The sequence below is a fragment of the Nanchangia anserum genome (assembly GCF_015240065.1).
GTDB classification, from domain to species: Bacteria; Actinomycetota; Actinomycetes; order Actinomycetales; family Actinomycetaceae; genus Nanchangia; species Nanchangia anserum.
Genome location: NZ_CP060506.1, coordinates 1,491,076 through 1,721,761, shown reverse-complemented (window position 1 = coordinate 1,721,761; position 230,686 = coordinate 1,491,076). Strand labels below are relative to the sequence as shown.

Below are 230,686 nucleotides of genomic sequence, written 5' to 3'. Positions count from 1 at the left end.
CGGTCGTAGAGGTTGAGGCTTGCCGAGACGATGATGAAGCACGCGATGCCGGCGAGTCCCCAGATGAAGGCGAAGGACCAGTCGGAGTGGGCGAGGGCGAAATAGAAGATCGCCGTGATGATGGCGTTACCAACCGCTGTGCCCACGCGTTCGGCCGTCTGCTTGACGCCGCCGGCGGTCCCGCCCATCTCGGGAGGTACGTCCATGAGGGTCGCGGTCTGGTTGCACGAACCCAGCCCGCCCTGGCCGATCCCGATGAGCATGGTCGGCAGGATCATCCACCAAAACGACAGGTCGGCGACCTCGGCCAGCCACGCGGTGATGGCCAACCCGGCGATGCCGGTGAGGATCGACACGTGGCATCCGAACAGGATTGTGCGGGCGTAGCGGAAGGCATAGCGGCCAACCACCATCGCCGAGACGCCCGAGATGAGGGCGTTGGGCAGGGTCAGCAGTCCCGATTGCAGGGGAGTCGCGCCCATGCCGTCTTGGACGTAGAGGGCGACGAGGACGAAGATCGACGTTCCGCCCAGGAAGTAGCTGCCCGACACGCTGGTGCCGTTGATGTAGGTCGAGTGGCTGAACAGGCTCATGTCGACCATCGGTTCGTGCCCGCGTGCCTTGTAGCCGCGCTCCCAGCGCACCCACGCGACGAGGAGGACGGCGGCGAGGATGAGGAGCAGGAACATGATCGGGTGGGTCGCGTTGATGAAGGGCACCATGATGCACACGACCGAGGCGACCAGCAGCAACATGCCGATGGGGTCGAGGTCGACGTGCAGGCTGGCGGGCGTACCCGGCACGGTGGGAACATCCGGCTTGCGCTGGGTCTTGGGCAGCTGGCCGGTGTTGATGCGGTGGCGGGTGAGGATCGCGACGAATTGGCGCTCGCGTCCCCACGGCAGCCAGAAGATCGCGGCGATGATCGCGAGGATCCCAATCGGCACGTTGGCGAGGAACGCCGTGCGCCAGCCGGCGTCGGGGCCGACGATGCTGATGATCCCGCCGCACAGCAGCGGGCCGATGGCGACGGCCACCGACACCGTCATGCCGAAGATGGCGAAGGCCTTGGCGCGTTCGGCGCCGCGGAAATACTGCTGAATGATGCCGGCCGACTGCGGGCCGATCATGCCCGCGCCGATGCCTTGCAGCAGCCGGAACGCGTTGAGGGCCAGCGGCGTCGTCGCCGTGCCGCACGCCAGGGATGCCAGGTTAAACAGGACGACCCCGGCGACGAGGAACATCGAGCGCCCCATGATGTCGCCCAGGCGCCCGGCGGGCACGAGCATCATGCCGAAGACGAGCGCGTAGCCCGACAGCACCCATTGCAGATCCGACGAGGATGCGCCCAGGCCGTGCTCGATTGAGGGCAGGGCGACGTTAATCATCGAGACGGCAATGAGCGACATGGCCAGCGGCAGCATGAGGGCGAGCATGATCTTCTTGCGGGAATACTCGCCATCGATTCCGGGCACACTGACGGGAGCGAAAGAATCGGGCATTGTTCTAGGCTACGCCGCGGCTAACGATTGTCCAGTTGGTGTGACATGGGACTAAATCGCCTGTCTGTGCGGAAAAACGGTGAGGGCGCGAACCGTCTGTCCGCGCCCTCACCGCGACAAAAAAAGGGGGGGGCTGTCAGTCCTCCAGCGGTGCCGCCAGCTGGCCAAAGATGTGGCTGACGTCGCCGAAGTAGCGCTCGTTGTGGGCCTCTTCCCACTCGCTCAGGCGCTGGGCCGAACGCTGGATCTCCTCCTCGGCGCCCTCGCGGCCCACCCAGTGGGCGCCCTCAACGGACTTGCCGGGCTCGAGGTCCTTGTACACCTCGAAGAAGTGCTGGACCTCAAGGCGGTGGAACTCCGAGACGTCTTCGATGTCGGTGCGCCACGACGCGCGCTGATCGGCCGCGGGGACGCAGATGACCTTATCGTCACCGCCGTGCTCGTCGCGCATGCGGAACATGCCGAGGGCGCGGCAGCGGATGACGCAACCGGGGAACGTCGATTCCTCCAGCAGCACCAGCGCGTCCAGGGGGTCGCCGTCCTCGCCCAGCGTGCCGTTGATAAACCCGTAATCGTCGGGGTAGCGAGTCGAGGTGAACAGCATCCGGTCGAGCCGAATGCGGCCCGTGCGGTGGTCAATCTCGTACTTATTGCGATTGCCTTTGGGAATCTCGATCGTGACGTCGAACTCCACGGTTTCCCCCTTTTGGCTCGATGAAGTAGTGAACCCAGCGTAGATGGTTAGACTCCTAGTGTTACAGACCCCGACACGTTGCGTGGCGCGGTCGAGTCCACAACAAGGAGGAGCCGCCCCGTGCGGTCGCGTATTTTCTGGCCGATCATGTCGACGCTCGTGTGCGCGTCGCTGGGCGCGGGCTACCTCACCCTCGACGCGTTTGACATCGTCCCCGGCGTCCTCACGATGCAGCCGGGCCTCAGCGACGTCGACCGGCTCGTCCGCCCGGCGACGACGAGCGAACAGGCGGCGAAACTGCCGGCCACGCGCACCCCCGGGCACGTCGACCCGGCGGCCGTGCAGGCCCAGGTCGACCACATGGTCGCCGAACTGGCCAAGCCCGTTCCGACGCCAGAGGGGCAGCAGCCGGCCGAGGGCGAGCAGCCCCCGCCGATCGCCACCCATATCTCCGTCGACATCATCTCGGCCGAGACCGGGACGACGGTGGCTTCCCACGAACCGACGACGGCCTACACGCCTGCGTCCTCGACGAAGGTGCCCACGGCCCTGGCGGCGCTCACCGTGTTGGGTCCCGACCACACGTTTTCGACGACGGCGCTGCTGAGCGGATCCACCGTGACCCTGCGTGGGGGCGGCGACCAGTTGCTGGGTGCCGGCGAGTCGGACCCGGCGCTCGTGCGCGGGCACGCCGGCCTCGCGACGCTGGCGCGCCAGAGCGCGCAAAAGCTCAAAGACCGCAAGATCACGACGGTTTCCGTCGCCCTCGACGACACTCTGTGGGGAGCGCAGGACCCGCATCCCGATTGGGTGAGCGCGCAGACGACGGCATTTGCCGGCAAGATCGCGCCCCTGGCGATCAACACGGGGCTGGCCAACCCCGACCTCACGTATGGCTACGTTGACGACCCGGCGATGGCCGCCACCCAGCGATTCGTCGAGGCGCTTACCGCCAACGGCATCACCGTCACCGGCGTGAGCCGCGCCGCCACCCCGGAAGGCGCGACGACTCTGGCCAGCGTCACGTCTGCGCCTCTGGCCGAGATCGTGCGCGAGACCCTCAAGGATTCCGACAACGTCCTCGCCGAGGGGCTGTGCCGCGCGAGCGCCCTGGCCACGCACCACGAACCCACCTACGACGGCGGCGTCGCCACCGTGCGCGAGACCCTGGCGGGAATTGGCGTCGACACTGAGGGGTATCAGGCCCACGACTGCTCGGGCTTGAGCGAAAACGGCAAGATCTCGGCCTCCGTCCTCGCCCACTCGCTCGCCGTCGCCCGCGACGCCAAGCAGCCGCGCGCCCGCTCGCTGGGATCCGCCCTGCCCGTCGCCGCCCTTGACGGCACCCTGCACGACCGCTGGATGAACACGGACGCCGCGGGCATCGTGCGCGCCAAGACCGGATCGCTGGGCAACGCCCGCTCGCTGACGGGATTCGTGCCCACGGCGTCGGGGGAGGTTCTCATCTACTCCGTCGTCATCGCCGACTACGCCGACGGCCAGGGCGGTCACGTTCTCGACGAACTCGACCGCATGGTGAGTGGTGTCGCCGCACTCTAGGCGCGCCAGCGACCTCGTCGGGGCCACTCCCACGGGTGCGCTGCGCGACGTCTCGCTCGCCCTGCGCCACCACCTCGAGGCCGCCTTCGCCGATCCGGTCACCCTCGTGCTCGCCGTCTCCGGCGGTGCTGACTCGATGGCGCTCGCCCTCGCCGCCATTGACGGTGCCCCGCGCCTGGGCCACCGTGTCGTCACCGTGACGATCGACCACGGGCTGCGCCCGGAATCGGGTGAGGAAGCCCGCCGCACCGCCGCCGCGCTGCGCGACCTCGGCGCGGATGAGGCGAGGATCGAGCGCGTCAGCGTCACCGGGCCCGGCGGACCCGAGGCCGCCGCCCGCGACGCCCGCTGGGACGCGCTCAACCGGCACGCCGATGAGCTGGGCGCCGCCGCGATCCTCACCGGTCACACCGCCGACGACCAGGCCGAAACCGTGCTCCTCGCCCTGGCGCGCGGTTCGGGAACCCGCGCGCTCGCGGGGATGGGCAGTGGCCTGGAGTCGCCCGGGCAGCGCGTGCATCGGCCCCTGCTCGGGCTGCGCAGAGCCACGTTGCGCGAGGCCCTGCGCCAGGTCGGTGTGACGTGGGCCGAGGATCCGACAAATCGCCCCGATGGGCCGTGGCGTGCCGCCGACGGCTCGCCGCTGCGCCGGGCTGCTGTGAGGGCTGAGGCGCTGCCGGCTCTTCGGCGTGCGCTCGGCGTCGATCCCGTGCCGGCGCTCGCGCGCACCGCCGCACTTGCCCGTCGCGACGCCGACGCCCTGGACGCGGCAGCTGCCGAGTGGCTGGCCGAGGTTGTCGTCCCCGCCGAGGACGGCGAGGAGGCGCGGGCGCGGTGTTCGCGGCTGGTCGAGGCCCCGGAGGCGGTGCGTGCCCGGGTGCTGCGCCAGCTGAGCATTCGCGCCGGTGCGCGCCCCGGTGACCTCGGCGTCGTCCACATCGCGGCGCTCGACGGGTTGGTGACCTGCTGGCGAGGGCAGGGGCCGATCGACCTGCCGGGAGGTGTGCTTGTCCGGCGCGTTTCGGGCAGTAGCGTCCTCGTCTGGTGGCGCAGCCAGAGCGTCCACTCCGTATGATGGGGGACGTGGAAGCGAATCAGCTGGGTGACGACCTCAAGACCGTCCTCATTAGTGAGCGCGAGATTTCCGACAAGCTCGACGAGATGGCTCGACAGATCGAGCGCGACTACGAGGGGCGCGAGCTGCTGCTGGTCGGCGTCCTCAAGGGCGCGGTCATGGTCATGGCCGACCTATCGCGCCACCTCAATCGTCACGTTGCGATGGACTGGATGGCCGTGTCCTCCTACGGGTCGGGCACGAAGTCGTCGGGCGTCGTGCGCATCCTCAAGGACCTCGACGCCGACGTGCAGGGCCGCGACGTCCTCATCGTCGAAGACATCATCGATTCGGGGCTGACCCTGTCGTGGCTGCTGGCGAACCTGCGTTCGCGCGGGGCACGTTCGGTCGAGATCGCGACGATGCTGCGCAAGCCCGATGCGGCGAAGGTCCACATCGACGTCAAGTACGTCGGTTTCGATATTCCTAACGAGTTCGTGGTGGGCTACGGCCTCGACTACGCCGAGCGCTACCGCAACTTGCCCTTTGTCGGGTTGTTGAACCCGCACGTGTACGAAAAGTAGCTCCCTCTTTTTCGATCCGCGAGGACCTATGGCGACGACAAAAAAGAAGACCCCCATGCGCTTCGCCCGGTGGCTCGTGCCGCTGGCGATCCTCTTGATCGCGATGTGGGTCATCAGCCAGCTGATGGCGCCGACGACGGTTGACACCTCGGAGGGCGTGAGCGTCCTCAAATCCGGCACGGTGAAGCGGGCCGTCGTCAACGACGGCACCCAGACGGTCGTGCTCGACCTGTCGAAGAAGTACACGCCGAAGTCTCGCGACGACCAGATGACGCTGGTCAAGCCCTCGCCGACCGATCGCGTGACGTTCACCTACACCCGCGCCCAGGCCGAGCAGGTGGCTCAGCTCGTCGAGAAGGCCGACCCGAAGAACGGCTACGACTCGGTGGTGCCGACGGGCGGCTGGTGGCAGTCGCTGCTCCAGATCGTCGTCATGGTGGGCCTGTTCATCGGCGCCATGTGGCTGGTGTCGTCGCGGATGTCGGCCGGGGGCATGTTTGGCCCCGGCGGGGGATTCGGCAAGTCCAAGGCCAAGTCGGCCGCGGCGGACCGCCCGCGCGTGACGTTCGCCGACGTCGCCGGTGCTGAGGAAGCCGTGGAGGAGCTGCGCGAAATCCACGAATTCCTGTCGGCCCCCCAGAAGTTCCGCGCCGTGGGGGCGCGCATCCCCAAGGGCGTGCTGCTCTACGGCCCGCCGGGAACGGGTAAGACGCTGCTGGCGAAGGCCGTGGCCGGCGAGGCCGGCGTGCCGTTCTATTCGATGTCGGGCTCGGAATTCGTCGAACTCTACGTCGGCGTTGGCGCCCAGCGCGTGCGCGACCTGTTCGAGCAGGCAAAGGAAAACTCTCCGGCCATCATCTTTGTCGACGAGATCGACGCCGTCGGTCGTCACCGTGGCGCCGGTATGGGTGGCGGCAACGACGAGCGCGAACAGACGCTCAATCAGCTGCTGGTCGAGATGGACGGCTTCGACGAATCCACGAACGTCATCCTCATCGCGGCCACGAACCGCCCCGACGTCCTCGACCCCGCCCTGTTGCGTCCGGGGCGTTTTGACCGCCAGGTCAACGTCGAGGCGCCCGACCTCAAGGGGCGCGCGGCGATCTTGCGGGTTCACGCCAGCGGCAAGCCGATGACAAAGGACGTCGACCTCGAGCAGATCGCCAAGCGCACGCCCGGGTTCACCGGTGCCGACTTGGCGAACGTCCTCAACGAGGCGGCGCTGCTGACGGCGCGCTCGAACGCCGACCTCATCGACACCGCGCGGTGGACGAGGCGATCGATCGCGTCATCGCCGGTCCGCAAAAGCGCACCCGGGTCATGAACGACCACGACAAGCTCGTCACCGCCTACCACGAGGGCGGCCACGCCCTGTGTGCGGCCGCGTTGCGCTACACCGACCCGGTCACGAAGATCACGATTCTGCCGCGGGCGCGCCCTTCGGGTACACGATGGTCATGCCCAGCGAGGACCGCTACAACAAGACGCGCAACCAGATTCTCGACGAACTCGTCTACGCCATGGGCGGGCGCGTCGCCGAAGAGATCGTCTTCCGCGACCCGTCGACGGGTGCCGCCAACGACATCGACAAGGCGACGGCCTCGGCGCGCAAGCTCGTCACCGACTACGGCATGTCGTCGAAGATCGGCACGGTCAAGTTTGGCAGCGAGGACACCTCGGCGATCGGCATGGGCGGGGGCCGTGGCCCACGCGACTACTCCGAGGACATCGCCGCGACGATCGACTCCGAGGTCCGCGCCCTGCTGGATGCGGCAAACCGCGAGGCGTGGGAGATCCTCACCCGCAACCGCGACGTCCTCGACACCCTCGCGCGCGAGCTCATGGAGAAGGAGACACTGCTTGAGGGCCAGCTCGACGAGCTGTGGGCGAACGTCGTCAAGCAGCCCGAGCGCGACGTGTGGTCGTACGGGTCGGCCGGGCCGTGCCCGGTGCCCGCCTCGGCAACCCGGTGGGGGAGTCCGACGAGGTCGTTCCCACCGCCCCGGTCCCGCCCGAGATCGAGTACCCGGAGTAGGCCGTGTACGACGCCGACGGCGTGAGACGGGCGGTGCGCGACCTGCTGGTCGCGGTGGGGGAGGACCCCGATCGCGACGGGCTGGCCGGCACCCCCGACCGGATGGCCCGGGCCTACCGCGAGATCTTGTCCGGGGCCGAGGCCGACCCGTCGCAGGCCCTGGCGACGACGTTCGACCTGGGGCACGACGAGATGGTGCTCGTGCGCGACATCCCGTTCTACTCGCTGTGCGAGCACCACATGCTGCCGTTTTTTGGCACCGCGGCCGTCGCCTACGTCCCCTCCGACGGGCGAGTGACGGGCCTGAGCAAGCTCGCCCGCGTCGTCGACGGCTACGCGCGCCGTCTCCAGGTGCAAGAGCGGCTGACGAGTCAGGTCGCCGACGCGGTGGACGAGCGCCTGGCCCCGCGCGGGGTTGCCGTCGTGTGCGAGGCGGAGCACCTGTGCATGACGATGCGCGGCATCCAGAAACCGGGCTCGCGCACGATCACCTCGGCGCTGCGCGGCCTCATGCGCTCCGACGAGCGCACCCGCGGGGAGGTCATGAGCCTTATCCTCGGGGCTAGGCAGTAGCTCTCGCCTGGGTTTTGCCACGCGAGCGCGTCGATGTCACGGGGAGGATAGACCCGATACGGGTAGACTCAAACCGTGAGTGACGTCGACTTCCCCGAACCGACCGCAGGGCGCCTCCCGGCTCCGATCCGCGGTGGCGAGCGGTGCCTCGTCATGGGAATTCTCAACGTCACCCCCGATTCATTTTCCGACGGCGGGGCCTACGCCGATCCGGGTGCGGCCTGCGCCCACGCCGAGCAGATGCGCGCGAGCGGCGCCGACATCATTGACATCGGTGGCCAGTCCACGCGCCCGGGTGCGCCGGACGTCGACGAGGCCGAGGAATGGCGCCGGGTTGGTCCCGTTCTCACCCGGCTCGTCCGTGACGGGCACGCCGTTTCGGTCGACACGCTTCACGCCGGTGTGGCGCGCCGGGCCATTGATGCCGGCGCTCTCCTCATCAACGACGTCTCCGGCGGCACGGCCGACCCCCAGATGGGGACGGTCATTGCGGCGTCCTCGGTGGGCTACGTTGCCCAGCATTGGCGGGGCACCCCGGCGACGATGGACGCTCACTGCGATTACCCCGATGGCGTCGTCACCGGCGTGCTGTGCGAACTCGCACACCGCCTGCGCGACCTGGCCGAGGCCGGCGTCGACCTCGGTCGCGTCATCATCGACCCGGGGCTGGGATTCGCGAAGACCACGGAGCAGTCGTGGCACCTGGCGGCCGCGACCGCGCGGCTGCGCGACACGGGTTTCCCCGTCCTCATCGGTGCCAGCAGAAAACGATTCCTCGCCGCGTGTGGCGGCGAGGAGGCCCAGCAGCGCGATCCGGCAACGGCCGCGGTCAGCGCCCTCGTCGCGGCGGCGGGAGCCTGGGCGGTACGCGTCCACGACGTTGCGCCAAGCGTCCAGGCCGTCCGGGTCGGGCGCATGTGGAAGGAGCACGCATGAACGGGATCTCTCATCGCGCCCTGATGGGGCTGGACTGCATCCAGCTGGCCGGCATCACGGGACAGGGACGCCACGGCGTCTACCCCGCCGAGCGCGAGGCCGCGCACACGTTCATCGCTGACATCGACATGTACTGCGACCTGCGCGCGGCCCGTGAATCGGACCGCGTCGACGACACCGCCGATTACTCGGTCATCGCCGAGGCCGTGCGTGACGTCCTCGAGGGAGACCCCCACAACCTCATCGAATCGCTGGCCGACGTGATCGCCCAGCGCGTCCTCGACTTCCCGCAGGTGCGCGCCGTGCGCGTGCGCGTGCACAAGCCCGAGGCCCCGCTCGACCCGCCGCTCGGCGACGTCGCCGTGACCGTGTGGGCCGGACTCGACGACCTCCCAGAACCCGCGGAGCCCGCGACGGACCCGCGAGAAGACGAGGAGCCGCGCGACTGGATGGAACACGGCGCCGCCAGCCGCGATAGCGCGGACTTCCCCGGCCTCGACCGCGCGCCCGACAAGCCGCGTTCGGTCGTGCTGTCGCTTGGGGCCAACCTCGGCGAGCGCGAGCAGACGCTGCGCGAGGTCGTTGGCGAACTCGACCACTGGGACGGCATCGGGGTCACCGAGGTGTCCCCGCTCGTGCGCACGGCAGCGGTCCTGCGGCCCGACCAGCCCTCTCAGCCCGATTACGCCAACGTCATCGTCCTCGTCCAGACCATGCTGTCCCCGCGCGAGCTGCTGGCTGCGGCGCACACGCTGGAGGACCGCCACGGCCGCACCCGCGACGAAGAATGGGGGCCGCGCACCCTCGACATCGACATCATCTCCTACGAGGGCGTGCGCTCCGAGGACCCGAGCCTGACCCTGCCGCACCCGCGCGCGGGCCAGCGCGCCTTTGTCCTGGCGCCGTGGTACTTCATTCGCCCCGAGGCACACCTGGCTGGAGTCGGCCCGATCGCCGAGCTGGTCGAGGAGGCCCCCGATCGCGCGGGCATACGCTCGATCGACCCGAACTGGCTGGTGCGCAAGGTCGCGCTCGCCGACCTCGAACCGCTGCCACTGCCCAAGTGGGAGGCCGTGCGTGACGACCAGCCGGCACGCATCCTCGACGATCCCGAATCCGTCGTCCTCGCCGAGGGGCCGGTCGACCCGCTACTGAGCCTCGAGCGGCCCACGACCCCGGCCGCGCCCCTGGGCATCTCGGGCGTGAGCACGCCGGCCGTGGAGGAAACCGACGCAGCCGAGGAGGCGAGCGCGCCTGCGCCCAAGCCATCGCTGTGGCAGCGCATCAAGGCGTTCTTCGCCGGCTCGCCCGCCTCGAACCAGCCCGTCGAGGTCGTCGAAGCCGAACCGGCACCGCCTGCCCTGCCGGCATCTCTGCCCGCTCCCGCCGATCCCGTGATCGTCGATGACGCCGACACCGCCGTGGAGGGCGTGAATACGCGGTCGCTGCGCCAACTCGACACGGCTGCCCTCGAGCAAGTCGACGCCGACGACACCGACGCCGCCGCAGACGCCGACACCGCTGGTGACCCCGTGCTTCCCGCTCCTCCCGCGCCCGCCGACCCGGCGCCCGCCCCCGCGGAGCAGGCCCCGGCGGAGGAGGATGATGACGATGACGAGGGCGAGCCGACCCAGCCGATCTCGCTGAAAGATCTCGCCGACCACGAGCCCGAGGTTCCCCGCCCCGCACCCGAACCCGTCGCCAACCCCACTCGCCAGTCCCTCAAGGACCGGATGCACGAGTTCGCCCCGGTCCCCCCACCCGCTGCCGAGGACCCCGTCGTCGCCCTGCCCGCGGGCCTGGCGCAGAAACTCGAAAAGTCCGGTGCCGACTGGGCAACCGACGCGGCCCCCCAGACACCGAGCGCGCCGCCGGCCCCCGCCCCCGACGCGTCGGTCGGCCAACCCACGGACGACGAATCTCCCCATGCCCGCACGCGCGCACGGACACCGACGAGGCGCAGGCGACGCCCCCGCCGCCCCTGCTCGACGACATTCCGGAACCGCCGCAGACCCAAGAGATCAGCCAGGCCGACATTGCCGACGCCGCGGCGCAAACTGGGACGAAGCAGCCCGCCATCATGCGCCCGACGACGACCGGCACCATCCCGGCGATGCCCCAGCGCGACCCCGAGGACTCGGCCCAGTGACGCGGCTGCGGCGCCCCCTCATCGCCGCGATCGCCATCGTGGCCGGCATCGTCTCCTTCGTCCTCACGTGGACCCTGGTCAGTCGCGGTGGAACACCCCTGCTCGTCAGCCCCTTTCTGGCCGTGCCCGTCGCGCTCGCGGCGCTTGGCCTCATTCAGGCCGGGCGCGGAGTGCTCAAGCTGAAGCAGCGCAAGCCCACGCGGGTCACGCCGACCCAGGCGGCGACGATCGCGCTCACGGCCCATGCCGCCGCGATCGTCGGAGCCCTGCTCAGCGGCCACATGGCCGCCCAATGCGCCGTCGCCCTGCTGAGCGGCGACTCCCAGATGATGCGCGAACAGGCCATCGGTTCGGCGGTGACGGGCATCGCCGGGATCGTCGTCACCGTCATCGCCGTTCTCGTCGAGTCGTGGTGCATCATCGACGACGATGACGACGACGTCTCGGGCGGTGCCGGCGTCCAGGCATCGCCGGCATGAGCGAGGCTGATACCGCCGAGATCCGGCAGGCGCTGGCGGCATGGTTCGCCTCGGCGGGCAGGGATTTTCCGTTCCGCCGCCCGAACGCACCCCGTGGGGCGTCCTCGTATCCGAGGTCATGGCGCAACAAACTCCCATGACCCGCGTCGAGCCGGCATGGAACGCGTGGATGCGGCGGTGGCCGCGCCCGACCGACGTCGCCGCGGCCTCGCCTGCCGACGTCGTTCGCCAGTGGGGCAAGCTCGGCTATCCCCGCCGCGCCCTCTACCTGCGCACGGCTGCGGCGACGATGAGCGAGGATCGCGAGCTGGCCCACCTCATGACCCTGCCGGCCGCCGACGCTGGCGCGGCGGCTCCGCCTGATATCGAGGATCGGCTTCGCCGCCTCAGCGGGGTCGGGCCGTATACGGCGGCAGCGGTGAGCACATTCGGATTCGGGCGCCGCGCCATCCCGCTCGACACGAACATTCGGCGCGTGATCGCGCGCCTGTTCGGCGGCAGCGACCAGCCCGCCGGGGCGGCCACCCGCGAGGAACGGCCCGCGCCGAAGCCGTGTGGCCGAGCGAGGACGCCGCCGCGAGCGCGTGGACGGCGCAGGTCATGGAGCTCGGCGCCCTGGTGTGCCGCGCCCGGACTCCGGAATGTTCGCGATGCCCGGTCGAGGCCTGGTGCGCGTGGCGCGATGCCGGTTCGCCTGTGCGCGAGCAGCCTCTCGCTCGGCAGCGCTACGTCGGCACGGATCGCCAGGCCCGCGGGCGCATCCTCGACCTGTTGCGCGAGACGTCGAGCCCGCAGCCCCTCGAGCGCGTCATTGCGGCGGGCCGCCTGCCTCAGGCCGCCGACGATTCCCAGGCGCGGCGGGCGCTGCTCGCGCTCGAACGCGACCACCTGGTGACGATCGAAGGCGAGCGGGTGAGCCTGCCGCGCTGACGGCGTGGTCCGGGCGGGCGTCGGGGTCGCCTGGATAAGCTGCACCTATGACGAGCACCAGTAGGCCCCCGAAGCGTCCGGGTGGGCGGCGTCCCGCGTCGGCCCGCCCGACCTCGTCGAAACGGCTGCCGGCCTCGGTGTATCGGCGCCGCCGTATCGCCGCCGTAGTCATCTTCGTTCTCGTCATTGCCCTCATCGTCGGTGCGGTGAGCGTCGTACGTTCACTCGTGCGCGCCGGCGTCGATGCCCAGGATCAGGCGGCCGAGACTCCCACCGTGAACCCGACGACGTCGCCGGTGACCTGCGACGCGTCGATGCTCACCGCCACCCTTAGCGCGGATCCGGCGGTCATTCAGCCGGGCTGGAAGACGACGATCGCGGCGAAGGTGGCCCCCGCGCGTGGCGCTCAGCCCTGTTTGGCGAACGCGTCGCCGACGAAGCTGGGGCTGCGGATCACCAAGGACAAGACGACCGTCTACGACTCGAGCGCGTGCGCCGAAGACGACACCAAGCGCCTGCTGTTCGGCGCCGGCGTCTCCTGGGATACAGAATTCACGTGGGACGGGCAGACGCACGCGGACGCCGCAGGGTCGTGCGCGGCCACGGGTCCGGTCGAGGCCGGCATCTACGGCCTTCAGCTCGTGCTTGACGGCAAGCCGGTCGGCTCCGTCGCCCAGTTGACCGTGACCGGGGCGGCCTCCTCGCAGTAGCCGGATCGGTGGCGGATCCCGGCCCTAAGGCCCGCGGCGCTCGCCAGCGCGCCGATAGGATGGATAGTGGCCCAGGGCACACGACGTGCCGGCCGTGCCAGTCCGATACAACGACGCGAGGTCTGACAGCATCATGAGTTGGTTTGACTCGATCGAACACGTCCAGTGGCTCTCGGCGCACATGCGTCAGCTGATGGCGTATGGCGCCCGCTCCGAGGTGCCCACGGGGTTCGGGACGATGGATGCCGAGGGCAATGTTCACGCCGATGCGCCGGTCCAGCTCTACATCACCGCCCGGATGACGCACATCTATTCCCTCGGGGTCCTGTTGGGGTTGCCGGGCTGCCGCCGCCTCGCCGCACACGGCATCACGTGTTTGCGCGAGTATTTCTGGGACCGCGAGTACGGGGGCTGGTTTGACGCGATCGAGCCGCGGCTGGTCGACGGCAAGGTCCGCCCGGCGCAGGGGCACGACGATAAGCGGTCGTATTCCACGGCATTTGTCATGCTGGCAGCGGCGACGGCGACGGCCGCGAACCGCAATAACGCTCACGAGCTGCTGCGCGACGTATTGCGCGATCACGACGAGCACTGGTGGGACGACGAAGCTGGCATGGTCTGCGAGTCCTACACGCGCGACTATTCCGTGTGCGAGGCCTACCGGGGCATGAACTCCAACATGCACACGGTCGAAGCGCTGCTCGTTGCCGCGGATGTCACCCACGAGAGCATCTGGCTCGAGCGGGCCGTGCGCATTCTGCGTCGCGTCGTCGAGGAGGCCCGGACGTATTCGTGGCGCGTGCCCGAACACTTTGACGCGCAGTGGCGCTACCAGCCCGACTATCACGCCGACGACCCGGCCGATCCCCATCGCGCTTACGGCCACGCCGTCGGGCACTCGTTCGAATTCGTCCGGCTGTTGCTGGAAGCGCGCGCGATGTGGCACGAGGCCGGGCACGACCTCGAAGACTGGATGCTCGAGGGGGCGACGGAAATCTTCGAGCGCGCCCGCGTCGACGCGTGGCGCCGCGACGGTGCTGAGGGCTTCGCCTTCACGGTCGACGCCGAGGGCAAGACGCTCATTCACGATCGATTGGCGTGGGTGTGTTTCGAGGCGATCAACGCCGCCGTGACCCTGTACCGAACCTCGGCCAACGGCGAGCGGACGATGGGAGACATGGAGCACTACGAGCACTGCTACCACGCGTGGATCGACTACGCGGCCCGCTACCTGCTGGGCGCGGACGGATCGGTGGTTGCCAAGCTCAACCGTCACAACGAGGCGATCGACATGGTCAATGCCGCGCGTCGCGAGACGATTTACCACGCCGTCCAGGCGCTGCTGCTGCCGCGACTGCCGCTGACGCCGTCGCTGTCGATGGCCCTGGCGACGAACAAGCTCGACAAGCCCGAGTGGACCCCGGTCGCCGAACCCGTGCGCCCGCGCGGATTGTTCGGCAAGCTGCGCCGACACTAGTGAACTCGTGAGCAGACGCCGCCTGGTACCCCCGCCGCGCGCCGGCCTTAACCCCCGCCCCGTTCGCGTGGCACGGGCTGGCGAGGCCGGCGAGGTCGTTGCCGAGGCGCTCGCCACTCTCACCGCGCATCGGCGCACCTGGGAGGTGGCGGCGGCGTTTCGTCGCGGCGACGTCGTCGATGCCGGCGGGAAGCGCATCGATCCCGGCGACATCATCGCGGCCGGCCAGCGGGTGTTCATCCACTCCGCGGCACCCGACGAACCCGGGTGGCCGCATCCCCTGATCGAGCTGTGGCGCGGCGACGATGCCCGAATCGTCGACAAGCCGGGCGGGATCTCGACGGCACCGCGCGGGGCGTTCGTCGCCCGCTCGGTCGTCGTCGCGGCCCGGCGCCAGTGGGGAATCGACGACGTCGTTCCCGCTCACCGCCTCGACCGGCTGACGACCGGCTGCCTCCTCCTCGTCACCGATCCGCGCGCCCGCGCTCACTATCAGCGGGCATTCGCCGAGCGTCGGGTCGAAAAGACCTACCTCGCGCTGACGCGCCGGAGCGGGCTCAACGTCGGCGACGAGGCGACGTGGCGGCCGCACCTGCTGGCGCCGAAGCGCGGTGGCATCGTCGCGGTCGATCCGCGCGGCGTGCCGACGTATACGCGGGCGCGGGTCCTCGCCGTCGATGGGGAACACGCGCTGTGGCAGCTGCGACCCGAGGGTGGGCGCCGCCACCAGCTGCGGGTGACGCTCGCGCACGCGGGCTATCCCATCCTCGGCGATCCGCTCTACGGCCCCATCCCCGATCCCGCGTCCGATCGTCTCGCCCTGCACGCGGCGAGTCTGACCTGTGACGGGCCGGCCGGTCGCATCAGCGCGGCCGCACCTGTCCCGCGATGGTGGCCGCTTCGCGCCTGCACGCAGTGAGCGGCGTTGGTCTCATCGGTGAGCGCCAACAGGCGACATGTCCGGGCTGACTTTAGGCTGTGTCCCATGTGTCACGTCTCGCCCGCACCGTTCGTGTTCGTGCAGTGCCGCCCCGCCGGGGTGATCGCTGACGACGAGCGCGCGACCATCGAACGCCTCGGTGGGTTGCGCGAGGGGGAGTCGCTGCACTCGCTCATGCTGTTCGAGGACCCCGACGTCGACCCGGCGCGCGACCTCGATCTCGACGCCTACGCCGGCGTCATCATTTCGGGCTCACCGTACTCGGCAGTCGAGGAGAACGAGGCGAGTGACCCCGCCCGCGCCCACATGTACGCCCGCGTCGCGCGGCTCGCGCGCACCCTGATCGAGCGCGATATCCCGACGCTGGGTCTGTGTTACGGGCTACAGATGCTGGCCGTCGCCCAGGGCGAGCGGCTCATCGACACGGTGCCCGAGGACCTCCAGGCCGTCAGCGTCCACCTCGGTGAGGCAGCGGCCGCCGACCCCGTGTGCCGCGGCCTCGCCCCGACCATTCGCTCGTTTGTCGGCCATACCTACGCGCTCGAGCGCACCCCGCCCGGCGCGACGCTGCTGGGGCGCGGCGAGTACTGCACCCAGCAGCTGCTGCGGTGGGGCGACAACGTCTACGGCACCCAGTTCCACCCGGAGATCACGACAGCCGGGATGAAGCTGCGCATCGACACCTACGCCGGCCACTACTACAACGCCGACGAGGCCCGCGACGTCATCGATCGGTGCATGAGCCAGGACGTGACCAGTTCAAACGCCATGATCTCGGCGTTTGTTGACCGCTATCGTGGATACGGGTCGGTGACGACCCCCGCCGCCGTGTGAGGAGGAGAGCGCCATGGTGTTGGATTTTGCCCAGTCCCCACGGTCGACGCTCGGTATCGAATGGGAACTTCAGCTCGTCGACCGTGAATCGCATGATTTGCGCCAATGCGGCGCGGCGATCCTCGAGGCGGTCGAGCGCGAACACCCGAATAACGGGCTCATTCACAAGGAAATGCTGCTCAACACTGTCGAGGTGACGTCGCGCCCGCGCGCGACGGTGGCTGAGTGCATCAGCGACCTCGAGGAGGGCGCGGCACTCGTGCGGCCGTTCTCGGATGCGCTGCACGTCGAGTTGACCTCGGCCGGCTCGCACCCGTTCGCCGACCCGACCTACCAGCTCGTCACCGATTCGGCGCGCTACCTCAACCTCGTCTCGCGCACCCAATACTGGGGTCAGCAGATGCTGCTGTTCGGCACCCACGTTCACGTCGGCGTGGAGGACCGGGCGAAGCTGCTTCCCCTGCTGGGATACGTCGCGACGAAACTCGGCCACATCCAGGCCCTCTTCGCCTCCTCGCCCTATTGGGGAGGCGTCGACACCGGCTATTGCGACAACCGCGCGATGGTCTTCCAGCAGTTGCCGACGGCCGGTCAGCCGCGCCAATTCGAGCGCTGGGAGCAGCTGGAATCCTTCACCGACGACCTCACGAAGACGGGTATCATCACGTGCTTCGATGAAATCCGCTGGGACATTCGCCCGTCGCCGAAATTTGGCACGCTCGAGGTCCGCGTGGGCGACGCGTCGTCGAACACGAAGGAGGTGCGCGCCTACGCCGCGCTCATCCAGTCGCTCGTCGAGACGGGATCGCGGCTGCTGGACGCCGGGCACGACCTGCCGATGCAACCCGAATGGTACGTCGCCGAAAACCGGTGGCGCGCGGCGCGCTACGGCATGGAGGCGACTCTCATCGAGAACGCCCACGGCGACGAGGCACCCCTGCGCGAGACCCTGGCGGGATGGCTCGAAGAGCTGGCGCCGGCGGCGCGCGACCTCGGCTGCGAGGACGACCTCGCTTGGATCGGCGACCTCGTGCGCATCGGTGTCGGCTACCAGCGCCAGCGCGCCGTGTGGGAAAAAGCGGGTTCGCTCGAGGCCGTCGTCGACTTCCTCCAGGCCGAGACGAAGGCCGACACCCCGCTGGACCCGTCGACATTCGTCTCGCGGGCCCGCGGCGTCCACGTGCCGCGTCGCTAGCTAGATCTCGGCGACCATCTTCCCGAAGGGGCGCGTGCACGCGTACGTCCCCACGGGGTCGCCAAACCACTTCGGCGCCAGGCGAGCGAAGGCGTCCCCGCACTTATCCAGCGGGTAGACGTGGTCGATGACGGGCAAGATCTGCTCGGCCTCGACCATCGGCCACACGTGGCGGATGAGGTCGTCGATGACGCGCGCACGCAGCGCCGGCGGCGCCGATCGCAGCGTCGCACCGGTCAAAGTCAGGCGCTTCGTCATGACCGTGTTGAGGTTGATCGTGCCGGCGACCCCCCGCTGTAGCCCCATGAGCAGCAGCGTTCCGGCCGGGGCCAACAGCTTGAGGTTGGTTTCGAGGCCGCCGGCCCCCGTGACGTCGAGAATGAGGTCGACCCCCTCTCCGCGCGTCGCCTCGGTGATGGCGGCGACGAGGTCGTCGTGGTAGTCGACGGCGTGTTCGGCGCCCAGCTGCCGCGTCAGTGCCGCGCGCTCGGGCGAGCCGGCGCTCGTGTAGACCTCGGCTCCCAGGTGGGCCGCCAGCTGGATGGCGATCGTCCCGATGGCGCCGGAGCCCCCGTGAATGAGGACGCGCTGACCGGGCTGGATGTCGCCGAGGATCTTGAGATTGAGCCAGGCCGTCGCGCACGCCTCGACGAGGGCAACGGCGCGAACGGACTCGCTGCACGCCAGCGGCTGGAGCGTCAGGGTAGGAGAATGCGGCGTTGCCGGCTGAACGCTGAGCGCCCTCGTCACCGAGGGAACGGGCAACAGCAGCGACATGTCGGCGGCGACGAGATCGGCGAGGCCGCCGCCCGGCAGCAGCGCGAGTACTTGCTGGTGGGTGTGCATCGCGTAGGCGACGTCGAGCGAGGTGTGTTGGCGCAGGGTGGGCTCGGCGCTGAGGACGGTGCCGGCCACCTCGAGTCCGGGGATGTTGGCGACCCCGGGCGGTGGGGGATAGGCCCCGTGAAGCTGGAGGGCATCGGCCCGGTTGATTCCGGCGGCGGTGACGGCCAACAGGGCCTGCCCCGGCGTCACGACGGGTGCGGGAGCGTTCGTGAGGGCGACGCCCGGCGCCAGGGTGCTGATGACCCCGCCCTGCGGGTCCTCACCAGAGCTGACTGCGCGCATATACCCAAAATACGCGGAATTTCAGCAAAAAATGGCCGTTCGGCCCGACGGGAGTCGCATCGCCGTGGTCCGGCCACACCCGCGAAATCGCCGAAGTGTAGGCTGGCTCACATGAAACTTGCGCGCATCAATCTTCCCGATTCCCGCCCCTACGCCTGGGTCGATACCGCGGCTGGCCTGGTCTTTCCCCTCTCTGGCGATCTCTTCGCCGCCGATGCCGACCCCCGCCGCGACCGAGCCGGGCGAGTCCATCGACTACGACTCCGTCGAGCTGCTGGCGCCGTGCCGCCCCTCGAAGGTCATCGCCGTGGCGAAGAACTACGCCAAGCACGCCGAGGAAATGCACGGTGAAGTGCCGCCAACCCCGGTGCTGTTCTTCAAGACGCCGAATACCGTCGTCGGCCCCGGCCACCCCATCGTGCGCCCCCGCTGGGCCGAGATCGTCCACTACGAGGGCGAATTGGCCGTCGTCATCGGTACCCGCGCCAAGGATATTCCCGCCGAGCGCGCGTGGGACGTCATCGCTGGCTTCACGTGCGCCAACGACGTCTCCGTGCGCGACGCCCAGCGCTCGGATGGACAGTGGGCGCGCGCGAAGGGCTTCGACACGGCGTGCCCGCTAGGGCCGTGGATCGTTCCCGTCGAGGAGTGGCAGCGCGGGCCGAAGCAGGTGACGACGCGCGTCAACGGCGAGATCGTCCAAGACGGGTCCACCGGCGATATGGTGCGCGGCATCGAGGAGCTCATCGCGTACGCCTCCGCCGCGTTCACCCTCATGCCCGGCGACGTCATCCTCACGGGGACGCCCGCCGGCGTCGGCCCCATCGTCTCCGGCGACACCGTCACCGTCCATGTCGAGGACATCGGTGAGCTGGAAAATCCCGTCGTCGACGACGGCGAGTGCTCCTGCTGACTTATTTCCTAGGCAATTCCCAGCTTCGTTCCGGGGTCTCACCAGGGGCGCTCCCTACAGTAAAAGACATCGATCGGGCCAAGCCCGACGACGTAGGGGACATGAGAAGAGGAGAAACGCCTAGCGAGAGACAGAGTGCTTCTTTGAGATGGGGAACATGGGCGAGGGCCCGGGCGCACAGCTCGGGTCCTCGCCTTATGTCTGCGTGGGACATAGAGGCCGGCGAGGGCGCAGCCAACTCGCTACCATGAGAAGAAACTGATCTGTCTCGGCTCGCCACGTGGAGGAGTACGTATGCCCGGCCCGCGCCCAACACCGCCGCCCTCGCGCGTCGTTCGCGCAGGCGGCGCCGTAGTCTGGCGCATCGCCGAGGGCACGGATGCCGATCCGAGCGCACTCACCCACAAATCCATCGAAGTCCTCATCGTGCACCGGCCCAAGTACGGCGACTGGTCGTGGCCCAAGGGCAAGCAGGAACCGGGCGAGCACATCGTCGCGTGCGCGACGCGCGAGGTCGAGGAGGAAACCGGGGTGCCCGTCCGCTTAGGACCGCGGCTGACGATGCAGCGCTACAAGCTCGGGCGCAACACGACGAAGGAAGTCCACTACTGGATCGCCACCCCGGACCTGGCCCAGGCACCACTACTGGCGCGGGCACCGGCCGAGCGGGCGCCTGAGCGCGAAATCGATCGGGTCCGATGGGTCAAGCCCGCCAAGGCCATGCGCCTGCTGACTCGCCGCGGCGATCGGCGTCTCCTCAGCGAGCTTCTCACCCGCCTCGATGCGGGCCGCTTGGCCACGCGCAGCTTGCTGGTGCTTCGCCACGCCAAGGCGATCAAGCGCAGCGAGTGGGCGGACCAGCCCGAAAGCCAGCGCCCCCTCGCCCGCCGGGGCGTCTACCAGGTGGGCCGCGTGAGCGCCGTGCTGTCGGCCTACGGGGTCGACCACCTCGTCACCTCGCCGTGGCGGCGCTGCCTGGCAACGCTGGCCCCCTACGCGACGCTGACGGGGGCACCGATGGACATGGCGCCCGAGTTGACCGAGGACGAGGCGAAGAACGATCCCGCCGCATTGCGGGCGGCCTACCGCGGCCTCATCACCCCCGAGGGAGCGAACACCGTCGTGTGCGTGCACCGCCCGACGATCCCCGCTCTCGTCGGGGAACTCGCCCCCTACACCCCCAACCGGTTGTCGCGGCTACTGCCCCAGGGCGACCCGCTGCTGCACACGGCCGAAGCCCTCGTCGTCCATCTGGCCCGATACGCCGACGACGCGGACCCGAGGGACCGCGTCGTCGACCTGGAAACCGTGCGCGTCTAGTCGCGAGCCACCGCCCGCACGGGAACGCCCAGCAGTCGCGCGATGTTCGGGCCGTGCCCGGTATCGCTATAGCCGTGAACCTCGACCCCCGTCACCGGTCCCGGTCGCAGCAGCGCCGCCGAAATGGCGTCGAGCTCGGGCAGGACGATGACGCACGGCGTCGTGATTTCGCGCCCGTTTGCCACGCCAGCCAGCGGCTGTTCGGCCAGCGCGCCGAGGATGAGGCGGGACACGAGGCGAACGTCGATCGACTGCTCGCGCAACTGCGAGGTCGGGGCAGCCGCGATCTTCCCGGCCAGGGAATCCAGACGCTCCTCGACGACGCGGAACGCATCGGGCGTCTCGGCCAGATCGGCCGCGGCCATACGCGATAGCCTCCGGTCGTTGACGAGGGCGACGATCATGCGCACGATCGTCGCGATCTCGCGTCCGGCCTCCGTCGTATCGTCGTAGGAACGCGCGATTCGCTCCAGCGCGGCCGCGGCGCGGGCGCGCGCCACCTCGAAACGCTCGAGCTCGCGGGCGGCCTCGCCGGTTGACACGTAGCCCTCGGGGTTGAGATCCAGGGTGTATTCCATGCGCGGCAGCAGCGGAGAAAACGGGTCCGGGGGCGGATCGGTCAGGCCCTCGTCAGCGACGGTGTCGACGTCATCGACCGTCGGGGTCGGATCGGCGGCGAGGTCGTCGTCAACGAGCGTTTCCTTGGGTTTGAGGCCGCGGCGGGCCTCGGCCTCGACGCCGCGCCAGTCGGTGCCCAACGCCGCCTTTGCCGCCGCTGCGACGACGCCCTCGACCAGGGGTGCGCGCGAGATGTGTGTGCGGGCGGCGACGTCGGGCTCGGCGAACTCCAGCGCCGTTTGCGCGCTCATGATGGCCGAGCCCAGGTCGACGAAGACGAGGACGTCATCGCAGCGCTCGGCCACGCTGTTCACGGCGTCGAGGACGGCCATCGCATCGGTGCCGATGCCGCCGTCAGCACTGCCCGCAGCCACGGCGAGGGCGATGTCGCGCCCCCCGGTCATCGTCAGCGCGAGATCGCGCGCGGCTTCGGCCAGCGGCCGAGAATGGGCGACGAGAACGAGTCCACACGTCATGCGCCCATCGCCTCCCTGGCCGCACGCAGAATGAGGACGGCCGATGCCGCGCCGGGATCCATCGTCCCGCGCGAGCGCTCACCCAGATAGGACGCGCGCCCCTTCGTCGCCACCATGTCGACGCTCGCCTCGGCACCGCGCTCGGCAGCGGCGACAACGGCGTCCCACATGCGCTCGCCGGCGTGCGCCTGCGCTGCCTCGTAGGCCGGTAGGAGGGCCTCGAGCATCGTCTTCTCGCCGGCCTCGGCCTTCCCGCGTGCCTGGATCCCGCCAATGCCGGCTCCTAGCGCCTCGACGACGCCGGCACCCTCACCCGTCAGCGCCTGGGCGAAGCGGAGGAAGAACGTGCCGTAGAGGGGACCCGAGGCCCCGCCGACCTTCGAGACGAGGGTCATCCCGACCTTTTTCAGGTACGCCGCGGCATCGGGGTAATCCGCGGCATCCAGCGTGGCGACCTCGCGGAAGCCGCGACGCACGTTTAGCCCGTGGTCGGCGTCGCCGATCTGGCGATCGAGATCGGTCAGTCGATCGGCGTCGGCCTCGATCAGCTGCGCTGCCTTCGCCATCCAGGCCGCGGCCTGGTCAACACTCAGTGCCATCAGTGGGATCTCCCTCGTTAGTGGAACACTGGCGACGGCGCGTCCCACGCCGCCAACAGCTCGTCGGTGACCGGCGCCATCGTCAGCGAGGCCCCCGCCATGTCCAAACTCGTGATGTAGTTGCCGACCTTGCAGCGCGCGATTGTCACACCGTGGTCCTCGAGGTACCGCGCGACCTCCCCGTAAAGCAGGTACAGCTCGAGCAGCGGGGGTCGCGCCCATGCCGTTGACCATGACGATGACGGGATCGCTCGTGAAGTCGGCATCGTCGAGGATGGGGCGCGCCAACTGGGCGGCGAGGTCGTGCGCGGAGGCGATGGGAACGCGCTCGCGCCCGGGTTCGCCGTGGATGCCGATCCCCAGCTCCATGTGGCCTCGTCAGTCGAACGTCGGCTTGCCGGCCGCGGGAACGGTGCACGAGGTGAGGGCGACGCCGAAGGACCGAACTCGCGCGGAGACATCGGTGGCAACCGCCGTCACCTCGTCGAGGCTCGCCCCCTTCTCGGCCACCGCGCCGGCGATCTTCTCGACGAAGACGGTCCCGCCCACGCCGCGTCGACCCGTCGTGTACAGCGAATCCTGCACGGCGACGTCGTCGGCGACGACGACGGTCTCGACCCGCGTGCCCTCAATCATCTCGGCCGCCATCTCGAAGTTCATGACGTCGCCGGTGTAGTTCTTGACGATGTGCAGCACGCCCTTGCCGGCGTCGACCGCCTCGGTTGCCGCGAGAATCTGGTCGGGGACCGGGGAGGTAAACACCTCGCCGCAGCACGCGGCATCCAACATGCCCGGCCCCACATAGCCCCCGTGCAGCGGCTCGTGGCCCGAACCCCCGCCGGACACGATGCCGACCTTGTCGATCTGGCCGGCGTCGGCACGCAGGATGAGGTGATGATCGAGGTCAACGCGGTGGGTATCGGGGTGGGCCGCCGCGAAGCCCGTCAGGAATTCCGTGACGACAGTGTCCGCAGAGTTCAAGATTTTCTTCATAGCCCTATTGTGTCTCGCATCACCGCAGCTGTCAGGCAGAGCCGGATTTTGGAGCGTCGGTGAGACGGCGTGGGGCGCGACTAGGGTGGGGCTATGAGTGAGGAGACCCGCCAGACCCCGCAGGTTCGACACGCATCCGCACTGATCGGCCGCGACCCCGACGACGCGATCCTCGCGGCTGTCGCCGCCGGCAGATCGCTGGCCTCGCAACGCGTCGCCGAGCCGACGACGCCCCAAGACAACCCCGACGACGTCGAGGAATTCATCTACAAGCTCGGCCGCAAGGTCCCCCTGCGCGTGACGAACCGCTGGACGCCCTACCAGCTCATCGACTCCCTCTTCGTCGTCATCTCGGCGATCCCGACGTGCTGGCTCGCGTGGGTGCTGCTGCGCGAAGGCTTCCACATCTCGCTCGCCCGCATGGTCTACCTCGTCGTCTTCTGGATCGTCCTCACCTACATGGCGCTGCCGCGCCTGCACCAGATCCTGTCGATCCTCTACGTCCCCGACTACTACATCGGGCGCTCGCGCACCGCCGACGGGATCCTCGGCGACCCCATCAACCTGGCATTCCTCGGCGAGGAAGAAGACATCCACCTGGCCATGCGCGCCGCCGGGTGGACGATGGCCGACGACATCACCCTGTCCTCGGCCGCGAAGATCGTCTTCGCCTCGGTCTTCCGCCGCTCCTACCCCTCGGCCCCCGTCTCCCCGCTCTACCTCTTCGGCCACTCCCAAGCCTTCTCTTACCAGCAAGAGGTCGACGGCGACCCCTCCCAACGCCACCACATCAGGTTCTGGCCGGCCCCCGAAGACTGGGTCCTTCCCGGCGGCTACCGCGTCGACTGGCTGGCGGCGGCGACCTTCGACCGGGCCGTCGGGCTGTCGCTGTTCACGTTCCAGGTCACCCACAAGATCGACGAGAACATCGACCTCGAGCGCGACCACGTCGTGCGCTCCATCCGCCGCTCATGCCCGATCACGTCCGTCGCCGTCATCGCCGACGCCCAGACCGCCTACCACTCGCGCAACGGTGGCGGCGACCGCGTCATCACCGACGGCCACATGCCCGTCCTCGACGTCAACGCCATGAACGAGGAGGGGCTCATCTACTTCGAGGACAGCGCGTGGGACCACGACAAGGTCATGCGGTCCTCGCGCGAAAAGGCCAACGAGGCGCGCGAGGCCGGCAAGTCGCGCGTGCGTGACCACCACCTGCCGCCCCCGGCGATGATCGGCGCCTCCGTCCTCGTCGGGTTGCACATGCTCGAGTTGGCGCTCGCGGGGTTCCTGCTGACGACGCAGACCTCGGTCGACACGGGCGCGCCGTTGACGATCTACGATTCGCGGGCGGCCGGAATCGGCTTCCTCGTCGTCACGGCCATCATGGGGCTGTGCCTCGTCGGGACGCTGCTCAGGCGCAAGTGGCTGCGCCTCATGCTGCTGCTCGTCATGACGGCGACGGCGATCGTTCGCCTCATCGAGACCGTCCAAACGCAGGCCGTCCACACGAGTCTGTGGCTGATATCGGCAACACTCGCCGTCCTGGCGATCCTCGCGCTGACCTCGCCGAGCGTACGCGGGTGGGTGCGTGCCCAGTAGCGCCTAATCGTCTGCGGGTGTGGGCGGGGCGACGACGTCGCGGATGAACAGCCAGATGACGTACCACGTCAGCGCCCACCCGATGACGACGTAAAAGAGCAGGAGCATGCCCCACGCGCGCGGCCACATCACGAGGACGAGCCACGGCCAGATCCACGCGACGACGATGCCCAGGCCGCGCAGGGGATGGGCAAGCGCACACATGGCCGCGTGCGACCACGGCGAGGGGTGGCCCGGGTCGTGAGCTGTGATGGCGACGAGCCACGTGCCGCCGACACCGACGAGGCCGAGGCCGGCGATGACGGCGGCACCGGCGGCGAGCGCGCCCACGCCGCCGAGGATGAGTAGCGCTCGCAGAATCCAGGCGGCGACGAGACCGAGGGCGAGCATGGCGAGCCACCACGCGCTCACGCGGCCCCACGCCCGCCCGCGCCCAAACCCGTGAAAGAACGTCCGTACCGGCCGCGAGCCCTCGTCGGCGGCCAGCTGGGCAATGACGGCGACGGCGCGGCGTTGGGCCTCGCCCGCCGTAACAATGGGTAGGGACGACACGATGAGGCACGCGTTGACGATGACGACGTCGGCGGCAAGCGCCAACGTCTCGTAGAAGTTCCCGTCGGGGCCGAGTGTGCGTTGCCAGCGGTTCATGACGCACACTCTTTCACTCGCGCGCTCGACTCGGCGACGCGCAGCGTGCCGGGAATGAGAATATGGCGGTTTTCCTCGCCCTCCATGAGGGAAAACAGCAGGTCGCACGTGGCCGACACGATGGTCTCGGTGGGTTGAACGAGCGTCGTCAGCCGCGGGGTCGTAAACCGGGTGATCTCGATGCCGTCGAAGCCGGTGACGGATAGGTCATCGGGGACGCGGCCGAGGTCGGTGGCGGCGCGAATCGCGGCCAGCGCCAGCGCGTCGGTCATGGCGACGATCGCCGTGACGTCGGGGCGTTCGACGAGCAGGCGATGGGCCAGGCTGTAGCCGTAGTCGTAGGAATACGGCTCATGCTGGGTGTCCCCGCGACGCACCAGGGTGGTATCGCCGGGTATGCCGCACTCGGCGAGCGCCGCCGAAAACGCCTGCTCGCGCAGGTGGCCGACCGAGCGGTCGGCGACGTCGGAGCCGAGAAACGCGATGCGGCGGTGCCCCAGCGCGTGAAGGTGGGTAACGACGTCCGCGATGCCGCGCTTGTCGTCAATCGCGACCGAGGAATAGTCGGCACCGTCGAGGTGCGGGGCGCACGGCGTCGTGCACAACACTGAGGGGACGGTGACGTGAGCGAAGTCGGCGGGGCTGCGGTCGAACCAGCCGCCGAGAAAGATCATGGCCGCCGGATGGGTGACGGCGAGGGCACCCTTCGCGGCGGCGACCTCGTCGTGGGCGTGGGGGACGCGGACGACGGAGAGGAAGTATCCTCGCGCGCGGATATCGCGATCGACGAGATCCTGGATTTCCAGGAAGAACGGGTTCGTCGGGCCTTTGACGATGAGCGAAATGATGACGCGATTCGACGCGCGCAGATTGCGGGCGTGTTCGTTGGGTTGGTAATCGAGGGTCCGCGCCATCTCGCGGATGCGTCGCTTGGTCGCGGCGGCGATACCGGGTTGATCGTTCAGGGCGCGTGACACCGTCGTCACGCCGACACCGCAGGCTTTCGCGATGTCTTGGATTCTCACATGGGAAGTCATAATGTGCGGCCCGCCCGCTCACGCGGGCGGGCCGATCCTTTCCGGGCTCGCTTAGCCTTTGACGGCTCCGGCAACGACACCCTCGATGATGTACTTCTGCGCGAACATGTAGAACACGACGATGGGGACGATCGCGAGGACGAGCATCGCCATCAGCGCACCCATGTCGCGGTTGCCGTTCGAGCCAACGAGGAACTGAACGACGATGGGGATCGTGCGGAATCGCGACGAGGGCCCCAACACGAGCGAGGGCAGCAGGTAGTCATTCCACACCCACATGGCATTGAGGATGGCCACGGTGATCGCCGTGGGCTTGAGCATCGGCACGACAATCCGCGCGTAGTTTTGCAGCGGATTGCACCCGTCGATGCGCCCGGCCTCCTCAATTTCCAGCGGAATGGACTTCACGAAGCCCGAGAACATGAACACCGACAGCCCCGCGCCAAAGCCCAGGTAGAGCACGACCATGCCCAGGGGATTCGACAGGTGGAGACGGTCGGCGATCTGGACCGTGGGGAACATGACCATCTGGAACGGGATGACCATCGAGAAGACGAACAGGTAGTACAGCAGCGTTGTCCACCACCGCTTCACGCGGGTGATGTAGTACGCCGTCATGGCCGACAACGTGACGATGACGATGACCGAAATGATGGTGATGGTGAACGACCACAGCATCGCCGAGAAGAAGCCCGACAGCTGCAAACCGGTGACGTAGTTCGTGATGCCTGCCCACATCTCGCCCAGGGGCAGCGAGAACGGCGAGCTGGAGATCGCGAATCGCCCCTTAAACGAGTTGATGATGATGAAGACGATCGGACCCAGGAACACGCAGGTGAGGAACACGAGGATGGCGTACAGGGCACCCTTGCCGACGGCCGATGACCCGGTCGTATCCGCCCCGCGGCGCGGGGCTCGGTGTGCGGATCGAGATGTGCTCATGCTTCGATCTCCTTAGCGCGTGTAGCCCGCAGCTGGAAGAACGCGATCGCGACGACAACGACGACGAAAATGACGGCTTTCGCCTGGGCGACGCCTTCCTGGCCGACTTGGAAGAACATGGACTTGACGATGTTGAGGGCGACCATTTCCGTGGAGTTCTCCGGCCCACCGTTGGTGAGGGCGAGGTTCTGGTCGTACATCTTGAACGTGTTCGACAGCGTGAGGAACAGGCAGATGGTGATGGAGGGCATGACCATGGGGATCGTCACGTGGCGCAGCACGCTCCAGCGGTTCGCCCCGTCGATTTCGGCAGCCTCGGTCAGTTCCGGCGGCACGTTTTGCAGGCCGGCGATGTAGATAATCATCATGTAGCCGATGAGCTGCCAGTTGATGAGGATGATGAGGCCGATGTAGCCGTAGGTGCTGTCGGAGGTAATCGTCATCTCGTAGCGCGACAACACGGCGTTGATGATGACCTGCCACGTGTAGCCCAAGACGATGCCGCCGATGAGGTTCGGCATAAAGAACACCGTGCGGAAGAAGTTCGTTCCGCGCAGCTTGCGGGTGAGGACCCAGGCAATCGCGAAGGCGAGAATATTGACGGTGACGATCGAGACGATGACGACGGCGACGGTGAAGAGGAAGGCCGAGAGGAATCCCGAGCGCTCCTCAAACACCTTGACGTAGTTGTCGATGCCGTTGGGCGTCGCGTCGGTGATCGTGCGGAAGTCGGTGAACGAGAGAACAAACCCCATGATCATCGGCACGAGGAACGCGATAGCGAACGCGAGCAGTGTCGGCAGGACGAAGATGGGGAAATAGCGAATGAGGCGTTTGTCCATGGTGCTCCCTTCGTTAGGGCCCGGGCGCACGTGCGCCCGGGCCCTAAGCGATGCGGCGTTTAGCCGGCCTTGCCGGCCTTCCAGCCGTCGACGAACGTCTTCACGACCTCGTCCCACGGCTTGTTACCGGCGGCGTACTGCGCGAGCGCCTGACCGAAGGTGTCCTTGAAGTCCTGCGAGGGATAGGTCTGGAAGACCCAGGAGACCGTCGAGGTGTCCTTGCTCGCGATGGCCTCGTGGACCTGCTTGGCCAACGGATCGGAGGGGACGTCATTGGGTCCGAAGGACTTGTAGGGGGCGTTGAAGCCGAGATCCTTGGTGACGTACTGCTTGCCCTTGCCCATGAACAGCCAGTCGAGGAAGTCCAGCGTGGCCTTCTGATCGGCCTCGGACGCCTTGGCGTTGACCGCCATGTAGGCCTCGGTGCCAACCGCGATGCCCTGCTTGTCCTCATCGGGCAAGCCCATGTAGATCGGCATGAACTTGATGTCGTCTTCCTTCACCGTGTTGCCCTGAACCTCGGCGATCTGCGACCACGCCCAGTTGCCGTTCTGGACCATCGCGGCCTTGCCCTGAGCGAACTCGGCCATCGAGTCGGACACCGTCTTGGACGGGGTCAGCGACTTCGCCACTGTGGAGTCGGTGAGGTAGAGATCGAAGATCTGCTTGAACTGGTCGGCGTAGGTGAACTTGACGGTCTTGGAGTCCGTCACCTTCTCGTCCTTGAACTCGCGAGCAATCGCCATGTTCGACAGGTGGGTCTGCCAGCGCCAGTCCTCACCGCTGGCCAGCGACGTCGAGGCGAACACGCCGTCGATGCCCAGCTCGGACTTCTTGGCCTGCATGTCGTCCGCGACCTCCTTGAGGGTGGCGAACGAGTGGATCTCGTCGACCGACTTCACCTTTGCACCGGGAAGTGCGAAGTACTTGTTCATGATCGCCTGGTTGTAGATGATGCCGTAGCCCTCGACGGCAGCCGGCAGGCCGTAGGTCTTTCCGTCCTCGCCCTTGAGCGCGAGCTCGGGATCGGTCAGGTCCTTCGCCAGCTTCGTGTCAGAGAGGTCGCGGGCGTAGCTCTGCCACGTCTTCAGGCCGACGGGGCCGTTGATCTGGAACAGGGTCGGCGCCTCGGACTTGGCGACTTCCGACTTCAGGGTCTGCTCGTAGGTGCCCGACGCGGCGGTCGCCAGCTTGACCTTGACGCCGGTTTCGTCGGTGTAGGCCTTGGTGATCTTCTTGAAGGCCTCTTCCGATTCCGGCTTCCAGTTGAGGATGTAGACCGAACCGGCCTTGTCCTCATCGCCGCCTCCCGACGAGCAGGCGGCCAGGCCACCCAGAGCGAATGCGCCCACCACGGTGGCGGCGGCAAATCGAGTCAATCTAGACACGTCGATCCTCCCTTGGATCTCGTTGTATGCGCACCCCGTGCGGTGTTCGGAATCGTTTCCGAACTGGGTGGCGCTGTGACTTCTTTAACGTATGACCTGCGCAGGTCAGCGTCAAGCAGTTTTCGGAAACGTTTCCGAAAAGGTGTCACACATCACGCACGGGGTGGTCGATAGTATGCCGATTTCTCAGGGCAGCGGGCGCTCGCGCAACGCCGCCGACACGTCACCGAAGACGCGCATGAGGACGTCGGCATCGCCGGGAGCCATGTGGGCGACGAAGAGGGACTCCACAGACTCGCGCTCGGCGGCGCGCGCCGTGGCGAGAACCCGGTAGCCGGTGGGCGTCAACCTTGCCAGGGCGCCGCGGCGGTCGTTCCCGTCGGGAATCCGCTCGAGCAGGCCGCGCTTACTCAGGTGCTGTAGCCGGTAGGTCAGGCGCGGGCGCGAGACGACGGTCGCCGAGGCGAGGTCGCACAGCCGCATCTGCCCCGCGGGGGCTTCTGACAGGGTCAAGAGGATCTGGAAATCTGCCCGGTGGATGCCCGCGGCCTCGTGCATGATGTGTTCGCAGCTGCGCTCGAGCAGGGCCGAGGCCTCGACGTAGGTGCGCCACGCCCGCAGCCGCTTCGCGCTCTCCTCAGCTTGAGCGCGTGTGCGCGCGAAGATGACGGGCTCGATCCGCTCCCGGGGCTGATCCTGCTCCGCACCCATCGCGACCATCACCGCGTCGCGCGCGTCGCCGCGGCCTCGCCCTGCCCCTTCAGCGAGTGGTCGATCGGCGGCAGCGCCAGCGCCACGCACGTGATCGACCGTGCCGACGACGCCGTCCACGTGTCTTTGGTGGGAATGAGGGGATAGAGGTCGTAGGCGGACTTCGTGTAGTCGATTCCCACGTAGTCGAGGAAGTCCTTCTGGCACAGCGTCTGTGCGCGCGTCACCAGGGTCTCGGTGCCGGGGAACGACGAATCCGTCACCACGTGGGAGCCGACGACCTCGGAATTGTGCGAGCGCGTGCACGAGACCGTATCGACGTCGGCGATATCGGCAGAACCTGTGAGGATGTCGTCCGACGCGGTGAAGCAGTCCCCGGCCTTCAGCGTGTACGTCGCCGACGAACACCCTGTCAAGACGCCGCCACCCACCACCGCGCAGGCAAGCGCGGCGAGGATGCGACGAGGCGTGCTCATCGTCCTCACAGCCCCGGGATGACGAAGCGGAGGATCCAGAAGAACACGGCACCGACGATCGCCGCAGCCGGCAGCGTGAGCACCCACGCGACGGCGATGTTGCCGGCCACGCCCCACCGCACGGCGCTCAGCCGCTTCGTCGCGCCGACGCCCATGATGGCCGCGGACACCGACTGGGTCGTCGAGATGGGAGCGTGGAACACGTACGCCGCCAGGTAGAGCACCGAGGCCGACGTCGTCTCGGCGATGAAACCGTGGGCCGGGGTGACGGCGATGACCTTGGTGCCGAGCGTGCGCATGATGCGCCCGCCGCCGAAGTACGTCCCGATGGAAATGGCACCCGCGGCGGCGAGCTTGACCCACAGCGGAATCGTCAGCTCGCCGGTTTGCGCGTGAGGCGCGTGATAGCCGGCCGCCAGCAGCGCCATGACGATGACGCCCATCGTCTTCTGCGCATCCTGCAGGCCGTGCCCGAGCGCCATGAGGGCGGCCGAAACCCGCTGCATCATGCGGAAGCGGCTCATCGTCGCGTGATAGGGGGCACGCGCGAGCAGGAACAACACCGACTTCATGAGGAGGAACGCGACGACGAAGCCGACGAGGGGCGAGACGACCATGGGGACGATGACGTGGCCGACGATCCCGCTCCAATACACGTGCGTCGACGAGGCCAACCCCGCGCCCGCGAGCCCACCGATGAGGGCGTGCGAAGACGACGACGGCAACCCGAACCACCACGTGATGATGTTCCACGTGATCGCGCCCAACAGCGCCGAGAGGATGATGGTCAGGCCCAGCAGCCGGATCTCCTCGGCAGGGGCCTCGGTGTAGTGGGAAATGTCGATGATTCCCTCACCGATGGTCGAGGCCACCCCCGTGCCCATCATCGCGCCGAGGATGTTCATGACGGCCGCCATGATGAGGGCGGCGCGCGGCTTGAGCGCATTCGTCGACACGCACGTGGCGATGGCGTTCGCGGCGCGTCGTGAAAACCGTTGGTGAAGTCGAAGATGAGCGCGATCGCAATCGTCACCGCAACGACGACGAAGATGACGTCCACCGTTTACGACTCCTTGAGGTACACGGTTTCGACCGTGTTCGCCAGCGTCTCGAACCGATCGATGGCGGCCTCGAGAGACTCGATGATGTCCTTGAGCTTGATGACAGCGATCGGATCCGACTCGGTCTCGAACAGCTCGGCCAGCATCTTGCGATAGGCCTTGTCGCCCTCGTTCTCCAGTCGGTTGATCTCGACCGTGAAGGACTTGAGGTTCTTCAGCGTCTTCAACTTCGGCATGGCCTCGGCCGTCAGCTCCGCGCACTGCTGGAGGATCTCGACCTGCTGGGTCACGCGCGAGGGGATCTCGGCGATCTTGTACAACACGATGATGTCGGCGACCTCGTCGATGAGATCGAGGCAGTCGTCCAGCGTCGAGGCCAGCAGGGAAATGTCGTCACGATCCATCGGCGTGACGAACGTCTGGTCGAGCATCCGCGCCACCGTGTGCGTGATCTCGTCATTGCGGTGCTCAACATCGTGCAGCGCGTTGCGGTGCTCAGCCCGATCGGGCTCGGGCGCCGACACGGTCTGCGCCAGCAGCTTGGTCCCCTCAAGGAGGTTATTGCCGGCCTGAGTGAACAGGTCGTAGAAGTCCTCTTTCGGACCTTTGCGTCGAAGAATCACAGTGCCTCCACTGCTGGGTGAACCGACGATGTCGCTAACAGGCTAATGCATGAAAACGGACTCGCTCGCCAGCGCAGCAGGCTGAGCGGCCCCCAAGTCGAACGCGCGGGAGCACCGAGAGGAGCAGGCCGCGGCTAACGGTGGACCAAAGTCCCGGCCGCCAGGTATGAAAGGGCGCCGGACCGAGAAGCGCCAGTCGGCGCTAAGGCCGCTCGAAGCGGCTAAAAATGGAGCCCGGGGCTAAACGGTCCGACGCCACTGCCAGTCTACGTGGCCACCACAGCCCCTGCGCGCGCGAGTCAACGCGAGAAGTTTCTCGCCCCCGCGCCAAATAATATGCGACGATGGCCGCGGGTGAATGCCCCCAATACAACGACAAGCCTGCCCACACCGCCCGCGTGGGCCGGCGGCGTGTGCCTCATGCTGTTTGGCCTCGCGCTCGCGGCCGCCGCGCTCGCCCGATCGACGCGTTGACAGCGTGGCCGTCGTCGCCGTCATCGTCTTTGCCTGCGGATGGGGGCGCCTCGTTCACGCCCCGGCACCGGGAATCTCCGCCGTCATCATCGCCGTCATGGCCCTGGCGAGCCTCGGCGTCGTCCGCGTGACCATGGACGCCGCGTGGGGCGTCTACGTCGCCGGCTTCGTCGTGTGCGCGGCCTTCATCGGTGAAATGGTGCGCGGACGCGGGCGAACGTCGGTCCTGGGCTCGCTGGCTACCACGGTGACGGGGACCGTGCTCGCCATGACGACGATCGCGTGGATCGCCCTGGAAAACTACCGGGTGTGGCTCATCCTCGCTCACCCCATGGGGATCTGCCTCGTCGTTGCCGGCGCCTGCCTGTTCCTGCGCGGCAGCGTGTGGATGCGCGTGCTCACCTCGATCGTCTTGTGCACGCTGGGTGGACTGGTTGCCGTCGGACTCGTCATGGTGGCCGGCCTGGGCGCCAATGATTCGATCCTCGTGGCCTCGGCATCGGTCGGGACAACCGAGCCGATGATCGCCATGCTGACGGTCTTCGGCGCTTTCGGGATGGTCTCCGGTCTCGTCGTCGCCGGCTGCCACGCGTTCTTTGCCGGACGAATGGCCCCGACCTCGCTCATGGGCGCGGCCGCGCTGGGAATGATCCCGTGGCTGACGGCCGCGATCCCCGTGTATGCGTTCGCGCGCATCATGGGCGGCTAACGCCCCGGCATAGCGCCACCTACCACAGCTTTTAGGGTGGAGCCATGATGACTCTGCCCGACGACCTTCCCCCGTCCCTGTATCCCCTCGCCTGGCTGCTGGGCAGCTGGCGCGGCTGGGGAACCGCACCCGCGATGGGCGAGGAGGGCGAGGACCGCCCGCTCGTGTTCGCCCTCGACGTCACTCACGACGGCGACGACCTTCGCCACCACCTGCGTGTCTCCTACGCCGAGGCCGCCGACGGGATCGACGTCATGGCCGACGCCGCGCGCGGCCTCGCACTGCTGACCCCTCGGGACGAGGCCTGGGAAGAAACGGGCACCTGGCACCTGACGCGCTCGGAGCCGGCACAGGGACCGGGCACCGAAACCTTCGGCGAGGGCACCCTGCGCCTGCGCGGCGGCCGATTTGGTGGAGAGGGCCTGTGGGCCATTCGCTGCCAGGGCCCGGCATCGGCGCGCGCATCAGCGACATTGACGGCCTCAGTGAGAATGGCACCCGCATCGTCGAGGCCTCGCGCATGTACGGCCTCGTCGGCGGCGAACTCATGTGGGCCGAGAAGCCGCCCTCAACGGCGAGGACATCCGCCCAGCCGTCACCGCCCGCCTGGCGAGGGAGGACGCGTGAGCCACCCCGACTACCTCGACATCATCGATGACCCCGCCGGAGAACAGCACGCCCTCGCCACGGGAGCCGGCATCGTCGTCCTTGACGATCGCGACACCGTCAGCGTCACCGGTCCCAATCGCCTCACCTGGCTGACGACCCTGTCGAGCCAGATCGTCACCGACATCGGCGAGGAATCACGCGAACTCCTCCTCCTCGACGCCCAGGGCCACATCGCCCACGCCGCCGGCGTCATCGACGACGGCGAGACGACGTGGCTGCTCACCGACGCCGGGCGCGGGCCGGCGCTCGCGGCATTCCTCGAGTCCATGCGGTTCCTCCTGCGCGTCGAGGTCGCCGAGCGCAGCACGGAGGTGTGCCAGCTTGGAATGAGCGCCGCGGGGCCGCTGCGCGCGGCCATCGAGCAGCTGCGCGGCGAGGGCGTCATCGGGATCTGGGACGACCCGTGGCCGGGCGTGTGCCCCGGGGAACGACGTATTCCGATATCGCCGACCACCCGGGCACCCACTGGGCCGCGACGATCGTGCTTGCTGAGCGAGAACGGGCCGATGCCCTCGCCGATCGCGCCTGCGAGCTGGCCGCCTCTGCGGGCTTCCCCTGTCGACCGACGACGCTACGTCGTCGCCGCTCCCCGCCGCGTCGGGCGCGCGGCGTGGGAGGCCCGCCGCATCGCGACCTACCGCCCCCGGCTGGATCGCGAGGTCGATGAGCGCGCGCTGGCGCACGAACTCGATTGGCTGCGCACAGCCGTGCACCTCGACAAGGGCTGCTACTGCGGCCAGGAGACGGTCGCGCGCATCGTCAACCTCGGGCGCCCGCCCCGCCGCCTCGTTCACTGCGAATTCGACGGCTCGGATTCGCTGCTGCCCCCGCCCGGAGCCGCCATCGAGGCTGCCGGTCGGGCCATCGGGACGGTGACGTCGGCGGCGCGCGATGCCTGGGACGGCCCCGTCGGCCTGGGCCTGGTCAAGCGGTCTGCACGCGCCGGCGAGGCGAGCGTGACGTGGGAGGAGGACGGCCACAGCTACGCCGTCGCCGCCACCCTCACGCCGATCGTCAGCCCCGACGGGCGCGCCGCCGCCAGCCCCGAGACCCGCCCCGGGCGCGGCATGGCCCGCGTCGCCGGCGCCGCCGAGGGCATGCGGCTGGGTGGAATCTGAGACAGAGAAGGACGAGTTATGCGAGCAGTCATTCAGGTCGCGCGCGACGCATCCGTCAGCGTCGACGGCACGGTCGTCGGCACTTACGAGGGACTCGGACTCGTCGTCCTCCTCGGCGTCACCCACGACGACGGCCCCGACCAGATCGAGCGCGTCGCCCGCAAAATCGCCCAGCTGCGCGTGCTGCCGGGCGAGCGCTCGGCCGAGGACGAGGGCGCGCCGATTCTCCTCGTCAGCCAGTTCACCCTCTACGGCGACACCCGCAAGGGGCGGCGCCCCTCGTGGACCCGCGCCGCCCCGGGCGACGTCGCCGAACCCATCTACGAGGCGGTTGCCGAGGCCCTGCGGGCTCGCGGCTGCGCGTCGCCCAGGGCGTCTTCGGCGCGATGATGGACGTCCGCCTTCACGAACGTCGGCCCGATGACCGTCCTCGTCGAGGCCGAAGCCTGAGGGCGCGACGCGACTCGGGCGGGCGCGAGGTCTCTCACGCCGGTGGCGAACAGAAGCGAGAAGTGCCCGCGCGCCCTCGCATAATGGGGGAGGTTACCGGATAAGGAGACTCCATGTTCGAACGCTTTACCGACCGGGCCGACGGGTCGTCGTCTTGGCACAGGACGAGGCGCGCAGTCTCAAGCACAACTACATCGGCACCGAGCACCTCCTGCTCGGGCTGATCCGCGAGGGCGAAGGCGTCGCCGCCAAGGCGATGGAAATGATGGACCTGAACCTCGACAAGGTGCGCGAGCAGGTCGTCGAGATCATCGGTGAGGGGCAGAGCGCCTCGAGTGGACACATCCCGTTCACGCCGCGCGCGAAGAAGGTCCTCGAGCTGTCGCTGCGCGAGGCCCTCCAGCTGGGGCACCACTACATCGGCACCGAACACATCCTGCTCGGCCTCATTCGCGAGGGCGCCGGCACGGCCGCCCAGGTGTTCGCCAACCTCAACATCGACCTGACGCAGGTGCGGCAAAACGTCGTGTCGCTGCTGTCGGGCTACCAGCAGTCCGGGCAGGGCGAGGGCGGCGAGACCGTCGGTGTCGGCTCGGGCAGCCAGGAGCCGCAAAAGTCCGGCTCGGCCATCCTCGATCAGTTCGGACGCAACCTGTCGCAGGCGGCGGTTGAAAACAAGCTCGATCCCGTCATTGGGCGCAAGACCGAGATGGAACGTGTCATGCAGATCCTGTCGCGGCGCACGAAGAACAACCCGGTCCTCATCGGCGAGCCGGGTGTCGGTAAGACCGCGGTCGTCGAGGGGCTCGCCCAGGCGATCGTTGCCGGGGACGTGCCCGAGACGCTGAAGGACAAGCAGCTGTACTCCCTCGACATGGGGTCGCTGGGTCGCAGGCTCGCGCTACCGCGGTGATTTCGAGGAGCGCCTGAAGAAGGTCCTCAAGGAGATTCGCACCCGCGGCGACATCATCTTGTTCATCGACGAGATCCACACCCTCGTCGGTGCGGGCGCGGCCGAGGGGGCCATCGACGCCGCCTCCATCCTTAAGCCCATGCTCGCGCGTGGCGAGCTACAGACGATCGGCGCGACGACGACCGAGGAGTACCGCAAGTACATCGAAAAGGACGCGGCGCTGGAGCGGCGCTTCCAGCCCGTCCAGGTCGACCAGCCCAGCGTCGAGGAGACGATTGCGATCCTCAAGGGGCTGCGCGACCGCTACGAGGCCCACCACCGCGTCGTCATCACCGACGAGGCCATCGATTCCGCGGCCAACCTCGCCGACCGCTACATCTCCGATCGGTTCTTGCCGGACAAGGCGATCGACCTCATCGACGAAGCCGGCGCGCGCCTGCGCATCCACCGGATGACGGCCCCGCCCGAGATCCGCGAGCTGGATGAGAAGGCCGCCGGGGTGCGTCGGGAGAAGGAAGCGGCGATCGACAATCAGGACTTCGAGGCCGCGGCGAGCCTGCGCGACGACGAGAAGAAGCTGGGCGAAGAGCGAGCGCGCCTCGAGGCCGAATGGAAGTCCGGCGACCTCAACTCGCTGGCCGAGGTCGACGCGGACGCCGTCGCTGAGGTCCTCGCGATGTCGACGGGCATCCCGGCGGCGCGGATCTCCCAAAAGGAATCGACGAAGCTGCTCAAGATGGAAGACGAGCTGCACAAGCGCATCATCGGCCAGGACGAGGCCGTCAAGGCGCTTTCGCGCTCGATTCGCCGCACCCGCGCGGGCCTGAAGGACCCCAAGCGCCCCGGCGGCTCGTTCATCTTCGCCGGCCCCACGGGCGTGGGCAAGACCGAGCTGGCGAAGACGCTCGCCGAATTCCTCTTCGGCGACGAAGACGCGCTTATCCAGCTCGACATGTCCGAGTTCTCCGAGAAGCACACCTCGGCGCGCCTCTTCGGCGCTCCTCCGGGATACGTCGGCTACGACGAGGGCGGGCAGCTGACCGAGAAGGTCCGCCGCAAGCCGTTCTCGGTCGTCCTCTTCGACGAGATCGAGAAGGCCCACCCCGACATCTTCAACGCCCTGTTGCAGATCCTCGAGGACGGTCGCCTCACCGACTCGCAGGGTCGCTCGGTCGACTTCAAGAACACCGTCATCATCATGACGACGAACCTCGGCACGCGTGACATCAACCGCGGCGTCCTCACGGGCTTCCAGGCGCACGGGGAGTTGGCGACCGACTACGAGCGGATGAAGGGCAAGGTCAGCGAGGAACTCAAGCGCCAGTTCCGCCCCGAGTTCCTCAACCGCGTCGACGAGGTCATCGTGTTCCCGCCGCTCGAGCGCGACCAGATTCGCGAGATCGTCTCGCTGCTCATCGCGCGCGTCAACGCCCGGATGGCCGATCAGGGCATGTCGCTCGAGCTGACCCCGGCCGCACAGGAACTGCTGGCCGAGCGCGGCTACGATCCCGTGCTGGGCGCGCGCCCGCTGCGTCGCGTCATCCAGCGCGACATCGAGGACCAGCTCTCTGAGCGCATCCTCTTTGGCGAGATCACGGAGGGCATGAACGTCCTCATCGACGTCGCCGAGTCCGACAACGGCGAGAAGGAATTCACCTTCACCGGCCGCTGATGAGGCCTAGGAGGGGCCCGGTGCGCAGGCGCCGGGCCCCGTCGTCTATCGGGGGAGCGCTCGCGTGGCACAATAGTGTGCCGTGACGAGCGCTTCGCCGTATCGCTGGATCAGCGCGACCTTCGGGATTCTCATCGGTCTCGGAACGATCCTTCTCATGCTGCCGATCGCGCGCACGGGCGCGCCTGCGTGGCCTCAAGGGGGCGCAGTCCCGACGTGGGGACCGGTGATTGACGGCGGGGCACCACTGAGCGTCGCTCTGTTTTCGGCGACATCGGCGTCGTGCGTGACGGGCCTCATCGTCGTCGACACGGCGACGTATTGGACCCCGTTTGGTCAGGCCGTTTTGCTGGCGCTCATGGAGATCGGCGGGTTGGGGACGATGACGGTCGCCGCGTTCGTCGCCCGCATTGTCCGCCACCGGCTGTCGCTGCGCACCCGTTGGGACACGGCGGTCGCCGCCTCGGCGCCGGGGATCGGCGACCTCAACCGGATCCTCAGCCTGACGGTGACGATCGCCGTGACGACGCAGCTGGTGGCCGCGACCGTCCTCGCGGTGCGGTTCATGGTCGCGTACGGCTATTCCTTTGAGCGCGCCGTGTGGCACGCGGTGTTTCACGCCGGTAGCGCCTACAACAACGCGGGGTTCGCGCTGCACACGGACTCCCTCGCGGGGTTTGTCCACGACCCGTGCGTGCTCATCACGCTGGCGCTGCTCATCATCATCGGTGGTTTGGGTTTTCCCGTCATCATCGAGCTGCTGGGCACGCACCGCTTGCGCAGCCTGCACGCGCGCATGGTTGTCGGCGTCACGGCGGTCGCCCTGGGGGTCGGCACCGTGTTCATGGCCGTGTGCGAATGGAATAACCGGGCGACGCTGGCGAATCTCAACGTCGTCGACAAGTGGGTCAACGCGTTCTTCACCGCCGTCTCCCCGCGCACGGCCGGATTCAACTCCCTCGACATCGCCCACATGCACCCGTCGACGTGGTTTGGCACGGACATTCTCATGCTCATTGGGGCCGGGCCGGCCTCGACGGGCGGCGGCCTGAAGGTGACGACGGTCGGTGTGGTTGCCGCGATCACGTGGGCGCAGGTGTGCGGACGCGACCGCGTCCACGTCGGGCGCTGGCGGGTCAGCGACCACGTTCAGGGGCAGGTGGTCACCCTCGTCGGTCTGGCATCGGCCCTCATCGTCGGGGCCACGATGGCGCTCATGGCGCTCACCCCCTACGGCCTCGATCGCTGCCTCTTCGAGGTGATCTCAGCCTTCGCCACCGTGGGGTTGACGACGGGCATCACCCCGCAGCTGCCCGTCGCCGCCCAGGCGGTCCTCGTCGCCCTCATGATTATCGGGCGCATCGGGCCGTTCACGCTGGCGGCGGCCCTGTCGATGCGCCGCCAGCCCCTGCTCTATGACCGACCGGTCGACAACGTCCTCGTCGGCTAGCTGACGGGCGCGGCCGTAATCGTGCCGGTCTTGGCGTCACGCGAGAGGACGAACGTCGTCTTCGCCGTGATCTCGACGGCACCGCCGACCGAGCACATGTTGACCTTCGTGATCGGCAGGGTGAGGACGCGCGGAGTGTCGCCGACGGTGACAACGAGCCAATTGCTCGAATCCGTCGTCTTGGGGGTCACCCCGGCTTTGGCGAGTGCGTCGCGGTAGGCCGCGGGAATCTCGCTGTCGGGCGCGTAGGGGCAGACGATCGCACCTCTGCTCCAACTCGAAATCGTCCCGAAGCGCTGGGGGAGCGGGCTGGGTGTGCCCGTCGTGGACAGGGGCTGGAGCGCCTCGATGAACGCCTGGGCATCGGCGCTCTCGTCCGAGGATGCGGCAGAGGACGAGGTCTTCGTCGAGGGCGCGGGCGTCGACGCGTCAGACGTCGTCGAGGCGTCGGTGGAGGGCGTGCTGGGCGTGCAGGCGGCAAGTGCGAGCGCCGCGCAGGCGGCGAATGTAACCGGAAGAATGCGACGAGTCATAACGTGACTCTACGCTGCTTCGCCTCTCACCGAGTGCCGGTGACGCGCGCGAGCGCAGCGACGATAATCTCGGGAGACTTGCGCATGAGCAGGTGCGGAGTGCGGAAATGCCGCTCGCCGGTGACGGGGGCCGTCGAGGAACGCCGCAGTTCGATGAGCCCCCGGTGCTGTTGGGCGCTCCAGCGTCCCGGGCGCCCCCCGGCCTCGGCGACGATGACGTGAGTGGGGCACGCCAGGGTGGGGGAGCCTGCGTCGGTGGGGCCATCTGGCGGAGGCGTCGCGGCGCGCCGCATGGCGGCGACGGCGTGGGCCCAGCGATGACAGGCCACGGTGATGCGCAGGTCGGCACGGGCGCGCTCGCGACGGACGTAGCGGTCCCACTCCTCGCGCCGGGTGATGGTGTCTTGCCCGTAAAGCAGCGCCCCGGCCTCGACCAGTCGCCACGCGATCTCGGCCGCGCGCGTGTGGGCGAGCACGCGCAGCGGGCGCGGCAGAGCCGGTTCCGTGGCCGAGGCGATCGTCGCGTCGGCCAGCACGAGTCCCGCGACTCGCTCGGGATAGTGGCGCGCGCACGCCTCGGCGACCAGGCCGCCGAGGGAATGGCCGACGAGCACGGCGGGATGCGCCGGATCGAGGCGCTGAGCCACCTCGCCTGCGATCGCCTCGACGTCCACGTCGCGCCCGACGAGGTCGGCCAAGTCGCAGACCTCGACCTCGCCCCACCCGGCCGCCCGGGCACGCGCGCACACGTCCGACCAGGCCCCACCTCGCACGGCGAGGCCACCGATAGCGACGACGCGGGGGCGACTCATGCGCGCGACCTCAGCGATTCACTGCGCAGCGACACGGCCACCAGCACCCACACGATGAGCCCGATGAGCGAGACGCGTTGAAAGACGCCCGCGGCCTCGGAGTGCACGAGCGCGAGGCCGGCCGTGACGAGCGCCGTGACGATGTGCGTGAGCGCGGTCAGATGGGCAACGGCCTCGCGAGCCTGCGGGCGGCGCCGGTGACACCACAGCCACCACCCGGTCAGCCCCAGCGTCGCCATGTTGGCAACCGCCGACGTCATCGTATGGATGTTGTGGGACAGCCCCAACGTCCCCGCCTCGTCGCCGGCCGCACACACCGCGGACAGGCTCGGCGCACAGGCCATGGGAAAAATCGAATCGAGAACGGTGGCGAGGGCAAATACCGCGATCATGGCGCACGCCGGACGCGTGAACGCCCGCGAGCGCCACCCAAATAGCCCCGCGCACGCGGCGCAGATCGCCGCCAGCGTGTCGCCGACGCGGACGATGGCGTTTCCGGGTTGATTGATAGCCGCCAGCTCAGAGACGTAGGAGCGCCACAGCGGCATCGCCGGGTTGAACCACGGTTGGGCGATCCACAGCGAATAACACACCGTGCCGATGAGGACGCAGGCAAATGCGCGGTGAGTAAATGGTCGCAGGCGACGCGGACGCGGCACGGGGGGACTCCTTCCGGTCAGTGTGTGACACACTATCGCACCCCTCCATCCTTCCTCCCGCCGCGAGCTCACCCTCGCGCGACGAGCGTGAGACTGGAGACAATCGGCCCTCTCACCCGGCACCGCACCCGCGCGCTCTCTAGCCTGGAAGAGCGCCGTTACACGCGGCGACTCATCCGCGCGAAAGAAAGGTGTCGCATGACGTCCGTAGCCGAACAGCTCGTTGCTCAACTGGAGATGGCTGGGGTGCGCCACATTTACGGCATCGTCGGTGACTCCCTGAACCCGGTCGTCGACGCCGTGCGCCGCTCGAAGCAGATCAGCTGGATCCAGACCCGCCACGAGGAGGTCGCCGCGTTCGCCGCGGCCGCCGAGGCCGAGATCACCGGCCGCCTCGCCGTGTGCGCCGGCTCGTGCGGCCCGGGCAACCTTCACCTCATCAACGGCCTCTACGACGCCAACCGCACGCGCGTGCCCGTGCTGGCGATCGCCTCGCACATCCCGACCCCGCAAATCGGGACTTTGTTCTTCCAGGAAACCCACCCCGACCGGCTGTTCAACGAATGCTCGGTGTATTCCGAGATGATCTCCTCGCCCGCCCAGATGCCGAGGATCTCGCGCACCGCCATCCAGCACGCCCTGGCGGGCCCCGGGGTCGCCGTCATCACCCTGCCCGGCGACGTCGCGAAGGCTGCCGCCGACGACTCCCAGCCGCTGACGATCACCAGCCCCCACCCGGCCCGAATCGTCCCGGCGGACGAGGACGTGCGCGCGCTCGCGGCCGCCATCAATGAGGCCGAGAAGGTCACGTTCTTCGTCGGCCACGGCGCGATGGGCGCCCACGACGAGGTCCTCGACATCGCCAAGCTCGCCAACGCCCCGATCGGGCACTCGCTGCGCGGCAAAGAGGCGATTCAATGGGACAACCCCCACGACGTCGGCATGTCCGGGCTGCTGGGATACGGCGCCTGCCAGACGGCGATGGAGAAGGCCGACCTGCTCGTCCTCGTCGGCACCGACTTCCCCTACAACCAGTTCTTGCCCGCCAAGGTCCGCACGGCCCAGATCGAACTGGACGCCGCACACCTGGGGCGGCGCACCCGCCTCGACCTCGCGATCCACGGCGGCGTGCGCGAGACGATGACGGCGTTGCGCGGCCTCGTTCAGCAAAAGGAGAACTCGAAGTTCCTCGACGACATGGTGAGCGAACACCGCTCGCTCATGGACAAGGTCGTCGGTGCCTACACCGATACCCCGGCTGCCGACGCCACCGGGCCGATCCACCCCGAATACGCCGCAGCCGTCATCGACCGCCACGCCGGCGAGGACGCGATCTTCACCGTCGACACCGGCATGTGCAACGTGTGGGCAGCCCGCTACCTCCACCTGGGGCCCAACCGCCGCATGATCGGCTCGTTCCTCCACGGCTCGATGGCGAATGCGATGCCTCACGCGATCGGGGCGGCGCTCGCGGATGCGGAGCGTGCGCGCCCGGTGATCGCCCTGTGCGGCGACGGTGGGCTGTCGATGCTGCTGGGTGACCTGTTGACGGTGAAGGCGTATGAGCTGCCCGTGAAGATCATCGTCATGAACAATTCGACGCTGGGCATGGTGAAGCTCGAGATGCTCGTCGAGGGCCTGCCCGATTACGCGACTGATCACGCGAGCGTCGACTATGCCCAGATCGCGGCCGGGATGGGACTGCGCAGCGTTCGGGTCGAGAAGCCGGGCGACCTCGACGCCGTCATCGCCTCGGAGCTGTCGCGCCCGGGGCCGGCGCTCATCGATATCGTCACGGATCCGAACGCCCTGTCGCTGCCGCCGAAGGTGACGCCGGAGCAGATGAAGGGCTTCGCGACGGCCATGGCCAAGGAGGTCCTGTCGGGCTCGGCCAGTGACGTCATGTCGATGGCGCGGTCGAACCTGCGCAACATCCCGCGCAAGTTCGGCATGAACTAATTGCAGTATCGCCGTCGTGGCGCGCGTCGAGACCGATGGTCGGGCGCGCGCCACGCGTGTATCCGTCGCGAGCGGGTAAGGCGGCGCGCGGCGACTGTTTGGGCGGGTTTATCCACAGCGCGCGCGAATGGCCGCGGTGGTGCCGGTGGTGCGGATAGTCTCGGAGGGTCCCCACGTCCCGCATCCCCCTCATGAGTGTCGATAGGGGAGCGAGCAGAGAGGCTCCCTCCATGTTGCAGCTGTGGCCATTCCCTCGCGTGTCCGCGCACCTGTGCCAGCCCAACCGCGCGGTATATGCGCGCGGAGTGATCGTCGCCCTTTCGATCGCCGCCGTCGCGGCGACGACAGCGTGCTCGCACGAGCCGGAGGCGGCGCCATCTGCCCCGCCACGGGAGTCAACGCCGAGCTTCGCACCGCCCAGCGGCGACGTCTGGCCCTACGAGACCCCCAGCCTCTCACCCGACGCCGAACGCGACGACGACGCCGGCGCGTGTGCGGTGGCGGAATACCTCATGGATGCAATCTCCTACGACGCCGTGCGTGGCCGGCACGACGCCCTGGATCGATACAGTCTTCCCGAGTGCCCGACCTGTCAAGAATTCAGCGACAGCATTGATGACGAGGTGCGCAATGGCGGCTGGACTCGCGGCGATTATTCGACGATCACGGGCCGCTCGATTCTCGGCCCGCAAGACGGCGACGACGCCTCGATTGTTTACTGCGTATTTGACGCGGACGTTGCCGAGGCACAGGTGTGGGATGGGGTTTCCGATGCGGTGACGTATTACGGGGAAGGAACGGCGCGGTTCGTCTTTCAAATGCAACGCACAGAGCGCGGGTGGCGCGTCAAAGATTGGAGCAGCCGCACCGATAGGGAGATTTCGTGATGGCCTCCAGGAGAACGCTTTGCTGTGTAGTGGCGTCCGTACTTGCCGCGAGCGTGTGCCTCATTGTCCCAGCCCCACCGACATATGCGGCTGTCAAAGGTGACGATTGCGGCGGCATCGTGTCTGCCGGCGACACCATTACTGTCACCCGCGTTGAGCGTACTCGCACGCGCACGGGTGGGAGTACGGGCGCCCGGCCGCAGCGGGCAGTATCGCCCGCGTCGGTGAGGGGCGGCCAGACTCGGCTCGCGCGCCCGCGCGTCTACCCGGGCGATAAGCGGTTTACGTCCTACACCGATAGGGGACCGCTGGCCGCCACGCCGGCGAACCTCGCCATGCTCCTGCGCGACTATCACGATCCCGCTCCGGCCACCCCGCGCCCCAGACGCACCGCGCCCGCTCGCCAGTCCGTACAGCCCGAGCTCATCGAGACCGTGCGCACGTACATGGCGACGCATCGCATCGACCCGGCCGGCCTGGTCATGCAACCGCCGCAAAACGACGTGCTCATCAACGAACCCGTCATCGTCTACACGACGAGGCGCCACCAAGACTTCGTTCTCACCCTCGGCGAGACCACCGTGCCGATTCACGCCCAGGCGGTGTTGTATCGCTACGCGTGGGGCGACGGCGAGACGACAACGACGACCCGGCAGGGCGCGCCCTACCCCAAGCCGACGATCACCCACACGTATCGGCGCGGCGAACCCACCCGCATCACGTTGACGACGACGTGGAAAATCACCGCGAAAGATCCCGTCACCGGCGCGTGGATCGAACTCGAGACACCGCTGACGACGACCGAGACCAGCCGCACGTTTGCGCTCGTCTCCGCGACGACCTACCTCACCAACCCGACCTACGCGCCGCCGGCCTCGTAACCGGGCAGCCCCAAGTCCGCCGCCACCAGCGGTTAGGGCGCGCAGATGATGCACGTCGTGCCGGCACGCGGCCGAGTGATGGAGGTCACTCGTATCCGCGGAATATATGCCAGCTACCGAAAGTTGAGCCTGTCAGACTCAAGAAATCGAGCGTGCGTTTGGCGCCCGCCGCTAAACGTCGTAAGGTTGAGCCAAGACGACTCAAGGGCGCCGGCAGGCGCAGTGAAGGAGACAGACTTATGGGACGCGCAGTTGGTATTGACCTCGGCACGACAAACTCGGCGCTGGCCGTCATGGAGGGCTCGGAGCCCACGGTCATCGCAAACGCCGAGGGGCAGCGCACGACCCCGTCGGTCGTGGCGTTCTCGAAGTCCGGCGAGGTTCTCGTCGGCGAAATCGCGAAACGCCAGGCCGTGACGAACGTCGACCGGACGATCAGCTCGGTCAAGCGCCACATGGGCACCGACTGGAAGATCGACATCGACGACAAGTCGTACAACGCCCAGCAGATCAGCGCATTCATCCTCGGCAAGCTCAAGCGTGACGCCGAGGCCTACCTGGGTGAGGACGTGACCGACGCGGTCATCACCGTCCCCGCCTACTTCAACGACGCCCAACGTCAGGCGACGAAGGACGCCGGCAAGATCGCCGGCCTCAACGTCCTGCGTATCGTCAACGAGCCGACGGCTGCGGCGCTCGCCTACGGCCTGGAAAAGGGCAAGGAAGACGAACTCATCCTCGTCTTCGACCTCGGTGGTGGCACCTTCGACGTGTCGCTGCTCGAAGTCGGCAAGGACTCCGACGGATTCTCGACCATTCAGGTCCGCGCGACCAACGGCGACAACCACCTCGGTGGTGACGACTGGGATCAGCGGATTCTCGACTGGCTCGTCGCCCAGGTGAAGAACAAGGACGGCGTCGACCTGTCAAAGGACAAGGTCGCCCTCCAGCGCCTGCGCGAGGCCGCCGAACAGGCGAAGAAGGAGCTGTCGTCGGCGACGTCGACGCAGATCTCCATGCAGTACCTGTCGATGTCCGAGTCCGGCCCGATCCACCTTGACGAGCGCCTCACCCGCGCCCACTTCCAGGAGATGACCTCGGACCTGCTCGAGCGCACGAAGGTGCCCTTCACCTCGGTCATCAAGGATGCCGGGATCTCGGTTAACGAAATCGACCACGTCGTTCTCGTCGGCGGCTCCACGCGTATGCCGGCGGTCTCCGACGTCGTCAAGGAGCTGACGGGCGGGCGCGATGCGAACAAGGGCGTTAACCCCGACGAGGTCGTCGCCGTCGGCGCGGCCCTGCAGGGCGGCGTCCTCCAGGGCGACCGCACCGACGTCCTCCTCATCGACGTCACCCCGCTGAGCCTGGGTATCGAAACCAAGGGCGGCATCATGACGAAGCTCATCGAGCGCAACACGGCCATCCCGACCAAGCACTCCGAGATCTTCTCGACCGCCGACGACAACCAGCCCAGCGTGCTCATCCAGGTCTACCAGGGCGAGCGTCAGTTTGCCCGCGACAACAAGCCGCTGGGGACGTTCGAGCTGACCGGCATCGCCCCGGCTCCGCGCGGCATCCCCCAGATCGAGGTCACCTTCGACATCGACGCCAACGGCATCGTCCATGTCTCGGCCAAGGACAAGGGCACGGGCAAGGAGCAGTCGATGACGATCACCGGCGGCTCGGCTCTGGGCAAGGAAGAGATCGACCGGATGATGAAGGAAGCCGAGGCGCACGCCGAGGAGGACAAGAAGCGTCGCGAGGACGCCGAGACGCGCAACGAGGCCGAGCAGACGGTCTACGGCATCGAAAAGCTCATCAAGGACAACAAGGACAAGCTCAGCGACGACATCGTTACCGATGTCGAGGGTGCGCTTGCCGACGTCAAGAAGGCACTTGAGGGCGACGACACCGCCGCGGTGAAGTCCTCGCTCGAGACCCTCAACACGAAGGCCCAGGCGATCGGTCAGGCTATCTACGCCCACGCTCAGGCCGAGCAGGCCCAGCAGGAGGGTGGCGCGGCCAACACCGACGGTGGCGATGATGACGTCATCGATGCCGAGGTCGTTGACGACGAGAAGTAATCGGAGGTGACCACGATGGAGAACCCGGATCGAGGTTCCGGCGTCTTCTCCGAGGCCACCAGCCAGGCGGGGGCGGATCAGCCCGCCCCCGCCACCGGCGCCGGCCGCACCGGCGAAGACGCACCCGCCTCGTCGAGCGACGAGGTGACACCCGAGGCCGCGGCGGACTCCGCGGCAACGCAATCGAGCGCCGAGGAACCTGCCACCTCCGACGGCGACGGTGACCAGCCCGAGGCGGGCAAGGCCGAGGACTCAGCCGAATCGGTGGACACGACCGAAGCCGAAGACTCTCCCGATGCCGACAGCGCGAGCGACACCCCGGCGGGCGACAACCTCGCCGACCTCAAGGGGCAGGTTGCCCAGCTCAGCGACGATTTGGCCCGCTCTCGCGCCGAAACCTACAACGTTCAGCGCGAGTACTCCGCCTATGTTCGCCGCGCGAAGCAGCAGGCCGGCTCGCACCGCGAAGATGGCCGCCGCGAGGTCTGCGAAGCCCTGCTGTCCGTCCTTGACGACATCCAGGCCGCCCGCGATGCCGACGACCTGTCGGGCCCGTTCGCGGCCATCGCGACCAAGCTCGAACAGACACTCGGCACGGTCTGCCAGCTCGAACGCTACGGCGAGGCGGGCGAGGAGTTCGACCCGATGCGCCACGACGCCCTCATGGCAAACGAATCCGCCGACGTCGACACCCCGACGATCGCCCAGGTGCTGCAACCGGGCTATCGGATGGGCGAACGCGTTCTGCGGGCAACGAAAGTGATGGTTCACAATCCCCAGTAACAACCCGAACCGAAGGAGGTGGGTGACATGGGTCAGCAGGAATGGATGACCAAGGACTTTTACGCAATCCTCGGAGTCGACAAGAGCGCGGACGCGCAGGCCATCAAGAAGGCCTACCGAAAGCTCGCCCGCACCTACCATCCCGATCACAACGCGCAGAATCCGCAAGCCGAGGAGCGCTTTAAGGAGATCGGCGAGGCCTACGCGGTGCTCTCCGACGCCGAGAAGCGCCGCCAATACGACGCCATCCGGGCCATGGCGGGCGGTGGTGCCCGTTTCAGCGCGGGCCCCGGCGGGCCGGGGGGCTCAGGAAGCTTCGACGACGTGTTCGCCTCTATGTTTGGCGGCGCAACCGGTCGCGGCGGGGCCGGCTTCGGTAACGGATCCTTCCGGTTTACCTCCCCGGGCGGATCGGGCGGTTTTGAGGACGTCATGTCCGGCCTCTTCGGCGCGGGCTCGCGCGGTGGCTTCGGCGGTTTCGGCCAGCAGCCGCAGCGTGGGGGCGACCTCACGTCGTCGACGCGTCTGTCCTTCCGCCAGGCCATCGAGGGTGCGACGCTGAAGCTGCGCGTGGAGGGACGCGAGATGACGGTGCGCGTGCCCGCGGGGGTACGCGACGGGCAACAGCTGCGCCTGCGCGGCAAGGGCCGCCAGGTTCCCGGCGGCCAGCCGGGCGACCTGCTGCTCACCGTCGAGGTCGCGCCGCACCCGGTGTATTCACGCTCGGGCGAAGCCGACCTCATCGCCGACATTCCCATCAGCATCGGCGAGGCCGTGGCCGGAGGTTCGGTCGAGGTGCCGCTGCTCGACGGATCGAGCGCGCGCATCAAGATCCCGGCCGGCACGTCGTCGGGCATGAAGCTGCGACTGAAGGGCAAGGGCGTTCGCTCCTCCGGTAAGCGTCGCGCAGGTGACCTGTATGCGCGTGTGCGCATCGTCGTGCCGCGCAAGCCGAGCCGCGACGTTACCGATGCCGCGCGCCGCATCGACGAAGCGGCTGATTTCGACCCGCGCGAGGGCCTGACCACGCAGGCGGGGTGGTAGGCGTGAGCACGGATCGGCTGGTCGCCCTGCGCCGGGTTCTCAGAGCTCTCGGCGTCGCCTCGTGGATGGTCGAGGAGATCATCGACCAGGTCGCGCCGGCGCAGGCCGAGCCCGAGGACGATCAGCCGATCTACGTCATCTCCACAGCCGCCCAGCTGGCCGATATGCATCCGCAGACACTGCGCCAGTATGACCGCCTGGGGCTGGTGACGCCGCAGCGCACGAAGGGCGGCGGGCGCCGCTATTCGCCCGCCGACATTCGCCGGCTGCGCGAGATCCAACGCCTCTCCCACGACGAGGGCGTCAACCTGGCCGGCATCTCGCGCATCATGGAATTGGAGCGCGACAATGATCGCCTGCGCCGCGAGGTCGATGGGCTGCGCTCTGTCCTCGACCACCTGGCGAGCTTGCGCACCCGCGTGTTTGCCGCCGACGCGGGCGGCGGCGTCACGGAGTATTCGCGTGGTGAGCGTCCACGCGAACCCCGTGCACTCGTGCGCTACTCGAGGGCGTCGCAAGCACTCGTCCTCGTCCCGCGCACGCCACGCGCGCCGGTGCATCGAGATGATGCCGAGGAGCGATTCCGGTGACGGACATGCCCGAGCGCTACGAGCGCGCACCCCTACCGGGGCACTACGGCGAGGCGAGCCAGTGGAGCGTCGCTGACAATTCGGCCTCGGTCCAGCCTGCCGCGAGCCGCGGCATGCCGCAGATCGGTGCGCCCATCGATCCGGTCTTCGGCAGCGCGCAGTCGGTCCCCGCATACGGCTACGCCGGTGCGATGGGCAGACGGACGGTTCCCGCGATGCCGGGCATCCCCGCCCATATCGTCGCGACGATGCCGGTGGGATTGGGGCGGCGTATCCTCGTCCATCTGCTCGATGCCGCGCTGATTATCCTCGCCAGCAACATCGTGCAGGCCCTCCTCGGCGACCTGGTCGTCTCGTCCGTGACGACGACGGATCCGGCCGGCGAGGACTTTGTTCGTTTCCTCGTCGCGGTGGGTGCCGCAGTGGTCATCTTGGTCGCGATCGTGGTGGGCATCTGCGTCACCGGCTGGTCGCCGGCATCGGCGTTAATGAAGGTCCGCGTCATGCGGTTTTCGCGCCGCGGCGTCCCGGGGTGGCAGCAACTGGGTAAGACGGCATTAGAAGTCGTGTGCATGTGTTTTTTCTTCGCGATTCCCTATCTCGTCGTCGTCTTGGCCACCCGAGACAGCCTGCAACGCCACGCCATCGACCGCCTATGCGACCTCTATGTTGTCGATGTTCGCGCAGGTCGCGACCCACTTAACCGCCGATCGGCGGCCGCTGTTTTAGACTTGATGTGATCCATACCGCGAGTAGTCAGGAAAGCTTATGAGTGACAACACTCCGCGCTACGGCGCCCACCGTGATCCGAGCGATCCCGTACCCGAGCCCTCGACCGTCGGCACCCCGTACACGCCGGGACAGCCGGCAGCGGCCTCCTCGTCGTACGATCCGTACGGCTACACGGCGCAGAACGGCGGATACGGCCAGCCCAGCCCGAGCAACGGCTCGGCCACCCCGCAGAAGCTTCCGGGGCGCGCCTTGCCGATTTTGCTGATCGTCCTCGGCGCCATCATTGCCCTTATCTGCGCCCCGATCGCCGGATTGGTTATGGGTGCGACCTCGGCTATCGATATCGATTCGTTGCAGCGGGCTGCCAAGACGGGTGAGGCCAGCCCCAACCCCGCGGAGGTCGACCTGTCGGCCAATTCTGCGGTCGCGATCATGCTGACCGATCAGTCGGAAAAGACGGCGCAGTGCGAGCTTGTCGGCCCCGACGGCGCGCGGGTTGATCCGAACTCGACTCAGGAGCAGGAGCACGTCCGGACGATTTCCTACATGGTCCAGGCCGAGGGCACCTACACGGCTCGCTGCCTGCTGACCGACGGGACGCCGGCGAAGTCGATGGTGGTCATGCCGGTCGATATCGGCGGCATGGGTAAGTCCGCGCTGATCTGGGGCGGCGGCACGTTCGTCGTCGGCCTGGCGCTCTTCGTCGGCGGCATCGTGTGGCTGGTCAAGCGCAACCGGCGTCGTCGCGAGATCCTCGCGCAGATGCCTCGCTAAGACAGCGGTTGGGCCGCGCTGAGCGGCCATCGTGAGAGGGCGGGTGAGACCGGGTGGTCTCGCCTGCCCTCTTGTTGCGTGATCTGGCGCACATATGAAGTTGAGCGGAATAGACTCAACCTTGTTGGCGTTGCAATGGGCAGAAACGACAGAAGGAGACCTCATATGGCACCTCAACTGACAACCAAAGCCCAAGAGGCGCTCGGCGGCGCGCTCGAAGCCGCCCGCGCGGCGGGAAACCCGGTGGCGACTCCCGTGCACCTGCTGCAAGCTCTGCTGGAGCAGCCCGAGGGGATCGCGGTGGCCCTGCTCGATGCGATCGGGGCCGACCGCAAAATCGTCGGCGCGAGCGCGCGCGCGCTCTCGTCGCCCTGCCCCGCGTCTCGGGCAGTTCGACTCAGCAGGCCCAGGCCTCAACCGATCTCGCCCGCCTCGTGGGCGAGGCCGGGCAGCTGGCCGAGGCGATGGGGGACACCTACACCTCCACCGAGCATCTCCTCGTCGCGCTCTCGCGCGGTCAGGACGAAGCCGGGCGCGCCCTGCGCGACGCCGGCGCGAGCTCGGACGTCCTCGAGGCGGCACTGCCCGACCTGCGCGGTGGCAAGAACGTGACGACGCCCAACCCGGAGAACCAGTTCGAGGCGTTGGCGAAGTACTCGCGCGACCTTACCGAGGCCGCGCGCGAGGGCAAGCTCGACCCGGTCATCGGCCGCGACGCCGAGATTCGCCGCCTCGTGCAGGTGTTGTCGCGGCGCACGAAGAACAACCCCGTGCTCATCGGCGAGGCCGGTGTGGGCAAGACGGCCGTCGTCGAAGGACTGGCGCAGCGGATCGTCGCCGGGGACGTCCCCGAATCCCTGCGTGGCAAGCGCCTGCTCGCCCTCGACCTGGCGGGAATGGTCGCCGGCGCCAAATACCGCGGTGAGTTCGAGGAACGGCTCAAGGCCGTGCTTGACGAGATCACCGGTGCCGGCGGCGAAATCATCACGTTCATTGACGAGCTTCACACGGTCGTCGGCGCCGGCGGCGGTGCCGAGGGGGCGATGGATGCCGGCAACATGATTAAGCCGCTGCTCGCCCGCGGCGAACTCCACCTCGTCGGGGCGACGACCCTCGATGAATACCGCCAGCACATCGAATCCGATCCCGCGCTGGAGCGCCGCTTCCAGCAGGTGTACGTCGGCGAGCCCAGCGTCGAGGACACCGTCGCGATCCTGCGCGGCATCGCCGGTAAGTACGAGGCGCACCACAAGGTGACGATCTCCGACGGCGCCCTGGTGGCAGCCGCGACCCTGTCCGATCGCTACATCACCGAGCGCAACCTGCCCGACAAGGCGATCGACCTCGTCGACGAGGCCGCCTCGCGCCTGCGCATGGAGCTCGATTCCTCGCCCGAGGAGATCGACAAGACCCGTCGCGCGCTGGATCGGATGCGGATGGAGGAGGCCTACCTGGCCGAATCCGATGACGAGGAGGCCAGCGCGCAGCGACTGGAGAAACTGCGCGCCGATATCGCCGACCTCGACGAGTCCTACACCGCCCTCGTCGCCCGGTGGGAGGCCGAAAAAGCCGGCCACAACCGCATCGGCGAGCTGCGCGCCCGCCTCGATCAGCTGACGACCGAACTCGAACAAGCCATGCGCGAGGGCGAGTGGGAGCGCGCCGGCCGCCTCCAAAACGGCGACATTCCTGCCATTCGTCGCGAGATCGACGAGGCCGAGGCCGCCGAGACGACCGAGTCCGACATCGATCCGATGATTCCCGAGCGCGTCGGTGCCCGCCAGATCGCCGAGGTCGTCGAGGCGTGGACGGGCATCCCCACGGGCAAGATGCTGCGCGGGGACCAGGAGAAGCTGCTCGACATGGAGGACCGCATCGGCGCTCGCCTCATCGGCCAAACCGCGGCCGTCGAGGCCGTCGCCGACGCCGTGCGCCGCTCGCGCGCGGGCATCGCCGACCCGAACCGGCCCGGCGGATCGTTCCTCTTCCTCGGCCCCTCGGGCGTGGGCAAGACCGAACTGGCCCGCCAACTGGCCCAGTTCCTCTTCGACGACCCGCACGCGATGGTCCGCATCGACATGTCGGAATACCACGACCGCCACGCCGTCGCCCGCCTCATCGGGGCGCCCCCGGGATACGTCGGCTACGACGAGGGCGGCCAGCTGACCGAGGCCGTGCGCCGGCGCCCCTACAGTGTCATCCTGCTCGACGAGATCGAGAAGGCCCACCCCGAGATCTTCTCGATCTTCCTCCAGGTGCTCGACGATGGCCGGCTCACGGATTCGCAGGGGCGCACCGTCGACTTCCGCCAAACGATCATTGTCATGACGTCGAACATTGGCTCCGAGATCCTGCGCGATCCGACGCTTGAGCGCGGCCCGGCCCGCGAACAGGTCCTCGCTCAGGTGCGCATGACGTTCAAGCCGGAATTCCTCAACCGGCTCGACGAGATCATCGTCTTCGATCCGTTGACGATCGAACAGTTGCGCGGCATTGTCGACCTCCAACTCGACGACGTGCGGGCCCGGCTGCGCTCGCGCCGAATCGACATCGAGGTCAGCGACGCGGCCAAGCAGTGGCTGGCCGAGCGCGGCTACGATCCGGCCTACGGTGCCCGTCCGCTGCGTCGCCTCATTCAGACACAGGTGGGCGATCAGTTGGCCAGGCGCCTCCTTGAGGGCGCCGTCGCAGACGGCCAGACGGTGCACGTCGACGTCGATCCGGACGCGGCGCCGGGCGCGAAATACCGACTGCGTGTGCATTAAGTGAACGCCGTTATGGTGATCGTCTTGCCCGCACGTGAACGGTCACGGATGACGGTGTTTCGGGCGGTCTCGGGGCGGTGCGGATCTTACCGGGGTGTCAAAGGCACCCCGGTAAGGTGTCCGCCGTGTGTTCACGACGAAAAGCTCGTGGAGGGCAAAGGCGAAAACCTATAATATGGTTGGTACGCGGTTGCGGCGTCCCGAGGGAGGGGAGGGGTCATGCCGGAAGCGAGACGTGCGGGTGAGCGCGGCCCCTACGCGGGGGGCGTCGCCAGGCGTGAAGCCATTCTCGATGCGACGGTCGACATGGTCGCCGAAGTCGGTTACCACGGCCTATCCATGCGCGATGTGGCCCGCCGCGTCGGTATTTCCCATCCCGGCGTTATCTACCATTTCCCCTCTAAAGACGTCCTCCTCATGTCGGTTATCGAGCGCTATGAAGAGCGCTTGAACTTTAAGGTGTCCTCGCTCGCCGATATGGCCCCATTTGAGGTATTCGAGGCGTTTATCGAGTTGGCGAATTCCCTGGGCAACTCGCAGACCATTGTCGAGATGGAATGCATGCTCACCGTCGAGGCCTCGGCCAGCGTCCACCCGGCGCACGATCACTTCGCCGCGCGCTTCGCTGGGCTACAGGAGGTCCTCACCGACGCGTTTACCAAGCTGGAAAGCCAGGGCATGCTCAACACGGTTGCCCAGCCTCGCCAGTTGGCTTATCAGCTGCTTGCCCAGTGGTACGGATTGCAGATTCAGTGGCTGTATGCGACGGACGAGATCCCTGTCAATGCCGTCCTCACCCAGACGGTCTTGGCGGCGCTGGACTTCACAAAAGAAGGCGTACTCGAGACGGTGCTCGCCTCGTCGTTTTCCTCTCCCGAGGCGATCGCCATCGTTCAGCGCTCGACGGGTCTGTCGCTGTCTGACATGCTGCAACGCGGGCTGCTTAAGCTCACCCACGACAACCTCAAGCGCTACGGCTTGGCCGAGGTCCCTCCCGAGATCATCGACAAGATCGTTCACTCGGGCATCCTCACGTCCGAGGACCTGGCGTACGCCCAGGACAATCGGGCCTTCTCGATCGAATTCCTCGGGCGCATGGTCGTCAACGGCGTGCTGACGACGGATGAATACACGGTGCTGTCCGACCTCGGCATCGTTCCTGCCGAGGCCGTCGCCGCGCTGACCGCCGTCATGGCCGCCGGTGCCATGCAGGCCCAGCCGCAGAAGTGACATGAGCCGATCCGCAGCGCTGCCTCAGCCCCTCCAACGCGCCATCGAGCAGTGGCATTTTCCCGTCGCCCTCGCCGTTCTCAGGCCTGAGGCAACGTGGATGGGTGGCGACGTCGATACCGAATATCCGTGGATGAGCGTAACCAAGCTCGTGACGGCGCGCGTCGCTCTCGATGCGGTCGCCAGCGGCCTCATCGACCTCGACGACACGGTGACGCAGGCGGGTGCCAGCCTCGAGATGGTGCTCGCCCATGCCGCGGGACTCTCGCCCGAGGGCGAGCAGGTGTGCGAGCCAGGGACGCGGCGCATCTATTCCAACGCCGGCTACGAGGTGATCGGCCAGCACGTCGAGGCAGCCCACCGCGGCGTCAGCCAAACGGGTGGCATCGGCGATCTGCTGTGTGAGGCCGTCGCGACGTGGGGCGGGGCCGTGTCCTACGAGAAGTCTCCCGCGTGGGGCCTCAGCGGTTCACTGGCCTCGCTGGCCGCTCTCACCCGGGAGCTCGCGTGGCCCCGTCACATCGATGCCGAGCTGTGGCGATTGGCGACGCGCCCGGCGTGGCCGGGTCTGCCGGGAATCCTGCCGGGATACGGCCCCTTCGACGACAACGCGTGGGGACTCGGCCCCGAGATCCGCGCCGCCAAGCATCCCCACTGGACGGCCGCGCGGGCCCCCGCCACCGTCTTCGGCCACTTTGGCCAGTCGGGGTCATTCGTTTGGGTCGACCAAGACGCCGACCTCGCGGCCTGCTTCCTGTCCTCGCGTCGCTTCGGCCTGGCCCACCAGCGGGCGTGGCCCGACCTCAACGCCGAGATTTACCGCCACTTTGCGGGGTAACGCCCTTACGCCTCGTCGGCGATGTCGAGGATGAGCGGCACGTGGTCCGACGCGCCCTTGCCCTTGCGCTCGTCGCGATCGATGACGGCGCCGGTGACCCGCTGCGCCAACGCGGTAGAGGCATAGGCAAAGTCGATCTTCATCCCCTCGTTGCGCGGGAACCGCAGCTTTTGGTAATCCCAATACGTATAACCCGGGGCATAATCGCGGCTGACCTCGCGCAATCCGGCATCGGCCAGCGCGGCGAACGCCTGGCGCTCGGCATCGCTGACGTGCGTGGCCCCCTCGAACGCCGCGATATCCCAGACGTCGGAATCGAGCGGGGCGACGTTAAAGTCCCCGACGAGCGCCATCGCGAGGTCCGGCTCGTCATCCAGCCGCTGCGACACCGCCGCGCGCAACGCCTCGAACCACGCGAGTTTGTAGGCCATGTGCGGATCGGTGAGGCCGCGCCCGTGGGGGACGTACAGGCTCCACACGCGCACCCCTGCGCACGTCACCCCGAGTGCGCGCGGCTCCAGCGTGTCGCGGAACGTCGGCTGCCCGGGAAACCCCCGGGTCACGTCGTCGAGGCCCACCCGCGAGATGACGGCGACGCCATTCCACTGGTTGATACCCCACGTGGCCGCGTCGTAGCCGGCTTCGCGCAGGGGATCGATGGGGAACTGGTCGGTGCGGCACTTCGTTTCCTGAATCGCCAGCACGTCGAGGTCGTGGCGGGTGAGGACTTCGACGATCCGGTCGATGCGGGTACGTGCAGAGTTGACGTTCCAGGTTCCCAGGCGCATTCGCCCATGCTAACGACCCCGCGCGGGCGGGCGCTACGCTGGAGCCATGCATACACACGATTCGCAAAAGGCGCGCCTGGCGGAATTGGTCGAGGAACTCGCCGTCGTCCGGGGCCGGGTGACGCTCGCCTCGGGTCTCGAGTCCGATTTCTACGTCGACATGCGCCGCGCGACGCTGCACCACGAGGCCGCCCCGCTCATCGGCCACGTCATGCTCGACATGCTCGAAGAAGCCGGGTTCGGTCCCGACGACGTCGACGCCGTCGGTGGGCTGACGATGGGCGCCGATCCGGTGGCGACGGCGATCATGCACGCCGCGGCCTCGCGCGGTCTCGACATCGACGCGTTCGTCGTGCGCAAGGCCGCGAAGGACCACGGCATGAAGCGCCAGGTCGAGGGCCCGGATGTCGCCGGTCGCCGCGTCGTCGTCCTCGAAGACACCTCGACGACGGGTGGCTCCCCGCTCCAGGCTGCCGAGGCCCTGGAGGCCGCCGGCGCCAAGATCCTCGCCGTCGCCGTCATCGTCGACCGCGACACGGGGGCCAAGGAAAAGATCGAGGCCGCGGGCTACCCCTACCTGGCGGCGCTCGGGCTCAGCGATCTCGGTCTCGACAGCTAAGCATGAGGACTCGCGCCCACACAGGCTCGGGGCGCGCCCTCATCACGGGCGCGTCCTCGGGGCTGGGTGCCGAGTTCGCGCGGCAGCTCGCCGCCGAGGGGCTGTCTCTCGTCCTCGTCGCCCGCCGCCGCGATCGCCTCACCGCGCTTGCCCGCGATCTGCGCGAGCGCCACGACGTCGACATCGAGGTTATCGTGGCCGACCTTGCCAGCTGCGCCGACGTCGACCGCGTCGCCCGCCGCCTGCGCAGCCAGGAGCGGCCGGTGACGTTCCTGGTCAACAACGCGGGCTTTGGGCTGGGGCAGGCCTTCCACAGCGGCGACCTCAAGCGCGAGGAAGCGGCACTCGCCGTGATGGTCCGCGCCGTTATGGTGCTCAGCCACGCCGCCGCGCAGACGATGGCACAGCGAGGCCGCGGGGCCATCTGCAACGTGTCGTCGATCGTGGCCGACACGGCGATGGGAACCTACGCCGCCCACAAGACGTGGGTCAACCAGTTCACCCAGGTCCTCGCCGAAGACCTACGCGGCACGGGGGTGCACGTTGTCAGCCTGCGCCCGGGCACGCTGGCGACGGAGTTCTGGACCGCCGAGGGCGGGGAGGGGACGGCACCGACGATCGCCGTGCTCCCACTCGAGCGCGTCGTTCGCGCGGCATTGAGCGCGCTCAGGCGCGGGCGTGTCGTCTGCGTCCCCGGACTCACCTACGCCCTCATCGACCTCGTTGATGCGAAGGCCCCGCGCGGACTCATTCGTCGCCTCTCCGCCGCGATCTACCGGGCCCGAGCACGCAGCTAATATGCAGGTCAGCGCGTCCATGGGCGCGAGGGTCCCAGATCGCAAAGAGCGCCCTGGGCTAGCATGAGGCCATGAGCGACATGTCGGACATTCTCACGGATTCGCCTCTGTCCCAGTTGCCGCCGGTGCGGGCGTGGCTGACCGATATGGACGGGGTGCTCGTTCAAGAGGAGCAGGCGCTGCCGGGGGCGGCAGACTTTCTCGACGCGCTGCGTTCTCACGACCGCGACTACCTGGTCTTGACGAATAACTCGATCTTCACCCCGCGCGATCTCTCGGCCCGTCTGGCCCGCTCCGGCCTGGACGTGCCCGAGGAACGCATCTGGACCTCGGCGCTAGCCACGGCCGCCTTCTTGCACCAGCAGTCGCCGGGAACCTCGATCGCCGTCGTTGGCGAAGCCGGCCTGACGACTGCCCTGTACACCGCGGGATTCACGATGACGACGCACGATCCCGAATACGTCGTCCTCGGCGAGACCCGCTCCTACGACTTCGTCACGATCACGCGGGCCATCCGCCTCATCGAGGGCGGCGCGAAGTTCATCGCGACGAACCCCGACGTCACCGGTCCCTCGGCCGATGGCACCCTGCCGGCGACGGGATCTGTCGCGGCAATGATTACCGCGGCAACCGGGCGCCACCCCTATTTTGTCGGCAAGCCCAACCCCGTCATGATTCGCGCGGCGCTCAACCGCATCGGCGCTCACTCCGAGACGACGGCGATGATCGGCGACCGCATGGACACCGACGTCAAGGCCGGGGTCGAAGCCGGGTTGCGCTCGCACCTGGTCCTGTCGGGATCGACCGCGCGCACCGACGTCGATCGCTTCCCGTTCCGCCCCTACGCGATCCACGATGGCATCGGCGACCTCGTCGAGGCCGTCGCCACGGGCGTCACCGCGTGAGCGCAGGCGTGGGGCCGTGGCCCGGCGGGTGCGAGGCATGGCCCGAGGGCGACCACTTTGACCCCGAGCTGTTGGCCGGCGGCGACCACCGCAACGTCGAGGACCGGTTTCGCTACTGGAAGCGCGACGCGATTCGGGATGCGCTTGACGAGACGCGGCACCGCTTCCACGTCGCCGTCGAAAACCTCGACCACGATTTCAACATCGGCTCGATCGTGCGCAGCGCCAACGCGTTCGGGGCCGCGGCCGTCCACATCGTCGGTCGGCGGCGCTGGAACCGGCGCGGAGCGATGGTCACCGACCGCTACCAACACGTCGACCATTTCCCCACCGCGTCCGGGTTCGCCGACTGGGCTGACGGGGCCGGCCTGCGGCTGATCGCGATCGACAACGTCGCCGGCTCGACCCCGCTTGAGATGGCTGAGCTGCCCGAAAACGCCATACTCATCTTCGGATCCGAGAACAACGGGATCAGCGAGGACCTGCGCTCGCGCTGCGAGGCCTGCCACCACATCACGCAATACGGCTCGACGCGATCGATCAACGTCGGGGCCGCCGGCGCCGTGGCCATGTATCAATGGATCCTCACCCACGCTGCACCCCGGCGCTGAGGCCGCGAAAGGCGCCGACTTTTGCCCGCCAGCACGGTGACGATGCGCACAAGCGGCGGGACCCTCGTCCTCGCGATCGCTCACAGCCTGTGAGACAATAGGCCCCGTCAGAGTCCTAGTTATATAAGGAGGCTCCTGTGCCAGTCGCAACCCCTGATGTGTACAACGAGATGCTCGATCGCGCCAAGAAGGGCGTGTTCGCTTACCCGGCTATCAACGTGACGTCGTCGCAGACCGCCACGGCCGCCATCCGCGGGTTTGCTGAGGCCGAGTCCGATGGCATCATCCAGGTTTCCGTCGGTGGCGCCGAATACCTGTCGGGCTCGACGGTGAAGGACCGCGTCGCCGGTTCGCTGGCCCTGGCCGCGTACGTGCGTGAGATCGCGAAGAACTACAACGTCACCGTCGCTCTGCACACCGACCACTGCGCCAAGCAGAACATCGACAGCTGGATCCGCCCGCTCATGGAGCTCGAGGCCGAAGAGGTCAAGGCCGGTCGCCTGCCCATGTTCCAGTCGCACATGTGGGACGGCTCGGCCGTGCCGCTGGACGAGAACCTGAAGATTGCTCAGGAACTGCTCGACCTGTCGCAGAAGGCCAACACGATCCTCGAGGTCGAGATCGGCGTTGTCGGCGGCGAAGAGGACGGTGTCTCGAACGAGATCAACGAGAAGCTGTACACGACGCCCGAAGACGGCATCAAGACGGCCGAGGCCCTGGGCCTGGGCGAGCGCGGCCGCTACCTCACGGCGTTGACGTTCGGTAACGTCCACGGCGCCTACAAGCCGGGCTTCGTCAAGCTGCGCCCCGAGATCCTGGCGAGATCCAGGAAGAGGTCGGCAAGAAGTTCAACGCCGGCGAGCGTCCCTTCGACCTCGTCATGCACGGCGGCTCGGGTTCGACGGCTGAAGAGATCGCGACCGCGGTCAAGAACGGCGTCATCAAGATGAACGTCGACACCGACACCCAGTACGCGTTCTCGCGTCCCGTCGTCGAGCACATGTTTAAGAACTACGACGGCATGCTCAAGATCGACGGCGAGGTCGGCAACAAGAAGATGTACGACCCGCGCACGTGGGGCAAGGCCGCCGAGACCGGCATGGCCGCCCGCGTCGTCGAGGCGTGTGAGCGCCTCGGCTCCGCCGTACGCGCATGAAGTAAGTCGCCTCGGGCGCTGCGAGCGTCATCTGCGGGGGCCACACCTTCGGGTGTGGCCCCCGTTTGTGTGCGTGCGGCTGGGCAGCAGCCGTATGAGAGAGGCGCACATATGTGAGGAAAATGTGAGATCGGAACACTTAAGGGTGCTGTCCACATGGAAAGTAGGGAAGTGACCGGGTGGAAATCATGCGGGGGGGGGTGCTCCGAGTCAAGAGCTGTCTAAGTTTAGGCGCTACAGACCTCATAAAGCCACGAAATAGGCGCGATAGAGCCATGAGGGCGCAAATTATTGCGGTTGGCGGACGGTTTCTTGTGGGCGATCCAGAGTGTTGACCGTCGGAAACCCTCTGTTAGAGTCCCTCATGTACAGCAAATCTGAGCAAACTTACCGCGCAGTTGGTGGGTTTGCTGCTCTCGTCGTATTGGACTGGGGACTCTCATGCCGAATTGGCCGCATCGCGCACGCCACCGCTCGGGTGGTGATGTCGTGCGCAGCGATTCCTCGCGCATTAGCTCGTTCCGGTTGTCGACGTGGAAGACGCGCGTCCCCGAGATCCTCGTTGCCGCACTAGTCGTCTGCCTCGTCGCCATGCCGGCGATCACGTGGGCGTTCGAGCCCGCGAAGTTCGACCCCGCCGTTGGCGAGGGCACCACGCTGTCGATTAACTCGAAGGTGACGCACTCCAGTGCGCTCACCTCCAACGGAACGCCCGTTTCGCCGCTGCGCGAGCCCACCTGGGGCGACTACACGGACTACACGTTCACGTGGGACATCAAGAACATGAACGAGCCGGGCACGACCCAGGCTCCGCTCGAGCTCACGCTGAACTTCCCCGCCAATGCAACCCCGGTCAGCGACCTGACTGCGTCGGACTTCCAGCTGCCCTCGGGGTGGCGTATCACGTCCCTCACGAAGGAATCGGCGACCTCGTACTCGGTGAAGGTCTCGGTTCCCGACACGTCGACGTCTGGGACCATCAAGGCCGTTAAGCGCGCTCACGTTCCCGCGCAGGGCCAGCCGGGAGCGCCCGCGAACGGGACGACGCTGTGGGCGTCGTCGAGCGCCAGCGCAACGCCGGTTCCCGACATCACGTTGCAGCCGGGCGACTACTACTTCACGCCGGATTCCGGCAACGCCTGCTCCGGTGTCTTCCAGTACCAGTGGCGCCTGTCCTCGGGCGCCTGGTTGGCCGACATCAAGCTCGGTGACGCCAAGGGCAGCGCAAGATCATCCTCGACGACGATCAGCCCGTGGCCGGAACCGGCCCCAACTCGATCCGCGTCGTTGACGGCAACGGTAACGACATCACCTCGCAGGTGCTGTCGAAGATGGCGTCGTGGGATCCCAACGATTCGTCCGAGCCGTTCAAGGGCAACCCGTACAAGGCCTACTACCCGAACACGCGATGGTTGCAGTCCGCGAACTGGCGCGTTGACACCTCGTCCTACACCGGCGACACGTGGCTGCCGGCGAACTCCGTCGTGACCATCCGCAAGCACGGCCGTCACCTCAACTGTGTGGCCGGCATCGCGACCGACTGGCAGACCGATCGTCCCGTCATCGCCGCCCTCGAGATCGTCCGCCCGGCCATGCCGGTCGAGGACGCCGCCACTGACGCCTTCCTCGTGGGTAAGGAAGAGGACCAGGGGTCGTGGTGTGAGAACAAGATCTACTACACGGATATTTTCTCCGACCACAAGAGGCAGTCTGAGTTCGGCGAGATCATTGTGTCGAAGAACGGCAGTCCGAGCGCTGACGTGCAGGTCATCGGTCCGATGACGGCCGTGCCGACGTCGCAGGGCAACGGACCAGTGGCCGCCAGCTCAGGCAGGCAGGCCTACTACCACTCGATCGCCGCGTCACCGAATTTCGAGAACGAACTGTACTTCTATGCCAACCCCGTCCAGAGCGGCGGCACTGGGGGACTGATGAAGTACAACACGAAGACCAAGCAGATCACCGCCATTCCGACTTCGGGCGGTCCCGGCGTGAGCAGCACGCAATCGATTCCCCTGGGCTTCGACGAGCGCGACCGCGTGTGGATTGGCTACTCGACGTCGGCCGGTGTGTCAGGTGTCCTGGAGTACGTCGACACAGAAGTTCTCCTATCTCGATCTCAAGAACGGCTCGCGCACGTGGGTGCAGGGACCGACTGTCCGAACTGGCAACGCCTCCAGTGAGGTCTACGACATCACCTTCGATGCGTGGGGTAACGCCTACGTCCTTCTGGACTTCAACAACTGGGGCAAGATGACCGGTGAGATCTGGCGCTTCTCGGCCTCGCAGTGGCAGTCCGGTGGGACTCTTAGCCGCTCCAATGCTCAGCAGATTATCCAGCTGGACCCGCTTAGCAACCACCGTGGCCTCGCGTGGGGTCCCGACGGCAAGCTGTACGCAGCCCGTCGCGGCGCTCCCTACCTGTTCGCCATCGACATGCACCTCGATCAGAACACGGGTGCTATCACGGGTACGCCTACCGTGGAGAAGCGCGCCATTACGTCGCGCGTATCGACGGCGCTCTCGGGTGCTCGCCCGGTGACAAGCCTCATGGACCCGGCGAACGACCTCGCGGGCTGTGCGATGGGCAAGGTGACGAACGGCGGATCCGGTCCGAAGTTCAAGCTACAGAAGTCGGTCATCGACCCTAAGACAGGTGCCGTCGTCGAACCGGGGAAGGCCGCGCCCAACCCTGTGTCCCTCGCGACCTCCCCGGTGACGGTGCGCTACGTCGTGTCCGTGTCGAACTCGGGCAGCTCCGACGGGCGCCACGAGGCGATCACGGATCGCGTAACCGTGCCGACGGGCTTCACCATTGAGGACGTCCTCCTCGACGGCAAGTCGCAGGGCAAGTCTGGATCGTTCACGATCCCAGCGGCCGATTTGGCCTCAGGCAAGGTGGAAACGCACGAGGTCGTCCTCAAGCTGCACGCCAACATGGACTCGGTGAACTGGACCCAGGCACAAACCTGTGGAGCCATGAACGGCAGCTACGGTGGCGGTTTCTACAACCAGGTGAACATGGAGGGCGACTCCGACGGTCCGGCAAACAACTACGGTTGTGTGCCCACCGAGCCGCCGGCCGAGCTCAAGCTGGTGAAGTACATTCGCCTCCCCGGCGCCACCACCGATGTGACGGCCGATCAGGAGCCCTTCGCTTCGGACGCGCGCTACTTCACTCTCGGCGCCGGCCTCTCGGGCGGCGGTGCCCAGATCAGCGGCTCCTCGCCGATCTCTGGTCAGATCGCCGTCGACAAGAAGGTTCCCGCTGGCACCTACCAGCTCTTCGAGATCCCCAACGACAACAGCGCGCACACGGGTGCCTACACGTGGGGTCAACAGTGGGCCTGTTACGACCAGAACGGTGCGTCCATCGGTGTCACCGGCGATAACCAGGTCAACGTGGGAGTCAATCAGTCGGTGACCTGCGAGATTCGCAACACCCCGCCGGTCAAGGGTCACGTCGTTAAGACGCCGGCCTCGCCGATCGCGTCGAACCCCCACATCGGGCAGACGATCGAACCCAACGCCGACGGCACCTTCAACGCGGTCTACGACATCACGGTGACGAACACGTCGGGATTCACCACGGATCTCGGCGAGGTGAAGGACCACTTCACGGTTCCCGCCGGCCTGGAGTGGGACGGCACCAAGATGGCGCAGGTTACCGTTCGTAACCTGCCCTCGGGAGCCCAGCTCTACGGCATCGTCCAGAACGTGAGCAAGGATGACCTCGCTCGCTCGGGCGGCACGACGATCGTCAAGACGATCCGCAAGGTGCCCAACAACCAGAGTGTTGTCTTCCGGATCTCGATTCCGCTCAAGCTCGACCCGGGCGACGGCGTCGGTAGCGGGGCGTATGCCCACAGCGAGACGCTGGGAACCTGTGAGAACCTCACGACGGACGGTCAGCGCCACACGTCGATGAAGAGCGGTATCGCTAACGGTGTCGACCTCGAACACGAGGACCTCACCTACAGCAAGATCGCGATCCAGGACAACATCGCCTGTATCCCGGTCAACGTCCCGCCGCCGTTCACCCCCGAACTGCCGGGCCTGCCGCTGACAGGTGGAGGGTGCGCCCGAGACCTGTTCATCCTCGGTGGACTCGCGATGGCGATCCTCGGTGGACTCGGACTGCTGCGGTCGCGCCACCAGGCACGGATGGCACGCAGTGATGACGCAGGGGATGTGATGCCCTGACAGCGAGCGGACATGCCGGTGCCTCGGCACCCACACAGAACTGACAACGACATAACCGCCAGACGAGGCTGAGTCACAGCCAGCTGGCACCCCAATCTTGCGGTGACGGGATCATCGCAGACAGGAAAAGAAAGGAAGATCCATGGCCCCTACATGGATGACACGGGCGAAGAAGGCGGCCTCGCTTGCCGTCGCGAGCGCCCTGGTCCTCGGCGCAGGCGCGGCCGGCGCTTACGCCGCCGATGGGCTCGGCCCCGGGAACATTGACCCGGACCACAAGGGCTCCATCACGCTGTTCAAGCACGAAAACCAGACGTCGGCCACGCCGACGGTCGGTGACCCGACGAGCTCGACCGACAGCCTCGCTGGCAAGTCGAACACCGTCAAGGGCGCCGAGTTCATCGCGTTCCCGTTCACGAACCTCAACCTGACGGGTGAGGGCGCGAACGCGAACTGGACGAAGCTGGATAACCTCACGCAGGCCGACCTGAACAACTCCTGTGCGGCCATCACCGAAGAGGGCACCGGCTCGCCGACGCTCGAGGGCTTCACCTTCGGCGCGGGCCAGAAGTTCGCTCCGACGGACGCCGAGGGTAAGACCAAGCTGGAGAACCTCGCGGTCGGCGCCTACCTGATCTGCGAGTACAAGGCTCCCGAGGGTGTTACCCGCACGGCCGCCCCGATCCTCGTGACGATCCCCTACCCGGACAACGAGCGCCAGGGTGCGACCAACAAGTGGATCTACGACGTCACCATGTACCCCAAGAACACGGTGTCGAAGCTCGACAAGACCATTGAGGATCAGAACCTCCACGGTCTGGGCATCGGTTCCGAGGTTCACTACCCCGTGACCGCGACGATCCCCGGTATCCCCGCGACGGATCACTTCAACGAGTTCATCATTGAAGACCCGATGGACGACCGCTTCGATCCCGCTTCCCTCGGCGTGGAGTCGGTCAAGCTCAACGGCACCGCCATGGACAGCGGTGACTGGCGTTACGCGGTTCAGGGCAACACGGTGTGGTTCAGCCTGACCCAGGCCGGCCTCATCAAGGCTAAGAACAACCCGGGCGCTGCGCTCGAGGTCGTCTTCAAGGGCAAGCTGGCTCGCCTCGGCACCGACGGCACCATTCCTAACAAGGCCAAGCTGTACTTCAGCCACAAGCCGCAGGACAACCCGCCGCCGACCCCGCCGACCCCGCCGACCACCCCTCCGCCGGGTGTTCCGCCGATCCCCTCGATCGAGGTTCAGGACAAGTGGGGTGACTTCGTCCTCCGCAAGCACGATGGCAACGACCCGAAGCAGGCCCTTGCTGGTGCGACCTTCCAGGTGTACGAAGCTGCGAACCCCTACGCCGAGACCTGTGGCACCGAGATCGCCAAGGACGACCAGGGCAACGACAAGCTCGTGACCTTCCCGCAGAACTCGGGCACGGTGAACTCGTTCACCACCGGTGCTGACGGCGTCGTGAAGATCCCCGGCCTGTTCATCTCGGACTCGATCCGCGCCCCGCAGAACGCTGAGAAGCGCTGCTACGTCCTGAAGGAGACCAAGGCTCCCGACGGCTACGTCCAGCTCAAGGACCCCATCGCCATCGAGGTGAAGGCCGGCACCACGACCGCCGGTACCTACGACACCGAGATCGCCAACGAGAAGCCGGTCATCCCGGGCCTGCCTCTCACGGGTTCCGAGACCCAGATGATCCTGCAGATTGCCGGCGCTATGCTGGTTGCCGGTGGCCTCGCGGTCTACGGTGCGCGCCGCATGCGTTCGCGCGACAACGCGTAACCGCACGGGCGGACCTGACCGGATTCCGGTCTAGGTAAGTCACCACGAGGTGGCGAGGAGCATGCCTCCTCGCCACCTCGTCGCCTTGATAGACCCACGTAACAGGAGAACCGTGAGACTGCACCTCAGGCGTTCGGCCAAACGGCCCGCGAGCACCGATACCGCGGATGCTGCGGACGAGGCAGCGAAGCCGACAAAGCGCCGCCGGCTGCGCCGGCCGTGGCGATGGCCGTGGAGTACCTTCATCGCCGTCGTTCTCGTTCTCCTCGGCGTGACGTCGATGCTGTATCCGACGGCCGCCAGTTGGGTCGATCAATACAACCAGTCGCACCTCATCGCCGGCTACGAGCACGAGGTTGACACGGCCGATCCCAGCGCGGCCGAACAACTGGCGATGGCGCATCGCTACAACGAATCTCTGACGTTCGGGGCCGAGCTGAAGGCCAACGAGCGCCTGCCCTACGGCTACGGCACGTCGTCGGATGCGCAGCTGACCTACGACAACCTGCTGAAGACGACGCCGTCGGGCATGATGGCTCGCCTCATCATCCCGTCGATCGATGTCGACCTGCCGGTCTATCACGGCACCTCGGATGCCACGCTGCTGAAGGGGCTGGGGCACCTTGAGGGCACGTCGCTGCCGTGGGCGGTAAGAGCACCCACGCGGTCATCACGGGGCACCGCGGGCTGGCCGAAGCGACGATGTTCACCAACCTCAACAAGGTGAAGGTCGGCGACACGATCCGCATCGAGATCTTCGGCGAAGCCCTGACGTATCAGGTGCGCTCGAGCGTCGTCGTCGAGCCCGACGAACGCGAGAAGCTCAAAATCGTGCCCGGTAAGGACCTGCTGACGCTCGTCACGTGTACGCCTCTGGGCATCAACACACACCGCATTCTCGTGACCGCCGAGCGCATTCCCAATCCCGAACCCGATCCGGGCGTTGGCCGCGCCTCGGAGGTCCCGCGCTTCCCCTGGTGGATCGTCGTCTACGCGGGCGCGCTCATCCTCGGCGTCGTAGTCGTGTGGCGTTCGGGATACACCGCGGCGAAGACACACCAGCGCAAACTGGAGGCCGCGAAGACGTCCGCCGAGAAGGACGACGAGCCGGAGAAGGCGGCCGATACGGTCGCGGCCGCTGACACGGATGGCGTTGACGCCATGACTACCGCGCCGGAGCCCGCCACTGACGAGCAAGGCCACGACGGCGGCGGTGCCCTGGCGCAACCGTGGGAATTCGACCCCTGGGATGGTGCTCCCGACACCGACTCTCGGCGCGAGTGAGCCGGTATTGTTGAGGGCGAAACCGATCAGGGAGGAGCCCCCGATGAGTGAGCACGGCCTCGCTGCGGCTCGCGACAAGATGCGCGACGCCGGCGTACCCGACCAGGCAATCACCGTCTTCGACCACTACTATCGTCAGCTCGAATCCGGTGTATCCGGCCTCATCCTCGAAGCCGACATCGACCCGCTGACCGAGATCGACCACCTCGACGACATCACCGTCAGCGAGGACGACGCCCGCGATGCGTTGGCGCACACGTGCGTCATCAAGCTCAACGGCGGCCTGGGAACGTCGATGGGGATGAACGCGCCGAAGTCGCTGCTGCCCGTGCGCGATGGCCTGACGTTCTTCGACATCATTTGCCGCCAGGTCGGCGCGGCGCGTGAACGCTACGGGGTGCGCCTGCCGCTCATCTTCATGAACTCGTTCAACACGCGTGAGCAGACCCTGGAAGCCGCGCGCGCCTATCCCGACCTCGTCGTCGATGACGTCCCGCTCGACTTCGTCCAGAACCAGGAACCAAAGCTGACCGAGGAGCTGGAACCCGTCGAGTGGCCGGCTAATGCCAAGCTGGAATGGTGCCCGCCCGGACACGGCGACATCTACGTGTCGTTGCTCGCCACGGGCATCCTCAAGCAGCTGCTGGACGCCGGCTACCGCTACGCGTTCACGTCAAACTCCGACAACCTCGGCGCGACGCCGTCGCCCGAGATTGCCGCATGGTTCCAGGCATCCGGCGCCCCCTATGCTGCCGAGGTGACGAAGCGGACGGTAACGGACCTCAAGGGCGGCCACCTCGTGCGCCGCAAGAGCGACGGCCGGCTGATCCTGCGCGAGACGGCCCAGATTCGCGACGACGAAATGGGCTACTTCACCGACGACGTCCGCCACCCCTACACTCACACGAACAACCTGTGGCTCAACCTTCAGGCGGTTTACGACCAGCTGGTCGCCAACGATGGGGTCATGGGGATGCCGCTCATCGTCAACCGCAAGACGGTCGATCCCACCGACGCCACCTCGACGCCCGTCATCCAGATGGAGACGGCGATGGGTGCGGCGATTGAGGTGTTCGACGGCTCGACGGCGATTGCCGTTCCGCGCTCGCGCTTCCTGCCGGTCAAGACGACGGCCGAGCTGACGCTCGTGCGTTCGGACCTGTACACCCTCACCGACGACTACCGCCTCGTCAAGGTGGGCGACGCGACGCCGGACGTGCGCCTGGATAAGCGCTACTACAAGAACATCGCCGACTACGAGGCCCGTTTCCCCGAAGGGGTGCCTTCGCTCACCGACGCCACGTCGCTGAGCATTGAGGGCGATTGGACGTTCGGCGCGGGCGTGCGCGTCGTCGGCGATGTCCACCTGGGCGAGGCCGAAGCCGGCCACGTCGATGCCGGGGAGGTTCTCCAGTGAGCGTCACAAAGGCGATTATTTTGGCCCGCGGCCTGGGCACGCGCATGCGTAAGCAGGCCGACGGAGCCCAGCTCTCGGCCGAACAGCAGGCCGCGGCCAACGCGGGAACGAAGGGCCTGATTGACGTCGGGCGCCCCTTCCTCGACTACATCCTCTCGGCGCTGGCCGACGTCGGCGTCACCGATGTGTGCCTGGTGATCGGCCCCGAGCACAACGCGTTCCGCGACTACTACTCGAGCCTCGATCTGCGCCGAGTGCGGATCCACTACGCCATCCAGGAGGAACCCTTGGGCACGGCCGACGCGGTCGTTGCCGCGCGCGAGTTCCAGGGTGAGGATCGCGCGCTCGTGCTCAACTCCGACAACTACTATCCGCCGGCGTCGCTGGCGTCGCTGGTGGCGTGCCCGGGATCAGCCGTCGTCGGCTTCGAGCGCGAGGCGATGGCGACCGACTCGAACATCGCCCCCGAGCGCATCACTGCGTTCTCGGTCATCGACGTCGAGGGTGAGGGCGCCGATGCACGCCTGCGCCGGATCGTCGAGAAGCCCGACGAGGCCACGCTGGCCGCCATGGCGGACGCCCCGGTGTCGATGAACTGCTGGCTGTTCACCGCCGCGATTCAGGCCGAATGCGCCCGGGTGACCCCGTCGCCGCGCGGCGAACTCGAGCTCATCGACGCCGTCATGGCGCTGCGCGAGAAGGAACCGATTCGCGTCGTTCGCTCGGCTCACGGCGTCCTCGACATGTCGAACCAGGACGACATTCCGGCGGTCGCTAAGGCGCTGGCCGACGTGGAGGTGAGCCTCTAACACGACGGGGTGGGCGCGAGACACCTTCGCGCCCACCCGCGTGCAGAGGTTTTGCGCAATTTTCTGACCGGAATCATGCGTAGATTCGGCATACTCTCGCTGTATGCGCATCGTTCCCCGGCTCGCGCTCGTGCTCTGCGCGCTCGTCGCTCTCATCTGCGGTTTAGACGCCGCCCTCAGCCGTGCCGCTTTGCCAGCACTGGACTCCGACGGCATTGTCGGTGCTGTGCACGGCCCGCTCATGGTCCACGGGTTTCTCCTCGTCGTCATCGGCGTTGAGCGCGCTATCGCCCTCGAGTCCGGCGGGCGGCGCATCGGCTTTATCGTGCCGGCCATCGCCTCTGTTGGCTCGGTGGTGATGGCCGCGGAGATCGCCGCGACATCGTGGCGCGGACACCTGCTCGAGCCTCCGGTGGTACCGGGACTCATCTGGCTCGCCGCCCTCCTCGGCCTCGTCATCGTTGAGGCAGCGCTGTGGACACGCCGCCGCGATATCTCCGTCCTCGTCGAGATCGTCGGAGTGTGCGCGTGGATGGAAGGCACCGCGCTGTGGACAATGCGGCTGGACACGGCATCGGCGGTCCTATGGTGGGGCATCGGCCTCATGCTGTTCATCTCCGGGGAACGCCTCGATCTCGCGCGGCTAGAGATCGGTCAGGGGCTATCACAAGCCGTGTTGTGGCTGGGCATTGCGATTGTTCTATCCGCGGCCCTCACCCTCGTCTCGCCGCAGATCGCATCGATCCCATTGGGGGCGCTCCTCGCCATCCTGAGCCTCGTCATGGTTCGCCGTGATGTTGCCCGACGCGCGTGGCGGCTGGGCGGGACAGCGGGATTCTCAGGCATCGCCATGCTCGCGGCCTGGGCATGGCTTGCCGGTGTGGGAGCAGCCATCATGGTCGCCGGACTGCCGAGGTCGGGATACGCGTTCGACGCGCTCACCCACGCGATAACGATCGGCTTCGTGCTGTCGATGATTCTCGCTCATGCTCCCATCATCTTTCCGGCGATCCTCCATCACCGCGTTGCTGTGACCGTCGGGTCGTGGGCCGGACTCATTCTGCTACACGTCGCCCTGCTGATCCGCGTCGCCTCCGGCATGCGGGGGATCGACGACGCCTGGCGCTTCGGCGCGGCACTCGCGGTCGGTGCCCTTCTCGTCTTTGTCGTGACGACGATGGCGGCGAGCGCGAGGAGCTCGCGGTGATGCGTCGGAGACTGCGCATCGACCGGTTAACGACGGTATGGATGATTGTCGCCATCGTCGTTGAGCCTGTCGTCATCCTGTTTCCGTCGGCGTTTTCTCAGCCGTTGTGGACTGGGGTTCACGTCGTCACGCTTGGGGTCGTGTTGACGTCGATCCTCCAGTGGTCGTGGCATTTCGCGCAGGGTCTCCTGCACCTGCCACCACAGACCAGTCGAGCGCGAGGGTGGCGCAGCGCCCGCGTCCTCCTCGTCCACAGCGGTCTCGTCGTCATCCTTGTCGCCATGAGCCTCGCCAGCTGGGGTGGAGCGCTTGTCGGCGTCGTCGCCGTCCTCGTGGCCATCATCGGGCACGCGATCGCGATTTTTCATGCGCTGCGTACTCCCTTCGCTGCGACATTCACTCCGACGATGCGCTACCCGCTGGCGGGATTGGGCTGTTTTGCCGCGGGCATCAGCCTGGCACCGTTTATGCTCGCGGCGATGTGGTGGCCGAACGCCCCCGACGGGTTGGTTCGTGCCCGCGACGGACTGACCCTGGCCCACGTCGTCCTCAATGTTTTCGGAGGGGTTGGGCTGACGATCGCCGGAGTCCTCGTGACGCTTGGCCCGACGGTGCTGCGCCAGCGTGCCCATCCGCGCGCGCTCGCGTGGGCGCGCCGCGCCCTGGGGCCCGCGGTGGCGTGCATTGTCGTCGCTGCGGGAGCGGTCGCCACCAGCCATCATCGTCTCGCGGCGGGTGCCGAATTCGCGTGGGGACTCGTCCTCGCCCTGGCTATCGGCGCGCCCGTGGCTGCGGTGGCGAGCAGGAGCCGGCGTCGTGAGATCGCTCCCGCGACCATGGGGTGTGCCCTAGCGTGGCTGGCCGTCGCGTTCCTCGGTGTTGTGTGGGCGACGTGGCGCCACGCGGATCCGGCAGCCGTTCGCGGGGCCTGCCTCGTGTTCTACGTCGTCGGCGCGGTCGGCGGGTGCGTTCAACTCATTTGTGGAGCGCTGGAATACCTCATGCCGATGACCGTCGGTGGGGGACCGCGCCCCCTCAAGGTGGGACTGGCGCAGATGGGTGCATATGGTGGCGCGCGGCTGGCCGCACGCAACACCGCCCTGCTGCTGGCCGTTGTTATGCCCGGTCCTGCGCGTATTGCCTGCATCGCCATTGTGGCCCTGACATACGTCTGGGAGATCGCGACGTTTATCCGCGCCGCCCGCGCCCAGGCGACAGCTCGCCGCCTCGCCGGCCCCCAGATGCCTCAACCGTTGTCCGCCCCGACCCTGCTGGCGCAGGCGTCGCGCCCCAAGGAGAGTGACCAGTGAGTACGTCCACTTCCGCATCAACCCCGGCGAGCTTATCGAGTCACGTCGGCGCCGCGATCGCGACGATCAGCGTCATTGTCATCGCGCTGTTGGCCGTCACCCTGACTCCGGGCCGCACGCCGGCGCTGACGAGCGAAGGTGCCTCCACGGCGTCCTCCGCCGCAGCGGCCACGCGCACGCAGGAGGTTGACGTCACCGTCAAGGGCATGAGTTTCGTCCCCGACACGATTGACGTCTCACCGGGCACGCACCTCATCGTCAACCTGACGAACACGGGTGCGCTCGCACACGACCTGACGACGCCATCGGGGGCCAGCAGCGGCCTGGTGGCACCGGGCGAGAAAGCTCGGGTCGACATGGGCGTCATTCAGGAATCGACGCAGGCGTGGTGTTCGGTCGCCGGACACCGGCAGATGGGCATGACTCTGGACATCCGGGTGAGGGGAAGTGAAGGGGACTCGAGGCAATCGGGGCACGCGGATGCCTCGAGAATCGGCATGGAGGCGCTCCTGGAAGACGACCACCCGCTCGTCACGCCGATGCTGGACGCCGCCGAGGCGAGCAGCCACCATCGCGTGGAACTGACGATGACGGAGCGCGAGGAGCGTCTCGCCGGACATGCGCGTGCCGTGTGGACGTTCAACGATCGCGTCCCCGGACCGACGCTGCGCGGCAAGGTCGGCGACACCTTCGAGGTCGTCTTGCACAACCGGGGAACGATGGAGCACGGCGTCGACTTCCACGCGGGTGAAGTCAGTCCCGATGAGGCGATGAAACCCATCCCGCCGGGGACCAGCCATACCTATCGGTTTACCGCGACCCACCCGGGCATCTGGCTCTATCACTGTTCGTCGCATCCCATGAGTGCGCACATTGCCCACGGCATGTTTGGTGCCGTCATCATCGATCCGCCCGATTTGGGCGATGTCGACCACGAATATCTGATGGCTTACTCCGATCTCGCATTGGGTGACGAGGGTGCCCAGATGACGCCAGATGTTGTCGCATTTAACGGCTACCCCTTCCAGTATGTGCGTCATCCGTTGCAGGTCACGGTCGGTCAAACTGTCCGGATCTGGTCGGTGAATGCCGGCCCGAATTCGCCGTTGAGCCTGCACGTCGTGGGCGCGCACCTGACGGGTACGTGGAAGGAAGGCGAATGGGGGGTTCGCCCGGGATCGGGCATCGCCTCGCAAGCCATGGAGCTAGCACCGGCCCAGGGAGGTTTTGTCGAGGTGACGTTCCACGAACCGGGGACTTATAACCTCGTTAACCACGTTATGAGTTATGCCGAGCGCGGCGCGAAGGCCCAGTTCGTCGTTACCGAGTAACTACACGGGGCACGCAGAGACTAAGCAGCGGGGCCGGGAATCACGACGATTCCCGGCCCCACGCTCGATGCCGCCCTCACTTAGTCGGCATCGACGGCCTCGATGATTTCGTAGCCAAACGGCGCCAACTCGATGGCTCCGTGCCCGGGTAGGTCGCACGTGACGGCGCTGGAGCGGTGGTTGAGGACGAACGCCTTCTCGCCGCGCCGAACGTATTCCACATCCTCGGGCGTCTCGACGTGCGCGATGCCGGCATCGGCAACCAGCGCGTCGACGACGGCCTCTTGCAGGTCGCGATCGGGCAGGCAGCCGAGGTAGTAGGCCCGCCCCTTCCCCGTGTTGCGGCGGGTCAGCGCCGCATAATCGGGGAAGAACTCGTCGCGGTAGCGATAGAGCACCTCGGTGCCCTTGCCAGCGGTGAGCATGTCGCGGAAGACCCCACCGCGAGCTTGCGCCGGACCCGACCACGAATCGGCGCACCGATCCAGGCAGAACTCGTCCAGCGACTGCACCGATTCGGTCTCGGCAACCTCGACGCCCAACCACTCCTGGGTCAGAAGCGGCAGCGTGGCACCAAAGGCGAGGTTGTTGTCCTCGTCCTTGGCAAACGAGCGGAACATCACGAGCACCGTCCCGCCGGCGCTCACGAAGTCACCCAGCCGATCGGCCACCGTCGGGTCGGTGAGGATCATGTGCGGGACGACGAGCAAGCGGTAGCCCGAGAAGTCCTCGCCGGCCGCGACGATGTCGACCATGATGTTGCGCGCGTGGAACAAGCCGTGCCAGCGCGCCATCTCGGCGGGAACGTCCATGAGGATCGACTGCTGCTGAATCTCCCAGCACGCCCGCGACCGATAGTCGGCGAGAATCGCCACCGGCGCATCGACCGGGGCCTCCAGCACAGGCTCGATACCGCGAGCGAACTCAAACACGTCGCGAACCTCGCGGTAGCGCCGCCCGACGCGATTATCGGCGTCAATGATGCCGTAACAGAACTGCTCGGCACCCTTTGTAGCCTGACGGTAACGGAAATAGCACAGCCCCGTGGCCCCGCGCGCGAGCGCCTGCACCGACCATAGCGCCGCCTGGCCAGGCCGTGGCAGGAACCCTGTGACGTCGTGCCCCTGCGCCCCCATGATGGCCTCGGTGATCCACAGCGGCGTGCCCCGGTTCAGGCCGCGCATGTGGTCGAGCCCAAAGGCGATCTCGGCCGGCGGCAACGGCTCCTTCTGACCACCCCAGACGGGATAGTTGTTGTAGCCGATGACGTCGAGGCTCTTGGCGACGTCGGCATAGTCGACGTGCTTAGCCAGCCCCCCGCCCGGGAAGTCGTGCATGATGACGGCACCCGGACGCTCCTCGCGCACCCAGCGGGCCTGATCGGCGGCGAAGCGCGACAACGTGTCGGAGCGGAACCGCAACCAGTCCAGGCGCAGCGCCGGGTTGTGGGTCGTGATCGTCGCACGCGGCAGCGGAACCTCATCGAAATCGTTGTACTGCTGCGACCAAAACACCGTGCCCCACGTGTCGTTGAGCCGCTCGATATCGCCGCCGAAGCGCTCGCGCAGCCACGCGCGAAAAGCCACCGCGCACGCATCGCAGAAGCAATCGTCTGCGCCTTCGTGACCGAACTCGTTATCGAGCTGCCAGGCAACGATGCCCGCCTCGTGACGATAGTGAGCAGCGAGGCGACGAACGACGTCCTCGCACGCCTGGCGGTAATCCGGCTGATTCGGACACGCCGTGTGGCGCCCACCGAACGAACGCGCCGTCCCGTCGGCGAAACGCGAGGCGATGTCGCACTCGGTAGCCAACCACGCGGGAGGCGTGGCCGTCGGCGTGCCAAAGACGACATCGAGGCCGCGTGAGCGGGCACGCGCGATGACGTCATCGAAGAACGAGAAATCGTAGGCACCGTGGGCGGGCTCCATGAGGTGCCAGGCAAACTCACCGATGCGAATCGTGTCAGCCCCCAGTTCGACGATCCGGTCAAGATCGTCGTCCATGAGCTCGAGCGGCCACTGCTCGGGATAGTAATCGACGCCGCGCATCACGCCTCCTGCTCACGTGCGGCCTCGGCGGGCGATTCCCCGCGCAGGCTCGCGATGACCTGACGGTAGTACGTCTCGTTCAGGCGGTAGCCCTTGACGTAGACGACGAGACACAGCAGCGACAGGATCGCCGGAACGACGATCATGATGACGCGCATCCCCGTGATCGCCGTAGCCGACTGGACCTCGTTGGGCACAAACCCGATGAGCTTCAGGCCCACGCCCGAGATGAGGCCCGAGAACGCACCCGCGAACTTGACGACAAACGTCTGGGTCGAGAACACAACCGACTCGTTGCGCGTGCCCAGCTTGAACTCGCCGTAGTCGACGGCCTCGGCAAGAATGACGGTGATCGCCACGAGCATGAAACCAATACCGACGTTAATGATTGCCGAGGACACGCCAACCAGCACGATGCTGCGCGGATCGATGAGGCCGACGGTGAACAGCACGACGAAGCCGATCGTCGGCAACAGCGAGGCCAGGGCAAACAGCTGCCGCTTCGTGATGATGCGCGACAGGATCGGGAACGCCACCATCGCACCCATCTGCGCGAAACCGGCGACGGCCGTGTACGTCGCAAACAGCGACTCCTTCACGCCACACACGTACTCGAAGTAGTACAGGGCAAAGCCGGTCGAGAGCTGGTAGCCCATGTTGAAGAACAGGGCGATACCGAGGACGACGATAACCTGATCGTTCTTCGTCAACACCTTCACCATGTGGCGCAGCGACGTCTTCTGGCCGGTGCCCGCCGTCGAGACGACGCGCTCGCGGACCTTCCACACGGTGAGGATCGACGTAATGATGAAGATGCAGGCGATGCCGATGGCGAAACGCGAATACCCGAGGATCGAGTTGCCATCACCCAGGTACTTGACGATGAACAGGCCACCCGACCCCACGGCCAGCCACGCCGTCGAGGCGAAGAAGCGGGGGATCGCGCTCATCTGCGAGCGCTCTTGCTCGTCGTCGGTGACGGCGGGAACGAGCGACCAATACGGGATGTCCATGATCGTGTAGGTCATGCCCCACAAGATGTACATGGCCGCGACCCAGGCGGCGTAGGCGCCGGGGGAGAGGTCGACATCGAGGAACAGCAACACCAAGACGACGGCGTTGACGATGGTGCCGATGAGGATCCACGGGCGGAACTTGCCCCAGCGTGAGCGCGTGTTGTCAACGATGACGCCCATGATGGGGTCGTTGAACGCATCCCAGATTCGGGCGGCCATAAACAGCACGCCGACGAATGCCGGGTCAACCATGCGAATGTCGGTGAGGTACTTCATGAGGTAGGTGCCGACAATCGCGTACACCAGGTCCTTACCGAACGCGCCCATGCCGAAACAGAGCTTTGAGGTCCAGGACAGTCGATGAGAAGCCATACGCGCTCCTTCGTCGCGGGGAAACATGCAACCGGCGGGCGATAATGCGCGCGCCTGAGCGCGAGTCTAAGAAAGTTTCGTGGCGACAGTAAGACCCCTCAGAAGGCCCGAACGAATGTGCCGGATGCGGCGTCCTGACCTGGATGAATGCCCTTACTCCGTGACAAAACGTCCCTCGTATGGACCCCTGGCGCACGTCACTGTGGCCGGTGCAGCTACATTCCGGCGAAGACCTGGGCCACGAGAATCTTCGTAATCATCGCCATGGGATAGACCATCGCGTAGCCAAGCGCGACGCGCGGATCGAATCCCGTGCGGGTGTTGGCAAACGCGAGGATCGCCGGCTGCGTCTGGGCACCGCCCATGAGGCCGGACAGCCGCGTGCCACCCATGCCGAAGCCGTAGCGCATGATGACGTAGAGGCCGATGCCGACAAATCCGGTGATGAGGAGCCCGAGGAGAAACATTTTCACCCACGCCCCCGAGGTGAAGGCCGTGAGGATGGCCGAGCCCGCGTTCGTGCCGGCCTGGGCGAGGAAGACGAGCAGCCCCAATTCGGTGAGCACCTGCGTCGCCGTGTGCGGCAACGCCGTGACAACCGAACCGATTCGGCCGATGCGGCCAAACACCAGCCCAACGAGGAGGGTGCCCGCCGCAGATCCGATCGAGAACGTCGCTCCCGTCGGGGTGAAGATCGGCAGTTCGCCGATGAGGATCCCCAAGGCCATGCCCAGACCCAACGCGATCGGGTTGATGTCGGACAGCCCCTTAGCCGAGTCGCCAAAGAACTTCGTCACCGCCGACATCTGCGAGCGCGGCGCGACGACGCGCACGCGGTCGCCCAGCTGCAACACGAGTCCCGGCTCCGCCATCATGTCGGTGTCGCCGCGGCGCACGCGCGAGGCCGTCGCCGAGAAACGCCGATCCAACTCGAGACCCTCGATCGTGTGACCGGCCAGCTTGGGATCCGACACGGTGATGCGCCGGAAGTCGAGGAAGCGGCGATCCTCGATGAGGGAGTGCGAGGACGAGTGCCCCAGCTCCGTGATGGCCCGCGCAACCAGGTCTTTCGGGCCGACGATCGTCACCAGGTCGCCGCGGTTGAGCCGATCATCCGACTTCGGACGTGCGACCGGGCCCGTCTCGCCACGACGCAACCGAGAAAACGCGATCCGCCCGTTGTAGGTCGCCTCCAGATCACCCACGCGCGGTTTGTCGCCGCGCTCGACGCGCACGGTTCGGTTATCCAGCGCCGTCGGGGTATCGGTGTCGGTGCGCCGATAGGCCAGTGACGCGAGAGAAAATCCCAGCATCCCGATGACGCCGAAGAGATAGGCGATGGAATAGCCCACCGTCGCCTCGGGGGCATTGCCCGAGGCCTTGCCCGCGGCCGACAGCGCCGGGGTATTCGTGAGGGCACCCGCGTAGGTCCCGATGGCCTCGGCCACCGGCATCCCCAGCAGCCCCGTCCCCACGTAATATGCGAGCGCCCCCGCGGCGATGAGCAGGACGACGGTGGCCAGAATCGGCCACAGCGACGAGCGCAGCGCGTGGAAGAAATTCGGCCCCGACGACACGCCGATGGCAAACGCGAACAGCGCCAACCCCAGCGTGCCGATGACGGGATTGAGCGTCAGGTCGACGCCGCTGGAGTGCCCTAGCGCCGAGACGACAATGGCAAAAAACAACACCGCGGCCGCCCCCAGGGACACCCCGCGCACCTTGATATGGCCAAAGACCATCCCCACACCCATGAGAATGAACAGCAGCATGATGGGGTTTGCTGCCACAAACGTGAACACCTGTGTCACAGCGAGCGGGCCTCCGTGGTCGTCACTCGTAAATGCCTCTATTGTCTCAGCGCCACCCGCGCCACACGTGTGACCCCAGTCCCGCATCGCGACACTCCCGCATGCTGAGACACCCCACCACACCCCGCCGGCTTGACTACCATCAAAGACATGGCGAATCGCACGCGAATTCTCGTGGTTGTAGGCCCGGTCATCCTAGCCGGGCCTGCGACGCCGTAACTGACCCCACGCACAATGAGATCGCGCGTACGCAGGCCCCCGGAATCCCAGGGGCCTTTCTTTATGCCCCGCGCCGCGAGCGATTGCCATCCAGACGACTATAAGAAAGGCTCGATCATGGCAAAGATGTCACCGAAGCCCGTGCCCCGCCCACCCGGTGCCCCTCACACAGAGCGGATGACCGGCGCGCAGGCCATCGTCAAGACCCTGGAGGCGTTGGGGGTCAACGAGGTATTCGGACTGCCCGGCGGCGCCATCCTCCCCACCTACGACCCCATCTACTCGGCCAATCTGCGCCACATCCTCGTCCGCCACGAACAGGGCGCCGGCCACGCCGCCGAGGGATACGCGATTGCGTCGGGCCGCGTCGGCTGCGCCATCGTCACCTCCGGCCCCGCGGCGACGAACATGCTGACGGCGCTCGCGGATGCCAACCTCGACTCCGTGCCGATCGTCGTCATCACCGGCCAGGTCGGGGCGAGCGCGATCGGCACGGATGCGTTCCAGGAGTCCGACATCGTCGGCGCGTCGATGCCGTTGACGAAGCACAACTTCCTCGTCAAGGACGCCGCCGAGATTCCCTCGACGATCGCCGCCGCGTTCCACGTCGCAGCCACGGGACGCCCGGGGCCCGTCCTCGTCGACATCACGAAGAACGCCCAGGTCGACGAGCTGGAGTTCTCGTGGCCTCCGACGCTGGACCTGCCGGGATACCGCCCGGTCACTAAGCCACACAAGAAGTCGATTCGCCAGGCGGCGAAGGTGCTCGCTAGCGCCCAGCGTCCCGTCCTCTACGTCGGCGGCGGCGGCGTCATTCGTGCCGATGCGCACGAGGAGCTGGCCGAACTTGCCGAGATCAGCGGGGCTCCTGTCGTCACCACCCTGATGGGGCTGGGTGCCTTCCCGGCCGACCACCCGAACAACTTCGGAATGCCCGGGATGCATGGCACGGTGGCAGCGGTGCGCGCGATGCAACGCTGCGACGTCCTCGTCGCGCTCGGTGCGCGCTTTGACGACCGCGTGACGGGGAAGATCGACGCGTTCGCCCCCGATGCCACGGTGATCCACATCGACGTCGACGCCGCCGAGATCTCGAAGAACCGCTACGCCGACGTGCCGATCGTCGCCGACCTCAAGTTGGGTTTGGCCGCGCTCAATCCAGCGCTGCGCGCCTACCAGGCCGAGCACGGCACGCAGGACTTGGCGGGCTGGTACACGCATCTGCGCTACGTCGCCGAGCGCTACCCGATGACGTATCCGGTAAAGGAAGGCGTCATCGCTCCGCAGTACGTCATCGAACGTCTGGGCGCGCTGTGCGATGCCGACACGGTGTTCTGCACCGGCGTTGGCCAGCACCAGATGTGGGCCGCGCAGTTCCTCAACCACCAGCGTCCCCGCAGGTTCCTCACCTCGGGCGGCCTGGGCACGATGGGCGTCGCGGTTCCCGAGGCCATGGGCGCGAAGGTTGCCTGCCCCGATTCGACCGTGTGGGCGATCGACGGTGACGGCTGTTTCCAAATGACCAACCAGGAGTTGGCGACGTGCCGCATCGAGGGCATTCCCATCAAGGTGGCGCTGTTGAACAACTCGGTGCTGGGGATGGTCCACCAGTGGCAGGACCTGTTCTACGGCGGCCGCTTCTCGAACACCTTGCTCTCGGATGCCGGCGACAACCCCGTCCCCGATTTCTGCAAGCTCGCCGAGGCCTACGACTGCGTCGCCATTCGGGTGACGCGGCCCGAGGACGTGGACGCGGCCATCGAGAAGGCGAACGCCATCACCGACAAGCCGGTGGTCGTCGAGTTCCGCGTCGATCCGGATGCTCAGGTGTGGCCGATGGTCCCGGCCGGGCATTCCAACGACGACATCATTTACGCCCAGGGCACCAAGCCCGTGTGGGGAACGGAGGAGTGAGCGATGCCCGATAACCGTCACACCCTGTCCGTGCTCGTCGAGAACAAGCCCGGCGTGCTCTCGCGCGTGTCCGCTCTGTTTACCCGGCGCGGATTCAACATTTTGTCGCTGGCCGTGGGCCAGACCGAGCACGAGGAAATTTCGCGTATCACCGTCACCGTTCAGGCCGAACCACTGCCATTTGAGCAGGTGACCAAGCAGCTGAACAAGCTCGTCAACGTCCTCAAGGTCGTTGACCTCGATAAGGACCAGTCGGTGCAACGCCGCCTCATCCTCGTCAAGGTGCGCGCGGACGATAAGACGCGGTCGAAGATCTTGACGATCGTCGAGATGTTCCGCGCCCACGTCGTTGACGTGCAGCCCGAATCTCTGGTGATCCAGGGGGTGGGCGAGACTGCAACCCTCGAAGCTCTGCTGGATATGCTCGAACCCTACGGGGTCAGCGAGCTCGTCCAGTCCGGCGTCGTCGCTATCGGGCGCGGGGCCCGTTCCATAACCGACCAATTGAAGGAGAACACTCGTGGCTGACATCTTTTATGATCCGGATGCTGATCTGGCGAAGCTGAAGAACAAGAAGGTCGCCATCATCGGCTACGGCTCGCAGGGGCACGCCCACGCCCTGAACCTGCGCGATTCGGGCGTCCAGGTGGTCGTCGGCCTGCGTGAGGGCTCGTCCTCGGTGGCCAAGGCCAAGGAAGAGGGCCTGGAGGTCCGCTCCATCGAAGAGGCGACCGCCGAGGGCGACATCGTCATGATCCTCGCGCCCGACCAGGTTCAGCGCAGCCTGTACGCCGAGCAGATCGAGCCGAACCTCAAGCCGGACGCCGCGATCTTCTTCGCCCACGGCTTCAACATCCGCTACGACTACATTCAGCCGTCGGCCGGCCACGACATCTGCCTCGTCGCCCCGAAGGGCCCGGGCCACAAGGTCCGCGCCACCTACGAATCGGGTTACGGCACGCCCGCGATCATCGCGGTCGAGCAGGACGCCTCGGGCGAGGCGTGGGAGCTGACGAAGGCCTACGCCAAGGGCCTGGGCGCCACGCGTGCCGGCGTCATCAAGACGACGTTCACCGAGGAGACCGAGACTGACCTGTTCGGTGAGCAGGCCGTCTTGTGCGGTGGTGTCTCCCACCTCATTCAGGCTGGTTTCGAGACCCTGACCGAGGCCGGCTACCAGCCCGAGATCGCCTACTTCGAGGTGTGCCACGAGCTGAAGCTCATCGTCGACCTCATCAACGAGGGCGGCATCACCAAGCAGCGCTGGTCGTGCTCGGACACCGCCGAATACGGCGACTACGTGTCGGGTCCGCGCGTCGTCACCGACCAGACGAAGTCCGCGATGCGCGACATCCTGTCGGACATCCAGGACGGCACCTTCGCCAAGCGCTTCATTGCCGACCAGGACGCGGGCGCTCCCGAGTTCACGCAGCTGCGCGAGAAGGGCGAGGCTCACCCGATCGAGCAGGTCGGTCGCGAGCTGCGCAAGATGTTCTCGTGGAACCAGGCGGCTGACGACTACCAGGAAGGTCACGCACAGCGTTAAGCGCGCGTGAATTCTGCGCGGCGGGGCGGTCACGATACGGTGGCCGCCCCGCCGCTGTATGAATGCGCGACGTGGGCACAGTGGCGTGAGAGCGGTTACACGGCGCCACAGTGTAGACAGTTCGGCGCCGCGATGTGCGCGTATCCCTACGATGGGGACGTCGACCAGCCAATCGAACGCATGTAAGGAGATCGGCTGATGGCTCTCATTGTCCAGAAATTCGGCGGTTCGTCGGTGTCGGATACCGACGCGCTGAAGCGGGTGGCCCAGCGCGTCGTCGACGCGCATCGCCTCGGCCACGAGGTCGTTGTCGTCGTTTCGGCGATGGGTGACACGACGGACGACCTCGTCGATATGGCGACCGAGTTGAACCCGGACGCGCCCAAGCGCGAGATGGACATGCTTCTGTCTGCCGGCGAGCGCATTTCCATGTCGCTGCTGGCGATGGCCATCACCAAGCTGGGCGTGCCCGCCTACGCCTACACGGGCCGCCAGGCGGGTATCCACACCGATACCCGCTATGGCAAGGCGTCAATCACCGGCATGGTTCCCGAGCGCGTCGCGCGCGCCCTCAAGCTGGGGTCGGTCGCGATTGTCGCGGGGTTCCAGGGTGTCAACGACAACGGCGACGTGACGACACTGGGACGTGGAGGATCCGATACGACGGCGGTGGCGCTGGCGGCGGCCCTCCACGCCGATGTGTGCGAGATCTACACCGACGTCGACGGCCTCTTCACCGCTGATCCCCGCATTGTGCCGCTGGCGCGGCAGGTGCGCCGCCTTGACTATCAGGAGACGTTGGAGCTCGCGGCGAACGGGGCCAAGATTCTGCACCTGCGGGCCGTCGAGTTCGCTCGGCGCTACAAGGTCGCGCTGCACGTGCGCTCGTCGTTCTCGAATAAGCCGGGAACGTGGATTGCCGATTGCGATCCGTCCCCGCGCCTGACGGGGTATCTGGCCAGCGAGTGTTTCACTACGAAGGAGACCGAGATGGAACAGCCGATTATTTCGGGGATCGCCCACGACCGTTCCCAAGAAAAGATCACAGTCGTCGGGCTGCCCGACCAGCCGGGTACGGCCGCCGAACTCTTCCGCCAGGTGGCGAAGGCGGATGCGAACATCGACATGATCGTCCAAAACATCGCGGCCTCGACGCCGGGGCGCTCGACGATCACCTTCACGTGCCAGAGCGGTGACGCTAAGGACGTGCTCGCCCGGTTGGAGGAGGCGCGCGACGTCCTCGACTATCGCGAAATCGTCTACAACCCCGACATCGGCAAGCTCTCGCTGGTGGGCGCGGCCATGCGGACCTCGCCGGGTATTTCGGCGCGATTCTTTGACGCGCTGTCGAAGGCCAATGTCAACGTCGAGATGATTTCGACGTCCGAGGTGCGGATCTCGGTCATTGTCGACGCCGATCGACTGGACGAGGCGGTGCGCGCGCTGCACCACGAATTCCAGCTGGATGCGTCGGAAACGGAAGCTGTTGTGTACGGAGGGACGGGACGATGAGCAAGGATCTATGTGTTGGCATTGTCGGTGCGACCGGCCAGGTTGGTCGCGTCATGCGCGCGATTTTGGCCGAGCGGGAATTCCCGGCGACCCGGATGCGGTTCTTCTCGAGTGCGCGTTCGGCGGGCCAGGTGGTGACGTATCGGGGTCAGCAGATCGTCGTCGAGGACGTGGCAGACGCCGACCTGAACGGCATTGATATCGCGATCTTCTCGGCCGGCGGTGCCGCCTCGCGCGAGTACGCGCCGCGCTTTGCCGCCGCGGGGGCGGTCGTCGTCGACAACTCGTCGGCGTGGCGGAAGGATCCCGAGGTCCCCCTCGTCGTCTCCGAGGTCAACCCTGGCGACATTGCGTCTCGCCCCAAGGGCATCATCGCGAATCCCAACTGCACGACGATGGCCGCGATGCCGAGCCTCAAGGCTCTGCATGACGCGTTCGGTCTGCGCCGTGTCATTGCCTCCACCTATCAGGCCGTGTCGGGCTCGGGCCGCGCCGGCGTCGAGGAACTGCTCGGCGGCATCAGTGCTGCCGATACCGAGCAGCTGCGGGGCCTGGTCACCGATGGGCGGGCCGTGCAGTTCCCCGAACCCTCGACCTATGTCGCCCCGATCGCCTTCAATGCGGTGGCGCAGGCGGGATCGTTCGTCGACGATGGGTCCGAGGAGACGGATGAGGAGCAGAAGCTGCGCAACGAGTCTCGGCGCATTCTGCACCTGCCCGACCTGGCGGCATCGTGCACGTGCATCCGCATTCCCGTGCTGACCTCGCACCTCGTGTCGGTGAATGCCGAGTTTGAGCGCGAGGTCGACCTCGAGACGGCCTATCGGGTGCTCGACGCCGCGGCGGGCGTGACCCGCGTCGAGGTGCCGACTCCGCTGGATGCCGCGGGTCGCGACGGCACCTTCGTCGGGCGCATCCGCATTGACCAGGCGGTCGCGAACAATCGCGGGCTGGCGTTCGTCGTCGTCGGCGACAACCTGCGCAAGGGCGCGGCCCTCAACGCGATCGAACTGGCGGAATTGGTGGCGAAGGAACTCGGCGCCTAAGTCATAATCGCAAGCGGTGCCCACCGATCCCGATAGGGACGGTGGGCACCGCCTATTGGAGTTCTAGAACTGACCGACGGTGCCGCCGCCGGCGGTGAAGCCGTGCCCGGTCATGGCGTCCCAGCATTCGACGCTGCTGCCCGAGGACTGGCAGGCGATCTTGCCCTGGGCAACCGCCGCAGACGGCGCGAGAACCGCCGCGTTTCCGGCCGCCGGAGCCTCGCTTGAGGCATCGGTCATCGTGAAGGCTCCGCCCGACGTGATGGTCAGGCGCAGGGGGCCACCCTTGTTGCCGTAGTCCTGCGTCGTCGACGCGACGAGACAGGTGGCCTGTGCCGACGAGATCGTGCACGTCACAGCGCCGTCGTTGACCTGGAAGTGGGTGACGTCGGTGTAGGCAGCCGGCGGAACCGGGCGCACGCCCGCGGCGGGATCGCGGGTCGGGAACTCCTTGACCGCGCGCTGCTGCGTGGGACGGGCAAGCGACTGCTCCGCCTCCTCGCTGCCCTCGCGATCGGCGGCCGCCGGGTTGTCGGTGTCGGCCGGGCTGGACGTGCGCATGCGCGCCCCGTCGCGGCTGTCGTCGCCGAGTAGGTCCGCGACGACCTTGCCCAGCCCGGAATCGCGGTGCCCCGTTGCGTACAGGATGCCGCCGACCGCACCGACGGCGAGGACGATGACGAGGATCGCGCCAATGACGATGGCGGCGATACCGGCGGGTTTGCGCGTAAACGGCCGATCGTCGGAATTCGTCCGCACTCGTCCGCGCGCATCGCCCTGCCCGGCGTGTGCCTGAGATTGGGATGGCGTAAGGGGATGCCAGCGGCGACGATCCTGATCCCAGGCAGGCGCAGCTTCCGTATCAGTGTCGGTGGCGCTCTCCGCGGCCTCCTCCACCGGCCCATCGTCGCCGGTCTGCGTCGGCATGCTCTCTGTCCGGTCGCCGCCGGACGCCGTGGCCTCAGCGATGTCGGCACTGATGGCCTCGCGGGGTGCGGGGGACTTGCGCGAGGCCAAGGCGGCGTGAATGTCGGGGTCCTCGAATTCGGCGAGCCAGTCAAGCAACGCCGGATAGGTAGACGGGTTGGCCGCGACAATCGGGCGAGTCTCGGGGACATTCTGCGCCAGATATTGAAGCTGCGTGAGCGGCGTCGTGGGGTCGCCTGCGCGGCGCAGGTCGTCGTGAAGGCTCATGCTCACCCTTTCCCGTCGGTTTCTCCCAAGCCTAACCGCGCACCGGGCAGCACGGCATCAGGCGGGCTGATGCACGGGACAGATACCCATCGTCAAGGCGGCATCGGATTCGGCGGGCGCGAACGGCGACTGCGTGATGGCGACGGGATGGCCCAGAATTGCCCGGGCATCGGGTAAGGGAGCGGCAGACGCAGCGACGCCAAGCCCGCGAAGAATGAACGCCTGGATGGCCTGGATGAGGTATTCGCGCGCCTCGAGATCGCTGGGCATCCGACGCCCGGCCAAACACCCGTTAACCAGCGAAATGCACACCATGAGGTTGTGGGTAGGGATCACCCGGGCCGCCATCGCCTCCTCAAGGATGTGGGACAGTACGTTCTCGATCTCGTGCCCGTGCGACGACAGCTCCTGAATGGTCCGCGTCGACACCTGCTGACGCAGGTTCGTCTCGGGCGTGAGGTGATAGGTGGCGCCAAGAATGAGCTGTTCGCGGATGTAGACCCGCAGTTTCTGCAACGGATCATCGATGCCGGCCAGACACTCGCGCAGATGAGACGAATAGCGTCGCGTCTCGTAACTCATAAACGCCAACAGCAGCGACTCTTTATCGTCGAAGTGGTTATACACCGCCGTGCGCCCGACACCCGCCGCGGCCGCAATCTCGGCCATCGTCAGCGACTGAAACGAGCGCTCGTGCAGCAGGTCGCCCAGCGCGGTGAAGAGGCGCTCGCGGATCTGCTGACGGTGATCGGCGAGGTTCTGCCCGATGATTTTCGGCATGGCCCCATCATGTCAGTTTCTGACAGACCCCGCCTGCTCGTCGCGACGCTATGGGACGTTTGGCGGGGACTTGCGGGCGATCAACCGTGCGATGGGCAGGTCGGGAGCCAGCCAGTCGAGGTCGGCTAGGTGCGTGCGCGGTTGCCAGACGTGATGCAGGTGCGCTGCCGTCACGGCTGGCTCTGCGCCCTCGGGAATGCGTGCCCACAACACGCGCATGTCGCGTCCCTCGAGGATCGGCCATAACCCGTCCGCGCGGTCGGGGTTGGCGAGCTCTGGGCCGATCTGCGCGCAGACACACAGTTCCTCGGCGAGTTCGCGCCTCAGCGCCGTTGCGGCGTCCTCGCCGGGTTCGACCTTGCCGCCGGGAAACTCGTAGCGGCCCGCTAAATCTGGTGGGTAGGCCCGAGCGGACGCCAGTACCGTGTCGGCAGGGCCGGTGATGATGGCGGCGACGATGAGGCGAGACACGACGGGATCCTATCGCCCCGGCGTCGGTTTGGCCGCAGTGGCGTCCTGCGGTTACACTGGCCACGTTCATTCGTCGCGAATGGATGCCCCTCGCGGGTGTAGTTCATCGGTAGAACGACAGCTTCCCAAGCTGTAGAGGCGGGTTCGACTCCCGTCACCCGCTCCACTTTCACGTCGCATTTGATAAGTCCCTGGTTGCTTCGGAGCGTTGGCGCTGGACGGGGACGGCCCGCGGCGGCGGGCAAGTCTTCCCGTCTCGTCTACTCCTTGTGGTTGAGGCGTGCGTGAATGAGGGGCAGCAGGACTCGATCCACATCGGCTTTGAACTGTCGATCTGACAGGTACTTGATGGCGAAGTCCTGGTTTTGGTTCATCCGGTCGAGCACGATGTCTTGGATGCGTTCGGCGTAGACGATGGAGAACATGTCGAGCGAGTTGTGGGCGCGCGACTTGACCTCGGCGTCTTCGACCATGTCTTCGGTGAGCTGCTCGATGACCTTGTCCATATGGGTGAACTCGGTACCCCAGCGGTCGTTGAGCTTGGCCAGGATGTTAGACAGGTTGTCCGTTTCGTCCTCGCTCGCGCCACCGGTGTCGGGATTGTTCGACAGTTCCCCGTGCTTGTCAGCCAGGTCAATCGAGCCTTCATAGACCTGCTGGAGCCGGTAGTACTGTAGCGCGACTTCGCCTTCCAGGTGTGGAGCGGGATCGCCCTCGATACGGAGCTTGCGCACGAGGAGCTTGGCATAAGCGGCGAACCGGTGAAGTCGTTTGTCGTCGTAGCGGATGATGTGGGTCAGGAAGTCGTAGTTGCGGTTGAACTTGTTCATCCGCGCCCGCACCTCGAGCTTCTCGTCATCGGCAAGTTGGTTGAAACGTGCGACGGCTGGGTCGAGGTAGGCGTTGAGGCGACTAAAGTCGAGGTTCGTTTGCTTTTTCGACTCGGTGAAGAACACCTTGGTAAAGCCCTCGATCTCCTTGTCCGTCCACAAGTGGTAGGAAGCGAGGGAATGATAGAGGTCGTAGACGATGTTCGGGTCGGTCTCCTCGGTGATCCCGGTAGAGATGTAATAGTCCTGGAACGACTTTTGGATCTCCTCGGCAGTGTTGACGAAGTCGAGCACGAACGTGTCGGTCTTGCCCGGATGCATCCGGTTGATCCGCGACAGCGTCTGCACCGCTTTGACCCCGTGCAGTTTCTTGTCCACGTACATGGTGTGCAGCAGCGGCTGATCGAAGCCCGTCTGATACTTCTCGGCCACGAGCAGCAGCTGGTACTCGCCAGTGGCAAACTTCTCCGGCAGCTCGGCTTCGGGGATCTGGTTGAGCTGTTCCTCGGTGCACTCCGCGCCCTGGTCCTCGACTGTGCCCGAGAACGCCACGAGCACGCCAAGATCCGCGTATCCCCTCTGTGTGATGTAGTCGCGGAAGGCGAAGTAGTAGCGCACCGCGTGCAGGCGCGAGCCGGTGACCAGCATGGCTTTCGCATTACCGCCGATCTTGTGGGCGACGTTGGCGCGAAAGTGTTCGATGATGATCTCGGCCTTCTGCCGCAGGTTATAGGGGTGCAGGCTCAGGTACTTGCCGAGCGCCTTGTTGGCTTGCTTCGTGGAGTACTCCGGATCTTCGGTGATAGTTTTCCCGACCCGGTAAAAGGTCTTGTAGGTGGTGTAGTTTTTGAGCACGTCGAGGATGAATCCCTCTTCGATCGCCTGCCGCATCGAATACACGTGGAACGGGACCGGGGTCCCATCGGGCACAGGGGTACCAAAGATCTCTAGAGTCTTCTGCTTCGGAGTCGCGGTGAAGGCAAAGAACGACAGGTTCGGCTGGCGACCCTGTGTACGCAGCTCCTGGGCAATCTGCTCGTCAATCTCAAGCTGCTCGGCCTCCACCTGAGCCTCGGCCGCCGCGTAGCGATCGAGCAGGTCCTCCTCAGACTCCTTGCCAGCCGTGGCCGTATCGGCGAGCACCTGCTTGAGCTTTTCCGACGCTTCACCGGTTTGCGACGAATGCGCCTCGTCGACGATCACAGCGAACCGCTTCCCAGTGGTGGCAATCTGGCTGACATCAACGAATGGGAATTTCTGTAGCGTGGAGATGATGATCTTTACGCCATCGGCTAGCGCGTCGGTGAGTTGGCGGGCGTCCTTGTCGACCTTGACCACGGCGCCAGCGGTGTGATCCATCGCGTAAATCGTGTCTTGTAGCTGCTTATCGAGGACGCGCCGATCGGTGATGACAATGATCGAGTCGAACACTGCCCGCTGCTGTTCATCGTGCAGGTTCGACAGGTGATGGGCGAGCCAGGCGATGGTGTTCGACTTGCCTGATCCAGCCGAATGTTGCACCAGATAGTTCTTCCCCGCGCCGTGGCTTTTCGCGTCGGCCACGAGTGCGCGCACGGCGTCGAGCTGGTGGTAACGCGGGAAGATCAGCTTATCTTTGCGGGAATCGTGCTTGTGCGGGACGAACTGGACGAACCTGTGCAGGATGTCGAGCAGGGAATCCTTCGCCAGCACCTCTTCCCACAGGTAGGACGTCTTGTACTTACCTGCCACTGGCGGGTTGCCGGCACCATTGTTAAAGCCACGGTTGAACGGGAGGAACACTGTGTCCATACCGGCGAGCTTCGTGGTCATCCAGGCCTCGTCAGTATCAACGGCGAAGTGCACCACCGCGCGGCGGTTCACCCCAAACAACACCTCAGAGGCTGGACGGGAGCGCTTGTACTGGTCAATCGCGTTCCGATAGGTCTGCCCGGTCAGTTGGTTCTTTAACTCCAACGTCACCACCGGGATACCGTTGACGAACAGCACGGTGTCGACAGAGTTGTCGTTCTTCGTCGAGTAACGCAGCTGGCGCACAATCGTCATCCGGTTGGCCCAATACTTCTCCGCCAACATTTCGTTCAAGTCCGAACCCGGCGCGAAGTACACCAGCTTGAAGCGTGCACCCAGATCCTCCACACCGCGGCGCAGCACCTCGACCACGCCACGCCGATCCAGCTCGCGGGCCACGCGTTTGCAGAACTTATCGCCAGCCTTCATCCCGTGGATCCGTTCCAGGCGTTCCCACTGCTGTGGCTGCGTCTCACGCACAAAATCCAGGAGGTCGTCCGGATAGAGACCAAGCTCCTTGTTATAGTCACGCCGGTCACGCGACTCATAGCAGTCATACTCGGAAGCGCCAGCGTGAGTCAGCCAGTACTCGATCTCGTCTTCAAACCTGCGCTCGGACGTATCCATCACGCCACCTCTCCCACACGAATCTTGCCGGTCACGGCATCGTTGATGACTTGCTTGCGGTACCGTCCCAACAACTCGATCTGCCTGTTGATGCCTGCAACGGTCGAGTCGATATCGGATGTCTTCTCGTCAAGATAATTAGCGATTTCCTGCTGTTCGTCGATCGGTGGAGAAAAGAACGGCATTGAGGAAAGCGTAGACAACTTGAAGTCCCATTGGTCTGTTCTGATCCCATAGGAGTCTCGACCAAAGAACGGCACGTATGCGTCCGACCTAATCGCCCAGTTGAAGAAATCGGGATTGGGGTGGTTTAGCGCAAACACGTAATATGCCGGGCTTACGATTCCGTCGAGTCGGGAAACCCCATAAGATCCACGCCACGCCTTCATTTTATTCATGACGAACTGACCGCGATCCACTGCCAAATATCTACTCAGATCGTCCGGTAGCCGGTTGTGATTATCCGGTGATCCCTCGGTCTCTCGATCCACGACCCCATTCACTCGCTCGACGGATAGAACACGACGCTCTGGCTTGTTCCTGATGCTGATCCTGCGCAGCATTGACTTGAGAGAGTCTTCTCGCCAAGCCGAAGGTATCTTACCGATCCATTCGATGCCGCTGTCGCGTGTGGGCGCGCCGGGGTTGAGGCCGCGGGTGACGGTGTGGGCGATCAGCTCCCGCCGGTAGCGCTCCAGCAGCTCACGCTCACGCTCCAGTTTCGACACCAACCCATCAATCTCAGCCGTCTTGGAGTCAAGATATTTGACGATGTCATCTTGCTCTTTTTGTGGAGGGATCGGGACGGGGAAATCCAGGAACCATTTTGTCTCGACGCTCTCGACAGTAGCGCCGACTTTCAGACATGAACGAAGCACGTGATCGTTCATGCCGGTTAGGTAATACAGGATATACTCCGCCAAACGCCTGTTATCTAAACTCAGGGCGCGCAAGTCTTGATTTATCGTAAACGGCTCTGTCGCCAGAGCTACTGGGAACGTGTGGCGAAGTATGCCGGACCGAAAACAGGCTACAAGGGTGCCTGGTTGGTGTAGCGATAGGCCGCATTCTTTCACTGCATCGCCGGTCACCTGATCGAGGGATCTCGATATCTTTAAAGACTTCAAGTCCTTTGAAGAAAACCAGTTAAATCCATCGCCCCAGTATCGAGCTTCGGTTTTTGGTGGAGTTGAACCTGTGTGCAGGTGACAGATATTCCTTAAAGCCGTAATCTCCCATTCGTTAGGAAACTCGTTAACGAAGGTAGAAACAACTGATTTAGTGTGCAGGTCTCGCAGATCCGTCATCACTTCACCTGCTCACTGAACAGCTTGGCGATGTCAGCCTGGATCTGCGCGGATAGGGCCTGGATCTCAGCAAGGGTCTCTACCGGGTCACCCAGCTCTTCGTATGTGTAGAAGTAGCGGGTGAAGGGGATCTCGTAGCCGATCTTGGTCTTGTCGCGGTCGATCCAGGCATCTGGCGCGTAGGGGATGACCTCTCGCTGGAAGTAGGCGTCGATATCCTCACGCAAGGGGATCTGCTCGGTGTCGCGAAGATCCGGATCTGGCTCCGGGTTGCCTTTCGCGTCCACGCAGATGTCCGCGTCAGGGTTCTTTGTGCCAAGTTCAGCGACGATCTTTCGTAGCGCCGCGATGCCGATCTTCTCGCCACGGGCCTTGATGCCGTCGCGGAGGAGGCTGCTGAACTCGCTCCGGTTGAGATACAGCCGTTCAGGGTCGAGCGTTTCGAGGGTGGCGATGATGGCGTCCTGCACCCGCCTACCTGTTTCGATTTGCTCGGTGCGCGCTGACTCGGTTCGCTTCTTCGAGGTAGCGAGGTCCGTGAACGGCTTCGCCTGCCGGAGAGCGTCAATCGCCTCTGGCGTGGCTTGGAAGCTCAGTCGTAGTGGGCGTTCGACAACGATTTCGTGGTAGCCGAAGTCCTCGGTGTCGAAGATCTTTGACTCGTCGGTTTCCTGGAACGCCCCATAGATTCGAGTGATGTCGGCGATGTCGTCGTCGGTGAGTTCCTTGCGTTTTTCGCCCAGCGGTTTGCGCATCCGCTGGAAACGACTAGTCGCATCGATCAGTTGCACCTTGTTTTGGCGGCGGCGCTCCTTCTTGTTCGACAGCACCCAGATGTAGGTGAGAATGCCGGTGTTGTAGAACATCTGGTCGGGCAGCGCGATGATCGCTTCCAGCCAGTCGTTTTCCAGAATCCACCGGCGGATCTCTGATTCACCCTGTCCTGCCCCCCCCGTGAACAGGGGTGAGCCGTTGAACACGATCCCGATCCGCGTGCCCGGGGCATTCACGAGGTCGTTGGCCTTGTAGGGCTTCATCTTGGAGATCATGTGCTGCAAGAAGAGGAATGAGCCGTCGGAAACACGCGGCGTTCCCGCGCCGAAGCGCCCCTGGTACCCCTTGCGATCGGCCTCTTCAATAATCGGGTCGGCGTACTTCTTCCAGTTCACGCCGAAGGGCGGATTGCACAGCATGTAGTCAAACTGCATCTCCGCTGTCTTGTCGCTCGTCAACGAGTTGCCGAAGTAGATGCGTTCTTGGCGTTCGCCCTTGATCATGATGTCGGACTTGGCGACCGCGTAGGTTTGCGGGTTGAGCTCTTGGCCGTACACCTCGAGGCGCGCGGAGCTGTTCAGGTCAGCGACGTGCTGGGCGGCGACGGAGAGCATGCCGCCGGTGCCGACCCCGGGTCGTACAGCGAAGCCATAGCTCCGTTTGCGCACAGCCGGTTGATGTCGTCTTCGGGATTGAACAAGAGATTGACCATCAGGCTGATGACCTCACGCGGGGTGAAGTGTTCGCCGGCAGTCTCGTTGGATAATTCCGAGAATCGGCGGATGAGCTCTTCGAAGATGTAGCCCATCTGATTGTTGCTGACGACGTCGGGATGGAAGTTGACCTTCGCGGAGGTGAACTCGCTGAGCACGTGATAGAGCAGACCGGCCTTGTCGAGGCGTTCGATCACGTTGTAGAAGTTGTAGGCCTCCATCACCTCGCGGGCGGCAGGCGCGAACGCCTGCACGTAGTAGGCGAGGTTCTGCTCAAGGTTGTCTGCATCGTCGAGCAACGTTTTGAGGGTGAAGTTCGAGGTGTTCCAAAACGGGTAACCGGTTGCCTTCGCGTACTGCAATTCCTTGATCTGCGACGGAACCGGGGTGGCCTTGATGTCTAAGACCGCCTGTTTGGTGTCGACCAAAACCGAATCGAGCCGGGTCAGCACGGTGAAGGGCAGGATCACGTCGCCGTACTCGTGTTCCTTGTAGTCGCCACGGAGGATCTCCGCGATGTTCCAGATCAGCGACACATGGCTCGTTGGTTTTTCAGTGCTCACTTGGGTCGATTCCTTGAATCCGTCAGTCGTTCGTAGCGCTCATGGGAGATCAGTACTGCGGTCGGTTTGCCGGACGCAGTACGTAGGCGGACTCGTCCTTCTCAGCAGCCGCTCTGACCAGGAGAGATGCCCAGCCGCGCGACAGATCGCCGATGTTGATGTGACGCATCGGGACCTTTCGTCGTTTGGTCACCATTGCCTCCATAGTGCTCGCACAGGTTCCGTCAGCTTACCAAGCCCGAGCCCTCGACGGCCGGTGCGTCGCTCCTCGGATCGGCGGTGTCCCTCGTCCGAGCGTCTACCGCGATACGGTGCTCCTCGTTCTCACGGGTGTTGGGTCGTCAGGCCGCGATGTGACTGTTAGTGATTAGCGCCGGCGGCTGAAACGTCGGATAGGGCAAGATTCTTGTGAGGGGCGGCGGCTGGCGCATCGCCCGCGCGGTGCGCCAGCCTAAAAGTACGCAATTTAGTTTGGCGCGCGAGCGCTTCAGATCCTTGAATTGCCTATTGTCGAGATGGTGTGCCGGTTGTGACAGTATGAATGAGGGGAATGTGTGAGTGTGGCGGCACTCAAATGTCTAGATATTCACCACCGTGTCGAAACAGTCGAGGTTTGAGCGGGAGTGGAGAACGACCACGGATTGCTTGCCGTTATTCTTGAGCTGCTTGGCGAGCGATTCGAGCTCGGCACGTTCTTGGCGCGCAGTGAGATTTTTGAAAGTCTCGTCCAAGAGAAGGAGCTGCGCTGCGCCCGACAGTGTTTCAGTGCGAGCCAGGTTCAGACCGCTTGCGTTCGCGTCGTCTGGCGCGAATGGATCGACATCGGGAATGAGCGCGACCTCGCTGTCGGGGAGGCGACGGCACAGGGCGTCGAGCAGCACCGATTTGCCCGCTCCAGTGGACCCGATGAGAGCGACGAGCGTGTCGCCTGCCCGGATTGCCTTATAAACGCGATCGAGGTCGTGATGGCGTACCGGCGGGTATGTCGAGTTAACGTGGAAGTTTTCAAGGAGCCGCACGCGCTCCGCGGTGAGTCCAAGTACGCCAACCCGTTGCAAGGTTTCTACTGTTGACTGAATGCCAGAAGCAAGGGTGAGGCTGAAGAAAATGACCGCGGCGGGAGCAATGAGGGAATGAGGTCCGCTCGACGTTGTGGCAAAAAATACTGCGAAGACGTTAAGCGCGAGAGTTAATGACTGTATGAGGACCGTTCGATATGTGTAGGCGTTAGCTTGGTTGACCGATGCAGCCCAATAGCTGCCTTCGCAGTTGTTGTAGGCCAGTTCGCCGGCATGTCGGAGTCCGTTGCTCACGGGCGCGCTGTGCAAGCCTGCTTGGGTCCCGACCGCACCAAGGAAGTCGCCACGCCGGTTTGCGGCGATTGTGGCTGCGGGCATCATTCGCTTTGCGCCCTGCCTCATAGCGAGCGCCGACAGCGGCATGACGGCTGCTACAACGATGATGAGGGGTGGGGCACCTGCCACAGCACCTGCAATGAGCATGAGAGTTTGTACGACGACGATGAGGACCGCCCCGAGGGCCTGCGGCACCGACATTTGCAGCTCTGAGAAGTCTTCACCGAGTCGCCCGACGACGGCGCCGCTCGTTTGCGGGCGCGCGAATCGGTCAATCCTGTGGATGAGGCCGCTGTGAAGCTCGCTTAACCGCGCGATGGGGACGCGATAGACCGGGAAAAAGAACATAAGAGATCCCAGCAGGGATGCCGCCGCGCATACGCCGGCAGCGCAAGCTGTGCGGAACGAGAGCCGATCGTTTCCAGCAACGCTGAGGGCGAAAAGCACCTCCGACCCCGCGAGGAGGAGGGCACCCAGGGAGATCACGACGATATGCGGTCCAAAGAGCAATTCCACGGAGCGCCGAAATGTGGCGCGTTTCCGCTCGGGGTCCGGCAGGGTGGGCGGTGGAGCAGCGTTGGCGGATTCGCTGTGGTTTCCTCGTGGAGCAGGTGCCTGTTGACCGTGCCGAGGCGATCCAGCCGTTCCTTCACCAGGCGAGATACGCAGGGATGTACTCCTCCGAGCTGGTGATGATCGTGCACGCGGGAACATGCGACAAGACGACTTTGGCGACGAGATCGCGTGTGGCGGGATCGGGCGCCGAGAAAGTCTCATCAAGAATGAGCCATTCTGGTGCCTCCGTCATGACAAGGGCCACGGCGGCACGGTGGCGTTCGCCGGAGGACAGAGTGTTTGCATCTTGCCAAAGTCGCTCAACCACCTCTCCTGGCAGAGCCATCGCTGCGGCGAGGTTGGTGAAGCGGGATAGGTCGTCGGTGGTCGCTGAGGCTCGCCATGCAGACAACACTGATTGAGATAACTGCGGGTTGTGGGGCACGAACGCGCATTCGGGAGGAACGGCTGATGTGCGGAGCAAGGTGGCGCGGTCGGAATCGGCGAGTAGCACTTCCACGGGCTGAGTTGGCCGATTGGCAGGATCAGACGTGCCGTTTTCTCGCTTTGGCGCAGCTTCAAGGCTGTCAAGCTCTCGCATCATCGGAACCGCAAGGCGAATGATTCGATAGTTGGTGAGATTGCTTTGCACCGCACCGTATAGGTAACGTGCGGCGAGAATGATGCCCAGGCCGAAACGCGTGTCAGGCCATATTGTCCAGGCAAGAATGGCAACGATAGCTAATGTGATGGTGAGCGCACTACGGTCGACGAATCCGTTTATCACCTGTAGAAGTACCCGCCGGCGTAGGACGTGCTCTTCCTTGTTTCTGATGTGTGTGATCGTATCGAGCGCCGAGTCCCAGCTCGGGATCAGGCGTCCGCGTGGTAACGCGTCAGCTACCCGTTGAATCCAGCGGCGGCGCTCTCCTTCGAGGTTGACGTACTGTTTCCATAGTCGACCGATGAGAGTGATGAGGCGAATCCCGACGAGGGCGAGGCCGACGATGAGTAACACGGCGATAGCGCCGCCGACTCCGTACAGCGTGAGCGACATGACCAGAAATGCAATGATCTGGACTGTTGAGACCGCGCCGTCGACAATGAACGCAAATTGGCTGATCTGTGCCGGGTAGGTCAGGACGTGTCCACGTACCTCAAGCGAGGGACGAGACCTCGCGAAGACACTACGAAATCGGCGATACGTGAGTTGCCGTACTGCGACCATGAGAAGTAATTCCTGGCGCTCTTCCACGATATATCCGACGCTCTCGGCCACGAAAGCTAGGGCAAGGAGCCACGCCGTGCCTACCGAGACAGACTCGCCGCTGGTCACATGGTTGATGCCCAGCGTGATGACGATGCCGGCGGCAACGACGACCAAGCCAGCTACGGCCACCACGAAGCTAAGCCCTATGGGCGCGAGGACGAGAGCGAGCCACCGAAGCTGTCGCGGCACGCGCGTTACCAGTCGCCGATAGCGCTCGTATAGCTGCTCAATGAAAGCGTCGTTCGTGGAAGCGATGTGAGGGATATTCGGTCTGTTTAGATACTCATCGTTGTGTACTGTCAACACGTACCGGTACTTTCGTGTCGTTGGTTATATCTCGGCATGTTATCAGGCCAGATCGAGGTCAAACGCCCGGCTTTGTCGTCTGTTCTCCCGCTACATTGGTCGCAGCTGCTCCATCTATCGCGCGCCTGGCCGAGCACCTTGCTGGTGGGGCGAATTCGCTGGCCGATGCTGAGCGCGTGCGCGCCACTGGAGCAGGCCAGCGTGGTAAAAAGAGGGAAACATGCGCTCCCAACGTCGGTAGCTGAGAGGTCCATCATGAGTGACAAAGCGTGGCTCTACCTGTACGAAAACGCCGAGAGCAAGGCGCTATATGTGGGCATCTGTGAGAGCATGGGGCGAGTGTTTCAAGGATGCAACCCAGTGGCCGAGGAGCTTCGGGAGCAGCCGGGAACGCTCATTCGGCAGACGAGTCGGCGCTTTTCGACACGACGCGACGCCCTCATAGCTGAGGCTGTTGCCATCCACGTGGCAGTTTTCGCTGGCAGGGACGTCATGGTCGAACGGGAAGACTGGGAAGAGATCGCGGAGCAAGGTGAAGGCGCTTCTCGTGAGGGGGTGTCTGGCTCGCGTGGGACGGTTCACCTGACCAACATCCAGAGCACACAATCTACGAAATACCTCAGTCCGGCGATATTCGTGAAGAGCGGAGAGGTTAGGCAGGATGAGCTCACGAATACGCTTATCGTGCCCATTTCGCCAGATGAGGTCAGAGGCATGCCCTCGCCTTTCGGAGGGCACAGCGGTGAAGAATTTGCTGCTCGCGCGACAAAGTGGTGGAACGTTGCGGTAGAGAAGCGGCGCCACGTGAGGCATCTTCTCGCGGTGCTGCGTGGCTGTCACGTCGTTCTGGGATCGTGGGAAATTGATCCGATGGGGGAGTGGAGACTAAATCCGGAGTACGAGACGCGAAAATCCGCATATAGAACCCGTATTGAGATCCCGCTCGTGTCGCCGGCTGAACATGACTATGGCGGGCTGAGAGGCAAGACCTACATGGGGACGCTCAATCAAGGGGTAGCGTACTCGCCAGACGTGCCGAAGTGAGGCGGGATCTCAAAGTTGAGGGTGGACCGCGCAACCGGCGCAGACGGAGGCTCGGCGAATCGTGATCGATAGGAGTTTTGTGGTGATAAGAACTTTGAGGGTGAGATGGCCCTGGGAGCGGTGGCGTACCTATCGGCTCAACATCGATGGACGCCGGTTCGTCGCGCATGTGTCTCCGTTTAATGCTGACGTCGAGTGGATCAATTGCCCCAGCGAATACCTGCCGGCTGGATACGGCTCGCACGCTCTCGTCCGCGCGACGACGAGGTGGGAATACTATGTGGCGACGCTCCGGCTGTATCTCAGTCCTCTGCCCACGCGTAGCGAAGTGGAAGCGGACATTAGGCATTGGCTCGCAACGCTTGACGACGACGAAGACGATTAGGTCAATCCGTCGGGGCTCCGCCGCGCCCGGTCTCAAGCTCAGGGACGCAGCGATTTTCTAGTTCTTAGCCCAGTAAGACCGTTCCCTTCGTGCCGTCCACGGTGATCGTTTGCCCATCGGCGATGCGTGACGTCGCGGTGCGTGTTCCCATGACGGCGGGAATGCCATACTCGCGGGCGACGATCGCCGCGCGTCGTCTGCCGTGATTCTTCCTTCAAGCGCATCGGCAATCTCGTCGAAGGTCAGCGTCTTCGCCCCGTCACTGCGGTCTACGTCTCCCAAAACGACGAGACGCTCGGCGAGCATGTGTATGAGCGATCACGCGTGAACGTATATGTGCCAGGGGTTCGCTCGCGCCAGTTTGAGGTCCAGATCTCGGGCAACAAGTCTGCCCGAACCTGCTGAAAAACTTGCTGACTTGTCGCATGTGGGGCAGACGCGCGAGTGCGATGGACCAAGTGAAAGCCTCTGGGCACACGCAGCAATCAAATGCATCATCGTGCTGCTGGAGAAGAACGTACTAGGCCGAGAGTGACAGGCCGCCCGAGAAGATCTGCAGCGGAGGGGCATCATCTGGAGTGAGCAGGCTTGCCATCGGCTCCGATGACAGACGCGTCTGGGACGCTTGTGGCAGGTCGGAGTGGAGTCGATTGCCGACCACAGTCGCATCCACGCCGCGTGACCCAGACTGGCACCTAAGTTTCCATCGAATTAGATGTGACCGCCGCAACAGGTGTGGTAGGGTCGACATACCGCGTGAAGGAGGTGATTGTCAATGAACGACGCAGAATCGGAGGACGTCGAGTTGGTCCTCGAGGAGATCACCGAAGAGACACCAGCCCTGATCCAGCAGGGCAATCGTCTTGGCTGCTGATGGAACAGTACATAGGTTGGTCTCAACATGCACTGGGCCAACCTATTGCTGTAAATAGGCAGATCGGACTACATTGTGAAACTTCGTGCAGTGGCAGGCTTGCGTATCCGCAATCGATCTTCAAACCACTGGGAAATGACAGACCTCAAGACGCGTCGCGTCTGGAAGGTTGACCACAAAACCGCTGCCGTGGCTCTTCTCTACATCGGGGAGGACGCTCTGGCAGGAGCAGAAGCAGCTGAGATCCTCTCATCTGTCATGCAGCGGAAGAGTGTTCAGAAACGGATCGATGCTCTCCTCAATCTTGAGCTTCTTGAGGCAGCAGATCGCGAGTCCGCGCTCCTTGAGACCAATGCGCGCTGGGCCTCGCGGGGGTGGGGAGATGCTTTCGATTATCTCTTAGCCACCTGGGACTACCCTTTTGAGAACTACGCGGCAGGGGGTCAGGCGCGGGATGAGGAGCGAATGGAGCGGTATGAATCTGAATCCCCGGATAACGTCCGATATCTCCCCGCCAAGGGTGAACTGCGACATCAAATAGCAACGGTGCGGGAAGGATTGGAGAGGCATATTGCGCGCGCGGAGGTTTCAGAGGCCGATCTGCTTGATGCTACTCTTGATATAGCATCAGCAGTGACTCAACCAGTCGAATGGCGAGCCTCTAGAACTGGCGGGGCTGATCATATGTTGCGGGTATCTCCGAGCGGCGGTGCTCGACACCCGGCTGAGGTGTACCTCATTGCTCTTAACGTCCCAGGTCTTGACCGGGGAGTCTATCACGTAAGCGTCGGTGACGCGGCGTTGGCTTGGGTGGGTGAAGCCCCCTCCAATGAGGACCTTCAGAAAAATATGCCCGGAGCTTACCGTCTAGACGCAGAGCCGAGAGTGATATTCGTGGTGACTCTGCATGTCGCGAGGAACATGTATCGATACCGAGAGCCCCGTACGTTTCGAACGATCTTCCTCGACGCGGGGCATATGGGTGGCCTAATTGAGGCGTTGTGCGACTCGAGAGGCATGACGGCGCATGGACATCACGGCTTTAACGACACGTTTGTTGGTGAGCTCCTTAAGTGCGGCGATCTGACTAAGGAGGTGCCCGCCTACCTTGTCTCGGTGGCGCTCGAGGATGACTGCAGCGGTGCGTCTATCAAAGTAGGGGAGTCGGTGCTGAACTCGTGAACGATATTGTCTTTAGGAAAGACTTCAACGGAGCCGGTGCAACTGTTGAAATTGCGCCGCAAGAGACTGCGAAGAGATATCGTGTAGGTGCGCATCATCTTGCGCGGAGCGTAGCGAGCTCGGAATCCCTTCCCGGTTCTCTCGAGTGCCTCGCGGTAGCTAATCCGAAAATGGACTTCGAAGAGTGGCGTCAGCATCAGTGGGCCGGAGCGATTCAGTGTTTTGTGTCCTCTCTCGATCGGGACTACGTCGACCATGAAGAGAATTACCCAGAAGTTCACGAGAAGGTGCTTTTGGAGTATGCTAAAGAGAGCGAGATGCCGGTAAGCGGTGTTCCTGTCGGCGATCCGATTAAACTGGATGTTCCTGCACCTACTTCGTTGTCTGTTGTTGAAGCCTTGCTCAGGCGTCGGACCACACTGGTGCCCAGTAGAAGGTCATTGACACTAGACGAACTTGCTGCAATTCTTTACCGTGCTATGGCGCGCATTCGGGCCTTCCGAACCCCTGCTATTGAGTCACGGCCAGAGCTTGCGATGACGAACTTCGCGCCAGCTCTCGATGTTTATGTTCTTGTGTTCGACGTGGAAGGGCTGGGAGCCGGAGTCTATGCTTATGATATCCGTAACCACACATTGACTCAGAAACAGGGCGAGCTAGACCGCAAGGAGTGCCGCCGCGTCATTGTTGGACAACCGGCGACCGAGACAGCTGCGGTCACACTTCTCTACGTTTTGGATGTCGAAAGACATCAGTGGAGGTACAGGCACCCGCGGGCTCTTCGTGGCATGTGGATCGATACCGCGAAGGCAGTCAATGAGTTGCTCTGGGAGCTTTCGAGTCGCTCGATTATTCCGCATATCACGCCGGCCCTGAGTGATACTCGAGTGTTGGAGCTTCTCGATCTGCCGACCGATATGACGGTGCATGCCGCCTACGCAGTTTCGTTCTCGGGAGAGTAGCGTCATCGACGATGAATGAGATGGAGTTCTCACGTAGAGAACTAATGAAGTATGCATGGCCTATGGTGCTGTCATCCCTGGGAACATTGGCCGTGAGTTTCACCGATAGCGTCGTGATGGGCAACTACTCTACGACGGGATTAGCGGGCGTGGGCCTAGGGGTGGCCGTATACTCGCTCCCCATCAACGCTCTACTTGGCGGTCTTATGGCGCTGCGGATCTATGCGCCGAGAACAGCAGGAGAGAATGGGCGCCAACGTGACCTATGGGGTTTATCGCTAGTTCTTCGTAAGCTTGTGCCCCTTGCGTTGATGACCTCTGTTGCGCTCAGTGTTGTTTGCTGGGTTGTCTTCGGGGAATCCAGTAATTCCGTCGTGCGTGAAATGTCCGCGTACCTCAAGTTTCGCGCCTGGAGCGCAACGCCCGACATCGTTTCCTCTGCGGGAGTGATCTGTCTTGTTGCCTGGGGCTTCGCTAAAGTTCCTCTGCTGGATTTTATGGTCACGTCGGGTGTGAACTTGGTTCTGGATGTGGCGCTGGTTTACGGTCTTGGACCGTTTCCTGAGCTTGGAGCAAGCGGTGATGGCATCGCTAGCTCGGCCGGTAGTACCGTCGGTGCCGCGTTGGTGATTGCCTTGCTGCTTAAGAATCGCGGGCCAACGGCATCACGCCAAGAGATTGAATCGACGTTCGCTGGTTGGGTGAGGCTGTCCTTGCCTGCTGTGTTTTCAGCTGCTGTTGACTACGCAGGAAACAGTCTATTTGCAGTAATTATCTCGTTCGGTGGTGCCGCTGCTCTGGCTGGTTCGCGCGTTGGCGATCAGGTACACATGTTGGCGTTCGTCATTGTGTCGTCTCTGTCTTCAGCGGGCTTGGTCGTTTTCGGCCGAACGAACGCTAGCGTAGCGAACATGTCGACGAGCTTCATTGGCGCATTTCGTAGGACTATGTTTTTTTGGGCCGTGCTCTTCGGTCTGGCTATTGCGGGGATGTCTCCTGTCATTTCTTACCTGGTGACGCCAGATCCCAGCGCACGGAAAGCGATGATCGTAGCCATGTTAATAGTGGCGATGTCCTGTCCGGTCGCTGGAATTGCTTATGCAAATGTCACATTGCTGCGAGCTTCTGAGAAGACGGGCATGGAGTTTGTGAGCAATGCATTAGCGGTATGGGGTGCGCAGATCCCCGTGGCGGCGATTGGAATGTTGGCCGTAGGAGGGATTGGGGCGTTCTCGGGAATTTTCGCGTACTGGATCCTTCGCGCTCTTCTCACCGGAGCGCAGGTGCGGCGAATGTCCGGCCGCAAGTCGTAGTGGTAAGGGTGCAGCTACATTGGAAGGTGTGAGCAGGACAGCATATGCTTGGCAGCATCTTCGGTTCGGCGAATGGTGGCGCTTAGATTATGAAGCCTTTGAGGGCAAGCTGAGGGATAGGCTGAGCTGGTATCGCCGGTATACTCGGCGGCGAGATGGCGGTATGACGTCTGCCCGGCTGGTGGAACCTCTGGTCTTGCCAGAAGGGTGTGATCTAGCGCGCTATTCATCCAGCGCTGACGTCACGTTGGATTGTGCTGAGAATCTCTTTGGCGACTGTCTTCGGGTTATCTTTCAGACTGGCCCCAGGATCAATGAATTGCAGAACGAGGTCGCTTCCAGATGGTTCCAAGGAAGTGACCCGATTAGCTCATTGAGCAATGTAAGGGACGCGCTTGCATCAAGCGCGAATGTGGAGGCTGATATGCTGGCGAGGGCCCGGGTTCTACCAGTTCCAGATGGGTTTCCGGGTGCCGTGGACTTGGCGATGTTTCCACCGCTTCCCCCTTGGGCGCTGCCAGAGCTGTGGGTCGCAGCGGATGCTGTCGACCGCTCAATGTCTGACCCTGGTGTAGCGGCTCGCCTCTTAGTCGCCATCGCTCATGAAGGTCTCGGGCATCTCCTTCAGTATCACTCGTGTGTTATTGGAGCTACCGACGGGTGTTTTTTGGATTCAGAGATTATGGAGGGGTGGGGTGTCGCTGCTGAGATGAAGATCCACCAGTTAGGCGAAGCAGAAGGAAGCATTGCAGACATGTACATGGTGAAGCGGATTTTGCCGTTCATGGCGACAACGTATCCCGAGATGTGGAAAAGGAGGTATCGCCCGACTGTTGAGGCGCGGTTCCCGCAGTTTCTGACGAGTTCCGAGTTCGCTGTGTTCCGTGTTGGAGTTGGGACGCACGCCCGAGGGATGCTTCGGACGCGCGAACTCAACGAAGGAAACTCGGATGGGCTTTCATGGACGGCGAGTTCATCGAGTCCATGGATTAAATCGTTTTAGGGAAAGCTGGCGGCACTGAACGGCTAGTCGTTTTCCGCACGCAAAATGCGTGTAGCGTGATTGTGGCGGCGCTACTCGGCCGTGCGTCGTAGGCTGCAAGATTTGAGATTCGCGTCGCAGCAGATGCTCGTGGCATAGGTACGCCATGGCTAGACCGTGATCTTGGAAGCACGGGAGCGCCTGGGGTTATATATTAGCTTATGCGGCAGCTTTCGCACTCAAGTAAGAGTCATCGGGCGCTCTAAGGCGCACGCAGTCAGCAGAAGTCGATCGTTGTGCTATCTGCGGCGACGCGGGCCTGGCAAGGTGTGAGAGATGATCAAAGATCATCCCGAATGCGCTCACGTGCTTGCTTGTGAAGTGCCCGCTAAGGAAGAGAGTCTGGCACTTACGACGACTCCGGCATCACACCGGTGCCCTTCAGCGGTAGGTGGACTAGACGCCTTCGGGTCTGTGACTTGTGCGAGCTTAACTATCCTGTGAGTTCGTTCTGGAGGTGGAGCCAAGCGAAATTTGCCTCTTTGGGAATTCGCGTCCCCCGCATGGCGGCGTTGGGTAGCCGCGTCAGAACGTGACTGACGGGGAGTTGCGCTTGCGGCCTAAAGGTCGGATAACGCAACACCTCTTCTGAGGTGGTCTGCACGAGTCAAGTTTCGGTGAGGGGCTTACGACTGAGCGGGTATAACACGTTGAAAGGAATTCCACTGTGATGATTGCTGCAACGTGGGCGCCGATGCTGGACTGCACCGAATGTGGGGCAACCTGTCCGTGCGGTTCCTGCTCGAGCTGGGGGGGGCTGGCGCACCGCTTGGACGGCGCGCCAGCCTAAAGGTGCTTAATAACTTGATGCGTTATCTTCGCGACTTTAATAGGGGAAGTGACCTGTTGAGCGATATTGTAGAATGCCGGAGATGGCTTCTTCCGCTTGCTTCTTGGGCCTTGCCCAAACAAGCTCAGCCACTACAAGAGTCGAGACGAAGATGATAGTACCCCAAAATAGTGTAGGGTTCGTTTGGTCCAAGATGAGAGTGTGCAGCCCTGGTGTTAGCGAGATTAGCGTCTTGAGTGCTGCTGCTACAATCCGTGTAGGGCTTCTCTTGTGAAGGAGGGTGAGATAATCGACTTCTTCTCGAGTTAGGAGCGGGGTGAACAATCCGTCGTCCCTGTCGCATCGAGCATCCATTTCTGTAAGGTAATTGATGACTTTTAGTTGTGAGTCCACTTTTCTACTCCTTTACTACTGTTTCTATTGTGTAGACGCCTTGGGTGGCGACGTTTTATTTTAACATAAATTTTCGGGTTTAGTAAAGTGAATTTCTGATCGTTTTGGATGTTTTATTGTGTTGGGTATAGCAAGTGAGGTGTGTGTTGTCGAAGCGCCGGAATGGCGGGCGTGTTTTGAGTTGGGGCATCGTTGTCGAGTATGTCGTACTTGATTGGCGTAGGTGTCGCACCTTGGTGACCTTTTGTCGAAGTCACCCGGAGTGCCACTTCCATGGGTGTGTGCGAGGCGGTGCCCAGGAATCGCAGTTCTGGGCACCGCCTACGGGGTGTGCAGAGCTGCGTTAAACCATGAGATAACGCCGCAGCGTAGCCGGATCCGTGATGATGGCACCGTCGTCGATGAGCGCGTCTCCACTGTTGAGGGCGGTGGCTAGACCGGCTTCGATGAGGATCGTGCTCCGAGAGCGCTCATCGCCGTTGGGGGCGGACCAACCTTCCTCGTTCGTTGGGGCAATCCACTGGTTATCCGTCTGGAAGGACGACGGGATAACCCGCGCCGCCTGCTCGGCGGTGATCGTGCTGTTGCGGGTGATCGAGCGAGCTACCGAGCGGGTGGCGTTGATTCCCAACATGTCCGCGATGGTCTGGTAGGTGGTGATGGCGCCGGACTCGCCAAGGCGAACGACGACTGCTTCGATGCGTTCCCTCGCGTTTGCAAGAGGGGCGGTCGACACGATGTCGGCTCGATAGCCAGGCGCGAGACCGATCTCAAGATTGCCGTCGGGCTTGAGCAGTAGCGTGTGAGCGCCGAACTGGATGCGGTCGGCTTGAGATTTCTTCAGGAGCTCGTCGAATTCGTCCGTCCCCATAGGCTTCCACCCCGCCCCATCGCCTTGTTTCCAGTAGGTGCCCTCAGGGGAGAGGCGGTGCCCGACGAGTGCTGCGCAGGCGGGGATGTCTTCAAGGTCCCACTCGTAGCGATTGTCGTCCTTGAGGTGGGCGGCACCCTTGACCCGATAGACGCCCCTGATGTGGTTGGAGACAACTCCGACGACAACTTCGGCACTTTGGAGCAGATCATGCTGGCGAGCCCCCCGGGCCTTCCATGCTCCAGACATGGCTTCCTTGGTGGAGGTGCGCCGCTTGATTGTTTGACCGATATTGACGACAATGATGTGATTCATCTGATTTTCCTTTCTATTTGTGGGTTCAGATGGTCGGTGTGGTTGCGGCTGCTTTGGAGTGCGATGTCGCAACCACACGTACGACTCTATGACCGAGCGTGCTTTTGGTCAATAAGTGCGGCGTTTTGTGTTGGACGTCACACGTGTTGGATGTGTGGTGCGTTAGCTCGTGGTCGTCGCCGGAGTGGACGGGGTAGCGGGACTCCAGCGCGATAAGTCCTTAGCCCAGTAAGACCGTTCCCTTCGTGCCGTCCACGGTGATCGTTTGCCCATCGGCGATGCGTGACGTCGCGGTGCGTGTTCCCATGACGGCGGGAATGCCGTACTCGCGGGCGACAATCGCCGCGTGCGACAGTTGCCCGCCGGTATCCGCGACGACGCCGGCGGCGAGGCCAAACAGCGGCGTCCATGTGGGATCCGTGTATTGGCACACGAGGATGTCGCCCGGTTGCAGGCGGTTGAAGTCGTCGGGCGAGATGATGATCCGCGCGGACGCGGTGACGAGTCCCGGCGAGCCCGCCACGCCACTCAAGGTTGAGCCGTCCTCACTGGCATCAGCATTGTGCTGCCACCACGCGGCCACGACCGCGGCCGCGCCTGGGTGCGAGCGGCAACCCGTCGTCGCATCTCATCCGCCGCGAGCTTCCCATTGAGCGCGTCGACAATCTCATCGAACGCCAGCATCTTCGCCCCGTCCCTGTGGGCCAGGTGTCCCGAATCGACGAGGCGCTCGGCGAGCAGATCCATCAGTGCTCGCGCGTGAACGTAAGTCTCCTCGATGAGGTAGAGCGACGCCTCACGGGCAACGTGCCCAGCCCGCCACCGCTCGACCATGCGAAGAAAACGCCTCCTCGCGAACCGTGGCAGCCGTCGTGTTACTGACGCGACCACCTCGTCGTGGCTACTCCCGGTGCGCGGCGCAGCTGATTGGCGACGAGCCGCCGCCAACGTCTGAGCAAACAGCTCGGGATCCTCGCGCCAGGATCGCTGCGAAAACGGCAGGTACATTTTCGGCGTTCGCGCACCATACTCCGCGAGGAACTGCTGAATCTGCTTCTCGGTCTCGGCGCCGGGAGGAAGTGCAGCTAGGCGACGGAGCTCCCGATCAATCACCGCGGTCGTGTAGTCGAGGTCGCCCAACAGGTCGTACGGGCTGAGATCCGGCCGCCTGGCCAGCCGCAACATCGCACCCAATCGCGTCGCCAACAACATCGCCGGGCCCAGATAGTCGAGAAACCTGGCGCGGGCAATCTCGTCAACGAGATCCAATGTCTGCCGCAGCGCCTCGATAATGGCCGAGGTCGGCGCGTCGGCGGGCGATGATCCGATGGCGCGCAGCCGATCGCGGTAGCCGCGTTCGACCTCGGGCCACCCGCCTGGATCGGGGGACGGATAGCGCAGCAACCGCAGCAGTCTCGGGGTGAACCGCACAGCGGGGTAGTCGACGGTGATGACGCCATCGGCGTCCATGGTGATGAGGTCCGCTATCGGCGTCGACCTGACGCCGACCTGTTCCATCCCGAATTGCAGTTGCTCATGCACCCGGGTGATCGCCAGCAGATCGAGCGGGAACGGACTGGGATAGTGCTCGATGAGATCGTGATGGAATGCCCGCGACAGGCGTGAGTGTTTGTGGGTTGGCTGCGCGTCGCGCTGCGTCGCGACTGTTTCGCCCGCGATAGTCGTGATCGGGCGCGCCTGCAAGATCCACAAACCGTCATCATCGATGGCCCACTCGATATCCATCGGCATCCCGAAATGGTCATGGATCTGGTGACCAACGTCGTCAAGCTCGCGAACCTGTTCCTCACTCAGGCACTGCGCGTCAGCACAGCGCGGATCGGATGTGCGCACGACATCGGTGCCGACGCGGTCGAGACGAGACTCCTTCGCCCCAACTCGCACGCTGATCTTGCCCGACGCGACCCGGTATTCATCGGGCGTAACCAGGCCCGACACGACACTCTCGCCCAGTCCCCACGACGCGTTAATGATCGTCTCGTCAGCGCCCGTTACCGGATCCGCCGTGAACATCACTCCGGCGATCTCCGCGTCAACCAGCCGCTGAACGATGACGGCGATCGCCACATCGTCGTGGGAAATCGAATTGCGCTCCCGGTAAGTCACCGCGCGCTCGGTCCACAGCGAACCCCAGCACCGCCGCACCGCATCGGCAACCGCCTCAACACCGCACACCCCGAGGAAAGTATCCTGCTGTCCGGCAAAAGACGCCTCGGGGAGATCCTCGGCGGTAGCGGACGAACGCACGGCAACGGCGACACCGTCACCCCAGGTGCTCATGCGATCACGTAACGCGACGAGGAGATCTGCGGGCAGGGGCTGAGACTCGACGAGATCGCGGATATGTGCGGTCTTATCCGAAGCCAGTAGCGCAGCAAGATCCAGCCCGGCGACGGCGTCACGGTAGGCATCGGCCGCTATGACGAACCCGTCCGGCACGCGAAACTCACCGGCAACCAGCCGGCCAAGATTGGCGGCTTTACCTCCCGCAGTCGCCAGAGTGGAATCGGTGAAAGACAGAATTCGGCTCGGCATGGCTACGCCCGCAAACCGTTGAACACCACGTCGAGCTGGGTGGCAATGACGTCCTCGAGCCTGCCCGCCTGCGGTTCCAGCGCCCACAACGCCACCGACGAGAAATAGCATGCGGCGAGTCCCTGAACGACATGTTCTGCTGGGATGTCCCGCCACACCCCTGAACGCATCCCGTCAGCGGCGATCTCGGCAAGAAAACTGAGCAGCCGTGTGCGTTCGGCGCTCGCGGGCGTCTTGCCCATCGACCGAATCCGCGCGAGTGCCATCTGCCGCGCAATAGCCTCGTTGTCACTGAACCACGTGGCGGCGGCCTGAAAACTGCGGCGCACTCGTTCGTCAGCGGGTGCGGACGCGTCGTCGGCCTCCAGCATGACGTCGAGGACCTGCTCGCTTAGGTAGGAAAACACGTCTTCCTTGGTGGGGAAGTGGGTGAAGAAGGTTCCCTTGCCGATGTCGGCGGCCTCGGTGATTTGGTCGACCGTCGTCGCGTCGAATCCCTGCTTTTCGAACAGCGAGACGGCGGTCTCGACGATGCGTCGTCGCGTCTCCTCGCGGCGTCGTTGCGCGCGTGATTGCGGTGCCATGAATTTAGAGTAACTATAGACCTGACTGTGGTCAATCAGGCTGTCGGGATCGGCGTGGCTCCGATCGGCAGTCTCGGAGCGGTGCGCGGCCGCTCACATGTCGGGTGCGGTCAGCGGCCGAATAGCTTCGAGAAGAATCCACTGCCCGCGGCGTTAGCCTTTTCCGCCTCGGTGTGGCGGCCATCGCACCACTGTTCCGGCGGCACATGCCGCTTCACCTCTGCGACGTGTTGGCCACAGCCCGCCCACGTCGTCTTTTTACACACCTTGCACGTCACCGCTCGGCACATGATGTTTCCTCTCGTTGCGCCGTCTATCCCAGAGAACCGATTCTCCCCTGGGAGTACGTGGATCGTATCCCAGGGGAGAGAAACTGCGCCGCCGGAAGTGGCGATGATTAGTCGAAGAGCCCGAGTTGTTCGCGCGGCGCGGTGAGGGCGGCGGCGTAGTCGGCGGCGATCTGAGCCAGTTCGGTATCGCTCAGGCTCATCGAGCCGGCGGTGACAAACGGGCGCAGGTAGCGGGCGCCGATGAGGTTACTCGTGGCTTGAAGAGGCCGCAGTAGCTCGGTGACGGTGTAGCTGTACCCTCCGTCGCGCTGATACTGGCTCGCCTGTGCGCCAGGAGAAACGGCGACGAGAAGCTCCTTGCCGTGCAAGGCGGTGCCGGTCGACCCGTAGGCCCACCCGTACTCGAGCACACGGTCCTCCCATTCCTTAAGCAGGGCGGGGCTGGAATACCAGTAGAACGGGAACTGGAGGACGATGCGATCGGCGCTTTCCAGCACCGCCTGCTCGGCCTTAACGTCGATCTTTCCGTCAGGATAGAGGCCGTACATGTCACGTACCTCGACGTCAGCCGCGGTGCTGGCGGCAGAGGCCAGGGCCGCGTTGACACGTGAACCGTCGGTGAGGTCCGGGTGAAAAACGCAGACAACAGTGCGCACGAAAAATCACTCCTTGAGTAGGTGCAGACGACACGACCGTGAGACGGTGTGCCGGACCGCATCAGCCTTGCACTTAACGCGTGCTTTAAGTCAAGGGAGAGAACGGGGCGATGGTGAGGCGGGGAGCGCGCAGATGGCGAGGAGATGCAGTCCGGTGACTGGCAGCGCGCAATCGCTGTGACCTGCATAAGCTTGATGTCATGACAGTGACAGGTACCGAAGACGTGATGATCCGGCCGGCACGCGCAGGCGACGAAGACCAGATGGTCGAGCTCACGCACGTGATCGCTCGTGCCGAGGGGCGTCCCGAGGCCTGCACCGCGACGACCGAGGGGCTGCGTTCGGTCGTCATCGACGACGGATGGGCGCAGGCGTTGGTAGCTTGCGAGCCCACCGATCCCGACACCATCATCGGGATGATCATCTATTACCGCTCTTACGCCTCCTACGCCGGCAAACGCGGCTACTTCGTCGAAAACGTCGCGGTGGCCGAGAGCGCACAAGGGCGCGGGGTCGCCTCCGCGATGTTTGACGCGCTTGTGCGTCAAGCAAAGGCCGAGGGTGTGGGCAAGCTCGAGTGGGCCTGCGACCGAGCCAATTCGGCCCGGCGCTTCTATGAGGATCGGCTGAAGGCCGAGCCCAACGAGCACTACATGATCTACTCCTATCGGCTCTAGCCCAGCTGCCTCAGTTAGGGCGCACGTGGGAGCCGACGATGTGGTCGTTGACGACCCCGATGGCCTGCATGAGCGCATACATCGTCACCGGCCCGACGAATTGGAACCCCGCGCGCTTGAGGTCGCGCGCCAGCTCGCGCGACGCCGGGGTAGAGGAGGGAATGTCGTCGCTCGAACGTGGCCCGGGAGCGGTGGGGTCGTAGTACGACCACACGAGCGCGTGCAGGCCACCGTCGCGGCGTAGCTCGCGGCAGGCGCGGGCGTTGTGAATGACGGCCTCGATCTTGCGCCGGTTACGGATGATCCGGGGATCGGCGAGCAAGCGCTCGACGTCGCCGGCGTCGAATGACGCGAGGGCGTCGGGATCGAACCCTGCGAACGCCTCCTCGAGCGCCTGCCGTTTGCGCATGACCGTCGCCCACGCCAGTCCGGCCTGAAAACACTCGAGACACAGGCGCGCAAATACTCCGCGTTCGTCGCGGACCGGCCGGCCCCACTCGGTGTCGTAATACTCGCGCATGTCGCCGTCGACCGCCCAGGCGGGGCGAAGCTTGCCATCGTCGCATCGAACCAATCCGCGAGGCACGACCTCGCCAGTGAATTCGCTCATCGGTGCTCCTTTCCGTCGATTCAGCCTACGGGTGGGCCAGTGCGGCGACTCGGGAGCGCGCGGGGATGCGCAACAGGCGCCGATGCGTACGCGCTGGGGACACGAGACGACAGCGGCGAACGCGCGGGGAATAATGGGCGGCGATGATCGCCTCGTTCTTTACCGATCCGACCTCGTGGCTGCACGAGATCGTTGACGTCGCCCGCGCCCCACTGGCACTCGCCGTCCTCATGTGGATCATCCAGATCCTCGCCTCGACGACGCACCACCGCATCAGTCGGGCACTCGCCATTCACGCGTGGCAACCGACGCGCATCTGGGCAATCGCGACGGCCCCGCTCGCGCACGGCGGCTTCGGTCACCTCATCGCCAACACGATCCCGTTCGTCATCTTCGGATCGCTGCTGTGCGTGTGGCCCCAGCCGGTGTTGCCGCCGCGGCTCAGCGCCGTGCCCGGCATCGCCCACCTCGACCTGTTCTGGTTGGTGACGATCACCGCGGCCCTGACCTCGGGCATCGGAGCCTTCGTCCTCAACCGGCGCGGCAGCGCGACGGTTGGCGCCTCCGGCCTCATCTTTGGCTACTTCGGCTACATCGTCACCTCGGGCCTGCGTGAGGGCGACGGGCAGGCCCTCGCCATCGCGCTCGGAATCGGCGCCGTGTGGGGAATCTCGATGCTGCGCGGCGTCATCCCGCGCTTCGGCTCGCGCGTGTCGTGGCAGGGGCACCTGTGCGGACTCATCGGCGGAGCGGGCCTGGGCATCTGGCTCTACCCGACCGCCTAGCCCGGTGCGGGGCGACGAACCCCACAGTGCCTGCGCTTGGTGGACAAAGTTCGCCGGGTGCAAGATAGGGGACGCTCATCCCCGCCGCATTTCCTGGTGCGCCGATGACTCCCTCGACCGAGTAGGAGGCCCCTGTGAGCGCTCAACGCTCGTCCCTCACCGAATCGGTGACGTTTAAGCCCGACCGCGACTTTTGGGTCATCTACGCGTGCCTCATGGTCGTCATGTTCCTGTCTTCCCTCGATCAGACGATCGTCGGCACCGCGCTGCCGACCATCGTCGGTGACCTGGGCGGCGTCGAGCACATGGCGTGGACCATCACCGCCTACACCCTCGCCATCACCGTGTCGATGCCGGTCTACGGCAAACTCGGCGACCTCGTCGGGCGCAAGCCGACGTTTCTGACGGCCATCGCCATCTTCGTCGTGGGCTCCGCCCTGTGCGGACTGGCGACGACGATGCTGCCCTTCATCGGGTTCCGATTCCTTCAGGGACTGGGCGGCGGCGGTCTCATGATTACCTCCCAGGCCATCACCGCCGACATCCTGCCGGCGCGCGTGCGCTCGATCTATATGGCCCCGATGGGTGCCCTCTTCGGCGTCTCCTCGGTTCTCGGGCCGCTGCTTGGCGGCTGGCTGACCGACTCGGTGTCGTGGCATTGGGTATTCTTCATCAACCTGCCCCTGGCGATTGCCGCGTGGATTGGGGTGTGGGCGCTCATGCGCCTGCCTAAGCCCGCCGGCAAACCGCGCGTGGACTGGGCCGGGCTGGGGCTGCTCGACGCCGGGGCCATCCTCATTGTCGTGTGGACGTCGTGGGCCGGCCAACAATTCGCGTGGCTGTCGTGGCAAACCGCAGTGCTCCTGGGCGGTGCCGTCGTGCTGTGGGCGTTCCTGTGGCCCGTCGAGCGTCGCGCTGCCGAACCCATCTTGCCGATCAGCCTGCTGCGCAACCGCACCTTCATCGTGTGCACCCTCGTGGGGATCCTCGTCATCGGTGCGATGTTTGGTGCCATTGGGTACCTGCCAACGTACTTCCAGGCCGCGTACCAGGTCACGGCCACCCAGTCCGGCCTGCTGCTCATCCCCATGACCGCCGGCATGATCCTGGCCTCCACCGCGTCGGGATACTTCGTCGCCCGCACCGGCCACTATCGCGGCTACCCGGTCATCGGCTCGTTTATCGCCGCCGGTGGCATGCTCGGGCTTTCTACCGTCGAGGCCGGCACCCCCGTGTGGCAGGTATGCGCCTACACCTTCGTGCTCGGGGTCGGCATCGGCCTGTTCTTCCAGCTCCTGGTTCTCCTCGTCCAAAACGCCGTCCCCGCCCGCATCGTCGGCACGGCGACGTCGGGGAACAATTTCTTCCGCGAGATCGGCGTGTGCATGGGGTCGGCCGCCATTGGCACCCTGTTTACCAGCCGGCTGGCAGATCGCGTCCACGACACCATCGGTCAGTGGATGACGTCGACCGATCCGAACGTGCAGGCGGCGCTCGCCTCGTCCTCGGCCCTCAAACTCGACGTCAATTCGCTGACCCCCGCCCTCATCCAGCGTCTGCCCGACCTCATCCGCGAGGGCATCGTCGACTCCTACGTCTACGCCCTCACCCCGCTGTTCGCTTGGATGGCGCCGATCATGGCGCTTGCGGGTCTCGTGTCGCTGGCCATGCCGAAGCTCGATCTGGCCACGAAGACCGGGATGGAACAGATTGCCGAAGCCGAAGCGCAGACGCAGGCCGAGGCACGTTAAACACACCCCGCTAGCGCGTGCCGTTGCGCCCTCTCGTGCCACAATGGGAGCGGTACGTGTCATAGACGACGAGGAGACACCATGGCGGAAAAGCAGACGATTCTCGGACGAGTTGCCCAACTGGCGAAGGCGAACATCAACGCCCTGTTGGATCGCGCCGAGGATCCCGAGAAGATGCTCGATCAACTGATCCGCGACTACACGAACAACATCGCCGAGGCCGAGTCCGCGATCGCCCAGACGATCGGCAACCTGCGACTGGCCGAAGCGGACCAGGAGGAAGACCGCACGAACGCGGCCGAATGGGGCCAGAAGGCGCAGGCGGCGTCGCGGCGCGCCGACGAATACCGCGCTGCGGGTGAGACGGCGAACGCTGACAAGTTCGACCGCCTGGCCAAGGAGGCCCTGCGTCGCCAGCTCGATCACGAGCGTCAGGCCAGTGATGCCGAGCCGATGCTCGCCTCGCAGCGCCAGATGGTCGAGCAGCTGAAGTCCGGCCTTGAGGCGATGAAGGCGAAGCTCGAGGAGCTGAAGTCCAAGCGCGACAACCTCGTCTCGCGTCAGAAGCTCGCGCAGGCCCAAAACAAGCTGCACGACGCGATGGGCAGCATCAACGTCATGGATCCCACCTCCGAGCTGTCGCGTTTCGAGGAGCGCGTGCGCAAGGAAGAGGCGCTGGCGATGGGTCGCCAGGAGCTCGAGTCCGATTCGCTTGAGGCCCAGTTTGCCGCCCTCGGCGACAGCGATGAGGACGCCGAGATCGAGGCGCGTCTGGCCCAGCTGAAGTCGCGTTCCGACTCCTAAGATCGCGCGTACGTCGGCCCCGTCGACCCCGGTGTGGGACGGCGGGGCCGACGTCTATCTGCGCGCTGCTGCGGCCGCCTAAGCGAGGAGAGAACGGGCAGCACAGGATGGCCGGTGTCGATCAGCACGTGAGAACGGGCAGTCTGGGCGCGGCACCTCGCCTATGCTTGGTATCAAGCCAGATTTCGAGTCCTCGATAGGAGAGCGTTATGGCGAAGATAGTAAATTCGTGGAACGATTTTGATCCGTTGAAGCGCGTTATTGTCGGGCGTGCGGATTTCTCGGTTATTCCCCCCGAGGAGCCCGCGACCAGCGAGAAGGTTCCCGTCGACTCGGCCATGCGAGGGATGTGGGGCCCGCGTCCGACCGAGACGGTGGAAAAGGCTAACGCTCAGCTGGACTACCTGGCGAAGGTTCTCGAGGACAACGGCGTCACCGTCGATCGCCCCGAGCCGTTGCAGTGGAACCAGCCCGTCATCACTCCGGATTTCCGCACGGATTCCATGATGACGTGCATGCCGCCTCGCGACATTTTGCTGACGATCGGTTCCGAAATCATGGCGAGCGCCAACTCGTTTAGGTGCCGCTACTTCGAATACCTGGCCTATTGGCCCCTGATGAACAAGTATTTCGAGGAAGATCCGGAATTTAAGTGGACGCAGGCCCCGCGCCCGCGCCTGACCGATGCCTCGTACAAGCACAACTACTACGACGAGAAGATCTCGCTCGAGGAGCGCCTCGAGCGCACGGCGAACAAGGACTTCGTCACCACCGAGGTCGAGCCGATGTGGGACGCGGCCGACGTGCTGCGCCTGGGCAAGGACCTGTTCATCCAGCACGGCCTGACGACGAACCGCAAGGCCATGGAGTGGTTCAAGCGCTACTACCCGGACCTGACCGTGCACGCGGTGAACTTCCCGGGCGACCCCTACCCGATCCACATCGACGCGACGTTCGTGCCGCTGCGTCCGGGCCTCATTATCAACAACCCGCAGCGTCGCTTGCCCGAGGAACAGCGCGCGATCTTCGAAGCCAACGATTGGCAGATCGTGGACGCGGCCATGCCCGCCCACAAGGAGCCGCCGCCGCTGTGCTACTCGAGCGTGTGGTTGTCGATGAACTGCCTCGTGCTCGACCACAAGACGGTCATCATCGAGGCCAGCGAGCACAACCAGGCCGAGCAGATGGACAAGCTCGGGATGAATGTCATCCCGGTTCCCTTCCGCGACGCCTACCCGTTCGGTGGCGCGCTGCACTGCGCGACCGCGGACGTGTACCGCGAGGGCGGATGCGAAGACTACTTCGCTAATCGGGTTCCCGATCCGACGCTCGTCTGACACATCGACTTGCCGGCGGTCTCGGCGCGACGCGGAGGCCGCCGGCAAAACCATACCCGCCCATATTGCGAAAGCAGTGATACCGATGTCCACCACGAAAACAACCGATGATGAAACCGGGGTGCTACGCAAAGTCGCTTTCGCGTCTGGGCTGGGCAACTTCATTGAGTGGTTCGATTACGGATCGTATTCGTATTTCGCCATTGTTCTCTCTCAAATCTTCTTCCCCGCGGCCGATCGCTCGCTCCAGCTCGTCCAGATCTACGCGGTATTCGCCCTGTCCTTCGTGCTCCGGCCCGTGGGCGCGCTCGTGTGGGGCCACCTGGGGGACCGGCTAGGGCGGCGCTGGGCGCTGTCGGCGTCGATCCTCGTCATGACGATGGCGACCTTCGGCATTGGCCTCGTCCCGCCGTACGCGAGCATCGGTATCGCAGCGCCGATCCTCCTGCTCATCATGCGCGCGATTCAGGGCTTCTCGGCGTCGGGTGAATACGCCGGTGCCTCGACATTCCTCGCCGAATACGCCCCGGCGCACCAGCGCGGCATCTACGTGTCGCTAGTCCCCGCCTCGACGGCCGGTGGGCTGCTGGCCGGCGCGGTCTCGGCCTTCACCCTGTCGGCCGTGTGTTCGCCGGAGGGGTTGCTGTCGTGGGGGTGGCGCCTGCCCTTCCTCATCGCGCTGCCGTTGGGCCTGGTCGCCTGGTACATCCGCATCCACCTTGAGGATTCCCCGGCGTATCAGGAGATGCAGGAGCGCCTGAAGCACGAGGCCAGCGACGACAAGCCGGCGCACCCGATCCTCACGCTCTTTAAGCGCTACAAGAAGAAGCTCGTCATCGCCTTCGGCGTCTCCTGCCTGAACGCGGTCGGTTTCTACATCGTGTTGACGTACCTGCCGACGTACCTGGAAGAAGAGGTCAACATGTCGGCCTCAACGTCGACGGGCATCACGTCGGTCACCCTCGTCGGATACGTCGTCCTCATCTTCGCGATGGGGCACCTGTCCGATAAGTTCGGACGCAAGCGGATGCTCGTCACCGCCTGCTTTGCCTTCATGGTCTTGGCCATCCCGGCGTTCATGCTGCTGGGCACCGGCTCGGTCGCCGTCATCCTCGCGGTCGAAATCGTCATGTGCGTGGCGCTGACGATCAACGACGGCACGCTCGCGAGCTTCCTCACCGAGACCTTCCCGACCGAGGTCCGCTACTCCGGCTTCGCGCTGTCGTTCAACCTGGCGAACGCCCTCCTGGGCGGCACGGCCCCGATGATTTGCACCGGCCTCATCAAGCTGACCGGATCGTCGATGGCCCCGGCGTGGTACCTCGTCACCATCTCGGCGATCGCCTTGGTCGCGATGGCCTTCTGTGTCGACCGCTCGGGCGAGGATCTCGCGAGTTCTGGCCGCACCGACTAGCTGCCGGATGCGCGGTGACCCCGGGAGGTCAGCGGCGCGTCAGTGGTGAGTCGCTCGCCACTGCGCGGCCGCTTCCCGGTCGCGAGCCAGGCGCTGCTTGTAGGCAGCGACCTCGTCCGCGTGCGCACTGCGACGCCGGTGAACGAGCAGGACGGCGCCGAGGACGAGGAAGAAGACGAACGTCGCGATCATCGCCACGCGCGTCTCGGGCTCGCCCCACAGGGCGACGAGCATGAGGCCGATAAAGACGATGACGAGGCCGCAGGCGAGCGAGCCGCCGGGCATGCGGAACGTCGAGGATGCGTGCAGCTGCGGGCGGGTGCGCCGGTAGCGAATGTAGGCGACGACGATGCTCAGCCACACGAACATGAACAGGATCGAGGCGACCGTCGTCACCATCGTGAAGGCCTGCATGACCGATCCGCCGAAGGCCATGAGAACGATTGACGACAGCAAGAGCACGCACGTGAGCAGCAAGGCGTTTCGGGGAATCAGGCGCGGGGAGAGCTTGTGGAAGACCTCCGGTGCCGCCGAATTGCGTGCGAGCGAAAAGAGCATCCGCGACGTCGAGTAGACCCCGGAATTACACGACGAGGCCGCCGACGTCAGCACGATCGCGTTCACCACCGACGCCGCACCCGCGAGGCCGACGAGGGAAAACATCGTCACGAACGGCGACATCTCGGGGTCGACCGAGTCCCACGGGGTGACGATCATGATGGCCGTCAACGCGCCGACGTAAAACAGCAAGATGCGCACGGGAATCGAGTTGATGGCCTTGGGCAGCGAGGTCTCGGGATCCTTCGTTTCGGCGGCGGTCGTCCCGACGAGCTCGATGCCGACGAAGGCGAAAATAGCGATTTGGAAGCCGGCGACGAAGCCGTCAAAACCATTGGGGAAAAAGCCGCCATGATCCCATAGGTGCGTGAGGGAAGCGACCGTGCCGTCGGGACTGGTGAAGCGGGTGAGGACCATGCCGATGCCGATGACGATCAACGCGATGATGGCGACGATCTTGATCATCGAGAACCAGAACTCGACCTCGCCAAAGGCTTTCACCGTCAACGCGTTGAGGGCATAGAGCAGGGCGACGGTGGCGAGGGCGGGAATCCACGAGGGCACACCCGGCCACCAAAAGTGGATGTAGCCGACGATCGTGATGACCTCGGCGGTTGCGGTAACGATCCAACACAGCCAGTAGATCCACCCGACGAAAAACCCCATGTCGGGGCCGAGGATGTCCTCGACGAATTCGGAAAACGTCGCGTAGCTGTGGTTCGACAGCAAGAGTTCGCCCATGGCGCGCATGACGAAAAACAGGACGAAACCGATGATGAGGTAGACGAGGAGGACCGACGGGCCGGCCAGCGAGATCGTTCGCCCCGACCCCATAAACAACCCGGTGCCGATGGCGCCGCCGATGGCGATCAGCTGGATGTGGCGATTCGACAGGTTGCGTTGCAACCCCGCTTCGGAATCGTGCTCGCCAACGATGTCTTCGACGTCACGTGTACTCATCGTGTCCTCCTTGCAATATCGGGGGACACTCTACCGGGTCGCGGTGGCTGAGCGCGCCGAGGTCCGACGCGCTCAGCCACCGCGTGACCTCGCAAAACTCAGCAGAACAGCGGCCAGCGCGTGGCCTCTTCGGTGATCGCCTCGCGCGTGGGGGCGAAGGCCCCGTGCTTGGACACGGTGATGCCCGACGTCAGCGTGGCGCGGTGGATGGCGGGGAGGACCGTGTCCCACGTCGCCGCGCGCAGACGATCCTTGGCCTCGACGGAACCGCCCAGGCCCGCATCCAGCAGCCCCGAGATGAGGCCCGCCATGAACGAGTCCCCGGCCCCCACGGTGTCGGCAACCGGCACGTCAAGCGGAGCGACGCTCAGCAGGTCGCGCGCTCCCGCCAGCGCGATGAGCGCGCCGCGCGGCCCACACGTCGCGACGACCATGCCCACGCCCGCCTTCAGCCACTCGCGCATGACTTCCTCGACGTCGCGGGTGGGGTAGAGCCATGCGATGTCTTCGTCCGATGCCTTGACGATGTCGGCGCAGGCGATGAGGTCGCCGACGCGGCCGCGCACATCATCGGGGCTGCCCATGACGGCGGGGCGAATGTTGGGGTCATAGGAGACGGTGCCGGTGCGCGAGGCCTCACGAGCGGCTGCCAGCACCTTCTCGCCGCCGGCGCCGAGCGCCGCCGCGTACGACCCGGTGTGCAGGTGAGCGAAGTCGCCGAGGTCGGGCAGGGCCGGGACGTCCCAGTCGAGGTCGAACGTGTAGGTGGCGTGCCCGGCCTCGTTGATCTCGGCGTGGGCGACGGTCGTGTGCGAAGCCCCGCGCGTGCCCTCGACGACGCTGATGCCGCGCTCGGCGCAGAACTCGTCGAGGCGGGCACCGCGATCGTCGCGACCCCAGTACGATGCGATATGCGAATCGTGGCCGAGGGCAGCCAGCCCGGCGGCAACATTGAGGAGCGAACCGCCGACGATCTCGGTCGTGTCACCGTCGCGGTGAACGGCATCGATCAGGGCTTCGCCGAGGCACAAAACACGAGACTGCGCTGACATGGTGGACCTTCCTTCACCAGATACACGTGCACTGTCATTGTCTCACGCCGAGCGGTGCGCACATGGGACGATCAGCGCACGAGCAGGCCCCGATATCGCGACAGGGCCGCGGCGATATCGACCCGGCGCGGGGCAACGAGGAACGCCGGCGCCGTGTGCTCACTCACGCTATCGAGGTTCGCACTCGTGCGCGCCGCCACCGCGTCGACGGCCTCGCGCACGGTCGCGTGCTGGGCGAGCTCGTCTTCGGTGAGGCGTCGCAGCGCCCACGCGATCGCCTCGGCCTGGCCGGGATCGACGATCTGCGCGATGGCCGAAATGTCGATCGACGTGCGATCGAGGACAACCGCGCGCGTCGCCATCGCCTTCGTCGTCCGCCGTTTGCCGTGGCGCGGTGCCGGGCACGCCCTCCCCGCCCGGTCGCGAACCAGAGCCCCGGGGCGGTCTTCCCCCGGGATCGGCGTCGCGCCGGCGATATCGTGAGCGCGCGCCGTGAGATCGCTGACCCGATAGGTGTCCAAGCCGAGGACGAGGTCGGCGTGCGCGAGGTAGTCGCCCGACCCACCCATGACCAACACGCTCGAGATCCCGCGCCCCGACAGCAGACGAATGCGATCGACCAGGGGAGTGATCGGTTCGGCCTGGACGAGCTCGCGCATCCGCGCGTCGCGAATCATGAGGTTCGTTGCCGAAGTGTCCTCGTCGATGAGTAGCGTGCGCCCCCCGGCCTCGATGGCCTCGGCGATCGAGGCGGCCTGCGACGTCGAACCCGAGGCGTTGTCGGTTGAGAACGCCGAGGTGTCGGCACCGCCCGGCAGATCGTCAATGAACAGCGAGATGTCGGTGCCGCGAATGGCGCGTCCATCCTCGGCCCGGATCTTCATGGCGTCGGGATCAGTGGCGCAGCGCTCGCGCCCGTCGCCGGGAATGTGGGCGTACACGGCGCGCTCGAGAGCAGCCAGCAGCGTCGACTTGCCGTGGTAGCCGCCGCCGACAATCACGGTGACACCGGCGGGAATCCCCATGCCCGTGACGGTGCCCGCGTGGGGAAGGTCGAGGTGAACCCGGGTCGATTCCGGGCTGGCGAAGGCAACGGCTCCCTCCATCGGGGCATCGCTGATCCCGGATGCGCGCGCGAGCACGGCATCGTCGGCGACGAAGGCAACCCAGTTGCGCTCGGCCAGCGTGGCGCGAATGGTCAGGTAGTCGACGTAGCAATGGACGTGTTCGGTGAGGGCGCGACGTGCGTCCTCGCCAGCCTCGGCAAAATCGCAGGCGGCAAACACGGCGTCGGGAACGTCGAGGTCGAACAGGCGCGCGGCCTGGTGGCCGAGGATACGCCGGCCCCGCGCGGGCAGGTGAACCTGGAAACGCAGTTCGAGCCCGCGCTCGTCCAGCCGGCAGCTCGAGCGCTCAAGGATCTCTTGTCCCAGCGGCGCCAGCGCGATGTCGCGCGTATGGGCGATGACACGGGCGAACCGGCGTGCGATGTGGTCCGCGGCCGCCACCCGCTCATCCTCGGTGCTCACCAGCCCATCGGGCAGCGCGAGCACGTCGAGGGGCACCCGCACGCGCACCCCCGAGGGCGGGGCATAGGGATCGGACTGGATCCGGGTGAATTCGAGGGTGAAATCGCCGTAGTCGTAGACGTCGTCGCGCAGGCGCTTGTAAGCGCCGTACGAGTTGGCGTCGAGACGGTGCAGAGTCGAAATGAGCTGGTCGGCATCGCGCATGCCTCCAGTTTCCCACCTCGCAGCCGGCTCACCACACCATGCCGAAGCCGTCATCGTGGTCGACGATGCGGTCGTGGGCGTCGAAAATCCACCCGTGGTCTTTGCGCCGGCGCATTGATAAGGCGACGTCGCCGATAGTGACGTCGGGGAAGCTCTGGCGCAGCCGCCGCTGGATCTGTTCGGTCTGTCCGATGTGGGTGAGGTAGCAGGCGAATAAGAAGCTGACGGTGCCGACGACGGAGGCCGCCATGCGCGCGTGCAGGTGCTCGCGCGCGAACACCGCCAGGTCGGGTGTGCGCTCACCGGCACAGTGGCAGTAAAAGGTCGCGACGATGGGGTAGCCGAGGTAGGCGGGGGAGGTCTGGAGGCGGATGCGCACGTCGTCGCGGCTCAAGATGCCACGCAGGAGCCGCCGGGCCGTCGTCGCCGACAGGTCGAGGCGGCGGGCGAAATCGGAGATCGGTACGCGCGCATCGCGAGCGAGAATGCCGATGCCGGCGCGCTCCAGCGCGCTGGGTGGATGCTGCGGGCGTCGAGCCTCGTTATCGGTTCCCAGACGCTCGAGCCGATGCCGCTGCGACGGGTTGATGACGCGGTCGCTCCACGCGGCACCGGTGACATGCAGAGTTGTCACCGGCAGCACGTGGATGCGGCGGATGCCCGGAATCGCGCGCAGCTGCGGCGTCGTTCGCACGTGCAAGTCGCGCAGCGTGGGCGTGACGGTGTGGCAGGCTGCGTCGGCCACGGTGAGCAGGTCCTCGACGAAGACGATCTCGGGGATGCGGCACAGAGCGTCGAGGACGTCCTCGCGCTGGGCGGGATCGGCCTCGATGGTGACGAAAGATAGCTCGGATGCGGACGCCGCCGAATAGAACTCGACTCCCATGCGCATGACGTTGTTCTCGATCAGGCGGCGATAGCGCCGGCGCAGCGTCGAGGCGGGCGTGGCAAGAACGGCCGACAGCTCGGCCCACGAGGCGCGCGGGGCAATGCGCAAGGCATCGATGAGCTCGAGATAGGGCGTGTCGAGTTCGCCAACAGCGGTACTGAGAATGGCTGAATCTGGCATCCACACCTCTTTTCGTGCGTGTATCGAGCATCTTGGGTCGATGCGTGGCTGGTGCCACAGACAATAGCAGGACAACGACCGGCCAAAGGTGCCCCGATCGAAAGCAGGTCCGATGACCACAACAACTTTTGCGCTATTAGCGACCGTTTTTCTTGTTCTCGTTGCCGGTTTTACCCTTGCCAAGTGCGGGGTTGTCGATGCCAAGCTCAACACCGGCCTGTCGACTCTGCTGCTGCGCGGGGTCCTGCCGATCGCCATCGTCGGCTCGGCCGCCTCGCCCTACAGCCCCGCGGTCGCCAAGGGATTCTTCATCGTCTTTGGCTTCGCCCTGGTCTACTACCTGGTGGCGCCCCTCATCTTCTACGCCATCGGTAAGCGCGTGAGCGTTCCCGACAAGGCCGACGGGCTGTTCTCGTCGATGACGGTCTTCGGCAACGTCGGCTTCATCGGCATTCCGCTGGCCTCGCAGCTGTACGGGTCGACGGGTTTGATCTTCGCTGTGTCGCTCAACATCGCGTGGAACCTGTCGATGTTCTCGCTCATGCGCATCATCTTGTCGGGCGAGCGCCACTTCAGCCTGAAGAACGTCTTCACCGACATCAACATGATCGCCACCTACATCATGATGGTCTTCTACTTCCTCCAGCCCTACTGGGCGTGGCAGGAGCTGGCCGTGTCGCAGATCATCATGGACGCGTGCAACAAGGTCGGGGCCATGCTTACCCCGCTGTCGCTGTTCATCATCGGCTACGCCATCGCATCGATGTCGGTGAAGGAAGTCATCACCGAGAAGTGGGCCTACGTCGTCTCGGTCATGCGCCTGCTCGTCGTGCCGCTGGCGTTCATCGCGCTGTTTGCCGTGCTGCCGCTTCCCCCCACCGTCGAGCGCGTCACCGTCTTCTTGCTGGCGATGCCATGCGCCACCCTCAACGTCATCTTTGCCAACATGTTCCGCCTCAACGTCAAGTTCTGTTCGAAAACCGTCACCGCCTCCTACGTGCTGATGATCGCGACGCTGCCCATCATCTTGACCGTTTCCGGTGCGGTACTGGGGACCAACTAGGAGATCACCATGAAGCTCGACGCCATCTATCGAAACGGCCGCATCTACACGATGCGCGCCGACGGCGAGACGATCGAGGCCCTCGGGATCCTCAACGGCCGCATCGTTGTCGCCGGCTCGAATGCCGATGTGGCCGACTACGAGGCCGAACGCGAGGTCGACCTGGAGGGAGCCCCCGTCATCCCCGGTCTCGAGGACACCCACATGCACCTCTACCTCGACATGCTCGGGCGGCGCCGGGTCGATCTGGGTGAGGCCCGCAGCTGGGACGACGTCGAGCGCCTGCTGCGCGCCGGGTTGGACCATCTGGAAGAGGGCATGTGGCTGACCGGCGAAAACATGTCGATGGCCAAGCTCGCCGAGGGTGCCTACCCGCCCCGGCAGGTCCTCGACCGCGTCTCGACCGAGGTCCCCATCGTCGCGGGATCCTTCTGCCACCACTTCCACTCACTGAACACGGCGGCGATCACCGCCTGCGGGCTCGACCGCGACGACCTGGGCGAAACCGACGGACAGGTACCGCGCGAAGACGATGGCTATCCGACGGGTGTGGTGCGCGACCAGGCCTACCCCGCCTTCGTCGCCGAACACATTCCCCTGCCCACGCTGGCCAACAACATTCCCGCCGTGGCCGAATACCTGCGCGAACTCGCCGGACTGGGGCTGACGACCCTCCAGGTGTACCAGGAGGACAACCCGGACGGGGCGCGGCTGTACCAGGAGGTTCGCCGCCTCCACGGCCCCCTCATGCGCCTGGGCTTCACGTGGTACGCCGACCGGGCAAACGATCGCGGAATCGTCTCGGGATTCGGCGACGAGTGGCTGAAGATCGGCCCCCTGAAGTACCTCGCCGACGGCTCGGTCGGCGGGCGCACCGCCTACCTCGAGGAGCCCTACAGCGACGACCCCACATCCTGCGGGGAAGCCTCGTTTACCCAGGACGAACTCGACGAGATCGTGCGCACCCGCTACAACGAGGGGCACGAGCTGTGCATCCACGCGATCGGAGACCGCGCGATCAGCATGGTTCTCGACGCCTTCGAGCGGGCCTACGACCCCGAGATCGGCGACGCCCGCCGCCTCTACATCGGCCACTGCACCGTGCCGCCCACCGACTTCTACGAGCGCATCGCCGACCTGCCCGTCTACCCGCAGCTGTCGCCGAACTGGTGGGTGAACTTCGAGCACTTCAGCCACGACCGGCTGGGACCGGAAGGATCTGAACGCCACAACCGGCTGTTCCCCATCCGCGACATGCTCGACCACGGCGTCATCGTCCAGTGCGGCTCGGACGCACCGGTGGCGACCGTCAACCCGTGGGTCGGCATCGAAGGGGCAGTAACCCGCCGCGCCGTCGGCTCCGACATCCCCCAAGCCGCCGCCCAGGCCGTGAGCGTCTACGAGGCGCTGCGCTGCTACACCGCAAACGCCGCCTACTACAACCACGAAGAACACGACAAAGGCACCCTCGAGGTCGGCAAATTCGCCGATTTCGTTCAGCTCAGCGCCGATCCGTTTACCATCGACAGTGACCGGCTGCACACGATCACGGCCGTGCGCACGATCGTCGGCGGTCACGAGAGCTACGGGGAAGCCAGGGACGCATCATGAGGATTTTTGCCTACGACGCCAACGCCGGTGAGATCGAGTTTTATCGCGAATTCGAGCGCGACCACCCCGACGTCGAGGTCGTCGAATTCTTCGGCTATCCCACCATCGACGACTTCACCGACACCCACGTCGACGTCGTGTCGACCTCGGGAGCACCCTTCGGCGCCGACCTCATCGAGGCCGCAGCGAAGGCAGGCTGCCGCTACGTGTGCGCGCGCTCGATCGGATACGACAACATCGACCTGGAGGCGGCCGCGCGATGCGGAATGCGCGTCTCGAACGTCACGTATTCGCCCCACTCGGTCGCCGAATCCCTACACCGTCATGATGCTCATGGTCCTGCGCAAGATCCGGCCCATGCTGCGCCGCTTCGACGCCCAGGACTTCCGCACCGACGGACTCGAAGGCGGTGAACTGGCCGGGCGAACCGTCGGCATCATCGGAGCCGGCAACATCGGCGCGACCCTGGCACGCTGCCTGAGCGGATTCGGCTGCGAGATCCTCGCGACCGACCCCTACCCGCGCCCCGACCTCGACACGATCGTCACCTACGTCGACCTCGACGAACTGCTGCGCCGATCCGACGTCGTCACGATCCACATGGCGCTGAGCGAGCAGACCCGACACCTCATCGACCGCGACGCCCTGGCCCAAATGAAACCCGACGCCATCCTCATCAACTGCGCTCGCGGTCCCATGGTCGACACCGCGGCGCTCGTCGACGCGCTGGCCGAGGGGCGACTCGCGGGCGCGGGACTCGACGTTGTCGAGGGCGAGGAGGCATTCAGCTACCGCGATCTGCCAACCCACATCGTCGACGACGTGGCGTTCGCGCGGCTGCGGGCGATGCCGAACGTCGTCGTGACCTCGCACATGGCCTATCTGACGCGCGAGGTCGTGCGCGAGACCGTCCAGCGCGGTTTCGGCCACGCGCTCATGTTTGCCGCGGGCGAGGACGTCCCCTTCGAGATTGCCCTGCCCGATGTCGCCGACTAGCGCCCGCGGGCGCGAGGACGCGAACACCGAGACCATCATCGAACAATGTCGGTGCGCGCTGGCGCACTCTCGCGCTCGCGGACGCCGCGGCGTCGTCCTCATCGATGGGCGAGCAGGCGCGGGAAAATCGACCTTGGCTACCACGATCGCCGAATGCCTCGGCGAGCAGATGCTCGATCTCGTCGTGGCACGGATGGACGACTGGTACCCCGGTTGGGACGGCCTGGCCGCGGGCTCGCGGATGCTCGCCGAGGACGTGTTGGGCACGCCGTCGGGCTATACCCGATGGAATTGGCAGGCGGATGAGCCAGGGGCGTGGGTCAGCGTCGACCCTGCCGCCCCACTCATCATTGAGGGCTGCGGGGCGCTGACGACAGCCAGCCGCGAACGCGCGGATTTCGGGATCTGGGTCGACGCGGACGCGCACGTGCGGCGCCAGCGAGCACTGACCCGCGACGGTGAGATGTTCGCGCGCCAGTGGAAACGCTGGGCCGCGCACGAGGACGATCACATTCGGCGCGACGACCCCGCGGGACTTGCAGATCTGCGCGTCGACACGACCCCGCCGCGACTCACCTGAGGGGCTGCTCGCTCGCGGCCTCGGCCTCCCACTGGGCGCGGTAGAAATCGGCCAATTCCAGGCGAGCGGCCGCGGCCTCGTCGACGAGGACGGTCGTGTGCGGATGCATCTGGGTGATGGTCGCCGGCCACCGCGCCGACACGGCCCCCTCAACGAGGTGGGCGACCGCCTCGGCCTTACCGGCTCCCGTCGCCAGCAGCAGCAGGTGACGGGCCTCCATGATCGTGCCCAAGCCCTGCGTGACACACTGCGTGGGCACCTGGGAGAGGTCGTCGTCGAAGAACCGGGCGTTGTCTTGGCGCGTCCGTGCCGTCAGCACGCCGACGTTCGTGCGCGAGGTCAAGGATCCGCCCGGTTCGTTGAAACCGATGTGCCCGTCGGCGCCGATCCCGAGGATCTGAATATCGACGCCGCCGCTGTCGCGAATCGCCTGATCGTAGTCGGCAGCAGCCTGATAGGGATCCTCGGCCAGAGCATCGGGGGTGTGAAGATGAGACTCGCGCAGTCCCGTGCCCTCGTCGGCCTCGATCAAGTGGTGACACAGGAAATTGCGGTAGCGCTCGGGATGATCTGCGGCGATGCCGATGTATTCGTCGAGCGCGAAGGCACGCGCATGCGACAGGTCGAAACGGCCCGCCGAATGGGCCGCCCGCAGGCGCTCGTACAGAGGGATCGGGGTGCCGCCGGTGGCAACACCGAGGACGAAATCGGGGCGGGCGTGCGCGCGAATGATGAGGGCGGCCGCCTGATCGGCGACCTCGTCGGCGGTGGCGAAAATACCGATGCGCATATGAACTCCTAGCGGGTGTTGGCCTGGCGAACGGCGGCGTCGAACCACCGGGTGATGGACGTCGGGTGAGTGATGGCCGTACCGACGACGACCGCCCACGCCCCGGCCTCCATGACCTGCCGGGCCTGATCGGGGGTATGGATGCGCCCCTCACAAATCACAGGGGTCTGTGGGAACGCCTCGATCATCTGGGTCAGCAGTTCGACGTCGGGGCCATCGGTTTTCTCCCGCTCACCGGTGTAGCCCGACAACGTCGTCGACAAGATGTCCGTGCCGGCCTCGTGAGCCATCGCGGCGTCGTCGAAACTGCCGCAATCGGCCATGACAACAGCGCCGTCGGCATGAAGCGCCGCGACCGTCTCGGCGTAGGTCAACCCGTCGGGGCGGGGACGGCGCGTCGCGTCAATGGCGACGATGTCGCATCCCGCGGCCAGGCAGCAGCGAGCGTGGCGGAGTGTCGGCGTGATGTAGACGCCCTCATCGCCCTCCTTCCACAGGCCGATGACGGGAACGCTGACGCGCCCCTTGATCGCGGCGATGTCGGACAGGCCCTGACAGCGGATCGCGACAGCCCCACCGGCCGCAGCGGCCTCGGCGACCTGGGCCATGGTCTCGGGATGGCGCAGGGGTTCACCGGGGTAGGCCTGCGCCGACACGATGAGGCCGCCGCGCAGGGAATCGATGAGTGTGCTCGTCATGGTCATCCTTCACATCGACGATACCGATACTTCTACTATCTACCCCGCCCGGCGCGAATGTGCCCAGATCAGCCCGCCACTTGCCGGAGCGAGGGAGGCGAGTTTGCTCCGGCACTGTCGGCCACCACGCGCGGGCCCGGCCGGCCACCCCTGGCAGCCGCGACCGATTGGGACGATACTGGGAGGGCATACGCAACCGAACCAGTGGCGCTACGCGAGGAGGCCGCTCCATGTCTTGCTGTTCATCGACGACGTCGACCACCCTGTCGTGCCCGTGCCCCAAGCAGTGGCGAGCGGCAGGCCTCGGAGCCGCAGTGTTCGCGTGGTACGCCATGCCCGACGTCGTCCACTCGCGCGTGGCCCGCGCCGCCATCAAGGTCGCGCTTAGCGCCGGCGCGGGCGCGCTCGCGATGCAGCAGTGCCCATTGTCGCTGCGCGACGTCGCCACCGGGAATTGGCATCGCGGCGAGGCCGGATCCTCCTGCTGCGGCCACCGCGGCGAGTCGGCGGACACCAGCGATGACGCTGCGGAGGAGAACATCGGTGTGACGCCCGGCAGCCGCGAGGTCCTGGGCACCCTGCGCGACCGCGAGACCTTCGAGGCCGGCGGCACGTGCGGGTGTGGCAAGGGAACCGGCAGCGCCGAAGGTGGATGCTGTAAGGGCCAGGCCAGCAATAAGGAAAAGTGCTGCAAGGAGTCTGCCCGCGAGGACGGCACGTGCTGCAAGGACGCGGCAGGATCGCGGTGCCCCGTGCTCTCCCACCTCGAGTCCCCGCAGGCCATTGCCGCAGGGGCCGCCTTTGCCGGCGCCGTCGCCCTCGGCGAGAGCGCAGCCTATCGCTGCGGCGAATGGCTCGCCTCGCGCGGGGTCCGCTACGCCCACACGAAACAGGCCGGCGTCTTCGCCGCGCTCGCGGCGGGTGCAGCCGCCGCAGCCGGCTCGTGCTGCATCCGCGACTAGAGTGAGGGTGCCGGCCGGATGCGCCAGCACGTGTTGCCCCGATGACCGTTGAAGAAGGAATAGGACCCGACGTGAGCGACAATCCCCGTCTTCTCGACACCGTCCAGGCGATCAACTGGAACAAGATCGAGGACGACAAAGACCTCGAGGTGTGGGACCGGTTGACCGGGAACTTCTGGTTGCCTGAGAAGATTCCGCTGTCGAATGACATTCCCAGCTGGAAGACGCTGACCCCCGACGAGCAGACGATGACGAACCGCGTGTTCACGGGGCTGACTCTGCTGGACACCGTTCAGGGCACCGTCGGAGCCGTCTCGCTGATTCCTGACGCGCGCACCCCGCACGAGGAAGCTGTCTATACGAACATCGCGTTCATGGAGAGCGTACACGCCAAGTCGTATTCGTCGATCTTCTCGACGCTGTTGTCGACCGAGGAAATCAACGAGTCCTTCCGGTGGAGCGAAGAAAACGAACACCTTCAGCGCAAAGCCGAGATCATCATGTCGTATTACCGCGGCGATGATCCGGAAAAGCGCAAGGTCGCCTCGACGATGCTCGAGTCCTTCCTGTTCTACTCGGGCTTCTATGCGCCGATGTATTGGTCGGCGCACGCCAAGCTGACGAACACCGCCGACCTCATTCGCCTCATCATTCGCGACGAGGCCGTTCACGGGTACTACATCGGCTACAAGTACCAGCTGGCTGTTCGCGAATCGTCGCCGCAGCGTCAGGCCGAGCTCAAGGACTACACGTTCGACCTGCTCTACGAGCTGTACGAAAACGAGGAGCAGTACACCGAGGATCTTTACGACCCCCTGGGGCTGACCGAAGACGTGCGCAAGTTCCTGTGCTACAACGCCAACAAGGCCCTGATGAACCTCGGCTACGAGGCGCTGTTCCCGCCCGAGGCCACCGCCGTGAATCCCGCTATCCTGTCGGCGCTGTCGCCCAACGCCGACGAGAACCACGACTTCTTCTCGGGGTCGGGCTCGTCCTACGTCATTGGCGAGATCGTCGATACCGAGGACGACGACTGGGATTTCTAGTCTCGACACTGTAGATTCCGTCGGTTAGCGTATAGGCATGGGTTTCTTGCTGTGAGATAGCCGCGCGTCGAGGCTGAGCCCCGCGCGGAGAGCATCCACATTGCGAGGAACCCATGTCTGTACACGCACCCCTCACCGTCACCCATCTGGCAGGCGGCTATCCCGAGTGGGACGTCTTTCGCGACCTGTCCTTTTCCGTGCCCGCTGGGCAGCCGACCGCGCTCATTGGCGACAACGGCTGCGGTAAGACGACGCTGCTGCGGCTCTTAGCCGGCGAGCTGCCAGCACGCGCCGGAATGGTGAGTGCTTCGGGAACCGTCGGCTATTTCCGTCAAGAGAGCTTCGCTGACGAGCTGGCAGCAAGCGCCGGAGACGTCTTGCGCGCGGGGATTGCAGCAGACACCGCCCTGTGTGAACGGTATGTGCGCGCGTGTGCGGATCTGGTCGACGGCGGCGATGACAGGGAGATTGCACGTCTCGCCGACGAGATCGACGCCCGCGAGGCCTGGCAGGCACCCGAACGCGCCGAGCAAATGGCCCGTGCATTTCGGGTAGACGCCGCGAGCCTCGGGCGCGACCTCGACACGGTAGCGATGGGGGAGCTGTCGGGCGGTGAACGGGTCCGTCTTCGCTTGGCGGCATTTTGCGCCGCGCGCTGCGACGTCGCGTTGTTAGACGAACCGACGCTGCATCTCGATGACGACGCGATTGATGCGCTAGCGGCGCAGGTGCGCAGCTGGCCCGGCGTCCTCATCGTCGCCAGCCATGATCGCCACTTCCTGAGCCACGCGGTGTCGACCTACCTCGACTTCGATCCCGCGCCCGTGCTCCACGCCGAGGAGCACGGCGACTGTGTGACCTGGTGGCACGGAACCTGGGACGAGGTCGTTACCCAGCGACGCGCGCGAGACGAGGCCTGGCGGGCGCGGTATCGCCGGGAACGCGATCGCATCACGGCGCTGCGCGCCGCCGCACACCGCGACGACGAACCCGCGCGTTACCGCATGCATACCGAAGTAAAGAAGGCTAAGCGCTTTTTCGAGGATCGGCACTCCGCCGCAACCACCCGGATCGATGCGCGCCGGGCTCAACGGGTCCGCGAAGCCGAAGCCGCGTGGGTGACAAAGCCCCCGCATCAGCTGCGCCTTGACATTTCATCTGCGCCGGATCGCGGCGTCGGTTTCACTTTGCGCAACGTTGAGGTCGCGGGACGGCTTGCCCCGGTGAGTATCGATGTTGAGCCGGGCGAGCACGTGCTCGTGTGTGGTCCGAACGGCGCCGGTAAGACGACGCTGCTGCGTCTCCTCGGCCACGAGATCACCCCGACTGGTGGGCACGCTGCGTTGCCGGATGCCTCGGCGATCGCGAGCGTCAGCCAGTTTGTGTCTCGCCGTGACGACGTCGATAACCTCACGGTTGTCGACTATGCGCGCCGGCTCGGGGTCGGTGTGCTGGACAAGGGGTTGGTACCCGGCATCATCGCGCACCGTCGTCTCTGCGAGCTGTCGGGTGGCCAACGAGTCCGCGTCAACCTGGCCGTGGGACTGGCCCGTGGAGCCCAGCTTCTGTTGCTCGACGAACCGGGCAATGCCATTGCACCTGTAGTCGTGACGGAGCTGGAAGATCAGTTGCGGGCGTGGCCGGCGACCCTGGTGTGGGTTAGCCACGATAGGGAGCTTCGGCGCCGATGGTGGGGGCGAACGCTGACGTTGTCCCCGGTGCAGTGCCGTTGAACGGTTACAGCCGGCCGTTTCCTGCCGCCTGGGGGCGAAACCGCTAGACTGGAGAAACGTGCGCTTCTTGAACTCCGCATCCGTGCCCTATGACCTGACCTACAACGACGTGTTCATGGTCCCCTCGCGAACCGATATCGGCTCGCGCTTCGACGTCGATCTCGCCTCCGACGACGGCACCGGCACCTCGGTGCCCCTGATCGTCGCGAACATGACGGCTGTCGCCGGCAAACGCATGGCGGAAACCGTCTCGCGGCGCGGCGGCCTCGTCGTCTTGCCGCAAGACGTTCCGGCCGACATCGTCGCCGAGACGATTGCGAAGGTCAAAGCGTGCGGGACCGTCTACGACACGCCCGTCACGCTGCACCGTCGCGACACGGTTTCGCAGGCGCTTTCGCTCGTTCACAAGCGTTCCCACCACGCCGTCATCATCGTCGACGACGATAAGCGCCCGCTGGGTATCGTCCCCGAATCGGCGCTGGCGGGAATCGACCATTTCGCCCAGCTGCACACGATCATGAGCGAGCCCGTCATCGTTGCCGCCGGCGTGACCCCGGCCGAGGCCTACGACACGCTCGCCGCCAAGCACCTCGGCGTCGCCTCGATCGTTGACGACGACGGCCGGTTGGTTGGGGTGCTCACGGCCAAGGGTGCCGTGCGCTCGTCGATCTACCGGCCAAACGTCGATAAGAATGGGCGCCTGCGCGTGGCCGCCGCCATCGGGATTAACGGCGATGTGCGCGGTCGCGCCGAGACGCTCGTCGCCGCCGGTGTCGACGTCCTCGTCGTCGACACCGCTCATGGCTACCAGGAGAAGACCCTGCGCGCGCTCGAGACCGTGCGCGAGGCCGGCGTGGACATCCCCATCGCATGCGGAAACGTCGTCACCGCGGACGCGACCCGCGACCTCATCAACGCCGGGGCCAGCATCGTCAAGGTGGGGATCGGTCCGGGGGCCATGTGCACGACCCGCATGGCGACGGGAGTCGGTCGCCCACAATTCTCGGCCGTCCTCGAGTGCGCCGAAACCGCCCACGCCCTCGGCGGGCACGTGTGGGCTGACGGCGGCGTGCGCCACCCGCGCGACGTCGCCTTGGCGTTGGCGGCGGGCGCCTCGAACGTCATGATCGGCTCGTGGTTCGCCGGCACGTACGAGTCTCCCGGCGACATCACGCACGACCCATCGGGGCGGCCCTACAAGGAGAACTTCGGGATGGCTTCGCGGCGGGCCGTGCGCAACCGCAACGCGGCGGCTCAGGGATTCGACCGCGCGCGCAAGGAACTGTTCGAGGAGGGCATCTCCTCCTCGCGCATGTACGTCGATCCGCTGCGTCCCGGCGTCGAAGATCTCATCGACCAGATCGTCGCCGGGGTTCGCAGCTCGTTCACGTACGCCGGCTCGAAGACCCAGGCGGAATTCCGCGAACGCGCGATCGTCGGTATCCAGTCGGCCGCGGGCTACCAGGAGGGTGCCCCGCTCGCCGAATCGTGGTCGTGAGCGCTACGGGGAGGAATGACTCATGACGCGCGTGCTCATGGTTTGTACGGGCAACATTTGCCGCTCGCTCATGGCCCACGCGGTCCTCGACCAGCGAGCGCGCGAGGCCGGCGTTGACATCGTCGTGGATTCGGCCGGAGTCTCGGACGAGGAGGCCGGCAACCGCCCCGATCCTCGCGCCCAACGGGTTCTTCGCGAACACGGCTACGAGGTGCCCGATCACCGGGCACGGCAGGTCCGGGCCGAGGACTTCGCCGACTTCGACCTCATTCTCGCGATGACGGACACGCACCTGGCGAGGCTACAGCGTCTCCATCGTCGAGCCGGAGCAGCCGCAGACGTGACGATCGCGCTGTATCGCGACTGGGATCCCGACGGAACCGGGCAGGTTCCCGACCCGTGGTACGGCGACTACTCGGACTTCATCGACACGCTGGAGTGCATCGAGCGGGTGACGCCGCGTCTGCTTGAGGATCTGCGCGCCTAACGTCACACATATTCTCACCCTCGCCCCCTCGCGCGCACCGGGGCGCGGTCGTAGTGTGGAACGGACACGGGTGGCGGCGCCATATGGCGGGGAAGGCGCGCGGATGATCTCACAGGTTCGAGCATGGGCGGCTAAGGCTGCCGTCGCGGTGTGCACGCTGGGTACGGTCGGGACGTTGGCGGCGGCGGGCATGGGGGACGGCCCCCTCGCTGAGGTCGCTCAGGAACTGGGGCTGGACTCAGTCGGTGAGGCGTCCTCGCGCATCGTGTGGTATCCGACATCGGATCACGCACGCGCCTACTGGGCCGATCACGACCCGGACTACGCCGATTCCGACCGCGAGATGCACGACGACCTGCTCGACGACACCCTGACGGACGTGGCGATGTGGGTCGCCGATTCGATTGACGGGTCGGCGGCGGAGACCCAGGGTGGGACGTTGCCCGAGATGGGGCTGCTCATGACGCTTGATGACACGGGCACAGCGGTGCCCGTGTGTTCGGCGACGATCGTCACCTCGCCGACGCGCGACCGCGTGCTCACCGCCGCGCATTGCCTCGATGGCGTGACCTCGGATCTCGTGTTCATCCCGGACTATCACGACGGGCAGGCCCCGCTGGGCGTGTGGGACGTGACGGCAGCTGCGATCGACCCGCGCTACGGCACCTCGCCCTCGGGCGACCAGGCCGTCCTCGTCATTGCCGATCGCGGCGGCGAGAAGATCGAGGATGCCGTTGGCTCCCTCGACCCCGCCTACGACGTGTCGCCTAACCGCAGCAGCGTCATCATGGCCGGCTACCCCTACGCCACCGTGGAGCCGCGGCTGTGCCGGTCGTCGACGTCCGCCTACAGCGAAGCCGGGGACACCTTCCTCGCCATGCATTGCGCGGCCATGCCCTCGGGAGTATCTGGCGGGCCGTGGCTCAGCGAAACCGACGACGTCGTCATCATCGGGGTCACGGGTGGGGGAGCGGACGGCGGTGGTTACACCGACGACGATTCGGTGGCCACGCGCCTGAGCGAGTCGACGAGACAGCTGATCGAGGGCACGGTGACCCGCCACGAACACCGCATCCTCGCCTCCACAATCCGCTAGGGCTGCTCGCAGTCGCTGGTGACCGGCGGCAGCGTCGACCACGGGAAGTTGATCCACTTGTCCGTGTGCTTGAGCACGTAATCGGGGGTAATGACCGAGCGCGACTTCATGTAGATGCAGCAGCTGCGGGCCTCGGCCACGCGCACCATCGTCGACGACGCGGGGTCACCCGAGGGAATCCCCTGATCGCGAATCATCTGCATGACCAACGCCAGCGTTTTGCCCGAGTCGGCGACGTCGTCGACGACGAGCACGCGCTTGCCATCCAGGGCGCTCACGTCCATGAGCGGTGGAATGAGGACGGGTTCGGGCAAGGTCTCGGCGATGTCGGTGTAAAACTCGACGTTCATCGTCCCGCACGCCTTGACGCCCAGGGCATACGACAGGGCGCCGGCCGGTAGCAGACCGCCGCGGGCAACGGCAACGACGAGGTCGGGCATCCAGCCGGAATCACGGATGGTGACGGCCAGCTCGCGCATGCCGTCGCCAAACCCCTGCCAGGTGAGAACTTCGCGATCGATGGGGGAAGAGGAAGAATCAGCCATGTCCTCAGCATAGTGTCCGGGACGGACTGGACACATGCCCGTCGGCGCTATCAGCCCGTACGATGAGGGCGATGTCTTCTTCGCGTCCCTCGGCCCGCCCAGGCAGGCGGCACCCGGCTCACGTGTATCGGCGTCGCCGCGCTGGGTGCGGGCTCGTGGCCCTCGTCGTCATTATCCTCGTCGGTGCCGTCATCGCCGGCGGCGTGCGCGGCTGTGCAGCCAAGCACGCCGAAGAGGCCGCAGACGTCCCCGAGCCGACCACCCCGCCCCTATCGTCGGCGGGATTCACCCCGGGCATGATCATCTCGAATGCCGATTTCACCAATACGGCGACGATGAATGAGGGCACAGATCCAGGAGTTTCTCGACACGTGGGGGACCGGCTGCCGCCCGGGCAGCCAGGCGTGCCTGAAGGACTACCGCACCGATTCGGCCCCCATGCCGGCCACCGCGTCGTGCCCACGCCAACGCGAGGGCGGCAGGAGCCTCGCCGCGTCGACGATCATCTGGCGCACCGCCCAGGCGTGTGGCATCAATCCCGAGGTCATCCTCGTGACGCTGCAAAAGGAACAGGGCCTTATCACCGCCTCGTCGTCGCGGCTTACCGGTGACGCCTACGCGTGGGCCATGGGGTACGGCTGCCCCGACGGCACGAATTGCGACCAGCAATTCGCCGGCTTCGACACCCAGGTCTACCAGGCCGCGGCGCAGTGGAAGCGTTACATGAACGAGCCATTTTCGTTCTCGATCCTCGCCGGAGTGACGAACACGATCACCCACGCCCCGGACCCCGCGTGTGGCTCGCAGCAGGTGTACGTCGAAAACCGTGCGACCGCCGCCCTGTACAACTACACGCCCTACGTGCCCACCGACGCAGCGATCAAGGGAGACTTCACCGGCTGCAACGCCTACGGCGCGGGAAACCTGCGGTTCTACCAGTATTACCGCGCCTGGTTCGGCTAGGCGGTTGCCTACAGAGTCTCGGCCAGGCGTGTCAGTCGCTTGAGGCTGATCTTGCGCGCGGTGCCGACGTGCTGGGCAAACAGCGATACGCGCAGTTCTTCCTGGGCGAGGGTGAGCTCCCAGGCGGCCTCGGCCAGAGACGACTCCCACGGGCGCGAGCGCGCACGATCAAGCGCTGCGGCCGTGACCTCGGCGGCTTCGCGTGCCTGCCACGCCAGCCCCTTGTCGCGACCGGGATTGTCCGCGGCCCGGCGAATCCGCTCGGCGCTGGCGCGCAGCCACCGTTCGAGCGCGGGCAGGCCCGCCGCACCCCATCGGCTGATGAACCCGGGGCTGATGAGTGCCTGCACGTGGCGCGTCTCGTCCGCCAGGACGTCGAGCAGCCGCAGCCGGGGAACCTCGGCGCTCGCGCGCTCGTAGTCGTGGCAGGCCCGCAAGGCCGCGACGACGTGGCCGACGACCTCGTGAACGCGATCTTCGAGGCGTTCACGCACCCACGCGACCACCGACTCGCATGCCTGCTCGTCGCGCACGCTCCACACGTTGGTGTCGTGTTCGAGTGCCCACTGCTGGACGAGATCGCGGCCGGCGCACCACTGGATGTCGTCGATAAGGGCCTCGGTGGTGGCGTACGGGCTGGCCGCAAGCGTCGCCGCGTCCGCGCCGCGCCATCGCGTCTTCACCCTCGTGGCGGGCAGAGCGGTTTGGGCGAGGACGAGCGCCGCCACCCCGTCCGCGTGGTCGCGGCGAGCGAGCGGGGCGGCGTCGCAGATACACAGATCAGCACGCCACGGCCCCTGCCAGCCGGGAGCCTCGGCCCACGCCGGATCCAGCACATCCGCCGGCATGTCCGCGACGACGAGCGCCGGATGGGCGAGCCGCGACGTCCCGGCGGGGCCGGCCACGCGGATGTCCTCGGGCAGCGGGGACGGCTCTGTCGGGAAGGACGTCAGTCCGCTGACCTCGCGCACGGTCGGGGCCGCCGCTCGCGTTCGAGCCCCCGGTCGGGCGGAGTGTGCCCGTGCATCACGGATGGCCTCCCGCACGGCCTGGCGCTCGCGATCGCGCAGACGGTGGGCCAGTTTGGCAATGTCTTTGCCGTGGGCGATCGCGCGGCCATTCGCATCGGTTACCACAACGGTCATCGTCAGGTGGGCCGGCAAGCGTGTGCGTGCGTACTCCCACGCGCCTTCGTCAATCTCGACGCCACGAGTCGCGTCGAGACCGCGCGTGACCATGTCACGAAGAGACGCATCGGGCGAGGTATAGCGTCGGTCCCACCCGGCCACCTCGCGCGGCGGCTCGGCCTCCGCCGGAGGCTGTTCCTCGGTAGCCGAGACGCTGGGAGCCTCGACGCCCGCCCATTTCGCGAGCCGCGCCATCGAGGCATCCAACGCCTGGCGCTTCTTCTCGGCAACGCCTGGGCCCTCGCGCCGCATCGGCGCGTGCGGGTCATCCAGATGCTCGCGGATCCACGCCGTCACCTGCGCCGCGACGTCTGGTGCCGGCACCAACTGGCGGCGCACGCTCTTCGGCATCGCCTTGATGAGACCGGCGACGAGGTCTTCCCACATCCCGGGAACCAGCCAGGAAAAGGCATCCGGCTCCAGGCCGCTCACGACCTCGAGCGGGACCTGAACGCTGACGCCGTCGCGATCGGAGGAGGGATCAAACTCGTAGGAGAGCGGGAACGATACCCCGCGTCCGCGCCAGCGGTCGGGGAACCCCGAGGCCTCGCGCTGCTTCGCCGACGCCACGAGATCACCGGGCGAGACGGCCCCGTCGAGCCTCTCGGCAATGCTCGTTCCCGAACTTCCTGAGCTGTAGGTGAGCGGCTCATCCGATGCCGGCGGCGTCTCGGGCAGCAGCAGCGACGGGGGGAAGTCCAGCAGCCGCGGATCCTCGCGTTGGGCAGTCTTCCACCATCGCGCAAAATGTCCCTGCGAGACGACCTCCGGCCCCACCCGACGATCGAAAAAACGCGCCAGGGCGTCGTCCCCGGCGACGATACCCGCCCGCCGGGTCCGCCGCTCCACCTCGCGCGCCTGTTCAAGGGCGCGTCTGTTGCGCTCCATGAACCGGTGTCGGCCGTGCCAGTCGCCCTCAACCAGCGCGTGCCGGATAAACATCTCGCGGGCCAGCTCGCGCGCCGTCGGCGCTTCCTCGGCGTTCGACGTCTCGCCCAGGGCTTCGCGTAAAGCACCGACTCCGCTCGTATCGGCGAGCTTCTCGCCCGGCAGTCGCTTCTCACCGAGGCGCCCCAGCAACACCGGGCGGTCGGCGCTAATCGTCAAGCCGTACAGCGTCGAGCGTTCGCGCACCATTGCGGCCCCGGCCCGCGAAGACCAGTAGATGCCCGAATAGCTGCGCTTGATGAGGCACGATCCGGCCTCGTCGATCCAGGCCGGGTCGATAGCGGCGACCGTGCGGGCGAACAGCCGTGAGGTTTCCACCAGCTCGGCCGCCATCACCCACTCGTGGTGGCGCTTGGCCAGCCCCGACCCCGGCCACACCCGGAAGTGCGTTCCGCGCGCCCCCTCGTAATCCTTTGCCGAGGCATCCCAGCGACCGAGATTCGACAGCAGCCCGAACAGTAGCGAGCGATGCAGCGAGTCGGCGTCGGTTTCCTCGGTGGTCAGCGCCACGCAGGCCGCGGCGATCGCGTCGGTCGCCGACTCACCGAGGCCGCGCTGAGCATCGATCGCGCGCTCGGTGGGGCGCGACAGCGGATGAATCGAGATCCCGATATCGCGCGCCATCTGGCGCAGCTGCGTGACCATGTCCTGCCACTCACGGGTGCGCAGATAGTGGAGGTATTCGCGCTGGCACGTGCGCCGCAGCGCGGATCCCGACATCTCGCGCGAGAGCGTGCGCAGGTAGCGCCAGAGATTGAGATAGGCGAGGAAATCCGACGACGGATCGGCGAAACGCGCGTGGGCGGCGTCGGCCGTGCCCGGCGCCTCGGCGGGACGCAGCCGCACGTCCTGCATGGCGAGTGCGGCGACGATGACGAGAACTTCGGATGCGCAGCCGCGCCGGTCGGCCTCGATGAGCATCCGGCCGAGCCTCGGGTCGATGGGCAGGCGCGCGAGGTTGTGGCCGATCCGCGTCAGGCGGAGCTCGCCCGATTCGCGCAGGGCCCCGAGTTCGCGCAGCAGTGCCACACCATCGCGGACCTGGCGGGGATCGGGCGGGTCGAGGAAGGGGAACCCCTCGATGGGCGTCAGCCCGAGCGACGCCATCTGGAGGATGACGGCGGCCAGCGATGTCCGCAGGATCTCGGGATCGGTGAACTCGGGGCGTGAGGCGAAGTCCTCTTCGCTGTAGAGGCGGATGGCGACGCCCTCGGCGACGCGCCCGCACCGACCCGATCGCTGGTTCGCCGAGGCTTGGCTGATCGGTTCAATCGGCAGGCGCTGGACTTTCGTGCGGTGGGAAAACCGCGAGATGCGGGCCAGGCCGGGATCGACGACGTAGTGGATTCCCGGGACCGTCAGGGACGTTTCGGCAACGTTGGTGGCCAGCACGACGCGGCGGGTGTGGTGAGCCTCGAAAACCCGGTGCTGTTCGGCGGGGGACAGGCGGGCGTAGAGCGGGATGACCTCGATCGCGTTCGGGTGACGTGAGCGGGCGCCGGCCGCGATGTAGCGCGGCCCCAGGTGGTCGCGCAGGGCGGCATCGGTGTCGCGAATATCGCGCTCGCCCGGCAAGAAGACGAGAATGTCGCCGTCGCCGAGGTCACACAGCTCGTCGACAGCGTCGCAGATGCCGTCGACCATGTCGATGTCGTTGCCCTCGTCGTCGCGTAGCGGGCGATAGACGATGTCGACGGGATAGGTGCGGCCCGAGACCTCGATGACGGGCACGCTCGCACCGCCGAGCGCGCGCGAGAAGTGCTCGGCGAAGCGCTCGGCGTCGATGGTCGCCGAGGTGATGACGACCTTGAGGTCGCGGCGCCTGGGCAGTAGCGCGGCCAGGTAGCCCAGGATGAAGTCGATGTTGAGGCTGCGTTCGTGGGCCTCGTCGACGATGATCGTGTCGTAGCGTGTGAGGTCGGGGTCGGCGGCGATCTCGGCCAGCAAGATGCCGTCGGTCATGAGCTTGACCATGGTGTCGGTGCCGACGACGTCGGTGAAGCGCACCTGGTATCCCACTGTGTGGCCCAGGCGCTGGCCCAGTTCGGCCGCGATGCGCTCGGCGACGCTGCGTGCGGCAAGTCGGCGCGGCTGGGTGTGGCCGATGAGTCCGGCGGCGCCCCGGCCCAATTCCAGACACATCTTCGGCAGCTGGGTGGTCTTACCCGAACCCGTGGCACCCGAGATGACGACGACTTGGTGATCGCGAATCGCCGCCATGATGTCGTCACGCCGCTGCGACACGGGCAGCGCCGACGGGTAGGTGATCGCCGGGACCGAGCGGCGACGCTGCTCGATCTGTTCGGCAGTGAAGGCGCGGGGTTTGCGGCGGCGACCAGACGAGCCGCGGCGAGGCCGATGTGGGGAGCGGGAAGGCGAAGACGTCATCGCCTCCATCCTACGAGGGGCGGCTGGCTGCGCCGCTGGGAGGCGGGAGACCGCGCACAACCCATCGCTAGTGTGATGTTGCGCACATCAAAAATGAGAAGCGATCGCGTTGGGCGCCTTGGGTGTCGCGTCCGTCTCGGCTCTCTTTGTGCTACCACGCGGTTAGTTAAATATGAGAGGTTGTGACGAAACCTCTCATGATGTGGGTTTTCTGGCATATCCACCCGGTAGGTAGGGCTTGAATCTCACAGTGTTATGACGTACCTGTGAAGGGGCGAGGGCCTCATGGCTCCGATCACAAGCGAAAGGACACAACGATGTTTGCTGGCGCTCCACTTGATCCCTTCCACGATCCCCACCCGGTTCTGCATTGGCTGCAGGAAGTCGTTCCCTCACTGCTCGAGGCCATCAAGGCCATGCTCGGTTTCGCGACCGGAATCATCGGTTAGGCGGTGCGACGATGATGCTGAGACGCCTATGCGCGACCGGCGCGGTCGCGGTGTGCGCCCTGGCCGGCATGAGTCAGGTCGGCGCGGCCAACGCGCAGGCCGCGTGGTGGGACGACTGGGATCCGACATACGTCATCGAGTCCCCCGTCAATCCGCAGACCGCGCAGGGCCGATTCGATTCCGTGCTCGTCACGGATGCGGCCGACGGCGACCACGAAATCCCCGTCCTCATTCACGTCAATCGCGGCAAGGGGCCCTACTACGCCAGGGTCCAGGCCGAGGCCTCCGGCTACACCCCCGGTGCGAAGTACACGGTGCGGATCACCGCTCGCAGCGCGGGCAGCGGAGACAACTGGGGTGTCTACACGTGGCAGCGCTACACGGCCACGCAAGACGGCAAGCTCCACATCGACCTGCGCCTCTACATCCCGTCGAAGCGCGCGCACGTGGGCGAGCAGATCGTCGCTGCGCCGGCCGTCTACAAGGCCGAGGACATCCGCCAAGACGGCCGACCCGAAAAAGTCGATAAGAAGTGCGTCCTCAAATGCGAACGCGTGGCCCCGGTGACCCGCTTCGAGGACTACACCTCGCCCGACGCGATGATCACGTTCGGCCCGGCCGAATAACCCTCTCACGAATCCACTCACGACCACGAAAGCGAGATCACGATGCCTGACGGACAGATGCCCTTCCCGGGATACTTCGACCAGGACGCCCTGCAATTTGCCGTTGAGATCGTCAAGAGAATCCTCGGCGAGATCGGCTGGCTGTGGGGCCACATCGGCATGTAGGTGCCCCACATCCGAGCGCGTCCGACGCGGCGTCTGTGAGTCATTGCGGCAGGCAGTGACCAGGCGCCGCGTCGGGCGCGTCTGGGGCCTCGGTCCTATACTTGGGGCGTGCGAGTCGTCAACCTGTTAGGGCGCCTGACCCCTTACCTCGAAGCCGACCACATGCAGCGCAGCCTGCACGAGGAGGTGGCCGCCGGCGGCGAGGACACCCTTATGTTTTTCGAGGCCGAACCCACCTATACGGCCGGGCGGGCGACGAAAGAGCGCGACATCGTTGACGCGACGCTACCGGTCGTGCGCACCGATCGCGGCGGCTCGGTGACATGGCACGGACCCGGGCAGCTCGTGTGTTATCCGATCGTCAAACTCGCTAACCCGAACGACGTCATCTCCTACATCCGCACGGTCGAAGCCGGCCTGCTCGAGGCCATCCGCACGACATGGGGTCTGGACGTGACGACGGTAGAGGGCCGGGCGGGAATCTGGCTAAAAACGCCGGGGCGTCGCGACCGCAAGATCTGCGCTATCGGCCTGAAGGTCGCGCGCGGTGCCACCATGCACGGCCTCGCCCTCAACGTTGACCCCGACATGAGCCGGGCCTTCAGTGGCATCATCCCGTGCGGCCTCGACGACGCCGACGTCGCCACCTTGGCCGGTGAAGGACTCCGCGCGAGCCTCGACGACGCCAAGCGGGCCGTTGAGGCGCACCTGTCGCGTGCGCTCGCCCCGCTGCTTGACCGCCCCCTGACCGACGTCACCGAAGAAACGAGGGCCTGATGTCCACCGTCCCCCAGCCCGAAGGCCGTCGCCAGCTGCGTATCGAGGTCGCCAATGCTGCGACCCCCATCGAGAAGAAACCGAAGTGGATCCGCACCCAGGCGGTCGCCGGCGACAACTACCACGACATGCGCTCACGCTCGATCACCAATGGCCTGCACACGGTGTGCGCCGAGGCCGGGTGCCCGAACATCTACGAGTGCTGGCAAGACCGCGAAGCGACCTTCCTCATCGGTGGGGCCTTCTGCACGCGCCGCTGCGACTTCTGCGACATCGCCCACGGTCGCCCCGACGGCTACGACCGCGGCGAGCCCGCCCGCATCGGTGCCCAGGTTGCCCAACTCGGCCTCAACTACGTGACGATCACCGGCGTCGCGCGCGACGACCTGCCCGACGGGGCGTCGTGGCTGTATGCGGAAACGTGCCGCCAGATCAAGATGCAGAACCCCGGCACGGGCGTCGAGCTGCTCGTCGACGATTTTCGCGGCGATCCAGACGCCATCGCCGCCGTGTGTGAGTCCGGTCCCGAGGTGTTCGCCCACAACCTCGAAACCGTGCCCCGCCTGCTCAAACGGATCCGCCCTGCCTTCCGCTACGAACGCACCCTCGGCGTCATCGAGCAGGCCCACGAGGCCGGGCTCATCACCAAGTCCAATCTCATGCTGGGATTCGGCGAGACGACGGCCGAGCTCGAGGAGGTCATGTGCGACCTCGTCGACGCCGGCTGCGACCTGCTGACGATCACCCAATATCTGCGGCCCTCGCCCCAGCACCATCCCGTCGAGCGCTGGGTCAAGCCCCAGGAGTTCGTCGAGCTGGCGAAGATGGCCGAACGCATCGGATTCCACGGCGTCATGGCGGGCCCGCTCGTGCGCTCGTCCTACCGGGCCGGGCGACTGTGGGCGAAGGCCATGACGGCTCTGGGGCGCCCCCTTCCCGAGGCCCTGGCTCACCTCAACCACGAGGGGCCGGCACTACAGGAGGCCTCGGCCATTCTCGCCCGCGGCGGCGAGGCCGCGCCTATCCGATCGTCGGGCGCTCTTCCGGCATGCGGATGAGGCGGCGGCGGTCGCGCAACGCCAGCGCGGCAGCCAGCGTCATCGTCCCCGTGCGCCCGGCGAACATGAGGGCGACGAGCCAGTACTTGCCGATGAGCGGCAGGTCGGCGGTGATGCCGACGCTCAAGCCCGTCGTCGCGAACGCCGAGATGACCTCGAAGGAGATGACATCGAGCGTATAGGGCGTCACCAGCAGCAGGAAGAACACCGAGAACGCGACGATGAGCGTTCCCAGTCCCACGACGCCCACCGCCAGACGCAACGTCGAGGGCGGGACGCGGCGCCCGAACGCCTCGATGTCTTGGTCACCGCGGGCCTCGGCGATGATCGCCAGCGTCATGACGGCGACCGTCGTCACCTTGATCCCGCCGGCCGTGGACGCCGAGCCGCCACCGATGAACATGAGGATGTCGAGGAGGAACCACGACCCGCGCGTCATCTGCGACACGTCGATCGTCGTCAGGCCCGACGAGCGCGAATTGACGCCGAAGAGCAGCGCCGTCTGAATCTTCTCGTGCAGCGCGAGGGGGCCAAAGGTGTCGGGATTATTCCATTCCGACGCGGCGATGATGAGCGCGGCGGCGAGGAAAATGGCGACGTACGTCGTCAGCGTCAGCTTCGAGTGCAGCGTCAAGTCGCGCGGGCGACGCCAGTGGTGACGCAGATCGAGCATGACGGGGAAGCCCAAGGCCCCCGCGAACGTTCCGGCGATGACCGGCGTGATCAGCCACCAGTCGCCGACGTGGGCCTCCAACCCCTCGGGCAGCGCGACAAACCCGACGTTGTTGAAGATCGACAGGGCGGTAAAGAACGCGTGCCACACGGCGGTGGCGACGTGTTCGTGAAGCGTGAGAAACCGCGGCAGCAACACGGCGAAGATGAGGATCTCGCAGCTGAGCGAGGTGACGATGACGGCCCGGATGAGCGAGCCGACCGCGCCCAGGCGATCCTCCGACTTGGTCTCCATCGCCGCGAGCATCCGCTGGGTCAGCCCGATGTGGCGCGAGACAGCGAGGGCGAGGATCGAGGCCATCGTCATGACGCCGAGGCCACCGATCTTCATGCCGAATGCCAAAATGAGCTGACCGAAAAACGACCAGTCATTCGCGATCGACGTCGTCGTCAATCCGGTGACGCACACAGCCGAGGTCGCCTGAAACAGGGAATCGATGAACGGGGCCCGCTTGCCCGTCGCCGTTGCCGCGGGCAGCTGTAGCAGCAGCGTCTCGACGGCAATGATGAGGGCGAAGACGCCCAGCGCCAGGCGTGCCGGGGACGAGCGGGCCACGCGATTGACGTAATCGCGCACGAATCCCAGCCGTTTTGTGGACGCCATTCGCCCTCCTTTCGCTCACCTATCGTAGGCAGCGAATCGCCTGCTGCCGCCCGCGGATCCGTTCGCCAACTTGGTCACATGCACGCGGAAGGTCGCCATGTGTGCCGGCGTGGTGGCCGCTTGAAGCGGCGTCCATAGGCTACAGTGGGAACCAACACCCAGACGCTGTTCCGCCGCTCATTGTCTGTCAATGCGCGGGGCCGGGACGCCTACCGAGGACGGAAGACGATGCCACAACCCTCAGGCCCGCGCTTTGTGACCGTTGCCGAGGTCGCTGAACTTATGCGCGTGTCCAAAATGACGGTCTACCGGATGATTCATTCCGGCGAGATCCCGGCGGTGCGTGTGGGCAAATCGTTTCGTGTTCCCCAGTCTGCTGTGCAGCAGCTGATCGATGCCGGCCTCGGGGACTGGTCGGCCACGCAGGCAGGCGGCGAAGTAGCCAATCAGTAGACGCGGGGTTTAGACTGACTCCTCGGTTAGACGTCCATACGATCCCGGAACAAAGGAGGCCCCATGGGTTCGGTGATCAAGAAGCGCCGCAAGCGCATGTCGAAGAAGAAGCACCGCAAGCTCCTGCGCAAGACGCGCCACCAGCGCCGCAACAAGAAGTAGCTCGGTGCGACAACGGACCCGCCAGTCGGGTCCGTTTCGTCTATTCACCCTAGACTGGCCGGTGAGTGATCAAGCCAGCCTGCCTCGACTGCGCGTGCATGTTCGCCCAGCCACCCCGTGTGATCCCATTGATCTGGTCGCCGCGCACACGTGCGCCCCGGTGAACGCGTGGATAAGCGAGGGCGACGTCGTCATCGGTTGGGGGCAGGCCTGGCGAATCGAGGTTGCCGGCGCGGACCAGTGCCGACGCGCCTCGGGAATGTGGCAGGCCATTGCCGCGCGCGCTCGCGTGAGTGGGGAGGCCGGCGTTGCGGCCCCGCTGTGTTTTGGTTCCTTCGGATTTTTCCCCGATACCCCGGGGGCGCTCATCGTCCCGCGCACGCTCTATTGCCTGTTCGATCAGCGGGCGTGGGTGATCGAACAGAGCGTCGAGGGCAGTGACGCGGCATGTCCGCCGTTGCCCGATGAGCGAGGCGCGGTTGAGGGGCCGGGCTCCACCCGCGTGCGCGACGGAGCGCATTCGCGCACGGATTACCTGGCCATCCTCACCGACCTGATCGCTCGCTTGCGCGCGGGTGAAGCCCGCAAAGTCGTGCTTGCGCGCGACGTCGTCGTCGAGGCTGAGGCCCCGGTGCGTCCCGGTTGGGTGGCGGCTCGGCTCGCGCGGGCCTATCCGACGTGCTGGACGTACGCTGTCGACGGCCTGGTGGGTGCCACACCCGAGATGCTCGCCGAGGTCCGCGATGCCCACCTGTACACCCGCGTGTTGGCTGGGACCGCGGGTGCCGACGACGCCGAGGCCCTAGCCGCCTCGGCCAAAGACCGTCGCGAACACGCCCTCGCCGTCGACTCGGTGCGCCGGGCCCTCACGCCGCTGTGCGAGCACCTCGACATTCCCGAGGAACCCGAGATCCTGACGCTGCCCAACGTCACGCACCTGTCATCGACCGTGCGCGCAATCGCGCGAGTGACCTCGCTCCAGGCAGCCGGCGCCCTCCACCCAACCGCGGCCGTGTGCGGGACTCCCACCGCGGAGGCCGCCGAGATCATCGCCCAGATCGAGGAGATGGACCGCGGCCGCTACGCCGGCCCCGTCGGGTGGATGGATTCGCGCGGCAACGGCCAATGGGGGATCGCCCTGCGGTGCGGGATCGTGTCCGAGAACGGGCTGAGCGTGCGCGTCCTGGCCGGCGGTGGGATCATGCCCGATTCCGAACCCGAGCGCGAGTTTGCCGAGACGCAGGCAAAAATGCTGCCCGTCCTCGCCGCCTTGGGATGTGGCGAGAACGGGCAGCAGACTGGCTAGTGCCGGCTAGGACTTCTGATCGTCGGCCGTGCCGAGCGTGACCTCGGTGGTGTGCGACTTACCGTCGCGCACGTACGTCAGCTTGACCTTGTCACCGGGAACGTACCAACGCACGAAGCCCGTGAGCGCGGTGCCCGAGGTGACCGTGTGGTCGTCCAGGGCGGTGACGAGGTCGCCCTTCTTCAGGCCCGCCTTGTCGGCGGCACCGCCACCGACGACGTCGGCGACGCTCGCGCCCGACAGCGTCCGCCCGTCGACCTGGGCCGAATCGGTGCGAATCATGACGCCCAGGTAGGCGTGCTGGGCGTGGCCGGTGGAGAGGATCTGATCGGCGACGGATTTCGCCAGATTGACGGGGATCGCGAAGCCAATCCCGATCGAGCCGGACGACTCCGAGCTCGACTGCGACAGGGAGGCAATCGACGACGTGATGCCGATGACCGAGCCGTCGGCGGCAAACAGTGGCCCGCCGGAATTGCCGGGGTTAATGGCCGCGTCCACCTGGATCGCGTTGGTGACGACCTGCTCACCGGTCGACTGCTGCTGGGCACCGGGAATGCCGAGGGGGCCGTCCTGACCACCCTGGTTCGTCGACTCCTGAGTGACCGTGACTGGGCGGTCGAGCGCCGAAATGATGCCCGTCGTCATCGTGTTCTCCAGGCCCAGGGGCGCACCGATTGCCGCCACCGGCTGCCCGACCGACAGCTTCGACGATGAGCCCAGGGTCACCATCTGCAAATCCGAGGGGGGATTCTCGATCGCGAGGACGGCGAGGTCGGTTGTGGAGTCCACGCCGACGACACTGGCCCGATACAGCGAGCCGTCCGAGAGTTGCAGGGTGATCTGCCCGCGCCCGGACACGGCCGAGGCGATGACGTGGTAGTTCGTGAGCACGTGGCCCTTGGTGTCAAAGATGACGCCCGAACCGGTGTCGCCCGAGTTCCCGGCCTGGACCTGGATGGCGACGACGGCCTGCTGAACCGTCGAGGCGACTTCCTCCCAGTTCGTGTGCTCCGCACTTGCCTGGCGCACCGGGGCCTGGGTGGCGACCTCGGCGCCCGAACGTGACAGCGGCGTGGTCGATCCCGACCCCCACAGCAGGAAGGACGCTCCCAGGGTCGCCAGTGCCGTGAGGATGGCGACGGCGATCGTGCCCGACCAGCCGGGGCCGCGCCGACGCGGCGCGCGCGTCGGCGCGTGTCCGGAGGGAGGCTGCGTCGGCGGCTCCATTGCTGGCGGGGTGAGAGGCTCGGCCGGCGGCTGCGCGGGTGCCTCCGACGGGGTCTGTGGGAAGGACTCGGTCACCGGCTGTACGGCTGGCTCTGCCGATGGCTCTGCGAGCGGCTCCTCAAGGGAGTGCGCTGCCGGCATCGTCTCGGTTGGGTACCCCTGCGGGTCAGAAGTGGCGGGGGGCGAATAGTCGGGCTGGTTCGGGGCGAACCGATCGCCAGAACGGGGGTCAACCTCGGACATGGACTCTCCTAGAGGGATGTGATGTTCACTCGTGCTCGCTAGCTAACCAGGCGGCGCTGATGTGGCTCTGGGCAGTTTCTGGATACTTTCTGGACGGGGAGTCGGTGGGCGGTGCTACTCCAACGTCACCTCGACGAGACTGCGGCCGCGAACCGGACTCGCCGCGACGTAGTCGACCTCGTCGGGGCCGGTAGCTGCCACGTAGTCCCAGCCCAAGCCCCTGGCCAACGCCGGAAATGCTGCCAGCTGGGGGGTCGCAAAGAAGCGGTGGAAGTGAGTCGAGGCGGCATCGCGGCCGTATTCGAGGCTGCGGAAGATCTGGCCGCCGGCGTCATTGACGACGATGACCTGAACGTTGTCGTCGCTGTCCTCCAGTACCCCCGTGGCGAGTCCGCCCAGGTCGTGCATGGCCGTGACGTCGCCGAGGAGGACGCGGACGGGTTCGCCCGTGGCGGCGGCAACGCCACGGGCAAACGACACGGTCCCATCGATCCCGGCCAGACCACGGTTGGCGAGGACCGGCGGGCACGAGGTGCCCACGCGCCCCGCACGGTCGATCGCCCGGATGGACAGCGAGGCTCCGATGACGAGGATCGGCGGGCGCGGCCCGTCCTCGACGTGACGCTCCCAGACGCGGGCGAGGACACGCTCGCGCGCATCGGCGGGAGCGTAGCCGGCGTCGACGCTCTGCCAACGGTTCCCCCACGCGGCGACGTCGGGACGGGGACGGGCAGGGGCCGCGGGAACCCGGTCGCCGACGATGGCGACGGCACCGGCCAGGGCGGTGTGCGTGCCCGCCCGGGTGATCGCGACGATGTGGCGCGTGGTGTCGCTCAGCAGCGCGGTGACCGGGCGAGACAGGGTCGGGTGCCCGACAACGAGGACCTGGCGGGCCTGCGCCACCTCATCCGGGCGGTCGGCGAGAAGCTGCTGGTAATGGGTGACGGCCGGGGCCCGGCGCACCCCGGAACCCGGCTCGGCGAGCAGGGGCCACCCGAGCGCCGCGGCCAATTCGGGAACGGTCTCACCTCCACGGCACAGGTGGGCCTGATTGCCGGCGACGATGATCCCCGGCTGGGCGGGATCGAGGCCGAGATCGGCCAGGGTGGGGGAGGCCACCGGGTCGGAAACGGGAATAAAAGTGGCGGTATGCTCGGGCGACGCCAGGGTTTCCGTGGCCTCGGCAGGTCTCGCCGCCGCAACGCTCGCGGGATCCCACTTGGCGGCCGCCGCATCATAGAGGGGCGGTGCGAGCTGAACGTTGAGGAGCACCGGCCCCGGCGGCAACTCGCCGCCGCGCGCCACCTCGACGGCCCGCGTCGCGGCGTGGCTGCCGGTGCCGCGCGTGACATCCCACGTCCCGCGAACGGTGCCGGCCAGGACCGCGAGATGGTTCGTCGTCTGATTCGCCCCGGTCCCGCGCATCTCGGCCGGGCGATCCGCCGCGACAACGACGAGGGGGACACACGCGTGCGTGGCCTCGAGAACCGCCGGATGCGCGTTCGCCACAGCCGTTCCCGACGTCATAACGAGCGCAACCGGGCTGGCGCTGCGGCGCGTCAGCTCACCGGCGCGCGAGATACCGAGGGCGAAAAAGGCGGCCGAGCGCTCATCGATGCGCACGTGGATGCGCACGAGCCCCGCCTCTTCGGCATCGGCGAGGGCGTAGGCAAAGGGCGCATCGCGCGAACCGGGACAATAGACGACATCGCGAACGCCGCCGGCGACGAGGGCCGAGACGACACCGCGAGCGCGGGTAAGGGCCGCGGCGGTCATCGGGCCGACTCCATCCACGCGGCCACCTCGTCCAGACGCCGGAGCCACCGGGAAACCAGCTCGGGAGTGACGGGGGCCGCATCGGCGACGTCCGGGGCAACGCGGCGCACGTCAATGGCGCCCTCACGAACGGTGAGCGGCGTCGACGAGACATCACCGGTCAACAGACTCAGCGTGCCCAGCCCGCACGGATGGGGCAGTTCGGGCAGCACCGCCGCCAGGTGCGCCCCCATGGCCAACCCCACCGACGAATCGACCGCCGAGGACACGACGACCGGCACGCCGGCCTCCTCGGCCACGGCGAGTGCCGCGCGCACCCCCCCGAGCGGCTGAACCTTCGTGACGATGAGATCGCACGCGCCGGCGCGGACGACCGCCAGGGGGTCGCCCGCACGCCGCACCGACTCATCCGCCGCGACGGCGACGTTCACGGCCCGGCGCACCCGCGCCATCTCCTCGACCTCAGCGCACGGCTGCTCGACGTATTCGAGGCCCCCGGCGGCGGCATCCAGCTCGCGGATCGCCCGAGCGGCCTCATCGACCTCCCACGCCCCGTTCGCATCCACGCGCACGACACCGCCCCCACCGGCCGCCAGCGCCTCGGCGACGGCCGCCACGCGGGCACAATCCTCGCGCAACTCCACCCCGGGATCGGCCACCTTCACCTTGACCGCGCGCACCCCCGGATGCGCGGCGACGATCCCGACGGCCGCCGCCGGATCACACACGGGAACCGTCGCGTTCACCGGCACGCGATCGCGCGCAACCGGCGGAAACGGCACCGTCGCCGCCTCGAGGCCGGCCGCAAACCACCGCGCCGACTCGGCCGGACCGTAATCCCAAAACGGCGAAATCTCACCCCATCCAGCCTCGCCGCGGATGAGCACACCCGAGCGACGATCGATACGACGAAACCGCCGCCGCAACGCGATGTCGTAGACGGCCACCTCATCGCACGCCCCCAGGGCGCGCTGAAGGTCGGGATAGGACGCCAGCTCACTAAGACGCAGCGAACTCACACACACAGGGACAACCACGCACCCAGGCTAGACGATCACCTGTGCGGCCACCTCGCTCAGCGAGGCCGGCGCTTCTTCGCCGAGTTCGCGCTGCCTTTCGCCTGGGCCTTGCGCTCGCGGCGGGCCTCACGCACCCGCTTGCGTTCGGCCGATTCGGCCTGCCGCTGCGCCGAGGACCAATCCGAGCGAGGCCTCGTCTGCGAGGTCGGCAGGCGCCCGGCGTCTCGAGCCTTCGCAACCTCGCGCGCCCACGCCGGAATGATCTTCTTCGGGTAGGGAACGCGCAGCAGCGACACGACGAGGGCGAGGAAACCCGCCGCCGCCAACACGACGCACACGGTCAGCGCGACCGATTGGGCAAGACCGGGCATGAGGACGGCGAACTGCAACAGGCCCATCCCGAGGAACACGAGGGCGAGGCCGGGAACGAAGATAAATGCCATTCGCTCGTCCATCGCGCCGCGGTTGGCAATGATCCGCCGGGTGCGGTCGCTGTCGCGGCGCAGGTAGGCCGCGTAGGCGAGGTTGACGATGCCCAGGGCAAGCGCGATCCACGAGAACATGTCCCCAGCCTACGCACGATCGCGGCCGCGACGCGTGCCTTGTGGATGCGCGGGCGATAGCGTTGAAGCGCCCGGCTGCCGCCGGGTCCATGCGCACCCGTACAGGAGGACACGTGAGCAGCTGTGCCGTCTCGGATACCTTCGATCCGGCCAGGTGGCGCGAGGTCGAGGGTTTCGGCCTCACCGACGTCACCTATCACCGCGCCATCTCGCGCGGCGAGGACCTCGACGGTCGACCCGCCGGCGCCGACCTGCCGTGGGTGCGCATCGCCATCGACCGCCAGGGGTTGCGCAACGCCTTTCGACCCCTCACGGTCGACGAGCTCTACCGCTGCCTCGACCACGCCCGCATGAGCGGCGACGTCGGCGCCGTCATCCTCACGGGTAACAACCCCGATCCGAATCTCGGCTACGGCTTCTGTTCGGGCGGCGACCAGCGCATTCGGGGCCGTGACGGCTACCGTTATGAGGCCCGCGACACCGCCGAGGGTGACGACGCCGCGACCCGCCGCGAGGCCATCGACCCGCGCACGTGCCGGCCGACTGCATATCCTCGAGGTTCAGCGCCTCATCCGCTCGATGCCGAAGGTCGTCATCGCCGCCGTGTCGGGATGGGCTGCCGGCGGTGGGCACTCCCTCAACGTCGTGTGCGACCTGTCCGTGGCCTCGCGCGAGCACGCCCAATTCATGCAGACCGACGCCAATGTCGGCTCGTTCGACGCCGGGTATGGCTCGGCGCTGCTGGCCCGGCAGGTGGGCGACAAACGCGCCCGCGAGATCTTTTTTCTGGCTCGTCGCTACGACGCCGACCAGGCCGCCGACTGGGGCGTCGTCAATGAGGCCGTGCCCCACCCGGAACTGGAAGATCGCGCGATCGAGTGGGCACAGATCGTCACCGCCAAGTCGCCCACCGCTATTCGCATGTTGAAGTTCGGCTTCAACCTGGCCGACGACGGACTGGTGGGGCAGCAGATCTTCGCCGGCGAAGCCACGCGGCTGGCCTACGGCACGGACGAGGCCGCCGAGGGCCGCGAAGCCTTCGTCGAGCATCGCCGCCCCGACTTCACGGCATTTCCCTACGCCTTCTAAGCACCCGGAGGAGACACGCCATGTGGGATGGTAGCGACAGCGCGCGGATCTTGCCCGGCGGAACCCGCCCCGACGACGTGGCGACTCTGCTCGACGCCATCCACGCCGAGTTCACCCCCGCCGCCGGCATGCCGCGCCCTGGACGCGTCATCGTGCCGGTCGCCCCGGACAGCGACATTGACGAGGTTCGCCAGGCGCTGGCACGCCGCGTCACCGGTCCCGTTTCTCCGGCCGTCTCCGTCATCCTCCAAACCTCCGGGTCGACGACGGGACGCGGCCACCTCGTCGGGCTATCGCGGCTGTCGCTGACGGCTGGGGCACTCGCGACCGAGGCCGCGCTGCGGGGTCCCGGGCGGTGGATTCTCGCGCTGCCAGCCCACCACGTCGCGGGTTTCCAGATCCTCGTGCGCGCGGTCACCGCCGGCATCGCCCCGATCGTCGTCGACACGACGGCGGGTTTTTCGGTGGAAGCGCTGGCACGCGCCGCGCGGCGGGCCCGGCGGGGGAGCGAGCCCGCGTACACGTCCATCGTTCCCACCCAGCTGAGTCGGATTCTCCAGGCATCGCCCGAGGCCATCGCCGATCTCGCCGCCCTCGACGCCATCCTCGTTGGCGGGCAAGCCTGCGACGCCGATCTGCTGGCGCGGGACGACGCGCCGGCCTGCGCCTGGTGACGACGTACGGGATGACCGAAACGGGCGGAGGCTGCGTCTACGACGGCGTTCCCCTGCGCGGCACCAAGGTCGCGACGGTGAACACGCGCATCTGGATATCTGGGACGACCCTCATGGAGGGCTATCTCGACGATCCCGACGCGGCGGCGCTCGTCGCTTCGGGTGGCAGGCGCTGGCTGCGCACCACCGATTGCGGCCGCATGGTGGGAGCAAAACTCGAGGTAACCGGACGCGCGGACGCTGTCATCAACACCGGCGGCGTCAAGGTCAATCCCGGCCTCGTCGAGGATTGCCTGCGCACCCTGCCGGCAGTCGAGGACGTGTGTGTCGTCGCCCTGCCGCATTCGGAATGGGGCCAGGTGGTCACCGCCGTTTTCGTGCCCTCTGCCGATGCCGAGCCCGCCGAGATCGCGGCGATGCGCCGCCGCAGCGGGCGCGCCTGCACCGACGAGGCGGCGTCGTCGCCCGAACTCAAAGACGCGATGGCGGCCATGAGCGCGGCGATTCGCGGCACCGCCACCGAGGCGGGCACGGCCGCAGGAGAAGACCCGACGGCATCGGGTGAGGACGAGGCGATGAGCGAGGAGGAGCGCGATCGCGACATCGCCGTGCGCATGCGTGCTCACGTCGCCGCCGAACTCGGGCGCGCCCAGGCTCCCCGGATCGTCTGCATGGTCGATGCTCTGCCTCTCATGGGGATCGGCAAAGTCGACCGTCGCCGCGTTCAGGCGCTTGCTCAGGCCGAGGTGCGGGCTAACCGCGCGTGGGTCCGGTAGCGAGGCTCGCCGAACCGCCGCGTACAGTGGGAGCCGTGACTCATCGCGCCCACCTGGCCGACTGGATTGAAGCGGCCCGTCCCAAGACCCTGCCGGCATCGGCGGCCCCCGTCATGTTGGGCGCCGGCTACGCATGGGCGATTACCGGGCACCCGCACATTGTCGCGAGTTTGCTCGCCCTCCTTGTGGCCCTGGCGTTACAGGTGGGTGTCAACTACGCCAACGACTATTCCGATGGTATTCGCGGGACTGACGACGTCGGTGCGCGCGTGGGTCCCCAACGGCTGACGGGCCCGGGGCTGGCGAGTCCGCGTGCGGTCCTCACCGCGGCCATGGTGAGCTTCCTTGTCGCCGCGGTGGCGGGCTTCGTCCTCATTGCGCTTTCGGGCACGTGGTACTTCCTGGTCGCTGGGGTGTGCGCGCTGCTGGCCGCCTGGTTCTACACCGGCGGGCGCCACCCGTACGGCTACATCGGCGGGATCGCCGAGGTCCTCGTGTTCGTCTTTTTCGGACTCGTCGCCACGCTCGCGACGACGTGGACGCAGGTGCGCATCCTGCCGGGTGCGGAGTGGGCCGCCGCCGCCGGCATCGGCTTGTTGTCGTGTGCCCTGCTCATGGTCAACAACATTCGTGACATCGCAGGCGACACGCGCGCGGGAAAGACGACGCTGGCCGTTCGCGTTGGCGAGGTGCCCGCCCGGTGGATGTGCGTCGGCTACGTCGTTGTCGCCGCCGTCTTGGCCTATCCGACCTCGCTCGCCGTCGCGATCCTCACCGCCGGCATCGGCCTCGTCATCACCCGCGGAATTGTCACCGGCGCGACGGGGCCTGCCCTCATCGTCACGTTGCGCCGGATCGGATTCCTCACGTTGTTTTACGGCGCGGGCCTCGCCGTCGCCGCCGTCGTCTAGGCGTGCGGATGTCGAGTCCCCACGGTGTCGATACACTGGCTTCATGGCCAGAGTTTTCCCGGTGATCCTCGCCATCGCCCTCGCGATCTACGCGATCGCCGACTGCGCGCGCACCCCCTCAGACCAACTTCCTGGCCGCCTGCCGAAGCCGCTGTGGCTCATCCTCATCATCATGGTCGTCTACCTCGGACCGATCGCGTGGATCATCGCCTCGCGCGTGAGTCAGGCCGAGGCGCGCGGCGGCGCGGTGTCGACGGGGATGTGGTCGGCCGAGGAGGGCCTGCCCTTGACGCTCACCCGCCCCGACGGGCGCGGGTCTGGCCGCGACACCCCGAAAGCACCCGACGACGACCCAGATTTCCTCTTTTCGCTACAGACCCAGATTTATCGCGAACGCAAGGAACGTGAAGAGCGCGAGGCACGCGAGCGCGACGCCGCTCACGCCCGCGATGACGACGCCGAGGAGACGCACGAAAGCACGACGGAACGCGACCACCCGGGCGACGAGGGCGGCCCCGCTCGTGAATAGCCAGGCCTAGCGGCGCAGGTGTCGAAGGATCGCCGTGGCCGCCCACAGTCCGCCGGCGAGGTAGGCCGAGCGCCTGGCCTTCGGCGTGTGGACGAGACGCAGCGTTCCACGAAAATCGGCAATCGGCCAATCGTTGGCCCGCGCGTGGGCGCGCAACGCCGAATCGGGATTGACGGCGCAGGGGTGGCCGACGGCCGATAGCAGCGGCAGATCGGATTTGGAATCGGAATAGGCCCACGAGCGCGACAGATCCAGCCCCCGCTGGCGCGCCAGCGCGCACGCCGCGTCGGCCTTCACCTGACCGTGCATGACCGGGGTCGACAGCTCCGCGCGATAGTAGCCGTCCTCGCGCGCCAACTGGGTGCCCAGGGATCCCGTCGCCCCGAGGTGGGCTGCCAGCAGATCGGTCACCTCTTGGGGCGATGTCGACAGCAGCCACACCTCGTGCCCGAGCGCCTGGTGCTGTTTGAGGATGTGCGTCGTGCCGGCGAACAATCGCTCGTCGTAGAGGTCGCGGGCAAAATCGACCCCGATCGCCATGACCTCGGCAACCGAGTGGCCCGCCATGGCCTGGATCGCTCGCTCGACGACTCGGCGAATGCGGCGGGGATCCTCGCCGCGAACGAGATAGAGGACGCTCTCGCGGAACGCGAATGCGAGATCGGCCGGGGTGAAAAAGCCGCGCCGGTACAGCTCGCGGGCAAGGTGATAGGACGAGGCGCCGCGCACGAGCGTCTGATCGATGTCGAAGAAGGCCGCAAACCGGCCGGGTGGCACTGCCCATCGGCTCCACCCTAGCCGACCTGGCCGAGGCGGCGAGAAGAGGCACGGGCGCGGGTGGCGCCGCTAGGGTGGAGGGCATGACACCGACGACGACCATCCACGTCATGCGCCATGGCGAAGTCGATAACCCCGAGGGGATTCTCTACGGTCGCCTGCCCGGGTACGGGTTGACCGAGCTGGGTCACGCGATGGCCGCCGAAGTCGCGCGAACGCTGAGCGTGCAAAAGCGCGACATCACGCACGTCGTGGCCTCGCCCCTGCTGCGGGCCCAGCAGACGGCCCGGCCCACAGCCGAGGCCTACGGACTCGACGTCGCCGAAGACCCCCGCCTCATCGAGGCCGCGAACGACTTCGAAGGCGAGCCCGTCAATGACGGGTGGACGTCGTTCCTCGCTCCGCGCCTGTGGTCGCGCTACCGCAATCCGCTGCGGCCGTCGTGGGGCGAGCCCTATGCCGACCAGGCCGACCGCATGGTTCGCGCCGTCAAGGCAGCCGTGCGCGTCGCCGCCGGACACGAGGCTCTGGTCGTCTCTCACCAGCTGCCGATCTGGTGTCTGCGCAGCTTCGTCGAGGGCCGCCCCTATGCGCACCTACCCTCTCAGCGCGAGTGCTCGCTCGCCTCGTTGACGAGCCTGACTTTCAGCGGGACGACGCTCGTGGGATTGAGCTACTGGGAGCCGGCCGGCGAGCTGCTGTCTCAAGCCGCCGATATGGTGCCGGGCACCTCCGATGCCACCCTGGCGCGAGGGGAGGCCCGATGACGTCCTCGCGGCTTCAGCGCGGTCTGCGCGCCAACATGGATAAGCGCGGCGTCGATGTCGCGGCGATGTTCGACCAGGTGGCTGCCCGCTATGACCTCACCAACGATGTCTTGACGTTTGGACTCGACCGCGTGTGGCGCGCCGCTACCCGCGCGGCCGTCGCCGCGAAGCCCGGCGAGCGGGTGCTCGACGTGGCGGCGGGGACGGGCACGTCGTCGGTGGAATACGCCAAGGGCGGCGCGCGGGTGACGGCCTCGGACTTCTCCTCGGGCATGGTTGCCGAGGCGAAGCGGCGCCACCCCGACCTCGAGGTCATTGAGGCCGACGCCCAGAACCTCCCCTTTGCCGACGAGACGTTCGACGTCGTGACGATCAGCTACGGGATTCGCAATGTCGAGGATTGTGAGCGGGCGCTGCGGGAGATGGCCCGCGTGACGAAGCCCGGGGGGCGCCTCGTCATCGCCGAGTTCTCCACGCCGACGTGGGCGCCCTTTGCCGCGCTCTACCGGCTGTTTCTCACCCGGGTTCTGCCGCGGCTGGCCAGCCTGACGTCGTCGAATAACTCCTCCTACACCTATCTCGTCGAGTCGATCAGCAAGTGGCCCGCCCAGCGCGACTTCGCTCGCACGATCGAGTCCGCCGGCTGGCGTGGCGTGCGCTGGCGCAACCTCACCGGCGGGATCGTCGCCCTTCATTGGGCCGAACGTCCCGAATCGCCTGCGAATTAGAGAAGCGAAATGTAGCGTATTGCCTACGGGTTCCCGCGGGTGTCGTGGTCGCGAAACCGCTTATGACCTGCGAAAACGGGGCCTCTCGAGAGGTTGGCCGAGGTGCGCATTAGCGTGATGGGCGCATGTGTGCGAACAGGCCGGTGCGTGCGGAACATCCGGGCAGCCGGTCGAGGAAGGTAGTAGAGCGTGACGGTTGGTAGCGAGATCGGCGACCCCCAGGTCGTCGTCGTCGGCGCAGGCCCCGGCGGCGCCGCCACCGCCTATCACCTGGCTACGGCCGGCATCGACGTCGTCGTGTTCGACAAGGCGACGTTCCCGCGCGACAAGGTCTGCGGTGATGGCCTCACCCCCGCGGCGGTCGCCGAAATCCTCGCCATGGGCATCGATCCGAACGCCGAGGAGGGCTGGCAGAAGAACCGCGGCCTGACCGTTATCGGCGGCGGCCACCGCATCCAGCTGCCGTGGCCCGAGAGTTCGACCCTTCCCGGGTACGGGATGGCCCGGGCCCGCATGGACCTCGATCACCGCCTCCTCACCCAGGCCAAGCGCGCCGGCGCGCGCGTATTCGAGGGCATGACCGTCACCGAGCCGCTGCGTGGACGAGACGGTGCCGTCGTCGGCGTCCGCGTCGTGCCCACCGGCGAGCGCGACCGTGATCCCATCGACGTGAAAGCCCGCTACGTCGTTGACGCCGGGGGAGCCTCGGCGCGCCTGGCCACCGCCGTCGGCCTGGCGAAGAATCCCGCACGCCCCATGGCGGTTGCCGCCCGCGCCTACTTCACCTCCCCGCGCGGGGACGAAGAGTGGATGGAATCCCACCTCGAGCTGTGGGACGGCCCGCGTGGGGAATCGAACCTGCTGCCCGGCTACGGCTGGATCTTTCCGCTGGGCGAGGGCACGGTCAACGTCGGTCTCGGCTCGGTCTCGTCGAGCGCGCGGGCGACGAAGCTGCCCTATCGCCAGATCTTCACTCGCTGGGTCGCCACCCTCCCCGAGGAATGGCAGCTCACGCCCGTCCACCAGCGCGGCGACCTGCGCTCGGCACCGCTGCCGATGTGCCACAACCGGACGCCCCACTACCGCGCCGGCCTGCTGTTGGTCGGCGATGCCGGCGGCATGATTTCGCCCTTTAACGGCGAGGGGATCGCCCCGGCGATGCAGGCCGGCCGCCTGGGTGCCCAGACGATCGTCCAGGCGTTGGGGCGCACGTCTCGCGCCGGCGCCGAGGCCGCGATGAGCGCCTATCCGCGGGCAATACGTGACGCTAACGGTGGGTATTACTCGCTGGGACGCCTGTTCGTGCGCCTCATCGAGAATCCCGAGATCATGCGGATCTGCACGACGTACGGGCTCCCGCGTCCCACGTTGATGCGATTTGTGCACAAACTACTCTCAGATGGTTTTGAGCGCCGCGGCGGCGACGGCTTCGACCGGATCCTCCAGGCACTGACCGCGATGGCACCGAAGGTGTGAGCGATGAGTGACGTGCGCGCGACGACCGCCCCAGACGGTCCCAACGTTTCGGGCAGGCAGCTGGGGCTGCCGGCCACCGAGGAAGAAGTGAGGGCACTATGAGTGCAAGCGTGGCATTGCTCATCATGGGCGCCGTGGCATTGGTCGTCGCCGTGGGCGGTCTGGCGGCCTCTGCTGTCTTGAGCCCGAACAAGTTCTCGCGCACCAAGGTCGCTACCTACGAGTGCGGGATCGACCCGATGGCATTCCAGGCCAGCCAGGGACGATTCCCCATCAAGTACTACCTGGTGGCCATGAGCTTCATCGTCTTCGACGTTGAGGTCGTCTTCCTCTACCCGTGGGCAGTCTCGATCGCCGAGTTCGGCGCCGTTGCCCAGATCGCCCTGTTCGGGATGCTGACGTTCGTCGAGCTGCTTGCCGTGCCCTTCCTGTACGAATGGGCCCGCGGCGGCTTCGACTACTAAGGGGGTACACCGTGTCGTTTGACAACTCTCTGCCCGCGGGCGTGGGACTGACGAGCATCGAGAAGGTCCTCGGCCTGGCTCGCAAGTCCTCGATCTGGCCCGTGACGATGGGTCTGGCCTGCTGCGCTATCGAGATGATGGCCTCGGGCACGCCGCGTTTCGACCTCGCTCGCTACGGCATGGAGGTCTTCCGCGCATCGCCGCGTCACGCCGACCTCATGATCGTCTCGGGCCGCGTGTCGTGGAAGATGGCGCCGATCATCCGCAACGTCTACGACTCGATGCCCGAACCGAAGTGGGTCATCTCGATGGGGGCATGCGCCTCGAGCGGCGGCATGTTCAACAACTACGCGGTCGTCCAGGGCTGCGATCACGTCGTTCCCGTCGACGTCTATCTCCCGGGATGCCCCCCCGCCCCGAGGCGCTGATCAACGCGATCCTCGTGCTGCGCGAGCAGATTGGCTCCGAGACGCCGCTGGGCAAGAAGCGGCGCACCGAGATCGCCCGGATGGCCGAAGAGGCCGCCCTTAAGGCGACCCCGACGCACGAGATGAAGGGACTGCTGGCATGAGCGACACCGCTGATACGCGCCCCGAGGACTCCCAGGTGGTGCCCGCCCACGTCGACGCTGCCGCACAGGGCGCACCGCTGGGCCGGCGCCTCGGTCTGTTCGGCGTCGCCGACGACGGCGACACGACGGGATTCGGGGGACTGGTTCGCGACGTGGCCATGCCGGGCGCGTCGGCGCGCCCTTACGGCCGCTGGTTCGACCAGGTCGTCGACATCTTGTCCGAGCTCATCGCGTCCACGGGTGCGAGTGCCGACGCCGTCATCGAGAAGGTCGTCGTCGATCACGACGAGCTGACGGTCTTCATCGAGCGCTCCTCGATCGTCCAGGTGTGCCAGTGGCTGCGTGACGACCAGGATCTGCGCTTCGAGCTGTGCCTCGGCGTCGACGGCGTCCACTACCCCCACGACCACGGTCGCGAGCTGCACGCGACCTACACGCTGATGTCGCTCACCCACAACCGGGTCATGCGTCTGGAGGTCACGTGCCCCGACGAGGACCCGACGATCCCGTCGGTCGTCAGCGTCTACCCGGGCAACGACTGGTGGGAGCGCGAGACGTGGGACCTCATGGGCATCGTCTTCACGGGCCACCCCGCGCTGACCCGCACGGCCCTGCCCGATGACTGGGTCGGTCACCCCCAACGCAAGGATTACCCGCTCGGCGGCGTTCCCGTTCACTACAAGGGCGCAACTGTTCCGCCGGCCGATTCGCGGAGGTCGTACAGCGCATGAGCCAGGAAAAGGACACCCTGTACCGGGCGGCTGGTCCCGCCCTCGACGAGGTCGGTGGCACCGACATCCCCGAGTACGTCGTCACCGGCGGCGACTGGGATGACATGGCCAGCGAGATCGAGAAGCTCGCGCACGAGCGCATCGTTATCAACCTCGGCCCCGTTCACCCTTCGACCCACGGCGTGCTGCGCCTGATCTGCGAACTCGACGGCGAATACATCCGCGAGGTCCGCGTGGGCACCGGCTACCTGCACACGGGCATCGAGAAGAACATGGAGTACCGCACGTGGACGCAGGGCACGACGTTCTGCACCCGCATGGACTACGTCGCTCCGTTCTTCCAGGAGGTCGGCTACTGCCTGGCCGTCGAGAAGGCGCTGGGAATCACCGATGACGTGCCCGAGCGCGCGACGCTCATCCGCGTGCTCATGATGGAACTCAACCGCGTGGCCTCCCACCTCGTCGCCGTTGGCACCGGCGGCAACGAGCTGGGCGGAACGACGCTCATGACGATCGCCTTCCGCGGTCGCGAGGAGATCCTGCGGATCTTCGAGCGCATCACCCGGGCTGCGCATGAACCACGCCTACATCCGCCCCGGCGGCGTCGCGCAGGACCTACCGGCCGGAACCACGGAATACATCCGCGACCTGCTGCCGCGCGTGCGCCGCGACATCAACGAGTTGCAGGACATCGTCGTTGCCAACCCGCTGTTCAGGGCGCGCTTCGTCGACGTCGCCACGCTGCCGCTGGCGGGCGCGATGGCGCTCGGGTACACGGGACCGGGCGTGCGTGCGGCCGGCTACCCGCTCGACCTGCGCAAGTCGCAGCCGTACTGCGGGTACGAGACCTACGACTTTGACGTCCCGGTCTACGACAAGAACGACGCGTTCAACCGCACGATGGTTCGCTTCGACGAGTGCTACGAGTCGCTGAAGATCATCTACCAGGTCATGGAGCGCCTCGACGCGTGCGAGGGTGCCCCGGTCATGGTGGGCGATAAGAAGATCGCGTGGCCCGCCCAGCTCTCGGTCGGCACCGACGGCCAGGGCAATTCGCTCGAGCACATTCGCGAGATCATGGGCACCTCGATGGAGGCCCTGATTCAGCACTTCAAGATCGTCACCGAGGGCTTCCGGGTCCCGGCGGGCCAGGCTACCCAGCTGGTCGAACACGCCAAGGGCATCCTCGGCGTTCACGTCGTCTCCGACGGCGGGACGCGTCCCTACCGGGCCCACTTCCGTGACCCGTCCTTTACCAACCTGCAGTCTCTGGCGATGATGGCCGAAGGCGGGACGATCTCCGACCTCATCATCGCGTTGGCGACGATCGACCCGGTTCTGGGAGGTGTGGACCGCTAATGAGCTTCTATCCCACTGACGTTGAGCGCCGGCTGCGCGAGGAAGCCGCACAGATCATCGCGCGCTATCCGGCCGGGCACGAGCGCTCCGCGCTGTTGCCCATGCTGCACCTCGTCCAGTCCGAAGACGGTTACGTCTCGGCGGCCGGTGTCGGCCTGTGCGCCGACATCCTGGGCATCACCCGCGCCGAGGTCTCCGCGGTCGCGACGTTCTACACCCAGTACAAGCGCCGCCCGAATGGCACGTACACCGTGGGCGTATGCACGAACGCCATGTGCGCGGTCATGGGTGGCGACGCCATCTTCGAGACGCTCGAGCACGAACTCGGCATCGGGCACGAGGAAACGACCGAGGACGGTAAGATCACGCTCGAGGCGCTCGAGTGCAACGCGGCGTGCGATTACGCGCCCGTCATCATGGTGAACTGGGAGTTCTTCGACAACCAGACGCCGGCCTCCGCGCTCCAGCTCGTCGAGGACATCCGCGCCGATCGTCCCATTCGTCCGACGCGTGGTCCCGACGTGTGCCCGACGTTCAAAGAAGCCAGCCACATTCTCGCCGGCTTCCCCGACGTTGAGTCGGCGAACCAGGGTGTCAGCGCCGGAGAGCCGACGCTGCTCGGGCTGTCGGTGGCTCGCGAGCGCGGCTTCGACGAGACCCTCGTCATGAACCGCGAGGGCGGTGCGGGCACGAACACGGGCGAGGTCGAGGCGGCCGGCACCAAGCCGGTCGGACACGAGCAATCCTCGGCCGAGCGTAAGTCGAAGGAGGCCCAAAAGTGAGCGCCATCGCGAATCCCGTCGGCCTCATGCCGGTGACGTCGGCGATCTATGCCGAGCCGAACTCGTGGCGACTGTCGACCTATCGCGCCCACGGCGGCTACACCGGCCTGGAGAAGGCCCGGAGCATGGACCGCGCCGACATCATCGAGGCCGTCAAGGCGGCTGGCGTGCGCGGACGCGGCGGCGCCGGCTTCCCGACCGGTCTCAAGTGGTCGTTCCTGCCGCCCGACGACGGCGGCCCGCGATACCTGACCGTCAACTGCGACGAGTCCGAGCCGGGAACGTGCAAAGACATCCCCATGGTCATGGCGAATCCCCACATGCTCATCGAGGGTGTGGCGATCACGTCGCTGGCGATCCGATGCACGCACGCCTTCATTTACATTCGCGGCGAGGTCGTCCATGCCTACAAACCGCCTGCTCAGCGCCATTAAGGAAGCCGAAGACGCCGGTCTGCTCGGCGACCTGCGGATCATCGCCCATGCGGGGCGCGGGCGCCTACATCTGTGGCGAGGAAAACGGCGCTGCTCGATTCGCTCGAGGGCCTGCGCGGTCACCCCCGCTTGAAGCCGCCGTTCCCGGCGGCCGAGGGTCTCTACGCCCGTCCGAACGGTCATCAACAACGCCGAGACGACGCCCAGGTGGCGGCGGTGTTCCACAACAGCCCCGAGTGGTACCGAGCATGGGCACCGAGAAGGCCAAGGGCTACGGCCTGTTTAACATCTCGGGTCACGTTCGTCGCCCCGCCCGCGCAATACGAGGCACCGTTCGGCATCACCATGCGCGAGCTGCTCGAGATGTCGGGCGGCATCCGCGCCGGCCACAAGCTGAAGTTCTGGAGCCCTGGCGGCTCCTCGACGGGCCTGTGGACCGAGGAACAGCTCGACGTGCCCTGGCCTACGAAGAGGTTCTCGCCAACGGGTCGATGCTCGGCACGCGTGCCCTACAGGTCTTCGACGACACCGTTTCGGTCGTGCGCGTCGTGCGCAAGTGGACGGACTTCTACCAGCACGAATCGTGCGGCAAGTGCACCCCGTGCCGCGAGGGCACGTTCTGGATGAAGCAGATCATGCGTCGCCTCGAGGCCGGCAAGGGCCGCGAGGGCGACATCGATCTGCTCTACGACGTGGCCGGCCGGCAATATCCTCGGTCGCTCGTTCTGCGCGCTCGGCGATGCCTCGGCGACGCCCGTGCGTTCGGCTATCGAGAAGTTCCGTGACGAATTTGAACTCGGCATGACGACGCCGGCGGCGGAACTGTTCCCCACGCGGCATCCGAGCTGACTGAGGAAGGAGGCGCCCGATGAGTGCGAGATGGTATCCCTCACTATCGACGGGCAGCCATCGAGGTCCCCAAGGGCACGCTGATTATCCGCGCGGCCGAACAGCTGGGGATCCACATTCCGCGTTTCTGTGACCACCCGCTGCTCAGCCCGCCGGCGCCTGCCGTCAGTGCATGGTCGAGGTGGCGATGCCCGGACGCGACGGCAAGATCGCGAAGATGCCGAAGCCCCAGGCCTCGTGCACCATGGTGTGCACCCCGGGGATGGAGGTCTACACACCCAGTACACAGTCGCCGGTGGCGAAGAAGGCGCAGGAAGGCCAGCTGGAATTCCTGCTCATCAATCACCCCTCGACTGCCCGATCTGCGACAAGGGTGGCGAATGCCCGCTGCAGAACCAGTCGATGAGCCACGGCACGCTGCACACGCGCTTCAGCGACGTCAAGCGCACGTGGCCCAAGCCCGTGGCGCTTACCTCGCAGATCCTGCTGGATCGCGACCGCTGTGTCCTATGCCAGCGGTGCGTGCGTTTCGCCAAGGAAATCGCGGGCGATGCGTTCATCGATCTTCAGGGTCGCGGAGGTGGCACGCACCGCTGCGATGACCACGACTTCCTCGGCGAAAACATCGGTGGGTTCGACACCCACGTCCTCGGCGTCACGCCCTCGGATGGGCGCGGCGGTGTCGTCGACGAGACGATGTCCGGCCCCACGGGCGAGGCGTCGCTGCGCGGCAACCAGGACGTCGGCCCGGTGGGCGCCGATGAACAAGACGCCGCGGGCAACCTGTTCGGCTCCTACTTCTCGGGCAACGTCATCCAGATTTGCCCGGTCGGCGCGCTGACGTCGAAGGACTACCGCTTCCGCGCCCGCCCGTTCGACCTGACGTCGACGCGCGGGGTCACGGAACACGATGCCTCGGGCTCGGTCATCCGCACGGACATCCGTCGCGGTCAGATCGTGCGCCGCATGGCTCAGCGCGACATGGACGTCAACGAAGAGTGGATCACCGATAAGGATCGCTTCGCGTTTGCGTGGCAGCACGGGCGCGCGCGCCTGACCTCGCCGCTCGTGCGCGAGGACGGCCAGCTCGTGGCGACGTCGTGGGCCGACGCGCTCGACCGCGCCGCCCGCGGAATCGAGGCCGCCCGCGGCAAGGCTTCTGCCGCGCTGCCCGGTGGCCGCCTGAGCTTTGAAGACGCCTTCGCCTGGTCGCGCTTTGCCCGCGCGGTGCTGGCGACGAACTCGATCGATCAGCGCACTCGCCCCGCGGGTAGCGAAGAGGAGTCGTTCGTCGCCTCGCACGTGGCCGGCACCGGCCTGGAGGTGACCTACGGCGACCTCGAGAAAGCCGGCCAGGTTCTCCTCGTCGGCTTCGACGCCGAGGACGAATGCGGCTCGGTGTTCCTGCGGCTGCGCAAGGGCCACCTCGCGGGGACGGTTTCGGTTGCCGCGATTGCTCCGGTGCGCACGCCGGGACTGGTGAAGATGGGCGCGACCTGGCTGTCGGCTGTTCCGGGAACGGAACCCGACGTCGTCGCCTCGATCACGACGGGAGCCGAGGGCCACTTCGGCGACCTCGCCGAGGCGCTGGCACAGCCGGGAGCCGTCATCGTCGTCGGCGAGCGCGCGGGCAGCGTGCCCGGCCTGCTCAGCGCCGTGGCGGCGCTGAGGGAGCGCACGGGCGCCCGCCTGGCGTGGATCCCGCGTCGCGCCGGTGAGCGCGGCGGCGTCGAGGCCGGCCTGCTTCCGGCCCTGCTGCCGTTCGGCCGCGGTGTCGGCGACGCGGAGGCGCGCGCCGATCTGGGCGCCGCGTGGGGCGTCGACATTCCCGCAGAGGCCGGACTCGACACTCAGCAGATTCTCGCCGCCGCTAAGGACGGTCAGATCGGCACGCTCGTCGTCGGTGGCGTCGACCACCGCGACCTCGTCGCGTCGGATGCCGCCTTGGACGCGCTGCGCGGAGCCGACTTCGTCATTTCACTCGAGGTCAACGCGACGGCCATCACCGAGGTCGCCGACGTCGTCTTCCCCGTCGCGCCGCCGGCCGAAAAGCCGGGGACGTTCATCAACTGGGAGGGACGCCTGCGCCCGTTCGGGCAGGCCCTGACCTCGCGGGCGATGTCCGACCGCGAGGTGCTGGCGCGCCTGGCCGACGAACTGGGCTACGACATGGCGATGGACAGCCTGCGCGACCTGCACGATCAGGCCAACGAGGTCATGGACTGGGACGGCCAGCGCGCCGTCTTCACCCCGGTCGCCGCCGCGCCGACTCCTGCGCCGCAGGCCGATGAGGTCGTTTTGGCCTGCCACAAGCCCATGCTCGACGACGGCCTGACCCAGGCCGGCGCCGACGACCTCGCCGCCTCGGCCCGCAAGCCCGTCGCGCGCATGAGCGCGCGCACGATCGAGCTGCTGGGGCTGAGCGAGGGCAGCGACTGCACGATCCAGACGACGCAGGGGAGTGTGACGCTGCCCCTCGTCGCCGCCGACATGGCGGACCGGGTCGTGTGGGTACCGGAATGCTCGATCGATTCCCACGTCCACGCCGACCTCGGCGTGAGCGCGGGCGCGTTCGTTCGGGTCTTGGCCACAACGGAGGTGAACCGGTGAACGCCATTTCGCATCTCGCCGTGACGACCCTGCCCGGGCAGGTTGTTGCGGACTTCACGGACGACCGGTGGTGGATCACCATCATCAAGGCGTTGTGCATCGTCGTCTTCCTCATCCTCTCGGTCATCATGGCCCTGTGGGTGGAACGGCGTGGACTGGCGCGGATGCAGACCCCCCGGCCCCAACGTGCACGGCCCCTTCGGGTTGCTGCAGGCGATCGCCGACGCGGTCAAGCTGTTGACGAAGGAAGACTTCTGGAAAGCCGGCGTCGACAAGGTCACCTACCTGCTGGCCCCGCTGATCGCCGCCTTCACCGCATTTATGGTGTACGCGGTCATTCCGTTTGGCCCTAACGTTCACTTCGGCTCGATCTCGACGCCGCTGCAACTGGCCGATACCGACGTCGCCGTCCTTCTATATCCTGGCGATTACCTCGGTCGGCGTCTACGGCATCATCCTCGCCGGGTGGTCGCCAATGGCTCGCTGCCGCTGCTGGGGTCGACGCGTTCGGCCGCGCAGATGATCAGCTACGAACTGGCGATGGGCCTCTCGCTCGTCACCGTGTTCATCATGTCGGGCTCCATGGCGACCTCGACGATCGTCGCCGCCCAGTCGCCGGTGTGGTGGGGGCTGGCGCTGTTCCCGTCGTTCCTCATCTACCTCGTCGCCATGACCGGCGAGGTCAACCGCCTGCCGTTCGACCTGCCAGAATGTGAAGGCGAGATCGTCGCCGGCCACATGACGGAATACTCCTCGATGAAGTTCGCGTGGTTCTTCCTCGCCGAATACATCAACATGTTCAACGTCTCGGGCGTCGCGACGACGATGTTCCTCGGCGGGTGGCGCCTGCCGTTCGGCGACCAGATCCTCGGCGGGATGTTCCACACCGGGTTGTGGCCGATCCTGTGGTTCGGCATCAAGGTGTGGATCGTTATGTTCTGCCTCATCTGGGTGCGCGGCACGCTCGTGCGCGTTCGCTACGACCAGTTCATGAAGTTCGGCTGGAAGTTCCTCATGCCCGTCGCCTTCGCGTGGTTCTGGATCGTCGCGGTCATGCGCGTCGTCACCCACTACGGGCTGGCGACGACCCCGCAGCTGTGGCTGGGTGCGGCCGTCGTGCTTCTCGTCATCTTGGGGATCATCTGGATCTGGGGTGCCCGCGCCGATCACAAGATCGCGCGTGCCCAGGAGGCCCGCGAGGCCGAGCTGCGCAAGCCGTTCGACGCGTTCGCCGGCGGTTACCCCGTGCCCCCGTTGCCCGGGCAGGTGCTGCCGCCGAGCCCGCGCATGGGCGACGCGGTTGGTGACGAGCTGGTGACCACTGCCGCGAAAGCTGAAGGAGACGCGAAATGAGTAGGCGTAATCCGACGCGCGAGGACATGAGCTTTGAGCGCGACAAAAAGGGCGTGCTCGGCGAGTTCTTCGCTCCCGTCGCGGGTTTCGGGGTGACGATCGCCTCGTTCTTCCGCCCCACGGTCACCGAGCAGTATCCCTTTGAACCCGCCCACGTTCAGCCGCGCTTCCACGGACGCCACCAGCTGAACCGTTACCCGGACGGGTTGGAAAAGTGCATCGGCTGCGAGCTGTGCGCGTGGGCGTGCCCCGCCGATGCCATCCTCGTCGAGGCGGCGTCGAATTCCCCGCAGGCCCAGTACTCGCCGGGCGAGCGCTACGGGCGGGTGTACCAGGTGAACTACCTGCGCTGCATCTTCTGCGGCATGTGCATCGAGGCGTGCCCCACGCGGGCGCTGACGATGTCGAACGACTTCGAGCTGGCCGATCAGCACCGCGAGAACCTCATCTACGAGAAGGATCAGATTCTCGCTCCGTTGGCCGATGGGATGCTCGCACCCCCGCACCCGATGGTCGAGGGGCTCAATGACGGCGACTACTATCGCGGCGACGTCACCGGCCCCACGCCGGCTCAGGTCGAGTGGGTTCGCAAGCATCGCCCCGATGACCCATCGCTCAAGACGGTCAAGCCCCGTGAGGAGGCTCAGCAGTGAACGTCACTGACCAGTTCTCGCTCGGCGAGTCGGTGTTCTTCTGGGTGGTCGCCGTCATCATGGTGGCCGCCGCGATCGGCGTGGCGACGTCGAAGAAGGCCATTCACTCGGCTATCTGCATGGTCGGGGTCATGCTGGGCCTGTCCATGCTCTACATCTCGCAGGGGGCCTACTTCCTCGGCGCCGTTCAGGTCGTCGTCTACACCGGCGCGATCATGATGATGATCCTGTTCGTCATCATGATGATCGGTGTCGCGGCGTCCGACCACTACACGAAGACACCGCTGGGGCTGCGCCTGGGCGCCTGGATCGCCGGCGCACTCGGTGCCGCGCTGCTGGCCGGGGCGATGATCGTCGCCAATCTGCCGGCCACCGGCTCGGTGAATACCGGCGATGCCTCGTCGAATCCGGTTGCCCTGGGGCTGTCGCTGTTTAGCCAGCACCTGCTCAGCGTCGAAATTGTCGCGACGCTGCTCATCATCGCGCCCACGGGCGCCATGCTGCTCACGCACTCCGACCGCCTCAACCGCCTGTTCCGTCAGGCCGAGACGGCCGAGGCCAAGATGCTCGACTACGCCGCGGGCCGCCGCCACCCGGGCCAGCTGCCCGCGCCCGGTGTCTACGCCGACTCGAACGCGCCGGATGTGCCGGCGCTGTCGGGTGAGACGATGCGTCCGGTCGAGGAGTCCGTGCCGCGCGTCCTGCGTGCGACCGGTCAGGACCGCTCGATCGCCGAGGCGAGCCCGGCCACGGCAGTGGCCGTGCGCAATGATCTGCACGGCGATGCGACGCAGGGCCTCCACTCGCTCGCCGCCTCGCGCGCGGTCAAGCAGTCGACGGCGTGGGGCATGGCTGGCGGTAAGGTTGAGCGCAGCCTGCGTCAACCCGGTGCCTCGAGCCTCGCCTCCACCCAGGCTCCCGAGACGAAGGAGGAAGGCGAATGATTACGCTGACGCACTACCTCGTCCTCGCGATCATCATCTTTGCCATTGGCGCGGTCACCGTGTTGGTGCGCCACTCGGCGGTGATTTCGCTGATGGGTGTCGAGTTGATGCTGAACGCGGCGAATCTCGTTCTCGTGACATTCTCCAACCAGACGGGATCGCTGGACGGACAGATCATGGCGTTCTTCGTCATGGTCGTCGCCGCCGCCGAGGTCGTCGTCGGATTGGCCATCGTCGTGTCCATCTTTAGAGCCCGCAGGTCGACGTCGCTTGACGACATCAACCTGCTGAAGAACTAAGGGAGGTCGAAGCACATGCACGCATTCGTTGCAACGGCCGAATCCGCGCAGGCAACCGGTGTCGCATCGCTGGGCTGGTTGATGATCGCGATTCCGCTCGTCGTCTCAGCCTTCCTGCTGATCGCCGGACGACGCACCGACAGGTGGGGGCACTGGCTGGCCACGCTCGCCTCGTGGGCCTCCTTCGCGATCGGTGCCGCCATCCTCATCCAGCTCATCGGCATGGCCCCGAGCGCGCGGAAGATGATCAACCACGTGTTTGACTGGGCGATCACCGACGAGGTGACGATCCCGTTCGCGCTCCAGCTCGACACCCTGTCGCTGACCTTCGTCATGCTGGTGACGTTCGTCGGCTCGCTCATCCACGTCTATTCGATCGGCTACATGGCCCACGACGCGGACCGGCGCCGGTTCTTCGCCTACCTCAACCTGTTTATCGCCTCGATGCTCACGCTCGTGTTGGCGAATAACTACGTCGTGCTGTTCTTCGGCTGGGAGGGTGTCGGCCTCGCGTCCTACCTCCTCATCGGCTTCTGGAACCACATCCTCGAGAACGCGGTCGCCGCGAAGAAGGCCTTCGTCATGAACCGCGTCGGCGACATGGGGCTGCTGCTGGCCATCATGTCGATGATCGCCGTGACCGGTCACGTCGACTTCGATACCGTCGTCGCCCACGCCCCCGAGAATCTCACCGTCGGGTGGGCGACGGCCATCGGGCTGTTCCTGCTGCTGGCCGCGTGTGGTAAGTCCGCGCAGTTCCCGCTGCAGGCATGGCTCGGCGACGCCATGGCCGGCCCGACCCCGGTGTCCGCGCTCATTCACGCGGCGACCATGGTCACCGCCGGCGTCTACCTGATGGTGCGTTCAGGTGCCGTCTTCGTCATGGCGCCGGCCGCCCAGCTCATGGTGGCGATCATCGGCGCGATCACGCTGCTGTTCGGTGCCATCGTCGGGTGCGCGAAGGACGACATGAAGAAGGTCCTCGCGGCCTCGACGATGTCGCAGATCGGCTACATGATGCTCGGTGCGGGCCTCGGCCCGATCGGGTGGACGCTGGCGATCTTCCACCTCTTCGTGCACGGCTTCTTCAAGGCTCAGTTGTTCCTCGGGGCCGGCTCGGTCATGCACGCCATGGGCGACCAGGTCGACATCCGCCGCTTCGGCGCGCTGCGTCGGGTCATGAAGGTCTCGTGGATCTGCTTCGGCATCGCGTGGCTGGCGATCCTCGGCATCCCGCCGTTCTCGGGCTTCTTCTCGAAGGAGCCGATCATCGCCGCCGCGTTCTCGGCCACGCCGTTTGGCGAGGTCGGCGGCTGGATCTTCGGCCTCATCGCCATGATCGGTGCCGCGATCACCGCCTTCTACATGTCGCGTCTGTTCTTCATCATGTTCTTTGGCAAGGCTCGGTGGACGAGCGAGGCCGAGGGCAAGCCCGTCCACCCGCACGAGGCCGGCTGGCTGATGAACGGCCCGATCGTCATCTTGTCGATCTTCTCGATCGCGCTCGGTGGCGTCCTCGGCGCGACCAATGTGTTCGAGCGTTGGCTCTCGCCGGTGTCCGGTGAACTCGCCGGCTACCACACCGAGGTCCACGACACGGTGCTCGGTCACACGACGATCTCGGTGCTCACCCTCGCCCTCGTCATCGTCGGGATCGTCATCGCCTGGGCGCTCTACATTCGCCGCGACGTTCCCCAGCGGGCACCGAAGGCGAACGCCCTCGTACGCGCGGCTCGCGCCGACCTCATGCAGGACCGCGTGAACGAGAACCTGGCGATGATTCCCGGGCAGGGGCTGACCGCCGCCGTCGGCTACGCCGATCGCGGGATCATCGACGGGATCGTTCGCGGGCTGGCGCGCCTGTGCGGCGGCCTTGGCGCGTTCATGCGCGGCAGCGAAAACGGTTATACCCGCGCCTACGCCGGATACATCACGGTCGGTGTGTTGGCGGCTCTAGTTATCGCCCTGTACGTCCAGGTGTAGCAAGGCGGGAGGAAAGAAAAACATGAATGTCCTTTCTGCAACGTTCCCGTTGCTATCGCTGATGGTGGTGGTCCCCGTCATCGGGGCCGCGGCCCTCGCGCTCATCAAGCCGCTGCGCTCGCTCGCGCGCGAGGTTGGCCTCGTCATCTCGCTGCTCGTCCTCGTCGGTGCGATCGTCGCGGCGTGCCAGTTCGATTACGCGGCGCCCGCCAGCTACCAACTGGCCGAGACCCACTCGTGGATCCCTGTCATCGGGACGTCGTGGGCCCTGGGTATCAACGGCCTGGGGCTGGCGATGATCGGGTTGTCGGCCATTCTCGTGCCGATCACGCTCGCGGCCGCGTGGCATGAAGACGACGGGGAGGGCGCCGAATCGGCGCGCGCGGGCTACGTCGGCCTCACCCTGTGCGCCGAAGCCTTCATGGTGCTCATCTTCGCCGCGCGCGATGTGTTCTTGTTCTACGTCGCCTTCGAGGCCATGCTCGTGCCGATGTACTTCCTCGTCGGTCGCTACGGCCTGGGCGGGGTCAAGGCGAAGGCCGCGGCGCTGAAGTTCCTCCTGTACTCGCTGCTGGGCGGCCTCATCATGCTGGCCGGCGTCGTCGCGCTGTACACGGTCTCGCCGGTCGAGAAGAACCAGTACCTCATCGAGAATCTCGCCGGGCGCATCACGACGAGCGCGGGGATGGAGATGTTCATCTTCGTCACGTTCTTCATCGCGTTCGCCATCAAGGCGCCGATGGTTCCCGTCCACACGTGGCTCGCCGACACGACCGAGGTCGCACGCCCGGGCACCTCGACGCTGCTCGTCGGCGTGCTCGACAAGATCGGCACGTTCGGGATGATCACGCTGTGCCTCCAGCTCTTCCCCAACGCCGCGCACAAGGCGGCGTTGCCGATCATCGTGCTGGCCGTGATCTCGGTTCTGTGGGGCGCGCTTGCGGCGCTGGCTCAGAAGGACCTCATGCGGCTGATCTCGTTCACGTCGGTGTCGCACTTCGGCATCATGGTCATGGGCATCTTCGTCGGATCGCGCCTGGCGCTGACCGGTGCGATGGTCTACATGGTTGCCCACGGCCTCTCGATTGCCGGGATGTTCCTCATCAGCGGGTTCCTCACCCAGCGCGGTGGCACGCAAGCCATTGACGGGTACGGCGGGATGCGTCTCGTCACGCCCGTGCTCGCCGGGACGTTCCTCGTGGCCGGCCTGGCCGCGATCGCCCTGCCGGGCCTGTCCGGGTTTGTTCCCGAGCTCATGGTCCTCGTCGGAACCTTCGGGATCCTTCCGTGGGCGGCGGGAATCGCCGTGCTCGCGGTCGTCGCGGCGGCGCTGTACGTGCTGTTGCCGTTCCAGAAGATCTTTACGGGGCCGGCACGCGCCGATAAGAAGCATGTGAGTGACCTGACCTGGCGCGAGAAGCTCGCGGTCGTCACCCCGCTGATCGTTCTCATGGTTGTCCTTGGCGTCTACCCGCGCCCGCTCGTCTCGACGCTCGAGCCCGTGGCCGAGCACAGCGTGCTTGCCGAGGTCGGCTCCGCCACCGTGGCTACCGAGGGGGGAAACTGATATGAGCTCCACCATGCAAGCCAGCCTGGATATCGACTGGGGCCTGATGGCGCCACTCGTCATCGTTGGCGGTGCGGCTGTTCTCGGCGTGCTCATCGAGGCCTTCGTGCCCCGGGGCGCGCGGTGGAAGACGCAGGCCATCTATACGCCGGTGGTCCTCGTCCTCGCCCTGTGCGTTTACATCCTCACCTACAGCTCCGGCGTGTTCAGCCACGGGACGGATCCCGTGGGCTTCGCGATGACCGGGGGGAGCGGGACACGCACCGGCGAGCTGCTCATCGATCCGTTCGCCGCGGCGGCCCAGGTCGTCATTCTCGTCATCGCGATCCTGTCGGTGCTCGTCATGATCGATCGCACCCGCTCGGGTGTGGCCGCTTTCGCCGGCCAGCCCTCGGACATGCCGGGATCCTTCGAGGAAGATCAGACGGAACGGCGGGGCTATCAGCGCTCCGAGATGCTGCCGCTGACGCTGTTCAGCACGGCCGGAATGATGCTGTTCCCCATGTGCACCTCGCTGCTCACGCTGTTCATCGCGTTGGAGGTCATGTCGCTGCCGCTGTACATTCTGTGTGCGACGGCCCGTCACCGCCGACTGCTCTCGCAGGAGGCCGCCCTGAAGTACTTCATCTTGGGGGCCTTCTCCTCGGCGTTCTTCCTCATGGGCATCGCGCTGCTGTTCGGGTATGCCGGGTCGTTGTCGCTGAGCACGCTCGCCACCGCCGTCTACGACGGTGCGGGATCGGACATGCTGCTTATCTCGGGCATCGTGTTGCTGCTCATCGGGCTGCTGTTCAAGGTCGGCGCGGTTCCCTTCCACGCGTGGACGCCAGACGTCTACCAGGGCGCACCGACGCCCGTGACGGGGTTTATGGCGGCCGGCGTGAAGGCGGCGGCGTTCCTCGCCCTCGTTCGGTTCTACTTCACCGTGGCCGCTCAGATGGAGCCGCACCTGAAGGTCATCATGTGGGCGGTCATCGTCCTCACGATCGTCGTCGGCACGTTCTTCGGGCTCGTCCAGGACAACGTCAAGCGACTGCTTGCTTACTCCTCGATCGCGCACGCGGGCTTCATCCTCATTGCCGTGCAGTCGCTCGATGAATCCGCGTTGAGCGCCGTCACCTTCTACGTGCTGTCTTACGGCATCGCCACGGTGGGAGCGTTCGGCGTCATCACGCTCGTGCGCGGCGTCGACCGCGGGGGTAACACCGTGGCCGAGCAGCAGACGATTGACAAGTGGGCTGGCCTGGGGCGCCGTCATCCGTGGCTGGGCGCAGCGATGATTATCTTCCTGCTCTCATTCGCCGGCATCCCGTTGACCTCGGGCTTCATCGGTAAGTGGACGGTGTTTGCCGCCGGCATCAAGGGCGGGCTGACCCCGCTCGTGATTGTCGCTATCGTGGCCTCGGCGATCACGGCCTTCTACTACTTCCGACTGGTGAAGGTCATGTTCCTCGACGAGCCCGATCCCGAGACGCGGGTCGTGCCGGCGCAGGGGACGGCGAGCGCGGCCATCGCGATGTGCGCCATCGCCACGCTGGCGCTGGGCATCGTGCCCGGGCCGGTTCTGAACTTGCTCGGCAAAATGGTTATCTTCGTGTTGTGAGGTCTACACACGACGGTGACGTTTTCTCCCTCCTCCAGGATCGGCTGGCGCCGGCCCTGGAGGAGGTCGAGCGTGTTCTCGCTGAGCAGACTCGTGACGAGCGCGGCGTCCTGACCGACATCCTGTCCCACCTGGCCCAAGCCGGTGGTAAACGGCTGCGTCCGCTGCTGGTCCTCCTCACCGCTCAGCTGGGCGAGGACGAGGCCGCGCGCACGAGCGACGCCGTCAAGACGGCCGCCGTCGCCGTCGAGCTGACTCACCTGGCGACGCTCTACCACGACGACGTCATGGATTCCGCGCCCGCCAGGCGAGGGGTTCCCTCGGCGCAGATGGTGTGGTCGAACAATCAGGCGATCCTCGCCGGCGACCTCATCTTTTCGCGCGCCTCGATGCTCGTCGCCGACTTGGGACCCGAAGCGGTACGCCAGCACGCGGCGACGTTCGTGCGCCTGTGCCAGGGGCAGCTCAATGAGACCGCTGGCCCGCGCGAGGACGACGACCCGATTTCCCATTACCTCCAGGTTCTCGCCGATAAGACGGGGTCGCTGGTGGCGCAGTCGGCGCGCTTTGGTGCCGAACTGGTGGGTGCGCCCGCGTCGCAGGTTGACGCCCTCTATCGCTTCGGCGACGCCGTGGGCGTGGCCTTCCAGATAGCCGACGACGTCCTCGACATCGCCTCCGACCACGAGGTCTCGGGGAAGACGCCGGGCACGGACCTGCGCGAGGGCGTCGACACCCTACCGATCCTCCTTCTTCGCCGCGACGAGGCCGAGGGCACGCTCGACGCCGCGGGACGGGAGATCCTCGACGGCCTCGCCGGTGGCTTGGGCGACGACGCGGCGCTGGCCGCCGTGGTCGAGCGGCTGCGCGCCCACGACGTGCTCGATCGCACCCGCGTGCTGGCGCTCGAGTGGAGCGAGCGGGCGAAGGCCGAGCTCGACGCCCTCGACGAGGGCGAGGTCAAGTCCGCACTGCTGGCATTCGCCGACCTCCTCGTCGACCGCGTCGCCTAGCCCGGCAGCGCTCCCGGGCAGGCGCGATAGCCGTGCTCCGGAGGGTTGGATAGGATCGGCGACGGTAGTGGCCAAGGAAAGGACTCGTGAACGTGAGTGAGCGCAAGCTGAACGTAGCTGTCATCGGAGCCGGTCCCGCCGGCATCTATGCGGCGGACATCCTCTCTAAGTCGGGTGTCGACGTCGCCATCGACCTCTACGAGCGCCTGCCCGCCCCCTACGGCCTAGTCCGCTACGGCGTCGCCCCTGACCACCCGCGCATCAAGACGATCATCGACGCGCTCTACAAGATCCTCCAGCGCGGCGACATCCGTCTGCTCGCCAACGTCGAGGTCGGCCGCGACATCACGGTCGAGGACCTTCAGGCCCGCTACGACGCCGTCATCTTCGCGACCGGCTCGGATCGCGACAAGCCGCTGAACGTCCCGGGTACGGACCTGCCGCAGGTCTATGGTGCCGCGGACTTCGTGTCGTGGTACGACGGTCATCCCGATTACCCGCGCACGTGGCCGCTCGAGGCCACGCAGATCGCGGTCCTCGGCGTCGGCAACGTCGCCCTCGACGTCGCGCGCGTCCTCGCGAAGCATGCCGAGGACATGCTGGTCACGGAAATCCCCGACAACGTCTACCAGGGCCTGAAAGACAACCCCGTCACCGACGTCCACGTGTTCGGCCGGCGCGGTCCGGCACAGGTAAAGTTCACCCCGCTGGAGCTGCGCGAGCTCGGCAAGCAGCCCGACGTCGACGTCATCGTCTACGAGGAAGACTTCGACTTCGATGCCGGTTCCGAGCAGCGCCTGGCCGAGGTCAAGCAGCAGAAGATGGTCGTGAAGGCGCTGATGAACTACGCGATGGAGGAGGAACACACGGCCTCGCGTCGCATCCACATCCATCTGTTCGCCTCGCCGCACGAGGTTCTCGCCGACGAGGACGGCAACGTCCGCGCCCTCGTCACCGAGCGCACGGAGCTCGTCGGCGACGGCACCGTGCGCGGGACCGGCGTCTACACCGAGTGGCCCGTTCAGGCCGTCTACCGGGCCGTCGGCTATTTCTCCTCGCCCATCCCCGGCCTGCCCTTTGACGAGAACGCCGGAGTGATCCCCAATGACGAGGGACGCGTGCTCGGCGAGGACGGCTCGGCGCTGCCCGGCCTGTACGCGACGGGATGGGTCAAGCGTGGCCCGGTCGGCCTCATCGGGTCGACGAAGTCGGACGCGCAGCAGACGATCGCTCACCTCGTGGCCGATGCCGAGGCGGGTCGCTTGAATGCCCCGGCGGGCGAAGCGGGCCACGACGCCATGGTTGCCCTGCTGGACGAGCGCGGGATCCGCTACACGACGTGGCAGGGCTGGGAGCTCCTCGACGCCTACGAGCGCAAGCTCGGCGAGGATTTCGGCGAAGTCGAAGGCGGGCGTGGCCCGCGCGAGCGCGTCAAGGTCATCTCGCGCGAGGCGATGACGCGGGTCTCGCGCGGCGAGGACGGCGGTGCCGACCTCGACATCATCGGCTCGCCCGAGGAGCGTTAACGCCTCGCCGTCCCGGGCGTTTCTCGGGCGCGGTGTGGAGGTTTGCTGCCAGACTGGGAGCATGCATTCTCACTTTAACGGCGTGAAGACCTTCGGCCTGTTTGGCCTCATGTGGGTCATCCTGCTCGGTGTCGGCTACGTCGTTGCCCACACGACGAACAACCCCGTGTGGCTCATGGGCTTCGCCATCTTCGGGTTGGTCTCGACGGTCTACACGTATTGGAATTCGGCGTCGCTGGCGTTGCGCTCGATGAGCGCCTATCCCGTGAGCGAGCGCGAGCAGCCGCGCATGTACGCGATTGTCCGCGAACTCTCCGAGAGGGCCGGCCAGCCCATGCCGAGTCTCCACGTCGCGCCCACGCGCACGCCCAACGCGTTTGCAACGGGACGCAACCCCGAGCACGCGGCGGTCTGTTGCACCGAGGGCATCCTCGACCTCCTCGACGACCGCGAGCTGCGCGGCGTGCTCGGTCACGAACTCATGCACGTGTACAACCGCGACATCTTGACCTCCTCGGTCGCTCAGGCCATGGGCGGACTCATCACGACGGTTGCCCAGATGCTCTACTTCTTCGGCGGCGGGCGCCGCGACGAGCCGGGACTCGGCGGCATCGCCCTCGTGCTGCTCGCGCCGCTGGCGTCCTCGCTCATCCGCCTGGCGATCTCGCGCACGCGCGAATACGACGCCGACGAGGACGGATCGCGGCTGACCGGCGACCCGCTGGCGCTGGCCTCGGCGCTGCGCAAGCTCGAGGCCGGCACCCAGGCCGCCCCGCTGACGCACACCCCGCGCACCGAGCAGGTCGCCCACGTCATGATCGCCAACCCGTTCTCGATGCGCGGCCCGCAGCGGCTGCTCTCGACGCACCCGCCGATGGAGCAGCGGATCCGCCGGCTCGAGCAGATGGCCGGCTACTGACGTGAAGCCCCCGAGGGTCATCGGGCACCGCGGTGCATGCGCCCACGCGCCCGAAAATACCCTCGCGGCCTTCCGCTTGGCAGCTGAGATGTGCGGGTGGGCAGAACTCGACGTCGACCTCCTCGCCGATGGCACGGTCGTCGTCTGCCACGATCGCACCCTCGAGCGCACGACCACGGGGTCGGGCAGGGTCGAGGAGGCGACGTGGGATGACGTCGCAGGCCTCGATGCCGGCGGGTGGTTTGATCCCCGCTTCGCCGGCGAGCCGCTGGCTCGCCTCAGCGACGTCATCGACCTCGCCAACGAGGTCGGACTGAGCATCAACGTCGAGCTCAAATCCCCGCTGGGCGGTGCCGAGATCGCTCGCCGCCTCGTGGCCGCGACGGCTGCGCAGCTGCGGCGACTCGACCCCGGCTGCGACGTCATCGTCTCGTCGTTTAACCACCTCATGCTGCCCCTCATGGCCGCCGAGGGGGAGTGGCCGCTGGCGTGCCTGTTCGAGGCGGGGCAGTTGGGGGAGGACTGGCGCACCCGAGCCGAACTCGCGGGCGCGCGCATCCTCCATCCGTGTCTGCCCGACGTCACTGCGGGTCTCGTCACCGAGATGCGCGCCGCGGGCTATCGCGTCAACGTGTGGACGGTAAACGATCCCGAAGATGCCCGTGCGCTCGCCCGCATGGGCGTCGACGGCATTATCACCAACGACCCCGAAGCAATCCGCGCGGCGATCGCGCAGGTGTGAGAAACGACGCGTTTGTCGATTGGCGTTAGGGCGCGTCGCCCTGCTAGTGTTTCGGGTGCTGCGTGAGTAGCCCGGCAGGTTTCCCGAGTGGCCAAAGGGAGCTGACTGTAAATCAGCCGCTGTTATGCTTCGGGGGTTCGAATCCCTCACCTGCCACGATCGCTTCGGCGGTTGACGTGGGTCCCAGATCCATCTATGTTGGATCGGGTTCTGCGCCCCGATAGCTCAGTCGGCAGAGCGTCTCCATGGTAAGGAGAAGGTCAAGGGTTCGATTCCCTTTCGGGGCTCGACTGACCGGTCTCGGCCGGAACGTCGACGCGGCGGGGTAGCTCAGTTGGTGAGAGCGCACGACTCATAATCGTGAGGTCGCGGGTTCGAGTCCCGCCCCCGCTACGTTTGTCCTTCGTATTCATCCAGCCTCGGGCTGGCGACAAGTGAGGTATCAGGTGGCTTCCAAGACTTCTGACGTCCGCCCCAAGATCACGCTGGCGTGCTCCGAGTGCAAGGAGCGCAACTACATCACGAAGAAGAACCGGCGGAACAACCCCGACCGGCTCGAGCTGGCGAAGTACTGCCCGCGTTGCCGCAAGTCGACGACGCACAAGGAAACTCGCTAGAGCGTTTCCGCATCACGCCCGGTGGAATCCCACCGGGCTTTTTCTTTTCGCTACGCTTCACGCATGGCCCCCGCACGCAACCAGGTCGGCGCCCACGCGCGGCGCGCGGCGATGCTCGAGATGATCCGCGAGGCCGGCCAGTGCGCGGCCGCCGACCTCGCCGAACACTTTGGCGTATCGGGCGAGACCGTTCGCCGCGACCTGCGCGCCCTCGAGCGCGGCGGCCAGATCGAACGCAGCTACGGCAGCGCCCGCGCCCTCGCCCCGAGCACGTGGGAGTCGCGGTTGGCGGCCCGCGAGGCCCTCGACGGGGAGCAGAAGCACCGCATCGCGGCGCGGGCGGCCGAATTCATCGACGATGCGACGACAATCTTCATCGACGAGGGGCACCTGCCCTCGCTCATCCTCGACCATCTCCCGGGCCGGCCGCTGACGATCGTCACCTCCTCCCTGCTCAGCGCCCTCAAGGCGGCCTCGATTCCGCACGTGACGTGCCTGCAACTGGGTGGGCGGGTGCGCTCGGTGACGATGGGGGTCGTCGATCATTTCGGCGTCGAGATGCTCTCCGGCCTCAGCATCGACCTCGCCTTCATCGGCGCTAACGGGATTGACGAGAACGGGTGGATGTCGACGCCCGACCCGGCCGTCGCCGCCATGAAAAAGCAGGCGATTGCCTGTTCGCGCCGCAGCGTTTTCGTCGGGACCCACGCGAAGTTCGCCCAGACATCGTTCGTGCGCTTCGCGCATCTGGCTCAGATGCAGGCCGCGGTCACCGGATCGGAGCTATCGGCGTTCAAGGTCCGCCAGCTCGCCCGCCACGAGGTCCCCATCATCCGCGCCTAACACACGCAGCGGGCACGCTATACACGCACAACGGTCAATCTCCGGCGGAGGTGGTAGCCGCTAGTGCGGGCATATCCGCGCGTGTCCGCCGACAAACCCACGAACATCGGTCACGTCTGGCGGGTGCAGTCGTCAGCTCCTTTCCCGCGTAGGCGCCGCACGATGGAAGTGACCTTCCCACATGGAGGTGGGAACCCATCGTACGGAGGATCAATGACGTCTTCTCATGCATCTGGTTTGGGCGGGCTGCTCGCCCGCCTGCGCTTCCCGCGCGAAAGCGGCCTCGGACTGGCCGCGGTTGTCCTGTTCGTCGTCGGTGACGGCATTGAGGCCGTGTGGATCACGGAGTTTCTCCACTCGCACTCGGGCTACACCGTCTCCCAGGCCTCGGCCGTCTACACGTGCTACGGCGTCATCGTCGCGCTGGCGGCGTTCCTGTCGGGCGCGCTGTGCGATGCCATCGGCCCGCGCCGCGTCATGACCGTCGGCCTCGTCGCCTTCCTCGTCTTCGACGCGGCGTTTATCCTGCTCGGCCTCACTCAGGGGTCGCTCGTCCTCCTCATGATCCTCTACGGCATGCGCGGCTTCGGCTATCCCATGCTCGCCTACGGCTTCCTCACGTGGATGATGCTCATCACCCCGCGCGAGCGCCAGTCCTCCTCGTCGGGGTGGTTCTGGTTCGCCTTCTCGCTCGGCATGCAGACGATCGGCGCGTGGGCCTCGTCGATGCTGCTGCCGAACTTTGGAGGCATCGTCACCCTATGGGTCGGCTGGGTCATCGCGGCGCTCGGTGGCGTCGGCGTCCTCGTGTTCCTGCGCGGCGCGCCGAAAGCCAATGAGACGCAGGGGCTGTCCATCCTCGCCTCGGTCTCCTCGGGCGTGTCCGTCGTGTGGCGCCGCCCCAAGGTCGGCATCGGCGGGATCATCAAGATCATCAACCTCTCGGGCCAATACGGTTTGCAGGCGTTCTACCTCGTCTACATTCAGCGCGTTCACGGCATGGACCAGACGCTGGCCATCACGGAGTTCACTCTGTTCGGCGTCGTGTGCATCCTCGGCGACGTCGCGTGGGGGATCGGCGGGGATCGGCTGGGGTGGCACCGCACGCTCCAGATGTTTGCCACGCCCCTGTGCGCGATCTCGCTGCTCTACCTCTACGCGATCCCGTTCCTCGTCGGGCCGAACTTCCTCCTCATCGCCATCGGCATGGCCGGGATGGGTATCGGCCTGTCCGCCCACGTGCCGACGACGCCGCTCATCATGGCCCACGCGGAACCGGAAACGGCCAACGCGCTGGCCGTCCTCAACCTGGGTGCCGGCATGGGAGCCTTCGTCGGCCCGGCCGTCGTGACGATCTTCGTCGACTCCCTGGGCTACGGCGCCGTCGCCTGCGCCCTGGCCGGCCTCTACGTCATCTCGTTCTGCCTGCTGTTCGTCATGAAACACGACGCCGATCCGCGCGAAGTGCGCCGGCGCATCCGCTCGACCCACGCCTGAACTCGATCCGAAAGGACAATTGCCATGTCATCACACCCTCACGACTGCGAACTCACCCCGACCTACGACCGCGACGCCCTGGGGAGAGGGATCGTCCACTTCGGGATGGGCAATTTCCACCGCGCCCATCAAGCCATGTACATCGACCGGTTGGCACGCGCCGGCCGCGCCGACGGCTGGGGCATCGTCGGCGTCGGCACGATGGAGCACGATCGCAAAATGCGTGACGTGCTGCGCGCCCAAGACGGCATGTACACCCTCGTCCTGAAATACCCCACCGGTGAGTGGGAGCCGCAGGTCATCGGTTCCGTGCGCGACATGCTGTATGCACCCGAGGAAGCCGATGCGGTCCTCGACGTCTTGACCGCGCCGTCGACCCGCATCGTCACGCTGACCGTGACCGAGGGCGGCTACCCGATTGACGACGAGGACGGTCACTTCCTCGCCGACGACCCGGGAGTCCTCGCCGACGCGGCCGATCCCGAGCACCCGCGCACGGTCTTCGGATTCCTTGTCGAGGCGCTGCGACGCCGTCGCGAGCGCGGCATCGCCCCGTTCACCGTCCTCTCGTGCGACAATCTGCCCGGTAACGGTCGCATCGCGCGGCGCAGTGTGCTCGGCCAGGCGCGCCTGTGCGACGCCGAGTTCGCGGAGTGGATCGAGGTCGAGGTTGCCTTCCCCAACTGCATGGTCGACCGAATCACTCCGGTGACGACGGACGAGGACCGCAGGGACATTGAGGAGAAGTTCGGAATCAGCGACGGGTGGCCCGTGTGCGCCGAGCCGTTCGAGCAGTGGGTCATCGAGGACAAGTTTCCGGCCGGGCGCCCGCCGTTGGAGGAGGCCGGGGCCCACATGGTTGACGACGTTGTGCCGTATGAGCTCATGAAGCTGCGGCTGCTCAACGCCGCTCACCAGTCGCTCGCGCACTGGGGGCGCCTGCTCGGCGTCACCTACGCCCACGATGCGGCCACCGATCCCGATATTGCCGCGCTGACGAGGGCCTACCTCGCCGAGGCGAGGCCGAGCCTGCGTCCGGTACCAGGCATCGACCTCGACGACTACGTCGACACGCTGTTCGAGCGCTTTGCCAATGCCTCGATCGCCGACACCCTGGCGCGCCTGGCGCAAGACGCCTCCGATCGGATGCCGAAGTTCGTCCTCGGCACCGTGCGCGACAACCTGGTGGCCGGGCGCTCGATCACGCTGGGCGCCGCCATGTGCGCGGCGTGGGCGCAGGGCGTGCGGGGGACAGCGGAAGACGGCAGCGAGATCGTCCAGGATGACGCGCTCGCCGAGGACCTCGTCGCCGCTGCGCGCGAACCGGATCGGGCCGAGGCGGCTCGCCGGTTCCTCTCGCTCACCCGCGTCTTCGGCGAGCTGGGCACGGACGAGCGCTTCGTCGCCGCCTTCACGCGCGTGTGGCGCGATCTCGAGACCCGCGGCGTGCGCGACGTCATGCGCGGCCTCAGGTGAGTCGTCGTGGCCCGGTCGGCGGCGGTCGGCCGGGCCACGGTTCGCCCTGTGGTGGGCGAGAGCGAACCGTTAGAGTGTGCAGTGACTGAGTCGTCACAGTGAGGAGGCCTCATGTTCACGCCGTCGCACCTCGGTACGGCCCTGACCGATTCCGCCCTCCGCGTCCTGCTGCTGGGATCGGGCGAACTGGGCAAGGAAGTTACGATCGCCCTCCAACGCCTTGGCGTCGAGGTCCACGCGGCCGATCGCTACGCCAATGCCCCCGCCCACGCCGTCGCGCATCGGGCCTACTGCCTCGACATGACCGACACACGCGAGCTGCGCGAGCTCGTCGAGACCGTGCGCCCCCACCTGGTCGTCCCCGAGATCGAGGCGCTGGCCACCGAGACCCTTGCCGAACTGGACGCCGCCGGGGTGACGAGCGTCGTCCCCACCCCGCGCGCCGTCCAATTGACGATGAACCGCGAGGGAATCAGGCGCCTGGCCGCCGAAGAACTCGGCCTGGAGACCTCGCCCTACCGCTTCGCCTCCAGCCTCGAGGAGCTGCGCGAGGGAATCGCCGCCGTCGGCCTGCCCGCGGTCGTCAAACCCGTCATGTCGAGCTCGGGCCACGGCCAGTCCCTCGTGCGCAGCCTCGACGAGGCCGAGGCCGCCTGGCGCACGGCCTGCGAGGGCGGGCGCGTCGCGACGACCCGCGTCATCGTCGAGGGCTTCGTCGACTTCGACTACGAAATCACCCTGCTCACCGTCCGCTCGCTTGACCCCGCCACCGGCGAGGTTCGCACGGACACATGCGCGCCTATCGGGCACCGCCAGGTCGACGGCGACTACGTCGAATCCTGGCAACCGGCGCCCATGAGCGAGGCCGCCCTGGCCAGCGCCCGTGACGTCGCCACCCGCGTCGTCGACGCCCTGGGAGGGCGCGGCATCTTCGGCGTCGAGCTGTTCATCTGCGGCGAGCGCGCCATCTTCTCCGAGGTCTCCCCGCGTCCGCACGACACGGGAATGGTGACGATGGCCTCCCAGCGTTACTCAGAATTCGACCTGCACGCCCGCGCGATCCTCGGCCTGCCCGTCGACGTGCGCCTCGACCAGCCGGGCGCGAGCGCCGTCGTCAAGGCCCCGAGCGACGTCGTGTCAGGAGCGCCGATCTACGAGGGACTTAGCGAGGCGCTCGCGGTCGACGAGGTCGACGTGCGCATCTTCGGCAAGCCCGAGGCTCACCCCGGGCGCCGCCTCGGCGTGGCGTTGGCGCGCGCGGAGTCGATCGAGGAGGCGAGGGAGCGAGCCGGCGAGGCCGCACGCCGGATCCGCGTGCGGTCGAAGGGCGAGACCGCCGATGCCTAAGCTGAAGGCATGACAACTCTTGCCACCGACGGGGATGCGTGCGAGTGGGTCGCACACCCCGTGCGTGACCACATCGCTTCCCGTCCCGCCAGCTACGCCCCGGCACCGGGGACGTGCGCGCAGCCGAGCCTGGCCCAGCTGACGACGCTGGGCGTCGGGGGAGAGCTCGCCCGCTACGTCGAGGCGACCGGCGAGGCCGAGTTCCTCGAGACGATTCGCGAGGCCGATGCCACCGGCACCCCCGTTCTCGTTCTCGGGGGCGGGTCCAACATCGTGGCCCCCGACGAGGGTTTTGACGGCGTCGTCGTGCGCGACGTGCGCGACGACATCGAGGTGGTCGACGACACGGGGTGCGGCGGCGCGACGGTGCGCGTGGCCGCCGGGGTTGGCCTGGACGCCCTCGTGGCCCGCGCGATCGAGGAGGGATGGATGGGGCTGGAGGCGCTGTCGGGAATCCCCGGCACCGTCGGTGCCGCCCCGGTTCAAAACGTCGGTGCCTACGGCCACGAGATCGCCGAGGTTATCTCGTCGGTGTCGACCCTCGACCGTCTGACGGGGCAGCGCGCCCACCTCGCCCTCGCGGAGCTGGGGCTGGGGTACCGCACGTCGCGACTCAAGCGCGAGCGCGTGTGGGGACAGCATAGCGGCGAAGTGACCCCGCGCTGGGTCATCACCTCGGTCGAGTTCGCGTTCCGTCACGCGAGCCTGTCGGCCCCCATCGCGTACGCGCAGCTGGCCGACGCCTTGGGCGTCGAGGTCGGCGACCGCGTCGATGCGGCTCAGGTGCGCGAGGCCGTCCTCGCTCTGCGCGCGAGCAAGGGGATGGTGCTCGACGAGCGCGATCCCGATGCGCGCTCGGCCGGGTCGTTCTTCACCAATCCCGTCCTGAGTGCGGCCGCCGCGGCCGCCCTGCCCGCCGAGGCCCCGCGCTTTCCCGTCTACGACTACGCGGCGCGCAGGAACATTGCCGACGCCCCGCCGCTGCTCGAGGGCGTCGTCAAGACGTCGGCGGCGTGGCTCATCGAGCACGCCGGAATCTCGCGCGGCTTCGCCCTGCGCGACGACGCCACGGCGGCGATCTCGTCGAAGCACACCCTCGCGCTGACGACGCGCGGGTCTTCCCCGTGCTCCGCCGACGTCCGCGAGCTGGCCGAGGCCGTGGTCGAGCGCGTGCGTGAGCGCTTCGGCGTCACCCTCGTTCCCGAGCCGGCACTCATGGATCGCTCGGGCACGGTGGCGATCACTACCGCGTGAGAGCGAAAGGTGAGAAACTGACCGGTATGAGTGCTCAATCACATTTGTCAGACCGACTTTCCGCTATCGCCCCCTCGGCCACCCTCGCCGTGACGGCTCGCGCCGCCGAGCTGCGCGCCGCCGGCGAACCCGTTATCGGCTTCGGCGCGGGCGAACCCGATTTCGCGACCCCCGACTACATCGTCGAGGCGGCCGCCGCTGCTTGCCGCGATGCGGCGAACCACAAGTACACGGCCGGTGCCGGGCTCGCGAGCCTGCGCGAAGCCATCGCCGCGAAGACGCTGCGCGACTCCGGCTACGAGGTCGATCCCGCCAACATCGTCGTTACGAACGGTGGCAAGCAGGCGGTGTTCCAGGCCTTCCACGCGCTGCTCAACCCCGGCGACGAGGCGATCTTGCCGACGCCGTACTGGACGTCCTACATCGAGATCATCAACCTCACCGGCGCACGCGCGGTCGAGGTCTTCGCCGGTGCCGATCAGGACTACAAGGTCACGGTCGACCAGCTGGAGGCGGCACGAACCGACCGCACGAAGTGTCTTCTCTTCTGCTCGCCGTCCAACCCGACCGGCTCGGTCTACACCCGCGACGAGGTCCGCGCGATCGGCCAGTGGTGCCTCGAGCACGGCATCTGGGTGCTCACCGACGAGATCTACGAGCACCTGCTTTACGACGACGCCGAAGCCGCCCACATCGTCGCCGAGGTTCCCGAACTCGCCGACCAGACGATCGTCCTCAACGGCGTGGCCAAGACCTACGCGATGACGGGGTGGCGCGTCGGCTGGATGATCGGTCCGGCCCCGGCGATCAAACTGGCGAAGAACTTCCAGTCGCACCTGTGCTCCAACGTGTGCAACGTCGCCCAGCAGGCCGCGCTCGCCGCCGTGTCGGGCCCCCTTGACGCCGTCTACGAGATGCGCGAGGCCTTCGACCGGCGCCGCAAGACGATGGTCAAGATGCTCGCGGGCATCGACGGGCTGTCGGTGCCGACCCCGAAGGGCGCCTTCTACGTCTACGCCGACTGCCAGGATCTGCTGGGACGCGACATCAACGGCACCGTGTGCCACACCTCGCAGGAGCTGGCAACCCTGCTGCTCAACGAGGCGAAGGTCGCGGTCGTTCCCGGCGAGGCATTCGGACCTTCCGGGTACTTCCGCCTGTCCTACGCGCTGGGTGACGACGACCTCGCCACCGGCTGCGAACGTATCGCTGACCTGCTTCAACAGGCCCGCTGACGCGGTAGAGTAGGGGCTTCGGCTCGACCGGGCGGTCATGCGAGGAAGGACGGTGAGGCGCGGGTGCGCAGGAGTTCGCTGCTGGTAGCGACGGGTGCCCTCGCCGTACTCATCATCATCGCCGTGATCGTGCTGGTCGGGCTGTCCCTGCGCACGCGCTCACACGACTTGGGGCCGGGCGTCAGCGTGTCGCCGCCCTCGGCCGTGTCACCGACGGCACCGCGGACCGCTCCGGCCGGGGTCCCGGCGGAACCGACGAGACTCCCGGAGACGGCCGATGAGTGAGCGTCGCCCCGCCTACGCGCCCGCCGCTCGCACGCTGCCCAAGCGCGTCATCGACCACGCCGAGTTCTCGGACGCCCGGCTCAAGCCCGTCGTCGGTCGATTCACCCTGGCCAACCTGCGGGTGCGCATCACCGTCAACATCGTCGTCATCTCGCTCGTCGTCCTCGTGCTCATGGGCACGGTGATGGCGATCGCCGGGATCATTCAGGTGCACTCGAGCCAGGACCGCCAATCGCGCGCCGCCCTGGCGTCGGTGCGCGAATTCGCCGATTCCCTCGATGGCACAAGCGGGTTCGAGGTGCCGACGACGACCGAGACCCTCGTCTACAGCTACCTGACTCGTGCCCCACGTGAATCGGGCACGACGATCGTTGGCTTCGTCGGAGGTGTTCCCGAGCTCTACCAGGCCGGCAGTGCCCAGGCCGTCGTCGCGAAGAGCGCGCTCATGGACCGGGTGACGTCGCTCGTCGCCACCTCCTCGCGCGCGCGGGCGACGACGCTGCGCGTCGCCAGCCACGACTACCGGATCACCGTCATCCCCCTGCGCGTCGTCGGCGACGAGCCGGGGGCGGTGGTGCTCATCCACGACACCGACGAGGCGCTCGACCAGACGATCAACCTCGTTCGCCTCTTCAGCGGGGTCGCCCTCATCGTGCTTTCGCTCGTTGGGCTGGTGACGTCGCTGTCGATGTCGCGCATCTTGAAGCCGCTGGCGCAGCTGCGCGCGATGATGCGCTCGGTCGCGACGGCCGACGACCTCACCCAGCGCATCCCCGTGTCCTCCAGTGACGATCTCGGCGACCTCGCGTCGTCGTTTAACGGCATGGTCGACCGCCTGCAAAACGCCACCGAGGCCCAGCGCCACCTGCTCAACGACGCCGGGCACGAGCTGCGCACGCCGCTGACCGTCGTCCAGGGGCACCTCGAACTCATGGACCCGACTAACCCGACCGACGCGGCGCACACCCGTGACCTCGTCCTCGGCGAAATCTCGCGGATGCACCGGATGAGCGAGGACCTCATCGACGTCGCTCGCGCGGCCACTCCTCACTTCGTCCGCCCCGAACGGATCTCCCTCACCGAGCTCACGCTCGACGTCTTGCAACACGCCGCGCAACTGGGTTCCCAGCGCGTCGCCCTCGACCACCTGGCCGAAGGCGACGCCATCGCCGACCCCCAGCGCCTGTCCCAAGCCATGCTCCAGCTGGTCGAGAACGCGACGAAGTTCTCGGCGCCAGACTCCCAGATCTTCATCGGATCGGGAATCGGCTACGAGCCCACACTCGGCGGCGCGGACAGCCCGATCACGCCGACGACGCGCACGCTCGCCCCGGGGACGTCCCGCCCGGATGAGCCGTGGGCAAGCCTGTGGGTGCGCGATCACGGGATCGGCGTCGAAGCGCACAACGCGCCGCGCATCTTCGAGCGTTTCGCCCGCATCGACCACCAGACACCCGGCTCGGGCCTGGGGCTAACCATCGTCACAGCCATTGCCGCATTGCATGGCGGAGCTCTCGAACTCACGTCACGTCCCGGATGCGGCAGCATGTTCACGCTATACATCCCGCTCACCTCGAGCGGGAACCAAGGAGGACATCATGAGTGAACGAATTCTCGTTGTCGAAGACGAACCGGGAATCTCGTCATTTCTCGAAAAAGGCCTGCGTGCCGCCGACTACGACGTCACCATCGTCGACCGCGGTCGCGAGGCCATTCGCCAGATCATCGATCACGCCTACGACCTCATGCTGCTCGACATCGGCCTGCCCGACATCGACGGCTTCGAGGTCCTCGAACACGTGCGCGGCCAGGGCTACCAGCTGCCCATCATCGTGCTCACCGCGCGTACGAGCGTCGACGACACCGTCCAGGGACTCAATCAGGGGGCGGACGACTACGTTCCCAAGCCCTTCCGCCTCGAAGAACTCATCGCCCGCATCCGCCTGCAACTGCGCAAGGCTTCGGGATCGGTTGACTCCGACGACGTGTTGGAGGCCGGCGACATCCGCCTCGAGCTGCGCACCCACCGCGTCTTCGTCGCCGACGAGGCCGTCGAGCTGACCCCGCGCGAATTCACCATGCTCCAGGCCTTCATCGAACACCCCGGCCAGGTGCTCACCCGCACCCAACTGCTCGACCTGGTCTGGGGATTCGACTACGATCCCGGCTCGAACGTCGTCGACGTGTACGTGCGCTACCTGCGCCTCAAGATCGGCATGAAGCGGATCGTCACCGTGCGCGGCATCGGCTACCGACTCGATCTGGACTGAGCGATGAGCCGCCCCGTCGTTCCCCTCAACGCGTGGTCGCGCACGAAAATCCCCGACCCGACGATCTCGATACGCTCCCTGCGCATCGACGGCCAACGCGTCTTCGTGCGCACCTACCGCGTCACGCGCGATAGCTCGGGCAGGGCCCTGGGCGAGGGCGGAGTACCCGTCATCGTCCTCGTCCACGGCATCGGCGTATCCGCGCGTTACTTCATCCCCCTCGCCAACGCGCTCGCGGACTTCGCCGACGTCCTCATGCTCGACCTGCCGGGGTTCTCGACGCTGCCGGTGCCGAAGAAGGCGTTGGGAATCGACGGTTTTGCCGACGTCCTCGCCGCCGTCATCGAGGCCGAGGGAGTGAGGGATCCCGTCATCCTCGGTCACTCGATGGGTGCCCAGGTCGTTATCGCTGCGCTTGCGCGCCACCACGATCTCGCCGGGCGAATCCTCCTGCTCGGGCCGCCGGTCAATTCCGCCGAGCGCTCGCTCGTGCGCGTCGGCGCGCGCTTCATCCAGTCGTCTCTGCTGGAGCCGCTGCGCGTTGGACTCGTCGCGATCCCGGCCTACCTCATGTGCGGGCCGCACTGGTTCGCCGAGGTGCTGCCGGCCATGCTGGGATTCCCCGTCGAGGACGTCATCGCGCGCACGAGCTGCCTCGTCGTCCTCGTGCGCGGCGAACACGACTACGTTGCCCCGCGCGACTGGCTGGCCAGCCTGGCCGAGGCGGCTGGGGGAGCGGCGGAAATCCACACGGTCGACCACGCGGCTCACTCGGTCATGTACCGCCACCACGACATCATTGCCCACCGCCTCATTCAGCTGGCGGCCACGGCTTCACCGCTGGGAGGCGACCGCGTGCGCGAGGCGGACGTGTGGGCTGCCGCCGAACGCCTGGATGTCGATACCTCGGGCATTGAAACGGCCTACGACCTGCTCGAACACGTCTTGCCGACGAGTGAGCACCAGCGCGACGAATCCGTCATCGCCATCGGGAGCCGCCGCATGCGCGAGCGCCGGCGCGGTTCCCTCGTCGAGGCGTGGCACGTGGTGGCCGCGCAGGCGATGGACGCGGCGCGCGCGAGCATCGGGTCGGGCCAGTGGCGCAGCGTCACCCCCGGTGACTACGCCCACTCGGTGCGCCAAGAGGGCCGCAACATGGCCGAGGCGGCGCGCGAGGCGTGGACCCTCCTCCGTCACGGCAGCACGGATGCCCCCGGCGCGGGTGAGGGGGAGCCGCTGACGCCCTATCCCGTCTACCTGCTGTCGGGGATGACCCAGACGTGGCGAATCTGGTCGCGCCTGGCCGAGCGGCTGCGCGCGAGTGGCTGCGACGTCCGCCCGATCAAGGGGCTGGGGCGTTCTCTGGCGACCATCGACGAGTTGGCGCGGCGCGTCGGAGACCAACTGGCCCACGACGACGCCACCGACGCCGTCCTCGTCGCCCATTCCAAGGGTGGACTCGTCGCCAAGGCCGTTCTGCTCGGCGATCAGGGCGCGCGCGTGCGCCGGGTCATTGCCGCCGGCACCCCGTGGTCGGGGTCGGCGCTGGCGGGGCTCGCTCCGTGGTGGGCGCCCGCGCGCATGCTCTCCCCGGATGCGCGCGAGCTGCGCGAGTTGGCCGAGCATCGCGAGGTCAACGGGCGCATCTGGACGGTCTCGGCCTCGTTCGACCAGCAGGTTCCCAACGGCACGACGCTAGATGGCTCGCGCGACTGGCGACTCGCCACGCCGGGGCACAATCACCTCACCGATTCGCCCGAGGCCTTGGCCGCGATCGAGGCGCTGCTCGCCGAGGACGCCGCGACGTAGCGCCGCTCACTTTTTTAGCCGTGATTGGACCTGGGGCGCGCGAGCGCGTACACTCATTCGAGCGGTGCAGCTCGCGCTGTACTCAAGGACAGTGGCGCAATTGGTAGCGCAACGGTCTCCAAAACCGTAGGTTGTGGGTTCGAGTCCCGCCTGTCCTGCTCGATAGGCACCCTTTCCGGGGCCCCGGGAAGGCGAAAGATGGCCAGTCCCGGCGGCTGGCTCGACACAGCGAGGTTGGACGTCGTGGCTGGATCCCGTTCTCAGGCGCAGGAATCAAAGCCGGGCCTGTTTGCCCGGATGATTCTGTTTGTCCGTCAGATCGTGGCGGAGCTGAAGAAGGTCGTGTGGCCGACCCGTGAGCAGTTGTGGACCTACTTCACGGTCGTCATCGTGTTCGTCCTTGCCCTCATGGTGTTCGTCGGCATCCTCGACGTCGCCTTCGCTTCGCTGTCGCGACTGGTATTCGGCTAGTCGCCCGCGCGCCGCAAAGGAGTTTTCCTCACAGTGAGTTCCGACATGGATGAGATTTTCCAGGCTGAAGGCGAGGCCGCTCCGGCGGCCAAGGCCCCGCTCAGCGACGCAACCGTCGACGAGGCCGAGGACGAGGCGGATGCTGACCTCTCGCCCGCTCAGGCCCAGCAGGTGTCGCTCGACGCCCGCGTCGAGGCGGCGAAGGCCGAGATCCGCGAGGAACTGAGCATCCTGCCCGGCTACTGGTACGTGCTCCACACGTATTCGGGCTACGAGCGCCGCGTGAAGTCGAACCTCGAGCAGCGCATCCAGACGTTCGACATGGAGGACTACATCTACCAGGTGGAAGTCCCCATGGAGAAGGTCATCCAGGTCAAGAACACCGAGCGCAAGATCGTCGATCAGGTCCGCATCCCCGGCTACGCCCTGGTGCGCATGGAGCTCGTCGAGGAGGCCCCCGACGCCTGGCGCGTCGTCAAGGACACGCCCGCCGTGACGGGATTCGTCGGCGACTCTCAGCACCCCGTGCCGCTGACTGAGGACGAGATCGTCTCGATGCTCGCCCCCAGCGCCGAAGCCATCCAGGCCGCCGACGTGGCCGAGGGGCGCGAGAAGTCGCGCCGCGACGAACCGCGCGCCCGAAGATCCACGTCGACTTCGAGATCGGCGAGAACGTCACCGTCACCGACGGCCCGTTCGCGACGATGCCGGCGACGATCTCCGAGATCGAACCTGAACAGCAAAAGCTCAAGGTCCTCGTCGTCATCTTCGACCGCGAGACCCCGGTGGAGCTGTCGTTCAACCAGGTGGCAAAGATTTCCTAGCCCTCGTGCGGGGTGATGTCCCCCACGAAGACTGCGCAGGCGCGCGCACGCAGCGTAGACTCACGCATCGTGTGCGCTGTGCGCACCCTGGCCCCTCCCGGGGCCTGAGACCAGAGAAGAAAAAGGACCCTACATGGCTGCGAAGAAAAAGAAGAAGGTTACCGGCCTCATCAAGCTGCAGATCCCTGCAGGCTCGGCCAACCCGGCTCCTCCCGTCGGCCCGTCGCTGGCTCAGCACGGCGTCAACATCATGGAGTTCTGCAAGGCGTTCAACGCCGCAACGGAATCGCGTCGCGGGGACATCGTTCCCGTCGAGGTGACGGTTTTCGAAGACCGCTCCTTCGAGTTCATCACCAAGGAGCCGCCGGCCGCCCAGCTCATCAAGCGTGCCGCCGGGATCGACAAGGGCTCGGGCGAGCCCCATGTCAACAAGGTCGGTTCCCTGACGATGGATCAGGTCCGCCAGATCGCCGAACAGAAGAAGGCCGACCTCAACGCCAACGACATCGAGGCCGCCGCGAAGATCATCGCCGGCACCGCCCGGTCGATGGGCGTGACCGTTCAGTAACCCGCGCGCGAGCGTCGTGGAAGGGCCGAGTGCGGCCCGCTCACCACAACTGCAAGGAAGGCAAAGCAGATGGCAAAGCACTCAAAGGCTTACGAGGCCTCGGCAACCAAGGTTCACCGGGACCGCAAGCACCAGCCGCTGGAGGCCATGCGGCTGGCTAAGGAGACGTCGACCGTCAAGTTCGACGCGACCGTCGAGGTCGTCATGCGTCTGGGCGTTGATCCGCGCCAGGCCGATCAGATGATCCGCGGCACCGTCACCCTGCCCAACGGCACAGGCAAGACCCAGAGGGTCCTGGTCTTCGCCAACGGTCCGAAGGAGCAGGAAGCGCTCGACGCCGGCGCCGACGAGGTCGGTTCGGACGAGCTCATCCAGAAGGTCTCGGGCGGCTACACGGACTTCGACGTCGCCGTCGCCACCCCCGACATGATGGGCAAGGTCGGTCGCCTGGGCCGCATCCTCGGTCCCCGCGGCCTCATGCCGAACCCGCGCACCGGCACGGTCACCATGGACGTGGCCAAGGTTGTCAAGGAGATCAAGGGCGGACGCATCGAGTTCCGCGTCGATCGCCATGCCAACCTCCACTTCATCATCGGCAAGGTCTCGTTCAGCCCCGAGCAGCTGGCGCAGAACTACGCCGCCGTCCTCGATGAGGTGCTGCGCCTGAAGCCGTCCTCGGCGAAGGGCCGCTACATCAAGAAGGCGACCGTGACGACGACGATGGGGCCGGGCATCCCGCTCGACGCAACGCTCACGCGTGATCTCGACACGGATCAGCCCTCCTAAGCACGAGTAGACGAACGCGCCGGAACCTCATCGATTCTGGCGCGTTCGTCTATTGAGGGGCAACGCGTTGGCGAGGCGCCCGGGTCCGTTGGCCAGGGAGCGCACCGCATGGGCTAAGGTGAGCGCATGAGTCTCGTCCGCCGTCGCCGTGCCCTCGCCATCAGGCGAGGCATGCTCGCGGCGGCGCTCGTGGGCGCTGGCCTCATCTGCGTGGCGCCCCCGGGGTGGGCCGAGGCTGAGCCGTCACCGGTCGCGACGACGACCGCTCGCACGCCCGACGCCACTGAGCCGCCGTCGCCCTCGCCCTCGCAGCCGACGCCAGAGGTGAACTGTGCGGCGTTGACCCGCGAACAGCAGGCGGCCTTGGACGCGTGGAAACGGGGCGACGCCGAGCTGCCCGCAGACCTCGTCGCCTGCGCGAAGGCCGAGGAGACGACCCCGCCGAGCACGCCCGCGCCGACCACTCCCACGACGCGGCCGCCCGCGGCGATCGGCGGGGAGGATCGCAACTATCAGGACTATGCCGACGAGACGACGGCAGCCGACGAGCGGGCACGCGAACGCTACTATCGCCGCATTCGCGAAAACTCCCGCGTGCAGGCACCGGCCTCGCCGCCTCCCAGCGCCGCGCCAACGACCCAGGCGAGTGAGCCGCCACCGCCAGCCGCGGACCCGACGGGCACGCCGACGTCGCGGCCGCTAGCCAGCACCCAGATTGCCGCGGGCGGACGCGTCGAGACCGCCACGGCCACCGGGTGGCGCATCCCCGTCGGGGTTGCCGCGGCCAGCTTGGTCGTGTGCGTGGGAGCCTACGCGTTTGTCGTCTCGCGCGGCGGCAAAGCCCGGCGAGACGACGGCGACGAGGCCTAGGGCACGGGGAGCGCCCAGTCGAGGAAGGCGCGCAGCGCGGGATCCCAGAAGGCCCACTCGTGACCGCCCTCCCACTCCGCGTAGGTTAGCTCCAGCCCGATCTCGTTGGCCCAGTCGCGGAACGTCCGAGATTGCTCGAGCACGTGATCGCTGGATCCGCACGCTGCCCACAGCCGCGGCGCCCGGCGCCCAGAAGACACCAGGGCCTCGGCGAGCGCGAACAAGTCGGCGTCGGTCCCCGTGACATCCGCGCTGGCGAAGGCCCCGCGATAGAGCTCGTGGCGGCGCGGCCGGTTAAACTCCGACGCGATATCGAGAACGCCCGAGAAGGACCCGGCCGCCAGGTAGTTTTCCGGGTGGGCCAGTGCCGCGCGAAACGCCCCGTATCCGCCGGCCGAGAGCCCGGCGATGAGCGCCGACCCGGCGGTGGTGTCGACGCGAATGTGGTCGGCAACGAGGAGCGGCAACTCCTCGGTGAGGAAATCCGTCCACGCCAGCTGACGCTGCCAATTGAGGTAGAACGAGCGCCCGGCGGACATGCACACGAAGGCGACGTGATGGCGGTTGGCGAGTCCGTGCAGGACCATCCGCTGCGTCCACGTCCGGTGGTTACCCGTCGTCCCGTGCAACAGGTAGCACACCCGTGGCGGCGCCATGAGGGCGGGCGTGGGTGCCCCCTCGTCGGCCAGCGCGCGCGAGGCCGGCACTGATCCTGCGGGGGTGTGTGGGCCGAAATGGCGCTTCGGTGCCTCGGGAGCGACGATCGTCAGGTCGATCCACTGGCCGAGGATCTGCGAGGAGGTGGACAGCTCGATCTGCGTCATGACACCAGTCTAGGCAGCGTCGGGCCTCACGAGACGAGGAATGCCCCCATCGCCCGCGCCATCGCCGGGTGGTCCTCGACGTGGGACAACTCGCGCGCCGAGTGCATCGACAGGATCGGCACGCCGACGTCGATCGTGCGAATACCGAGCCGCGTCGCGGTGAGCGGCGCAATCGTCGAGCCGCACGAGACGGCGTTATTTGACACGAACACCTGGTGGGCGACACCGGCGCGCTCGCAGGCCGCGCGCCACAGCGCCGTGCCCGGCGCATCGGTGGCGTAGCGCTGGGTGGCGTTGACCTTCAGCACGGGGCCGCCACCGAGCATCGGCCAGTGATCGGGATCGTGCTTGTCGGCGTAGTTGGGATGCACGCCGTGGGCGACGTCGGCCGACAGGCAGGCCGATCGCGCGATGAGGCGGCGCAGTGACGCGCGGGTGGGGGAGAGGGACTCGGCGCAGCGCTCGAGCACTTCCTCGAGAATCGGCCCCGCGGCGCCCACGGCTGTATTCGAGCCGACCTCTTCGTGGGTGAAGGCCGCGAGGACGAGGATCCGCCGCGCGCGTTCGGCGGCCCCCGAGGCCACGGCGGTCTCGAGAGCGCTCAGCGCCGAGAAGACCGACACGAGGTTGTCCTGACGCCCGGCAGCGAGCAGATTGGCCTCGGCCCCGATGAGCCGGGGCCCCTGGGCATCGATCGTCATGACGTCGAAGCCGGCGATGTCGGTACCGCAGTCCCAGCCGACCCGGTGCGCCAGGTGGTCGAGGACATCGGCGTCGCGGCGCAGCGTCCAGATCGGGCGCAGATGGCGCTGGCGATCGAGCGAGAGCGAGCTCGCCTGGTCACGGTCGAGGTGAACGGCCAGCTGGGGAATCCTCGCGATGGCGTCGGTGCGGACGAGGGCCTGTCTACCGTCGCGATGAACGAGACGCCCGGCCAGCGCGAGATCGCGGTCGAGCCACGAGTTCGGGAGCATCCCGCCGTAGACCTCGACGTTGAGCTGGCCCCAGCCACTGGGGTGGGTCGACGACGGGTGTGGCTTGAGCATGAACGCGGGGGAATCCGTGTGCACCCCGAGGATCCGTGCCTCGGGATCGGCGACCTCGCCCGGCAACCACCACGCCATGACCGCCCCGTCGCGCACCATGACGTAGCCGCCCGGGGACGCCGGCCAGTCGCCGTCGGAGGCAACGCGGGTGAATCCCGCGGCGACCAGGCGCTCGGCGACAACGTGCGCGGCGTGCCACGACGACGGGGAGTCCGCGAGGAACCTCATGAGGTCCTCGGTGAACTCCCCGGTCGATGATGTGACGGTGTTGGGGGCTGATGCGGTGCTCATGCCCCCATGGTAGGTCCGGCTAGCCGCCGTAGCGGTAGACGTTGGTCTCGCGCGCGACGAAGCCGCAGCGTCGGTAGAGCCGGTTCGCGGCCTCGCGCGAGGGGCGCGATGTCAAGTCGATGGTCTTCGCCCCGATCTCGTGGGCGTACTCGCACGCCGCCTCGACGAGCGCCGCCCCCGCGCCGTGCCCGCGTGCCGCCTCGTCGACGACGACGTCCTCGATCCACGCGCGCTTGCCCGTGGGGATGACGAAGGTCGCGAGCGTCAGCATCCCGAGGATCGCCCCGTCATCGTTCGAATACGTGAACAGGTAGACGCCGTCCTGGGCCAAGAAATCGGCGATCTCGTCGCGGGTGGGAGGGGTGGCCGAACTCGACAGCTGCGGGACCAGGTTGGCAAAGGCCGCAACCAGCGGCTCGGAAACGTCGGTGATGCGCGTAACACTCATGCGCACAGTGTACGCATGCGCGGGGCAGAAGTCGCGGACCCAGGCGGGACAGACGCCAGGCAGAGGCGTAAAGTGGGCAGGATGCTATCCCGTCATCGCCGGTGAGGAGAAGCCATGCTGTGGACGCTGACACGCACCTACGTGCGAGGCTCGCGTGTCGGCATCGTCGCCCTCATCGTCGTCCTCCAGCTCATCCAGACGTTTGCGTCACTGCTGCTGCCCTCGCTCAATGCCGACATCATCGACCGAGGCGTGGCCCGCGGCGACATCGGCCTCATCTGGCAGCTCGGTGCTGCCATGCTCGGGGTCACCGTCATGCAGGCGGCGTGCTCGGCCGGAGCGATCTATCTGGCGGCTCGCCAATCCATGGGGCAGGGGAGGTGGCTGCGCGAGCGGGTGTTCCACCACGTCCAGCGCTTCTCCACCGCCGACCTGCGCCACTTCGGCGCGCCCTCGCTCATCACCCGCTGCACGAACGACGTCCAGCAGGTCCAGATGGTCATGTTCCTCGTCTACGAGCTCATGGTCATCGCCCCACTCATGGGGATCGGCGGGGTGCTCATGGCCATTCGCCAAGACGCCAAACTGTCGCTGCTCCTGCTCGTGTGCGTGCCCGTCCTCGCCCTGACCGTCGGCCTCATCATGATGCGCCTGGGGCCGCGATTCCGCGCCCAGCAGGAGGCGATCGACCGCATCACCGATGTCCTGCGCGCCCAGCTGTCCGGCGTCCGTGTCATCCGGGCCTTCCGTCGCCAGCGCAGCGAATACGACCGCTACGACGAAGCCAATCACGAGCTGCGCGCCATCGCGCTGGCCCTGGGATCGCTCTTCGCCCTCATGTTCCCCCTTGTCTCGCTCATCATCTCGGCCTCGCAGGTCGCCGTCGTCTGGCTCGGCGGACACCGCATCTCGCAGGGCGGCATGGAGGTCGGCTCGCTGACCGCCTACCTCAACTACCTCGTCCTCATCCTCATGTCGGTGATGATGGCCTCGTTCGTCTTCACCATGCTGCCGCGCGCACAGGTGTGTGCCGAGCGCATCAACGCCGTGCTCACCTACGACCCCGTGCTCACCGAGACGACGACGCCCACGCCGATTCCCCGCGGCGCGACGTTCGCCCTTGAGGGAGCCAGCGTCCACCACACCGACGCCTCGGCCCCCGTCCTCGCCCCCCTCGACCTTGAATTCCGGCCCGGCCACACGACCGCCATCATCGGCTCGACCGGCTCGGGGAAGACGACGCTCGTCTCGCTGCTGCCGCGCCTGCGCGACACCTCCGCCGGAAGAGTCAGCCTGGGCGGAATCGACGTGCGCGACCTCGACCTGGCCGACCTGCGCTCGCGGATCGCCTACGTGCCCCAGACGTCCTACCTGTTCTCGGGGACGATCGCGACGACGGTTGCCGCGTGTGCGAGCGAGCGCATCGATCGCGACCGGTTAACCCGCGCCCTCGAGTCGGCCCAGGCCGCCGAGTTCGTCGCCGAGCTGGACGAGGGCGTCGACGCGCGCGTCGAGGCCGGCGGCAAGAACTTCTCGGGTGGTCAGCGCCAGCGCCTGGCGATCGCGCGGGCGCTCTACCGCGACGCCGACCTCTACATTTTCGACGATTCCTTCTCGGCCCTCGACTACGCGACGGATGCCAAGGTGCGCTCGGGCCTGCGTGCCCACGTCGGCGACGCCGCCATCGTCATCGTCGCCCAGCGCATCGCGACGATCCGCCACGCCTCGTGCATCATCGTCCTCGACCACGGCCACGTCGTCGGGCGCGGCACCCACGGCGAGCTCGTGACGACGTGCCCGACCTATCAGGAGATCGTTGCCTCGCAGACCGGTGAGGAGGAGCTGGCATGAGCAGACGTGGCGTTGACCCCACGGCGGCCGCCCGCGACCAGCGCGCCGCGCTGGCGGGACTCGTACGTCAGCTGCGTCCCGAGAGCTGGCGGATCGGCGTCTCCCTCGTCGTCACGGCCATCTCGGTGGTCGCCTCCGTCGTCGGCCCGGTACTGCTCGGGCGCGGCACCGACATCATCTTTTCGGGCGTGCTGTCGATGCAGGCGCGCGCCGTGGCCGCGGACGGGACCCCGATGTCGCAGGTCCCGCGAGCCGCCCGCGCGGCCGGCAAGACCCACCTGGCCGAGCTGGCGACCAAGGCCGACGGCGTCGTCGGTGCCGGCATCGACTTTGCCGCGCTGACCCGGGTGCTCGCCCTCGTCATGGGCGCCTACATCGTCTCGGCGCTGGCCCTGTGGATCGGCGGGCTGCTCATTCGCACGGCCGTCCACAACACGGGGCTGCGGCTGCGCCGCGACGTGCAGGCGAAGATCGACCGCCTGCCCCTGTCGTACCTGGACTCGCACGCGCGCGGCGACATCCTCTCGCGCGTGACGAATGACGTCGACAACGTCACCCAAACGCTGCAACAAACCCTGTCGCAGCTGTTCTCCGCCCTGCTCCAGGTGGTCGGCATCTTGGCGATGATGCTCTACCTGTCGTGGATCCTCTCATGCGCGGCACTCGCCATCATCCCGCTCACCCTGCTGGTCACGCGCTGGCTCATGCGCCGGGCACGCCCCCACTTCGGCCGACAGTGGGCCGCCACCGGCCAGCTGTCGAGCACGGTCGAGGAGGCCTTCACCGGCCAGGAGGTCGCCGCCCTGTACGGCCTCGAGGACGACTTCGCCGCGAGGTTCGCCGGCGACAACCGCACGCTCTTCGACGCAAGTTTCCGCGCCCAGTTCTTCTCTGGTCTGTTGCAACCGGCGATGTCGGCCCTGTCGAACCTGTCCTACGTCCTCGTGGCCATCGCCGGCGGCTTGCTCGTCCTCACCGGATCGCTATCGCTGGGGTCGGTCCAGGCCTTCATGCAGTATTCGCGCCAGTTCACCCAGCCGCTGTCGACGCTGGCGACGCTGGCCAACCTGCTCCAATCGGGCGCGGCCAGCGCCGAACGCATCTTCGACCTGCTGGACGCCCCCGAGATGGCGGCGGAGGTGGCGAGCGAGGAGCGCGTGGGCGAAACGTCGGTGTCGTTCGAGCACATCCGGTTTGGTTACGACCCGGACGACCCCGTCATTCACGACTTCAGCCTCGACGTGCGCCCCGGCCAGACCGTCGCTATTGTCGGGCCGACGGGGGCGGGCAAGACGACGCTCGTCAACCTCCTCATGCGTTTCTACGAGATCGACTCGGGGACCATTCGCCTCGGCGGCATCGATACGGCGGCCATGACGAAGGACCAGCTGCGGTCCCACTTCGGGATGGTTCTCCAAGACACGTGGCTGCTGCCCGGCAGCGTGCGCGACAACATCGCCTACGGGCGCAGCGGGGCGAGCGAGGACGACATTCGGGCCGCCGCGGCCGCCGCCGGCGTCGACAAATTCGTCGCGACGATGCCCGAGGGTTACGACACGCAGCTCAGCGACGAGGGCGCGCGGCTGTCGGCCGGGCAGAAGCAGCTCGTGACGATCGCGCGTGCGTTCCTCGCTGACCCGGGGATCCTCATCCTCGACGAGGCCACCTCCAGCGTCGACACGCGAACCGAGGTCCTCGTCCAACGCGCGATGGAGCGGCTGCGCACGGGGCGCACGAGCTTCGTTATTGCGCATCGCCTGTCGACGATCCGCGACGCCGACGTCATCGTCGTCATGGAACACGGCGACGTCGTCGAGCAGGGCAGCCATCACGACTTACTCGAGCGCGACGGCGCGTATGCTCGTCTGTATAACGCTCAGTTTGCCGACATGACCGACTAATGCCGGCGGGACGGTCCGAGGCCGATCACGTCATCGGAGCGGTCGGAGAGAAGGAGACGCGACGTGACCGTTGCACGCCTCGAAGCCTCCTGGTGGCGCCAAGCCGTTGTCTATCAGGTGTATCCGCGTTCGTTTGCCGATAGCAACGGTGACGGACTGGGCGACATCGCCGGAGTGACGTCGCGGGCCGACTACCTCGTCGACCTGGGGATCGACGCGGTGTGGCTGTCGCCGTTTTACCCCTCGGAACTCGCCGATGGCGGCTACGACGTCGCGGATTATCGCGACGTCGACCCCCGCCTAGGCACTCTCGCCGATTTTGACGACATGGTGCAGGCCCTCCACAGCCGCGGTATTAAGGTCATCGTCGACATCGTCCCCAACCATACGTCGCATCGCCACGAGTGGTTCCAGCAGGCGCTGGCCGCGGGGAAGGGATCCCCCGAGCGCAACCGCTACATTTTCCGCGACGGCCGCGGCCTGGACGGGGCGGAGCCGCCCACGGATTGGCGAGCGATGTTTGGCGGTTCGACGTGGGAACGCGTCGCAGATGGGCAGTGGTACCTCCACACATTCGCTCCCGAGCAACCCGACCTCAACTGGGCCAATGATGAGGTTCGCGAGGATTTCCTGACGACCCTGCGGTTCTGGTCTGACCGGGGGGTCGACGGATTCCGAATCGACGTGGCTCATGCGCTGACGAAGGATCTCACCGAACCGCTTCCCATGTGGGACGAGCTCCAGGCGATGCCGTGGGATGGGACCCACCCGATCTGGGATCGCGACGACGTGCACGAGGTCTATGCCGCCTGGCGTGAGGTCTTCAATTCCTACGATCCTCCGCGCACGGCCGTTGCCGAGGCGTGGGTCGCGGCCGATCGGGTTCCCCGCTATGCGAGCCCCGATTCGCTCGGGCAGTGCTTCAACTTCGACCTGCTGCGCGCGAACTTTGACGCCGGGGAGTTCCGCGACATCGTCACCCATAACCTGCGCCTGGCAGGCGAGTCGGGATCATCGTCGACGTGGGTGCTCTCCAATCACGACGTCGTGCGCCATCCCACCCGCTACGGGTTGCCCTTCGGCACGGTCGATGAGCACGGAAACTACCTCGTCAATCCCGGGCGCGACTGGATTCTCAGCGGCGGGGTCACCCCGGCGCTCGACGCCGAGCATGGTGGTGAGCGTGCCCGAGCCGCGACCGCCTTCATCCTCGCCCTGCCCGGATCGACGTACCTGTACCAGGGCGAGGAGCTGGGACTTCACGAGGTCGCCGAGATCGCGCCGGAGCAGCGCCAAGACCCGACGTTCTTCCGCTCCGAAGGCACCGACTACGGGCGCGACGGCTGCCGCGTCCCCCTGCCGTGGACGACGCAGGGGCCCTCCTATGGATTCGGCGATGCCGGTGCCCACCTGCCGCAGCCCCCGGAGTTCGCTACCTTCTCGGTGCAGGCGCAAGAGGGCGACGAGGCCTCGTCGCTGTCGTTCTATCGGCGTGCGCTTGCGCTCCGGCACCGTCACCAAAGCGCTGAGTCGCTCGAGTGGATCGACACGGGACACCCCGAGGTGCTGGCGTTTGAACGCCCTAACGGATGGGCGTGCGTGACGAACTTTGCCGACGCGGATGTCGACCGTGCGGCGCTGAGTCCGCAGCTGCGCGAGGTGCTTGAGGAGCGCCACATCGTCTTGACCTCGCGCGGCGACGTGGGTGAGGCGATTGCAGCACGAACGACGTGGTGGGCGGTCGCTGGTTAACAGGTGTTGCCCGTGGTAGGCACCAACGGCTAGAGTTCTCAGAGGATTCTCATCGGGCGGTCATCGCGTGCGTGCAGATGCGTCGCGGTGTCCGTTTGCCCCGTGTTCAAGGAGTACCTATGGAGACCCCGTCCCGCTCTACCGTTCCCCTATCTCTACGCCGCCGTGCGATCGCCTGTGTTGCCGTCATGGCCACACTCGGGCTGATCCTCATCGGAATCATCTCGGCGCAGGCCGGTCATGCTGCCGACTCCATGCAGATGCTCTTCCACAAAAAGACGACCGGCACCATCTCCATTACAGGAAACACGCTGTCGACGTGTTCCCCGACAGCGCGCAATTGCCCGGAGGCTCTGAACCTCACGGGACCCAGTGCGGGGAATAACTTTTTCAAGGCCGTGAGGGTCGACGTCGATGACGACCCACAGACGCAGACGTCGTCCTCGGCCCACGTGACGGTGCCGGATGGCGGGAAGGTCCTCGCGGCCTACCTGTTCTGGTCGGCCACGCAAACGCGGGCGACGGATCCCAAGACGATCAAGTTCCGCGCTCCCGGCGGCAGCTATCAGACGCTGTCGCCGTCACCGCGCGCATCCACGCTCAGCGGTGGTAACTACCGGCCGTTCTCGACCTTTGCCGATGTCACCGATATCGTGCGCACCGCCGGCTCCGGCGACTACTGGGGAGCCGACGTGTCGGCGACGTACGACCTGACGGACCGCTACGCCGGCTGGGCGCTGGTCGTCGTCATTGAGGACGAGACCATGCCGATGCGTGACCTCGCGGTATTTGAAACGGCGTCGAAGATCAGCGAGACAACTCCCGTTGAAGCGAGCATCAATGGGTTCGTGACCCCGAAGACCGGCCCGGTTCAGGCGAAGATCGGAACGGTCGCCTGGGAAGGCGACAAACACATGGGCGGCGACTGGGTTGAGCTGGATGGCAAACGCGTTGCCGACGCCCTGAGTGAATCGAACAATTTCTTCGTCGGCGTCGTCAGCAACAACGGCGTCAATCTCACCGATCGCAATCCCAACAATCCGGACACCCTCGCGGTCGACGCGAAGATTGTCGATGCCACCGGCTTACTTGAGAATCAGCAAAGCTCAGCCACCGTGAAGTTGGGTTCCAAGGGTGATGTCTTCTACCTCAGCGCGGTGACAACGCAGATCGACCTTTACGTCCCCGACATCACGCCCGAGAAGTCGGTCGTCAATATTTCGTCGGCCCAGCGCGGTGACGCCGCCGATGCGCCCGCGAAGGTCGGTGACATCCTCGAGTACACCGTGGCCATGGTGAACAAGGGGCAGGACACGGCCACCGAAACGGTCTTTTCCGATCCTCTGCCCGATCACACGACGTATGTGCCCGGTTCGCTCAAGACGATTGCCGGCGCCACGACAACGGAACTGACCGACGCCTCGGGCGACGACGCCGGCGAATTCGCCGACAACACGGTCACCGTGCGATTGGGAACCAACGCGACGGCGAGCGCTGGCGGCAATATGCCCTACAATGGCGCGCAAACCGTGAAGTTCCGCGTCAAACTGGCCGAGGACTCCGCCGGTCAGACCATCACGAACCGGGCGAAGGTCACCTACACGGGCGACACGGACGGGGAGTCGAGCACGCGCGGCTCCAACGCTCTGGCCACCCCCGTGTCCGAGGCCGCCGACGTGTCCGTGACCAAGACCGGACCGCGTCGCGTCGACGCGGGTCGCGGCATCGAATGGGAACTGAACGTGCACAACGCCGGACCGGGTCCGGCAACCGACACGGTCGTTCGCGACACGCTCCCCGCCGACATCACGAATCCGCGGATCGTTTCTCCCAGCGAGGGCTGCTCGCTGAGCGAGGGATCGGTGACGTGCCGCCTCGGCGACGTGCCCGTCGGCGACACGCAGGTCATCCGCATTGCCGCGGACATCGATCCCGCACTTGCCGACCCCGTCACCTCGGTTGTCAACGAGGCGTCGGTGTCGACGTCGACGTCGGATCCCGATCCCGGCAACAACCGGTCGAGCGCGGTGACCGCCATTGATCGTCACGCCGACGTGGCGGTGACGAAGAAGGTCACCGACAACCCGAACCCCGTTCCCGGCGAATCGGTCACGTTCGAGGTCACCGTCGCCAACAACGGCCCGTCGCAGGCCAAAGACGTCTCGGTTAGCGACCCGTTGCCCGAGGGACTCGTGGCCGTGGGGACCCCGACGACGACGCTCGGGTCGTGCTCGGCGAGCGAAGACACGATTGCGTGCGGGCTCGGCGACCTCGCGGCGGGGGAGAAGGCGACGATCACGATCACCGCGCGTGTCGTGGCGACGTGGACGGATAGTTCCGACATCGTGAACACGGCGGTCGCCCAATCCTCGCGCACCCCCGATCCCGATACGTCGAACAACTCCGCGTCGGCAACCGTGAAGCCGAAAGCGCCCCAGGCCGACATCGTCGTCACCAAGACGATGGACTCTGCCGAGATGGTTCCCGGGCGTCAGGTGACCTACAGCGTTCAGCTGACGAACAAGGGACCCTCGCGCGCTCGCGACATCACGCTGACGGACCGGCTCCCGGCGGGGCTCCACGTGAACTCCGTGTCGTCGGCCACCGACGGATGCGCGGCTGAGGGCGACGTCGTGACGTGTCGCTACGACGTCTTGGCCGTTGGGTCGCGCAGCGGACGGTGACGATCGTCGCGACCGTGGATCCCGCGGCCACCGGCACGGTGACGAACACGGCGAGTGCCACCTCGTCAACCGATGACCCCAACCCCGACAACAACACCTCCTCGGTGACGAATTCGCTGAGCCCCAAGGCGGATCTCAAGATCGAGAAGACGACGCCGCCGCGCGTCGTCTCCGCGGGTGAAACGGTCGATTTCGCGCTCACCGTGACGAACGCCGGTCCGTCGCAGGCTCGCGACGTCCACATCACCGACGTGCTGCCGGCTCCGCTCGAGTACGTCAGCGCCTCCGGACTCGGGTTTACGTGCTCGCGGGACGGGGCGCGCGTCGACTGCACGCTGGCGACGTTGGACCCGCAGGCGCAGGGACGCGTCGTCGTCAAGGCGCGCATCCCCGCGTCGGCTGCCGTCACCGAGAACACCGAGATCGTCAACACGGCCTCGGTGACGTCGACGACCCCCGATCCGAACACCGAGGACAACTCGGCGAGCCTGAAGGTCCCCACGGGAACGTCCGCCGACCTGGCCGTGACCAAGACGGGACCGGCGAAGGCCGTCGCCGGCGGCAAGATCGAGTGGACGCTCGAGGCCGTCAACAACGGTCCCTCCGATGCCGACCACGCCGTCCTCACCGACGAGCTGCCGAGTTCCATCGACCCCGCCACGGCGAAAGTGACGACGGAATCGGGGCCGCTGACCTGCGCGATTGAGTCGGCCACGGTGACGTGTCGCGCCGATCGGTTCGCGGCTGAGGCGGAGGCGAAGGTCGTCATCACGGCGAGTGTGAAGGCCGATGCCGACGGTGGCGACCTCGTCAACACAGCGACCATCGCGTCGAAGACGCCCGACCCGACGACGTCGAACAACTCGTCGTCGGCGACGACCGAGATCACGCGAAGCGCCGATGTGTCCGTGACCAAGACCGGCCCGAGCAGCGCCATCGTCGGCGACACCGTCGTCTACACGATCACGGTGGCCAACGACGGCCCGTCGAGCGCCACCGACGTCCGCGTCACCGACGCGCTGCCCACCGGCATGGTGTTCGTGAAGACGAGCGAGCCCGCGTGCACCGGAGAGGCCGGATCGCAGTCGATGACGTGTCTGTTCGCCTCGTTGGCGCCTGGACAGAAGCGAGAAATCGAGGTCACCGGGCGGGTTCTGCCGGGAACGTCGATCGACATGCCGCTGACGAACATCGCGACGGCGGACTCGAAGACCCCGATCCCGACCCGAAGAATAACCGCGGCGAGGTGGAGACGAAGCTCGAAGCCAAGGCCAAGCTCGTCATCACGAAGGAGGCCGATCCGACGACATTCACCGCGGGGAGCACCGCGACGTATCTCCTCAAGGTGACCAACGCGGGACCGTCCTCGGCAAAGAACGTCGTCGTGTCGGACACCATTCCCGAGGGCATCACCCCGACGTCCGTTCAGGGCCCCGGTCGCTGTGGCATCGACGGTCAACGCGTCACCTGTCGCATCGACTGGGCTGCGCCCGGCGAGGACGCGTCGCTGCCCATCTCGATCGCCGTCGATATCGACGACGACGTGACGGGCGAGGTCACCAACACGGCGACCGTGTCGACGGATACGCCGCTGGACCCGACTTCGGTCACGTCCGCTCGCGTGACGAATCCGGTGCGCGCGAGCGCGGATGTGCGGATCGCCAAGACGACCGACGCCGACTTCGTCTACGCCGGTACGGGAATGACGTGGACGCTGAGCGCGACGAACACCGGCCCCTCGCTGGCTCGCGACGTCGTCATCACCGACACCCTGCCCGCTCACATGGAGCTGGCGGAAGTCCCCGAGGGCTGCACGTGGAAGGCCGTCACGCGCGACCTCACGTGTCCGGTCGGCGACATTGCCCAGGGTAAGACGAAGCTCGTCGAGGTCCGCGTCAGCATCGATCCCGACGCCACGGTCGAGGGCACGGGCGGAAAGCTGACCAACCATGCGAGCGTGGCCTCGCCGACGCCGGACCCCAACACCGACAACAACAGCACGGATCGCGAGGTCGAACTCAAGCAGAATTCCACACTCTCGATCGTCAAGAGCGCGCAGACGAGCAGCGTCGTCGCGGGAGATCCCGTTCGGTGGCTCATCAGGGTCCGCAACGAAGGCCCGTCGACCGCGCACGGTGTGGTCGTGACGGACAGGCTCGACGACGCACTGTCAGTGACGTCAGCGACGTTCGGCGACGCGCAATCGTGCGCGATCTCGGGTCAGGACATCCGCTGCGAGCTCGGCGACGTGCCGGTCGGAGTGACGACGATCAGCGTGGAAACGACGACGGACGCGGCATACGAGGGCACGAGCATCGCGAACACGGCGAGCCTGACCTCGGGTAGCCCGTCGAATGCGACCCCGCCGTTGACGTCGACCACCGAGGTGTCGGTGGCTCACCTGGCCGATCTCGGGATCGTCAAGACGGCTCAGGCCGTCAACGCCCAGGGACAGCCGCTCGACGGTGCCCCCGTTGCCGGCGAAAAGGTGCGCTTCACCTTCGTCGTGACGAATAAGGGGCCGTCCAACGCGCTGGGAGCGCGGATCGAGGACGTCCTTCCGGCAGGTCTCAGCGGTATCACGTTTGAGTCGGGTGAGCAGGGAACGTGCGAGTTCTCCGATAGCTACGAGCACCCCGACGGAACCCCGATCTCCGGCAAGTTCTCGTGTGTCGCGACGTCCTCCCTGCGGGTCGGACAGACGTGGACCGTCACCATGACGGCGACGATCGATCCGGGCGCAACCGCGGCGATCACGAACACCGCTAGCGTCGGTGGGAAGTGGAACGATCCCGATGGATCGAACAACTCCTCGACGGCGACGGTGACGCCGAACAGCCGCGCGGACGTGTCGATTAAGAAGAGCCTGAGCGGCCCCGTTGTTCCGGGCACGCGGGCGAGCTGGCTGCTCCACGTGAGCAACGCCGGGCCGTCGCTGGCACGCAACGTCTCGGTGACCGATACGCTGCCCGCCGCGGTGTCGCAGGCCCGAGTCGATTCGGTGAGTTCCGACGCGCTCAGCTGCACAGTGAACGAGAGCGTTATCCGCTGCGTCGGCGACAGTCTGGCTCCCGGCGCCGCCGTCGACATCACGGTGTCGGGCCTGGTCGACGAATCGGCGAGCGAGCCGGTCGTCAATGTCGCTCAGGTGACGACGACGACTCCCGATCCCGACGGCGACAACAACTCGTCGACGGCCGGCGGGGATCCGACGCCCCAGACGTCCGTTCACGTCACCAAGAAGGCCGAGCCGCAGACCGTGGCTCCGGGCGAGGACGTGGCGTGGACGCTGACGATCAGCAACGACGGTCCGTCCGCGGCCCGCGACGTCGCGCTGACGGACGTCATCGATCGCCAGCTCACGATCGGGAAGATCTCGGCGCCTGACGGGACGACGTGCACGGTCGCGGACGCGACCCTCGCGTGCTCGACGACCTCTCTGAAGGCGGGCGAGACGGCGACGATCGTCTACCACACGACGGTCTCGGCATCTGCCGCGCCCGGCACCATCGTCAACACCGTGTCGGTGACCTCGCCCCACGGTGGCGACGGCGGTCCCTCGACTGACCAGGCGACGACGAGTGTCACGGTGCCGCCGACGCCATCGACGTCGCCGCACACGACGGCCACGCTGGCGCGCACGGGGGCATCCGGCTTCGCCGGTGCGGCGCTGGCTGTCATCCTCCTCGTCGCGGGCCAGGCGCTCATGATCGGGGCGAAGCGCCGACGCTCGTAATCGGTCTCGCAGACGGACGCGGGCGGGTCACCCAGAATGTGGGTGACCCGCCCGCGTTTATGAGGCAGCCGGTTAGCGAGTCGGCAGCGGCTGATTGGGACAGGTCGAGGCCACCTCGGCCATGGCCCGCCGCTCCGGTTCGGTGACGCTGAGCCCCCACTCGCGCTTGACCGCGACCTGGCGCGCGACGTAGGCGCAGTGATAGCCGGAATTTGCCGGCAGCCACGCATCCGCGCTCTGGGCCGATTTCTCCTGGTTCTCTTCGCCGTCCACGGCCAACAAATTGAGCGGGTCGTTGGCGAAGCGCTGTCGCGTTGGCGCATCCCAGGCGTTGGCCCCCGAGCGCCACGCGTCGGCGAGCGCGACGACGTGGTCGATTTGGATGGCCTCCGACGTCTGGCGACCGCGAGTGAACCGCATGTGTCGGCCCGTGTAGGGCTCGACGAAATCGCCCGAGACGACGATGCAGTCGTGGGTGCCCGGCTTGAAGCGCACGTTGGAGAGGTCGCGGGCGAGAACGTCGTTGCGGGTATCGCAGCCGTTGTGATCCTCATCGGCCCAGCGCACGCCGAAATCGTCGCGGTTGTACCCGCCGGGGCTCGTTTCGCGCACGGGCAGCGCCGCGATGGCCTGCGTCATGTCGGTGTGGGGACCGGCGGCGAGAATCGCGGTCGAGTCGCGCCCGAGGACGATCTCGCGTCCTCCCGGCAACGACAGGTGGGTGGGGTCGAAGTCACGCCGGCCGAGGTCGGTCATGGACGCCCAGGCCAGGACGAGCGCGACGACGAGGAGCACCACCACCGTGGGTAGGCGAGGACGGGCGCGGCGAGAGGAGCGGGAACGATACGTACGCGTCATCCCTCAAGCATCCCCCACGCGGGGCCAGCGTGGTACCGGCGCGGCGGGTGTTGAGGATCCTCGACCTATCCTGGATGGGTGAGCACGTGGAATCCCGACGCCATCTCGCGGCGTCTGCGCGGCGCCGGACTGCCCGTGAGCGGGCGACTTGACGACATCGTCGCGCGTGTGGAGGACGGACACCGCCTCGTCGTCCAGGCACCGCCGGGAAGTGGCAAAACCGCGCTCATTCCCGCCGCCATCGCCGCCTGGCTGAGCGAGCGAGGCCGGCCGGGCCGCGTCTGGTGCACGCAACCGCGCCGAGTCGCCGCACGGGCCGCGGCGCACTACGCCGCGACGCTCACGCGGACCCGCCCGGGCGAGGACATCGGCTACACCGTGCGCGGCGAACACCGGATCGGCACCGAGGCGCGCGTGGAGTTCTGCACCGCCGGCATCGTCACACGTCGCCTTGCCGCCGATCCGTTCGCGAGTGGCGCGGCGGCCATCATCCTCGACGAGGTTCACGAGCGCTCCCTCGACACCGACCTAGCCTGCGCGCTGGCGGCGGAGGCTGGTCGCGCCCGCGACGACCTCGTCGTCATCGCGATGTCCGCCACTCTCGATGCCGAGCGCTTTGCCCAGCTGCTCGGAGATGGTCGCCCGGCGCCGATCCTCACCGTGTCCACCGCGACACATCCGCTCGATGTCACGTACGCCCCGCCGCCGCGCCAGATCGTCCCCCTCGACGCGCGCGGCGTCACCGACGGCTTCCTCAGCCACGTCGCGACGACGGCGACCCGCGAGATCGCCCGTGCCGACGGCGACGTCCTCGTCATTGTCCCCGGCGCGCGTGAGGTCGACCGCGTGGCCCGCGCGATCGCGCAGGCGAATCCCGACTATCGCGTCGACCGACTGCACGGGTCGCTGCCGTTCCGCGAGCAGCAGCGCGTGTTGGATGCCGAACCGGCGGCGCGCCCGCGCGTCGTTGTGTCGACGGCGATCACCGAATCGGCGCTGACCATTCCCGGGATCCGCTGCGTCGTCGACTCGGGGCTGGCGCGCGTCCCGCGCTACGACCACGCGCGGGGAATGGGCGGGCTCGCCACCGTGCTGGCCTCGAAAGCCGCCGCCACCCAGCGGGCCGGCAGGGCTGCGCGCGAGGCCCCGGGCCGAGCGGTGCGCTGTCTCGACGAGGCGACGTGGCCGAAGCTCGCGGCGTATCCCGATCCCGAGATCGCCGTGAGCGATCTCGCCGATGCCGTGCTCACGCTGGCCGCCTGGGGTGCGCCCGGGGGAGTGGGCATCGATCTCGTCGATCCCCTCCCAGAGGCGGCACGCGAACGCGCCGTCGCAACGCTGCGGGGGCTGGGCGCGCTCGACGAGGCCGGAGCGCTCACCGACGTCGGCCGCCGCCTCCACGACGTGCCCGTCGATCCGCGCCTCGCGCGCGCTCTCCTCGAGGGGGCCGAGCGCGTGGGTGGGCGGCTGGCCGGCGAGGTCGTCGCGCTGCTGAGTGAGGATGCCCGAGGGCGCGGCGACGACCTCGCGAGCGCGCTTACCCGGATGCGTCGCGGCGAGGATCCGCAGGCAGCCTCGTGGCGCCGTCAGGCCGCCCGGCTGTCCCGCTACGCGCCCACGGGGACGCAGGAGCTGCGGGGGAGCGACGCGCTCGCCTGGGTCGTTGCCCTGGCCTACCCCGAGCGCCTGGCCCGGCGCCGCTCCACCTCCGCGCAGGGACAACGCCGCATCGGCTATGCGCTGGCTTCCGGCAGCGGGGCGAGCATCGCCGCCACGTCGCACCTGGCCGGCGCGCAGTGGCTCGCGATCGCCGATATCTCCCGCACGGGTGGGCACGCCGACGCGTCGGGGGCGGTCATTCGCCAGGGCGTGCCGATCAGCGAGGAGCTGGCGCTGAACGCCGGGCGCCACCTCATGACCTCGCGCGTGACGACGACCATCGAGCGCGGTCGTGCCCGCAGCCAGGCGGTCCGTAGCCTCGGTGCCATCGAATGCGCCCGCGTCGCCTGCGACCCCGACGACGCCTCCCTCGCACGGGCCATCGACGAGGCCGTCGCGCGCGACCGCATCGGTCCCGGACCACACGCCATCTTGTCGTGGCCCAGCTCTGCCCTCGATCTGCGCGCCCGCCTCACGCTGCTTCACGCGGCCATCGGGGAGCCGTGGCCCGACGTCTCCGATGCCCAGCTGAGGGCGAACGCTCACGAGTGGTTTGCGCTGGCCTGGCAGCGCCTGCGCGCGGGACGACGCATCCCCGCCGAGGCGAGCCTGGACGCCCTGCGCGCCCTGCTGCCGTGGCCCGAGGCCGCCCGCCTCGACGAGCTGGCGCCGACCCACCTCGAACTGCCCAGCGGGCGCCGCGCCGCCATCGACTATGGCGCAGACAAGCCATGTGTGAGGGCCAAGCTTCAAGAATGCTTCGGCTGGGCCGAGACCCCGCGCATCGCCGACGGGCACGTGGACGTGCTCATCGACCTGCTCGACCCGGCCGGGCGTGTCCTCGCCCACACCGGCGACCTCACGTATTTCTGGAACAACGTCTACCCGGCCGTGCGCGCCGAGAAACGCGGCCGCTACCCCAAGCACCCGTGGCCCGAGGACCCGTGGACGGCGCAGCCGAGCCAGCGGGTCAATCCCCGTCGACGCTGACAGACGTCGGCGGCGGCCACCGCGTGGTGACCGCCGCCGGACGTTTGCCGATTAGCGCGACAGCGCCTGCGAGACGACGACCTTTGCCTCGTCAACGACGCGCGCGAGGTGGTCCTCGCCCGCGAAGGACTCGGCGTAGATCTTGTAAATGTCCTCGGTACCCGAGGGGCGCGCGGCGAACCACGCGGTGGGCGTCGTCACCTTGAGGCCGCCGATCTCGGCGTCGTTACCCGGGGCGCGCACGAGCTTCGCCGTGATCGGGTCGCCGGCCAGCTCGTCGGCCGTGACGTCGTCGGGCGAGAGCTTCTTCAGCGTCGCCTTCTGCTCGGCGTCGGCCGGGGCCTCGACGCGCGTGTAGGCCGACGCGCCGAAGCGCTCGACCTGCTCGCGGTGCAGCTGCGACGGCGTCTTCCCCGTGACCGCGAGGATCTCGGAGGCCAGCAGGCACATGATGATGCCGTCCTTGTCGGTCGTCCACACGGTGCCGTCGAAGCGCAGGAACGACGCGCCGGCGCTTTCCTCGCCACCGAATCCCACCGAGCCGTCAACGAGACCGGGGACGAAGTACTTAAAGCCGACGGGAACCTCGATGAGGCGACGCCCCAGCGACTCGGCGACCTTGTCGATGAGCGAGGACGACACGAGGGTCTTGCCGATCGCGCAGTCGTCGGCCCACCCGTCGCGGTGGGTGTAGAGGTACTCGATGGCGACCGCGAGATAGTGGTTGGGGTTCATCAGCCCGTCGGCGGTGACGATGCCGTGGCGGTCCGAATCCGTGTCGTTGCCGGTGGCGATGTCGTAGCGGGTCTCGCCGTCCTCGTTCTTCTCCATGACGGCCAGCAGCGAGGCCATGGCCTGTGGCGAGGAACAGTCCATGCGGATCTTCCCGTCCCAGTCCAGCGTCATGAAGCGGAACGTCGGGTCGACCTCGGGGTTGACGACGTCGAGATCGAGCCCGTAGCGCTCGGCGATCGCCTGCCAGTAGTCAACCGCGGCCCCGCCCAGCGGGTCGGCGCCGATGCGCACGCCGGCGCGGCGAATCGCGGCCATGTCGATGATCTGCTCGAGATCGTCGACGTAGTTCGTCAGGTAGTCATATCGGGTGATGTCTCGCTCGTGTCGGGGTCGAGGGCCTCGCCAAAGGCCCGGCTGACCGTGTCCCACCCCTCGTGCAGGATCTGGTTGGCTCGCTCGGCGATCCACCCGGTCGCGTCGGTGTCGGCCGGCCCGCCGTGGGGCGGGTTGTATTTGAAGCCGCCGTCGCGCGGGGGATTGTGCGAGGGGGTGATGACGATGCCGTCGGCCAGGCCCGGACCCTCCAGGCGCACGCCCTCGGGCGTGCCGGCACCGTTGGCCGTGAGGATGGCGTGCGAGATCGCCGGGGTGGGAACGAAGGAGTCGCGCGAGTCCACTCGCACGTCGACGCCGTTGGCGACGAGCACCTCCAGCGCCGAGCGGTGCGCCGGCTCGGACAGCACGTGAGAGGTCACGACCGAGGAACAGCGGGCCGTCGTAGCCCATGCGGGCGCGATAGTCACAGATCGCCTGCGTGATCGCGACGATATGGGCCTCGTTAAACGCCGTATCGAGAGACGATCCGCGGTGCCCGGAGGTGCCAAAGGACACCCGCTGGGCGGGAATATCGGGATCGGGTTGGAGGTCGTAATACGCCGACAGCACCGCATCGACATCGATGAGATCTTCGGGCAGGGCAGGGGTACCAGCTCTTTCATGCATGGCGCCCATTGTCCCACCTTTTCCCCGCGAAATCAGCCGTCCCAATCGACGCCACAACCGCGTGGAGCGACGCGGAGGAGCGCGGGCGCGATAGTGTGGAGCGGTGGACCACAGCACTCCCTCGGATCCGGAGCAGCGCACCCCGGCGGTCGCGGTCATCATCCCGGCGATGAACGAAGAAGACCGCATCGCGGCCACCGTGCGCGCATCGAAGGCGATTCCCGGTGTTGACCTCATCATCGTCGTCGATGACGGGTCCACCGACGAGACGAAACTGCGTGCCCGCGAGGCCGGGGCGATCACCGTGCGCCACACAATCAACCGGGGCAAGGCCTCGGCCATGCAGACCGGCGCGAACGTCGCCGGCATGCACGACCAAGCCGAGGGGGAGCCGCGCCTCCTCCTCTACCTCGATGCCGATTTGGGCGACAGCGCGGCCGAGGCAGCCCCGCTGGTCGAGCCGGTCGCCTGCGGGCGCGCCGACTGCGCGATCGCTGTCCTCCCCCCGGCCAAAGGTGCCGGCGGCCACGGCTTCGTCTTGGGGCTGGCGCGCAGCGCCATCGAAAAGGCCGCGGGGTGGCGGCCCGTGGCGCCCCTGTCCGGGCAACGCTGCATGACCCGCGAGGCCTTCGCCGCCTCCCAGCCGTTCGCGCCCGGGTGGGGCGTCGAGACGGCGATGACGATTCGCATGCTCGTGGCGGGGATGACCCTCATCGAGGTGCCGTGCGAACTGGGGCATCGGGTGAGCACGCGCGACTTCGCGGGCGAGATGCACCGGTTGCGCCAGTGGATCGACGTGCGTCGCGCCGTCACGTCGCTGGCACTGGCGCGGGTGCGCCTGCCGCGGGCGCGTTTCGCCCAGGCTGCCGCTCGCCAGCGTGACTACGAGCCCTATTGCGCGCTGGGTGAGGCGGCGCGGGGCCGCCGCTAGCTACTCCGCCGCCCGCTTCTCGTCGCGCGCGTGGGCGCGCGAGGCGATGACGACGTCGAGGAGCAGCGGCACGGCGAGGATCGCGCCCAAGCCCGGCAGCAGGATCCCCGAATCGTTGAGGGCGAACCCGAAGACCTCGGTGACGACCCACGCGATCGTCATCGCGGTGATCCCGTCCAGGCGTGTGCGAGCCGAGGCGTCCGGTGCTGAGGGCGCCAACCATCCCCAGGCGCGAATGCGGGCGGCGCGAAGGCGCTCACCCAGGCGGCGGCCCGGCGTCGGCGCGGGCGCCGGCGTGGCGCGCAGCCCGAAGGCGAGGGTGCCCGCGGCGAGGACGAGCGCGGCGAGGACGACCCACCGGTGTCCCGACCACGTCAGCGCCGCCAGGTTCGCCCCGAGTTTGCGGGTGATGATCGGCACGAGGTCGCCGTGCAGGCTCGACTCGATGAATCGGCCGAGGTGGGTGCGCGAGGCGGGGGGACGCAGCCAGTCGGCGACGGCCAGTCCGACGCCGACGAGGGCGGTGCCCCCGAGTGCGAGGACCAGTTTACGCCACGACAGGCGCGCCCGCGCCAACAGTATGGCGCCGACGGCGATCCCCGGCAGCAGCGACAGCGGGCCGCCGAAGTCGGCACCGAGGTTCGGCGCGCCGTCGATAATGACGAGGACGATTCCGGCACCGACGAAGACGGCGAGCCCGCCGAGGCGGTGCCCCCGATCGATGAGCCACGCGGCACCGAGGCCGACGGAGAAGAAGAACCCCGTCGCCATGAGGGTGTACGCCTCGTTGCCGGCGCCGTAGAAGCGCGCGCCAGCCAGCGAATTGAAGCCGAGCGGCGCGTCGATGAGGGCCTGCGACCCCGTCGCAATGTCGAGGGCAAGCAGCGCCATCGTTGCCCCGCTGATGGCGATCATCGGTCCCAGCGGCGAGCGCCAGGCGAGGAGGGCGAGAGTGGCGAGGATAGCCCCGAGACCCCACGTTCCCCAGCCGAGCACCGCTGAGGGCGAGGCTGCTCGCCACCACGGCGTCAACGACACGAGGAAGGCCGCCACCGGTTGGGCGGCAAGCGTCAGGCACACCAGCCGACCTAGGACGCGCTCGCTGCCACGTCCGCCCGGGATCGTCGGTACCAGGCGACGATAGACGGGACGAATCGTCGCGATAGCCGCGAGCAGGAAGATGAGCGTCGCCGCCGAACGCAGCGGCGTGTGGAAGGCATTGCGCGCCGTCGAGATCGCGCTCGCGCGCGTCGAATCGTTGAGAACCTTCGTCCAGCGCGCCTGCGGTTGAGAGCCCAGGGCAACACCGGAGATGACGGAGCCGGCCGGCTCGACGAGATCGCTCGAATCGAGTCCGACGGATGCGGCGATGCTGACTCCGACGTCGGCCAGCTGCACCATCCCGGCCTGACGCACGGAACCCGAGTGGCCGAGCCCGCCCGATCCCTTCGGCGTGATAATCATCCCGGCCCCCATCTCGCGTGAGGGCGACGCCGTCGTCGTCGAGACGACGATGACGGTGACATCGCGGGGAAGCCCAGCCAAGATCGTGGCGAGCCGGCGTTCCTGTTGGGCCGCCTGCGCGGCCTGGATGCGCCAGGCTCGCCCGCCGGTGGCCGAGAGGTCCACGCTTCGGTGCGGCAGGATCCCCGGGTGGGAACGCACGAGGTCGCCAATCGGGGTCCCGCTGGCACCGCGGAGCGGGTTGAGCGCGGCGCTGACTTCGGTAATCGGCTGGTCGACGATGGTGGCGGGATCCTCCCCGCGCGCCTCGGCGGCGGCTAGCTCGGTGTGGCGGATGCGCGCGGCCGCCTGAATCTGTCGGGTGGGATCGTCGTTGACCGAGGCCGCCTCGGCGTCGACGACGGTGAGGCGGTGCTGCGAGACCGAGGCGGCAACCGCGTCGGCCATATCGGCATCCGAGGTCGGGCGCTCCTGCACCGTGGCGGCCACCGACCCGTTGGAGCGGGCAAGCACCGCGGCGGCGTTACCCCCGATCGCGTGAGCATCGACATGGTGCTTCGCCACGGCGTCGCCCAGCGCCCCCAGGCGCGACGTGTGCGATCCAGCGGCCTCGGCGGCCCGGAAATACTCCCAGCCGGCCACGGGCTCGCCCTCGCGCGGTAACGGGATATCCATGCACAGGTCGCGGCCTCCCAGTGAGCGCGAGGACACGGGAGCCGCCGCGTTGGTAGCGAGGAACGCGTCGAGGGGACACGATCCCGAGGATGTGCGCAGGGGAATGACGTTGAACATCCACGAGCGATCGATCTGCGCACCCAGCCCGGTGTCGGCGGCGTAGCGCAGGCGCTGCCACGATAGGGAATGGGTGTAGAGGACGACCGTGCGGTGAGCGCTGAGTTCCTCGCGGTCGCCGCTCGAACTCGGCGTCGGGGAGGGGCCGAGCAGCGTCGCGACGACGGCGCCGATGCCGATGAGGGAGAGAACCGCCACGGCGGCACCGCGCCACTTCGGGAGCCTCGGTGCCGCGGGCAGGGGCAGCGACGCCGTGAGCAGCCCGGCACAGAAGAGGGGCAGGGCGATGAGCGCGGCGGCACCCACGATGATGAGTCCCGAGTCATTGACGAGGGCCGCCAGGATCGTCGACAGCAGCCCGGCCGCGGCCAGGGGCGTGAGGCCGGGGACGCGGCGCAGACCGGTGAGGACCGCACGCACGTCGGGACGCTGACGCATGCGGGTGAGGCGGCGCAATCCCCACGCGATGGCGAGGGCGACGACGACGGCGAGAATGAGAGAGACGATGCCGAGGCCAGAGCCGATGAACGTCCCCACCATCGCCGCGATCTTGTGATGGAAGGCCGCGCCGCCGTGGCCCTCAGCGAGCGCGGCGACGAAGCTCCCCGCGTGCGAGCGCTCCTGCGCGGGGCGGGCAAAATCGCGCAGCCCGAAGTGGGTGAGGATCCGAGGGTGAGCAGGGCAATCCACACGATGTCGATGCGGCGCAGGTAGCCGCGAATGAGGAGGATCGTCAGGACGAGGACGCCGGGCGTCAGCGCGAGAGGACCGCCGACGTCGGCCCCCAGCGAGGCCGCCCCGTCGATCGAGACGACCCACATGCCGCCCGCCGCCGCCACGATCAGCCCCGCCAGGCGGTAGCCGCGACGCACGAGGAGCGAGCCGATGAGGGCAGCAGCAGTGAGGGTGAGGACGACGACGAGAGCGAACTGGGTGTTGCCGATCCCGTAGAAGCGCGCCCCGAGCAGCGATGAGGAGCCCATGACGGCATCGAGGCTCAGCCGCGACGCCCGCGCCCCGCCCACGAGCAACCCGGTGAGGGCGAGCGTGATGACGATGAGGCCGACCCAGCGGGTGTCGTCGTGCTCGGGCGCCAGCGCGCGGACGAGCTGGGCGACGCCGGCGGCGACGGCGACGATGACGAGCGAGATCAGCGCCGTGACGGCGAGCACGGCGAGCATCGCTGGCACCGGCGCCCCCGAGGACAGCCGCCACCACGGCACGAGGTTGGCGAGGAACGTCGAGGGCGGCGCGCACGCGGCGATAAGCGCGAGGACGGTGAGGATGCGCCGGCGACGCCTCGGCAGGTTACCCAGGCGATGGGCGAAGACGAGGCGAATGAGCAGGAACAGACAGGCGAGGGCGACCACCGCCAAGACGACCATGACGAGGGGCTGGATCGACAAGGTGACACGGGCGTGCAGCGCGGCATCGGCCAGCCGATCGATCCGCTCCTCGAGCTGGGAACTAGCGAGCGCGGAGGCGGCGTCCTCGTTCGAGAGCGCGAGCCGGGTGCCGCCCCCGCCGGTGATCGCCATGCCCTGCCCCTCGCTCGTCACGGGCAGCCCTGCCGAGGTGAGGATGAGCTGGGTGATGTCGGCGGTGAGAACCAGCCCGTTTGTCCGCGTCGATCCCGAGCGCGCATAGCCGCTCGTCATGGCGTCGGTCGACAAAATGGTGGCTTGCAGGCTCGACAGCGACGTCCCATCGGCCAACGAGGTGATGATGACCTGGGTGTTGTCGTCGAGCTCGGCGACGATCGTGTTGAGCCGAGTCAGCAGCCGCGTCGCGCGGCGGGTGTCCGTGGGTGGGGGAGCGGCGAAACCCTCCCACGTGTCGGTCGCGGAGTGACCGGGGGTGGCAACCTGGAGGTCGGGAACGTCGACGTCGGCGTCGACGACGGTCACGCGCGTTGACGATGCGGCCTCGGCGACCTGGCGGGCCAGCTCGCCATCGGAGGCCGCGGCGGCTTCGCCGGCAGCGGGGTGCGTCGGGGTTCCCAGGGCGATGCGCGCGCCCGGGCCGATGGCGCGCGTCGAGATCCCAAACGCCTCCAACGCCTGCCCCAACAGCCCGAGGTGGGCATCGTCGGGACCTCCCAGACCGTCGGCGGGCATGCCGTGGTCGGCAACATCGGCCACGTTGGGGCACGTCCCCTCCGCACGCCCCGCGCGATCCGACAGGCGCTGCGAGGCTTGCAGACTCAACCAGCCGTCGACCGGGCACGCCACCTGGTCGGCTCCGCGCACGACCTGGTTGGCGATCGCGCCCGTGGACGCGCGCTCGGCGAGCGCCGGATAGCGCGAGATGTCGCGCAGATCCGCGCTCGTCAATCCGCTGACCCCGATGACGACGAGGGGCGAGCGAGCACCCGGCGTGATCTCGTTGTCAGCCGTCGGATAGATCGCTCGCTGGGCGCGGCTCATCGCCACCGGCGCCTCGCTCTCACGCGGTGCCTCGTGCACGATCCCGGCGATGCGCACGGCGTCCCCGATGAGCAGCGCGATGACGGCAACCGCGATGACGACGAACGCGTGTCGCATCCGTATGCTGGCTCGACCCATGCGCACCAGTGTAGGGCGACTACGGTTGCCGAAGACGAAAGGAAAACCGATGACCGACACCCCGTCCTACGCCTTCCTCGGCCCGGTTGGGACATTCTGTCACCAGGCGCTCAGCCAGGTCGCCCCACCCGAGGCGACGATCGTCCCGTGTGCGGGCGAACGCGCGGCGATGGACGCGACGCGCAGCGGCCGCACCCGCTACACGGTGGTGCCCATCGAAAACTCGGTCGAGGGCGGGGTCACGGCGACCCTCGACTCGCTGGCCTGGGGCAAGCGCCTACAAATCGTGCGCGAAATCGTCGTCCCCGTCTCGTTCACCCTCGCCGCTCGCCCTGGCGTCACCCTGGACGACGTCGAGCGCATCGGCACCCACTCCCACGCGTGGGCCCAATGCCGCAACTGGATGACTGACACGCTCCCGGGTGCTCAGCACACGCCCACGACCTCCACCGCCGAGGCTGCCCGCCTGCTCGCCGAGGGCTACGACGGTTTCCAGGCGTGCCTGTCGTCGGCCATCGCGACGTCCCTGTACGGCCTGACCACGCTGCGCGCCGACGTCGCCGACAATCCCGGCGCCATCACCCGCTTCGTCATGCTGTCCCTGCCCGGCCACCTGCCCGAGCCCACCGGCGCCGACAAGACGACGATCCAGGTCCGCCTGCCGCGCAACCACGCCGGCGCCCTCCACCAGCTGCTCGAACAGTTCCGCACTCGCGGCGTCGACCTCACTCGCATCGAGTCGCGTCCCGTCGCCGGCCAGCCCGGCGCCTACGGTTTCTCCATCGACCTGGCCGGGCACGTGTGCGAGGAGCGGGTTCAGGCGGCCCTCGTCGGCGTCTACCGCACGTGCGATGACGTGCGCTTCCTGGGCTCCTACCCGCGCGCCGACGGGCGGGCGAACGCGATCGAGCCGGGCACGAGCGACGAGGACTTCCGCGCCGCCCGGGCGTGGGTCGACGCCCTGTTCACCCAGGGGTAGCCCTCACAGCGAGCGCACGATGAGGGCGTGGCGCTGCAAGCTCACCTCGAGGTCGTGCGCGTAACCGAGGTCGTCGCCGTCGACCTGGACGCGGCGGGCCTCGCTTTCGATGCGTGCCTGGGCCTGCGTCGAGCGTTCGGTCGTCAGGGTCGCCGTCACCGGGGCGAGCCGCTTGCGCGCACCGATGGCGCGAGCGATGACGTGGACCCCCAACTCGATCCAGCCGACGAGGCCGCCGCGCACGTCAATGGCCATGACCTCCATCCACCCGTCCGACGGGTCGGCACCGGGGGCGAGGGTGAGGCCGGCGGTCAGTTCCCCGCACGAGGCGAACAGCAGGGTGCGCGCACGCAGCCGAGTCGGGGTGGGCGTGTGGGCGTAGCACAGGGTCACGTCCATCGCCGGGTTGCGCAGCGCCCGCACCCCGGACATGACGTAGGCGCCCCAGCCGATGCGCGACTTCCAATCCGCGCTGGCGCCCGCCATCATGTCGGCGTCGAAGCCGGCGCCGGCGATGACGAGGAACGGGTGGCGCTGCTCGTGACCGTTCAGCCGCATCCAGCCGATGTCGAGGGCCGACTCGTGGCCGGTGAAGGCGATCTGACACGCCTGGGGCAGGTCGTCGATGGGAATGCCGAGGTTGCGCGCGAGGAGGTTGCCGGTGCCCAGCGGCAGAATGCCGACGGGGATCGAGGAGCCGGCGAGGACCCCGCACACGAGGCGAACCGTGCCGTCACCACCGGCGACGAGCACGAGGCCGGCATCGCCCGCGAGCGCCGCGCGCGCCTGGCCGATCCCCGGGTCCTCCTCGGTCGTCTCGATGATGAGGGGATCGCCCCAGCCGGCGGCGAACGCCGCCGCGCAGATGGTCGCGCGCAGCTGGCGCCAATCCGAGACCTTGGTGGGGTTGACGATGACCCACACGCCGCCACTGCGCGCGGGGGAATCCTCGGACGTGGGGCGCAGTCCTCCGAGGGCCGCTGGGGTCAGGTGGGGGCGACGCCGAGAACGGCGAAAGGCCAGGTTCGCCATGACGAGGGCGCAGGCGGCGCAGGCGAGGGCGACCAGCGAGATGCCCAGGGCCCACAGCGACATACTCATGTGACCCAAGTTTAGCCAGGCGCCCGACGTGGGCGGGGTGAGAGGGCGGGCGCGCGGCGGCATAGGATGGCGCCATGATCGATTTGCGAAGCCTGCGTGACAACCCCGAGCCCGCGCGCGCCTCTCAGCGTGCTCGCGGTGCCGACCCCGCCGACGTCGATCGTGCCCTCGAGGCCGATCGGGCCTGGCGCGAGGCGCTGGGGAAGTTCGAGTCGCGCCGCGCCGACCAGAAGGCGCTGTCGAAGCAGATCGGTGCCGCCTCGAAGGAGGAGCGCCCGGCGATCCTCGCCCAGGCGAAGGCGATGGCCGGTGAGGTCAAGGAGCTCGAGGCCGCGGCATCGGCCGCCGAGGTTGCGGCGCGCGAGGCCGCCTACGCGATTCCCAACATCGTCAACCCCGGCGTTCCCGCCGGCGGCGAGGACGACTACGTCGTGCTGGCCGAGCACGGGCGTCGACGCGACTTTGGAGCCGAGGGGATCGACGTGCGCGACCACGTCGAGATCGGCGAGGGCCTCGACGCCATCGACACCAAGCGCGGCGCCAAGGTGTCGGGATCGCGGTTCTACTTCCTCAAGGGGATCGGGGCGCGCCTGGAGCTCGCGCTGCTCACGTGCGGCCTCGACCTCGTCATGGAGGCCGGCTTTACCCCGATGATTACCCCGACGATGGTCAGCCCGCGAACGATGGGCGGCACGGGCTTCCTCGGGGCCCACGCCGACGAGATCTACCACCTGCCCGCCGACGACCTCTACCTGACGGGAACGTCCGAGGTCGCCCTGGCCGGCTACCACACCGACGAGATCGTCGACCTGTCGAACGGGCCGATCCGCTACGCCGGGTGGTCCTCGTGCTACCGGCGCGAGGCCGGCTCGCACGGCAAGGACGTGCGCGGCATCATCCGCGTCCACCAGTTCAACAAGGTCGAGATGTTCGCCTACACCCTGCCCGAGGACGCCGCAGACGAGCATCAGCGCCTGCTCGCGCTGGAGGAGCAGATGCTGGCCAAGCTCGAGCTGCCCTACCGCGTCATCCACACGGCGGCCGGTGACCTGGGGTCGAGCGCGGCCGAGAAATTCGACTGCGAGGCGTGGCTACCCTCCCAGGAGCGCTACCTCGAGCTGACGTCGACGTCGAACTGCACGACCTTCCAGGCGCGCCGCCTGGGCATTCGCTACCGTGGCGAGGGTGGCACCCAGCCGGTGGCGACCCTGAACGGCACCGTCGTCAACACCCGCTGGATCGTCGCCTTCCTGGAAAACCATCAGCAGGCCGACGGCTCGGTCTACGTCCCCGAAGCACTACGCCCCTACCTGGGCGGTCGCGAGGTGCTCACCCGCGACTGACGCGCCCGGCCCGCCGCCACCGATAGGAGACTCATGGCTGTCCCGTTCATCCTCGACACGGACTCCGCGCAGGACGACTGCGTGGCGATCCTCTTCGGGTTGCTCGACCCCGCCGCCGACCTCCGCGCCATCACTATGGTCGCCGGCAACGTCGGGTTCGACCGCCAGGTCCACAACGCCGCGATGACGCTCGCGGTCGCCGACAAGGTCGGGGCCTGCCCGATCCACCTGGGGTGCTCGCGCCCGCTTATGCGGGCGTGGGAGGGTGCCGAAGACGTCCACGGGGACGGCTCTGGCGGGCTGAGCATGGACGTTCCCGACGGCATGGTCTCGAATGAGGGCGCTGTCGACGCGCTGCTGCGGATGACCTCGGAGGAACCGGGCGAGCTCAGCATCGTCGCGATCGGCCCGCTGACGAATATCGCGGCCGCCTGCATCGCCGACCGCACATTTCCCCAACGGGTGAAGTCGCTCTACATCATGGGCGGGTCGAACAATGGGGTGGCAACATCACCGCCGCCGCCGAGTTCAACTTCTACGTCGACCCCGAGGCCGCGCAGATCGTCTTCGATGCGGGATTCTCCGACGTCGTCGTCTTAACGTGGGATCCCGTCACCCTCACCGACGCCCTGCTGCCGCGCCTCGACTACGAGGAGCTGTGCGCGATCGACACCCCGATCGCCCGCTTCTTCAAGGCCCTGTGCGATCACACGCTCGCCTACGACGAATCGGTGGGCGTGCCCGGGTCCACGCACCCGGACTCGATGACGCTGCAGTGCCTCGTCCACCCCGAGCTCATCCTCGCCGAAGCCCCCTATCGCGTCGACGTCGAGACGACGTCGGCCCTCACGCGCGGGTACTCCGCGATGGCGTGGGACAAATTCGAGGCCACCGCGAACGCGCGCGTCATCGAGCGCGCCGACTCTGCGGCGTTTTTCGCGCGCCTGCGGGCATTGCTCGAGACCCACACGCGCCCGGTGCTGCCGATTTCCGGGCTGTAGCCCGCGGCGTTTACCTGGCGTTCACCTTCGCCTTCCTTCCTCGCTACCTGTCCTTCCTACGGTGAGGGCGCGCGGGCAGCCCACCCCAGGCTCCCGCGAGAAGGAAGGAGAAGAAGGTGTATCCATCATCCCGCTTCGTGCGTCGCGGCGGCGCACTCATCGTCACCCTCACCCTCGCGCTCGGCCTCGCGGCCTGCGGATCCGACAACGCCACGGGCACGTCCGAGACGTCGCGCTCGGCTAATGCAACAGTGTCCGGCCACATCGTCGGGGCCGGTGCCTCGTCCCAAGAGGCCGCCCAAAACGCGTGGAAGGCCGCGTTTAGCCAGGACAACCCCGACGCCACGATCACGTATGACCCCGTGGGCTCGGGCGCCGGCATCGAGCAGCTGGCATCGGGCCAGGTCAACTGGGCCGGCTCGGACGCCGTCCTGGAAGCCGACGAGCGCGCGAGCGTCGAAAAGACGTGCGGCTCGCCAGCTCTCCACCTGCCCCTCTACGTCTCCCCGGTCGCCGTCGTGTTCAACCTCGACGGGATCGACCACCTTAACCTCGACCCCGACACGATCGCCAACATCTTCGCCGGGCGCATCACCCGCTGGAACGACCCGGCGATCGCGGCGACCAACCCCGACGCCACCCTGCCCGACCTCGCCATCACGCCGGTGCACCGGGCCGATGAGTCCGGCACCACCGAGAACTTCACCGATTACCTCCACCAGGCGGCCCCCGACGCGTGGCCCCACGAGGCCAAGAAGTCGTGGCCGCTCTCTGGCGGCGAGGCGGCCCCGCAAACCGCCGGAGTCATCTCGACCGTCTCGGGCAGCACCGGCACGATCGGCTACGCCGACGCCTCGCAGGCGGGCACACTTGGCACAGCCAAGCTCAAGGCCGGCGACGGCTACGTCGCCTACAGCCCGGAATCCGCCGCGGCCGCACTCGACGAGGCCACGCCCGCCTCCGCGGACACGGCCGACCTCGCCGTGGCGATCTCGCGCACGCCAGCCTCGCCGACGGCCTATCCGCTGGTCCTCGTCTCCTACGAGATCGTCTGCCAGTCGTATGAGGATCCGGCGATCGCGACAGGCGTCAAGGCCTACATGAGCTACCTCGCCTCGGATAAGGGACAGCAACTCGCCGCCGATAACGCCGGTTCGGCCCCGCTGTCAGCGCAGATGTCGACCCGCGTGCGCGGGGCAATCGAGACGATCACGGGGCGCTAACTATGACGACCTCGGTCCACTTCCACGGCGGGCATACCCACTCCAGCCCGCCGGCGCCGGCCAGCGACCTCACCGACGCCGTAGCCCCCGACATCCGCCTCGACGGGCGAGTCGGCACCGCCGGCAACCGGATCTTCGCCGCGCTCGCGGGCGGGGCGGGGA

187 protein-coding genes, 5 tRNA genes and 15 pseudogenes (2 of these 207 running past the window's edge) are annotated in these 230,686 nt (G+C 66.7%); 148 read left to right on the top strand and 59 right to left on the bottom strand.

Going from position 1 to position 230,686, the window contains the following annotated elements; translation table 11 throughout:
- Both H8R18_RS08030 and H8R18_RS08025 read right to left on the bottom strand, forming a co-directional pair.
- Nucleotides 1–1,502 carry the 5' portion of an MFS transporter gene (locus H8R18_RS08030; RefSeq protein ID WP_191071517.1) on the bottom strand. It extends 28 nt beyond the left edge of the window, so only the first 1,502 of its 1,530 coding nucleotides appear in the window; it begins with the start codon at nucleotides 1,500–1,502; its stop codon lies off the left edge, out of view.
- A gap of 136 nt (nucleotides 1,503–1,638) precedes the next feature.
- Nucleotides 1,639–2,196 (bottom strand): inorganic diphosphatase, encoded by a 558-nt coding sequence (locus tag H8R18_RS08025; protein ID WP_420826895.1) that lies wholly within the window; start codon nucleotides 2,194–2,196, stop codon nucleotides 1,639–1,641.
- Nucleotides 2,197–2,316: 120 nt separating this feature from the next.
- Between H8R18_RS08025 and dacB the strand changes: the two genes are divergently transcribed.
- The 16 genes and pseudogenes from dacB (at nucleotide 2,317) to H8R18_RS07960 (ending at nucleotide 17,652) form a co-directional block, all read left to right on the top strand.
- Nucleotides 2,317–3,756 (top strand): D-alanyl-D-alanine carboxypeptidase/D-alanyl-D-alanine endopeptidase, encoded by a 1,440-nt coding sequence (gene dacB, locus H8R18_RS08020; RefSeq protein WP_191071516.1) that lies wholly within the window; start codon nucleotides 2,317–2,319, stop codon nucleotides 3,754–3,756.
- On the top strand, nucleotides 3,740–4,831 hold the full coding sequence (gene tilS / locus H8R18_RS08015) for a tRNA lysidine(34) synthetase TilS (RefSeq protein WP_191071515.1): 1,092 nt from the start codon (nucleotides 3,740–3,742) through the stop codon (nucleotides 4,829–4,831). The genes dacB and tilS overlap by 17 nt, the downstream gene beginning before the upstream one ends.
- Before the next feature lie 8 nt (nucleotides 4,832–4,839).
- Entirely contained in the window at nucleotides 4,840–5,394 is a 555-nt protein-coding gene (gene hpt / locus H8R18_RS08010) for a hypoxanthine phosphoribosyltransferase (RefSeq protein ID WP_191071514.1), read from the top strand.
- Nucleotides 5,395–5,422: 28 nt separating this feature from the next.
- Nucleotides 5,423–6,718: an ATP-dependent metallopeptidase FtsH/Yme1/Tma family protein gene (locus tag H8R18_RS10035; RefSeq protein ID WP_420846888.1), complete on the top strand. Its 1,296-nt coding sequence runs from the start codon at nucleotides 5,423–5,425 to the stop codon at nucleotides 6,716–6,718.
- Nucleotides 6,715–7,454, top strand: a pseudogene (locus tag H8R18_RS10030) (hypothetical protein). The gene H8R18_RS10035 and the pseudogene H8R18_RS10030 overlap by 4 nt, the downstream one beginning before the upstream one ends.
- A complete protein-coding gene (gene folE, locus H8R18_RS08000) occupies nucleotides 7,433–8,002 on the top strand; it encodes a GTP cyclohydrolase I FolE (RefSeq protein WP_191071512.1) in 570 nt (189 codons plus the stop codon). Before H8R18_RS10030 ends, folE begins: the two are co-directional and overlap by 22 nt.
- A gap of 75 nt (nucleotides 8,003–8,077) precedes the next feature.
- Nucleotides 8,078–8,938: a dihydropteroate synthase gene (gene folP / locus H8R18_RS07995; RefSeq protein ID WP_227712797.1), complete on the top strand. Its 861-nt coding sequence runs from the start codon at nucleotides 8,078–8,080 to the stop codon at nucleotides 8,936–8,938.
- Nucleotides 8,935–9,849: pseudogene (folK, locus tag H8R18_RS10025) on the top strand (2-amino-4-hydroxy-6-hydroxymethyldihydropteridine diphosphokinase); the annotation flags it as partial. The gene folP and the pseudogene folK, both read left to right, overlap by 4 nt.
- A 1,015-nt stretch (nucleotides 9,850–10,864) precedes the next feature.
- A complete protein-coding gene (locus tag H8R18_RS10020; protein ID WP_227712910.1) occupies nucleotides 10,865–11,566 on the top strand; it encodes a DUF3180 family protein in 702 nt (233 codons plus the stop codon).
- A 40-nt stretch (nucleotides 11,567–11,606) separates the two neighbouring features.
- Nucleotides 11,607–12,041 (top strand): annotated as a pseudogene (locus H8R18_RS10015) (endonuclease III domain-containing protein); the annotation flags it as partial.
- Between the two features lie 77 nt (nucleotides 12,042–12,118).
- Nucleotides 12,119–12,496, top strand: a complete 378-nt coding sequence (locus tag H8R18_RS09340; protein WP_227712921.1) for a hypothetical protein — start codon at nucleotides 12,119–12,121, stop codon at nucleotides 12,494–12,496.
- A 47-nt stretch (nucleotides 12,497–12,543) separates the two neighbouring features.
- Nucleotides 12,544–13,206, top strand: coding sequence for a hypothetical protein (locus tag H8R18_RS07980; protein WP_191071508.1), 663 nt, complete (start codon nucleotides 12,544–12,546; stop codon nucleotides 13,204–13,206).
- Nucleotides 13,207–13,339: 133 nt separating this feature from the next.
- Nucleotides 13,340–14,683, top strand: a complete 1,344-nt coding sequence (locus tag H8R18_RS07975) for an AGE family epimerase/isomerase (RefSeq protein WP_191071507.1) — start codon at nucleotides 13,340–13,342, stop codon at nucleotides 14,681–14,683.
- A gap of 7 nt (nucleotides 14,684–14,690) precedes the next feature.
- Entirely contained in the window at nucleotides 14,691–15,602 is a 912-nt protein-coding gene (locus H8R18_RS07970) for a pseudouridine synthase (RefSeq protein WP_194189242.1), read from the top strand.
- A 66-nt stretch (nucleotides 15,603–15,668) separates the two neighbouring features.
- Nucleotides 15,669–16,457 carry a glutamine amidotransferase-related protein gene (locus H8R18_RS07965; protein WP_191071505.1) on the top strand — a complete coding sequence of 263 codons (789 nt, stop codon included), beginning with the start codon at nucleotides 15,669–15,671 and terminating at the stop codon, nucleotides 16,455–16,457.
- Nucleotides 16,458–16,470: 13 nt separating this feature from the next.
- Complete coding sequence (locus H8R18_RS07960; protein WP_191071504.1) at nucleotides 16,471–17,652, top strand: glutamate--cysteine ligase; 1,182 nt, start codon at nucleotides 16,471–16,473, stop codon at nucleotides 17,650–17,652.
- On the opposite strand, the gene H8R18_RS07955 is transcribed toward H8R18_RS07960, so the two are convergent.
- Entirely contained in the window at nucleotides 17,653–18,780 is a 1,128-nt protein-coding gene (locus H8R18_RS07955; RefSeq protein WP_191071503.1) for a zinc-binding dehydrogenase, read from the bottom strand.
- A 214-nt stretch (nucleotides 18,781–18,994) separates the two neighbouring features.
- On the opposite strand from H8R18_RS07955, the gene H8R18_RS07950 reads away from it, so the two are divergent.
- Both H8R18_RS07950 and H8R18_RS07945 read left to right on the top strand, forming a co-directional pair.
- Complete coding sequence (locus H8R18_RS07950; protein WP_194189241.1) at nucleotides 18,995–19,693, top strand: fumarylacetoacetate hydrolase family protein; 699 nt, start codon at nucleotides 18,995–18,997, stop codon at nucleotides 19,691–19,693.
- Nucleotides 19,694–19,987: 294 nt separating this feature from the next.
- Nucleotides 19,988–21,013 carry an NUDIX hydrolase gene (locus tag H8R18_RS07945; RefSeq protein WP_191071501.1) on the top strand — a complete coding sequence of 342 codons (1,026 nt, stop codon included), beginning with the start codon at nucleotides 19,988–19,990 and terminating at the stop codon, nucleotides 21,011–21,013.
- Here the strand turns inward: H8R18_RS07945 and dhaM are convergent.
- The 3 genes and pseudogenes from dhaM to dhaK all read right to left on the bottom strand — a co-directional run bounded on the left by dhaM (nucleotide 21,010) and on the right by dhaK (nucleotide 23,699).
- On the bottom strand, nucleotides 21,010–22,107 hold the full coding sequence (gene dhaM, locus H8R18_RS07940; protein ID WP_191071499.1) for a dihydroxyacetone kinase phosphoryl donor subunit DhaM: 1,098 nt from the start codon (nucleotides 22,105–22,107) through the stop codon (nucleotides 21,010–21,012). The genes H8R18_RS07945 and dhaM overlap by 4 nt on opposite strands.
- A complete protein-coding gene (gene dhaL / locus H8R18_RS07935) occupies nucleotides 22,104–22,706 on the bottom strand; it encodes a dihydroxyacetone kinase subunit DhaL (protein WP_191071498.1) in 603 nt (200 codons plus the stop codon). Before dhaL ends, dhaM begins: the two co-directional genes overlap by 4 nt.
- A gap of 17 nt (nucleotides 22,707–22,723) precedes the next feature.
- Nucleotides 22,724–23,699, bottom strand: a pseudogene (gene dhaK, locus H8R18_RS07930) (dihydroxyacetone kinase subunit DhaK).
- A 93-nt stretch (nucleotides 23,700–23,792) separates the two neighbouring features.
- Between dhaK and H8R18_RS07925 the strand changes: the two are divergent.
- Nucleotides 23,793–25,301, top strand: coding sequence for an LssY C-terminal domain-containing protein (locus H8R18_RS07925; RefSeq protein WP_191071496.1), 1,509 nt, complete (start codon nucleotides 23,793–23,795; stop codon nucleotides 25,299–25,301).
- Between the two features lie 3 nt (nucleotides 25,302–25,304).
- Here the strand turns inward: H8R18_RS07925 and H8R18_RS07920 are convergent, their stop codons facing one another.
- The 9 genes and pseudogenes from H8R18_RS07920 to H8R18_RS07880 form a co-directional block, all read right to left on the bottom strand.
- Complete coding sequence (locus H8R18_RS07920) at nucleotides 25,305–25,949, bottom strand: MusI family membrane protein (protein WP_191071495.1); 645 nt, start codon at nucleotides 25,947–25,949, stop codon at nucleotides 25,305–25,307.
- Nucleotides 25,946–26,974, bottom strand: a complete 1,029-nt coding sequence (locus H8R18_RS07915) for a LacI family DNA-binding transcriptional regulator (RefSeq protein WP_194189240.1) — start codon at nucleotides 26,972–26,974, stop codon at nucleotides 25,946–25,948. The genes H8R18_RS07920 and H8R18_RS07915 overlap by 4 nt, the downstream gene beginning before the upstream one ends.
- Nucleotides 26,975–27,037: 63 nt before the next feature.
- Nucleotides 27,038–27,928, bottom strand: coding sequence for a carbohydrate ABC transporter permease (locus H8R18_RS07910; RefSeq protein WP_191071493.1), 891 nt, complete (start codon nucleotides 27,926–27,928; stop codon nucleotides 27,038–27,040).
- Nucleotides 27,925–28,770, bottom strand: a complete 846-nt coding sequence (locus tag H8R18_RS07905) for a carbohydrate ABC transporter permease (RefSeq protein WP_191071492.1) — start codon at nucleotides 28,768–28,770, stop codon at nucleotides 27,925–27,927. Before H8R18_RS07905 ends, H8R18_RS07910 begins: the two co-directional genes overlap by 4 nt.
- 59 nt (nucleotides 28,771–28,829) lie before the next feature.
- Nucleotides 28,830–30,158: an ABC transporter substrate-binding protein gene (locus H8R18_RS07900; RefSeq protein ID WP_191071491.1), complete on the bottom strand. Its 1,329-nt coding sequence runs from the start codon at nucleotides 30,156–30,158 to the stop codon at nucleotides 28,830–28,832.
- Nucleotides 30,159–30,344: 186 nt separating this feature from the next.
- A complete protein-coding gene (locus tag H8R18_RS07895) occupies nucleotides 30,345–30,869 on the bottom strand; it encodes a MarR family winged helix-turn-helix transcriptional regulator (RefSeq protein WP_191071490.1) in 525 nt (174 codons plus the stop codon).
- Between the two features lie 8 nt (nucleotides 30,870–30,877).
- Nucleotides 30,878–31,345 (bottom strand): septum formation family protein, encoded by a 468-nt coding sequence (locus tag H8R18_RS07890; RefSeq protein ID WP_191071489.1) that lies wholly within the window; start codon nucleotides 31,343–31,345, stop codon nucleotides 30,878–30,880.
- A 5-nt stretch (nucleotides 31,346–31,350) separates the two neighbouring features.
- Nucleotides 31,351–32,405, bottom strand: a pseudogene (locus H8R18_RS07885) (inorganic phosphate transporter).
- 3 nt (nucleotides 32,406–32,408) lie between these two features.
- Nucleotides 32,409–33,029 carry a DUF47 domain-containing protein gene (locus H8R18_RS07880; protein WP_191071487.1) on the bottom strand — a complete coding sequence of 207 codons (621 nt, stop codon included), beginning with the start codon at nucleotides 33,027–33,029 and terminating at the stop codon, nucleotides 32,409–32,411.
- A gap of 478 nt (nucleotides 33,030–33,507) precedes the next feature.
- On the opposite strand from H8R18_RS07880, the gene H8R18_RS07875 reads away from it, so the two are divergent.
- The 5 genes and pseudogenes from H8R18_RS07875 to H8R18_RS07855 all read left to right on the top strand — a co-directional run bounded on the left by H8R18_RS07875 (nucleotide 33,508) and on the right by H8R18_RS07855 (nucleotide 40,484).
- Nucleotides 33,508–34,212, top strand: a complete 705-nt coding sequence (locus H8R18_RS07875; protein WP_194189239.1) for a hypothetical protein — start codon at nucleotides 33,508–33,510, stop codon at nucleotides 34,210–34,212.
- A gap of 44 nt (nucleotides 34,213–34,256) precedes the next feature.
- The gene (gene ygfZ, locus H8R18_RS07870) at nucleotides 34,257–35,999 is read left to right on the top strand and encodes a CAF17-like 4Fe-4S cluster assembly/insertion protein YgfZ (protein ID WP_194189238.1); all 1,743 of its coding nucleotides are present in this window, start codon (nucleotides 34,257–34,259) and stop codon (nucleotides 35,997–35,999) included.
- Nucleotides 36,000–36,017: 18 nt separating this feature from the next.
- A pseudogene (gene dtd / locus H8R18_RS07865) lies at nucleotides 36,018–36,449 on the top strand (D-aminoacyl-tRNA deacylase).
- Between the two features lie 113 nt (nucleotides 36,450–36,562).
- Nucleotides 36,563–39,034, top strand: a pseudogene (locus tag H8R18_RS07860) (ATP-dependent Clp protease ATP-binding subunit).
- An 82-nt stretch (nucleotides 39,035–39,116) separates the two neighbouring features.
- The gene (locus tag H8R18_RS07855) at nucleotides 39,117–40,484 is read left to right on the top strand and encodes a TrkH family potassium uptake protein (RefSeq protein ID WP_227712796.1); all 1,368 of its coding nucleotides are present in this window, start codon (nucleotides 39,117–39,119) and stop codon (nucleotides 40,482–40,484) included.
- On the opposite strand, the gene H8R18_RS07850 is transcribed toward H8R18_RS07855, so the two are convergent.
- From H8R18_RS07850 to H8R18_RS07840, 3 genes are read right to left on the bottom strand one after another with little or no spacing between them, the layout of a single operon-like run.
- Nucleotides 40,481–41,017 carry a hypothetical protein gene (locus tag H8R18_RS07850; RefSeq protein ID WP_191071481.1) on the bottom strand — a complete coding sequence of 179 codons (537 nt, stop codon included), beginning with the start codon at nucleotides 41,015–41,017 and terminating at the stop codon, nucleotides 40,481–40,483. The genes H8R18_RS07855 and H8R18_RS07850 overlap by 4 nt on opposite strands.
- Nucleotides 41,018–41,043: 26 nt before the next feature.
- A complete protein-coding gene (locus tag H8R18_RS07845) occupies nucleotides 41,044–41,829 on the bottom strand; it encodes an alpha/beta fold hydrolase (RefSeq protein ID WP_191071480.1) in 786 nt (261 codons plus the stop codon).
- On the bottom strand, nucleotides 41,826–42,488 hold the full coding sequence (locus H8R18_RS07840; RefSeq protein ID WP_191071479.1) for a DUF998 domain-containing protein: 663 nt from the start codon (nucleotides 42,486–42,488) through the stop codon (nucleotides 41,826–41,828). The genes H8R18_RS07845 and H8R18_RS07840 overlap by 4 nt, the downstream gene beginning before the upstream one ends.
- A gap of 198 nt (nucleotides 42,489–42,686) precedes the next feature.
- Here H8R18_RS07840 and H8R18_RS07835 point away from each other — a divergent pair, with 198 nt between their 5' ends.
- The 12 genes and pseudogenes from H8R18_RS07835 to H8R18_RS07780 all read left to right on the top strand — a co-directional run bounded on the left by H8R18_RS07835 (nucleotide 42,687) and on the right by H8R18_RS07780 (nucleotide 57,058).
- Nucleotides 42,687–44,447, top strand: coding sequence for a pyruvate dehydrogenase (locus tag H8R18_RS07835; RefSeq protein WP_191071478.1), 1,761 nt, complete (start codon nucleotides 42,687–42,689; stop codon nucleotides 44,445–44,447).
- Between the two features lie 305 nt (nucleotides 44,448–44,752).
- A complete protein-coding gene (locus H8R18_RS07830) occupies nucleotides 44,753–45,334 on the top strand; it encodes a DUF6318 family protein (RefSeq protein WP_191071477.1) in 582 nt (193 codons plus the stop codon).
- Between the two features lie 119 nt (nucleotides 45,335–45,453).
- Nucleotides 45,454–46,215 (top strand): hypothetical protein, encoded by a 762-nt coding sequence (locus H8R18_RS07825; RefSeq protein ID WP_194189236.1) that lies wholly within the window; start codon nucleotides 45,454–45,456, stop codon nucleotides 46,213–46,215.
- Nucleotides 46,216–46,454: 239 nt separating this feature from the next.
- Nucleotides 46,455–48,302, top strand: a complete 1,848-nt coding sequence (gene dnaK, locus H8R18_RS07820) for a molecular chaperone DnaK (protein WP_191071475.1) — start codon at nucleotides 46,455–46,457, stop codon at nucleotides 48,300–48,302.
- A gap of 15 nt (nucleotides 48,303–48,317) precedes the next feature.
- Nucleotides 48,318–49,085, top strand: coding sequence for a nucleotide exchange factor GrpE (locus H8R18_RS07815; protein ID WP_191071474.1), 768 nt, complete (start codon nucleotides 48,318–48,320; stop codon nucleotides 49,083–49,085).
- Between the two features lie 27 nt (nucleotides 49,086–49,112).
- Nucleotides 49,113–50,129 carry a DnaJ C-terminal domain-containing protein gene (locus H8R18_RS07810; RefSeq protein ID WP_191071473.1) on the top strand — a complete coding sequence of 339 codons (1,017 nt, stop codon included), beginning with the start codon at nucleotides 49,113–49,115 and terminating at the stop codon, nucleotides 50,127–50,129.
- A gap of 2 nt (nucleotides 50,130–50,131) precedes the next feature.
- Nucleotides 50,132–50,719, top strand: coding sequence for a heat shock protein transcriptional repressor HspR (locus H8R18_RS07805; protein ID WP_476703741.1), 588 nt, complete (start codon nucleotides 50,132–50,134; stop codon nucleotides 50,717–50,719).
- A 5-nt stretch (nucleotides 50,720–50,724) separates the two neighbouring features.
- A complete protein-coding gene (locus H8R18_RS07800; protein WP_223875268.1) occupies nucleotides 50,725–51,459 on the top strand; it encodes an RDD family protein in 735 nt (244 codons plus the stop codon).
- 28 nt (nucleotides 51,460–51,487) lie between these two features.
- On the top strand, nucleotides 51,488–52,225 hold the full coding sequence (locus H8R18_RS07795) for a hypothetical protein (RefSeq protein ID WP_191071471.1): 738 nt from the start codon (nucleotides 51,488–51,490) through the stop codon (nucleotides 52,223–52,225).
- Nucleotides 52,226–52,390: 165 nt separating this feature from the next.
- A pseudogene (clpB, locus tag H8R18_RS07790) lies at nucleotides 52,391–54,990 on the top strand (ATP-dependent chaperone ClpB).
- Between the two features lie 219 nt (nucleotides 54,991–55,209).
- The gene (locus H8R18_RS07785; protein WP_191071469.1) at nucleotides 55,210–56,220 is read left to right on the top strand and encodes a TetR/AcrR family transcriptional regulator; all 1,011 of its coding nucleotides are present in this window, start codon (nucleotides 55,210–55,212) and stop codon (nucleotides 56,218–56,220) included.
- 1 nt (nucleotide 56,221) lies between these two features.
- Nucleotides 56,222–57,058, top strand: coding sequence for a serine hydrolase domain-containing protein (locus H8R18_RS07780; protein WP_191071468.1), 837 nt, complete (start codon nucleotides 56,222–56,224; stop codon nucleotides 57,056–57,058).
- Between the two features lie 5 nt (nucleotides 57,059–57,063).
- On the opposite strand, the gene H8R18_RS07775 is transcribed toward H8R18_RS07780, so the two are convergent.
- Nucleotides 57,064–57,846 (bottom strand): exodeoxyribonuclease III, encoded by a 783-nt coding sequence (locus tag H8R18_RS07775; protein WP_191071467.1) that lies wholly within the window; start codon nucleotides 57,844–57,846, stop codon nucleotides 57,064–57,066.
- A gap of 46 nt (nucleotides 57,847–57,892) precedes the next feature.
- Here H8R18_RS07775 and pyrE point away from each other — a divergent pair, with 46 nt between their 5' ends.
- From pyrE to H8R18_RS07700, 16 genes and pseudogenes are all read left to right on the top strand, one after another.
- Complete coding sequence (gene pyrE / locus H8R18_RS07770) at nucleotides 57,893–58,465, top strand: orotate phosphoribosyltransferase (RefSeq protein WP_191071466.1); 573 nt, start codon at nucleotides 57,893–57,895, stop codon at nucleotides 58,463–58,465.
- A gap of 2 nt (nucleotides 58,466–58,467) precedes the next feature.
- Nucleotides 58,468–59,262, top strand: coding sequence for an SDR family NAD(P)-dependent oxidoreductase (locus tag H8R18_RS07765; protein WP_191071465.1), 795 nt, complete (start codon nucleotides 58,468–58,470; stop codon nucleotides 59,260–59,262).
- Between the two features lie 80 nt (nucleotides 59,263–59,342).
- Nucleotides 59,343–60,167, top strand: a complete 825-nt coding sequence (locus tag H8R18_RS07760) for an HAD-IIA family hydrolase (RefSeq protein ID WP_191071985.1) — start codon at nucleotides 59,343–59,345, stop codon at nucleotides 60,165–60,167.
- On the top strand, nucleotides 60,164–60,778 hold the full coding sequence (locus H8R18_RS07755; protein ID WP_191071464.1) for a TrmH family RNA methyltransferase: 615 nt from the start codon (nucleotides 60,164–60,166) through the stop codon (nucleotides 60,776–60,778). Before H8R18_RS07760 ends, H8R18_RS07755 begins: the two co-directional genes overlap by 4 nt.
- A gap of 170 nt (nucleotides 60,779–60,948) precedes the next feature.
- Nucleotides 60,949–61,934, top strand: a pseudogene (fbaA, locus tag H8R18_RS07750) (class II fructose-bisphosphate aldolase).
- Between the two features lie 441 nt (nucleotides 61,935–62,375).
- On the top strand, nucleotides 62,376–63,422 hold the full coding sequence (locus H8R18_RS07745) for a hypothetical protein (protein ID WP_194189235.1): 1,047 nt from the start codon (nucleotides 62,376–62,378) through the stop codon (nucleotides 63,420–63,422).
- The gene (locus H8R18_RS07740) at nucleotides 63,419–64,117 is read left to right on the top strand and encodes a hypothetical protein (protein WP_194189234.1); all 699 of its coding nucleotides are present in this window, start codon (nucleotides 63,419–63,421) and stop codon (nucleotides 64,115–64,117) included. The genes H8R18_RS07745 and H8R18_RS07740 overlap by 4 nt, the downstream gene beginning before the upstream one ends.
- Nucleotides 64,011–66,137 carry a hypothetical protein gene (locus H8R18_RS07735; protein ID WP_194189233.1) on the top strand — a complete coding sequence of 709 codons (2,127 nt, stop codon included), beginning with the start codon at nucleotides 64,011–64,013 and terminating at the stop codon, nucleotides 66,135–66,137. Before H8R18_RS07740 ends, H8R18_RS07735 begins: the two co-directional genes overlap by 107 nt.
- 142 nt (nucleotides 66,138–66,279) lie before the next feature.
- Nucleotides 66,280–67,926, top strand: coding sequence for a SpaH/EbpB family LPXTG-anchored major pilin (locus H8R18_RS07730; RefSeq protein WP_191071461.1), 1,647 nt, complete (start codon nucleotides 66,280–66,282; stop codon nucleotides 67,924–67,926).
- A gap of 112 nt (nucleotides 67,927–68,038) precedes the next feature.
- Nucleotides 68,039–68,653, top strand: coding sequence for a sortase family protein (locus tag H8R18_RS09330; protein WP_227712794.1), 615 nt, complete (start codon nucleotides 68,039–68,041; stop codon nucleotides 68,651–68,653).
- Nucleotides 68,569–69,210, top strand: a complete 642-nt coding sequence (locus H8R18_RS09325; protein WP_227712793.1) for a sortase — start codon at nucleotides 68,569–68,571, stop codon at nucleotides 69,208–69,210. The genes H8R18_RS09330 and H8R18_RS09325 overlap by 85 nt, the downstream gene beginning before the upstream one ends.
- A 43-nt stretch (nucleotides 69,211–69,253) precedes the next feature.
- Nucleotides 69,254–70,627: a UTP--glucose-1-phosphate uridylyltransferase gene (locus tag H8R18_RS07720; protein ID WP_191071459.1), complete on the top strand. Its 1,374-nt coding sequence runs from the start codon at nucleotides 69,254–69,256 to the stop codon at nucleotides 70,625–70,627.
- A complete protein-coding gene (locus tag H8R18_RS07715) occupies nucleotides 70,624–71,436 on the top strand; it encodes a nucleotidyltransferase family protein (protein WP_191071458.1) in 813 nt (270 codons plus the stop codon). The genes H8R18_RS07720 and H8R18_RS07715 overlap by 4 nt, the downstream gene beginning before the upstream one ends.
- A gap of 103 nt (nucleotides 71,437–71,539) precedes the next feature.
- Nucleotides 71,540–72,643 carry a hypothetical protein gene (locus H8R18_RS07710; protein ID WP_191071457.1) on the top strand — a complete coding sequence of 368 codons (1,104 nt, stop codon included), beginning with the start codon at nucleotides 71,540–71,542 and terminating at the stop codon, nucleotides 72,641–72,643.
- Nucleotides 72,640–73,953, top strand: coding sequence for a hypothetical protein (locus H8R18_RS07705; RefSeq protein ID WP_191071456.1), 1,314 nt, complete (start codon nucleotides 72,640–72,642; stop codon nucleotides 73,951–73,953). The genes H8R18_RS07710 and H8R18_RS07705 overlap by 4 nt, the downstream gene beginning before the upstream one ends.
- On the top strand, nucleotides 73,950–75,284 hold the full coding sequence (locus H8R18_RS07700; RefSeq protein ID WP_191071455.1) for a multicopper oxidase domain-containing protein: 1,335 nt from the start codon (nucleotides 73,950–73,952) through the stop codon (nucleotides 75,282–75,284). Before H8R18_RS07705 ends, H8R18_RS07700 begins: the two co-directional genes overlap by 4 nt.
- 80 nt (nucleotides 75,285–75,364) lie before the next feature.
- Here the strand turns inward: H8R18_RS07700 and H8R18_RS07695 are convergent, their stop codons facing one another.
- The 3 genes from H8R18_RS07695 to H8R18_RS07685 all read right to left on the bottom strand — a co-directional run bounded on the left by H8R18_RS07695 (nucleotide 75,365) and on the right by H8R18_RS07685 (nucleotide 80,534).
- A complete protein-coding gene (locus H8R18_RS07695; RefSeq protein ID WP_191071454.1) occupies nucleotides 75,365–77,335 on the bottom strand; it encodes a beta-galactosidase in 1,971 nt (656 codons plus the stop codon).
- Nucleotides 77,335–78,723, bottom strand: a complete 1,389-nt coding sequence (gene melB / locus H8R18_RS07690; RefSeq protein ID WP_191071453.1) for a melibiose:sodium transporter MelB — start codon at nucleotides 78,721–78,723, stop codon at nucleotides 77,335–77,337. Before melB ends, H8R18_RS07695 begins: the two co-directional genes overlap by 1 nt.
- Nucleotides 78,724–78,938: 215 nt before the next feature.
- The gene (locus H8R18_RS07685; protein ID WP_191071452.1) at nucleotides 78,939–80,534 is read right to left on the bottom strand and encodes an aspartate:alanine exchanger family transporter; all 1,596 of its coding nucleotides are present in this window, start codon (nucleotides 80,532–80,534) and stop codon (nucleotides 78,939–78,941) included.
- 336 nt (nucleotides 80,535–80,870) lie between these two features.
- On the opposite strand from H8R18_RS07685, the gene H8R18_RS07680 reads away from it, so the two are divergent.
- From H8R18_RS07680 to H8R18_RS07660, 5 genes are all read left to right on the top strand, one after another.
- On the top strand, nucleotides 80,871–82,667 hold the full coding sequence (locus tag H8R18_RS07680) for an acetolactate synthase large subunit (protein ID WP_420846887.1): 1,797 nt from the start codon (nucleotides 80,871–80,873) through the stop codon (nucleotides 82,665–82,667).
- 3 nt (nucleotides 82,668–82,670) lie between these two features.
- The gene (gene ilvN / locus H8R18_RS07675) at nucleotides 82,671–83,195 is read left to right on the top strand and encodes an acetolactate synthase small subunit (RefSeq protein ID WP_191071450.1); all 525 of its coding nucleotides are present in this window, start codon (nucleotides 82,671–82,673) and stop codon (nucleotides 83,193–83,195) included.
- Nucleotides 83,188–84,213: a ketol-acid reductoisomerase gene (gene ilvC / locus H8R18_RS07670; RefSeq protein ID WP_191071449.1), complete on the top strand. Its 1,026-nt coding sequence runs from the start codon at nucleotides 83,188–83,190 to the stop codon at nucleotides 84,211–84,213. Before ilvN ends, ilvC begins: the two co-directional genes overlap by 8 nt.
- Before the next feature lie 198 nt (nucleotides 84,214–84,411).
- Nucleotides 84,412–85,725, top strand: a complete 1,314-nt coding sequence (locus H8R18_RS07665) for an aspartate kinase (protein ID WP_194189231.1) — start codon at nucleotides 84,412–84,414, stop codon at nucleotides 85,723–85,725.
- On the top strand, nucleotides 85,722–86,771 hold the full coding sequence (locus tag H8R18_RS07660; RefSeq protein ID WP_191071447.1) for an aspartate-semialdehyde dehydrogenase: 1,050 nt from the start codon (nucleotides 85,722–85,724) through the stop codon (nucleotides 86,769–86,771). Before H8R18_RS07665 ends, H8R18_RS07660 begins: the two co-directional genes overlap by 4 nt.
- Nucleotides 86,772–86,834: 63 nt before the next feature.
- Here the strand turns inward: H8R18_RS07660 and H8R18_RS07655 are convergent, their stop codons facing one another.
- From H8R18_RS07655 to H8R18_RS07645, 3 genes are read right to left on the bottom strand one after another with little or no spacing between them, the layout of a single operon-like run.
- Nucleotides 86,835–87,965 (bottom strand): variant leucine-rich repeat-containing protein, encoded by a 1,131-nt coding sequence (locus tag H8R18_RS07655; RefSeq protein ID WP_191071446.1) that lies wholly within the window; start codon nucleotides 87,963–87,965, stop codon nucleotides 86,835–86,837.
- A gap of 57 nt (nucleotides 87,966–88,022) precedes the next feature.
- Complete coding sequence (locus H8R18_RS07650) at nucleotides 88,023–88,745, bottom strand: TetR/AcrR family transcriptional regulator (protein ID WP_191071445.1); 723 nt, start codon at nucleotides 88,743–88,745, stop codon at nucleotides 88,023–88,025.
- Between the two features lie 48 nt (nucleotides 88,746–88,793).
- Nucleotides 88,794–89,216, bottom strand: coding sequence for an NUDIX domain-containing protein (locus tag H8R18_RS07645; RefSeq protein WP_191071444.1), 423 nt, complete (start codon nucleotides 89,214–89,216; stop codon nucleotides 88,794–88,796).
- Between the two features lie 92 nt (nucleotides 89,217–89,308).
- On the opposite strand from H8R18_RS07645, the gene H8R18_RS07640 reads away from it, so the two are divergent.
- Nucleotides 89,309–89,382 (top strand) — tRNA-Gly (locus H8R18_RS07640).
- A gap of 94 nt (nucleotides 89,383–89,476) precedes the next feature.
- On the opposite strand, the gene H8R18_RS07635 is transcribed toward H8R18_RS07640, so the two are convergent.
- The 6 genes from H8R18_RS07635 to H8R18_RS07610 form a co-directional block, all read right to left on the bottom strand.
- On the bottom strand, nucleotides 89,477–92,464 hold the full coding sequence (locus H8R18_RS07635) for a type I restriction endonuclease subunit R (RefSeq protein ID WP_191071443.1): 2,988 nt from the start codon (nucleotides 92,462–92,464) through the stop codon (nucleotides 89,477–89,479).
- A complete protein-coding gene (locus H8R18_RS07630; RefSeq protein WP_191071442.1) occupies nucleotides 92,464–93,771 on the bottom strand; it encodes a restriction endonuclease subunit S in 1,308 nt (435 codons plus the stop codon). The genes H8R18_RS07635 and H8R18_RS07630 overlap by 1 nt, the downstream gene beginning before the upstream one ends.
- Complete coding sequence (locus H8R18_RS07625; RefSeq protein ID WP_194189230.1) at nucleotides 93,771–95,159, bottom strand: HsdM family class I SAM-dependent methyltransferase; 1,389 nt, start codon at nucleotides 95,157–95,159, stop codon at nucleotides 93,771–93,773. Before H8R18_RS07625 ends, H8R18_RS07630 begins: the two co-directional genes overlap by 1 nt.
- A complete protein-coding gene (locus tag H8R18_RS09640) occupies nucleotides 95,123–95,821 on the bottom strand; it encodes a type I restriction-modification system subunit M N-terminal domain-containing protein (RefSeq protein WP_194189229.1) in 699 nt (232 codons plus the stop codon). Before H8R18_RS09640 ends, H8R18_RS07625 begins: the two co-directional genes overlap by 37 nt.
- Before the next feature lie 578 nt (nucleotides 95,822–96,399).
- Nucleotides 96,400–97,692, bottom strand: a complete 1,293-nt coding sequence (locus H8R18_RS07615) for an ATP-binding cassette domain-containing protein (protein WP_194189228.1) — start codon at nucleotides 97,690–97,692, stop codon at nucleotides 96,400–96,402.
- A 133-nt stretch (nucleotides 97,693–97,825) separates the two neighbouring features.
- Entirely contained in the window at nucleotides 97,826–99,115 is a 1,290-nt protein-coding gene (locus H8R18_RS07610; protein ID WP_194189227.1) for a hypothetical protein, read from the bottom strand.
- Nucleotides 99,116–99,562: 447 nt separating this feature from the next.
- Here H8R18_RS07610 and H8R18_RS07605 point away from each other — a divergent pair, with 447 nt between their 5' ends.
- Complete coding sequence (locus H8R18_RS07605; protein ID WP_191071440.1) at nucleotides 99,563–100,351, top strand: hypothetical protein; 789 nt, start codon at nucleotides 99,563–99,565, stop codon at nucleotides 100,349–100,351.
- 449 nt (nucleotides 100,352–100,800) lie between these two features.
- Here the strand turns inward: H8R18_RS07605 and H8R18_RS10010 are convergent, their stop codons facing one another.
- Complete coding sequence (locus tag H8R18_RS10010; RefSeq protein WP_191071983.1) at nucleotides 100,801–100,920, bottom strand: PEP-utilizing enzyme; 120 nt, start codon at nucleotides 100,918–100,920, stop codon at nucleotides 100,801–100,803.
- An 825-nt stretch (nucleotides 100,921–101,745) separates the two neighbouring features.
- On the opposite strand from H8R18_RS10010, the gene H8R18_RS07595 reads away from it, so the two are divergent.
- The 3 genes from H8R18_RS07595 to H8R18_RS07585 all read left to right on the top strand — a co-directional run bounded on the left by H8R18_RS07595 (nucleotide 101,746) and on the right by H8R18_RS07585 (nucleotide 105,067).
- Entirely contained in the window at nucleotides 101,746–102,792 is a 1,047-nt protein-coding gene (locus tag H8R18_RS07595; RefSeq protein WP_191071438.1) for a SagB/ThcOx family dehydrogenase, read from the top strand.
- The gene (locus tag H8R18_RS07590; RefSeq protein ID WP_191071437.1) at nucleotides 102,789–103,754 is read left to right on the top strand and encodes a nitroreductase family protein; all 966 of its coding nucleotides are present in this window, start codon (nucleotides 102,789–102,791) and stop codon (nucleotides 103,752–103,754) included. The genes H8R18_RS07595 and H8R18_RS07590 overlap by 4 nt, the downstream gene beginning before the upstream one ends.
- Before the next feature lie 62 nt (nucleotides 103,755–103,816).
- The gene (locus H8R18_RS07585) at nucleotides 103,817–105,067 is read left to right on the top strand and encodes an MATE family efflux transporter (protein WP_191071436.1); all 1,251 of its coding nucleotides are present in this window, start codon (nucleotides 103,817–103,819) and stop codon (nucleotides 105,065–105,067) included.
- 2,568 nt (nucleotides 105,068–107,635) lie between these two features.
- On the opposite strand, the gene H8R18_RS07580 is transcribed toward H8R18_RS07585, so the two are convergent.
- The 5 genes from H8R18_RS07580 to H8R18_RS07560 form a co-directional block, all read right to left on the bottom strand.
- Nucleotides 107,636–108,478, bottom strand: a complete 843-nt coding sequence (locus H8R18_RS07580) for a hypothetical protein (protein ID WP_191071435.1) — start codon at nucleotides 108,476–108,478, stop codon at nucleotides 107,636–107,638.
- Nucleotides 108,479–108,698: 220 nt separating this feature from the next.
- Nucleotides 108,699–109,001 (bottom strand): PEP-utilizing enzyme, encoded by a 303-nt coding sequence (locus H8R18_RS07575; protein ID WP_227712908.1) that lies wholly within the window; start codon nucleotides 108,999–109,001, stop codon nucleotides 108,699–108,701.
- A gap of 5 nt (nucleotides 109,002–109,006) precedes the next feature.
- A complete protein-coding gene (locus H8R18_RS07570) occupies nucleotides 109,007–111,034 on the bottom strand; it encodes a PEP/pyruvate-binding domain-containing protein (protein ID WP_194189225.1) in 2,028 nt (675 codons plus the stop codon).
- A gap of 2 nt (nucleotides 111,035–111,036) precedes the next feature.
- The gene (locus tag H8R18_RS07565) at nucleotides 111,037–111,618 is read right to left on the bottom strand and encodes a TetR/AcrR family transcriptional regulator (protein WP_191071433.1); all 582 of its coding nucleotides are present in this window, start codon (nucleotides 111,616–111,618) and stop codon (nucleotides 111,037–111,039) included.
- 397 nt (nucleotides 111,619–112,015) lie between these two features.
- Nucleotides 112,016–112,564 (bottom strand): NAD(P)H-dependent oxidoreductase, encoded by a 549-nt coding sequence (locus H8R18_RS07560; RefSeq protein WP_191071432.1) that lies wholly within the window; start codon nucleotides 112,562–112,564, stop codon nucleotides 112,016–112,018.
- A 200-nt stretch (nucleotides 112,565–112,764) separates the two neighbouring features.
- Between H8R18_RS07560 and H8R18_RS07555 the strand changes: the two genes are divergently transcribed.
- Complete coding sequence (locus tag H8R18_RS07555; RefSeq protein WP_191071431.1) at nucleotides 112,765–113,241, top strand: GNAT family N-acetyltransferase; 477 nt, start codon at nucleotides 112,765–112,767, stop codon at nucleotides 113,239–113,241.
- A gap of 10 nt (nucleotides 113,242–113,251) precedes the next feature.
- On the opposite strand, the gene H8R18_RS07550 is transcribed toward H8R18_RS07555, so the two are convergent.
- Nucleotides 113,252–113,851, bottom strand: a complete 600-nt coding sequence (locus H8R18_RS07550) for a DNA-3-methyladenine glycosylase I (RefSeq protein WP_191071430.1) — start codon at nucleotides 113,849–113,851, stop codon at nucleotides 113,252–113,254.
- Nucleotides 113,852–113,994: 143 nt separating this feature from the next.
- Between H8R18_RS07550 and H8R18_RS07545 the strand changes: the two genes are divergently transcribed.
- The 5 genes from H8R18_RS07545 to H8R18_RS07525 all read left to right on the top strand — a co-directional run bounded on the left by H8R18_RS07545 (nucleotide 113,995) and on the right by H8R18_RS07525 (nucleotide 119,942).
- On the top strand, nucleotides 113,995–114,636 hold the full coding sequence (locus H8R18_RS07545) for a rhomboid family intramembrane serine protease (protein ID WP_191071429.1): 642 nt from the start codon (nucleotides 113,995–113,997) through the stop codon (nucleotides 114,634–114,636).
- 134 nt (nucleotides 114,637–114,770) lie between these two features.
- On the top strand, nucleotides 114,771–116,387 hold the full coding sequence (locus H8R18_RS07540; protein ID WP_227712792.1) for an MDR family MFS transporter: 1,617 nt from the start codon (nucleotides 114,771–114,773) through the stop codon (nucleotides 116,385–116,387).
- Nucleotides 116,388–116,468: 81 nt separating this feature from the next.
- Nucleotides 116,469–117,191, top strand: a complete 723-nt coding sequence (locus H8R18_RS07535; protein ID WP_191071428.1) for a PspA/IM30 family protein — start codon at nucleotides 116,469–116,471, stop codon at nucleotides 117,189–117,191.
- 209 nt (nucleotides 117,192–117,400) lie between these two features.
- Entirely contained in the window at nucleotides 117,401–118,528 is a 1,128-nt protein-coding gene (locus H8R18_RS07530; RefSeq protein WP_191071427.1) for a serine/threonine protein kinase, read from the top strand.
- A gap of 85 nt (nucleotides 118,529–118,613) precedes the next feature.
- Nucleotides 118,614–119,942 (top strand): MFS transporter, encoded by a 1,329-nt coding sequence (locus tag H8R18_RS07525; RefSeq protein WP_191071426.1) that lies wholly within the window; start codon nucleotides 118,614–118,616, stop codon nucleotides 119,940–119,942.
- A 39-nt stretch (nucleotides 119,943–119,981) separates the two neighbouring features.
- Here the strand turns inward: H8R18_RS07525 and H8R18_RS07520 are convergent, their stop codons facing one another.
- From H8R18_RS07520 to H8R18_RS07505, 4 genes are all read right to left on the bottom strand, one after another.
- Entirely contained in the window at nucleotides 119,982–121,460 is a 1,479-nt protein-coding gene (locus tag H8R18_RS07520) for an amino acid permease (protein ID WP_191071425.1), read from the bottom strand.
- Between the two features lie 98 nt (nucleotides 121,461–121,558).
- Nucleotides 121,559–122,512 carry a carbohydrate kinase family protein gene (locus H8R18_RS07515; RefSeq protein WP_191071424.1) on the bottom strand — a complete coding sequence of 318 codons (954 nt, stop codon included), beginning with the start codon at nucleotides 122,510–122,512 and terminating at the stop codon, nucleotides 121,559–121,561.
- 71 nt (nucleotides 122,513–122,583) lie between these two features.
- Complete coding sequence (locus tag H8R18_RS07510) at nucleotides 122,584–124,245, bottom strand: ABC-ATPase domain-containing protein (RefSeq protein WP_191071423.1); 1,662 nt, start codon at nucleotides 124,243–124,245, stop codon at nucleotides 122,584–122,586.
- 28 nt (nucleotides 124,246–124,273) lie between these two features.
- Complete coding sequence (locus H8R18_RS07505) at nucleotides 124,274–125,314, bottom strand: Lrp/AsnC family transcriptional regulator (RefSeq protein WP_191071422.1); 1,041 nt, start codon at nucleotides 125,312–125,314, stop codon at nucleotides 124,274–124,276.
- A gap of 112 nt (nucleotides 125,315–125,426) precedes the next feature.
- On the opposite strand from H8R18_RS07505, the gene H8R18_RS07500 reads away from it, so the two are divergent.
- The 5 genes from H8R18_RS07500 to H8R18_RS07480 are packed head-to-tail and all read left to right on the top strand — an operon-like array spanning nucleotide 125,427 to nucleotide 129,564.
- Nucleotides 125,427–126,377: an AEC family transporter gene (locus H8R18_RS07500; RefSeq protein WP_191071421.1), complete on the top strand. Its 951-nt coding sequence runs from the start codon at nucleotides 125,427–125,429 to the stop codon at nucleotides 126,375–126,377.
- Between the two features lie 9 nt (nucleotides 126,378–126,386).
- Entirely contained in the window at nucleotides 126,387–127,988 is a 1,602-nt protein-coding gene (locus H8R18_RS07495; protein ID WP_191071420.1) for an amidohydrolase, read from the top strand.
- On the top strand, nucleotides 127,985–128,401 hold the full coding sequence (locus H8R18_RS07490) for a Rossmann-fold NAD(P)-binding domain-containing protein (RefSeq protein ID WP_194189224.1): 417 nt from the start codon (nucleotides 127,985–127,987) through the stop codon (nucleotides 128,399–128,401). The genes H8R18_RS07495 and H8R18_RS07490 overlap by 4 nt, the downstream gene beginning before the upstream one ends.
- Nucleotides 128,313–128,984, top strand: coding sequence for an NAD(P)-dependent oxidoreductase (locus H8R18_RS07485; RefSeq protein WP_194189223.1), 672 nt, complete (start codon nucleotides 128,313–128,315; stop codon nucleotides 128,982–128,984). The genes H8R18_RS07490 and H8R18_RS07485 overlap by 89 nt, the downstream gene beginning before the upstream one ends.
- The gene (locus tag H8R18_RS07480) at nucleotides 128,971–129,564 is read left to right on the top strand and encodes a nucleoside/nucleotide kinase family protein (protein WP_191071418.1); all 594 of its coding nucleotides are present in this window, start codon (nucleotides 128,971–128,973) and stop codon (nucleotides 129,562–129,564) included. The genes H8R18_RS07485 and H8R18_RS07480 overlap by 14 nt, the downstream gene beginning before the upstream one ends.
- Here the strand turns inward: H8R18_RS07480 and H8R18_RS07475 are convergent.
- The gene (locus H8R18_RS07475) at nucleotides 129,557–130,354 is read right to left on the bottom strand and encodes a glucosamine-6-phosphate deaminase (RefSeq protein ID WP_191071417.1); all 798 of its coding nucleotides are present in this window, start codon (nucleotides 130,352–130,354) and stop codon (nucleotides 129,557–129,559) included. The genes H8R18_RS07480 and H8R18_RS07475 overlap by 8 nt on opposite strands.
- 8 nt (nucleotides 130,355–130,362) lie before the next feature.
- Entirely contained in the window at nucleotides 130,363–131,052 is a 690-nt protein-coding gene (locus tag H8R18_RS07470; protein WP_223875110.1) for an N-acetylmannosamine-6-phosphate 2-epimerase, read from the bottom strand.
- Between the two features lie 230 nt (nucleotides 131,053–131,282).
- Here H8R18_RS07470 and H8R18_RS07465 point away from each other — a divergent pair, with 230 nt between their 5' ends.
- The 6 genes from H8R18_RS07465 to H8R18_RS07440 all read left to right on the top strand — a co-directional run bounded on the left by H8R18_RS07465 (nucleotide 131,283) and on the right by H8R18_RS07440 (nucleotide 137,874).
- The gene (locus H8R18_RS07465) at nucleotides 131,283–132,014 is read left to right on the top strand and encodes a hypothetical protein (protein WP_191071415.1); all 732 of its coding nucleotides are present in this window, start codon (nucleotides 131,283–131,285) and stop codon (nucleotides 132,012–132,014) included.
- Nucleotides 132,015–132,085: 71 nt separating this feature from the next.
- Complete coding sequence (nrdF, locus tag H8R18_RS07460) at nucleotides 132,086–133,060, top strand: class 1b ribonucleoside-diphosphate reductase subunit beta (RefSeq protein WP_191071414.1); 975 nt, start codon at nucleotides 132,086–132,088, stop codon at nucleotides 133,058–133,060.
- Nucleotides 133,061–133,173: 113 nt separating this feature from the next.
- Nucleotides 133,174–134,793 carry an ATP-binding cassette domain-containing protein gene (locus H8R18_RS07455; protein ID WP_191071413.1) on the top strand — a complete coding sequence of 540 codons (1,620 nt, stop codon included), beginning with the start codon at nucleotides 133,174–133,176 and terminating at the stop codon, nucleotides 134,791–134,793.
- Nucleotides 134,794–134,851: 58 nt separating this feature from the next.
- Nucleotides 134,852–136,291, top strand: a complete 1,440-nt coding sequence (locus tag H8R18_RS07450; RefSeq protein ID WP_191071412.1) for a GuaB1 family IMP dehydrogenase-related protein — start codon at nucleotides 134,852–134,854, stop codon at nucleotides 136,289–136,291.
- 22 nt (nucleotides 136,292–136,313) lie between these two features.
- Nucleotides 136,314–136,778, top strand: a complete 465-nt coding sequence (locus H8R18_RS07445; RefSeq protein ID WP_191071411.1) for a low molecular weight protein-tyrosine-phosphatase — start codon at nucleotides 136,314–136,316, stop codon at nucleotides 136,776–136,778.
- A 103-nt stretch (nucleotides 136,779–136,881) separates the two neighbouring features.
- Complete coding sequence (locus tag H8R18_RS07440; protein WP_191071410.1) at nucleotides 136,882–137,874, top strand: trypsin-like serine peptidase; 993 nt, start codon at nucleotides 136,882–136,884, stop codon at nucleotides 137,872–137,874.
- Here H8R18_RS07440 and H8R18_RS07435 read toward each other — a convergent pair.
- A complete protein-coding gene (locus tag H8R18_RS07435; RefSeq protein ID WP_191071409.1) occupies nucleotides 137,871–138,419 on the bottom strand; it encodes a phosphoribosyltransferase in 549 nt (182 codons plus the stop codon). The two genes, H8R18_RS07440 and H8R18_RS07435, sit on opposite strands and share 4 nt — an antisense overlap.
- Before the next feature lie 339 nt (nucleotides 138,420–138,758).
- Here H8R18_RS07435 and H8R18_RS07430 point away from each other — a divergent pair, with 339 nt between their 5' ends.
- On the top strand, nucleotides 138,759–139,382 hold the full coding sequence (locus H8R18_RS07430; RefSeq protein WP_194189222.1) for a hemagglutinin: 624 nt from the start codon (nucleotides 138,759–138,761) through the stop codon (nucleotides 139,380–139,382).
- 8 nt (nucleotides 139,383–139,390) lie between these two features.
- Here H8R18_RS07430 and hrpA read toward each other — a convergent pair whose 3' ends face one another.
- Nucleotides 139,391–143,905, bottom strand: a complete 4,515-nt coding sequence (hrpA, locus tag H8R18_RS07425; protein ID WP_223875108.1) for an ATP-dependent RNA helicase HrpA — start codon at nucleotides 143,903–143,905, stop codon at nucleotides 139,391–139,393.
- A 317-nt stretch (nucleotides 143,906–144,222) separates the two neighbouring features.
- Here hrpA and H8R18_RS09635 point away from each other — a divergent pair, with 317 nt between their 5' ends.
- From H8R18_RS09635 to lipA, 5 genes are all read left to right on the top strand, one after another.
- Nucleotides 144,223–144,354, top strand: coding sequence for a hypothetical protein (locus H8R18_RS09635; RefSeq protein WP_263406227.1), 132 nt, complete (start codon nucleotides 144,223–144,225; stop codon nucleotides 144,352–144,354).
- Nucleotides 144,355–144,365: 11 nt separating this feature from the next.
- Entirely contained in the window at nucleotides 144,366–144,980 is a 615-nt protein-coding gene (locus H8R18_RS07420; RefSeq protein ID WP_191071406.1) for a hypothetical protein, read from the top strand.
- Nucleotides 144,981–145,022: 42 nt separating this feature from the next.
- On the top strand, nucleotides 145,023–145,145 hold the full coding sequence (locus H8R18_RS09630; protein ID WP_263406226.1) for a hypothetical protein: 123 nt from the start codon (nucleotides 145,023–145,025) through the stop codon (nucleotides 145,143–145,145).
- Nucleotides 145,146–145,253: 108 nt separating this feature from the next.
- A complete protein-coding gene (gene lipB, locus H8R18_RS07415) occupies nucleotides 145,254–145,922 on the top strand; it encodes a lipoyl(octanoyl) transferase LipB (RefSeq protein WP_191071405.1) in 669 nt (222 codons plus the stop codon).
- On the top strand, nucleotides 145,922–146,980 hold the full coding sequence (lipA, locus tag H8R18_RS07410; RefSeq protein ID WP_191071404.1) for a lipoyl synthase: 1,059 nt from the start codon (nucleotides 145,922–145,924) through the stop codon (nucleotides 146,978–146,980). The genes lipB and lipA overlap by 1 nt, the downstream gene beginning before the upstream one ends.
- Here the strand turns inward: lipA and H8R18_RS07405 are convergent.
- Nucleotides 146,943–148,316, bottom strand: a complete 1,374-nt coding sequence (locus H8R18_RS07405; protein WP_191071403.1) for a TrkH family potassium uptake protein — start codon at nucleotides 148,314–148,316, stop codon at nucleotides 146,943–146,945. The two genes, lipA and H8R18_RS07405, sit on opposite strands and share 38 nt — an antisense overlap.
- Nucleotides 148,317–148,544: 228 nt before the next feature.
- Between H8R18_RS07405 and H8R18_RS07400 the strand changes: the two genes are divergently transcribed.
- The 3 genes from H8R18_RS07400 (at nucleotide 148,545) to H8R18_RS07390 (ending at nucleotide 150,237) form a co-directional block, all read left to right on the top strand.
- Nucleotides 148,545–148,769, top strand: coding sequence for a helix-turn-helix domain-containing protein (locus H8R18_RS07400; RefSeq protein WP_191071402.1), 225 nt, complete (start codon nucleotides 148,545–148,547; stop codon nucleotides 148,767–148,769).
- Between the two features lie 63 nt (nucleotides 148,770–148,832).
- Nucleotides 148,833–148,931 carry a 30S ribosomal protein bS22 gene (locus H8R18_RS07395; protein ID WP_005504750.1) on the top strand — a complete coding sequence of 33 codons (99 nt, stop codon included), beginning with the start codon at nucleotides 148,833–148,835 and terminating at the stop codon, nucleotides 148,929–148,931.
- Between the two features lie 61 nt (nucleotides 148,932–148,992).
- Nucleotides 148,993–150,237, top strand: a complete 1,245-nt coding sequence (locus H8R18_RS07390; RefSeq protein WP_191071401.1) for an isochorismate synthase — start codon at nucleotides 148,993–148,995, stop codon at nucleotides 150,235–150,237.
- A 6-nt stretch (nucleotides 150,238–150,243) separates the two neighbouring features.
- On the opposite strand, the gene H8R18_RS07385 is transcribed toward H8R18_RS07390, so the two are convergent.
- The 4 genes from H8R18_RS07385 to H8R18_RS07370 form a co-directional block, all read right to left on the bottom strand.
- Nucleotides 150,244–151,710, bottom strand: a complete 1,467-nt coding sequence (locus H8R18_RS07385; RefSeq protein WP_191071400.1) for a S1C family serine protease — start codon at nucleotides 151,708–151,710, stop codon at nucleotides 150,244–150,246.
- A 114-nt stretch (nucleotides 151,711–151,824) separates the two neighbouring features.
- Nucleotides 151,825–153,486, bottom strand: coding sequence for a 2-succinyl-5-enolpyruvyl-6-hydroxy-3-cyclohexene-1-carboxylic-acid synthase (menD, locus tag H8R18_RS07380; RefSeq protein WP_191071399.1), 1,662 nt, complete (start codon nucleotides 153,484–153,486; stop codon nucleotides 151,825–151,827).
- Nucleotides 153,483–154,523: an o-succinylbenzoate synthase gene (locus H8R18_RS07375; RefSeq protein ID WP_227712791.1), complete on the bottom strand. Its 1,041-nt coding sequence runs from the start codon at nucleotides 154,521–154,523 to the stop codon at nucleotides 153,483–153,485. Before H8R18_RS07375 ends, menD begins: the two co-directional genes overlap by 4 nt.
- Nucleotides 154,524–154,561: 38 nt before the next feature.
- Nucleotides 154,562–155,068, bottom strand: coding sequence for a hypothetical protein (locus H8R18_RS07370; RefSeq protein WP_191071398.1), 507 nt, complete (start codon nucleotides 155,066–155,068; stop codon nucleotides 154,562–154,564).
- An 89-nt stretch (nucleotides 155,069–155,157) separates the two neighbouring features.
- On the opposite strand from H8R18_RS07370, the pseudogene H8R18_RS07365 reads away from it, so the two are divergent.
- The 5 genes and pseudogenes from H8R18_RS07365 (at nucleotide 155,158) to H8R18_RS07345 (ending at nucleotide 159,047) form a co-directional block, all read left to right on the top strand.
- A pseudogene (locus tag H8R18_RS07365) lies at nucleotides 155,158–156,157 on the top strand (1,4-dihydroxy-2-naphthoyl-CoA synthase).
- Nucleotides 156,158–156,177: 20 nt separating this feature from the next.
- On the top strand, nucleotides 156,178–156,831 hold the full coding sequence (locus H8R18_RS07360) for an AMP-binding protein (RefSeq protein WP_194189221.1): 654 nt from the start codon (nucleotides 156,178–156,180) through the stop codon (nucleotides 156,829–156,831).
- Nucleotides 156,832–156,842: 11 nt separating this feature from the next.
- A complete protein-coding gene (locus tag H8R18_RS07355) occupies nucleotides 156,843–157,607 on the top strand; it encodes an AMP-binding enzyme (RefSeq protein WP_194189220.1) in 765 nt (254 codons plus the stop codon).
- A gap of 35 nt (nucleotides 157,608–157,642) precedes the next feature.
- A complete protein-coding gene (locus tag H8R18_RS07350; RefSeq protein ID WP_191071395.1) occupies nucleotides 157,643–158,518 on the top strand; it encodes a 1,4-dihydroxy-2-naphthoate polyprenyltransferase in 876 nt (291 codons plus the stop codon).
- Between the two features lie 43 nt (nucleotides 158,519–158,561).
- Complete coding sequence (locus H8R18_RS07345) at nucleotides 158,562–159,047, top strand: PLD nuclease N-terminal domain-containing protein (protein WP_191071394.1); 486 nt, start codon at nucleotides 158,562–158,564, stop codon at nucleotides 159,045–159,047.
- Nucleotides 159,048–159,053: 6 nt separating this feature from the next.
- Here the strand turns inward: H8R18_RS07345 and H8R18_RS07340 are convergent, their stop codons facing one another.
- A complete protein-coding gene (locus tag H8R18_RS07340) occupies nucleotides 159,054–159,824 on the bottom strand; it encodes an HAD family hydrolase (protein WP_194189219.1) in 771 nt (256 codons plus the stop codon).
- An 83-nt stretch (nucleotides 159,825–159,907) separates the two neighbouring features.
- Here H8R18_RS07340 and H8R18_RS07335 point away from each other — a divergent pair, with 83 nt between their 5' ends.
- From H8R18_RS07335 to H8R18_RS07135, 41 genes and pseudogenes are all read left to right on the top strand, one after another.
- A complete protein-coding gene (locus H8R18_RS07335; RefSeq protein WP_191071980.1) occupies nucleotides 159,908–160,591 on the top strand; it encodes a histidine phosphatase family protein in 684 nt (227 codons plus the stop codon).
- Nucleotides 160,588–161,319 (top strand): demethylmenaquinone methyltransferase, encoded by a 732-nt coding sequence (locus H8R18_RS07330; protein ID WP_191071392.1) that lies wholly within the window; start codon nucleotides 160,588–160,590, stop codon nucleotides 161,317–161,319. Before H8R18_RS07335 ends, H8R18_RS07330 begins: the two co-directional genes overlap by 4 nt.
- Before the next feature lie 189 nt (nucleotides 161,320–161,508).
- Nucleotides 161,509–162,795 carry a geranylgeranyl reductase family protein gene (locus H8R18_RS07325; protein WP_191071391.1) on the top strand — a complete coding sequence of 429 codons (1,287 nt, stop codon included), beginning with the start codon at nucleotides 161,509–161,511 and terminating at the stop codon, nucleotides 162,793–162,795.
- Between the two features lie 98 nt (nucleotides 162,796–162,893).
- Nucleotides 162,894–163,259 carry an NADH-quinone oxidoreductase subunit A gene (ndhC, locus tag H8R18_RS07320; protein ID WP_191071390.1) on the top strand — a complete coding sequence of 122 codons (366 nt, stop codon included), beginning with the start codon at nucleotides 162,894–162,896 and terminating at the stop codon, nucleotides 163,257–163,259.
- Nucleotides 163,232–163,830 (top strand): annotated as a pseudogene (locus H8R18_RS07315) (NADH-quinone oxidoreductase subunit B). The gene ndhC and the pseudogene H8R18_RS07315 overlap by 28 nt, the downstream one beginning before the upstream one ends.
- Nucleotides 163,827–164,561, top strand: coding sequence for an NADH-quinone oxidoreductase subunit C (locus H8R18_RS07310; RefSeq protein WP_191071388.1), 735 nt, complete (start codon nucleotides 163,827–163,829; stop codon nucleotides 164,559–164,561). The pseudogene H8R18_RS07315 and the gene H8R18_RS07310 overlap by 4 nt, the downstream one beginning before the upstream one ends.
- A pseudogene (locus H8R18_RS07305) lies at nucleotides 164,558–165,920 on the top strand (NADH-quinone oxidoreductase subunit D). Before H8R18_RS07310 ends, H8R18_RS07305 begins: the two are co-directional and overlap by 4 nt.
- Nucleotides 165,920–166,702: an NADH-quinone oxidoreductase subunit NuoE gene (gene nuoE / locus H8R18_RS07300; RefSeq protein ID WP_191071386.1), complete on the top strand. Its 783-nt coding sequence runs from the start codon at nucleotides 165,920–165,922 to the stop codon at nucleotides 166,700–166,702. The pseudogene H8R18_RS07305 and the gene nuoE overlap by 1 nt, the downstream one beginning before the upstream one ends.
- 26 nt (nucleotides 166,703–166,728) lie before the next feature.
- A pseudogene (gene nuoF, locus H8R18_RS07295) lies at nucleotides 166,729–167,985 on the top strand (NADH-quinone oxidoreductase subunit NuoF).
- A 30-nt stretch (nucleotides 167,986–168,015) separates the two neighbouring features.
- Nucleotides 168,016–170,595: pseudogene (locus H8R18_RS07290) on the top strand (NADH-quinone oxidoreductase subunit G).
- Between the two features lie 186 nt (nucleotides 170,596–170,781).
- Complete coding sequence (locus tag H8R18_RS07285; protein WP_194189218.1) at nucleotides 170,782–171,948, top strand: complex I subunit 1/NuoH family protein; 1,167 nt, start codon at nucleotides 170,782–170,784, stop codon at nucleotides 171,946–171,948.
- Nucleotides 171,945–172,601 (top strand): NADH-quinone oxidoreductase subunit NuoI, encoded by a 657-nt coding sequence (gene nuoI, locus H8R18_RS07280; protein ID WP_191071383.1) that lies wholly within the window; start codon nucleotides 171,945–171,947, stop codon nucleotides 172,599–172,601. The genes H8R18_RS07285 and nuoI overlap by 4 nt, the downstream gene beginning before the upstream one ends.
- Nucleotides 172,598–173,545, top strand: coding sequence for an NADH-quinone oxidoreductase subunit J (locus tag H8R18_RS07275; protein ID WP_191071382.1), 948 nt, complete (start codon nucleotides 172,598–172,600; stop codon nucleotides 173,543–173,545). The genes nuoI and H8R18_RS07275 overlap by 4 nt, the downstream gene beginning before the upstream one ends.
- On the top strand, nucleotides 173,545–173,844 hold the full coding sequence (gene nuoK / locus H8R18_RS07270) for an NADH-quinone oxidoreductase subunit NuoK (RefSeq protein WP_191071978.1): 300 nt from the start codon (nucleotides 173,545–173,547) through the stop codon (nucleotides 173,842–173,844). The genes H8R18_RS07275 and nuoK overlap by 1 nt, the downstream gene beginning before the upstream one ends.
- A gap of 15 nt (nucleotides 173,845–173,859) precedes the next feature.
- On the top strand, nucleotides 173,860–175,827 hold the full coding sequence (gene nuoL, locus H8R18_RS07265; protein ID WP_191071381.1) for an NADH-quinone oxidoreductase subunit L: 1,968 nt from the start codon (nucleotides 173,860–173,862) through the stop codon (nucleotides 175,825–175,827).
- Between the two features lie 22 nt (nucleotides 175,828–175,849).
- Nucleotides 175,850–177,394, top strand: a complete 1,545-nt coding sequence (locus tag H8R18_RS07260) for an NADH-quinone oxidoreductase subunit M (protein ID WP_191071380.1) — start codon at nucleotides 175,850–175,852, stop codon at nucleotides 177,392–177,394.
- Nucleotide 177,395: 1 nt separating this feature from the next.
- Nucleotides 177,396–178,997, top strand: coding sequence for an NADH-quinone oxidoreductase subunit NuoN (nuoN, locus tag H8R18_RS07255; RefSeq protein ID WP_223875106.1), 1,602 nt, complete (start codon nucleotides 177,396–177,398; stop codon nucleotides 178,995–178,997).
- Nucleotides 178,994–180,010, top strand: a complete 1,017-nt coding sequence (locus H8R18_RS07250; RefSeq protein WP_191071379.1) for a polyprenyl synthetase family protein — start codon at nucleotides 178,994–178,996, stop codon at nucleotides 180,008–180,010. The genes nuoN and H8R18_RS07250 overlap by 4 nt, the downstream gene beginning before the upstream one ends.
- 92 nt (nucleotides 180,011–180,102) lie before the next feature.
- Nucleotides 180,103–181,536: an FAD-dependent oxidoreductase gene (locus tag H8R18_RS07245; RefSeq protein ID WP_191071378.1), complete on the top strand. Its 1,434-nt coding sequence runs from the start codon at nucleotides 180,103–180,105 to the stop codon at nucleotides 181,534–181,536.
- Nucleotides 181,537–181,597: 61 nt separating this feature from the next.
- Nucleotides 181,598–182,455, top strand: coding sequence for a zinc metalloprotease HtpX (htpX, locus tag H8R18_RS07240; protein WP_191071377.1), 858 nt, complete (start codon nucleotides 181,598–181,600; stop codon nucleotides 182,453–182,455).
- 1 nt (nucleotide 182,456) lies between these two features.
- Nucleotides 182,457–183,197: a glycerophosphodiester phosphodiesterase family protein gene (locus tag H8R18_RS07235; protein ID WP_191071376.1), complete on the top strand. Its 741-nt coding sequence runs from the start codon at nucleotides 182,457–182,459 to the stop codon at nucleotides 183,195–183,197.
- Between the two features lie 73 nt (nucleotides 183,198–183,270).
- A tRNA-Tyr gene (locus tag H8R18_RS07230) sits at nucleotides 183,271–183,353 on the top strand.
- Nucleotides 183,354–183,411: 58 nt separating this feature from the next.
- A tRNA-Thr gene (locus H8R18_RS07225) sits at nucleotides 183,412–183,484 on the top strand.
- Nucleotides 183,485–183,516: 32 nt separating this feature from the next.
- Nucleotides 183,517–183,590, top strand: a tRNA-Met gene (locus tag H8R18_RS07220).
- 53 nt (nucleotides 183,591–183,643) lie between these two features.
- Complete coding sequence (rpmG, locus tag H8R18_RS07215) at nucleotides 183,644–183,814, top strand: 50S ribosomal protein L33 (RefSeq protein ID WP_191071375.1); 171 nt, start codon at nucleotides 183,644–183,646, stop codon at nucleotides 183,812–183,814.
- 63 nt (nucleotides 183,815–183,877) lie between these two features.
- Complete coding sequence (locus H8R18_RS07210; RefSeq protein WP_191071374.1) at nucleotides 183,878–184,657, top strand: DeoR/GlpR family DNA-binding transcription regulator; 780 nt, start codon at nucleotides 183,878–183,880, stop codon at nucleotides 184,655–184,657.
- A gap of 213 nt (nucleotides 184,658–184,870) precedes the next feature.
- The gene (locus tag H8R18_RS07205; RefSeq protein ID WP_191071373.1) at nucleotides 184,871–186,154 is read left to right on the top strand and encodes an RbtT/DalT/CsbX family MFS transporter; all 1,284 of its coding nucleotides are present in this window, start codon (nucleotides 184,871–184,873) and stop codon (nucleotides 186,152–186,154) included.
- 24 nt (nucleotides 186,155–186,178) lie between these two features.
- On the top strand, nucleotides 186,179–187,630 hold the full coding sequence (locus H8R18_RS07200; protein WP_191071372.1) for a mannitol dehydrogenase family protein: 1,452 nt from the start codon (nucleotides 186,179–186,181) through the stop codon (nucleotides 187,628–187,630).
- 111 nt (nucleotides 187,631–187,741) lie between these two features.
- Nucleotides 187,742–188,977 (top strand): formate-dependent phosphoribosylglycinamide formyltransferase, encoded by a 1,236-nt coding sequence (purT, locus tag H8R18_RS07195; RefSeq protein WP_191071371.1) that lies wholly within the window; start codon nucleotides 187,742–187,744, stop codon nucleotides 188,975–188,977.
- 9 nt (nucleotides 188,978–188,986) lie between these two features.
- Nucleotides 188,987–190,231, top strand: a complete 1,245-nt coding sequence (locus tag H8R18_RS07190) for a UDP-N-acetylmuramate dehydrogenase (protein WP_223875105.1) — start codon at nucleotides 188,987–188,989, stop codon at nucleotides 190,229–190,231.
- A 26-nt stretch (nucleotides 190,232–190,257) separates the two neighbouring features.
- Nucleotides 190,258–191,466, top strand: coding sequence for a pyridoxal phosphate-dependent aminotransferase (locus tag H8R18_RS07185; protein ID WP_191071370.1), 1,209 nt, complete (start codon nucleotides 190,258–190,260; stop codon nucleotides 191,464–191,466).
- Nucleotides 191,467–191,529: 63 nt separating this feature from the next.
- Nucleotides 191,530–191,751 carry a hypothetical protein gene (locus H8R18_RS07180; RefSeq protein WP_191071369.1) on the top strand — a complete coding sequence of 74 codons (222 nt, stop codon included), beginning with the start codon at nucleotides 191,530–191,532 and terminating at the stop codon, nucleotides 191,749–191,751.
- Nucleotides 191,744–193,357, top strand: a complete 1,614-nt coding sequence (locus H8R18_RS07175; protein WP_191071368.1) for a sensor histidine kinase — start codon at nucleotides 191,744–191,746, stop codon at nucleotides 193,355–193,357. Before H8R18_RS07180 ends, H8R18_RS07175 begins: the two co-directional genes overlap by 8 nt.
- Nucleotides 193,350–194,021: a response regulator transcription factor gene (locus tag H8R18_RS07170; protein ID WP_191071367.1), complete on the top strand. Its 672-nt coding sequence runs from the start codon at nucleotides 193,350–193,352 to the stop codon at nucleotides 194,019–194,021. The genes H8R18_RS07175 and H8R18_RS07170 overlap by 8 nt, the downstream gene beginning before the upstream one ends.
- 3 nt (nucleotides 194,022–194,024) lie before the next feature.
- Nucleotides 194,025–195,830 (top strand): alpha/beta hydrolase, encoded by a 1,806-nt coding sequence (locus H8R18_RS07165; protein ID WP_191071366.1) that lies wholly within the window; start codon nucleotides 194,025–194,027, stop codon nucleotides 195,828–195,830.
- A gap of 85 nt (nucleotides 195,831–195,915) precedes the next feature.
- Nucleotides 195,916–195,988 (top strand) — tRNA-Trp (locus H8R18_RS07160).
- An 85-nt stretch (nucleotides 195,989–196,073) separates the two neighbouring features.
- Nucleotides 196,074–196,301: a preprotein translocase subunit SecE gene (gene secE / locus H8R18_RS09315; RefSeq protein ID WP_338088357.1), complete on the top strand. Its 228-nt coding sequence runs from the start codon at nucleotides 196,074–196,076 to the stop codon at nucleotides 196,299–196,301.
- 45 nt (nucleotides 196,302–196,346) lie between these two features.
- On the top strand, nucleotides 196,347–197,141 hold the full coding sequence (locus tag H8R18_RS07150) for a transcription termination/antitermination NusG family protein (RefSeq protein WP_227712789.1): 795 nt from the start codon (nucleotides 196,347–196,349) through the stop codon (nucleotides 197,139–197,141).
- 117 nt (nucleotides 197,142–197,258) lie between these two features.
- Nucleotides 197,259–197,693, top strand: a complete 435-nt coding sequence (rplK, locus tag H8R18_RS07145) for a 50S ribosomal protein L11 (RefSeq protein ID WP_191071363.1) — start codon at nucleotides 197,259–197,261, stop codon at nucleotides 197,691–197,693.
- Nucleotides 197,694–197,762: 69 nt separating this feature from the next.
- Nucleotides 197,763–198,479 (top strand): 50S ribosomal protein L1, encoded by a 717-nt coding sequence (gene rplA / locus H8R18_RS07140; protein WP_191071362.1) that lies wholly within the window; start codon nucleotides 197,763–197,765, stop codon nucleotides 198,477–198,479.
- Between the two features lie 126 nt (nucleotides 198,480–198,605).
- Nucleotides 198,606–199,349: a hypothetical protein gene (locus tag H8R18_RS07135; protein ID WP_191071361.1), complete on the top strand. Its 744-nt coding sequence runs from the start codon at nucleotides 198,606–198,608 to the stop codon at nucleotides 199,347–199,349.
- On the opposite strand, the gene H8R18_RS07130 is transcribed toward H8R18_RS07135, so the two are convergent.
- The 3 genes from H8R18_RS07130 to H8R18_RS07120 are packed head-to-tail and all read right to left on the bottom strand — an operon-like array spanning nucleotide 199,346 to nucleotide 201,958.
- Nucleotides 199,346–200,173 carry an alpha/beta hydrolase gene (locus H8R18_RS07130; protein ID WP_191071360.1) on the bottom strand — a complete coding sequence of 276 codons (828 nt, stop codon included), beginning with the start codon at nucleotides 200,171–200,173 and terminating at the stop codon, nucleotides 199,346–199,348. The two genes, H8R18_RS07135 and H8R18_RS07130, sit on opposite strands and share 4 nt — an antisense overlap.
- Before the next feature lie 26 nt (nucleotides 200,174–200,199).
- A complete protein-coding gene (locus tag H8R18_RS07125) occupies nucleotides 200,200–201,510 on the bottom strand; it encodes a M18 family aminopeptidase (RefSeq protein WP_191071359.1) in 1,311 nt (436 codons plus the stop codon).
- Between the two features lie 19 nt (nucleotides 201,511–201,529).
- On the bottom strand, nucleotides 201,530–201,958 hold the full coding sequence (locus H8R18_RS07120) for a GNAT family N-acetyltransferase (protein ID WP_191071358.1): 429 nt from the start codon (nucleotides 201,956–201,958) through the stop codon (nucleotides 201,530–201,532).
- Nucleotides 201,959–202,072: 114 nt separating this feature from the next.
- Between H8R18_RS07120 and H8R18_RS07115 the strand changes: the two genes are divergently transcribed.
- From H8R18_RS07115 to H8R18_RS07090, 6 genes are all read left to right on the top strand, one after another.
- Nucleotides 202,073–203,809: an ABC transporter ATP-binding protein gene (locus H8R18_RS07115; protein WP_194189217.1), complete on the top strand. Its 1,737-nt coding sequence runs from the start codon at nucleotides 202,073–202,075 to the stop codon at nucleotides 203,807–203,809.
- A complete protein-coding gene (locus H8R18_RS07110) occupies nucleotides 203,806–205,710 on the top strand; it encodes an ABC transporter ATP-binding protein (protein WP_191071356.1) in 1,905 nt (634 codons plus the stop codon). The genes H8R18_RS07115 and H8R18_RS07110 overlap by 4 nt, the downstream gene beginning before the upstream one ends.
- 63 nt (nucleotides 205,711–205,773) lie before the next feature.
- Nucleotides 205,774–207,462, top strand: a complete 1,689-nt coding sequence (locus H8R18_RS07105) for a glycoside hydrolase family 13 protein (RefSeq protein ID WP_191071355.1) — start codon at nucleotides 205,774–205,776, stop codon at nucleotides 207,460–207,462.
- Between the two features lie 119 nt (nucleotides 207,463–207,581).
- Nucleotides 207,582–210,146, top strand: a complete 2,565-nt coding sequence (locus H8R18_RS07100) for an isopeptide-forming domain-containing fimbrial protein (RefSeq protein ID WP_194189216.1) — start codon at nucleotides 207,582–207,584, stop codon at nucleotides 210,144–210,146.
- Entirely contained in the window at nucleotides 210,143–211,495 is a 1,353-nt protein-coding gene (locus H8R18_RS09625; protein WP_194189215.1) for a DUF11 domain-containing protein, read from the top strand. Before H8R18_RS07100 ends, H8R18_RS09625 begins: the two co-directional genes overlap by 4 nt.
- Complete coding sequence (locus H8R18_RS07090; RefSeq protein ID WP_194189214.1) at nucleotides 211,393–213,882, top strand: DUF7507 domain-containing protein; 2,490 nt, start codon at nucleotides 211,393–211,395, stop codon at nucleotides 213,880–213,882. The genes H8R18_RS09625 and H8R18_RS07090 overlap by 103 nt, the downstream gene beginning before the upstream one ends.
- Nucleotides 213,883–213,954: 72 nt before the next feature.
- On the opposite strand, the gene H8R18_RS07085 is transcribed toward H8R18_RS07090, so the two are convergent.
- Nucleotides 213,955–214,740 (bottom strand): HNH endonuclease family protein, encoded by a 786-nt coding sequence (locus tag H8R18_RS07085; protein WP_223875104.1) that lies wholly within the window; start codon nucleotides 214,738–214,740, stop codon nucleotides 213,955–213,957.
- 78 nt (nucleotides 214,741–214,818) lie between these two features.
- Between H8R18_RS07085 and hrpB the strand changes: the two genes are divergently transcribed.
- Nucleotides 214,819–217,389, top strand: coding sequence for an ATP-dependent helicase HrpB (gene hrpB / locus H8R18_RS07080; RefSeq protein ID WP_227712788.1), 2,571 nt, complete (start codon nucleotides 214,819–214,821; stop codon nucleotides 217,387–217,389).
- 51 nt (nucleotides 217,390–217,440) lie between these two features.
- Here the strand turns inward: hrpB and pgm are convergent.
- Nucleotides 217,441–219,126, bottom strand: a pseudogene (pgm, locus tag H8R18_RS07075) (phosphoglucomutase (alpha-D-glucose-1,6-bisphosphate-dependent)).
- A gap of 103 nt (nucleotides 219,127–219,229) precedes the next feature.
- Between pgm and H8R18_RS07070 the strand changes: the two are divergent.
- A complete protein-coding gene (locus H8R18_RS07070) occupies nucleotides 219,230–220,057 on the top strand; it encodes a glycosyltransferase family 2 protein (protein ID WP_338088356.1) in 828 nt (275 codons plus the stop codon).
- 1,781 nt (nucleotides 220,058–221,838) lie between these two features.
- Here H8R18_RS07070 and H8R18_RS07065 read toward each other — a convergent pair.
- Complete coding sequence (locus tag H8R18_RS07065) at nucleotides 221,839–224,877, bottom strand: YML083C domain-containing protein (protein WP_194189213.1); 3,039 nt, start codon at nucleotides 224,875–224,877, stop codon at nucleotides 221,839–221,841.
- A gap of 49 nt (nucleotides 224,878–224,926) precedes the next feature.
- On the opposite strand from H8R18_RS07065, the gene pheA reads away from it, so the two are divergent.
- Nucleotides 224,927–225,856, top strand: coding sequence for a prephenate dehydratase (gene pheA, locus H8R18_RS07060; RefSeq protein WP_223875103.1), 930 nt, complete (start codon nucleotides 224,927–224,929; stop codon nucleotides 225,854–225,856).
- A 3-nt stretch (nucleotides 225,857–225,859) separates the two neighbouring features.
- Here the strand turns inward: pheA and H8R18_RS07055 are convergent, their stop codons facing one another.
- Nucleotides 225,860–226,957: a diacylglycerol/lipid kinase family protein gene (locus H8R18_RS07055; RefSeq protein WP_191071350.1), complete on the bottom strand. Its 1,098-nt coding sequence runs from the start codon at nucleotides 226,955–226,957 to the stop codon at nucleotides 225,860–225,862.
- Between the two features lie 74 nt (nucleotides 226,958–227,031).
- Between H8R18_RS07055 and serS the strand changes: the two genes are divergently transcribed.
- The 5 genes from serS to pstC form a co-directional block, all read left to right on the top strand.
- Complete coding sequence (gene serS / locus H8R18_RS07050) at nucleotides 227,032–228,300, top strand: serine--tRNA ligase (protein WP_191071349.1); 1,269 nt, start codon at nucleotides 227,032–227,034, stop codon at nucleotides 228,298–228,300.
- Between the two features lie 33 nt (nucleotides 228,301–228,333).
- Entirely contained in the window at nucleotides 228,334–228,900 is a 567-nt protein-coding gene (locus H8R18_RS09620; RefSeq protein ID WP_265087369.1) for a nucleoside hydrolase, read from the top strand.
- Nucleotides 228,810–229,301 carry a nucleoside hydrolase gene (locus tag H8R18_RS09615; RefSeq protein WP_338089217.1) on the top strand — a complete coding sequence of 164 codons (492 nt, stop codon included), beginning with the start codon at nucleotides 228,810–228,812 and terminating at the stop codon, nucleotides 229,299–229,301. Before H8R18_RS09620 ends, H8R18_RS09615 begins: the two co-directional genes overlap by 91 nt.
- Nucleotides 229,302–229,417: 116 nt before the next feature.
- Nucleotides 229,418–230,524, top strand: coding sequence for a phosphate ABC transporter substrate-binding protein PstS (gene pstS / locus H8R18_RS07040; protein ID WP_227712787.1), 1,107 nt, complete (start codon nucleotides 229,418–229,420; stop codon nucleotides 230,522–230,524).
- Between the two features lie 2 nt (nucleotides 230,525–230,526).
- A protein-coding gene (pstC, locus tag H8R18_RS07035) for a phosphate ABC transporter permease subunit PstC (RefSeq protein WP_194189212.1) crosses the window boundary here: on the top strand, nucleotides 230,527–230,686 show its start. Its footprint extends 869 nt past the window's final position; only the first 160 of its 1,029 coding nucleotides appear in the window; its start codon is at nucleotides 230,527–230,529; its stop codon lies beyond the right edge, outside the window.

Excerpts from the sequence above, each read along its gene's own strand:
- H8R18_RS10035 (WP_420846888.1), top strand. The coding sequence starts at position 5,423 with ATGGCGACGACAAAAAAGAAGACCCCCATGCGCTTCGCCCGGTGGCTC.
- H8R18_RS10020 (WP_227712910.1), top strand. The coding sequence starts at position 10,865 with ATGCCCGCACGCGCGCACGGACACCGACGAGGCGCAGGCGACGCCCCC.
- H8R18_RS07980 (WP_191071508.1), top strand. The coding sequence starts at position 12,544 with ATGACGAGCACCAGTAGGCCCCCGAAGCGTCCGGGTGGGCGGCGTCCC.
- H8R18_RS07975 (WP_191071507.1), top strand. The coding sequence starts at position 13,340 with ATGAGTTGGTTTGACTCGATCGAACACGTCCAGTGGCTCTCGGCGCAC.
- H8R18_RS07965 (WP_191071505.1), top strand. The coding sequence starts at position 15,669 with ATGTGTCACGTCTCGCCCGCACCGTTCGTGTTCGTGCAGTGCCGCCCC.
- H8R18_RS07960 (WP_191071504.1), top strand. The coding sequence starts at position 16,471 with ATGGTGTTGGATTTTGCCCAGTCCCCACGGTCGACGCTCGGTATCGAA.
- H8R18_RS07955 (WP_191071503.1), bottom strand. The coding sequence starts at position 18,780 with ATGCGCGCAGTCAGCTCTGGTGAGGACCCGCAGGGCGGGGTCATCAGC.
- H8R18_RS07950 (WP_194189241.1), top strand. The coding sequence starts at position 18,995 with ATGCCGACCCCCGCCGCGACCGAGCCGGGCGAGTCCATCGACTACGAC.
- H8R18_RS07945 (WP_191071501.1), top strand. The coding sequence starts at position 19,988 with ATGCCCGGCCCGCGCCCAACACCGCCGCCCTCGCGCGTCGTTCGCGCA.
- dhaM (WP_191071499.1), bottom strand. The coding sequence starts at position 22,107 with ATGACGTGTGGACTCGTTCTCGTCGCCCATTCTCGGCCGCTGGCCGAA.
- dhaL (WP_191071498.1), bottom strand. The coding sequence starts at position 22,706 with ATGGCACTGAGTGTTGACCAGGCCGCGGCCTGGATGGCGAAGGCAGCG.
- H8R18_RS07925 (WP_191071496.1), top strand. The coding sequence starts at position 23,793 with ATGAGTGAGGAGACCCGCCAGACCCCGCAGGTTCGACACGCATCCGCA.
- H8R18_RS07920 (WP_191071495.1), bottom strand. The coding sequence starts at position 25,949 with ATGAACCGCTGGCAACGCACACTCGGCCCCGACGGGAACTTCTACGAG.
- H8R18_RS07910 (WP_191071493.1), bottom strand. The coding sequence starts at position 27,928 with ATGAGCACATCTCGATCCGCACACCGAGCCCCGCGCCGCGGGGCGGAT.
- H8R18_RS07905 (WP_191071492.1), bottom strand. The coding sequence starts at position 28,770 with ATGGACAAACGCCTCATTCGCTATTTCCCCATCTTCGTCCTGCCGACA.
- H8R18_RS07895 (WP_191071490.1), bottom strand. The coding sequence starts at position 30,869 with ATGGGTGCGGAGCAGGATCAGCCCCGGGAGCGGATCGAGCCCGTCATC.
- H8R18_RS07890 (WP_191071489.1), bottom strand. The coding sequence starts at position 31,345 with ATGAGCACGCCTCGTCGCATCCTCGCCGCGCTTGCCTGCGCGGTGGTG.
- ygfZ (WP_194189238.1), top strand. The coding sequence starts at position 34,257 with ATGATGACTCTGCCCGACGACCTTCCCCCGTCCCTGTATCCCCTCGCC.
- H8R18_RS07850 (WP_191071481.1), bottom strand. The coding sequence starts at position 41,017 with ATGACTCGTCGCATTCTTCCGGTTACATTCGCCGCCTGCGCGGCGCTC.
- H8R18_RS07845 (WP_191071480.1), bottom strand. The coding sequence starts at position 41,829 with ATGAGTCGCCCCCGCGTCGTCGCTATCGGTGGCCTCGCCGTGCGAGGT.
- H8R18_RS07835 (WP_191071478.1), top strand. The coding sequence starts at position 42,687 with ATGACGTCCGTAGCCGAACAGCTCGTTGCTCAACTGGAGATGGCTGGG.
- dnaK (WP_191071475.1), top strand. The coding sequence starts at position 46,455 with ATGGGACGCGCAGTTGGTATTGACCTCGGCACGACAAACTCGGCGCTG.
- H8R18_RS07815 (WP_191071474.1), top strand. The coding sequence starts at position 48,318 with ATGGAGAACCCGGATCGAGGTTCCGGCGTCTTCTCCGAGGCCACCAGC.
- H8R18_RS07810 (WP_191071473.1), top strand. The coding sequence starts at position 49,113 with ATGGGTCAGCAGGAATGGATGACCAAGGACTTTTACGCAATCCTCGGA.
- H8R18_RS07800 (WP_223875268.1), top strand. The coding sequence starts at position 50,725 with ATGCCCGAGCGCTACGAGCGCGCACCCCTACCGGGGCACTACGGCGAG.
- H8R18_RS07795 (WP_191071471.1), top strand. The coding sequence starts at position 51,488 with ATGAGTGACAACACTCCGCGCTACGGCGCCCACCGTGATCCGAGCGAT.
- H8R18_RS07785 (WP_191071469.1), top strand. The coding sequence starts at position 55,210 with ATGCCGGAAGCGAGACGTGCGGGTGAGCGCGGCCCCTACGCGGGGGGC.
- H8R18_RS07780 (WP_191071468.1), top strand. The coding sequence starts at position 56,222 with ATGAGCCGATCCGCAGCGCTGCCTCAGCCCCTCCAACGCGCCATCGAG.
- H8R18_RS07775 (WP_191071467.1), bottom strand. The coding sequence starts at position 57,846 with ATGCGCCTGGGAACCTGGAACGTCAACTCTGCACGTACCCGCATCGAC.
- pyrE (WP_191071466.1), top strand. The coding sequence starts at position 57,893 with ATGCATACACACGATTCGCAAAAGGCGCGCCTGGCGGAATTGGTCGAG.
- H8R18_RS07765 (WP_191071465.1), top strand. The coding sequence starts at position 58,468 with ATGAGGACTCGCGCCCACACAGGCTCGGGGCGCGCCCTCATCACGGGC.
- H8R18_RS07760 (WP_191071985.1), top strand. The coding sequence starts at position 59,343 with ATGTCGGACATTCTCACGGATTCGCCTCTGTCCCAGTTGCCGCCGGTG.
- H8R18_RS07745 (WP_194189235.1), top strand. The coding sequence starts at position 62,376 with ATGCCGAATTGGCCGCATCGCGCACGCCACCGCTCGGGTGGTGATGTC.
- H8R18_RS07730 (WP_191071461.1), top strand. The coding sequence starts at position 66,280 with ATGGCCCCTACATGGATGACACGGGCGAAGAAGGCGGCCTCGCTTGCC.
- H8R18_RS07720 (WP_191071459.1), top strand. The coding sequence starts at position 69,254 with ATGAGTGAGCACGGCCTCGCTGCGGCTCGCGACAAGATGCGCGACGCC.
- H8R18_RS07710 (WP_191071457.1), top strand. The coding sequence starts at position 71,540 with ATGCGCATCGTTCCCCGGCTCGCGCTCGTGCTCTGCGCGCTCGTCGCT.
- H8R18_RS07695 (WP_191071454.1), bottom strand. The coding sequence starts at position 77,335 with ATGCGCGGCGTCGATTACTATCCCGAGCAGTGGCCGCTCGAGCTCATG.
- melB (WP_191071453.1), bottom strand. The coding sequence starts at position 78,723 with ATGGCTTCTCATCGACTGTCCTGGACCTCAAAGCTCTGTTTCGGCATG.
- H8R18_RS07680 (WP_420846887.1), top strand. The coding sequence starts at position 80,871 with ATGGCAAAGATGTCACCGAAGCCCGTGCCCCGCCCACCCGGTGCCCCT.
- ilvN (WP_191071450.1), top strand. The coding sequence starts at position 82,671 with ATGCCCGATAACCGTCACACCCTGTCCGTGCTCGTCGAGAACAAGCCC.
- H8R18_RS07665 (WP_194189231.1), top strand. The coding sequence starts at position 84,412 with ATGGCTCTCATTGTCCAGAAATTCGGCGGTTCGTCGGTGTCGGATACC.
- H8R18_RS07660 (WP_191071447.1), top strand. The coding sequence starts at position 85,722 with ATGAGCAAGGATCTATGTGTTGGCATTGTCGGTGCGACCGGCCAGGTT.
- H8R18_RS07655 (WP_191071446.1), bottom strand. The coding sequence starts at position 87,965 with ATGAGCCTTCACGACGACCTGCGCCGCGCAGGCGACCCCACGACGCCG.
- H8R18_RS07650 (WP_191071445.1), bottom strand. The coding sequence starts at position 88,745 with ATGCCGAAAATCATCGGGCAGAACCTCGCCGATCACCGTCAGCAGATC.
- H8R18_RS07635 (WP_191071443.1), bottom strand. The coding sequence starts at position 92,464 with ATGGATACGTCCGAGCGCAGGTTTGAAGACGAGATCGAGTACTGGCTG.
- H8R18_RS07630 (WP_191071442.1), bottom strand. The coding sequence starts at position 93,771 with ATGACGGATCTGCGAGACCTGCACACTAAATCAGTTGTTTCTACCTTC.
- H8R18_RS07625 (WP_194189230.1), bottom strand. The coding sequence starts at position 95,159 with ATGCTCTCCGTCGCCGCCCAGCACGTCGCTGACCTGAACAGCTCCGCG.
- H8R18_RS07605 (WP_191071440.1), top strand. The coding sequence starts at position 99,563 with ATGAGTGACAAAGCGTGGCTCTACCTGTACGAAAACGCCGAGAGCAAG.
- H8R18_RS07595 (WP_191071438.1), top strand. The coding sequence starts at position 101,746 with ATGACAGACCTCAAGACGCGTCGCGTCTGGAAGGTTGACCACAAAACC.
- H8R18_RS07585 (WP_191071436.1), top strand. The coding sequence starts at position 103,817 with ATGGTGCTGTCATCCCTGGGAACATTGGCCGTGAGTTTCACCGATAGC.
- H8R18_RS07580 (WP_191071435.1), bottom strand. The coding sequence starts at position 108,478 with ATGAATCACATCATTGTCGTCAATATCGGTCAAACAATCAAGCGGCGC.
- H8R18_RS07570 (WP_194189225.1), bottom strand. The coding sequence starts at position 111,034 with ATGCCGAGCCGAATTCTGTCTTTCACCGATTCCACTCTGGCGACTGCG.
- H8R18_RS07565 (WP_191071433.1), bottom strand. The coding sequence starts at position 111,618 with ATGGCACCGCAATCACGCGCGCAACGACGCCGCGAGGAGACGCGACGA.
- H8R18_RS07555 (WP_191071431.1), top strand. The coding sequence starts at position 112,765 with ATGACAGTGACAGGTACCGAAGACGTGATGATCCGGCCGGCACGCGCA.
- H8R18_RS07550 (WP_191071430.1), bottom strand. The coding sequence starts at position 113,851 with ATGAGCGAATTCACTGGCGAGGTCGTGCCTCGCGGATTGGTTCGATGC.
- H8R18_RS07545 (WP_191071429.1), top strand. The coding sequence starts at position 113,995 with ATGATCGCCTCGTTCTTTACCGATCCGACCTCGTGGCTGCACGAGATC.
- H8R18_RS07535 (WP_191071428.1), top strand. The coding sequence starts at position 116,469 with ATGGCGGAAAAGCAGACGATTCTCGGACGAGTTGCCCAACTGGCGAAG.
- H8R18_RS07530 (WP_191071427.1), top strand. The coding sequence starts at position 117,401 with ATGGCGAAGATAGTAAATTCGTGGAACGATTTTGATCCGTTGAAGCGC.
- H8R18_RS07525 (WP_191071426.1), top strand. The coding sequence starts at position 118,614 with ATGTCCACCACGAAAACAACCGATGATGAAACCGGGGTGCTACGCAAA.
- H8R18_RS07520 (WP_191071425.1), bottom strand. The coding sequence starts at position 121,460 with ATGAGTACACGTGACGTCGAAGACATCGTTGGCGAGCACGATTCCGAA.
- H8R18_RS07515 (WP_191071424.1), bottom strand. The coding sequence starts at position 122,512 with ATGTCAGCGCAGTCTCGTGTTTTGTGCCTCGGCGAAGCCCTGATCGAT.
- H8R18_RS07510 (WP_191071423.1), bottom strand. The coding sequence starts at position 124,245 with ATGCGCGATGCCGACCAGCTCATTTCGACTCTGCACCGTCTCGACGCC.
- H8R18_RS07505 (WP_191071422.1), bottom strand. The coding sequence starts at position 125,314 with ATGCCAGATTCAGCCATTCTCAGTACCGCTGTTGGCGAACTCGACACG.
- H8R18_RS07500 (WP_191071421.1), top strand. The coding sequence starts at position 125,427 with ATGACCACAACAACTTTTGCGCTATTAGCGACCGTTTTTCTTGTTCTC.
- H8R18_RS07495 (WP_191071420.1), top strand. The coding sequence starts at position 126,387 with ATGAAGCTCGACGCCATCTATCGAAACGGCCGCATCTACACGATGCGC.
- H8R18_RS07490 (WP_194189224.1), top strand. The coding sequence starts at position 127,985 with ATGAGGATTTTTGCCTACGACGCCAACGCCGGTGAGATCGAGTTTTAT.
- H8R18_RS07485 (WP_194189223.1), top strand. The coding sequence starts at position 128,313 with ATGATGCTCATGGTCCTGCGCAAGATCCGGCCCATGCTGCGCCGCTTC.
- H8R18_RS07480 (WP_191071418.1), top strand. The coding sequence starts at position 128,971 with ATGTCGCCGACTAGCGCCCGCGGGCGCGAGGACGCGAACACCGAGACC.
- H8R18_RS07475 (WP_191071417.1), bottom strand. The coding sequence starts at position 130,354 with ATGCGCATCGGTATTTTCGCCACCGCCGACGAGGTCGCCGATCAGGCG.
- H8R18_RS07470 (WP_223875110.1), bottom strand. The coding sequence starts at position 131,052 with ATGACGAGCACACTCATCGATTCCCTGCGCGGCGGCCTCATCGTGTCG.
- H8R18_RS07465 (WP_191071415.1), top strand. The coding sequence starts at position 131,283 with ATGTCTTGCTGTTCATCGACGACGTCGACCACCCTGTCGTGCCCGTGC.
- H8R18_RS07455 (WP_191071413.1), top strand. The coding sequence starts at position 133,174 with ATGTCTGTACACGCACCCCTCACCGTCACCCATCTGGCAGGCGGCTAT.
- H8R18_RS07445 (WP_191071411.1), top strand. The coding sequence starts at position 136,314 with ATGACGCGCGTGCTCATGGTTTGTACGGGCAACATTTGCCGCTCGCTC.
- H8R18_RS07440 (WP_191071410.1), top strand. The coding sequence starts at position 136,882 with ATGATCTCACAGGTTCGAGCATGGGCGGCTAAGGCTGCCGTCGCGGTG.
- H8R18_RS07435 (WP_191071409.1), bottom strand. The coding sequence starts at position 138,419 with ATGGCTGATTCTTCCTCTTCCCCCATCGATCGCGAAGTTCTCACCTGG.
- H8R18_RS07430 (WP_194189222.1), top strand. The coding sequence starts at position 138,759 with ATGAGGGCACAGATCCAGGAGTTTCTCGACACGTGGGGGACCGGCTGC.
- hrpA (WP_223875108.1), bottom strand. The coding sequence starts at position 143,905 with ATGACGTCTTCGCCTTCCCGCTCCCCACATCGGCCTCGCCGCGGCTCG.
- H8R18_RS09635 (WP_263406227.1), top strand. The coding sequence starts at position 144,223 with ATGTTTGCTGGCGCTCCACTTGATCCCTTCCACGATCCCCACCCGGTT.
- H8R18_RS07420 (WP_191071406.1), top strand. The coding sequence starts at position 144,366 with ATGATGCTGAGACGCCTATGCGCGACCGGCGCGGTCGCGGTGTGCGCC.
- H8R18_RS09630 (WP_263406226.1), top strand. The coding sequence starts at position 145,023 with ATGCCTGACGGACAGATGCCCTTCCCGGGATACTTCGACCAGGACGCC.
- lipA (WP_191071404.1), top strand. The coding sequence starts at position 145,922 with ATGTCCACCGTCCCCCAGCCCGAAGGCCGTCGCCAGCTGCGTATCGAG.
- H8R18_RS07405 (WP_191071403.1), bottom strand. The coding sequence starts at position 148,316 with ATGGCGTCCACAAAACGGCTGGGATTCGTGCGCGATTACGTCAATCGC.
- H8R18_RS07400 (WP_191071402.1), top strand. The coding sequence starts at position 148,545 with ATGCCACAACCCTCAGGCCCGCGCTTTGTGACCGTTGCCGAGGTCGCT.
- H8R18_RS07395 (WP_005504750.1), top strand. The coding sequence starts at position 148,833 with ATGGGTTCGGTGATCAAGAAGCGCCGCAAGCGCATGTCGAAGAAGAAG.
- H8R18_RS07385 (WP_191071400.1), bottom strand. The coding sequence starts at position 151,710 with ATGTCCGAGGTTGACCCCCGTTCTGGCGATCGGTTCGCCCCGAACCAG.
- menD (WP_191071399.1), bottom strand. The coding sequence starts at position 153,486 with ATGACCGCCGCGGCCCTTACCCGCGCTCGCGGTGTCGTCTCGGCCCTC.
- H8R18_RS07370 (WP_191071398.1), bottom strand. The coding sequence starts at position 155,068 with ATGTTCTCGTGGATCGCGCTTGCCCTGGGCATCGTCAACCTCGCCTAC.
- H8R18_RS07360 (WP_194189221.1), top strand. The coding sequence starts at position 156,178 with ATGTGGGATGGTAGCGACAGCGCGCGGATCTTGCCCGGCGGAACCCGC.
- H8R18_RS07355 (WP_194189220.1), top strand. The coding sequence starts at position 156,843 with ATGACCGAAACGGGCGGAGGCTGCGTCTACGACGGCGTTCCCCTGCGC.
- H8R18_RS07345 (WP_191071394.1), top strand. The coding sequence starts at position 158,562 with ATGGCCAGAGTTTTCCCGGTGATCCTCGCCATCGCCCTCGCGATCTAC.
- H8R18_RS07335 (WP_191071980.1), top strand. The coding sequence starts at position 159,908 with ATGACACCGACGACGACCATCCACGTCATGCGCCATGGCGAAGTCGAT.
- H8R18_RS07330 (WP_191071392.1), top strand. The coding sequence starts at position 160,588 with ATGACGTCCTCGCGGCTTCAGCGCGGTCTGCGCGCCAACATGGATAAG.
- ndhC (WP_191071390.1), top strand. The coding sequence starts at position 162,894 with ATGAGTGCAAGCGTGGCATTGCTCATCATGGGCGCCGTGGCATTGGTC.
- H8R18_RS07310 (WP_191071388.1), top strand. The coding sequence starts at position 163,827 with ATGAGCGACACCGCTGATACGCGCCCCGAGGACTCCCAGGTGGTGCCC.
- nuoE (WP_191071386.1), top strand. The coding sequence starts at position 165,920 with ATGAGCTTCTATCCCACTGACGTTGAGCGCCGGCTGCGCGAGGAAGCC.
- nuoI (WP_191071383.1), top strand. The coding sequence starts at position 171,945 with ATGAGTAGGCGTAATCCGACGCGCGAGGACATGAGCTTTGAGCGCGAC.
- nuoL (WP_191071381.1), top strand. The coding sequence starts at position 173,860 with ATGCACGCATTCGTTGCAACGGCCGAATCCGCGCAGGCAACCGGTGTC.
- H8R18_RS07260 (WP_191071380.1), top strand. The coding sequence starts at position 175,850 with ATGAATGTCCTTTCTGCAACGTTCCCGTTGCTATCGCTGATGGTGGTG.
- nuoN (WP_223875106.1), top strand. The coding sequence starts at position 177,396 with ATGAGCTCCACCATGCAAGCCAGCCTGGATATCGACTGGGGCCTGATG.
- htpX (WP_191071377.1), top strand. The coding sequence starts at position 181,598 with ATGCATTCTCACTTTAACGGCGTGAAGACCTTCGGCCTGTTTGGCCTC.
- H8R18_RS07210 (WP_191071374.1), top strand. The coding sequence starts at position 183,878 with ATGGCCCCCGCACGCAACCAGGTCGGCGCCCACGCGCGGCGCGCGGCG.
- H8R18_RS07205 (WP_191071373.1), top strand. The coding sequence starts at position 184,871 with ATGACGTCTTCTCATGCATCTGGTTTGGGCGGGCTGCTCGCCCGCCTG.
- H8R18_RS07200 (WP_191071372.1), top strand. The coding sequence starts at position 186,179 with ATGTCATCACACCCTCACGACTGCGAACTCACCCCGACCTACGACCGC.
- purT (WP_191071371.1), top strand. The coding sequence starts at position 187,742 with ATGTTCACGCCGTCGCACCTCGGTACGGCCCTGACCGATTCCGCCCTC.
- H8R18_RS07190 (WP_223875105.1), top strand. The coding sequence starts at position 188,987 with ATGACAACTCTTGCCACCGACGGGGATGCGTGCGAGTGGGTCGCACAC.
- H8R18_RS07185 (WP_191071370.1), top strand. The coding sequence starts at position 190,258 with ATGAGTGCTCAATCACATTTGTCAGACCGACTTTCCGCTATCGCCCCC.
- H8R18_RS07175 (WP_191071368.1), top strand. The coding sequence starts at position 191,744 with ATGAGTGAGCGTCGCCCCGCCTACGCGCCCGCCGCTCGCACGCTGCCC.
- H8R18_RS07170 (WP_191071367.1), top strand. The coding sequence starts at position 193,350 with ATGAGTGAACGAATTCTCGTTGTCGAAGACGAACCGGGAATCTCGTCA.
- H8R18_RS07165 (WP_191071366.1), top strand. The coding sequence starts at position 194,025 with ATGAGCCGCCCCGTCGTTCCCCTCAACGCGTGGTCGCGCACGAAAATC.
- H8R18_RS07150 (WP_227712789.1), top strand. The coding sequence starts at position 196,347 with ATGGATGAGATTTTCCAGGCTGAAGGCGAGGCCGCTCCGGCGGCCAAG.
- rplK (WP_191071363.1), top strand. The coding sequence starts at position 197,259 with ATGGCTGCGAAGAAAAAGAAGAAGGTTACCGGCCTCATCAAGCTGCAG.
- rplA (WP_191071362.1), top strand. The coding sequence starts at position 197,763 with ATGGCAAAGCACTCAAAGGCTTACGAGGCCTCGGCAACCAAGGTTCAC.
- H8R18_RS07135 (WP_191071361.1), top strand. The coding sequence starts at position 198,606 with ATGAGTCTCGTCCGCCGTCGCCGTGCCCTCGCCATCAGGCGAGGCATG.
- H8R18_RS07130 (WP_191071360.1), bottom strand. The coding sequence starts at position 200,173 with ATGACGCAGATCGAGCTGTCCACCTCCTCGCAGATCCTCGGCCAGTGG.
- H8R18_RS07125 (WP_191071359.1), bottom strand. The coding sequence starts at position 201,510 with ATGAGCACCGCATCAGCCCCCAACACCGTCACATCATCGACCGGGGAG.
- H8R18_RS07120 (WP_191071358.1), bottom strand. The coding sequence starts at position 201,958 with ATGAGTGTTACGCGCATCACCGACGTTTCCGAGCCGCTGGTTGCGGCC.
- H8R18_RS07115 (WP_194189217.1), top strand. The coding sequence starts at position 202,073 with ATGCTGTGGACGCTGACACGCACCTACGTGCGAGGCTCGCGTGTCGGC.
- H8R18_RS07110 (WP_191071356.1), top strand. The coding sequence starts at position 203,806 with ATGAGCAGACGTGGCGTTGACCCCACGGCGGCCGCCCGCGACCAGCGC.
- H8R18_RS07100 (WP_194189216.1), top strand. The coding sequence starts at position 207,582 with ATGGAGACCCCGTCCCGCTCTACCGTTCCCCTATCTCTACGCCGCCGT.
- H8R18_RS07085 (WP_223875104.1), bottom strand. The coding sequence starts at position 214,740 with ATGACGCGTACGTATCGTTCCCGCTCCTCTCGCCGCGCCCGTCCTCGC.
- H8R18_RS07065 (WP_194189213.1), bottom strand. The coding sequence starts at position 224,877 with ATGGGTCGAGCCAGCATACGGATGCGACACGCGTTCGTCGTCATCGCG.
- pheA (WP_223875103.1), top strand. The coding sequence starts at position 224,927 with ATGACCGACACCCCGTCCTACGCCTTCCTCGGCCCGGTTGGGACATTC.
- H8R18_RS07055 (WP_191071350.1), bottom strand. The coding sequence starts at position 226,957 with ATGAGTATGTCGCTGTGGGCCCTGGGCATCTCGCTGGTCGCCCTCGCC.
- serS (WP_191071349.1), top strand. The coding sequence starts at position 227,032 with ATGATCGATTTGCGAAGCCTGCGTGACAACCCCGAGCCCGCGCGCGCC.
- H8R18_RS09620 (WP_265087369.1), top strand. The coding sequence starts at position 228,334 with ATGGCTGTCCCGTTCATCCTCGACACGGACTCCGCGCAGGACGACTGC.